Genomic DNA, 230,686 nt, shown 5'->3' on the forward strand with positions numbered 1-230,686 from the left:
CGGGCGGGTACGACTTGCGGACGGTCAAGAAACCTCCTCGAAGGCGCTCGGCCGTCGGGTCGATCGAGGATGGTGTCGCCCGTCGAGTTCCCCTGGCCGCCGCATCGTGACACTGTTTCCGCATGACTGCCCCAGGTGATTCGGTTATCGCCGCACAGCACATCGCGATTCACAGTGCACGCGCGAGCACAACGGGCCCTGAGTCGCAGACTCGTGCGCCGGCACCGGCTGGTCGGGTCGGTGCCGTCGTCGGCGAGACCGGCGTTGCCGAGGGGAGGGGCCGGGCGCTGGTGGCAGTGGCGGACGCGCGGCGCAGAAAGAGCTCTGCCGCCACCCGTGTCCGGGCTGGGCTGGTGAGCTCGGCGCTCGCGCACTGCGGCTCCGCCGAGCACCACGATCAGCAGGCCCGCAGTGGTGGCGCCGCCGCGGACGGGCATCGGCGCCAAGCCGAGACCCACCGCGCGGACGCGGCTGCCGACCTCCGGTCCGCCGCCGAGGTCGACATCCCGGCTCGGTAGCGGACACAACAGCTTGCTCGGCAAGGGTTATCCGGCTCGTCCCGTCGTCGAGCGGTTCGTCGCCGGTGTGGGGTACGACCTCAGCCGAGCCGATCACCGGCGCGGGGATCGGTATCCGGCGCCGAACGCCCGGCCGGGGTGGTGGCAGAGCAGCTCAGGACCCGCACGGCCGGCTGAGCGGGCACACAGCGGAGGGGAAGAGAGCGCATGAACACGGTCGCCGAACCGCAGGACGAATCCGTCCCGCCGGGTGCCGCGACACCCGCTCCCGCCGCCGAGGTCTTCACCCTGCCGGCCCCGGCGGAGCTGGCGGACGCCGAAACCGCGGAACGGACCTTCGCGCCGGCGTTGACCGTGCCGCCCGGCACGGCCGTTGTGCTCGACCTTTCCGCGGTGACCTTCCTGACCGTGGAAGCGGTGGTCCCGCTGCTGGAACTCGTCGAGCGGTGCGCCGCCGACGGCAGAGTGCTGCGGATCGTGGCCTCGCCGACCGTCCGGCGGAAGCTGCTGTTCCTGGGCCTGGACGCCGTCGTTCCCTCGCAGCCTCCAGACTGACGCCACGCGCTGGAAGAGTGACCGTTGCGCGGTATCACCGGCAATTCCTGGCCGCTACGGTCGGTGGGTGAAGTCACCAGGCAGGTCGTGTCGTGTCGGTACCCGTGCTCCGCCGGCAGCGCGCCGAAGAAGGTCGTGACGGGTCATTGTGCCCGTCGGGATCACGATCGAGCTGACCCATCGGCTCGCGAGCACTCTGGTCACGGTGACCGGGGAGCTCGACCTTTCCGGATACGCCTTCCTCCGCGACGGGCTGCTGAAGGTCGCCGCCGACACCCCGCCGTGCCTGATCGCCGACATCAACGGCCTTGTGCTGAGCGAATATTCGCCGGCGACGGTGTTCCCGTTGGTCGCGCGTCGCATCGGGGACTGGCCGGGCATCCCGTTCCTGCTGGTCACCCACCAGGATGTCCAGGTGCGGGCGCTGCACGAGCACGGTGTCGACCGGTTCGTGCCGGTGCACCCGGACGTGGAGGCCGCGGAGCGGCAGCCCGTGCCGATCCGGCAGTTCGCGCAGCGGGTCCTGTCCCGCTCCGAGGACGCGCCCGCGGCCTGGTGGCGCCACGCCGACCACGACCGCTGACCCACCCGCGTTCAGGCGGCACGCCGCACAACGGCTACGACAACTCGACGCGGCGACGCGGACACCCATCGCGGAGTGGCGCGGTTGCGCGGGCGAACGGTGGGCGTGCGTCAGTTCGGGGTCGTGATCAGGAACGTGTAGTGCCCGTCGATGTCCTTGCGGACGTCGAGGACCCTGTCGGCGAGGTGGACCCGGGTCTCGCGACCGAGGAACACCTGGGTGCTCGCGCACCCGATGACCCGATCGCCGGCCATCGGGTGCGCGGCGACCTCGACCGTCAGCTCGGCACCCTCCTCGGGGCGACCGCCGAGGGTCAGCGCAGGCCGCCGTCGGCGTGGACGTTCTGGGCGGCGGTGAGCTGGTTGATCGCTTCGGTGGCCGATTCGGTCATGGTGAACATCGGCGGTCTCGCCTTCTGCTGGTGGGTGCTCGCGGACCGGGACGGTGGTCGTCTCAGCGTCGCGCGGGTGCGGCGATGGCGTCGGCCCGCGAGGCGTGGATGGTCAGTTGTTCGTGCAGCCGGGTGATCTGCAGGGGTCGCCAGACCGCGCGGGTGGCGGCCACGACCCGCAGGTCGGTGCGCGGTGCGGCCCGGTGGTGCGCGGCCAGCAGGACTTCCAGTCCCACGGAGTTGAGGAACTGGACCAGGGACAGGTCGACCACCAGCCGCGACGGGCTCCGGCGCAACGCGAGTTCGAGCGCCAGGCGCACGGCCGGGGCGGTGTGCAGATCCACATCGCCGGCCACGACGAGCACCAGGGTCCGTCCACAATGTTCTGTCGACACGGTCAGCGGCGAGTGCCGGCGCGTCGTGTGCTGGCGCCCTCCGGACACGTCGATGACCGCGCGAACGGCACCGGGCTCTGCCGGCCCTTCGCCGCGGCCGCGTGGTGCCGGGAAGCCGGGTTCCGCTGGGGGCCGGCGAAGACGGCGAAGATCGGGAATCATGCGTTTCACGATCGGGCTCCTGACCCTGCCGACCGCTCTGGTCCTCACCGCTGTGAAGACGTGCGCGCGGCCTGTGGACAGATGCGGCCGTCATTGGCGGTCGATCGTCGCGAGGGCGGGGACTGGGCACTCCGGCGCTGTCCCCGGGATCATACCGTGACGCCGGAGCGGCAGCGGTGACTCCGGGCCGGGTTTCCCGAACGAGGGACAGCCGAGAGGTTCACGAGTCGTGGTGCTTGCCGAGGGCGAGCACCGCCCAGACGATCTTGCCCCCGGACCAGCGTGGACTGCTCCCCCACACCCGCGCCGCGTCCGCCACGATCCGCAAACCGAGCCCCGGTGCCCTCAACCCGGACCGATCCTGCAGCACCGCCGGCCGCGGGCTGTCATCGGAGACGGCGACCGTCAGCATGTCCCCGCGCAGTTCGAGGTGGATCTCGGGGCAGAACCTCGTGTGCTGGATGACGTTGGTGACCAGCTCCGTCGCGACCAGCGTTCCGTCGTAGACCAGCGTGGGCAGCCCCACTGCTCCGCTCGCTCCCGGACGAACGCCCGCGCGACAGCTGTCGCCGCCACACCGGCGATGCCGACCAGTGCGACAAGGGCGAAGCCGAGCGCGCCGGGAGGGTCGCCGTCCGGACCGGCGAGGTGGGTGTACAACGCGGGCACGGACCACGGGAAGTACCGCCCGTAGCCGAGCAGGGTGACCACTTGCGCCGAGAAGACCGCGGCGATCATCGCGGCGACGCCGGCGAGGTAACCCCGGCCGGCGCTGGCGGCCAGTGCGAACGGGGTCACCAGCACGACCGTCAGCACGGTGGTGAGCAGCAGGTCGGCCAGCCCGTGAAGAGCGACCCCGGCGGACCAGCCGGGCAGGCCGATCACAGCACCGACGAGCAGGCCGACGACGAAGAGGTAGCAGGCCAGCAGCAGGGACCACACCGTGGCGACGGCGAACTTCGCGCCGACGATCGTGGTGCGTGCGGTCGGCAGGGCCAGCAGGTCCTTCACCGTGTCCTGGCCGAATTCCCGGCCGAAGAGCCACACGACGACGAGGCCGAACAGCACCGCGCCGCCCACCGCGACGGTCTGGGCGAGCAGCGCGAAGTACGCCGGCCAGTCGGCGGTGCCGCCGGTCAGCGAGGCCTTGGTGCCGAGCAGACCGAGTGATCGGGCGCGCCGCGGGTCCTGGAGGATGAACATGATCAGCCCGCCGAACGTGCCGGCGACGGTGAACGCGGCCGCGGTGACCCAGGGCAGCCGGGACCGGCGTGCTTTCAGCAGTTCGACGTGGATGGCGGCGGTAGCGGCGTTCACGAGGCGCTCACCAGCCGCAGGAAGCAGGTCTCCAGGTCGTCCTGCTCCACGGCGAGCCGCGAGGGCGGGCAGCCCGCGGTGACCAGGACCGTCGCGATCCGCTCGGGATGACCGAGCGCGAGGTCGTCCTCGAGTTCGAGACCGCCGTTGCCGGTGCGCGAGACCGGGTGCCCCGCGGCGCGCAACGCCGTCGCGGCGGCCGCCTGGTCGTGGACGAGGACAGCCAGCCGCGGGCGGGCCTGGGCGACGAGGTCCGCCGTGGCGCCGGTCCAGACGAGCCGGCCGCGGTCGAGCACGCCGATGCGGGTGGCCAGGCGGGCGACCTCGGTCAGGATGTGGCTGGACAGCAGCACAGCCACCCCGTCGCGGGCTAGTTCGCCGAGCAGCGCGCGGATCTCGGCGACGCCCGCTGGGTCGAGGCCGTTGGCCGGTTCGTCGAGCACGAGCAGAGCTGGCCGGTGGATCAGGGCCTTGGCCAGGCCGAGCCGCTGGGCGTTGCCGAGGGACAACGTCCGCGCGCGGTGGTCGGCGTACGCGCCGAGGTCGAGCCGGCCGATCACCTCGGCCACCGGTCCGTCGCCGCTGAGCCCCCGCAGCCGGGCGGCCACGCGGAGGTTCTCGGTGACGGTCAGCTCCGGGTACGCGGCGGGAGTCTCGACGAGGTAGCCGACGCGCGACCAGACCGCGTGCGCGCCCGGCCGGACGCGCGTGCCCAGCAACGACACCCGGCCGCCGGTGGGGCGGACCATGCCGAGCAGCATCCGGATCGTGGTGGTCTTGCCCGCTCCGTTGAGGCCGAGTAGTGCGTAGATCTCGCCGGGAGCGACGGTGAAGGAGAGCTGGTCCACCGCCAGGACCTCGCCGTAGCGCTTGGTCAGCCCGGTGGCGTCGATGGCCTGCGTGTCCGTCATGGAAGCCTCGTCTCGCGCGCGTCAAAACCGCGCCGACCAGACTTCCCGGCTCTCCGGGTCGGATCCTACGCCTGCTGCCGCCGGAAGTGTCTTTGTCGGCAGTGCGCGAAGCGTTGTGACAGGTGATGCGTCTGACGTCGAGGAAAGATTCGCTTTCCCGGCCGGCGCGCCGCTGCTAGCGGCTCGCGCGGCGACCGACGGGGCGACCCGTGCGCATCCGGGGCAGATTGGGCACCGGTGCGGGAGCCGGCTCGGTCCAGTCCTCCGATGACCCGGCCATGGAGTGGGGCGGCTCGAGGAACAAGCTCCCGTAGCGATCGTTCTGCGCTGTGGGACGGAGCTCGGGCCGGGCCTGCGGGACGACAGGGTGGCTGAACAGCGAACTGTCCGTTGTGTGAGTGTTGATCGTTGATCCTTTCGGGAAAACTGGGGTAGGTCGTCGGCTGTGGCCTCCCGGTCAAGTCGACAAGGAGACAACGTGCCGACGTCGTCCTGGGCGCCTCAGCCGCCGGACTCCAGCGCGGGAGCCGCGGTGGTGGCCGACAGGCCTACCAGCGGCGTCGGGCGGTGACCGGATTCTGATCAGCGTCAGCGCGAAGAACCGCCTGCCAGGCGATGCCGTTCGCGGGTTCACGGTCCAGAGCCTGGGGCTCGAACGGTGAGGCTGCCCGGTCAGTGTACCTCTGTGCGGTTCGGCCCGCGAACGCGAACGCCCATAAGCCCGAATCGGGCCTGCTGCTCCGCTCGTCGAGACGGGATTGGAACAAGCCGGTCCGGGAGTCGCTGGACTGTTCGCATCAGGACGATGCGCCGGGCTCCGACAGCTGCGTGGGTGAAGCTTCCGGCGGTACCACGGGGAGGGCGAGGCGTCGTTGTTGTGCGCCGACGAGGGTCAGAGTGCCGGCCGGTACGGCGTGGAACCCTTCCAGCCGCTCGAAGTGGTCTTCCACCGGCGATCTCCCAGCCGTCGCTGCAGCGGATTCTGCGGCCTGGGACGGCGAAGCAAGCGTGCTGGTGGCCGCCCGAAGTCCCGACGTTGATGCGTCCTTCGTCCGCGGCTCCGGCGAACAGCACGGCGCAGATCCGGACGCATACCGGCGATGCCGTCCGGCGGCGGCGGGATCGGCTGCACGGTCAGGTGCGGTTCGCGGTGCCCGGCCGGCCACGATGGGTCGGCTGGAAAGGACGATTCCACAGTGGACTCCCGAGGGTGTGCGGTTCAGGGCTTGTCCCGCAACGCCTTGGCCCTTGCCTGTCGACGAGGGCGTGGCCGTGCTCGTCGACGATGGGCGCGTGGTGGTGCAAGGCGGTGGTGAACTCGTGCAGCGCGTCCTCGTCGCGGCGAGCCGCGAGGTGGACGTGTCCGCTGTGGGCGTGAACCAGCGCGAGGACGGTCGGCTCGCCGCTGTCCTGGGCGAGGGCGGTGGCGTCGAGGGCGTTCCCGAGGCGGCCGAGGTCGGCCGGGGCGGCGGTTTCGCGGGCTCGGACATCGGGGCACCCGGACCTCGGGTCTCGCGGGTGAGGGTGTGGCCGGTGTGCCGGGCGTGGGCGAGGTCATCGTGGTGGCAGGTGGGCCGCGCGAAGAGCGACAGCAGCAGCCCCGGCGCCTGCCCGGCGACGTCGACCAACGACAGCACCCGTCTGCCGGTCGTGATCGTTACCTTGCCTGACGAACGCGCGCGGCCCAGCCGATTCACGCCCCGGGCGTGCCTCGACGGCCGGCGACGGTCCTCAGGCGCCGGTGATTTCGCGGGCGATGCCTTCCAGTAGCCACCGGAGGCCCTGGTCGAAGGACTCTTCGTGGCCGGGCAGGTCCGCCGGGTGGTCGCGGAGCAGCCGGGCCAGCCGCTCGTGGCCCGCCGACGCCGCCGCCTCGCGCAGGTACGTTCCCGTCGGCGAATCGTGGGCGAACGCCTGCAACGGCGCCGTCGGGGTCTCCCGCAACACGTACCCGATCGTGTACTGGTCCACCGCGTTGATGATCTGCACCGCCTTGGCCGCGGGGACGTCCAGGCCGTCGAGGGCCCGGAGCGACTGCTCGATGTGCAGCAGCGCCTTCGGGCCGATCATGCTGCGCCGGCCGACCAGCTCCGAGACCCACGGGTGCTGCTTCATCATCGCGCGCTCACGCCGGGCCACCTTCGTGATCGACTCCCGCCAGTCGGCGGTGAACTCGGCGTCGTCGAGCAGGACCTCCTCGGCCAGCGCGTCGGTCATCAGGTCGAGCAGGTCGTCCTTGCTGTCGACGTGGGTGTAGAGCGCCATCGCGCCGACACCCAGCCGCGACGCCACCCGCCGCATCGACACCGCGTCCAGGCCGTCGGCGTTCGCGATCTCGAGCGCCGCGGCGACGATCTCCTCCCGGGTCAGCGTCGGTCGGCGCCGGGGCGTCGAGCGGGCCCAGATGGGGGTACCGGCGGTCTTGGGCACGTTCATCCCCGCAGTCTATCCCGGACGTTGTACGCCGCCACCGTACAGTGTACAGTCACCGCTACGCCGTATCGAAGGATGGACGATGATCGACCCTGAGACGACCGACGTCGAGATGACCGCCGCCGAGCCGAAGCCCGGCGGCTTCGACCCCGCACTGCGCAGGCTGGCGATCGTGGTGGTCCTCGGGGCGATCATGACGATCCTCGACACCACGATCACCAACGTCGCGGTCAACACCCTCGGCCGGGCGTTCGGCACGTCGCTGTCGACGATCCAGTGGGTGCTCACCGGCTACACGCTCGCGCTGTCCATGAGCATCCCGCTGAGCGGCTGGGCGATCGCCCGCTTCGGCGCCAAGACGATGTGGATCACGTCCCTGCTGCTGTTCATCGGCGGCTCGGTGCTGTGCGGGCTCGCGTGGGACGTCACGAGCCTCGTCGGCTTCCGCCTGCTGCAGGGCTTCGGGGCCGGCATGATCATGCCGATCGGGCAGACCATGCTCGCCCGCGCCGCCGGCCCGGACCGGATGGGGCGCGTCATGAGCGTCGTCTCGATCCCCGCGATGCTGGCCCCGGTGCTCGGGCCCGTCGTCGGCGGCCTGATCCTCGACCACCTGTCGTGGCGGTGGATGTTCTACGTCAACGTCCCGTTCTGCCTGATCGCCGTTGTCGCCGCCATCCGGCTGCTGCCCGCCGACGCGATCCGCGACCGCGGCAGCCGGCTCGACGTGCTCGGGCTGCTCCTGCTGTCGCCGGGCCTGGGCGCGCTGGTGTACGGGACGTCGGAGGTCGGCCAGGGCGTGGCCCTGACCGATGCCCGGGTGCTGGCCGGCGTCCTCGGCGGTGTCGCGCTGGTGGCCGCGTACCTGGTGCACGCCGCCCGCAAGGGCCGCGCGGCCCTCGTCGACACCCGCTTGCTGCGCAACCGGAACTTCGCGGCGGTCAACGGGGTGCTGTTCGCCTACGTCGGCGCGTTGTTCGCGCTGATGGCGCTGGTACCGCTGTACTTCCAGGTCGTCGTCGGCGACACCCCGCTGAAGTCCGGGCTGATGATGGCGCCGCTCGGGCTCGGGGCGATGGTGACCATGCCGTTCTCGGGCCGGCTCACCGACCGGATTTCGCCGCGGCTGCTGGTCTTCTGCAGCCTGCCGGTGGTGCTGCTGGGCATGCTGGGCCTGACCCAGGTGGACGCGGACACCGGCCGGGTCCCGCTGATCGCGCTGATGTTCGCGATCGGCCTGGGGCACGGCATGATGATGCCCGCGGCGATGGGGTCGAGCTACCGCACGCTGGACCGCTCGGAGATCTCGTCCGCGACGACCACGGTGAACGTCGGCATGCGGGTGGCGAGCTCCTTCGGCGTGGCGGCGCTGCTTGTGCTGCTGCAGCGCAACGTCGAGCAGGAGCTGCCGGGTGTGCGCGGAAGCGTGGCGGCGGTGGCGGAAGCCGGCCCGCCGGCCCGGGTCGCCTCGCTGCTGTCGGCGGCGTTCACGCACACGTTCTGGTGGGCGCTGGTGATCGCCGCGGTGGCCCTGGTGCCGGCGGCGTTGATGCAGGGCCGCGCCCGCCCGGCGCCCGGACGCCGTCCGGCGGAGGAAGCCGCCGGGACCGTCCACTCCGGACACTGACGCGGCGGACATCCGTTTCAGAGGGCCAGGTCCGCCTCGTGGGTCAGGTTCAGCTGGTGCACCGGGAGGTCCGCGCGCGTCGTCACCTTCAGCTTCCGGTACACCCGGGTGAGGTGCTGCTCCACCGTGCTCGCCGTGATCCGCAGCTGGCTCGCGATCTTCCGGTTCGTGTAGCCGTGCGCCGCCAGGGCGGCCACCCGGAACTCCGCCGGGCTGAGGGAGGCCACGTCACCCGAGATCGGGGTTCCGTTCCCGCGGTGGAGGTCGCCGCCCAGGCCGAACGTCTCCATGATGGACGCGCGCAGCGGCTCCGCTTCGCACTCGCCCGCCAGCCGCAGCGCCTGCGCCGCGAACGTGCGGGCCGGCTCCGCGTCGCCCAGGTCGTGGTGGGCCGAACCCAGCTCCGCCAGGGCGTGGGCCAGCTCGAGCCGATCCCCGGACCGGCGCAGGTCCGTCACCGCGCGCTGGAGCAGGGCCGGCCGGGCGCCCGGCTCGTCGATCTTGGCGAGCACACGCAGCGCCAGGCCGCGGCCCCGGCTCTGCGGACCGCCGGCCCACCGCAGCTGCTCGTCGGCCAGCTGCCGGGCCTGATCGCGCTTGCCCAGCCACAGCAGGGCTTCCGCGGCCGCCGAACGCCACGGGACCAGCGCCGGGACGTCGATGTTCCAGCGCGCCATCAGCCCTCCGCACGTCAGGAAGTCCTCGACCGCCGCGCGGAACCGGCCCGTCACGAAGTGGTGGTGGCCGCGGGCGTGCAGGTAGTGCAGCCCGTACCGGGTCCGCAGGACGGCCTCGGGCATCGGCCGGGTCAGCAGGGTCTCGGCCTCCGCGTACCGGCCCATGCCCGTCGCGGCGAACACCAGGCCGGCCACCGGCGCCCCCAGCGCGACGCCCCAGCTGCCGGGCTTCAGGGCGGTGAGGGCCGCGCGGCCGTGTTTCCTGGCCGCGGGCAGATCACCCTGGCGGATCGCGGCCTGCGCCCGGATCGCCGAGAGCGTCGCCAGCCACGTCGGGCTGTGCTGCGCGGCGCTCTGTGCGAGCAGGTGCTCGCACCACCACGCGGCCCGGTCCGGCCGGTGGGCGTAGAGCAGGGTGAGCAGCGCCGCCTGCGACGACTCCAGCAGCCGGTGGTCGACCTCCACCGAGCGCAGGACCTGCTCGGCGTGGCCCGGCGTCTCGTCACCGCCGCCGGTGGTGAGCACGCTCGACAGCAGCGCCGCCGACTGCGCGCGCAGTGACAGCTGCCGGGTGCGCATCGCGGCCGGCTTCGGCCGGCGGTGGGCGCGGTCGAGGACGTCCGGGTGACACACGGCGACCCAGTCCCACAGCACGGCGAGGTCGGCGCCGGTGTCCTGCCGGCCGCCGCGGGTGACGACCTTGAGCACCTCCGCCGCCTCCTCGGACCGGCCGTGCCAGAGCAGGGCCTTCACCAGGAACACCGCGTCCCGCCACCGTAGCCGGCCGGCGCGCACGGCGGTCAGCAGCGAATCGGTGTGGGTGTGGGTGTGGGCCGGGTCGAGCCGCCACTCGGCCCGCAGCAGCAAGGCGGTCACGGCGAGGCGCTCGTCCTCGTCGTCGGCGAACTCCGCGGCTCGTCGCAGGCACGCGACGGCGCGTTCCGGCTGCTCGTCGTCGAGGGCCTGACCGGCGGCGATGCGCAGGATCTCCGCCGCGCGGGCACCGGCCACGCGGCCGCCGGCGAGCAGGTGCGGGGCGATCGCCGACGCGGGCGCGCCCGACTCGTGCAGCAGGGCCGCCGCCGACCCGTGCCACCGGGCGCGGTCGGCGGGGGACAGGCCGGCCAGCACGGCGGCGCCGACCTGCTCGCGGCAGGACGGCCCCGCCGGCCGGGCGTCGGCCAGGCCGGACTCCGCCAGCCGGTCCAGGGCCCAGGCGACGGTGCCGGGGTCGGTGCCGAGCACCTGCCGCACCGCCTCGGGGGTACCGTCGGCGCCCAGCACCGCCAGGGCCCGGGCGACCGCGAGCACCTCGTCGGGGCCGCTGTGGAGCACGGCCAGCACGGCGTGGGTGTAGGCCCGCCCGGCCACCGGTTCGCCGGGGTCCGGCCCCGCGCGGGTGTGGTCGTCGAGCAGCGCCCGGACGAGCAGCGGGTTTCCGCCGGTGAGCTCGACGTAGCGCGCCCGGGCCACGCTCGCCCGGTGCGGGCCGAGCTCGCGCGCCACCACGCACTGCACGCCCGCGGGCGTGAGCGGCGCGAGCCGCAGCCGGCGGAATTCCGGCAGCCGCAGCAGTTCCACCGACAGCGACGGGCTGGCCTGGCGGTTGTGGTCGGACTCGGCCAGCACGACCAGCACCCGGGTGCGCCACAGGCGGCGCAGCAGGTACTGCAGGCAGTCCAGCGAAGCTTCGTCCGAGTGGTGGACGTCGTCGATCGCCAGCACGACCGGGGTGGCGAAGGCGAGTTCCTCCAGCACCGCGCAGATGCGGTCCAGGACGGCCACCGGCAGGGTGCCGTCTTCCGGGAACCGGCGAGGCAGCGATCGCAGTTCGGCCAGCCGGCCCGCCTGCTCGGGATCGGCCGCCGATCGCGACCGTTGTGCCCCGCGGAACAGCTGGCCGGCCACGCCCAGCGGCGCGGGCGGCCGCTCGCCGGAGCAGGCCGCGGTGAGCACCACGGCGCCCGCGTCGATCGCCTGCTCCGCGAACGCCCTGAGCAGTGCCGTTTTCCCGCTTCCGGGCGGGCCGCCGACCAGCGCCACCCGCGCCTGGCCACCGCGGCCGCCCGTCAGGAGCTCGGCCAGGTAACCGAGTTCGCCGTCGCGTTCGGCCAGCGCCGGCCCGGAGCACTCGCTCCGGTTCTGCAATGGTATTTCGCCGAATTCCGCCTCGTTACCGTTCTGCGCCGCTGACGCGGCGTTGGTGCAGCCTCGCATTGTCATCCGACCCCCAGTTTGACGGACCCCGAAATCCGGTTGCCGGGCCGGGCCGGCAACCGGATAACACGATCTGCGACGGGGCCGCAGGTTGAAGTCGTGCCTGTTTCACAGGCACGTGCGCAGCCGGACGGCCGTATTCCGCCGCGGAGTGTCGCTCTCCCGGAGGGTTGTTCCGCGTTCTATCCCCAGACCCCAATCAGCCCAATTATGTCGATCATCGGAGCGGAGTCAAGTGGAGCTTCTGAGTCACCGCGCCCCTCCGATGTAACACGCCCGGGATTAGCCCGCCTTCAGCGGCGATGCCGAGCATGGGCGCGGAAATCCCGGTTCGTCGAGACCGTACGGCCGGTCCGCATGGTGGAAATGAGGTCCGATGACCGAGACCCGAGCCCCGGCTCCGCCGCTGCGGCGCGCCGATGTGCACGAAGCCCAACGACGGCTGGCGGGACGCGTGGTGCGCACGCCCGTGGTGCGCAGCGATGATCTGGACCACCGGGCGGGCGCGAGACTGTGGCTGAAAGCGGAGAACCTGCAGCGCGGCGGGTCGTTCAAGCTGCGGGGCGCGCTGCTGGCCGTGGGTGAGCTGGTCGCGGCGGGCAGCCGCGGCGTGGTCGCGCAGAGCACCGGCAACCACGCCATCGCCGTGGCACTGGCCGCGCGGGAACTGCGGGTGCCCGCCGTGCTCGTGCTGCCGACCGACGCCGCGCCGGGCAAGGTCCGGCGCATCCGGGAGGCCGGGGCGGAGGTCGTCCTCGCCGGAACGCTGCTGGCCGAGCGCGTGGCCGAGGTGGACCGCCTGCGCGCCGGGCGCGGGCTCGATGTCGTTGACCCGTACCAGAACCGTGCGGTGGTGCTCGGTCAGGGCACGGCCACCGCGGAGCTGCTGGACCAGGTCGCGGCGGCGGGCGGCGGCCTGGACGCGGTGGTGCTGCCGGTCGGCGGGGGCAGCGCGGTCGCCGGCGCCTGTCTCGCCACGGCCGGGCAGGACGTGGCCGTCTTCGGCGCCGAACCCTCGGCGGTGCCGGCGCTCACCGAGGCACTGCGCGCGGCCGGGCCGGTCACCGTCCCCGCCGGCCGGACGATCGCCGACGGGCTGCGGCCGGATCGGATCGGCCGCCTGCCCTATGATTTGTGCCACGCCGCGCTCGACGCCGTCGAAATGGTCGACGAGCCCGAGATCGCCGAAGCGTTGTGTTTCGCATTGCTCGAAGCGCGATTGCTGGTCGAACCCGCCGCCGCGACGGCACTCGCGGCCGCCCTGCGGCTGGCCGCGCTGCCGCGCTGGCGCGGGCGCGACATCGGGGTGCTGCTCAGCGGCGGGAACGTCGACGACACCCTGGTTTCCGTGCTGTTGACGCGCCATCTCGAAGATGTTTAGACCGCGGTTGTGAGCCGAACGAGTGAAGGTGGTCGTGACGATTCGTGAGCGTCCGGGCCTGCCGGTTTCACCGCAGCCGGAAACCGGTGTTGATTTGCAAGGAAAGTCCGATTTCCACCGCCGGGGAACGGGCCGGAACCGGCTAGGGGGGTATCCGTTAGGGGGGCTGGTGAGGGGGGTTCCGCCCCCTCTGGGCCGTCGCTAGACTCGCCCAGGCCAAAGGAGGGCTATTCACGAATAGCCACGGGGGATCTCAATTGAGGCCAACAAGGGGTCGAAAACAATGCGCAACCGAATAGATGGGCATGATCTGTCCGGTCGAGAGAATGGGAAATGAGTTCCGGTGCCGGTCCGGACCCGCGGTGGCTGCGGCGGTTCGGGCCGGCGGGTGCGGGCGTCCGGCTCGTCTGCTTCCCCCACGCCGGGGGCTCGGCGAGCTACTTCTACCCGCTGGCCGAAGCACTCGCCCCGGACGCCGACGTGCTGGCCGCGCAGTACCCGGGCCGGCAGGACCGGTTTTCCGAGCCGTGCCTGGACACGGTCGACGACCTGGCCGAAGCCGTGTACCGCAGCCTCGGGGACACGGCCCGGCGCCCGTTCGTGTTCTTCGGGCACAGCATGGGGTCGGTCGTCGCGTTCGAGGTGGTCCGCCGTCTTGAGGAACGGACGGGCCGGAGCCCGTCCCGGTTGTTCGCCTCCGGCTACCCCGCCCCGTCCCGGCTGCCGGTGGGCGCGGTCCACCGGCGCGACGACGCCGGCGTGGTGCGGGAGCTGCGGGCGATCGGCGGCACGGACCCGGCCTGGCTGGACGACGAGGACCTGCGGGCGGTCTTCCTGCCCGCGGTCCGCGCCGACTACCGGGCGATCGAGAACTACACCTGGGTTCCGGGCACGCCTCTGAGCTGCCCGATCACCACCCTGATCGGATCCGCCGACCCGCACACGACGACCGGGTCCGGCTCGGCCTGGCGGGAACACACCGCGGCGGAGTTCGACCTGCGCGTCTTTTCCGGTGGGCACTTCTTCGTCGACGAGCACCGGCCGGAGATCGCCGGCCTGATCCGGTCCGCCGTCGAGCAGGCGTCCGAAAGCACCACCATCACTGGGGGCACACCGTGAAATACGAACTACTGGGTTCACTGCGCGTCGTCGACGAGCGGGGCGCCTCGTTCATCGGGGCGCCGAAGGTCGCCGCGTTGCTGGCGACATTGCTGGTCCGGGCCGAGCACGTGGTGGCGGCCGAGCAGCTGATCGAGGAGATCTGGGGCGAGAACCCGCCGCGGCGGGCGGCCGCGGGGATCCACGTCTACGTCTCCGACCTGCGCAAGTTCCTGCACCGGCCGGAACAGGGGGACAACCCCATCGTCACCCGGTCACCCGGCTACCTGCTGCGGCTGCGCGAGTCCGACGAGCTCGACTACCGGACGTTCCTGGAGCTGGCGGAGCTGGGCCGCGGGCACGTGCGCGAGCACAGCCTCGAGGAGGCGAGCGGCTGCTTCGAACGGGCGCTGGGGCTGTGGCGCGGCCCGATGCTCGCCGACATCGGCGGCGGCCGGGTCCTGAGCAGCTTCGCCACCTGGCTCACGGAGGTCCGGATGGAGTGCACCGAGCTGCTGCTGGACGCGCAATTGCGGCTCGGGCGCCACCGCGAGCTGATCGGCCGGATCTACTCGCTGACGCTGGAACACCCGCTGCGCGAGGCGTTCTACCGCCAGCTCATGCTGGCGCTGCACCGCTCCGATCGCCGCGCCGACGCGCTGAAGGTCTACCAGACGGCGCGGACCGTGCTGATCGACGAGCTGGCCCTGGAACCGTGCCGGGCGTTGCAGGAGCTGCACCAGGCGATCCTGCGCTCCGACGACTCGGTGCTCGCGCCGGCGGGCGCGCTGCCCGCGGCGGCCCGTGGCTGGGAGTCCTACCGGGACGGGAACGCCGTTGCGTGACGCGGCGGAAGGGCGCCCGCCGATGGCGGAGGAAGACAAGCTCGTCGACTACCTCAGGTGGGTGACGACGGAGCTGCACCGGACCCGGCAGCAGCTGCAGGACCTCGAGTCCGAGCCGATCGCGGTCGTTTCGCTGGGCTGCCGGTACCCCGGCGGGGCCGGCTCGCCGGAGGAGCTCTGGCGCTGCGTCGAGGAAGGGCGGGACGCGATCACGCCGTTCCCGGAGAACCGGGGCTGGCCGCTGGAGACGCTGTTCGACCCCGACCCGGACCGGCGAGGGCACGTCTACGCCCGGGAAGGGGGGTTCCTCCACGACGCCGACCGGTTCGACGCCCCCTTCTTCGGCATCAGCCCGCGCGAGGCGCTGGCGATCGACCCGCAGCAGCGGATTCTGCTCGAAATCGCCTGGGAGACCTTCGAACGCGGGGGATTCGTCCCGGGGGCGCTGCGGGACACGGCCGTCGGCGTGTTCGTGGGGGTCATGTACGACGACTACGGCGGCCGCCTCATCGGGCACGCCCCGGCGGACATCGAAGGGCTGCTGGGCACCGGCAGCGCGGCCAGCGCCGCCTCGGGCCGCATCTCCTACACCTTCGGCTTCACCGGCCCGGCGCTGACCGTCGACACGGCCTGTTCGTCGTCCCTGGTCGCCGTGCACCTCGCCTGCCAGGCGCTGCGGCGCCGCGAGTGCACCATGGCGCTGGCCGGCGGCGCGACGGTGATGGCGACGCCGGGCGCGTTCGTCGAGTTCAGCAGGCAGCGCGGGCTCGCCGCCGACGGCCGCTGCAAGTCCTTCGCCGACGCCGCCGACGGCACCGGGTGGAGCGAGGGCGCGGGACTCGTGCTGCTGGAACGGCTCTCGGACGCGAAGGCCAACGGCCACCCGATCCTCGCCGTGGTGCGGGGCAGCGCGGTCAACCAGGACGGCGGCAGCAACGGCCTCACCGCGCCCAACGGCCCGGCGCAGGAGAAGCTGATCCACGCCGCGCTGGCCGGCGCCGGGCTCACCCCCGACGACGTCGACGCGGTCGAAGGGCACGGCACCGGCACCACCCTCGGCGACCCGATCGAGGCCCAGGCCCTGCTGGCCACCTACGGCAGGCAGCGCTCCGCCGGGTCACCGCTGTGGCTGGGATCGCTCAAGTCGAACCTCGGCCACACCCAGGCCGCGGCCGGCGTCGGCGGGCTGATCAAGATGGTGCTCGCCCTGCGCCACGGCGTGCTGCCGCGGACGCTGCACGTCGACGAGCCCAGCCGGCACGTCGACTGGGACAGCGGCGCGGTCCGGCTGCTGACCGAGGCCGTGCCGTGGCCGGAGCGCGATCGCCCGCGCCGGTGCGCGGTCTCGTCGTTCGGCATCAGCGGCACCAACGCGCACGTCGTCCTGGAAGCGGCCCCGCCGGCCGAAGACCGGGCGCCCGCCGTGCCGGAACCGGCCGCGATCGTCTGGCCGCTGTCGGCCCGCACGCTCCCGGCGCTGCGCGAACAGGCCGCGCGGCTGCACGAAGCCGTCACCGCGGCGCCCGCCGCGCCGGCCGCGGCGATCGGGGCCGCGCTGGCGACCACCCGGACGCGGTTCGCGCACCGCGCCACCGTCGTCGCGGCCGATCGCGACGCGGCGCGGGCCGCGCTCGCCGCGCTGGCCGGCGGCGGGTCGTCTCCGGCCCTCGTGCGCGGGGAGGCCCGGCCGGCGGGCCCGGTGGCGTTCCTGTTCAGCGGCCAGGGAAGCCAGCGGCCCGGCATGGGCCGGGAGCTGCGGCGGGACTTCCCGGTCTTCGCCGAGGCACTGGACGCCGTCTGCGCGGAGACCGACCGGCACCTCGACCGGCCCCTCCAGGACATGATGTTCGCGGCGCCGGGCACGCCCGAAGCGGCGCTGCTGCACGAAACCGAGTACGCGCAGCCGGCGCTGTTCGCCCTCGGCACCGCCCTGTACCGGCTGGTGCGCTCCTTCGGGGTGACGCCCGCCTACCTCATGGGCCACTCCGTCGGCGAACTGACCGCGGCCCACGTGGCCGGGGTGTTCTCCCTGGCCGACGCGGCCGCGCTGGTGACGGCGCGGGGGCGGCTCATGCGGACCCTGCCCGAGGACGGGATCATGGTCGCGGTGCAGGCCACCGAGGAGGAGGTCCGCCCGCTGCTGGAGGACCACGCCGACGTGAGCATCGCGGCGATCAACGGGCCGGACGCGCTGGTCGTCTCCGGCGGCCGCCGCGGGGTGCTGACCGTCGCGCAGCAGTGCCGCGACCGCGGCCGCAAGACCAAGCAGCTCACGGTGAGCCGCGCGTTCCACTCCCCGCACACCGACGCCGTCGTCGAGGAGTTCCGGGCCGTCGCGGGCCGGGTCGCCTACGCCGAGCCGCAGGTGCCGGTCGTCTCCAACGTCACCGGGGACCTCGCCGCCGGCCGGCTCACCGGGGCCGCGTACTGGGCCGGGCACATCAGGGCGACCGTCGACTTCGCCCGGGGGGTAAGGACACTGCGCGCCCAGGGCGTCACGACGTTCCTCGAACTGGGCCCCGACGCCACGCTGGCCGCCCTGGTCGCCGGGACACCCACACTGCGGGCCGACCGGCCCGAAACGACGTCGTTCCTCGGCGCCCTCGCCACGCTCGAAGCCGGCGGGGCCGGGATCGACCCGGCCGCACTGGTGTCCGCTTCGGACGGTCCGCGGATCGAGCTGCCGACCTATCCCTTCCAGCACAAGAGCTACTGGCTGCACCCGGTCCCCGGAACGGAACCGGCCGCCGGGCCGGCCCCGGTGGCCGTCGAACCCGGGGAACCGGCCGCGCCGCCGGTGCGCGAACGGCTGCTGCGGGCGGAACCGGCCGAGCGGCCCGGCATCGTGCTGGAGGTCCTGCTCGGCCACGCGGCCACCGTGCTCGGCGTCGAGCAGGCCGAAGGCCTCGACCCGGACGACGACCTGCTCCAGCTGGGGCTGTCGTCGTTCATGGCGCTGGAACTCGCCCAGCTGATGAGCGACGGCGCGATCGAGGTGACGCCCGGCATGGTCTACGACAACCCGACCCCCCGGCTGCTGGCCGACCACCTCGCCGAAGAGATCGTCGCCGCCGAAGCCGCGGGAACACCGGCCTAGCAACGGTTTCCGCGGGGGTGCCCGGCTTGAGACCGGCTTTAGCCGGAGTTCGGCCGGGCACCCTAGCGTTGGCCGCGTCCTGTCGGAGGTGCCCGCATTCCGTCCCTGACGAGGGGAGTACCCATTGGCGTCCGCAGTGAGGCCGGAGACCGAGTCCGTGCCCGATTTTTCGCCGGCCACCCGTAAAGAGGCGGCCATGTGGCTGCTGGAACGGCTGGTGCCGGACAGCGCCGCCAACAACCTTTCGCTGGCGTTCCAGGTCGAAGGGCGGCTCGAAGTCCCCGCGCTGCGGGCCGCCCTCGACACCCTGCTCCGCCGGTACGAAGTGCTCCGGACCGTGTACGTGGCGACCGGGGCCGACCTGCTGAAGGGCGTGGTGCCACCGGACGAATTCCGGTTCGAGCTGGAACTTCCCCCGGCGCCACTGTCCGATGTGGACGTGGAACGGGCGTTGCGGCCCTTCGTCACGCGCCCGTTCGCCCTCGACGGCGCACCGCTGCTGCGCGCGGGGCTGTTCGAGCACGCCGGCGGGCACGTGCTGTGCCTGGCCTTCCACCACCTGATCTACGACATCATCTCGGGCCGGCGCCTCTACGAGGACCTGGTGGCGGCCTACGAAGGCTTCGAAGCCGACGACGCGCCGCCTGCGCAGCTCCACACCGTGGTGCCCGGCTTCGCCGAGCCCGAACCGAAACCCGAAAGCCTCGCCTACTGGCGGCAGCGGCTGGGCGACTTCGACCCGAAGGGCCTCGGTCTCGCCTGCGGCGTCCCGGACGACGACGAGCCCACCATGGCGGGCGACCAGGTCACGTTCACCCTCTCGCCGCGAGCGCGCGCGGCGGTGCGGGAGCTGCAACGGGAGGCGCGGGCACCGGAGGCCGTCATTCTGCTCGCGGCCTACCACGCACTGCTCGCCGCGCACGGCGCCGGACCCGACATCGCCGTCGGGACCCCGGTGAGCGTGCGCCCGAAGGACGATCCGGACGCCGTGGGCCACCACACCAACGTGCTGCCGATCCGGCTCGCCCTCGACCCGGGCGAGGGTTTCCGGGCGCTGGCCCGGCGGGCCCGGGACACCTACTTCGGCGCACTGCTGCACGCCGACGTCCCGGTCGACTGCTACCCGGAGCTGGTGCCGCGGGTGGATTCCACCTGGCGCAACCGGTTGTGCCGCCACCTGTTCAACTACTTCCCGCAGCTGGCGCTGGGCTCCGGCGCCACGGTCGCCGGGCGGCCCGCGCGGATGCTGGTGGTCGAGAACGGCTACAGCAAGTTCGACCTGGAGTTCGGCTTCGCCTCGTCCGCGGACGAACTGCGGGTCATCGCCCGGCACGCCACCGGCAAGCTGGACCGCGCCGACGTCGAAGCGCTGCTGCTGCGCTACGACGCGCTGCTCGTGGCGTGCGGCGCCGACCCCGACCGCCCGATCGGCGACATCCCGGTGTGGAGCGAGCAGGACCACGCCGTGATCGACGCGGCCAACGACACCGCCCGCACCCACGAGCCGGAGAGCGTCGTCGCGGCCGTGTACGGCCACGTGCTGCGCGCGCCGGACGCGGTCGCCGTCGAGCAGGGCGTGCGCACCACGACCTACCGGCAGGTGTGGGACACCGCGGTGGCCACCCGCGAGCTGCTGCTCGGCGCGGGCGTCACGGCCGGGGACACGGTGGCGATCGCGGTGCCCCGGTCCCCGGAGCTCGTCGCCGCGGTGCTGGGACTGTGGCTCACCGGCGTCGCCTACGTGCCGGTGGACCCCGGGCACCCGGCGCAGCGCACGGCCTACGTGCTGGCCGACTCCGGCGCGAAGCTCGTGCTCACCGGCCACGACCTGGCGGTGCCCGGCGGGCCGGCCCGCCTCGCCCCGCTGCCGGTGACCGGCGCGGCCCCGGCCGGGCCGCCGGTCGAGCCGCCGCGGATCGACCCGGGCGCGGCGGCCTACCTGATCTACACGTCGGGGTCGAGCGGACGCCCGAAGGGCGCCGTACTGCCGCACCGCGCGATCACGAACATCGCCGGCGACTACACCGAGCGGCTGCCGGCCACCCCGCGCGACGCCACGCTGTGGATGACGACGTTCGCCTTCGACATGGCGAACCTGGAGCACTACGTGCCGCTCTACTCCGGCGGCCGGATCGTCGTCGCGCCGGACGAGGCGCGCACCGACGGCGCGGTGCTGCGCGCGCTGATCGAGCGGCACGACCCGCGGATCATCCAGGCCACGCCGACGACCTGGCGGCTGGTGCTGGACCGGGTGGCCGACCGCCTGGCCGGCCGCAAGGTCGTGACCGGGGCCGAGCCGGTGCCGGTGGCGCTCGTGCGCGCACTGCTGGCCACCGGCTGCGAAGTGCACCACGCCTACGGGCCGACCGAAACGACCACCTGGTGCACCTGGGGCGTCATCGAGGAGGTCGGCGAACGGCTGGACGTCGGGAAGCCGATCGCGAACACCCGGGTCGCGGTCGTCGCCCCGGACGGCCGTGAGCTGCCGGTGGGGGTGCGGGGCGAGCTGTGGATCGCCGGCGACGGCGTCGCGCTCGGCTACCACGGCTCACCGGAGCTGACCGCGGCGAAGTTCGTCGAGCACCCGGTCCACGGCCGCTGCTACCGCAGCGGGGACCTCGGCCGGTGGCTGCCCGACGGCACCCTGGAGCTGTTCGGCCGCGCCGACCGGCAGGTGAAGCTGCGCGGCAACCGGATCGAGCTCGGCGAGGTCGAGGCGGCGCTGCTCGGCCACCCGCTGGTGCGGGCCGCGGCCGCGGTGGTGGTCGGTGACCGCAGCGCCGACGGCCGTCTCGTCGTCTTCGTCGAATCCGATGTCGCCGGCCTCGCCGACGAACTGTGGGAGTACGCCCGCACCGAGCTGCCGCACTCGGCCATCCCGCAGGACTTCTTCGTGGTGGACGCCCTGCCGGTCAACGCCAACGAGAAGGTCGACTACCCGGCCCTGGAACAGCGGGCGCTGACCACCCGGCCGGGTGAGGGCGGGCACGTCGACGACGACGGCGCCGACCCGTCGGACGAACTGGTGCTGTCGCTGATCGAGCTGTTCCGGCGGCTGCTGGACCGCGACGACGTCGCCGCGGAGACCAACTTCTTCACCAACGGCGGCAATTCCCTGCTCGGCGCCCGGTTGCTCCAGGAGATCGAGGAGACGACGCGGGCTTCGGTGAAGCTGCCCGACCTGTTCGCCGCGCCGACCCCGGCGGCCCTGGCCAAACACGTCCGAACCCTGTGACCCGAGGAGCTGAAGTGCCCAACGCCGCTTGGAAAGACCTGTCGACCAGCGACCATTCGGACGAGGTCGTGCTCGCGGTCGACTTCGACGCCACCGGTCGCCCCGAGGCGCGCTTCGCCGACCTGGTGGCGAACCTGAAGGTCGACCTCACCGTCCGGGAGAGCGTGCCGCCGGACGGGGCGTCGGAAGCGGCCCGCGACGCCGCCGGCTACCTCGCCCACTGGGCGGGGCCGCTGGAGCAGCAGCGCCCGCGGGTCCGCGCGGTGCTCGGGTTCTGCGCGGGCTCGGTCTACGCGGCCGCGCTGGCCGAGCGGATCGGGCGGTGGCAGGAAACGCCGCCGCAGCTGGTGCTGTTCGACCCGGAGCTGATCACGCCGGTGTCGGTGCTGTGGCAGTTCCAGAAGGTCGTGGGCTTCCTGCCGCCGCTGATCTCCGACGCCGAACTGGCCGAAGCCCGCGCCGAGGGGCAGCGGCTGCACGACGAGATCCAGGACGTCGCCCAGCTCAAGACGGAGTTCCTGCGGCTGACGCGCGCGATCTGCACGCCGGCGTTCACCCGGTTCGGCCTGGACGAGAAACGCCGTGAAGAGGTGTTCGACCTGTTCCGGTCGTTTCTGGGCTACCTGGCGGCGGCGGCCGGCATCGATCCCGCCGACCAGTGGCGCACGGCGGTGGCCTACAGCTCGGCCACGCCGCTCAGCGGCCTGCGCGGCATGCGCTCGTCGGGCCGCGACGTCGTGGTCGGCCGCGAGATCGAGGTGGCCGTCGAGCACGCGGCCATGCTCGCGGACGAGGGCCTGGCCGCGGAGGTCTCGGATCTGCTGAACGGCCCGTGGCACCAGGCACGCTGACGACGAGAGCCCGGCAGCTGCGGCTGCCGGGCTCTCGCGCGTCCTGGGTCACCAGGTGACCGGCACCTCGTAGAGACCGTAGAACGCGGCGTCGTGCTTGAACGCCAGCTCCTCCACCGGCACCGCCAGGCGCAGCGTGGGGACACGCGCGAACAGCGTCGTGAACACGATCTCCAGCTCCAGCCGGGCGAGGCTCTGCCCGATGCACTGGTGGACGCCGTACCCGAAGGCCAGATGGCGGCGGAAGTCCCGGCGCGGGTCGAACTCGCCGGGGTCGGGGAAGACGGCCTCGTCGTGGTTGGCCGCCGCGTTGAGGGTGATCACCCCTTCGCCCGCCGGGATCCGCACCCCGCCGATCTCGATGTCCGCCGTCGTCACCCGGCTGACCGAGTGGTCGGCGATGCTGAAGTAGCGCAACAGCTCCTCCACCGCGCCGGCGGCGTTCTCCGGGTGCTCGACGAAGTCGGCCAGGTGCTCGGGGTGGCTCAGGAAGAAGACGGTGCCCAGCGAAATCATGTTGGCCGTCGTCTCGTGGCCGCCGACGAGCAGGCCCATCGCCAGGCCGATGAGCAGCTCGTGGTCGAGCATCCCGGCCTCGCGGTAGCGCTGCACCAGCCGGCTCAGCAGGTCGTCACCGGGGTCGGCTTCCTTGCCGGAGATGAGCTGGTCCAGGTAGGCCCGCAGCTCGCGCCACGCGGTCATCCGCTGCTCGACCGTGCTGTGGTGGTTGAGGATCAGCTCGGTGCGTTCGGCGAACAGGTCCCGGTCGGCGTAGGGCACGCCGAGCAGCTCGCAGATCACCCGCGCCGGCACCGCGAGCGACAGCCCCCGCACCAGGTCGGCCGGCGACGGCCCGGCGAGCAGCTGGTCGAGGCACTCCTCGGTGACCTTCCGGATGTGCGGGGCCATCGCGGCGACGCGCTTGACGGTGAACTCGCTGACGACCATCCGCCGGTGCGTGGTGTGCTCCGGCGGGTCCATCCAGCTCAGCAGCCCTTTGGCCTGCGCTTTCGACACCGGCTGCTTCGGCAGCATCGTCGGGTAGTTCGGGTGTGACCGGTCCGCGCTGACGTCCGGGTGGACCACGAGCTCGCGCGCGAGCCGGTAGCTGCTGATGGCCCAGGCCGTGTCGCCGTTGGGCAGCGTCACCCGCGAAACCGGGCTTTCCGCGCTGAGCCGGGCGTAGGGCGCCGGGGGCCGGAACGGGCACTCCCGGCGCATCGGCAAGCGGGCGGACTCGGAATCCGCTGTCTCGGTCAACTGCTCTCCTCCACGCGTACGCTCCGGACGGGACTTCCGGAGTCACGATCCTCGCCCGGTCTAAAGCGCCCCTAGCGCCCCACCGCCACATCGGGGCGTTTGGTCACGTGTCCTGCAGGTCGTTGTCGATCAGGCCGAAGATCTCGTCGTCCGTGGCCGCGCTGAGGTCGAGGGCTTCCTCGGTGCCGGCCGGGTCCGGGACGGCGGCCAGTTCCGAAGTGAGGCTCCGGAGCCGGTCGGCCAGCCGGTCGCGGGCTTCGCCGGAGACGGCCGACAGCAGCGACTCGAGCCGGTCGAGCAGCGCGAGCGGCGACTCCGCCGGGGACGCCGGGCCGAGTTCGGTCCGCAGGTACGCCGCCAGCGCCGCGGGGGTCGGGTGGTCGAACAGCAGCGTCGGCGGCAGGTGCAGCCCGGTCACCGCGTTGAGGCGGTTGCGCAGCTCGACCGCGGTCAGCGAGTCGAAACCGAGGGTGAGGAATCCGCGGTCCGGCCCGATCGCGGCCTGGCCGGCGTGGCCGAGCACGGCGGCCGCGGTGGCGCCGACCAGGTCCAGCACGAGACGCTCGCGCTGCGCCTCGGGGGCCTGCGCGAACTGCCGCGCGAAGCCGCCCGCGTGGCCGTTCTCCTCGGTCCGCGCCGCGGCCGGCTTGGGGGCGCGGACCAGGCCGCGCAGCAGCGGCGGCAGCCCGCCCTCGGCGGCCCGCTCGCGCAGGACCGCGCGGTCGAGGCCGGCGGGCAGGAGCAGCGGCGAGCCCAGGGTCAGGGCCTCGTCGAAGAGGGTGAGTGCTTCTTCGGTGCTCAGCGGGGTGATGCCGGTGTGGCGGAGCCGGTGGTGGGCGGTGTGGTCGAGGTCGCCGGTCATGCCGGTGGCGTCTTCCCAGAGTCCCCAGGCCAAGGAGACGGCGGGTTGTCCGTGGTGGTGGCGGTGATGGGCGAGGGCGTCGAGGAAGGTGTTGGCGGCGGCGTAGGCGCTTTGCCCGGCGTTGCCGATGGTGCCCGCGAGGGAGGAGAACAGGACGAACGCGTCGAGGTTTCCGGTGAGTTCGTGGAGGTTCCAGGCGGCGTCGATCTTGGGCCGCAGGACCGTGTCGAGTTGCTGTGGTGTGAGGTTTTCCAGGGTGGCGTCGTCGAGGACGCCGGCGGCGTGGATGACGGCCGTGAGCGGGGGCTCGACCTGCTTCAGGAGGGCGGCGAGGCTGTCGCGGTCGGCGGCGTCGCAGGCGACGATGTCGACGTCGGCGCCCAGCGCGGTGAGTTCGTCCCGCAGGTCGGGGCCGTCGGGTCCGCGCCGGCTGATGAGGGTGAGGTGGCGGGCCCCGTGGTGGGTGACGAGGTGGCGGGCGACGTGGGCGCCGAGGGTGCCGGTGCCGCCCGTGATGAGCACGGTGCCGCCGGGGTCGAGGGTGGTGTCGCCGGGCGGGGGAGCGGCCGCGAACCGGGGGAGGTACGCGATTCCGCCGCGGAGGGCCAATTGGGGTTCGCCGGTGGCGACGGCGGCCGGGATCGCCTGTCGCGACGCGGGGTCGTCGTCGGTGTCGACGAGCACGATCCGGTCCGGGTGTTCGGTCTGGGCGGTGCGGACCAGGCCCCAGACCGGCGCCGCGGTGAGATCGACGTCCTCATCGCCGACGGCCGTCGCGCCGCGGGTCACCACGACCAACCGGCGGTCGTTCCCGGCCGTCGCCAGCCAGGTCCGGAGGTGTGACAGTACATTGTGGACGGTCTCGTGCGCGCCGGTGACGACGTCCCCGGCCGCCGGTTCGACGAAGTGGACGTCGGTACCACCGCCGCCGGTCTCCGGACCGTCGAGGCCGATCGGCGTCCAGTCGAGCCGGAACAGCGACCGGCTCGGCCGGGGCGCGAGGCTCCCGGAGATCTCGCGGGTGAGCAACGACCCGACGGTCACCACCGGACGGCCCGCGGCGTCCACCGCGAGCAGCGACGCGGTGTCCGGCCGCGACCGGGCGAGGTGGACCCGTAGTGCCGTGGCGCCGGTGGCGTGCACGGTGACCCCGGACCACGTGAACGGCAGCCGTGCCGGCCGGTCGTCGTCCTGGACCAGCAGGATCGGGTGCAACGCGGCGTCCAGGAGGGCGGGGTGGACGCCGTACCCGGCCGCGTCGGCGCCTGGCGGAAGCTCGACCTCGGCGTAGAGGTCGTCGCCGTCGCGCCACGCGGCGACGAGGCCCTGGAACACCGGGCCGTAGTGGTAACCGCGCTCGCCGGCCCGTTCGTAGAACGACGTCGTGTCGATCGGCTCGGTGCCGGCCGGGGGCCAGGGGAGGGCGTCGGCCGGCGCCGGGGCCCGGTCGGGGGTGAGCCGGCCCCCGGCGTGACGGGTCCACGCGCCCGCCGGCTCGTCGGGCCGGGAGTGGATCGCCACCGGCCGGAACCCGGTGCCGTCCGCGGCTCCGACGGTGATCTGGAGGTGGACACCGCCCCGCTCCGGGAAGACGAGCGGCGTCTCGATGGTGAGTTCGTCGAGGTGGCCGCAGCCGAGGTGGTCGCCGGCGTGGACGGCCAGTTCGACGAAGGCGGTGCCGGGCAGCAGGATCATGTCGTTCACTGCGTGGTCGGCGAGCCAGGGGTGGGTGGTGAGGGAGAGGGTGCCGGTGGCGATGAGGCCGTCGCTGTCGGCGAGTTCGACGATCGAGGCCAGCAGGGGGTGCTCGGTGACCGCCTGCCCGAGCAGCGCCGGGTCCCCGGTGGACGCGGGAGCGTCGAGCCAGTAACGCCGGTGCTGGAACGGATAGGTGGGCAGATCGACGTGCCGCCCGCCGTGGAGGACGTCCTCCCAGCGCACGGGCGCGCCGTGGACGTGGGCTTCGGCGGCGGAGGTGAGCATGCGGTGCCAGGAACCGTCGTCACGGCGGAGAGTGCCGATGGCCGCGCCGTGTTCGATGCTCATGGTGAGTACCGGGTGGGCGCTGGTTTCGATGAACAGCGCGTGCCCGTCCTCGGTGAGCCTCTCGGCGATCTGTCCGAAAAGGACAGTCTGGCGAAGGTTCCGGAACCAGTACCCCGCGTCGAGCGCGGCCGTGTCGATGGGCGCACCCTCCACTGTGGAGTAAAACGCGATCTCCGACGTGCGTGGCTCTATTCCGGTGAGGATGTCGAGCAGTTCGTCGTGGAGGCTGTCAATGTGGGCCGAATGTGAGGCGTAGTCGACAGGAACCATCCGAGCGCGGGTTCCCTTGGTTTCGGAGGTGTCAACCAGCTTCTGCAGGGCGTCGCGATCACCGGAGATCACGGTGGCGTTGGGTCCGTTGATCGCGGCGATCTCGACACCGTCGGGCAATTCCAGACTCTCGGCGGGCGCGGCGATGGAGGCCATCCCACCGTTGCCACCCATGGCCCGGATTGCCTTGCTCCGCAGTGCGACGACCTTCGCCGAGTCTTCCAACGTGAGCGCTCCCGCAATGTAGGCCGCGGCGATTTCACCTTGGGAGTGCCCGACCACCGCGTCGGGGACGACTCCGAGGGATCGCCAAAGGGTGGCGAGGCTGATCATGACGGCCCAGAGTGCGGGTTGGACTACGTCGACCCGGTCGAACCCGGGTGCGCCTTCGGTGCCGCGTAGGACGTCAGTCAACGACCAGTCGATGTGTGGGGTTAGGGCGTCTGCGCAGGCCTGGATCTGGTCGGCGAACACCGGGCTGGTGTCCATCAGTTCGGCGGCCATTCCGGTCCATTGGGAGCCTTGGCCGGGGAACACGAACACTGTCTTGCCCGGGATCACACTGCCGTGCACCACGTGCGCCGTCGGGGTGGCGGTGGCGAGGGCGGAGGCTCCGGTCAGCAGTGTGTCGCGGTCGCGGCCGAGAACGACCGCGCGGTGTTCGAAACCGGCGCGTGCGGCCAGGGTCCGGCCGACGTCCAGAGGGTCGAGGTCGGCGGTCTCGCGTAGCTGCTGCGCCTGGGCGAGGAGCGCGTCGGTGGTCTTGGCCGACAGCAGCCACGGCACCACGTCGACCGGAGGGGACGGCTCGGGCTCCGGCGCGGCTGGCGGTTGCTCGATGATGACGTGCGCGTTGGTGCCGCTCACCCCGAACGACGACACCCCGGCCCGGCGCGGCCGTTCCGAGCTGTCCCACGGCTGTGCCTCGGTCAGCAGTTCGACGGCACCGGACTCCCAGTCCACATGGGACGAAGGCTTGTCCACGTGCAACGTCCGCGGCAGCTGCCCGTGTCGCATGGCTTCGACCATCTTGATGACTCCGGCGACGCCGGCGGCGGCTTGGGTGTGGCCGATGTTGGACTTCACCGATCCGAGCCACAGTGGACGGTCCCGGTCCTGACCGTAGGTCGCAAGCAGGGCTTGGGCTTCGATGGGGTCACCCAGGGTCGTGCCGGTGCCGTGGGCTTCCACGACATCGACGTCGGCGGGCGAAAGCCGGGCGTTGGCGAGGGCCTGGCGGATCACTCGCTCCTGAGACGGGCCGTTCGGTGCGGTGAGGCCGTTGGAGGCGCCGTCCTGGTTGACGGCGCTGCCGCGGATGACGGCGAGGATCTGGTGGCCGTTGCGCTGGGCGTCGGAGAGGCGTTCGACCAGGAGCAGGCCGGCGCCTTCGCCCCAGCCGGTGCCGTCGGCTGCGTCGGCGAAGGGCTTGCAGCGACCGTCGGCGGACAGGCCGCGTTGGCGGCTGAAGCCGACGAACGTGCTCGGCGTGGCCATCACCGTGACGCCGCCGGCCAGGGCCAGGGAGCATTCGCCGGTGCGCAGGGCCTGCGCGGCCAGGTGCAGTGCCACCAGCGAGGAGGAGCACGCCGTGTCGACGGTGACGGCGGGGCCTTCGAGCCCGAAGGTGTAGGCCAGCCGGCCCGACGCGACACTTCCCGCGCTGCTGGTCGCGTAGTACGACTCGATGTCCTCGGGAATCCGGCCCGGCCCGAACCGCGTGCCGTAGTCGTCGTACATGACCCCGGCGAACACGCCGGTGTCGCTGCCACGCAGGGAACCCGGGTCGATCCCGGCTCGTTCGAACGTCTCCCAGGCCGTCTCCAGCAGCAGCCGCTGCTGCGGGTCGGTCGCGGCGGCCTCGCGCGGCGAGATCCCGAAGAAGCCCGGGTCGAAATCGCTGGCGTCGTAGAGGAAACCGCCTTCGCGGGTGTAGCAGGTCCCGATGCGGCCGGGGTCCGGGTCGTACAGGGCGGCGAGGTCCCAGCCGCGGTCGGCCGGGAACGGGCCGATGGCGTCACCGCCTTCGGCGACCAGCCGCCACAGCTGCTCGGGGGAGGACACGCCGCCGGGGAACCGGCAGGCCATGCCCACGATCGCCACCGGCTCGTCCGCTTCCGCCGTGGACGTCACGGCGCGCACGACCGGGCCGGTGCCGAGGACCCGGTGGCGCAGGTGCCGGGCCAGGGCGGTGGGAGTCGGGTGGTCGAACACGAGCGTCGCGGGCAGGCGGACGCCGGTCGCGGTGCTCAGCCGGTTGCGCAGCTCCACCGCGGTCAGCGAGTCGAACCCCAGCCCGCTGAACGCGCCGGCCGGGTCGACCGCGGCCGGCGACGCGTGCCCGAGCACCGCGGCGGTGGTGCCGAGCACGAGGTCGAGCAGCACCGTGTCCTGTTCGGACTCCGGAAGTGCCGAAAGCCGTTGCGCCAGCGCGGAAGCACCGGTCGTGCCGGAGACGCGCCGGGCCGGCGCGCGGACGATCCCGCGCAGCAGCGGCGCGATCTCACCCTCGGCGGCCTGTGCCCGCAGAGCCGCGCGGTCGAACCAGGCCGGCACCACCAGCGCCTCACCGGACCCGCAGGCGGTGTCGAAGAGTGTGAGGCCTTCTTCGGTGGTGATGGGGCTGATGCCGTTGTGGTGGAGTCGACGGTGGGCGGTGTGGTCGAGGTGTCCGGTCATGCCGGTGGCGTCTTGCCAGAGTCCCCAGGCGAGGGAGATAGCGGGCAGGTCCTGGGTGTGGCGGTGGTGGGCGAGGGCGTCGAGGTAGGTGTTGGCGGCGGCGTAGTTGGCTTGTCCGGGGGTGCCGAGGGTGCCGGCGAGGGAGGAGAACAGGACGAACGCGTCGAGGTTGTGGGTGAGTTCGTGGAGGTTCCGGGCGGCGTCGATTTTGGGTCGTAGGACGGTGTCGAGTTGTTGTGGTGTGAGGTTTTCCAGGGTGGCGTCGTCGAGGACGCCGGCGGCGTGGATGACAGCCGTGAGCGGGGGTTCGATCCTGTTGAGGAGGGTGGTGAGGTCGTCGCGGTCGGCGGCGTCGCAGGCGACGATGTCGACGTGAGCCCCGAGTGCGGTGAGTTCGTCCCGCAGTTCGGGGGCGCCGGGGGCCTCGGGGCCGCGTCGGCTGGTCAGTACCAGGTGCCGGATGTTGTGGTGGGTGGTGAGGTGGCGGGCGATGGTGGTGGCGAGGGTGCCGGTGCCGCCGGTGATGAGGACGGTCCCGTCGGGGTTGAAGGCAGCCGGTTGGGCGGTGGTGGGGGTGAGTCGGGGTGTGTAGATGTGGCCGTCGCGGATGGCGAGTTGGGGTTCGCCGGTGGCGACGGCGGCCGGGATCGCTCGGGTTGAGGCGGGGTTGTCGTCGAGGTCGATGAGGATGATCCGGTCGGGGTGTTCACTCTGGGCGCTGCGGATGAGGCCCCAGACCGGTGCTGCGGTGAGGTCGAGGGGGGCGTGGGGTTGGGCGGCGATGGCGTTGCGGGTGGTGACGAGGAGGGAGGTGTCGTTGTGGGTGAGGTGGTGTTGGAGGTGGTGGAGGGTGTCGTGGGTGAGGGTGGTGGGGCTGTGGTGGCTGGGTTCGATGTGCAGGGTTGTGTAGTCGGTGGTGTGGTGGCCGGGGGTGGCGGGGATCCACTCCACCCGGAACAGCAAGCCCGCGGTCGCCGGAGCGAGCTGCTCGGCGGCGACCGGCCGGGTGATCAGGGACGCCACCGTGATCACCGGGGTGCCCGCGCCGTCCGTCGCGACGAGCGAAACGCGGTCTTCGCCGCCGACGGTCAGCCGGACGTGCAGTTCGGTGGCGTCGGTGGCGTGCAGCGTGACGCCGGTCCAGGAGAACGGCAACCGGACGCCGTCCGCCTCCGACGCGAGCAGCATGGCGTGCAGCGCCGCGTCCAGCAGGGCCGGGTGGATGCCGAACCCGGTGACGTCGGTGCCGCCGGGAAGCTCGACCCGGGCGTAGCGGTCGTCGCCGTGGCGCCAGGCCGCGGTGAGCCCCTGGAAGCGCGGGCCGTAGGCGTAGCCGGCGTCGTGCAGGCGTTCGTAGCCGACGTCGATCGGCGTGGCTCCGGCGGGCGGCCGGGTGACGCCCGGGTCCGGAACGGGGCCGTCCGGCGTGAGGACGCCGGTGGCGTGCCGGGTCCAGCTCGCGTCGTCGGCACCGGGCCGCGCGTGGATTTCGACCGGCCGGTGGCCGTGCTCGGTGCCGGCGCCGACGCGGACCTGGATCCGCACCTCGCTCTGCCCGGTGAGCACGAGCGGCCGCTCGATCGTGAGTTCGTCGAGGTGGCCGCATCCCATGCCGTCGCCGGCCCGGATGGCCAGGTCCACGAACGCGGTGCCGGGCAGCAGCACGGTGTCGCCCACGGCGTGGTCGGCGAGCCACGGATGCGTGGCCAGGGACAACTTGCCGGTGTACAGCGCGCCCTCCCCGTCGGCCAGCTCCACCCCGGCGGGCACCAGCGGGTGCCCGGTGGCGATCAGGCCGAGCCCGGCCGGATCGTCGGCGAACGCCGGGTCGTCGAGCCAGTACTTCCGGCGCTGGAACGGATAGGTGGGCAGGTCGACGTGCTGCCCGCCGTCGAGGACGTCCTCCCAGCGCACCGGCGCGCCGTGGACGTATGCCTCCGCGGCGGAGGTCAGCATGCGCAGCCAGGAACCGTCATCACGGCGGAGAGTGCCGATGGCGGTGCCGTGCTCGATACCCATGGTCAGGACCGGATGCGCGCTCACCTCGATGAACAGCGAATGTCCCTCTTCGGCCAGCTTCTCGACTGTCTGTCCGAAAAGGACAGCCTGGCGGAGGTTGCGGAACCAGTATCCGGCGTCGAGTGCTGCGGTGTCGATCGGCGCGCCCTCCACTGTCGAGTAAAACGTGATCCCTGAAGTTTTCGGCTCTATTCCGGTGAGGAGTTCGAGAAGTTCGTCGTGGAGGCTGTCGATGTGCGCCGAATGTGAGGCGTAGTCGACCGGGACCATCCGAGCCCGGGTTCCCTTGGCCTCGGAGGCGTCGACCAGGTTCTGCAGGGCGTCGCGGTCGCCGGAGATGACGGTGGCGGTGGGTCCGTTGATCGCGGCGATCTCGACACCGTCGGGCAGTTCCAGACTGTCGGCAGGCGCGGCGATGGAAGCCATGCCGCCGTTGCCACCCATGGCCCTGATCGCCTTGCTCCGCAACGCGACAACCTTCGCCGAGTCCTCCAGCGACAACGCTCCCGCAATGTAGGCCGCGGCGATCTCACCCTGCGAATGACCCACCACCGCGTCGGGGATGACTCCGAGAGATCGCCAGAGAGTGGCCAGGCTGATCATGACGGTCCACAGAGCGGGTTGGACCACGTCGACCCGGTCGAACCCGGGAGCTTCGTCGACGCCGCGCAGGACGTCGGTCAACGACCAGTCGATGTACGGGGCGAGGGCATCCGCGCAAGCTTGAATCTGCTCGGCGAACACGGGACTGCTGTCCATCAGTTCGGCGGCCATCCCGGCCCATTGCGAACCCTGCCCAGGGAACACGAACACCGTCTTGCCCGGGACCACACCGCCCTGTACCACCTGGGGTACGGGCATGCCGGTGGCGAGGGCGGAGAGTCCGTCGCGGAGTTCGTCGGCGTCGCGGCCGAGCACCACCGCCCGCTGCTCGAAACCGGCGCGAGACGCCAGTGACCAGCCCACGTCCACCGGCTCCAGCTCCCCGGCCGCCGGCCGCAGCCGTTCCGCCTGGGCAGCCACGGCCTCGAAGGTTTTCGCCGACACCACCCACGGCACCACCCCGGCCGGGCGTACCCGTTCGGATTCCGGGGCGGACGGAGGCTGTTCCAAGATGACGTGCGCGTTGGTCCCGCTGACCCCGAACGCCGACACCGCCGCCCGCCGCGGCCGCACCGAGCTGTCCCATGGCTGCGCCTCGGTCAGCAGTTCGACGGACCCGGATGTCCAGTCCACATGGGACGAAGGTCGGTCCACATGCAACGTCCGCGGCAACTGCTCGTGTCGCATCGCCTCGACCATCTTGATGACTCCGGCGACACCGGCAGCAGCCTGAGTGTGCCCGATGTTGGACTTCACCGATCCGAGCCACAGTGGACGGTCCCGGTCCTGACCATAGGTCGCAAGCAGGGCTTGGGCTTCGATGGGATCACCCAAGGTCGTGCCGGTGCCGTGGGCCTCCACGACATCGACGTCGGCGGGAGAAAGCCGGGCGTTGGCGAGGGCCTGGCGGATCACCCGCTCTTGAGACGGGCCGTTGGGTGCGGTGAGGCCGTTGGAGGCACCGTCTTGGTTGACGGCGCTGCCGCGGATGACGGCGAGGATCCGGTGTCCGTTGCGTTGGGCGTCGTAGAGGCGTTCGACCAAGAGCAGGCCGGCGCCTTCGCCCCAGCCGGTGCCGTCGGCTGCGTCGGCGAAGGGCTTGCAGCGACCGTCGGCGGACAGCCCCCGCTGGCGGCTGAACTCGACGAACGTGCCGGGCGTGGCCATCACCGTGACGCCGCCGGCCAGGGCCAGCGTGCATTCGCCGGTGCGCAGCGCCTGCGCGGCCAGGTGCAGCGCCACCAGCGACGACGAACACGCCGTGTCCACGGTGACGGCGGGCCCCTCCAGGCCGAAGGTGTAGGCGACGCGGCCGGACGCCACGCTGGACGTGCTGCCCGTGAGCAGCTGGCCCTCGAACTCGGCGGGGGAGCGGCGCAGCCGGGTGGCGTAGTCGTCGTACATCACGCCGGTGAACACGCCGGTCCGGCTGCCGCGCAGCGCCTCCGGGTCGAGCCCGGCGCGCTCGAACGCCTCCCACGCCGTCTCCAGCAGCAACCGCTGCTGCGGGTCGGTCGCGGTGGCCTCGCGCGGGCTGATCCCGAAGAACCCCGGGTCGAAAGCAGCGGCGTCGTGCAGGAAACCGCCTTGGCGCGTGTAGGCGGTACCCGGATGGGCCGGGTCCGGGTCGTAGAGCGCGGCCAGGTCCCAGCCGCGGTCGTCCGGGAAGGCGGAGATCGCGTCGGTCTCCCCGGCGACCAGCCGCCACAGGTCGTCCGGGGACGCCACCCCGCCCGGGTAGCGGCAGGCCATGGCGACGATCGCGATCGGCTCGTCCGACGCGGCCGTCGCGGTGGCGGCCGCCACCGGAGCGCGGACCCCGGCCGCCTCGGCGAGCAGGTGGTCGACGAGCCGGGGAGGTGTCGGGTGGTTGAAGATCAGCGTCGGGGACAGCCGGAGCCCGGTCGCCGCGCCGAGCCGGTTGCGGAACTCCACGGCGGTCAGCGAATCGAACCCCAGCTCCTGGAACGCCCGGTCGCCGCCGGCCGCGGCGGGATCCGCGTGCCCGAGCACGGCCGCGATGGTGACCCGCACCAGCTCCTCGGCCACCGCGCGCCGCTCTTCCGCCGGCAGGCCGGCGAGGCGGCGGACCCACGGCGACCCGGTGCCGCCCACCGCGCCGGCCTGCCGCCGGGTCCGCGCCCGGACCAGGCCACGCAGCACCGGCGGCAAGTCGCCCTGCCCGGCGCGGTCGCGCAGCACGGCCCGGTCGAGGTCGACGGGCACGACGAGTGCCTCGCCCCCGGCCCGGGCGGCATCGAGGAGGGCCATGCCGGTGCCGGCCGGCAGGGCGGTCATGCCGGTACGCCGCATGCGGGCGCGGTCGGCGTCGGCGAGGTGGCCCGTCATGCCGGTGGCGTCGGCCCACAGGCCCCAGGCGAGGGAGACGGCGGGCAGGCCCCGGGTGTGGCGGTGGTGGGCGAGGGCGTCGAGGAAGGTATTGGCGGCCGCGTAGTTCGCCTGCCCCGCGCCGCCCACCGTACCGATCACCGAGGAGAACAGCACGAACGCGTCGAGGTCGCCGGTGAGTTCGTGCAGGTTCCAGGCGGCGTCCACCTTGGGCCGCAGCACGGTTTCCACCTGCTCCGGGGTGAGCGACCGCAGGGTGGCGTCGTCGAGCACACCGGCGGTGTGGATCACGGCGGTGAGCGCGGGTTCGACGCTCTCGAGAACGGCGGCGAGGTCGTCGCGGTCGGCGACGTCGCAGGCGACGACGCGTACCTGGGCGCCCAGCTCGGTCAGCTCGTCCCGGAGGGCGGCGGCACCGGGGGCGTCGAGACCGCGGCGGCTGGTCAGCAGCAGGTGCCGGACCCCGTGCCGGGTGACGAGGTGGCGGGCGGTGAGGCGGCCGAGGGTGCCGGTGCCCCCGGTGATCAGCACGGTCCCGTCGGTGCGCCACCCCGCGGTGCCCGGCCCGGACCGGGTGGCCGGGACGAGCCGCGGGACGTGCGCGACCCCGCCGCGCAGCGCGAGCTGCGGTTCACCGGTGGCGACGGCGGCCGGGACGGCGCGGACCGAAGCCGGGTCGTCGTCGGTGTCGACGAGCACGATCCGGTCCGGGTACTCGGTCTGCGCCGTGCGGACCAGGCCCCACACCGGGGCCGCGGCGAGGTCCACCGGGTCGGTGCCGGACACCGGGACGGCGTTGCGGGTGACGAGCGCGATCCGCTCGTCCGCGGCGCTTTCGCCGGCCAGCAGGTCCTGGAGCCGGCGCAGCGTGCTCAGCGTCGTCGCGTGCGCGGCGGCGACGGTGCCGCCGGTCTCCGCGCCGAGGACGACGGTGGACGTGCCGGTGTCCGGCTCTTCGGGCAGCTCGATCCGCTGCCACCGCACGTGGAACAGGGAGTCGGCGCCGGCGGCGCTCAGCTGGTCACGCGACACCGGCCGCAGCGCCAGGTGCTCGACGTCGGCCACCGGCGCACCGGCGGCGTCGACGATCGACAGCGTCGCTTCGTCCTGGTCGGACAGTCCGATGTGGACCAGAAGTTCGGTGGCGCCGGTGGCGTGCAGGGTGACGCCGGACCACGAGAACGGCAGCCGGACGTCGTCCTGCCCGGTGGCGAGCAGGAGCGCGTGGAGTGTGGCGTCGAGCAGAGCGGGGTGGAGACCGAAACCGGCGACGTCGGCGCCGCCGGGCAGTTCGACGCGGCCGTAGATCCCGCCGTCGTGGCGCCAGGCCGCGGTGAGGCCGCGGAACACGGGACCGTAGTGGTAGCCGAGGTCGTGCAGCCGCCCGTAGTCGACGTCCAGCGCTACCGCCCCGGCGGGCGGCCAGGTCACCGGCGCCCGCTCGGGCCGTGGCGTGTCCGGGGTGAGGACGCCGGTGGCGTGCTGGGTCCAGGCCGCGTCCTGGCCGCGGGCGTGGACGGCGACCGGCCGGTGCCCGTGCTCGTCGCCGGCCCCCACGGTGACCTGGAGGTGCACGGCGTGGTCACGGGTCAGGGTGAGGGGGGCGGCCAGGGTGAGTTCGTCGAGGTGGCCGCAGCCGAGGTGGTCGCCGGCGTGGACGGCCAGTTCGACGAAGGCGGTGCCGGGCAGCAGGACGGTGCCCTCGACGGCGTGGTCGGCGAGCCAGGGGTGGCTGGTGAGGGAGAGGGTACCGGTGGCGACGAGGCCGTCGCTGTCGGCGAGTTCGACGATCGACGCCAGCAGCGGGTGGTCGGTGGTGGTCTGACCCAGCCGCCCGGCATCGGTGCTGGTGGCCGGGGCGAGCCAGTACGGCTGACGTTGGAACGGGTAGGTGGGCAGATCGACGTGCCGCCCACCGTGGAGAAGGGCGTCCCAGCGCACCGGAGCACCCTGGACGTAAGCCTCCGCGGCAGAGGTCAGCATCCGCAGCCAGGAGCCGTCGTCACGGCGCAGTGAGCCGATGGCCGTGCCGTGCTCGATGCCCATGGTGAGTACGGGATGGGCGCTTACCTCGACGAACAGTGCGTGCCCGTCTTCGGCGAGCTTCCCTGTGGTCTGTCCGAAGAGGACGGTCTGGCGGAGGTTGCGGAACCAGTATCCGGCGTCGAGTGCGGCGGTGTCGATGGGGGCGGCTTCGACCGTGGAGTAGAACGCGATTTCCGATGTTCTCGGTGCAATGCCGTCGAGTACGGCGAGGAGTTCGTCGTGAAGGCTGTCGATGTGCGCCGAGTGTGACGCGTAGTCGACCGGGACCATCCGCGCCCGGATCCCGTTGGTCTTGGAGGTGTCGACCAGCTTTTGGAGGGCGTCGCGGTCGCCGGAGATGACGGTGGTGGTGGGGCCGTTGATCGCGGCGATCTCGACGCCCTCGGGCAGGGTGAGGCTGTCGGCGGGGGCGGCGATGGAGGCCATGCCGCCGTTGCCGCCCATGGCCCGGATCGCCTTGCTTCGCAGCGCGACGACCTTCGCCGAGTCCTCCAACGTGAGGGCTCCGGCGATGTAGGCGGCGGCGATTTCACCCTGGGAGTGCCCGACTACCGCGTCGGGTGTGACGCCGAGGGATTGCCAGAGGGTGGCGAGGCTGATCATGACGGCCCAGAGTGCGGGTTGGACTACGTCGACCCGGTCGAACCCAGGCGCACCTTCGGTACCCCGTAGGACGTCGGTCAACGACCAGTCGGTGTAGGGCGTGAGAGCGTCCGCGCAGGCCTGGATCTGGTCGGCGAACACCGGGCTGGTGTCCATCAGTTCGACGGCCATCCCGGTCCATTGCGAACCCTGCCCGGGGAATACGAACACCGTCTTGCCAGCGACCACGCTGCCCTGTACCACCTGGGGTGCGGGCATGCCGGTGGCCAGCGCGGTGAGACCGTCGGACAAATCGTCGGTGCTCCGGCCGAGCACCACGGCCCGGTGGTCGAACCGCGCCCGGCCGATCAAAGAGCGGCCGACATCCACGAGGTCGAGGTCAGTGGTCTCGCGTAGCTGCTGTGCCTGGGCGAGGAGCGCGTCGGCGGTCTTGGCCGACAGTACCCACGGCACCACGTCGACTGGAGGGGACGGCTCGGGCTCCTCCACGAGCGGCGGTTGCTCGATGATTACGTGCGCGTTGGTGCCGCTGACCCCGAAGGACGACACCCCGGCCCGGCGCGGTCGGTCGACATCCCACGGCTGCGTCTCGGTCAGCAGTTCGACGGCACCGGATGTCCAGTCCACATGGGACGACGGTTCGTCCACATGCAACGTCTGCGGCAACTGGCCGTGGCGCATGGCTTCGACCATCTTGATGATCCCCGCGACTCCAGCGGCAGCCTGAGTGTGCCCGATGTTGGACTTCACCGATCCGAGCCACAGTGGACGGTCGCGGTCCTGGCCGTACGTCGCGAGCAACGCCTGGGCTTCGATGGGGTCACCCAAGGTGGTGCCGGTGCCGTGGGCCTCCACCACGTCGACGTCGGCGGGCGAAAGCCGGGCGTTGGCGAGGGCCTGGCGGATCACCCGCTCCTGGGACGGGCCGTTGGGGGCGGTGAGACCATTGGACGCACCGTCCTGGTTGACGGCGCTGCCGCGGATGACGGCGAGGATCTGGTGACCGTTGCGTTGGGCGTCCGACAGTCGCTCGACCAGCAGCAGGCCGACGCCCTCAGCCCAGCCGGTGCCGTCGGCGGCGGCCGCGAACGGCTTGCACCGGCCGTCCGGGGACAGCCCTCGCAGCCGGCTGAACTCGACGAACATCCCCGGCGTCGCCATGACCGTGACCCCGCCCGCCAGGGCCAGGCTGCATTCGCCGGTGCGCAGCGCCTGGGCGGCCAGGTGCAGCGCCACCAGCGAGGACGAGCACGCCGTGTCGACGGTGACGGCGGGGCCTTCGAACCCGAAGGTGTAGGCGACCCGGCCGGACGCGACGCTCGTCGTGCTGCCCGTCAGCAGGTAGCCGCCGAGGTCGGCGGTCGGCTCGTGCAGCCGGGGCCCGTAGTCCTGGGGCATCGCGCCGACGAAGACACCGGTGGCCGTGCCGCGCACCGAATCCGGGTCGATCCCGGCCCGTTCGAACGCTTCCCAGGCCGTCTCCAGCAGCAGCCGCTGCTGGGGGTCGGTCGCGGCGGCTTCGCGCGGTGACATCCCGAAGAACGCCGGGTCGAACGCGTCGGCGTCGTGGAGGAAACCGCCCTGGCGGGCGTAGGACGTGCCCGGGTGGTCCGGGTCGGGGTCGTACAGGCCGGCGAGGTCCCAGCCGCGGTTGGCCGGGAACGGCGAGATGGCGTCCACACCGTCGGCGGCCAGCCGCCACAGGTCTTCCGGGGAGGACACGCCACCGGGGTAGCGGCAGGCCATGGCGACGATCGCGATCGGCTCGTCCGGCGCGGCCGCCGCCGGGGCCGGGGCGCCCGGCAGGCCGCCATCGCCGGCCAGTTCGGCGAGGAGGTGGCCGACGAGCAGCCGGGGGGTCGGGAAGTTGAAGATCAGCGTGGGGGCCAGCCACAGCCCGGTGGCGCCGTGCAGCCGGTTGCGCAGCTCCACCGCGCTGAGCGAGTCGAAGCCCAGCTCCTTGAACGTCCGGTCGGCCGCGACGGTGTCCGGCGAAGCGTGCCCGAGGACGATCGCGACACTGGTGCGCACGATGTCGAGCAGCACGTCTTCCCGGGCCGCTTCCGGCATCCCGACGAGCCGGCCGGTCAGGGAATTCTCGGGAGCCGCGGGCTCCTCGACCGGCAGCGGCGCCGCCGTCACCGGTGCGGCGGCCACGCTGTCGAGCCAGTACGGCTTTCGCTGGAAGGGGTAGGTGGGGAGCGCGACGCGGTGGTGGTCGGGGTGCAGGGTGTCCCAGTCCAGGGGGACGCCGTGGGCGTGCACCGTCGCCAACGCCGCCGTGAACGTGTCGGGTTTGTCGGGGCTCAGGACCGCAACCGCGGGAACATCCCCGGCCAACGCGGTCAACGTCGCCGCCGGACCCAGCTCCAACAACACCGTGACACCGCGCTCGCGCAAACACCTCAGACCATCAGCGAACCGGACCGTGGCCCGCACATGCTCCACCCAGTAACCCGGATCCGACAACACCCCCGACAGATCACCGGTCACGTTCGACACCACCGGAATCGTCGGCGACCGATACGTGACCGTGTCGGCGACTTCCCGGAACCGGGCCAGCATCGGCTCCATCAACGGCGAATGAAACGCATGCGACACCACCAGCCGCTTGGTCCGCCGGCCCGGGAACCCGGCCGCGACCTCCGCCACCGCCGCCTCCGGACCCGAGATCACCACCGAACCGGGAGCGTTGACCGCCGCCACCGACACCCCCGCCGGCAACACCAGCTCCTCCTCACCGGCCTCGAGCGCGAACATCGCACCACCAGCCGGAAGCGCCTGCATCAACCGGCCCCGCGCCGCCACCAGCCGGCACGCGTCACCCAGATCGAACACCCCACCCAGATACGCCGCGGCGATCTCCCCGACCGAATGCCCGATCAGATAATCCGGAACCACACCGCAATGGGTGACCAACCGGAACAACGCCACTTCCACCGCGAACAACGCCGCCTGCGTCCCCGCCGTCCGATCCAGCAGAACCCGATCACCGAGCACCTCCCGCACCGGCCGTTCCAGCAACGGATCCAGCACCGCACACGCCTCGTCGAACGCCGCCGCGAACACCGGCTCCGACTCGTACAACCCGGCACTCATACCGGGATACTGCGAACCCTGACCACTGAACATGAACCCCAGCACCGCACCACCGGCCGGCACCGTCGCGGTGACCACATTCGCCGCCACCCGGCCCTGCGCCACCGCCCGCAGACCCTCCCGCAACGCAAACCCGTCACCAGCACCGTCACCGATCACCACCGCCCGATGCGGCAACGCCGCCCGGGTCATCCCCAACGACCACGCCACCGCACCCGCGTCCGCATCCTCCACCGCACCGGCCACCCGCCCGGCCAGCTCCCGCAACCCCCCACCCGAACCCGCCGACACCGACCACAACACCACACCCGACCCCGACACCGACCCCGGAAGCGCGTCCCTCGGCGGTGCCTCTTCGACCACGACGTGGCAGTTCGTGCCACCCATGCCGAACGACGACACCCCCGCCAGCAACGGGTGGTCGTCGCCCGGCCACGGGCCGAGGCGGTCGTGCACCCGCAGCGCCAGCTCGTCGAGGGGGATGTCCGGGTTCGGGGTCGCGAAGTTGAGGCTTGCCGGCAGCCTGCGGTGCTTCACCGCCAGCGCCGTCTTCAGCAGCCCGGCGATGCCCGCCGCGCCCTCAAGGTGCCCGATGTTGGTCTTGACCGAACCCACCAGCAGCGGCGCGGTGCGGTCCCGGCCGAGCACGGCGCCGAGCGCCGCCGCCTCGACCGGGTCACCCGCCCGGGTGCCGGTACCGTGCAGCTCGACGTACCGCACGTCCGCGACGTCGACCCCGGCGTGCCGGTAAGCCAGCCGCAGCACGGCTTCCTGGGCACGCACGCTCGGGGAGGTGAGGCCGGGGCCGGTGTCGCCGTCGTTGTTCACCGCGCTGCCGCGGATCACGCAGTAGACCGGGTCGCCGTCGGCCACGGCCTGGCGCAGCGGCTTGAGCACGACCACCCCGCCGCCCTCGCCGCGGACGTAGCCGTTGGCGCGCGCGTCGAAGGTGTAGCAGCGGCCGTCGGGGGAGAAGCCGCCGAGCTTCCCGGAGGTGACGGCGCTTTCCGGCACGAGGTTGAGGTTGACGCCGCCGGCCAGCGCCGTCGTGGATTCGCCGCGCCGCAGGCTTTCGCACGCGAGGTGCACCGCGACGAGCGACGACGACTGCGCGGTGTCCACCGCGAGGCTGGGGCCGGTCAGCCCGAGGGTGTAGGACACCCGGTTGGCGATGATGCTGCGGTGCACGCCGGTGATGGTGTGCCGGGTGATGGCTTCGAGCCCGCCGCGGTGCAGCAGCGTCGCGTAGTCGTCCCAGATGGCGCCGACGTACACCCCGGTGCGGCTGCCGCGCAGGTTCGCGACGCCGGCGTCCTCGAGGGCTTCCCAGCACAGCTCCAGCATGAGCCGCTGCTGCGGGTCCATGGCCTTCGCCTCGCGGGGCGAAATCCCGAAGAAGTCCGCGTCGAACCCGCGGACGTGCTCGAAGCCGAGGTAGCCGCCGTACCGGGAGGTCACCTTGCCGGGCGCGGAGACGTCGCCGTCGTAGAGCGCTTCGGCGTCCCACCGCTCGGGCGGGGTCTCGGTGATCGCGCTGGTGCCCTCGACGAGCAACCGCCAGTACGAGCCCGGGTCGGGCGCCTGCGGGAAGCGGCAGGCCATCCCGATGATCGCGATGGCTTCGGCCTCGGTGCTCGCGTCGCTGGTCATTGGTGTCGGCTGGCCCTTCTCGTCGACGGTCCAGGGTGGCGTCGGCCGAGCGTCGCGGGCCCGGCTAAGGAGCCCCTTTGCCCGGTCTAAAGCAGCGCTGCCTTTAGACCGGGCAAAGGGGGGCGTTAGCGCGACGTCCGACGGTGCTCGTCGGGCACGTCGGTCAGTCGTGCCCGCGTGCCGTGGTCGTCCAAGGAGAACCCCTGCCGATGGCGAACGAAGACAAGCTCCGCGAGTACCTCAAGCGGGTCACGGCCGACCTGCACCAGACCCGCCGCCGCCTGCAGGAGGCCGAGTCGGCGCAGCGCGAGCCGATCGCGATCGTCGGGATGGCCTGCCGCTTCCCCGGCGGCGTGCGCACGCCGGAGGACCTCTGGCGGCTGGTCGCTTCCGGCGGGGACGCCATCACGCCGTTCCCCGAGGACCGCGGCTGGGACCTGGCGCGGCTGCACGACCCCGCCGGCGAACGCCCGGGCAGCTGCTCGGCGCGCGAGGGCGGGTTCCTGCACGACGCCGCCGGGTTCGACCCGGCCTTCTTCGGGATCTCGCCCCGCGAAGCACTGGCCACCGACCCGCAGCAGCGGCTGCTGCTGGAGGTGACGTGGGAGGCCGTCGAGCAGGCGGGCATCCCGATGCCGTCGCTGCGGGGCACCGACACCGGCGTGTTCACCGGCGTGATGTACAACGACTACGGCTCACGGCTGCGCCGGGTACCCGAGGACATCGAGGGCTACGTCCTCAACGGCAGCGCGGGCAGCATCGCCTCCGGCCGCCTGGCCTACACCTTCGGGTTCGAGGGTCCCGCCGTCACGATCGACACCGCGTGCTCGTCGTCGCTGGTGGCACTGCACCTGGCCGTGCAGGCGCTGCGGCGAGGTGAGTGCTCGCAGGCGATCGCCGGCGGCGTGACCGTGATGTCCACCCCGGCCGCGCTGATCGACTTCAGCCGCCAGCGCGGCCTCGCGCCGGACGCCCGCGTCCGCGCGTTCTCCGCGGACGCCGCGGGCACCGGCCTCGGCGAAGGCGTCGGCGTCCTGGTGCTGGAACGGCTTTCGCAGGCGCGGCGGCTCGGCCACCCGGTCCTGGCGGTGGTGCGCGGTTCGTCGGTCAACCAGGACGGCACGAGCAGCCAGCTGACCGCGCCGAACGGCCCGTCGCAGGAACGCGTGATCCGCCAGGCCCTCGCCGACGCCCGACTGTCCACATCGGACGTCGACGTCGTCGAGGCGCACGGTACCGGCACCGTCCTCGGCGACCCGATCGAGGCCCGGGCGTTGCAGGCCACCTACGGCGCCGGCCGCGAGCGGCCGGTGTGGCTGGGCTCGGTGAAGTCGAACATCGGCCACGCCCAGGCGGCCGCGGGCGTGGCCGGCGTGATCAAGACCGTCCTCGCGCTGCGCCACGGCCTGGTACCGCCGACCCTGCACGTCACGGAGCCGACCCCGCGGGTGGACTGGACGTCGGGCGCGGTCCGCCCGGTGACCGAGCCGATCGAGTGGCCGCGGACCGACGACGCGCCGCGGCGCGCCGGGGTGTCGTCCTTCGGCATCAGCGGCACGAACGCCCACGTGATCCTCGAAGAGGGCGACGTCCCGGAGACGCTTCCGGGGTCGGTGTCGGGTTCGGGTGTGGTGTTGTGGTCGGTGTCGGCGGGTTCGGGTGGGGGGTTGCGGGAGCTGGCCGGGCGGGTGGCCGGTGCGGTGGAGGATGCGGACGCGGGTGCGGTGGCGTGGTCGTTGGGGATGACCCGGGCGGCGTTGCCGCATCGGGCGGTGGTGATCGGTGACGGTGCTGGTGACGGGTTTGCGTTGCGGGAGGGTCTGCGGGCGGTGGCGCAGGGCCGGGTGGCGGCGAATGTGGTCACCGCGACGGTGCCGGCCGGTGGTGCGGTGCTGGGGTTCATGTTCAGTGGTCAGGGTTCGCAGTATCCCGGTATGAGTGCCGGGTTGTACGAGTCGGAGCCGGTGTTCGCGGCGGCGTTCGACGAGGCGTGTGCGGTGCTGGATCCGTTGCTGGAACGGCCGGTGCGGGAGGTGCTCGGTGATCGGGTTCTGCTGGATCGGACGGCGGGGACGCAGGCGGCGTTGTTCGCGGTGGAAGTGGCGTTGTTCCGGTTGGTCACCCATTGCGGTGTGGTTCCGGATTATCTGATCGGGCATTCGGTCGGGGAGATCGCCGCGGCGTATCTGGGTGGGGTGTTCGATCTGGGTGACGCGTGCCGGCTGGTGGCGGCGCGGGGCCGGTTGATGCAGGCGCTTCCGGCTGGTGGTGCGATGTTCGCGCTCGAGGCCGGTGAGGAGGAGCTGGTGTTGCCGGCGGGGGTGTCGGTGGCGGCGGTCAACGCTCCCGGTTCGGTGGTGATCTCGGGTCCGGAGGCGGCGGTGGCGGAGGTCGCGGCCGGGTTCCCGGGCCGGCGGACCAAGCGGCTGGTGGTGTCGCATGCGTTTCATTCGCCGTTGATGGAGCCGATGCTGGCCCGGTTCCGGGAAGTCGCCGACACGGTCACGTATCGGTCGCCGACGATTCCGGTGGTGTCGAACGTGACCGGTGATCTGTCGGGGGTGTTGTCGGATCCGGGTTACTGGGTGGAGCATGTGCGGGCCACGGTCCGGTTCGCTGATGGTCTGAGGTGTTTGCGCGAGCGCGGTGTCACGGTGTTGTTGGAGCTGGGTCCGGCGGCGACGTTGACCGCGTTGGCCGGGGATGTTCCCGCGGTTGCGGTCCTGAGCCCCGACAAACCCGACACGTTCACGGCGGCGTTGGCGACGGTGCACGCCCACGGCGTCCCCCTGGACTGGGACACCCTGCACCCCGACCACCACCGCGTCGCCCTCCCCACCTACCCCTTCCAGCACGACACTTTCTGGCTCGACAGCGGCGCAGCTCCGGCGGACGCGGCCGGGCTCGGGCTCGCCACCTCCGGGCACCAGCTGCTGGGGGCCGTCGTCGAGCTGGCCGACTCCGACGGCGTCGTCGCGACCGGGCGGCTTTCCCCGGCCTCGCACCCCTGGCTGGCCGATCACGCGGTCGCCGGCACCGTCCTGCTGCCCGCGGCGGCGTTCGTCGAGATGGCCGTCCGCGCCGGTGACCACGTCCGCTGCGGCCACCTCGCCGACCTGGTCGTCGAAGCACCGCTCGTCCTCGACACCGCCCGCCGTGTGCAGGTCACCGTCGGCGCCCCCGGCGAGCACGGGCAGCGCCGGTTCGCCGTCCACTCCGCGCCCGACGACGTCGACGACGGCGAATGGGTCCGCCACGCCACCGGGCAGCTGAGCACCGACACCCCGGCCGCCCCGGTTCCCCCGGCGGCCTGGCCGCCGCCGGACGCCGTCCCGGTCGAGGTCACCGGCTTCTACGCCGACCTGGCCGGCGACGGCTACGAGTACGGCCCGCTGTTCGCCGGCGTGCGTTCCGCCTGGCGGCGGGGGACCGACCGCTACGCCGAAGTACGCCTGCCCGAGGGCACCGACGTCACGGGCTTCGGCCTGCACCCCGCCCTGCTGGACGCGGCCCTGCACGTCCAGCTCCTCGACCGCGCCGGCGACGAGCTCCGGCTGCCGTTCTCGTGGTCCGGAGTGACCCTGCACGCCACCGGAGCCACCGCGCTTCGCGTGCACCTGTCCACTTCGGACGATCGGATTTCGTTGCTGGCGACCGACGAATCGGGTGCTCCGGTGCTCACCGTCGACGCGCTGGTGACCCGTCCGGTAGCCGCCGCGCAGCTCGCCTCGGGCCCGAGCCGCCGTGGCGCACTGTACACAATGGACTGGCAGCCGATCGTGGCACCGGAGTCCACAACAGACCTGACGGTGTGGGAGCCCGAGCCGGCCGGCGTCGGCGCGGAAGGTGCGCGAGCCGCGGCCCACGCGGCCCTGCGCCGGATCCAGGAGCGGCTCGCCGGTGCCGAAGAGGGCCCGCTGGTCGTCGTCACGCGGCACGCGGTGGCCACCGGCGCCGGCGAACCCGTCGAGCCCGCCGCGGCACCCCTGTGGGGCCTGGTGCGCGCCGCGCAGGCCGAGCACCCGGGCCGGTTCGTGCTCGTCGACGTTGACGACGACCCCGCGTCGCGGACCGCGGTGGCGGCCGCCGCGGCCACGGGGGAGGCACAGCTCGCTGTCCGCGGTGGCGTCGTGGTGACACCGCGGCTCGCGCCCGCACCCGCACCCCGGCCGGACGCCGCGGAGTGGAATCCGGCCGGCACGGTGCTCGTCACCGGCGGCACCGGCACCCTCGGCCGCCTCACCGCCCGCCACCTCGTCACCCGCGGGGTCCGGCACCTGACCCTCGTCAGCCGGCGCGGCCCCGACGCACCGGGAGCACCCGAACTCCACCACGAACTCACCGAGCTGGGCGCCCGCGTCGACATCGTGGCCTGCGACGCCGCCGATCGCGACGCCCTCGCTGCCCTCCTCGACGGGATCGAGCCACCGCTCAGCGCCGTCGTCCACACCGCCGGCGTCCTCGACGACGCGGTGGTGGAAACCCTCACACCACAGCAACTGGACACGGTCCTGCGGCCCAAGATCGACGCCGCCTGGAACCTGCACGAACTCACCGGAAACCTCGACGCGTTCGTCCTGTTCTCCTCCCTCGCGGGCACCATCGGCAACGCCGGGCAAGGCGCCTACGTGGCCGCCAACACCTTCCTCGACGCCCTGGCCCACCACCGCCACACCCAGGGCCTGCCTGCGACCTCCCTGGCCTGGGGCCTCTGGGAAGACGCCACCGGCATGGCCGGAGACCTGACGGCCACCGACCGGCAGCGCCTCCGCCGCACCGGCACGCTCCCCCTGAGCGCGGAACACGCGCTCGCCCTGTTCGACGACGCCCTGCGCACCCCCGCGGCCACCCTGGCGCCCCTCGCCGTGTCGTCACGACCCGTCGAAGATCCGCCCGCGGTGCTGCGCGCGATCCTGCCGGCCCGCCGGGCCACGGCGGCGCCGGTCCGGCTCGAGGCCACCTCGAGCCCGGAACAGCTCCTCGACCTCGTCCGCACGACCACCGCGGCGGTACTGGGCCACGCGTCACCGGCCGCGATCGACCCGGCCGGCGCGTTCGCCGACCTGGGCTTCGACTCGCTGACGGCGGTGGAACTGCGCAACCGGCTCGGCGCCGCGACCGGGCTGCGCCTGCCCGCGACGCTGATCTTCGACCACCCGAACCCGGCCGCCCTGGCCGCCTTCCTGCACATCGGACTCGGTGGCGCCCCGGCGGCGCCGTCGCCGGTGATCGCGGCGACGGCCACGGACGAGCCGGTCGCGATCGTGGGCATGGCCTGCCGGTTCCCCGGTGGCGTGTCGTCGCCGGAAGACCTGTGGCGGCTGGTCGCCGAAGGTGGCGACGCCATCGGCCCGTTCCCGGCCGACCGCGGCTGGGACCTCGCCGGCCTGTACGACCCGGACCCCGACCGGGCGGGTACGTCCTACGCCCGCGAGGGAGGTTTCCTCTACGACGCGGCGGCGTTCGACCCGGCGTTCTTCGGGATGTCACCGCGCGAAGCCGCCGCGACCGACCCGCAGCAGCGGCTGCTGCTGGAGACGGCCTGGGAGACGTTCGAACGGGCCGGGATCGACCCGGGTTCGGTGCGCGGCAGCGACACCGGCGTGTTCACCGGGGTCATGTACGACGACTACGCGACCCGCTTCGCGGCCGGTCACCTCCCCGAGGACCTGGAGTCGTACTACGCGACGAGCAGCGCGGGAAGTGTCGCGTCGGGCCGGCTGGCCTACACCTTCGGGCTGGAGGGCCCCGCCGTCACCGTGGACACGGCGTGTTCGTCGTCCCTGGTGGCGTTGCACCTGGCCGCGCAGGCCCTGCGACGTGGGGAGTGTTCCCTGGCCCTGGCGGGCGGGGTGACGGTGATGGCGACGCCGAGCACGTTCGTCGGCTTCAGCCGCCAGCGCGGGTTGTCCCCGGACGGCCGCTGCAAGCCCTTCGCCGACGCCGCCGATGGCACCGGCTGGGGCGAGGGCGTCGGGCTGCTGCTGGTCGAGCGACTGTCGGACGCCCAACGCAATGGCCGTCAGATTCTCGCTGTGGTGCGGGGGAGTGCGGTCAATCAGGACGGCGCCTCCAACGGCCTCACGGCGCCGAACGGCCCGTCGCAGGAGCGGGTGATCCGCCAGGCCCTGGCCAATGCCCGGCTTTCGCCCGCCGACGTCGATGTCGTGGAAGCTCACGGCACCGGCACGACCTTGGGTGACCCGATCGAGGCCCAGGCGCTTCTCGCGACCTACGGCCAGGACCGCGACCGTCCACTGTGGCTCGGATCGATCAAGTCCAACATCGGCCACACCCAAGCCGCCGCCGGCGTCGCCGGGATCATCAAGATGGTCGAAGCCATGCGGCACGAACAGTTGCCGCGGACGTTGCATGTGGACGAACCGTCGTCCCATGTGGACTGGACATCCGGGTCCGTCGAACTGCTGACCGAAGCACAGCCGTGGGACGCGGACCGGCCGCGCCGGGCCGGGGTGTCGTCCTTCGGGGTCAGCGGCACCAATGCGCACGTCATCATCGAGCAACCGTCGGTTGTGGAGGAGCCTGAGCCGTCCCCTCCGGTCGACGTGGTGCCGTGGCTGCTGTCGGCCAAGACCGCCGACGCGCTTCTTGCCCAGGCGCAGCAGCTGCGCGAGACCACCGACCTCGACCTCTTGGATGTCGGCCGGTCCCTGATCGGCCGGGCGCGGTTCGAGCAGCGCGCAGTCATCCTCGGGCGCGACCGCGACGAACTCCGGGACGGGCTGACCGTCCTGGCCACCGGCATGCCCGCACCCCAGGTAGTGCGGGGCAGTGTGGTCCCGGGTAAGACGGTGTTCGTGTTCCCCGGCCAAGGTTCCCAATGGGCCGGGATGGCCGCCGAACTGATGGACGCCAGTCCCGTGTTCGCCGACCAGATCCAGGCTTGCGGCGATGCCCTCGCCCCCCACGTCGACTGGTCGTTGACCGACGTCCTACGGGGTACCGAAGGTGCGCCTGGGTTCGACCGGGTCGACGTGGTCCAGCCCGCGTTGTGGGCGGTCATGATCAGCCTGGCGACCCTCTGGCGATCTCTCGGAGTCGTCCCCGACGCGGTGGTGGGTCATTCGCAGGGTGAGATCGCCGCGGCCTACATTGCGGGAGCGTTGTCGCTGGAGGACTCGGCGAAGGTCGTCGCGTTGCGAAGCAAGGCGATCAGGGCCATGGGCGGCAACGGCGGCATGGCGTCCATCGCCGCCCCCGCCGACAGCCTCACCCTGCCTGAGGGTGTCGGAATCGCCGCGATCAACGGCCCCACCGCCACGGTGATCTCGGGTGACCGCGACGCCTTGCAGAATCTGGTTGACGCTTCCGAGTCCAACGGGATCCGGGCGCGGATGGTCCCGGTCGATTACGCATCGCATTCGGCGCACATTGACAGCCTTCACGACGAGCTCCTCGCCGTACTCGACGGCATTGCACCGAGAACGTCGGAAATCGCGTTCTATTCCACGGTCGAGGGTGCGCCGATCGACACCGCCGGACTAGACGCGGGGTACTGGTTCCGCAACCTCCGTCAGACCGTCCTCTTCGGGCAGACGACCGGGAAGCTGGCCGAGGACGGGCATGCGTTGTTCGTCGAGGTGAGCGCCCATCCGGTGTTGGCCATGGGCATCGAGCACGGCACAGCCATCGGCTCGTTGCGCCGTGACGACGGCTCCTGGCTGCGGATGCTGACCTCTGCCGCGGAGGCGTACGTCCAGGGTGCTCCGGTGCGCTGGGACACCCTCCTCCACGGCGGGCGGCACGTCGACCTGCCCACCTACCCGTTCCAGCGTCAGGACTACTGGCTCGACAGCCCGGTGACGGGTGATCCCGGCAGTATCGGCCAGGTCCCGGCCGGGCATCCGCTGCTCGGTGCGACCGTCACGCTCGCCGGCACCGACGGGCTCCTCGCCACCGGCAAGCTGTCCCTGGCCACGCATCCGTGGCTCGCGGACCACGCCGTCAACGGTACCGTCCTGCTGCCCGGGACCGCGTTCGTCGAGCTGGCCGGGCACGTCGGCCGGAGCGTCCACTGCGGACACGTGGACGAGCTGACCCTGGAAGCGCCGCTCGTGCTGGCCGGGCCCGACGCTCGTCACCTCCAGGTCGTGATCGGCGCCGCCGGTACAGACGGAAGCCGTGAGGTCGCGATCCATTCCCGGCCCGCGGACGACGACGAGGACTGGGTGCGGCACGCCTCTGGCCGCGTCGCCCCCGAGGGCGGCGTCTCGGCCGGGGACTTCCCCGCGGAGTGGCCGCCGGCGGGTGCCGAGGCGATCGACATCGACGGCTGTTACGACGAACTGGCTGCGGCGGGCTACGAGTACGGCGCGCTGTTCCAGGGGCTCGTCGCGGCCTGGCGCGCCGGGGAGGATCTGTACGCCGAGGTCGCGGTGCCCGAGGACACTGACGTCACCGGGTTCGACGTCCACCCGGCCTTGCTCGACGCGGCGCTGCACCTCGCGGTGGTCGATCGCCGTGGCACGCGGGGCGTCCGGCTGCCGTTTTCGTGGCAGGGCGTGGCCGTCCGGCCGACTGACACGCGGGTCCTTCGGGTCCGGCTGTCCGCTCGGGCGGACGACGCCGTCGCGGTGTCCGCAGTGGACGGAGCCGGAACTCCGGTGGTGACCGTGGAGTCGCTGCTGAGCCGGGAAGCCGCGACGAACGACCTGGTCGCCCAGCGTTCGCTGTTCCGGGTGGAGTGGATCCCCGCCACCCCCGGCCACCACACCACCGACTACACAACCCTGCACATCGAACCCAGCCACCACAGCCCCACCACCCTCACCCACGACACCCTCCACCACCTCCAACACCACCTCACCCACAACGACACCTCCCTCCTCGTCACCACCCGCAACGCCATCGCCGCCCAACCCCACGCCCCCCTCGACCTCACCGCAGCACCGGTCTGGGGCCTCATCCGCAGCGCCCAGAGTGAACACCCCGACCGGATCATCCTCATCGACCTCGACGACAACCCCGCCTCAACCCGAGCGATCCCGGCCGCCGTCGCCACCGGCGAACCCCAACTCGCCATCCGCGACGGCCACATCTACACACCCCGACTCACCCCCACCACCGCCCAACCGGCTGCCTTCAACCCCGACGGGACCGTCCTCATCACCGGCGGCACCGGCACCCTCGCCACCACCATCGCCCGCCACCTCACCACCCACCACAACATCCGGCACCTGGTACTGACCAGCCGACGCGGCCCCGAGGCCCCCGGCGCCCCCGAACTGCGGGACGAACTCACCGCACTCGGGGCTCACGTCGACATCGTCGCCTGCGACGCCGCCGACCGCGACGACCTCACCACCCTCCTCAACAGGATCGAACCCCCGCTCACGGCTGTCATCCACGCCGCCGGCGTCCTCGACGACGCCACCCTGGAAAACCTCACACCACAACAACTCGACACCGTCCTACGACCCAAAATCGACGCCGCCCGGAACCTCCACGAACTCACCCACAACCTCGACGCGTTCGTCCTGTTCTCCTCCCTCGCCGGCACCCTCGGCACCCCCGGACAAGCCAACTACGCCGCCGCCAACACCTACCTCGACGCCCTCGCCCACCACCGCCACACCCAGGACCTGCCCGCTATCTCCCTCGCCTGGGGACTCTGGCAAGACGCCACCGGCATGACCGGACACCTCGACCACACCGCCCACCGTCGACTCCACCACAACGGCATCAGCCCCATCACCACCGAAGAAGGCCTCACACTCTTCGACACCGCCTGCGGGTCCGGTGAGGCGCTGGTGGTGCCGGCCTGGTTCGACCGCGCGGCTCTGCGGGCACAGGCCGCCGAGGGTGAGATCGCGCCGCTGCTGCGCGGGATCGTCCGCGCGCCGGCCCGGCGCGTCTCCGGCACGACCGGTGCTTCCGCGCTGGCGCAACGGCTTTCGGCACTTCCGGAGTCCGAACAGGACACGGTGCTGCTCGACCTCGTGCTCGGCACCACCGCCGCGGTGCTCGGGCACGCGTCGCCGGCCGCGGTCGACCCGGCCGGCGCGTTCAGCGGGCTGGGGTTCGACTCGCTGACCGCGGTGGAGCTGCGCAACCGGCTGAGCACCGCGACCGGCGTCCGCCTGCCCGCGACGCTTGTGTTCGACTACCCGAACCCGGCGGCCCTGGCCCGGCACCTGCGGGACCTCGTGCTCGGGGCGCAGCGGGCGGCCCGGGTGGCGGTCGCGGCCACGGACCTCGACGAGCCGGTCGCGATCGTCGGCATGGCCTGCCGGTTCCCCGGCGGCGTGTCGTCGCCGGAAGACCTGTGGCGGCTGGTCGCCGACGGCGGCGACGCGATCGGCCCGTTCCCCACGGGCCGGGGCTGGGACCTCGCCGGGCTCTACGACCCGGACCCCGAGCACCCGGGAACGTCCTACACCCGCGAAGGCGGCTTCCTGTACGACGCAGGCGACTTCGACCCGGGCTTCTTCGGGATGTCACCGCGCGAAGCCGCCGCGACAGACCCCCAGCAGCGGCTGCTGCTGGAGACGGCATGGGAAGCGTTCGAACGGGCGGGAATCGACCCGGATTCGGTGCGCGGCAGCGACACCGGCGTGTTCACCGGAGTGATGTACAACGACTACGGCATGCGGTTCGCGGTCGGCAACATCCCGGAAGACCTCGAGTCGTACTACGCGACCAGCAGCGCGGGAAGCGTGGCGTCGGGCCGGCTGGCCTACACCTTCGGGCTCGAAGGCCCCGCCGTCACGATCGACACGGCGTGCTCGTCGTCGCTGGTGGCACTGCATCTGGCGGCCCAGGCCCTGCGACGCGGGGAGTGTTCCCTCGCGCTGGCGGGCGGGGTGACGGTGATGGCGACGCCCGGCACGTTCGTCGGCTTCAGCCGTCAGCGCGGCCTGTCCCCGGACGGGCGCTGCAAGCCCTTCGCCGACGCCGCCGACGGCACCGGCTGGGGCGAAGGCGTCGGTCTGCTGCTGGTCGAGCGACTCTCGGACGCCCAACGCAACGGCCACCAAATCCTCGCTGTGGTGCGGGGGAGCGCGGTCAACCAGGACGGCGCCTCCAACGGCCTGACCGCGCCGAACGGCCCGTCGCAGGAGCGAGTGATCCGCCAGGCCCTCGCCAACGCCCGCCTGAACCCCGCCGACATCGACGTCGTGGAGGCCCACGGCACCGGCACGACCTTGGGTGACCCGATCGAGGCTCAGGCACTTCTCGCGACCTACGGCCAGGACCGGGACTGTCCACTGTGGCTGGGGTCGATCAAGTCCAACATCGGCCACACCCAGGCCGCTGCTGGTGTCGCCGGTATCATCAAGATGGTCGAAGCGATGCGACACGGGCAGTTGCCGCGGACGTTGCATGTGGACGAACCGTCGTCCCATGTGGACTGGACGTCCGGTGCCGTCGAACTGCTGACCGAAGCACAGCCATGGGACGCGGACCGGCCGCGCCGGGCCGGAGTATCGTCCTTCGGGGTCAGTGGCACCAACGCGCACGTCATCCTGGAACAGCCGGCCCTTCCGGAGACGTCCGCCCCGGAAGCTCCCCTGTCCGTGGTGCCGTGGCTGCTGTCGGCGAAGACGGCCGAGGCCGTCACCGCGCAGGCCGAGCGGCTCGTGGAGCACGTCTCCGGTGACGTCCGGGACGTCGCCCGGTCCCTGGCGGCCCGGGCCCGGTTCGACCACCGGGCCGTGGTGCTCGGCCGGAGCACCGACGACCTGTCCGACGGTCTCACCGCCCTGGCCACCGGAATGCCCGCACCCCAGGTAGTGCAGGGCACAGTCACGCCCGGCAAGACGGTGTTCGTGTTCCCCGGCCAAGGCTCCCAATGGGCCGCGATGGCCGTCGAACTGATGGACACCAGTCCCGTGTTCGCCGACCAGATCCAGGCCTGCGCAGACGCCCTCGCCCCACACATCGACTGGTCGTTGACCGACGTCCTGCTGGAGAAAGAAAACGCGCCCGGATTCGACCGGGTCGACGTGGTCCAACCGAGCCTCTGGGCCGTCATGATCAGCCTGGCGACCCTCTGGCAGTCCCTCGGAGTCACCCCGGACGCGGTGGTGGGTCATTCGCAGGGTGAGATCGCCGCGGCCTACATCGCCGGAGCCCTCACCCTGGAAGACTCGGCAAAGGTCGTCGCACTGCGAAGCAAGGCGATCCGGGCCATGGGCGGCAACGGCGGCATGGCCTCCATCGCCGCACCCGCCGACACCCTCACCCTCCCCGACGGTGTCGGAATCGCCGCGATCAACGGCCCCGCCGCCACCGTGATCTCCGGTGATCGCAATGCCCTGCAGAAGCTGGTCGACGCCTCCGAAGCCAAGGGAACCCGGGCCCGGATGGTGCCGGTCGACTACGCGTCGCATTCGGCCCACATCGACAGCCTCCACGACGAACTCCTCGACATCCTCACCGGAATAGAACCGCGCACCTCGAAGATCGCGTTCTATTCCACGGTCGAAGCCGCCCCCATCGACACCGCCGCACTCGACGCCGGCTACTGGTTCCGTAACCTTCGTCAGACCGTCCTTTTCGGGCAGACGACCGGGAAGCTCGCCGAAGACGGGCATGCGTTGTTCGTCGAGGTGAGTGCCCATCCGGTACTGACCATGGGTATCGAGCACGGCACAGCCATCGGCACTCTCCGCCGTGACGACGGCTGCTGGCAACGCATGCTGACCTCCGCCGCGGAAGCCTACGTCCACGGCGCCTCCGTCGACTGGGACGCTCTGTTCGACGGCGGCCGGCACGTCGACCTGCCCACCTATCCCTTCCAGCGCCAGGAGTACTGGCTCGACGGCCCCGCGACGACGGGTGATCCCGGCAGCCTCGGTCAGACCACCACCGATCACCCGTTGCTCGCGTCGATCGTCGAACTCGCCGACAGCGACGGCCTCGTCGCCACCGGTGTCGTCTCCCTCACCACCCACCCCTGGCTCGCCGACCACGCCGTGAACGACATGATCCTGCTGCCCGGCACCGCCTTCGTCGAACTGGCCGTCCACGCCGGCGACCACCTCGGCTGCGGCCACCTCGAGGAACTCGTCTTGCAGGCCCCGCTGCTGCCGGTGGCGGGCGAGGCCGTCCGGCTCCAGGTCACCGTCGGGGCCGCCGAGGCGGACGGGCGGCGGGCGGTGGCCGTCCACTCCCGGTCCGTCCGCGACGGACTCGACACCGGCTGGACGTCGCACGCCACCGGCTGGGTCGCGCCGCAACCGGCGCACCAGCCGGAAACCGCGCCGGCGCAGTGGCCGCCGGCGGGTGCCGAGACCATCGACACCGGCGCCTTCTACGACCGGGTCGCCGAGCGCGGCTACCGCTACGGCCCGGTCTTCCGCGGCCTCACCGCCGCCTGGCGCCACGGCGACGTGATCCACGCCGAGGTCCGGCTGCCCGAAGGCACCGACGTCACCGGCTACGGCATCCACCCGGCGCTCCTCGACGCCGCTCTGCACCCGCTGCTGCTCGCCCAGGAAGAGGGCCCGATCCGGCTCCCCTTCGCCTGGACCGGCGCCGCCCTGCACGCCAGCGGCGCCACCAGTCTGCGGGTCACCCTCCGGCCGGACGGCGACGGTGTCTCGATCGTCGCGACGAGCGCCGACGGCGTCCCGGTCGTGACGGTCGGCTCGCTCGGCGCGCGCCCCGTCGACGTCGGTGCGCTCGGTGCGCCGAGCGTCGGCGACGCCCTGTTCGAGGTGGTCTGGAGCCCGGTCGACGCGGTCGAGCCGGCCGCGGGCACGCGGTGGGCCGCGCTGGGTACCGGCGTCGCCGGGATGGAGGCGCGTCCGGACCTCGCCGGCTTCGCCGAAGCGGACGCGCCCGGCTTCGTGCTGCTGCCTGTCGAACCGGTCATCGGGGACGATCTCGCCGCCGGTGTGCACGAGGTCACCAGCCGGGTGCTGGCCCTGCTGCAGGAGTGGCTGGCGACCGAGGCGTTCGCCGGGTCCCGGCTGGTCGTGCTGACCCGGGGCGCCGTCGCGGCCCGCGACGGCGATCCGGTCGACGGGCTCGCGCACGCCGCGGTGTGGGGCCTGGTCCGCACCGCGCAGTCGGAGCACCCCGGCCGGTTCGTGCTGGTGGACCTCGACGACGACGCGGAAGCGCTGGTGCCGCGGGCGGTCGCCACCGCCGTGGCGCACGACGAACCGCAGCTCGCCGTGCGCGGTGCCGAAATCCGCGCACCGCGGCTGGCGCGGCCCGGCAGCGCGGCGCTGGTGCCTCCGCCGGGTGCGTGGCGGCTGGACACCGCGGCCCGCGGCACGCTCGACGGCCTGGCGCTGCTGCCGTCCACAGTGGACACCGACCCGCTGGAACCCGGCCAGGTCCGGATCGCGCTGCACGCGGCCGGCCTGAACTTCCGGGACGTCCTCATCGCGCTGGGTGTGTACCCGGGTGCGGCCGTCATGGGCGGCGAGGGCGCGGGCGTCGTGCTCGAAACCGGGTCCGAGGTGACGGGACTCGCCGCCGGGGACCGGGTGCTGGGCGTGTTCCCGGCCGCGTTCGGCCCGGTCGTGGTCGCCGACGCCCGCAGCGTCGCGCGGGTGCCGGCGGGCTGGTCGTTCGAGCAGGCCGCGTCGGTGCCGGTGGTGTTCCTGACCGCCCGCTACGGGCTGGGGGAGTGGGCCCGCCTCGCACGCGGCGAAAAGGTCCTGATCCACGCGGGGACCGGCGGGGTCGGGATGGCCGCGATCCAGCTCGCGCGGCACCTGGGCGCCGAGGTCTTCGCGACCGCGAGCGAAGCCAAGTGGGACACCCTGCGCGCGCTGGGCCTGGACGACGCGCACATCGCCTCCTCCCGCACCCTCGACTTCGAGGCGAAGTTCCGCGACGGCACCGGCGGTCACGGCTTCGACGTCGTGCTCGACTCCCTGGCGGGCGAGTTCGTCGACGCCTCCCTGCGGCTGCTCGCCGACGGCGGCCGCTTCGCCGAGATGGGCAAGACCGACATCCGCGACGCCGAGCGCGTCGCGGCCGAGTACCCCGGACGTTCGTACCTGGCCTTCGACCTGCGCGAAGTCGCGCCGGAGCTGATCCGGCGGCTGCTCGGCGAGCTCGTCGAGCTGTTCGAATCGGGTGCCCTGCGGCCACTGCCGGTCCGCACCTGGGACGTGCGGCGCGCCCCCGAGGCGTTCCGGATCATGAGCCAAGCCCGCCACACCGGCAAGCTCGTGCTCACGATGCCGCCGCGGCTCGACCCGGACGGCACCGTGCTGATCACCGGCGGCACCGGCACCCTCGGCGGGCTGGTGGCCCGCCACCTCGTCGCCGAACACGGCGTCCGGCACCTGGTGCTGGCCGGCCGGCAGGGCCCGGCCGCCGCGGGCGCCGCGGAGCTCGCCGGCCTCGGCGCCGACGTGTCGGTGGTCGCCTGCGACGCCGCCGATCGCGACGCTCTGGCGCGGCTGCTGGCCGGCATCCCCGACGCGCACCCGCTGACCGCCGTGGTGCACGCCGCCGGCGTGCTCGACGACGGCGTCCTCGACGCGCTCACGCCGGAGCGGCTGGCCCGCGCGCGGCGCCCGAAGGTCGACGCCGTGCTGAACCTGCACGACCTCACCCGCGACGACGACCTCGCCGCGTTCGTCGTGTTCTCCTCGGCCGCGGGTGTGCTGGGCAACGCCGGCCAGGGCGGGTACGCGGCCGCCAACGCCTTCCTCGACGCGTTCGCCCAGCACCACCGCACCGCCGCGCGGCCCGTGACGTCGCTGGCCTGGGGCCTGTGGGAGCCGGGCAGCGCGATGACCGGGCACCTGGACCACACCGGCCGGGACCGGATGTCCCGCGCGGGCGTCCGCCCGCTCTCGGCGGAGCAGGGGCTCGCCCTGTTCGACGCCGCGTGCGCGGTGGACGCCGCGCTGCTCGTGCCGATCCGGCTGGCCGCCCCGGCGGCGCACACCGCCGTGCCCGCGCTGCTGCGCGGACTCGTCCGCACGCCCACCCGCCGGGCGCTGGCCGACGGGTCCGGGCGGGCGGCGTCCGCGCTGGCCGACCGGCTGGCCGGGCTGCCGGACGGGGACCGGGACGGCGTCCTGCTCGACCTCGTGCGGAGTCACGTCGCCGCGGTGCTCGGGCACGCCGCCCCGGCCGCGGTCGACGCGGACCGGGCGTTCAAGGAGCTCGGTTTCGACTCCCTCACCGCGGTCGAGCTGCGCAACCGGCTCGCCACCGCGACCGGCGCCCGGCTGCCCGCGACCCTCGTCTTCGACCACCCGACGCCGGTGGCGCTGGCCCGGCACCTGCGCGGCGAGCTGCTCGGCACCCGGGCCGCGGTCCGGGCCCCGGCGCCGGCCGTGACCACCGGGGACGACGAGCCGATCGCGATCGTCGGGATGGCGTGCCGCTTCCCCGGCGGCGTGTCCTCCCCCGAGGAGCTGTGGCGGCTGGTGGCGGACGGAACGGACGCCATCTCGCCGTTCCCGGACGACCGTGGCTGGGACCTGGACCGGCTGTACGACCCGGATCCCGACCGCGTCGGCACGACCTACACCCGCGGTGGCGGTTTCCTGACCGGCGCGGCCGGGTTCGACCCGGCGTTCTTCGGGATCTCGCCGCGCGAGGCCCTGGCCATGGACCCGCAGCAGCGGCTGCTGCTGGAAACGGCGTGGGAGACGTTCGAACGGGCCGGGATCGACCCGGCCGCGGTGCGCGGGACCGACGCGGGCGTGTTCGTCGGCGCGATCGCGCAGGACTACGCCCGCGGCACCGGCGCGGTACCGGCCGAACTCGGCGGGTACGTCGGCACCGGCACCACCATGAGCGTCGCCTCCGGCCGGCTGGCCTACACCTTCGGGTTGGAAGGCCCCGCGGTCACGGTGGACACGGCGTGTTCGTCGTCGCTGGTGGCGCTGCACCTGGCCACCCAGGCGCTGCGGCGCGGCGAGTGTTCCCTGGCGCTGGCCGGCGGGGTCACGGTGATGGCCACTCCCGGGGTCTTCCTCGAGTTCGGCCGTCAGCGCGGTTTGTCCACGGACGGCCGCTGCCGCGCCTTCGCCTCGGCCGCCGACGGCACCGGCTTCTCCGAAGGCGCGGGCCTGCTGCTGGTGGAGCGCCTGTCGGACGCCCGGCGCCACGGGCACCGGGTCCTCGCCGTGGTGCGGGGGAGTGCTGTCAACCAGGACGGCGCCTCGAACGGCCTGACCGCGCCGAACGGCCCGTCGCAGGAGCGGGTGATCCGCCAGGCCCTGGCCAACGCCCGGCTTTCCCCAGCTGACGTCGATGTTGTGGAGGCTCACGGCACCGGCACGACGTTGGGTGACCCGATCGAGGCCCAGGCGTTGCTCGCGACGTACGGCCAGGACCGCGACCGTCCACTGTGGCTCGGATCGGTGAAGTCGAACATCGGGCACACCCAGGCTGCTGCTGGTGTCGCCGGGATCATCAAGATGGTCGAGGCGATGCGGCATGGGCAGTTGCCGCGGACGTTGCATGTGGACGAACCGTCGTCCCATGTGGACTGGGAGTCCGGTGCCGTCGAACTGCTGACCGAGACGCAGCCGTGGGACGCGGACCGGCCGCGCCGGGCCGGGGTGTCGTCCTTCGGGGTGAGCGGCACCAACGCGCACGTCATCATCGAACAGTCGCCGATCGCGCCGGAGCCCGAGCCGTCCCCTCCGGTCGACGTGGTGCCGTGGCTGCTGTCGGCCAAGACCGCCGACGCGCTTCTTGCCCAGGCACAGCAGCTACGCGAAACGGCCGACCTCGACCCCCTGGATGTCGGCCGGACCCTCGCCGCAAGGGCCGGTTTCGAACACCGCGCGGTCGTTCTCGGCTGCGACCGCGACACACTGCTGACCGGGGCCTCCGCCCTGGCCACCGGCACCCCGGCGGCTCACGTGGTGCAAAGCAGCGTGATCCCGGGCAAGACGGTGTTCGTGTTCCCCGGGCAAGGGTCCCAATGGGCCGGAATGGCCGCCGAACTGATGGACCGAAGTCCCGTGTTCGCCGAGCAGATCCAGGCCTGCGCGGACGTCCTCACGCCCCACACCGACTGGTCCCTGACAGAGGTGCTGCGGGGTACCGAAGGCGCACCCGGGTTCGACCGTGTCGACGTAGTCCAGCCCGCACTCTGGGCGGTCATGATCAGCCTCGCCACTCTCTGGCAATCCCTCGGCGTCATCCCCGACGCGGTGGTCGGGCATTCGCAGGGTGAAATCGCCGCCGCCTACATCGCCGGAGCCCTCACCCTGGAAGACTCGGCGAAGGTCGTCGCGCTGCGGAGCAAGGCAATCCGGGCCATGGGTGGCAACGGTGGGATGGCTTCCATCGCCGCGCCTGTCGACAGTCTGGAACTGCCCGACGGTGTCGAGATCGCCGCGATCAACGGACCCAACGCCACCGTGATCTCCGGTGATCGCGACGCCCTGCAGAAGCTGGTCGACGCGTCTGAAGCCAAGGGAACCCGGGCCCGGATGGTCCCGGTCGACTACGCCTCACATTCGGCGCACATCGACAGCCTCCACGACGAACTCCTCGGGCTTCTCGCAGGAATCGAACCGAAGACTTCGGAGATCGCGTTCTACTCCACAGTGGAGGGTTCGCCGATCGATACCGCCGGACTCGACGCGGGGTACTGGTTCCGCAACCTCCGTCAGACCGTCCTGTTTGGACAGATTGTCGAGAAGCTGGCCGAAGAAGGACATTCGCTGTTCATCGAGGTGAGCGCGCATCCGGTGCTGACCATGGGTATCGAGTACGGCACGGCCATCGGCTCACTTCGCCGTGACGACGGTTCCTGGCTGCGGATGCTGACCTCCGCCGCGGAGGCGTACGTCCACGGCGCGCCGGTGCGCTGGGAGGACGTCCTCGAGGGTGGGCGGCACGTCGACCTGCCCACCTACCCGTTCCAACGCCGGCCGTACTGGCTCGTGGCCGGCGGCCGGTCCGGCGACCCCGTCGCCGCCGGGCTCACCGATGCCGCGCACCCGCTGCTCGGCGCGACGGTGGAGCTGGCCGGGACCGACGGCGTCGTGCTCACCGGCCGTCTCTCGCGCGGTACCCACCCGTGGCTGGCCGACCACGTCGTCGGCGGTGCCGTGCTCGTGCCCGGCGCGGCCTTCGCCGACCTGGCCGTCCACGCCGCCGACGAGGTCGGGTGCGGCCACGTCGCCGAACTGACCGTCACCACCCCGCTCGCCCTGCCCGGCAGCGGCGGCGTGCGGATCCAGGTGGTGGCCGGCGCGGCCGGCGAAGACGGGCACCGGGTGGTCACCGTCCACGCCCGGCCCGACGGCGACCCCGGCGCCACGTGGACGTGCCACGCCACCGGCGTGCTCACCCCCGGCGTTCCGGAGGGTGACCCCGGGTCGCTCGCCGCCTGGCCACCCGCGGGCGCCGAACCCGTCGACGTCGCCGCCTGCTACGACACCGCGGCCGACCTCGGCTACGCCTACGGCCCGCTCTTCCAGGGGCTCGTCGCCGCCTGGCGCGACGGCGAGCACCTCTACGCCGAGGTCGAGCTGCCGCCCGGCACCGACACCGGCGGCTACGGCGTCCACCCCGCGCTGCTCGACGCCGCCACCCACGACCGGCACCTGGACGAGACCGGCGGGGAGGTCCGGCTACCGCTGGTCTGGCGGGGCATCACCCTGCACGCCACGGGCGCCACGAGCCTCCGCGTCCGGTGGTCCACTGTGGACGGCTCGCTGGTGGCGGCGGACGAGTCGGGAGCGCCCGTGCTCACCGTCGAGGCGCTGCGGACCGCCGCCGTGCCCGTGGCCCGGCCCACCGGGACGCCGGCCGCCGGTACCGTCCGGCCGCGGCGGCGCGAAGCCGTCGCGCGCGGCGGCCAGTCCTGGGCCGAGCGGCTGCTGGGCCAGCCCGAGCCCCGGCGCGAGGAAACCGTGCTGGAGCTGGTGGGGGACCTGGTCGCCGCGGTGCTCGGCCACGACCGCGGCACGGTCGGCGGCGACAGCGCGTTCAAGGAGATCGGGTTCGACTCGATGACCGCCGTCGAGCTGCGCAACCGGCTCACCGCCGCGACCGGGATGCCGTTGCCGGCGACCGTGGTCTTCGACCACCCGACACCGGCCGCGCTCACCCGCTTCCTGCTGGCGCAGCTCGATCCGGGCCGGGCCAACCCCGACCCGGTGCTGCGGCTGATGGCGGAACTGGACGGCATCGAGGCCGGGCTGACCGCCGTCCCGGACGACATCCGGGCACGCACGGAGATCACCAGCAGGCTGCGCACGCTGCTGTGGAAGTGGGACGACATCCGCGCGGCGGACGACACCGCCGAGGCCGACGACGACCTCGACGCGGCCAGCGACGAAGACCTCTTCGAGGCGCTGGACAACGAATTCGGGATCTCCTGACAGCCGCCGGTGAAGGGGTGGGCAGCACAACCATGCCGAACGACGACAAGCTCCGCGAATACCTGAAGCGGGCCACGACCGACCTGCGCCACGCCAACCGGCGGCTGCGCGAAGCCGAGGAGCGCGACCACGAGCCGATCGCCGTCGTGGGCACGGCCTGCCGGTACCCCGGCGGCGCGGACTCCCCGGACGCGCTGTGGCGCCTGGTCGCCGACGGCGCCGACGCGATCTCCGCGCTGCCCGGCAACCGGGGCTGGGACCTCGCCGGGCTGTACGACCCCGACCCGGACCGGCCCGGCCGGTACTACGTCCGGGAAGGCGGGTTCCTGCACGACGCCGACGAGTTCGACGCCGCGTTCTTCGGGATCTCCCCGCGCGAGGCGGTGGCGATGGACCCCCAGCAGCGGCTGCTGCTGGAGACCGCGTGGGAGGTGTTCGAACGCGCCGGGATCGTGCCCGCGACCCTGCGCGGCTCCTCCACCGGCGTCTACGTCGGGGTCAACCCGGGCGACTACGCGTCGCGCCTGCACGCGACGCCGGAGGAACTGGAGGGCTACCTGCTGACCGGCACCGCCGGCAGCGTCGCCTCCGGCCGGCTGGCCTACACCTTCGGCCTGGAGGGGCCCGCGGTCACCGTGGACACCGCGTGCTCGTCGTCGCTGGTCGCGCTGCACCTGGCGGTGCAGGCGCTGCGGCGCGGCGAGTGCGCCATGGCCCTGGCCGGCGGCGTGACCGTGCTGTCGAGCCCGAGCCTGTTCGTCGAATTCAGCCGCCAGCGCGGGCTGTCCGCGGACGGCCGCTGCCGCGCGTTCGCCGCGGCCGCCGACGGCACCGGCTTCACCGAAGGCGTCGGCGTGCTGCTGCTGGAACGGCTTTCGGAGGCGCGGCGCCGCGGGCACCGGGTGCTGGCCGTGGTCCGCGGTACCGCGGTCAACCAGGACGGGGCGTCGAACGGGCTGACCGCGCCGAACGGCCCGTCGCAGGAGCAGGTGATCCGCCAGGCGCTGGCCGACGCCCGGCTCTCACCCGCGGACGTCCACACCGTCGAGGGGCACGGCACCGGCACCACCCTCGGCGACCCGATCGAGGCGCAGGCGCTGCTGGCGACGTACGGACAGAACCGCGAGGAGCCCCTGTGGCTCGGCTCGATCAAGTCCAACATCGGCCACACCGGGCTCGCCGCCGGCGTCGCCGGGGTGATCAAGGTGATCGAGGCGATGCGGCACGCGACGCTGCCGAAGACCCTGCACGTGGACGAGCCCTCGACGCACGTGGACTGGAGCACGGGCTCGGTGTCCCTGCTGACCGAAGCCCGGGCGTGGACCGTGCCGGACGGGCAGCCGCGCCGGGCCGGCGTCTCCTCGTTCGGGGTCAGCGGCACCAACGCCCACGTGATCCTCGAGCAGCCGCCGGCCGCACCGGAACCCGAGCCGTCCCCGCCGGTGGCCGTGGTGGCGTGGGCGCTGTCCGCCAAGACCGCCGAAGCCCTGCCCGCCCAGGCCCGGCGGCTGCTCGACGCCGTTCCGGCCGACGCCGACGCCCGGGACACCGGCTGGTCGCTGGTCGCCACCCGCGCCCGCTTCGAGCAGCGGGCGGTGGTGCTCGGCCGCGACGCCGACGAACTCCGGGACGGGCTGTCCGCCCTCGCCACCGGCATGCCCGCACCACAACTGGTACAGGGCAGCGTGATCCCGGGCAAGACGGTGTTCGTGTTCCCCGGGCAGGGTTCGCAATGGGCCGGGATGGCCGCCGGGCTGATGGACGCCAGCCCGGTGTTCGCCGACCAGATCCAGGCGTGCGCGGACGCTCTCACGCCCTACACCGACTGGTCGTTGACAGAGGTGCTGCGGGGTACCGAAGGCGCACCCGGGTTCGACCGGGTCGACGTAGTCCAACCCGCACTCTGGGCCGTCATGATCAGCCTGGCGACCCTCTGGCAATCCCTCGGCGTGACTCCCGAGGCGGTAGTCGGGCACTCCCAGGGTGAAATCGCCGCCGCCTACATCGCCGGAGCCCTCACCCTGGAAGACTCGGCGAAAGTCGTCGCGCTGCGGAGCAAGGCGATCCGGGCGATGGGTGGCAACGGTGGGATGGCTTCCATCGCCGCGCCTGCCGAGAGTCTGGAATTGCCCGACGGTGTCGAGATCGCCGCGATCAACGGCCCCACCGCCACCGTGATCTCCGGTGATCGCGACGCCTTGCAGAAGCTGGTTGACACCTCCGAAACCAAGGGAACCCGGGCTCGGATGGTTCCTGTCGACTATGCGTCGCATTCGGCGCACATCGACAGTCTCCACGACGAACTGCTCGACATCCTCACTGGAATAGAGCCACGCACGTCGGAGATCGCGTTTTACTCCACAGTGGAGGGTGTGCCCATCGACACGGCCGCACTCGACGCGGGGTACTGGTTCCGCAACCTGCGTCAGACTGTCCTTTTCGGACAGACAGCTGAGAGGCTCGCCGAGGACGGGCACGCGCTGTTCATCGAAACCAGCGCCCACCCGGTACTCACCATGAGCATCGAACAGGGCACCGCCATCGGCACTCTCCGCCGTGACGACGGTTCCTGGCAACGCCTGCTGACCTCCGCCGCGGAGGCGTACGTCCACGGCGCGCCGGTGCGCTGGGAGGACGTCCTCGACGGCGGGCGGCACGTCGACCTGCCCACCTATCCCTTCCAGCGGCAGCGCTACTGGATGCCCGCCCCCGACGGGACGGGCGGCCCGGCCGGGTTCGGCCAGGTCCCCACCGGCCACCCGCTGCTGCCGGCCGCGGTCGACGTGGCCGGCGACGGCGGCGATGGCGGCGATGGCGGGGTCGTCCTCACCGGGCGGCTGTCCCTCGGCACCCACCCCTGGCTCGCCGACCACGCCGTCGAGGGCACCGTGCTGCTGCCCGGCACCGGGTTCGCCGAACTGGCGATGACCGCGGGCGACCGCGCCGGATGCGGGCGCATCGCCGAGCTGACCATCGAAACCCCGCTCACCTGGGCCGCCGACGAGGTCGTCGCCGTGCAGGTCACCGTCGGCGCGGCCGGCGCCGACGGGCACCGGCCGGTCGCCGTCCACGCCCGGCCGGACGGCACCGAGACCGGCTGGACCCGCCACGCCGGCGGGTTCGTCACCGCCGACACCCCCGCGCCGGACGCCCCGGCGAGCTGGCCGCCGCCCGGCGCCGAGCGCGTCGACGTCGGCCGGTTCTACGGCCGCGTCGCCGACCTCGGCTACTCCTACGGCCCGGCGTTCCAGGGCCTCACCGCGGCCTGGCGCCACGGAGAGGAGATCTACGCCGAGGTCCGGCTGCCCGACGGCACCGACGTCGCCGGCTTCGGCATCCACCCGGCGCTGCTCGACGCGGCCCAGCACGCGCTCGGCCTCCGGGGCACCGCCGAGCAGGTCTTCCTGCCGTTCAGCTTCGGCGGCGTCGGCCTGCACGCCACCGGCGCCACCGCCTTGACGGTCCGGCTGGCCCCGGCCGGCGAAGACACCGTTTCCCTGTCCGCCGTGGACGAGACGGGCACCCCGGTGATCACCGTCGAGACGCTGCTGCTGCGAGCCCTGGTGCCCGGCCGGCTGGCCGGGCCGCGGCGCGACTCCCTGCACCGGCTCGACTGGCCGGTGATCCAGCCGGAGCCGGGAACGGCGCCGCGGCGCTGGGCCGCCCTGGGCACCGCCCCCGCCGGCCTGGACGTACCGGAGCTTCCGGACCTCGCCGCCGTCGCGGACGCGGCGCCGGAAACGGTGTTCGCGGCCTGCCCCCGCCCGGACGGCGCCGACGTGCCGGAGCGGGTGCACCGGACCACCGCGGCGTTGCTGGAGCTGCTGTGGTCCTGGCTCGCCGAGGAGCGGCTCGCGGACGCACGGCTGGTCGTGGTGACCCGCGGCGCCGTCGCCGTGGCGCCGGAGACCGGGCCCGCCGACCTCGCCGGCGCCGCCGCGTGGGGCCTGGTGCGCAGTGCGCAGACCGAGCACCCCGGCCGGTTCGCGCTGCTCGACCTCGACGAGCACCCGGTGTCCGGACCCGGGCTCGCCGCGGCGCTCGCCGGGGAACCGCAGCTGGCCCTGCGGCGGGACGCGGTGCACGTGCCGCGGCTGAACCGCGCGCCGGCCGCGACCGCGCCGGTGCCGCCGCGGTTCGACCCGGACGGCACCGTGCTGCTCACCGGCACCGGCAAGCTCGGCGGCTTCCTCGCCCGGCACCTCGTCGCCGAACACGGCGTCCGGCACCTGCTGCTGGCCGCCCGTCGCGGCATCGACAGCCCGGGGGCCGCCGGGCTGCGCGCCGAACTGTCCGATGTGGACGTCCGGGTGGTGGCCTGCGACGTCGCCGACCGCCCGGCGCTGGCGGCGCTGCTGGCCTCGGTCCCCGCCGAGCACCCGCTCACCGCCGTGGTCCACACCGCCGGCGTGCTCGACGACGGCGTGCTCACCTCGCTCACCCCGGAGGCGCTGGCGAAGGTGCTGCGGCCGAAGGTCGACGCCGCCTGGCACCTGCACGAGCTGACGCGCGACGCCGGCCTGGCGGCGTTCGTGCTGTACTCCTCGGTCGCCGGCGTCCTCGGCAGCCCCGGGCAGGGCAACTACGCGGCGGCCAACACCTTCCTCGACGCGCTCGCCCAGCACCGCGCCGGCCTGGGCCTGCCGGCCACGTCGCTGCCGTGGGGCTTCTGGGCCGACGCCAGCGGCATGACCGGGCACCTCGACGACGGCGACCTGGCCCGGGTCGGCCGCTCCGGCATCGCCGCCCTCACCGCCGAGCAGGGCGTCGCCCTGTTCGACGCGGCCCTCGGCCTCGGCGACCCCGTGGTCCTGCCGGTCCGGTTCGACCTCGCCCGGCTGCGTGAGCTGGCCACGTTCGCCGACGTCCCGCCGGTGCTGCGCGCGCTGGTCCGCACCCCGGGCCGGCGGACCGCCGCCACCGGCGCGCCCGGCGGCCCCCCGCTCGCGGACCGGCTGCGCGGCCTGGACCCGGACCAGCAGCGCGAGACCGTGCTGGAGCTGGTGCGGGAGCTGGTGGCCACCGTGCTGGGGCACGGCGGCGCCGGCAGCGTCGAGCCGCGGCAGCCGTTCAAGGACCTGGGCTTCGACTCCCTCACCGCCGTCGAGTTCCGCAACCGGCTCAACGCCGCCTCCGGGCTCCGGCTGCCCGCCACGACGGTGTTCGACCACCCGACACCGGCCGCGGTGGCCGACCACCTGCTCGCCGAACTCGCACCCGAGGCGGCCGATCCGGCCCGGGTGGCGCTCACCGAGCTGGACCGGCTGGAAACCGCGTTCGCGCGGCTGCCCGCCGGCAGCGGCGCCCGGCTCACCGTCGCCACCCGCCTGCGGAAGCTGCTCGACGGCGGCGCCGGGGACGAGCCCGGCGCGGAACTGGCGAGCCGGATCCGGTCGTCGTCGCCGTCGGAGATGTTCGACTTCATCGACCAGGTCCTCGGCCGCGACCCGGCCGCCAGCCGGGACTGAACCTTTGGCGCCGCTTTAGCCGCTCCGCCGAGCATGGCAAGCGAACAGACCGTCGTTCGTCGAAAGGACCGCAATGTCGCGCGTGTCGGCAAAAACAGCAGTGTTCGCCCTGGCGCTCGCCGGGTGCCTCGGTGCCGGGCTCACCGGCGCCGCCGCCTCGGCGGCCACCGGCGCCGCCGCGCCGCAGCACGGCAAGGGCCACCCGAGCTGTGTGACCATCGACAACATCTGGGAGCGTCCGCACGACTTCTTCGCCGTCGGCGCGCGCACGCCGAACAACCCGCTGGCCAAGGTCGGCGACGCGATCAGCTACCACGAGAACATGTTCGACGCCGGCGACAAGGTCATCGGCGAAGCCGTCGGGTACGGCGTCGCCACGCACATCAACCCGGCCAACGGCAACCTGGCCGTCGACTACTACCACACGGGCCAGCTCGCCGACGGCACGTTCACCGTGTTCGCGTCCACCGAGCGGGAAGGGCTGCTCGCCGGCAAGCCCTACCGCATCTTCGTCCGCGGCACCAGCGGCAAGTACGCCGGCAAGGCCGGTGTCGGCGAGTGGAAGCTGCTCGACCCGCCGAGCCCCACCACGCGCCTCGGGATCAAGATGACGATGTGCGGCTGACCCGGTTCCCCCGACCCGAAAGGTGAGTACGACGGCGTGAGCGGGAAACCCCTGAGCCGGCAGCGGCGCCACACGCTCTACTTCCTCGAGGAGATCCGCGGGTTCGCCCCGGTGTTCCTCGACACCGAAGTGGACATGACGCGGGTCCGCGAGCACCGGGCCGCCGCCGGGCGGACCTCGACCGTCAGCTACGTCCTCCACACGGCCGCCCGCACGCTGGCCCGGCACCCGGAGGCCAACGCGGCCCTCGGCGGCCGGCGCCGGCCCCGGGTCGCCGAATGCCCGTCGGTGCACGGAAAGCTGACCTTCGACAAGACCGTCGGCGGCCGCCGCGTGGTGCTTTCGGCCGTGCTGCGCGACCTCGATCGCACCGAGCTGCCCGGCATCCAGTCGCAGGTCGAGCACTACCGCGACGGGAACCCCGACGAGATGCCGGAGTTCGCGGCCCTGCGTACGCTGCACAAGCTGCCGCTGTGGCTCGGGCGGTGCGGGTTCCGCCGCACCGTCCGGCCGCTGGCGGGCCGCGCCGGGCGGATGGGCACGTTCGCCGTCACCTCGCTCGGGCACCGTGCCGTCGACGCGTTCCACTCCGTCGGCGGCACGACGATCACGCTCGGCGTCGGGCGCGTCCTCGAGCGGCCGGTGGTCCGCGACGGCCGGATCACCACGGCCCCGCTGATGCGGCTGAGCCTCGCCTTCGACCACCGCGTCATCGACGGCGCCGAAGCGGCGGACGTCCTGACCGAGATCAAGGACGGCCTGGAGTCGTTCGCGCGGGTCCCGGCCACCGTGGGGAAGTCGTGAACGACGTCGGCGAGCTGAAGAAGTACGTGGTCGCGCACGCGGAGGCGCAGGGCATCCCGGCGGCGCGCTACCGCGAGGTCCTGGGCCGCATCCACCACGACGAGGACGGCGCCGCGGGCTCCTGGACCCGCGAATGGGCCGCCACCGGCGAACGCCTCGAACGCGACGGCGCCCTGCTCGACGCCCTGCGCTGTTACAGCATGGCCCGGTTCCCGTTCGTCGACGGCCCGGCGCGGCGCGACGCCCTCGACCGCAGCGTCGGCACCTTCGACCGCTGGCGGCGGGACCGGGCCGGCATCGAACGCGTCGACGTCGACCTGCCCGGCGGCCGTGTCCGCTGCTGGGCGAGCGGCCTGTCCACCACGGACCGCAAGCCGCTGGTCCTGTTCGTCGGCGGCACGATCAGCACGAAGGAACAGTGGGCGCCGAACCTGCGGCTGGCGCGGCGGCTCGGGCTGACCATGCTCGTCACCGAGATGCCGGGAGTGGGGGAGAACACCCTGCGCTACGACGCCGGCAGCTGGCGGATGCTGCCGGCCGTGCTCGACGCCGTGGCCGACCGCGCCGACGTCGCCCGGACCTACGTGGTCGCGGTGAGCTTCAGCGGCCACCTCGCCCTCCGCGCCGCCGCCGACGACCCGCGGCTGCGCGGGGCCGTCACCGCCGGCGCCCCGGTCCGCGAGTTCTTCACCGACCCGGTGTGGTTCGGCGCGCTGCCGCGGATCACCGTCGACACGCTGGCCCACCTCACCGGCACCCCCGCCGCCGGCCTGCCGGCCCTCTTCGCCCGCGACTGGGCCCTCGACCCGGAAACCCTTGCGGCCCTGGACATCCCGATCTGCTGCACCGTCGCCACCCGTGACGAGATCATCCCGCCCGGCGACGTCGCCCTGCTGCGCGAACACGTGCGCGACCTGCACGACAACGAGTTCGACGACGAGCACGGCTCACCTCGGCACGTGGCCGAGAACCGCCTGTGGGTCGTCGAATCGCTGCTGCGGCTGCAGGGCGGCCGCGGCCCGCAGCGGGCGATGATCGGCCTCCTGCGCCGCGGCCTGCGCCTGCGCCGCCGGGCCACCACCCACGACGAGCCTCCGAAGGTGATGTGATGACGACCGAAACGCGAACCGCACCGGCGTTCCCCATGCCGCGGACCTGCCCGCACGCCCCGCCCGAGGGGTACGGGCCGCTGCGGGAGCAGGGCGCGGTGGTGCCCGTGACGCTGCCCGACGGCGGCGAGGCGTGGGTCGTCACCCGCCACGCCGAGGTGCGGTTCGTGCTGTCGGACCCGAGGTTCAGCGCGGACGCGATGCGCCCGGGCTTCCCGCTGGGGCGGCTGGTGAACGGCGGCGGCGTGCCGCTGACCACCCGCACCCGCCCGTTCATGCGGACCGACGCCCCGGAGCACACCCGGCTGCGCCGGATGCTGCACGCGGAGTTCGGTGTCAGGCGGCTGGAGGAGCTGCGCCCGACGATCCAGCGGTTCGTCGACGAGCTGCTCGACGCCGTGATCGACGGCGGCGACCGCGCGGACCTGGTGGCGGCGCTGTCGGAACCCCTGCAGTCGGCGGTGTTCTGCGAGCTGCTCGGCGTGCCGCGCGAAGACCGGCTGCTCTTCCAGGAACGCACCGAGCAGTGGACCCTGCGCACGTCCACCGTCGAGCAGCGGCGGCAGGCGATGGACGACCTCATGGCCTACCTCGACGACCTCGTCACCGAGAAGATCGCGCACCCGTCCGACGACCTGATCGGCCGGCTGATCACCGGCTACCACCGCACCGGTCAGCTGCACCGCGATCAGCTTGTCAGCTCGGTGCGGGTGCTGCTGACCGCCGGGCACGACACCACCGCCAACATGATCTCCCTCGGCGTGTTCACGCTGCTCACCGAACCGGACCTGCGCGCGCGGCTGGCGGCGCACCCGGAACTGCTGCCGGGCGCGGTCGAGGAGCTGCTGCGCTTCCACACCCCGGTCGACTTCATCACCGCGCGGCTGGCGCTGGAAGACGTCGAGGTGGGCGGCCGGCTCATCCGGGCGGGCGAAGGGGTCTTCGCGCTGTGCGCGTCCGCGAACCGCGACGAGCGCGCCTTCCCCGACCCCGACCGGCTCGACATCACCCGCCGCAGCCGCCACCACGTGGCGTTCGGCTTCGGCCCGCACCAGTGCATCGGCCAGAACCTCACCCGCATCGAGCTGCAGATCGTCTACCGGACGCTGTTCGAACGGCTGCCGGACCTGCGGCTGGCAGCGGAGGTGGCCGACCTGCCGTTCAAGCACGACGGCTTCGCGTTCGGCCTCTACAGCCTGCCCGTCGAGTGGTGACCGGGCCAATGTGTGCTCGCGGCCCCGCAAGGCGGCCGAGGGCTTGCATCGTGGGATCGAGTTCCGCAGTCCGCTGAAGGAGATTGGCGGGAAGGTCCACAAAGGAGGCCGGAAGAGTGATGATCATCACTCGGATGGCCGTCAACGTCCGCCGATGAGGCGTGGGAACTCCCGGCCCAAGAAGGGCCGGACGAAACCCCTGCGGGGACTCGGTTCGTGGCATTGCCGCCCGGGATCGCGGTGCTCTACGAGAGCTGATGGACAGCCCCCGCGATCCGTTCGTACTGTCCACACCGGAGGGACATCCCTGGCGGCGGCCGAACTCCCGGATCCGGTTCTGGCGGCCGGCCTGGTCGAATCCGGTGCGGGGGAGCGACAACCGCCGATCTTGCTGACCTCCACGAAGGGCGGCACACGCACGCGACGTGGCTGACCGAGGACGGGATCCCGGAGGTCGCGAGACAGGCGCGGCCAGAAGATGAAGGGCATAACCCGCGTCTACGACCACGTGACGCCGGCGATGGTGAACGAGATCCTGGACGTCCTGGAGGAGCGCTGGCTGCGGTCGCTGTATCCGGGGGAGCGGGCGAAGCTGGTGTCCTGGTTCCCGCATCTGCGGTCCGGGCGGACCGTACCGGCGCTGGGTGCCGTCGCCGGATTGTCGCCGACTAACGAGTAGAAGCCCTGCCCCTCCGGGGAGGGACAGGGCTTCTGACCTGCGGTTTCAGGTGGTGCGCGATACTGGGATTGAACCAGTGACCTCTTCCGTGTCAGGGAAGCGCTCTCCCGCTGAGCTAATCGCGCGAGGTGGAGACGGGATTCGAACCCGTGTACACGGCTTTGCAGGCCGTTGCCTCGCCTCTCGGCCACTCCACCGTGCCAGGCTGCGAGAGCCTACCGAGCGGATGACGGGATTCGAACCCGCGACCCTCACCTTGGCAAGGTGATGCGCTACCAGCTGCGCTACATCCGCACTCCCCAGCTCCGGTTCGGGAGACTCTGGGCCGTGGCCCTGTGCCTCACCCCGTCGCCGTGGTGTGGAAAAACCATATCGGACCCCGGAAACGGCCGTGACACCGGGGTGTCACTTGGCCGTTGCGGCGCCGTGATCAGGCCAGATCGTGCGGGATGAGGTGGGTGAGCGCGTCGTCGACGTCGACCCACAGGTGCTCGTTGCCCGGCAGGACGACGTCGTAGGTGCGGTCGAGGAAGTCGGCCAGCTCCTGGGCGGACGCCTCGAACATGGCGTGCCCGGACGGCGAGTTCAGCTCGATCAGCACCGATTCGGGGTCCTCGACCGACGGGCGGATGCGGACGTCGCCGTCGCCCGCGTCGGCCAGCAGGCCGTCCGCGAGGAGGTCGCGTGCGTAGACCCACTCGACCCAGCCGGCGCGGCCGGTGCGGAAGGCGGCGACCACCGCGTACGGGTCGCGTGTGTCGTAGCGCAGTTCCACCTTCACCGGAACCGCGGGCGTCCGCGGCGCCAGCAGGTCGAAGACCGCCGTCGAGCGGAGCGTCACGTGATCGTTGCGCATCGTCCTACCCCTCGTCTCCCTTCCCGGCCCGGCCTGGCCGAGGGCGTCACCACTGGGACGCACCGGGAGGCCGATTCCGTCGCGGGTAAGCCGCAGATCACCCGTCCGGGCGCACCGGCCCCTGTCTGTCGTCCGTGTTCACCCGCGGCGCGCAGCACGACGGACGCGCCCCGGGAGGGTCCACCCGTCCATACTGCGCGGTTTGATCGCCGCGTGGTAGCACCGTCGCACGGATGTCGAACGTCGTGTCGGGCGGCCCCCGGCCGCCACGACCCCGGCTAGCTCGGGATTGTTCGCTCCGTACTCGCCGGTAAGCGGAGTGTGGTCGGGCAGGACCACCCGTTTGCAGGCGTTCTGAAGTAGTGCGGTAGAGTCTTCCGCAACACCCCGAGCGGGCGATTAGCTCAGGGGGAGAGCGCTTCGTTCACACCGAAGAGGTCACTGGTTCGATCCCAGTATCGCCCACCCGAGAATCGTGGAAGAGCCCTGTTTGCGGACTGCGCAAACAGGGCTCTTCTCGTTGTGTCCGGTGGGGCCGGGCTCCCGCGTCCTGCCGTGAGCGCCCCCGGACCCCCAGCGTGCAGTCGCTTTTCCGGGGCTTCCGGCCGGTCCGATCGAGGCTTTGCCTCCCCCGCGCGGGTAGTCGTGTGATCCGGAGTGAACTGTCCCTCCGCGGCCGCCGTATGGGCTGTCAACAGAGCTTCGGGCTCGCACGTCGCGAGCCCGGTGGAATTTTCTTCCTGAATCTGTCGTGTCGGTGGCTTTGTGTCGAACCGTGACGGCGGGGAGGTGGCGGTGTGATCCTCGGCACGCTCCGCCGGCGCGACCGCGCTGGGCCGCCCGGTCGTGACGGCGTGGTCACGGCGCGTGTCCGATGGATCGCCGGCCTGGCCGCGGGCGGGCCGTGGTCCGCTCGCGCTGGGTGATCCTGTGACGGAAACCGGCACGTGTGACGACTTGACGGAGAACGTCACCACGTGATCACCCGGCGTACCGCCCGATCCCTGTCGCGGCGCCGTCCGCTCCATTGTGGACCGCCGGCCTGGTGAAGTGTCCACAGTAGATTCCGGCGGCCGTTCGGCCGTTCGGACGGGTGGCGTCCACCCGGGTGCGGGCATCGCGATTTTTGGCTACATTGCGTAGTTTTCGATGGGATACGAGCTATTACCCATCGTCATCATCTTGTTATCTTGCGGCCATTTTCTGGCGGGGAAGACGCACAGCATGTGGCTGGAAATCCTTGTAACGATGCTGAGAGAGTCGCCGATACCTTGCCTTGTGAAGCTTCTGCGGGCCCCGCGCGACAACCGAGTTTGCGATCACTCTCCGAAATCACTCTCGGTGACGCAGCGTGCCCACAGTTACAACTCCGATTCCTGTTTCCGGGAGGTCTGATGGAAGAGTCGGTGCGGCCTTCGTACACGGTGGCCCAGCCACCGCCGCACATCGACCTCCAAGCCATCCCGCGACCCGCCAAGCGGGACGAGCGCCCGGCCGCCGAACCGGCCGGAACCCCGTCCCCCAAGGCGCTACCGGCGGCCTGGGAGGCCAGATACAGAGCCTGGGTCATCGGCAGTGACGTCTTCGTGACGCTGCTGGTGATCGCGATCAGCGCGTTCGTCATCGATCGCGTGGCTCCGCACGACATGCACGCGTTCGGCACGATCCTCGCGGTCTTCGTCTCCCTGCCGGTGAGCCGGGCGTGGAGCCCGCGGGTGCTCGGCGAGGGCGCGGAGGAGTATCGCACCCTGGGGCGCGGCTTCATCACGGCGGCCGTCCTCGTGGCGCTGGGCGGGCTGTTGTTCGGCGCGCTCGAGGTCCAGGTCTGGGTGTTCGTCGTCGTCCCGGCGATCGCGCTCGTCGCGTTCCCGCAGCGCTACCTGCTGCGCCAGGTGCTGCACCGCAAGCGCGCCAAGGGACTCTGCCTGCTGCCGGTGATGGCCGCGGGCAGCCCGGAGACCGTCGCGGACCTCATCGCGCGCACCCGGTCCGAGGTCCACGTCGGGTGGCGCGTCGAGGCGGCCTGCACGTTCACCGGGCACGGCGCCGACCGCGACAGCGGCGAGATCGACGGCGTCCCGGTGGTCGGGCGGCTGGAAGAACTGTCCCGGCACGTGCGCCGCGGTGGTTACCGCGTCGTCGCGATCACCGCGGACCAGTACTGGAGCCCGAAGCGCCTGCAGCGCCTGGCCTGGGACATGGAGGGCACCGGCGCCGAGATGGTCGTCGCGCCCGTGCTGATGGAGGTCGCGGGACCGCGGCTGAACGTCACCGGGGTGCTGGGGATGCCGCTGCTGCGGGTCACCGCGCCGATGTTCACCGGCGGGCGCCGCGTGGTGAAGGAGATCGTGGACCGCGCCGGCTCGGCGTTCCTGCTCACGATGATGTCTCCGCTGCTGCTCGCGATCGCCGTCGCGATCAAGCTGAACGACCGCGGCCCGGTGATCTACCGGCAGCACCGCGTCGGCCGTGACGGCGCCGTTTTCACCATGCTGAAGTTCCGCACGATGGTGACGAACGCCGACGAGATCCGCAAGAACCTCCAGGCCGAGAACGAGGGCGCGGGCCCGTTGTTCAAGATGAAGCGGGATCCGCGTATCACCCGGGTGGGTGGTTTGCTGCGCCGGTATTCGCTCGATGAGCTGCCCCAGCTGTTCAACGTCGTCTCCGGGAAGATGTCGCTCGTCGGCCCGCGGCCGCCGTTGCCGGAGGAGACCGCGCAGTACGCGCCGGACGCGCGCCGCCGGCTGCTCGTGAAGCCGGGCCTGACCGGGCTCTGGCAGGTGAGCGGGCGCTCCGACCTCACCTGGGCCGAGAGCATCCGGCTCGACCTGCGCTACGTCGAGGACTGGTCCCTCGCGCTGGACCTGGTGATCCTCTGGAAGACGTTCCGCGCGGTGATGGGCGGTCAGGGCGCCTACTGACCCGTCCGGTTTTCCACCGCGCTTTCCGCGCCACGGCCGTCGATCCCCGCCGCGGGGGATCGACGGCCGTGCTCGTTCCCGGGTCCGGGTGATCCACTTCACGCGCCAAAGTGGTTGAGAGCGAAATAGTTCAACGCTCAATCAGGTTGCACGGGGTACCGAACCACGGAAGGAACGCGCCCCATGACCACCTTTGCCGAGCAGACCGAGGCCCTCCAGCTGCCCGCGGACGTCCAGAACCTGCTGTTCCGCGACGCGCGCACCGCCAACAGTTTCAGCTCCGAGCCGGTGACCGAGGAGCAGGTCCGCGCGATCTACGACCTCGTCAAGTGGGCCCCGACGTCGATGAACACCCAGCCGCTGCGCGCGCTGGTGCTCCGCACCGCCGAGGCGAAGGCCCGCCTGCTCCCGCACATGGCCCCGGGCAACCAGGCCAAGACCGAGGCCGCGCCGCTGACCGTCGTGCTCGCCGCCGACGTCGACTTCCACGAGAACCTCCCGCAGGTCTTCCCGCACGCCCCGCGGGCGAAGGACAACTTCTCCGACGAAGAGGGCCGCGTCGAGTTCGCCAAGCTGAACTCCCTGCTGCAGGTCGGCTACTTCATCATCGGCGTCCGCGCCGCCGGGCTGGCCGCCGGCCCGATGACCGGGTTCGACGCCGCCGGTGTCGACCAGGAGTTCTTCGACGGCAAGCAGTGGCGTTCGCTGGTCGTGGTCAACGTCGGCAAGCCGGGGGAGAACCCGTGGTTCGACCGTCTGCCGCGGCTGGACTTCGACCAGGTCGTCGAGACCCTCTGAACTGACTACCCCGATCGGGCGGGCCGTCTCCGGCGCGGAGGCGGCCCGTCCGGCATTCGTGGACGCCCGTGAGGCGCGAACCGGCCGCCGACTAGCATCTACCGGGTCATCTTTGTCACTCCAGTTCGAGGAGCCGATCGTGTCGCAGCCGTCCCCCGTTTCCCCCGTGGCCGCCTCCCGCGTGGTGGTACCGGCGGGCACTACGGCGGGCGCGGCGGTCCGCGAAGCCGGTCTGCCGACCAAAGGCGCGGACACGGTCGTCGTCGTGCGCGACGCCGAGGGCAAGCTGCGCGACCTCGCGTGGGCCCCGGAATCCGACGCCGAGGTCGAGCCGGTCGCCGCGAACACCGAGGACGGCCGCAGCGTCATCCGCCATTCGGCGGCCCACGTGCTCGCCCAGGCCGTGCAGCAGCAGTTCCCGGCCGCCAAGCTGGGCATCGGCCCGCCGGTGAAGGACGGTTTCTACTACGACTTCGCCGTCGACACCCCGTTCACCCCGGAAGACCTGCAGGCGCTCGAAAAGCGGATGAAGCAGATCGTGAAGGGCGCCCAGCAGTTCTCGCGGCGCGTTTTCGACTCCGTGGACGAGGCGAAGAAGGAACTGGCCGACGAGCCGTTCAAGCTCGAACTGGTCGACCTCAAGTCCGAAGTGGACACCGCCGAGGTGATGGAGGTGGGCGAGGGCGAGCTCACCATCTACGACAATCTCGACCCGCGCACCAAGGAACGTGTCTGGAGTGACCTCTGCCGTGGTCCGCACGTGCCGACCACCAAGTTCATCCCCGCGTTCAAGCTGACCCGCGTCGCCGCCGCGTACTGGCGGGGGAGCGAGAAGAACCCGCAGCTGCAGCGGATCTACGGCACGGCGTGGGAGTCGGCCGAGGCGCAGGACGCCTACCTCGAGCGCATCGCCGAGGCCGAGCGCCGCGACCACCGCAAGCTCGGCGCCGAGCTGGACCTGTTCTCCTTCCCCGAGGAGATCGGCTCCGGCCTGCCGGTGTTCCACCCCAAGGGCGGCATCATCCGCCGGGAGCTGGAGAACTACTCGCGCCGCCGCCACGAAGAGGCCGGCTACGAGTTCGTGAACACCCCGCACATCAGCAAGGGCGAGCTGTTCCACACCTCCGGCCACCTGCCCTACTACGCGGACACGATGTTCCCGCCGGTGCAGTTCGACGAGGAGAACTACTACCTCAAGGCCATGAACTGCCCGATGCACAACCTGATCTTCCGCTCGCGCGGGCGGTCCTACCGCGAGCTGCCGCTGCGGCTGTTCGAGTTCGGCACGGTCTACCGCTACGAGAAGTCGGGCGTGGTGCACGGCCTGACCCGCGTGCGCGGCCTGACGATGGACGACTCGCACATCTACTGCACCAAGGAGCAGATGCCGGGCGAGCTCCGGTCGCTGCTGAAGTTCGTGCTGGACCTGCTGGCCGACTACGGCCTCTCCGACTTCTACCTCGAGCTGTCCACCCGCGGCGACTCGGAGAAGTTCATCGGTGAGGACTGGGAGTGGGAGGAGGCCACCGAGACGCTGCGGCAGGCCGCCGTCGACTCCGGCCTCGAGCTGGTCCCGGACCCGGGCGGCGCGGCCTTCTACGGCCCCAAGATCTCGGTGCAGGCCAAGGACGCCATCGGCCGCACCTGGCAGATGTCGACCATCCAGCTGGACTTCAACCAGAACAAGCGGTTCGAGCTCGAGTACACCGCGCCGGACGGCACCCGCCAGACGCCGGTGATGATCCACCGCGCGCTGTTCGGCTCGATCGAGCGGTTCTTCGGCGTGCTGACCGAGCACTACGCGGGCGCGTTCCCGGCGTGGCTGGCGCCGGTGCAGGTGGTCGGCATCCCGATCACCGCCGACCAGGTCGGCTTCCTGGACGACGTCGAGAAGGCGTTGCGCGCCCAGGGGATCCGCGCCGAGGTCGACGCGAGCGACGACCGGATGCAGAAGAAGATCCGCACGCACACCACGCAGAAGGTGCCCTTCATGCTGCTGGCCGGCGCGAAGGACGTCGAGGCGGGCGCGGTGTCGTTCCGCTTCCGCGACGGCGGGCAGATCAACGGGGTGCCGGTGGCCGACGCCGTCGCCGCCATCGCCGGCTGGATCGAGCGCCGCGAGAACGCGTCGCCGTCGGCCGAAGCGCTGGAGACGGTCGTTCGGTGAGCGGTGTCCCCGAAGACGGCCCCGAGGTCGTCGAACAGCAGGGCGTCGGGGTCCAGGACGCGTTCCACCGCCTCTGGACCCCGCACCGGATGGCCTACATCAAGAGCCACGACAACCCGGACGGCGACGAGGAACCCGGCTGCCCGTTCTGCCGGATCCCGTCGATGGACGACAAGACCGGCCTGATCGTCGCCCGCGGCGAGGTCGTCTACGCGGTGCTGAACCTGTACCCGTACAACCCGGGTCACCTGATGGTGGTGCCGTACCGGCACGTCGCGGACTACACCGAGCTGACGCCGGAGGAGACCCGCGAGGTCGCGGAGTTCACCCAGCACGCGATGAAGGTGATCCGCGAGGTGTCGGGCGCGCACGGGTTCAACATCGGCCTGAACCAGGGCGTCATCGCCGGTGCCGGGATCGCCGCGCACCTGCACCAGCACCTGGTGCCGCGCTGGGGCGGCGACGCGAACTTCATGCCGGTGATCGGCCAGACGAAGGTGCTCCCGCAGCTGCTGGGCGAGACGCGGGACCTGCTGGCCGACGCCTGGTGAACCCGTAACCGGCAACCCCTGATTGAGGGTTCAACCAGGGGTATGCTGGGGGTATGTCCGAAACTCGATGGCTCAGCGACGACGAGCAGCGCGTCTGGCGTGAATTCAACCTGGCCACCCGCATGCTCGGCGCGCACCTCGAGGGTCAGCTCCAGCACGACTCGGGCATGCCGCACACGTACTACGAGGTGCTCGTCTCCCTTTCCGAAGCGCCCGGCCGGCGTCTCCGGATGAGCGAGCTCGCCGACGCGCGCCAGGCGTCGCGCAGCCGTCTCTCGCACGCCGTCGCGCGCCTGGAGGCCAACGGCTGGGTCCGCCGCGAGGCCTGCCCGACCGACAAGCGCGGCGCGTGGGCCGTCCTGACGAAGGAAGGCTTCGACGCCCTCGAAGCCGCGGCCCCCGGGCACGTCGAGGCGGTCCGGGAGAGCCTGTTCGACCCGCTGACGCCGGAACAGGTGACCGCGCTGGGTGAGATCAGCGCCGCGATCCGCGACCGGCTCTCGCCGAAATGCGCCGCGGCGCAGGCCGAGCGAGACGCCGCGGAGTATCCGGGCGAGGTCGTCCGGCTGCCGAAATCGGGCTGACGCGGGGCGGCGCGTCGGGTTCACCGGGGCGGGTCGATAGGCTGCCATCGCCCACCCGACCCTCGTAGCCAGGTGCCTCAGACGAACCGATGCTCAATATCTTCGCGCGTGCCTCCGTTTCCCGCGTCACCGATCCGATCGGCCAGGCGCTGGTCCGCGCCGGGCTGACCCCGAACGCGATGACCGTGCTCGGCACCGCCGGCGCCATCGCCTGTGCCCTGGTCTTCTTCCCCAACGGCTTCCTGCTGTGGGGCACCTTCACGGTGTGGGGCTTCGCCATGCTCGACCTGCTCGACGGCGCCATGGCCCGGGCCCGCGGCTACGGCACCCCGTTCGGTGCGGTGCTCGACGCGACCTGCGACAGGCTGGTGGACGGCGCGCTCTTCGCCGCCATCGCCTGGTGGTGCTTCGTGGTCGACGACAACCACCCCGCCGCCGCCGCGGCCCTGCTGTGCCTGGTCCTCGCCCAGGTCATCTCCTACGTCAAGGCTCGCGCCGACGCGTCCGGCCTGCCGGTCGACGGCGGCCTCGTCGAACGCGCCGAGCGGCTCATCATCGCGCTGGTCGGCACCGGGCTGCACGGCCTCGGCGTGCCGTGGACCGTGGACATCTCGCTCTGGCTGCTGGCCGTGCTCTCGGTCATCACGCTGCTGCAGCGCTTCGCCGCCGTCGCGAAGGCGGCTCGCGAGGCGGCCGCCGGGGAGCAGCCGGTATGAGCAAGGTGTCCGGCAGGCTCAGCGAGTTCGGGTACGCCGCCGCGTGGCGGCTGGCCGGCTGGCTGCCCGCCGGGTTCGGCGGCACCGTGTTCTCCCTGGGGGCGGACCTCGCCGTCCGGCAGGACGGTGGGGGCGTGCGGCAGCTGCGTACCAACCTCGCCCGCGTCGTGCCGCAGGCCGACCCGGCCGAGCTGGACGAGCTGACCCGCCGCGCGATGCGCTCGTACGCCCGCTACTGGCACGAGACGTTCCGGCTGCCGTCGATGGACCAGAAGGAGGTCAGCGGCAAGGTCGCGGCCTCGATCACCGGCGTCGAGAACCTCGACGCGGCCCTGGCCGAGGGCAACGGCGCCGTAATGGCGCTGCCGCACAGCGGCAACTGGGACATCGCCGGCGTCTGGCTGGCCGACTACCTCGGCGGCTTCACGACCGTCGCCGAGCGCCTGAAGCCCGAGTCGCTCTACCGCCGGTTCGCCTCCTACCGCGAGTCGCTCGGGTTCGAGATCGTCCCCCTGACCGGCGACAGCTCCGCGATGCGCGTGCTGCTCAAGCGGCTGCGGGAGAACAAGGCCGTCTGCCTGGTGGGCGACCGCGACCTGACCGACAGCGGCATCCCCGTGAAGTTCTTCGGCGAGCCGGCCCGGATGCCCGGCGGCCCGGCGCGGCTGGCCGCGACGACCGGCGCCGCGCTGATCCCGGCGGGCTGCTGGTTCACCGAGGACGGCTGGCAGGTCCGGCTGCACCCGCGCATCCGCGTCACCGCGCGGGCCGAGGTCCCGGCCGCGACGCAGGCGCTGGCCGACATCTTCGCCGGCGACATCGCCGCGCACCCCGCCGACTGGCACATGGTGCAGAAGTTCTGGCCCGCGGACATGGAGGCCGCCGAGCCGGGCAGCCTCGAAGAAGCGAGCTGAGCCGTGACCGCGCGACCGATGCGGATCGGGATCGTGTGCCCGTACTCCTTCGACGTGCCCGGCGGCGTCCAGGGGCACGTGATCGACCTGACGAAGGCGCTGATCTCCCGTGGGCACCAGGTGTCCGTGCTGGCTCCCGCCGACGACGACGCGGACCTGCCCGAGTTCGTGCACCCGGCCGGCAAGGCGCTGGCGATCCGGTACAACGGCTCGGTCGCCCGGCTGCAGTTCGGCCCGGTGTCCTACGCCCGCGTGCGGCGCTGGATCCGCGAAGGCGACTTCGACGTCCTGCACCTGCACGAGCCCGCCGCGCCGAGCCTGTCCCTGCTGGCGCTGCTCATCGCCGACGGCCCGATCGTCGCCACCTTCCACACCGCGACGACCCGGTCGCGCACGCTCTCGGCGTTCCAACCCGTGCTGCGGCCGCTGCTGGAGAAGATCACCGCGCGGATCGCGGTGTCGGCGCTGGCCCGCCGGGTCCAGGTGGAGCACGCGGGCGGCGACGCCGTCGAGGTCCCCAACGGCGTCGACGTCGAGTTCTTCTCCGCCGCGACGCCGTTGCCGGGCTACCCGCGGGCCGGCGGCACGGTCGGGTTCGTCGGCCGGTTCGGCGAGCCCCGCAAGGGCATGGGCGTGCTGCTGGAGGCGCTGCGGCGGATCCTGCCGGAGTTCGAGGACCTGCGGCTGGTGGTCGTCGGCCGCGGCGACGAGGACCAGCTGCGCCGCGACGCCGGTCCCGAGCTGGCGCCGCACCTGGAGCTGCTCGGCCAGGCCACCGACGCGGTCAAGGCCCAGGCCCTGCGCAGCGTCGACGTCTACTGCGCGCCCAACACCGGCGGCGAGAGCTTCGGGATGATCCTCACCGAGGCGATGGCCGCGGGCACGCCGGTGCTGGCGAGCGGCCTCGACTCGTTCCGCCGCGTGCTCGACGACGGCCGCGCCGGGATGCTCGTCGAGACCGGTGACCCGGGCGCGCTGGCCGACGGGCTGCGCGAGCTGCTCGGCGACCCCGCGCGCCGGGCGTCGCTGGCCGCGGCGGCGGGGGAGCGCGTCACCATGTTCGACTGGTCGGTGGTGGCCACGCAGGTGCTGCGGGTCTACGAGACGGCCGTCGCCGCCGACCCGCGGCGCGTCGCGGCGCCGGAGCGGGAGTTCGCCCGGTGAGCGTGCTCGGCTGGCTGCTGCCGGTGCTCGCGGTGATCGTCGTGCTCGGCGGGCTGTTCCTGGTGGCGACGGCGAACCGGCTCGACCGCCTGCACGTCCGGATGGACGCGGGCTGGGCGGCCCTCGACGCGGCACTGGCCCGCCGCGCGGTGGTCGCCCGGGCGGTCGCCGTCGTGCTGGGCGACGCGGAGCTGCGGACGTCGGCCGAACGCGCCGAAGCGGCGCCCCGGCCCGACCGCGAGACCGAGGAGAACGAGCTGACCCGGGAGCTGAGCCGCGTCGACCGGGCGGGCCTGCTGCCCGAGCTGGCCGAGGAGCTGACCGACGCCGAGCACCGGGTGATCATCGCGCGGCGCGTCCACAACGACGCCGTCCGCGACACCCTGCGGCTGCGGCGCCGCCGGAAGGTGCGCTACTTCCGGCTGGCCGGGACCGCGCCCGTGCCGGAGTACTTCGAGTTCGCGGAGCCGGAGGTCTGACGCCGTGAGCTGGTGGGTCGTCGTCGAGGAGCAGCGCGGCGCCGGTGACGGCCGGAGCTGGTCCCTTTCGGACACCTTCCCGTGCGACGACCAGGAGACCGCCGAGGCCGAGGCGCTGCGGCTCGCCCGTGAGTACGAGCCGGTCTACCCGTGGTCGCCGAAGTCGCGGAAGGTGCTGCGGGTCGCGGGCGGTTACCTGGTGATCGTCGACGGCCGGACCTCGACGTTCCACTTCCGGCTGACCGTGGGCGAAGAGATCTGAAACCGTCCCGCGCCCGGGCGCGTCGGAAGGTCATGAGTTCGATTTGGTGGGTCGTCATCGAAGAGCAGGGCGGCGCCGGTGACGCCCGGGGCTGGTCGGTCGCGGAAGCCGAGCGCTACCCCGATCGCGAGAGCGCGGAGGATGAGGCGTACCTGCTCGCGAAGCAGCACCGGCCGGCGCGTCCGTGGTCACCGCAGGGCCGGACGGTGCTGCGCGTGGCCGGCGGGTACCTGGTGCTGATCAAGGGCAAGACGGACACGTACCAGTTCCGCGTCTCGCTGGGCGAGGAAGTCCGCTGAGCGGGGCACAATGGCGGCATGAGTGAACCCGAGGCCTGCGAAGTCGCCCACGGCGCCGCCGAACCGGACTCCGGCGTGCGGACCCTGGTCGCCGTCTTCGCCTCGCCCGTGTCGCGGTACCTGCTGAAGTTCGCGCGGGACCTCGGGTTCCACGTCGCGCTGTTCGAACCGGACGCCGCGCGCGCGACCGACGTCCCGGACGGGTTCGACGCCGCGACGACGCTGCCGCCGCTCGACGGGTCCGCCGACGTCGTCGTCACCGACCACCACCGGCCCGAGCTCGGCGAGGTCCTGAAGGCCGCCCTCGAGCACCGGCCGCGCTGGATCGGCGTGCTCGGCAACCCGCGCCACCCCGGCCCGCACCAGGCCTCGCTGCACGCGCTCGGCGTGCCGGACGCCGAGATCGCCCGCGTGCACCGCCCGGTCGGCCTGAACATCGGCTCGCGGACGCCGCCGGAGATCGCGATCGCCACGCTCGCCGGCCTGCTGGCCGACCGCAACAACCGCCCGGGCGGCTTCGACTTCTGAAGGCCCAGACCCGTCGTGAGTGTTTAGGGCGGTTCTAACCGCCCTAAACACTCACGACCAGCCGCGGCAGACCCGGCTAGTGGACCGCCATTCCTTCCGGCATCGGCTCGAAGCGGGCGTGGTGGCGGGTGAAGGTCGCCGTGCCCGAGGTCATCGAGCGCAGGTCGATCAGGTAGCGCAGCAGCTCGGTCGCCGGGACCTCGGCCTTGATCACCGTCCGGCCGCCGTCGCCGGCTTCGGTGCCCAATACCCGGCCGCGGCGGGAGGACAGGTCGCCGAGGACTGTGCCGAGGTGCTCGTCCGGCAGCCGGATCGCCACCTCTTCCAGGGGCTCGAGCATCGTGATGTGCCCGTTCGACGCGGCTTCCCGCAGGGCCAGCGCGCCGGCGGTCTGGAACGCCGCGTCGGAGGAGTCGACGCTGTGCGCCTTGCCGTCGACCAGCGTCACCTTGATGTCGACCACCGGGTGCCCGTCGCCGAGCCCGCGTTGCAGCTGGGCCCGCACGCCCTTCTCGACGCTCGGGATGAACTGGTGCGGCACCGAGCCGCCGACCACCTTGTCGACGAACTGGAAGCCGCCGCCGCGCGGCAGCGGTTCGACCTCGATGTCGCAGACGGCGAACTGGCCGTGGCCGCCGGATTGCTTCACGTGCCGGCCGTGGCCTTTGGCGAGCTTGCCGAACGTCGAGCGCAGGCTGATCTTCACGGGCTCGGTGTCGACGTCGGCACCGCCCGCGCGCAGCCGGGACAGCACGACGTCCGAGTGCGCCTCGCCCATGCACCACAGGACCAGCTGGTTGGTCTCGGCGTTGCGGTCCAGCCGCAGCGTCGGATCGCCGGCGACGAGCCGGGACAGGTTGCGCGCCAACGTGTCCTCGTCGCTGCGGGTCTTGGCGACGACGGCCACCGGCAGCAACGGCTCCGGCATCGTCCAGGGTTCCATCAGCAGCGGCTCTTCGGGGGAGGAGACGGTGTCGCCGGTCTCCGCCGAACCGACCTTCGTCAACGCGCAGAGGTCACCCGCGACGCAGTAGGGCACCTCGCGCAGATTCGCGCCGAGCGGGGAGTAGAGGTGCGCGACGCGCTCGTCGGCGTCGTGGTCCTCGTGCCCCCGCTCGGCGAGGCCGTGCCCGGACACGTGCACCGGCCGTTCGGGCCGCAGCGTCCCGGAGAACACCCGGACGAGGGAAACCCGGCCGACGTAGGAGTCGACGGCCGTCCGCACGACCTCCGCGGCGAGGGGGCCCGCGGGATCGGCGGTCAGCCCGGCGTGCGGGTCGCCGTCGGGCGTGGTGACCTCGGGCGGGGCGTGTTCGAGCGGGGAGGGGAACGCCCGGACGATCCCGTCCAGCACCTCGGACAGGCCGGTGCCGGTCGTCGAGCAGACCGGGATGACCGGGTGGAAGGTGCCGCGCGCGACGGCGGTCTCGAGGTCGGCGATCAGCGTCTCTTCGGCGATCTCCTCGCCGCCGAGGTAGCGCTCCATCAGGGTTTCGTCTTCGCTCTCGGCGATGATCCCTTCGATGAGCTCGTTGCGGGCCTCGGCCAGCCGTTCGAGGTCGGCCGGGTCCGGTTCGCCGATCTTGGGCGGGTGCCCGCCGGAGTAGTCGAAGTACCGCTGGGTGATGAGCCCGACCAGGCCGTCGCCCGCGGGCAGGTAGAGCGGCAGGACGCCGGCGCCGAAGGCGGCCTGGCAGGCGGCGATCTCGGCCATCGGGTCGGCCCGGTGGTGGTCGAGCCGGGAGACGACGACCGCGCGCGGCATCCCGACCGCGGCGCATTCCTCCCACACCGCGACGGTCGCCGCGTCGACCCCTTCGGCCGCGCAGACGACGAACAGCGCCGCGTCCGCCGCCCGCAGCCCGGCCCGCAGCTCCCCGACGAAATCGGCGTACCCGGGGGTGTCGATCAGGTTGATCTTGTGGCCCTGGTGCAGCACGGGGGCCACCGAAAGGCCGACCGAGCGCTGCTGGCGGACCGCCGCCGGGTCGTGGTCGCACACCGTCGTCCCGTCGACCACCGAGCCCGCGCGCGACACCGTGCCGGACGCGGCGAGCAGAGCCTCGGTGAGGGTCGTCTTCCCCGAGCCCGACGGGCCGACGAGCACCACGTTGCGGACCTTGGCGGGGTCGTTCACAGCGACGGCGGCCCCGGTGTCGGCGTTCTTGGCTTGTCTGTCGGCCATGACGACTCCTCGGCGAACGGCGAGTGTGCGAGATGTGTCCTCGATCACACACCCGTTACCCTGGTCACGGCAAGGCACGGGTCCCGGGACCAGCCGAATGCCCGGGGGAGCGGGGCGAGGGGGAGTTTTGGTGACGGTGAACAGGCGCACTTTCCTGCGGATTTCGGGGGCGGTTCCGGTGGCGGGACTGGCCGGCGGGCTGCCGGGAGACGAATGGGAGCGGCTCCGCCGGAAACTGGCCGGACCGTTGTTCCGGCCGGGCGATCCGGGCTATCCGGAGGCGAAGCAGGGCTATTTCACGATGTACGACGACCGCGTCCCGGCGGCGGTGGTGGGGGCCGCGCGGATCGAGGACGTCCAGGCCGCCGTGGCCTTCGCGGCGCGGCACGATCTGCCGATCGCCGCGCGCAGCGGCGGGCACAGCTATCCCGGCTATTCCACAGTGGACGGCGGGATCGTGGTCGACCTGAGCCGGTTCTCCGGCGTCGACGTCCGCCCCGGCGGCCGCGCGGTGATCGGCGCCGGAGCGCGGCTGGGGCCGGTCGCCACCACGCTCGCGGCGGCCGGTCGCGTGCTGCCCGCGGGCAGCTGCGACACGGTCGGCATCGCCGGGCTCGCCCTCGGCGGCGGCGTCGGGGTGCTCGACCGCAAGTACGGGCTGACCTGCGACCACCTGGAGGCCGCGCGGATCGTCACGGCGGACGGCCGGGCGCGCACGGTTTCGGCGACCGCCGAGCCCGACTTGTTCTGGGCACTGCGCGGCGGGGGCGGCGGCAACTTCGGGATCGTCACCGGGTTCACGTTCCGGACCGTGCCGATCGCCGACGTCGCCGTCTTCGACCTGCACTTCCCGGTGGGCACGCAGACCGCGCTGTTCGCCGCCTGGCAGGAGTGGCAGCCGGAGATGCCGGACGAGCTGTGGTCCGGGATGGGCCTCGGCGACGACCACGCCAACCTCGGCGGCACGTTCCTCGGCCCCGAAGCCCGGATGAACGAGCTGCTCGACGACCTGATCCGCCGGGTCGGCACGCCGCCGGCCGAGCAGCGGCGGCGGACCACGGACCACCTGTCCGCGATGCGCTCCTTCGACGACCGGGAGTCCCGGCCCGGCGCGGTCGTGAACCGCGCGGCCTACGTCGGGACGTCGCGGATGCTCACGCGGCCGGCCGCGGACCCGGCCGCAGTCGTCGACCTGCTGATCCGGGACCCGGGCGTCGACACCATCATCGACGCCGGCGGCGGCGCCATCGCGCGCGTCGGCGTCCGGGACACGGCCTTCCCGCACCGGACCGCCGTGGCGAGCCTCCAGTTCCTGCACAGTGCCGAACCGGGCGAGGGCGGCGAGGCCGGCGCCCGGCGTTCGCTCGCCGCCGTGCGGGACGGGCTGGGGCCGGAGTTCGGCACCACCGGGTACGTGAACTACCTCGACCCGGAGATGCCGGACTGGCCGCTGGCCTACTACGGGCCGAACCTGCCGAGGCTGCGCGCGGTCGCCCGGAGGTATGACCCGCGAGGAATTTTCGCTTTCCCCCAAGGACTTTCGGCACCCCACTCGACTGTCCACAAGGGAGCGCTCTAACCTGGAACCGTTCCGGCGGCAGGAGGCAGCGTGCTCGACCTGGCATTCTCCACAGAGGACCTGGCGCACACCCGGTTCGCGTTCTCGCCCGGGTGGGAGATCGTGGCGAGCGTCCGCGTCCTGAACCAGCCGGGGGAGCACGCGCTGCACCTGCCGTGGGTCAAGCGCGCCACCGCGGCGCTCGACGAGGCCGGGCTGGACATCTCGCTCCTGCGTGAGCTGGTGCCCGTCCGGCACCTCCCGGGCTTCCTGGCGGGCACCCCCTCGACGCCGTTGCCGGAGCTGGCCGAGGAGCTCGCCGACCTCCGCGACGTGCCCGCCCGCCTCGTCCGGCGGGAGCTGGACGCGATGGCCGGGCCGCGGTCGCTCGCGCTGAACCGCTTCCACCGCGATCCGGAAGCGGGCCTCGACCGGCTCGCGACGCTGATGGAGCGGTACTGGGACCTCGTGCTGGCGCCGGAGTGGCCGCGGATCCGCGCCCTGCTCGAGGCCGACGTGCTGCACCGGTCGCGCCTGCTGGCCCGCGGTGGTGCCGCCGAGCTGTTCAACGACCTCACCCCGATGGTCCGCTGGCAGGGCGGCACGCTCACGGTGGCGCACCGGCACCTGCACGCCGCCGTCCCGCTCGACGGGCGCGGCCTGGTGCTGGTGCCCTCGGCGTTCGTCTGGCCGCGGGTGTTCTCCAAGACCGACCCGCGCTGGCAGCCCGTGCTGCGGTACCCGCCGCGGGGGATCGCGACGCTGTGGGAGACCGGCACGGCGGCCGCGCCGGGCGCGCTGGCCGCCGTGGTGGGCCGCGGCCGGGCGATGCTGCTGGCCGAGCTGGCGGCGCCGGCGTCCACCTCGGAGCTGGCCCGCCGGACCCGTCTCAGTGCCGGCGCGGTGTCGCAGCACCTCGGCGTCCTCAAGGCCGCGGGCCTGGTCAGCGGCCACCGTGCCGGACGTCACGTGCTCTACACGCGTACCCGGGCCGCCGAAGTCCTGGTCGAGGGCGCCGGCGAAGTGGACTGCTGAGATACCCGCGTACTGGCCTGCCTGAAGGGTCCACCGCCGACCTACGCTCGGACTCGTCACCCCTCCCGATCTCGTGTCGAAAGGCCTCGTCGTGCCCGAGCAGCAGACCACTCCCCAGAACGGCTCCGTCCAGTCGGTCACCGGCACCGCCAAGGTGAAGCGCGGCATGGCCGAGATGCTCAAGGGCGGCGTGATCATGGACGTGGTCACCGCCGAGCAGGCGAAGATCGCCGAAGACGCCGGCGCGGTCGCGGTGATGGCGCTCGAGCGCGTACCGGCCGACATCCGCGCCCAGGGCGGTGTGGCGCGGATGAGCGACCCGGACCTGATCGACGCGATCATCGAGACGGTCTCGATCCCGGTCATGGCGAAGGCCCGCATCGGCCACTTCGTCGAGGCGCAGGTGCTGCAGTCCCTGGGTGTCGACTACGTGGACGAGTCCGAAGTGCTGACCCCGGCCGACTACGCCAACCACATCGACAAGTGGGCGTTCACCGTCCCCTTCGTCTGCGGCGCGACCAACCTGGGCGAGGCCCTGCGCCGGATCACCGAGGGCGCGGCGATGATCCGCTCCAAGGGTGAGGCCGGCACCGGCGACGTCTCCAACGCCACCACGCACATGCGCAAGATCCGCGGCGAGATCCGCAAGCTGACGTCGCTGCCGGAGGACGAGCTGTTCGTCGCGGCTAAGGAGCTGCAGGCGCCGTACGAGCTGGTGCGCGAGGTGGCGCAGGCCGGCAAGCTCCCGGTGGTGCTGTTCACCGCGGGCGGCATCGCCACCCCGGCCGACGCGGCGATGATGATGCAGCTGGGCGCCGAGGGCGTGTTCGTCGGCTCGGGCATCTTCAAGTCCGGCAACCCGGCGCAGCGCGCCGAGGCGATCGTCAAGGCCACGACGTTCCACGACGACCCGGACGTGCTGGCGAAGGTCTCGCGCGGGCTGGGCGAGGCCATGGTCGGCATCAACGTCGAGGAGATCCCGGAGCCCCACCGCCTCGCCGAGCGCGGCTGGTGACCTCCTAGATGTACTCGGAGATCTCGACGCCGTAAGTGCCCGGCTCGAGGGCTTCGAAGATGTGCGGGACGTCGCCGGGGTAGGAGATGTAGTCGCCGGGCAGCAGCTCCTCCGGTGCCTCCAGGACGCCCACCCTGGCGCGTCCCGCGCACAGCACGATGTGCTCCATCACGCCGGTCATGTGCGGGTCGGACCGCCGCGGCGTGCCCGGCTCGGCGCGGATCAGGTACACGTCCCGCCGGGCCGACGGGGGACACGCCGACAGCAGCGTGCAGGCGTAGTCGGCGTGTTCGGCGAACACCGTGGGCCCCTTGCCGGCCCGGATCACCCGGACCTTCGGCCGGTCCGGCTCCACCAGCCGCGAGAACGGCACGTCGAGCGCGACGCCGAGCGCCCACAAGGTCTCGACGCTCGGGTTGCCGGTGCCGGACTCCAGCTGCGAGAGCGTCGACTTGGCCAGGCCGGCGCGCCGCGCCACCTCGGTCAGGGACAGGCCCGCGCGGGTCCGTTCGCGGCGCAGCGAGGCCGCGATGATCTCCAGGGGCGCGCCCGTGGTTTCTTGCGCCATGCCGTTCGCTCCATCGGTCTTTCTGTTCGCCTTGACGAACACGGGTCCCGTTGTTCACCATAGAACACATGCGTTCGATATGGCGAACACTCGATCGGGCTCTCGCCCGGGACATCGGTCTGGTCTGCCTGGCCGATTGTCTCGTGGGGGTGTCCTACGGCGCGATCGCGGTGGGCTCCGGCTTCCCGATCTGGGCGCCGATGGTGATGTCCCTGCTGGTCTTCGCGGGGGCGTCCCAGTTCATGTTCATCGGGATCGTGGCCTCCGGGGGCAATCCGTTCGCCGCCGTGCTGGCCGGGCTGCTCGTCAACGCGCGGCACCTGCCGTTCGGGTTCGCGCTCGGCGACGTCCTGGGCAAACGGTGGGGCGCGCGGCTGGCCGGCAGCCACCTGATGATCGACGAGTCGGTGGCGTTCGCGCTGGCCCAGGAGGAGCGGCAGCGGCGTCGCGCGGCCTACTGGGCCTGCGGGATCGGCCTGTTCGCCTGCTGGAACCTCGGCGTCGTCGTCGGGGCGTTCGCCGGCACCGCGATCAGCGACACCGACGCGTTCGGGCTGGACGCGGCGTTCCCCGCGGTCCTGCTGGCGCTGGTCCTGCCGTCCCTGCGCGACCGCGCGGCCCGGTTGCCGGTGCTGCTGGGCGTGGTCGTCGCCCTGGTCGCGACGCCGTTCCTGCCCGCCGGCCTGCCGGTGCTGCTCGCCCTGGCCGGCGTCGTCGCCGGGGTCGCGGCGCGCGAACCCCAGCCCGGGTCCGAGCCCGGGGCCGAACCGCAGGAGGTCCGCTGATGGACGGCGCCGAACTGCTCATCGGCACGATCGTGCTGGCCGTGGGCACCTTCGCCTTCCGGCTCGCCGGCCCGCTGCTGCGCGAGCGGGTGAAGCTGTCGCCGCGCGCCGAACGGCTCATGGTGCTCGGCGCGGTGGTGCTGCTGGCGGCACTGGTCGCGGTGAGCGCCCTGACCGAAGGCCACTCGTTCGCCGGCTTCGCCCGGCCCGCCGGGGTGCTGGCCGGGGGAGTCCTGGCCTGGCGCAAGGCCCCGTTCGTGCTGGTCGTCGTCGCGGCCGCCGCGACGGCCGCCCTGCTGCGCCTCGCCGGCGTCCCCTGACCCGCGTCCCGTCCGGTTACGCTCCGGGACCGGGCGCGCGCTGACCTGACGCTCCGCCGCTGCGGGTCTGCGTCTAGGCTGGTGGGAAGGGTCTTTCGGGAGGTTGGGTGTCGTCCAAGCCGGTCGTCGGTGTGCTCGCCATGCAGGGTGCCGTGCGCGAGCACGTCGCGATGCTGGAAGAAGCGGGCGCGCGGGCGGTGCCGGTGCGGCGGGCCACCGAGCTGTCCGAAGTGGACGGTCTGGTGCTGCCCGGCGGCGAGTCGACCACGATGTCCCGGTTGCTCGAGACGTTCGAGCTGCTGGAACCGCTGCGCGCGCGGATCGCCGGCGGGCTGCCCGCGTTCGGCTCGTGCGCCGGGATGATCCTGCTGGCGCGCCAGACCCTCGACGGGCGGCCGGACCAGCAGCAGCTCGGCGGGCTCGACGTGGTCGTCCGGCGCAACGCCTTCGGCAGGCAGGTCGACTCCTTCGAGGCCGACCTGGACTTCGCCGGGGTCGGCGGTGGCGGCGTGCACGCGGTGTTCATCCGGGCTCCGTGGGTCGAGAAGGCCGGTGACGGCGTCGAGGTACTGGCCACGGTCAGCGGCGTCCCCGGCCTGGGCGACGAGGCCGCTAGGATCGTCGCGGTCCGGCAAGGGGCGGTGCTGGCGACCGCGTTCCACCCGGAACTGACGCCCGACGTGCGGGTGCACCGGTTGTTCGTCGACCTCGTGCGACAGGCTGCTTGAGACAGGCTGCTTGAGACGCGGTGCCCGGCCGGGGTACGGAACAGATGGAGGAGAGATGAGCGGCCACTCCAAGTGGGCCACCACGAAACACAAGAAGGCCAACCTCGACGCGAAGCGCGGCAAGCTCTTCGCTCGGTTGATCAAGAACATCGAGGTGGCCGCGCGGACCGGCACCGGTGGTGGCGACCCGGACGGCAACCCCACGCTCTACGACGCCATCCAGAAGGCGAAGAAGAACTCGGTTCCGCAGGACAACATCGAGCGCGCCCGCAAGCGCGGTGGTGGTGAAGAGGCCGGCGGCGCCGACTGGCAGAACATCACGTACGAGGGTTACGGCCCCAACGGCGTGGCGGTGCTGATCGAGTGCCTCACCGACAACAAGAACCGCGCCGCGATGGAGGTCCGCACCGCGCTCACGCGCAACGGCGGCTCCCTCGCCGACCCGGGCTCGGTCGCCTACATGTTCAACCGCAAGGGCGTCGTGATCATGCCGAAGGCGGACGCCACCGAGGACGACGTCCTCATGGCGGTCCTCGACGCGGGCGCCGAGGAGGTCAACGACCTCGACGAGAGCTTCGAGATCGTCTCCGAGGGCGGCGACCTGGTCCCGGTGCGCAAGGCACTGCAGGAGGCCGGGTTCGAGTACGAGTCGGCGGAAATGACGTTCCTCCCGACGGTCAGCGTCCCCCTGGACGCGGACGGCGCGAAGAAGGTCTTCAAGCTGATCGACGCGCTCGAGGATTGCGACGACGTCCAGAACGTCTACGCGAACTTCGACGTTTCGGATGAAGTGCTCGCCGAGGTCGGCTGACGAACCACCGCGAAAAGAGATGCGCCGCGGACATCACCCGCGGCGCATTTCTTTTCCCTTGTCCCGCAACGCATCCCGGCCCGATCGGCAACTTTAGGCGCCCGGGTACTGGGCTGCGGCGGGCTCGTCAGGCAGAATGTGCGCCGTGACCTCGACGACGCACGCCGCCTCCGCCGAAATCGCCGCCGACCTGACGGCGGACGAACAGCGCCTGGTCGAATGGATCGAGACGCAGGCCAAGGAACGCGGGAACGCGGTCGTCACGGTCGCCGGCGACGACGAGGGTGCCGGCTACTGCTTCACCGCCTGCGCGTGGGCGCTGCACAACGTGCCCGAGGCCGTCGTCGTCGGGCTGCCCGACCAGATGGGCCAGGTCCTGCTCGACGCGTACGTCGACCGCGCGGCCAACGGCGAGATCTTCGAGGTCGGCCAGCGCTACGACAACTTCTTCGACGGCGTCCCGGTGGTCCTCGAGCGGGTCGCCAAGGGGCACTACCCCGAGTACTTCGGCACCGCGTTCCTCATCTACCCGGACGGCGACTTCCCGGCGCTGCAGCTGATCGTCGCCACACCGGAGGGCAAATTCCCGTGGCACCCCGACGCGCCCGAGGGCTTCGCGAAGTGGCAGCTCGTGCTCACCGAGAGCGGCGACCCGGAGAGCTGGACCCCGGGCGTCGACGGCCCCTGAATCAGAACTTTCCCAGGTCGGTGGCCGCGGCAGGGTACTGCAGCGCGAGATCGGCCGCCGCGGCGAACTCCACGCAGTCGTCCGTGTAGGGCGGCACCACCACCGTGCCCAGCAGGCTCCACGCGCCCCGCGTGATCGTCGCCTGCCAGGTCCCCGCGGGCACCACGACCTGCGGCCGTTCCCCGGCCGCGACGTCGGCGCCGAGCACCGGCCGCTCGACCGAGCCGTCCGGGTGGAGCAGCAGCATCGCGGCCGGCGCGCCCGCATGGTGCGCGTACACCTCCACCCGGTCCAGCCGGTGCGGTGCCGAGGACTCGGGCGCGACGAGCAGGTAGTAGATCGCGGACCCGGTGTCGGACCGCCAGCTCTGCGCCCACCGCCCGCCTTCGACGGGCAGCGGCTGAAGTCCCAGGTGGGTGATGAAATCCTTCGGCTCCGGCATGTCAGCCATCCTGCCGCAGGCCTGCCCAGTAGCCTCAGGCTCGAACTGATGTTCGCGGCGGGAGGACAAGCGTGCGAGTGCTCGGGGTCGACCCCGGATTGACCAGGTGCGGCCTGGGCGTGGTCGACGGCGGCAAGGGCCGGGTCGTCCGGTGCGTGGCCGTGGACGTCGTGCGCACGCCGCCCGACGCCGATCTCGCGCACCGCCTGCTCGGCATCTCCGACGAGGTCGAGCGCTGGCTGGACAAGTACAAGCCGGCCGCGGTCGCCGTCGAGCGGGTGTTCGCGCAGCAGAACGTCCGGACCGCGATGGGTACCGCGCAGGCCGGCGGCGTCGTCGCGCTGGCCGCCGCGCGCCGGGGCCTGCCGGTCGTGTTCCACACCCCCAGCGAGGTCAAGGCCGCCGTCAGCGGGTCCGGCCGGGCCGACAAGGCCCAGGTCACCGCCATGGTGATGCGGTTGCTCAACCTCGAGGTCGCGCCGCACCCCGCCGACGCCGCGGACGCGCTCGCGCTGGCCATCTGCCACCTCTGGCGGGAGCCGATGCGGGCCCGGCTCGCCGAGGCCGAAGCCCGCGCGGCCGAGATGGCCCGCACGCACAAGGCGCGGCTGGCCGCGGCCGCCAAGCAAGCCACTGTCAGGAAGCCCCCGTTGAAGTCCGCCGTGAAGAAGCCTGGAGCAGCACGATGATCTCGTCCGTACGCGGAGAAGTCCTGTCGGTCGGCCTGGACCACGTCGTGGTCGAGGTCGGCGGGGTCGGCTTCGCGGTGCAGGCCACCCCGGCGACCCTGGCCACCCTGCGCCGCGGCGAAGAGGCCCGGCTGCACACCGCCCTGATCGTGCGCGAGGACTCGCTGACGCTGTTCGGGTTCGCCGACGCCGACGCGCGGGAGCTGTTCGGGCTGCTGCAGACGGTGTCCGGGATCGGGCCGCGGCTCGCGCTGGCCACCCTCGCCGTGCTCGACCCCGACAAGCTGCGCGGCGCGCTGGTCGAAGGCAACATCACCGTGCTCACGTCGGTGCCCGGCATCGGCCGCAAGGGCGCCGAGCGGCTCACCCTGGAGCTGCGGGACAAGGTCACCGCGCTCGGCGCCGGGGACGCGCCGGCCGTCACGGCCCCCGGCGCGTTGCGCGCCGAGGTCGTCGAGGCGCTCGCCGGGCTCGGGTTCCCGGCGAAGCAGGCCGAGCAGGCCGTGGACCAGGTGCTCGCCGACGGTGACGGCCACACGACGTCGAGCGTGCTGCGCGCTTCGCTGACCACTCTCGGCCGGAAGCGGTAGGGCGCCTTGATGGACCATGACGCCGTGACCGAGGAAGAGGACGACGCCCTCTCGGCGTGGGCCCAGACCGGCGAGGAGAACGTCGAGGGCACGCTGCGGCCCCGTCGGCTCGACGAGTTCGTCGGCCAGCCGCGGGTCCGCGAGCAGCTGGAGCTGGTGCTGGAGAGCGCGCGGCGGCGCGGGGTGCCGCCCGACCACGTCCTGCTGTCCGGCCCGCCCGGGCTGGGCAAGACGTCGATGGCGATGATCGTCGCGGCCGAGCTGGGCGCGGCGCTCAGGATCACGTCCGGGCCGGCCCTGGAACGGGCCGGCGACCTCGCCGCGATGCTGTCCAACCTCGCGCCCGGCGACGTCCTGTTCATCGACGAGATCCACCGGATCGCCCGCCCCGCCGAGGAGATGCTCTACCTGGCGATGGAGGACTTCCGGGTCGACGTCGTGGTCGGCAAGGGCCCGGGCGCCACGAGCATCCCGCTGGAGATCGCGCCGTTCACGCTGGTCGGGGCGACCACCCGGTCCGGCTCACTGACCGGCCCGCTGCGCGACCGGTTCGGCTTCACCGGCCAGATGGAGTTCTACAGCGACACCGAGCTGGAGCTGATCGTCCGGCGGGCCGCGACGATCCTCGACATCCCGATCGACCGCGACGGCTGCGCCGAGATTGCCGGCCGCTCGCGGGGCACACCCCGGATCGCGAACCGGCTGCTGCGGCGCGTGCGCGACTACGCCGAGGTCCGCGCCGACGGCAAGGTGACCGTGGCGATCGCCCGGGCCGCGCTGGCCGTCTACGACGTCGACGAGCTGGGCCTCGACCGGCTCGACCGGGCCGTGCTCACCGCCCTGACCAAGTCGTTCGGCGGCGGGCCGGTCGGCATCTCGACCCTGGCGGTCGCCGTGGGGGAGGAGGCGACCACCGTGGAAGAGGTGTGTGAGCCCTACCTCGTGCGCGCCGGTATGCTCGCCCGCACCCCGCGCGGCCGGGTCGCCACCGCGACCGCGTGGGAACACCTCGGTCTGGTGCCGCCCGCCGACCACCCGGGGCGCCCCGACCAGGGCGGATCGGCGCCGTTCCAGCAGGACTGAGCGGCCCGTACCGGCGGGTGGGTGCTGGCGTCCGCGCCGGTACCTGGCACACTCGACAGGAGCACACCACCCAAAAACCGGACATTTCGGCTGGGCCCGGAGTCCGTCGAACGGAGAATCATGCAAAACCTTTTGCTGCCACTGCTGCTCGTGCTCGTCCTCGCCGTGCCGCTGGTGATGAGCTCGCGCAAGCAGAAGAAGCAGCAGGCGGCGCAGCAGGACCTGCAGAGCAGCCTGGCGCCCGGTGACCGCGTGATGACCACTTCCGGTCTTTACGGCACCGTCGCCGACACCTCGGGCGACAACACGATCGACATCGAGATCGCCCCGGGCGTCGTCACCACCTGGCTGCGCCTCGCGGTCCGCGAGAAGGTCGAGCCGGTCGTCGAGACCGACGAGGACTCGGTCGGCGAGGTGTCGTCGGACGCCCCGGCCGAGGAGTCGATCATCGAGTCGAGCTCCGGCATCAAGGACGACGAGCCGGCCACGACCGCGCAGGTCGCGCCCCCGCTGGAGCACGGCAAGAAGTAAGGCCCCGCGCCTCCCCTGGGCAGGGCGCGAAACCTCCGACGAAAGTCGGTATGGCCGCAACGCCGGGCTCACGCAGCACCGAGTAGTGTCTCGGTGCTGCGTGCGTGTCCGCCGTCATACCCGTGCCCGGGAGTGAATCGCACACAGTCCCGGCCCGGAAACCCTCCGGGCGGGCACCGCAACGTCGGGGTTCCCACCCAGTCCGAGGAGACCGAAGCACCGTGGCAGCATCGGCCGGGCATCTCCGCCCGGGACGCTATCTCGCCCTGTTCGCCTTGATCGTGATCGTGCTGTACGCGCTGGTGTTCCTCACCGGCAACCACAAGCCGACCCCGAAGCTGGGCATCGACCTGCAGGGCGGCACCCGGGTCACGCTCACCGCCCGTACCCCGGACGGTGGCCAGCCGACCCGGGAGTCCCTGAACCAGGCGCGCCAGATCATCGAGCGCCGTGTCAACGGGATCGGCGTCGGTGGCACCGAGGTCCTCCTCGACGGCAACAACGTCGTGATCACCGTCCCCGGCGAGCAGGGTGACCAGGCGAAGAACCTGGGCAAGACGGCCAAGCTGGGCTTCCGGAAGGTCGTCGCCAACGCGACGCAGCCGGTCGTGCCCCCGCAGACCACGCCGCCGACCGGCGTTCCGACCGGGACGCAGGCCCCGACGTCGGGCACCCCGAGCAAGCCCCCGGCGTCCTCCGGCGCGCCGGTCGCCAGCTCGAGCGCTCCGCCGTCCAGCCCGGCCGCCGGTGGTGGCGGTGCTCCCGCCGCCGCGCCCGCGCAGGCGCCGAGCACCACCCCGGCCCCGCCGAGCACCACGCCGCCGCCCGCGTCGAGCCAGGCCCCGGCCCCGGCCCCGGTGGACGGTTCGGTCGACGCCGACACCGCGAAGCAGATCCAGGCCGCGAAGGCCGTCCGGCAGAACCCGCAGATGATCGGCGCCGACGGCAACCCGAACCAGGAGCTCGTCGCCCAGGCGATGGCGGCGATCACCTGCGCGCCGAACGCCAAGGACCCCCTCGAGGGCAACGACGACCCCAAGCTGCCGCTGGTCGCCTGCGGTGACCACGACACGTACAAGTACCTGCTGGAGCCGGAGTTCCTGCCGGGTACCGAGATCGCCGACTCGAGCTCGGGCTACGACCAGCAGCGCGGCCAGTGGGTGGTGAACCTCAGCTTCAAGAGCGAGGGCACCAAGATCTGGGCGGACTTCACCTCGAAGAACACCAACCAGCAGGCCGCGTTCGTGCTCGACACGCAGGTCGTGTCCGCGCCGAACATCCAGGTCGCGATCCTGGACGGCAACACCCAGATCACCGGCAAGTTCACCCAGTCCGAGGCGAAGGACCTCTCGGACATCCTGAAGTACGGCTCGCTGCCGCTGTCGTTCGCTTCCTCGGACGCGACCACGGTGTCGGCCACGCTGGGCCTGGCCTCGCTGCAGGCCGGCCTGATCGCCGGCGGCATCGGCCTGCTGGTGGTCTTCATCTACTGCCTGTTCTACTACCGGCTGCTCGGCGTGCTCACCATCCTGTCGCTGGCGCTGTCCTTCTCGCTGGTGTTCGCGGTGCTGGTGCTGCTCGGGCGCTGGATCGGCTACACGCTGGACCTGGCGGGCATCGCCGGCCTGATCATCGCCATCGGCATCACGGCGGACTCGTTCGTCATCTACTTCGAACGAATAAAGGACGAGATCCGGGAGGGCCGGACGTTCCGGTCCGCGGTGCCGCGCGGCTGGACCCGCGCCCAGCGCACGATTCTGGCTTCGGACGCGGTGAGCTTCCTGGCCGCGGCGATCCTGTACATCATCGCGGTCGGCGACGTCCAGGGCTTCGCGTTCACCCTCGGCATGTCCACGGTGCTCGACCTGGTGATCGTCTACCTGGTGACGCACCCGCTGGTCGCGATCGCGTCCACGTCGAAGTCGAAGTTCCTGTCCAATCCCAAGTACCTGGGCCTGGGTGCCGTGCAGCAAGTGGGTTCGCAGCGCAAGTCGGCTTCGGTCGGCCGCGCGAACGTGAAGGAGGCCTGACGTGGGCGTCGAGGAACTGGGCAGGGACGCCGACGGCGACATGAAGGTCGCGGCGAAACCCGGCAAGAAGGAAAGCATCTTCCGCCGCCTCTACGTCGGCAGCGGCGCGTTCGACGTCGTCGGCAAGCGCAAGCGCTGGTACATCTTCTTCGCCGCGCTGGTGCTGGTGTGCCTCGCGTCGATGATCTTCCGCGGCTTCAACTACGGCATCGAGTTCGAGGGCGGCACGCAGCTGCAGATGCCGGCCAACGGCATCCACGGCGTGATCACCGAGGACCAGGCCAAGGTCTCGTTCGAGAAGGCCCTCGGCCACCCGGCCGCGGAGACGCAGAAGGTCGGCACGGGTGACGCGTCGACCATCCAGATCCGCACCGAGACGCTGGACGCGGCGGACGTCGCCAAGCTCAAGCAGACCCTGTTCCAGGATCTGGGGCCGATCGGCAGTAACAAGCAGCCGAGCGTGCAGGCGATCAGCGACAGCGCGGTCAGCGCGTCCTGGGGTGGGGAGATCTCGCAGAAGGCGCTGATCGCCCTCATCGTGTTCCTCGTCGCGGTGGTCATCTTCCTGGCGATCTACTTCGACCTGCGGATGGCGTCGGCGGCGCTCGTTTCGCTGCTGCACGACATCTTCGTCACCGCGGGTGTGTACTCGCTGATCGGTTTCGAGGTCACGCCGGCGACGGTGATCGGCCTGCTGACGATCCTCGGGTTCTCGCTGTACGACACGGTGGTGGTGTTCGACAAGGTCCGCGAGAACACGCGCGGCCTGCTCGGGCTGACCCGCCGCACGTTCGGCGAAGCCGCGAACCTGGCGCTGAACCAGACCCTGATGCGGTCGTTCAACACCGCGTTCATCGCGCTGCTGCCGATCCTCGGCCTGCTGATCGTCGGGTACGTGCTGCTCGGCTCCGGCACGCTGCAGGACCTGGCGCTCGTGCAGCTCACCGGCACGATCGTCGGTGTCCTGTCGTCGGTCGCGCTGGCGACGCCGCTGCTGGTCGACTTCAAGATGCGCGACCCGAAGTACCGGCAGCAGGCCGAGCGGGTCCAGCAGCGCCGGGCCAACCAGGAGCGCAAGGCCGCGAGCGACGACTTCGACGCTTCGGACGACGACGCCCTGGCGAAGGAACTGCGCAAGGAGAAGGCGTACGCCGCCGCGGCGAGCGTGCCCACCCGGATCCAGAAGCAGCGCCCGTCGGGCAAGCCGGCCGGGAAGCGGAAGCGCTGACGTGGACCTGGAAAAGGCTCTCGGCCTGATCGCCGAGGTGCCGGACTTTCCCGAGCCCGGCGTGCTGTTCCGCGACCTGAGCCCGATGTTCGCGGACGCGGGCGCGTTCAAAGCCGTGACCGACGCGCTGGCGAGCACCCTCGACCCCCAGGTCGAGGCGCTCGCCGGCGTGGAGGCCCGCGGCTTCCTCCTGGCGGCGGCCGTCGGGTACGCCCGCGGTCTCGGCGTCGTGCTGATCCGCAAGCCGGGCAAGCTGCCGCAGGTCGCGGGCCGGGTGGACTACGCGCTGGAGTACGGCACGGCCACGGTCGAGCTGCCGGCCGGCGTGGTGCGCCCCGGCCAGCGCGTCGCCATCCTGGACGACGTCCTGGCCACGGGCGGCACGGTCGCGGCGACCGCCAAGCTCCTGGAGGACGCGGGCGCGGTCGTCGACAGCGTCTCGGTGGTCCTGGAGCTGGCGGCCCTCGGCGGCCGCCAGGTCCTGGGGGACCGGAAGATCCACGCGCTGCAGGTCTGCTGAACCTGTCTACCGCTGCTTGTCGTGAGTGTTCAGTCGGGTTAGAACCCGACTAAACACTCACGAGGGCGGCGGCGAGAGCGGAACTCCCTGGTCAAGGCGTTTTGATCACCCGCAATGGGCGCACCCGGCGGGGTCGTGGGACCGAGCGGCTACCCTGGGGGTTCGAAGGCCGCACGAGCAGCAGGAGGTGCGGGTGAGCCAGGAGCTCGACGCCGCGGTGCCCGCTCAAGAGGGCGCCCCGCAGAACGGGCAGGCGGCGGCACAGCCCGCGTCGCCGAAGCCGAACGGCGCGGCGCCGAACCCGTCCGCCACGCGACGGGTGCGAGCCCGCCTCGCCCGGCGGATCACCGCCCAGCGCGCCGCCCCGGTCAAGCAGGTCCTGGAACCCCTCGCGGTCATCCACCGCGAACTCCACCCCAACGCCGACCTCGGGTTGCTGCAGCGCGCCTACGACGTCGCCGAGGAGCTGCACCGCAACCAGCGGCGCAAGTCCGGCGACCCGTACATCACGCACCCCCTGGCGGTGGCCACGATCCTCGCCGAGCTGGGCATGGACACCACGACCCTCGTCGCGGCGCTGCTGCACGACACGGTCGAGGACACCGGCTACGCCGTCGAGAGCCTGAAGGCCGACTTCGGCGAGAAGGTCGCCGAGCTGGTCGACGGCGTCACGAAGCTGGACAAGGTCAAGCTCGGCACGTCCGCCGAGGCCGAGACCATCCGCAAGATGGTCATCGCGATGGCCAAGGACCCCCGGGTGCTGGTCATCAAGCTCGCCGACCGGCTGCACAACATGCGCACGATGCGCTTCCTCCCGCCGGAGAAGCAGGCCCGCAAGGCGCGCGAGACCCTCGAGGTCCTCGCCCCGCTGGCCCACCGGCTCGGCATGGCCACGGTGAAGTGGGAGCTGGAGGACCTCGCGTTCGCCATCCTGCAGCCGAAGAAGTACGACGAGATCGTGCGCCTGGTCGCCGACCGGGCACCTTCGCGCGACATCTACCTGCGCTCGGTGATCACCGACCTGACCAGCAACCTCGTGTCGTCGCGGATCACCGCGAAGGTCGAGGGCCGGCCGAAGCACTACTACTCGATCCACCAGAAGATGATCGTCCGCGGCCGCGACCTGGACGACATCCACGACCTGGTCGGCGTGCGGATCCTGGTCGAGGACGTCCGCGACTGCTACGCGGCGATGGGCGTCGTCCACGCGCTGTGGCAGCCGGTGCCCGGCCGCTTCAAGGACTACATCGCGCAGCCGCGGTTCAGCGTCTACCAGTCGTTGCACACCACGGTGATCGGCCCGGACGGCAAGCCCCTCGAGGTGCAGATCCGCACCTACGAGATGCACCGCACGGCCGAGTACGGCATCGCCGCGCACTGGCGGTACAAGGAAACCAAGGGCACGCACAACGGCAACGCCGTGGACGTCGACGAGATGGCGTGGATGCGCCAGCTGCTCGACTGGCAGCGGGAAGCGGCCGACCCGGGCGACTTCCTCGAGTCGCTGCGGTACGAACTGGCCGCGCGCGAGATCTTCGTGTTCACGCCGAAGGGCGACGTCATCACGCTGCCCGTCGAGTCGACCCCGGTCGACTTCGCCTACGCCGTGCACACCGAGGTCGGGCACCGCTGCATCGGCGCCCGCGTCAACGGCCGGCTGGTCGCGCTGGAACGCAAGCTGGAAAACGGCGAAGTCGTCGAGATCTTCACCTCGAAGGCGGAGAACGCCGGCCCGAGCCGCGACTGGCTGCAGTTCGCGGGGTCGCCGAAGGCGCGCGCGAAGATCCGGCAGTGGTTCGCCAAGGAACGCCGTGACGAGGCGATCGAAGGCGGCAAGGAAGCCATCACCAAGGAGATCCGCAAGGTCGGCCTGCCGATCCAGCGGCTCGTCTCCGCGGAATCCATGGGCTCGATCGCCACCGAGCTGCGCCACGCCGACATCTCGTCCCTGTACGCGGCGGTCGGGGAGGGCCACACCAGCGCCAAGCACGTCGTCCAGCGCCTGGTCGCGCTCATCGGCGGCGTCGACGCGGCGGAGGAGGAGCTCGCCGAGCGCGCGACGCCGTCCACCGTCACCCGGCGGCGCGGCTCCAACGACGTCGGCGTGGTGGTCAAGGGCGCGAGCGACGTCTGGGCGAAGCTGGCCCGCTGCTGCACCCCGGTCCCGGGCGACGAGATCCTCGGTTTCGTGACCCGCGGCGGCGGTGTCTCGGTGCACCGCACCGACTGCACCAACGCCGGCGACCTGCAGTCCCAGCCCGAGCGGCTGGTCGAGGTCGAGTGGGCGCCTTCGGCGTCGTCGGTCTTCCTGGTGGCCATCCAGGTCGAGGCCCTCGACCGGCACCGCCTGCTCTCGGACGTGACGAAGGTGCTGGCCGACGAGAAGGTCAACATCCTGTCGGCTTCGGTGACGACGTCCCGCGACCGGGTCGCGGTCAGCCGCTTCTCGTTCGAGATGGGCGACCCGAAGCACCTGGGCCACGTCCTGAAGGTGGTCCGCGGCGTGGAAGGCGTCTACGACGTCTACCGCGTGACGTCGGCTTCGTAGAAGACCAACAGGTTGTGGAAGCCGAGCTGATCGCGGGGCTGTGGTCATAACCGGCTCGACCGGACGCGAAGAAATTGTCGAATGTCGGCTGCCGGCGCATTCCCGGAATCAGAGGCCGTGCCGCCGGATGAGCGGGCCGACCCGGGTCGCCTCGAGCTGCCAGCGTTGTTTCCGGAACCGCAGGACCACGGCGGCCGCCGCGGCACTGCTCACCGTTGCCGACGCCGCCGCGAGAAGCACGCTGCCGCCGGCCATCGACCACCACACCAGCCCGCAGCCGGCGAGCGTCGCGGCGATCAGGAGGGCGGCGGCGAGCCGTGCGGGCTGCCAGACCCAGCGGTCACCCTCGTCGACCGCGGCCTGCAGGGAACGCGCACGGTGCAGGAGTTCGACGTCATCGACGGCCAGTTCCGGGACGCGCCGGGCGGCCTCGGCGCAGAGCCGGCGCTGCCGGCCGGTCGTCATCACCGGCGTTCCGTCACGGGTCACGCTGCACGCTTCCACGGCGCGGCGATAAAGGACCGTCGCCAATTCCCGGCGGATTTCCGGAGCCGCCCCGTCGTTGGTCAATAACCGTTCCAGTTCGGCGATCCGCCGCGAATCCTCTTCGAACAAGATCACTCCCGAAAATGCGGTGCCACGTTCTGTGAGTGCATGCTACGGTCTGCAAATTGCAGGTGGTGGGGAGGCTACCGAAACGGGGAGGTGAAATGCCGGTTCGTGGTCAGCTCGGTTCCCGGCGGCTGGCGATCGCCGTCTTCGCGGCGAACCTCGTCGGCTGCGCCCTGGTGGGCACCACCTGGGTGGTGCTGAACCGCGCGCCGGAACCGGCGCCGCCGGTCGAGCCCGGCCTCGCGCTGGGGGACACCCCGGCCACGCTTTCCTCGCCGCCGCCCGGGATACCGACACCGACGACCGCGGCCGAGGCACCGGCCACGCTGGTCCGGGTGAGCGGGCCGGAAGGGCTCGAGACCGTCATCCCGGCCGGCTGGCCGACGAAGACGCTGCCGGAACCGGGCAGCGTCCAGGCGAGTGATCCGGCGGACTCCCGCCGGATCCTCAAGTTCGGCGGCGCACCGCCGTCCGACGGCTCCGACATCGTGACCTACCACGAGCGGTACGAGCGGCAGATCGCCCGCCGCGCCGGGTACACCCGGCACCGTCTGCGGTCCACGACGCTGCGCGGAGCCGAGGCGGTCGACTGGGAGTTCGCCTGGGACGCGCCCGAAGGCCGGCGCCACGTGCGCGCGTTCTACTGGCGCAGCAACGGGATCGAGTACTACGTCTACGCGCACGGACCCGAGCCGAGCTGGCCGGAGACCGCCGAGGTGGTTCAGCGGATGCTCGACGACGCCACCCCCTGACCCGAGAAACCCGAGGGAGCAGCATGTCCCCAGGCACGGCCGACGACACCACGCGCTACCTGTGCGCGGCCTCCTACCTCGATCCCGCCTACAGCACGCGGGCGATCACCGAGTTCCTCGTCGAGCCCACCCGGCCGGTGCCGCCGTCGCCGGGGCTCGACGCCGGCCGCGTGCTCACCGAGGCGGTGCGGGCGCGGGCCCGCCGGAAGAACTACGACGGGCTGCTGGTCCTGCTGATGGCGATCGTCATCGGGCTGTCGTGGGACAACCCGCTGCTCTACGGCTGGATCGTGCTGTCGGTCGTCCTGGTGGTGGCGCGGTCGGGGAAGGCCGCCTCCGCAGCACAGCGGTCGTTCAACCCGAAGACGATGATCGTCCTCGGGATCGCCGTCCTGGTCGTGGTGGTGCTGCTGCCCTACGCGGACGAGATCTTCGGCTCCGGGAGCCGTTACTCCTCCGACTACTACGACGATTATTCGAACAGCTCCGCGGGTGGTGACACCGCCCGGATCGTCATCGGGGTCGTGCTGGCCCTGATCGTGCTCGTGGTCGTCACGCTCGAACGCTGGTCCCTGTGGAGCCTGCTGACGACGCGTTTCAAGCGCTACGCCGCTCCCGCGGCCGACAGCGGCAGCACCCTCAGCGGGGTGTTCACCGAGGACTTCCGCGAGCAGCTCGCCCGGTACCAGCGGGGCGACGAGTTCGCCGGGGTGCCCGGTGCGCCGCTGGTGGTCTACCGCGGCTACAACCCGTTCGTGGGCGCCGGGTTCCGGCGCGACGCCTGGTCCATGGCGATTCCGCTGGAGCGGCTCGATGAGGACGAGAGCGATCCGGCGACGCACCGGGAGCTCACCACCGAAACGCTGTACGAAGGGATCCGCGAGGCGATCGGGAACCTCCGCCGTTCGGGCTCGCTGTCACCCGACCACCGGCTGGGCGGGCTGACCGTGACCGAAGCGGTGTTCACCCCGGCCGCCGAGCTCGTCGACCACCTGGCCGAGCCGGAAGCCGCGGCCTACCTGCCCGACATCGAGTACCCGCCGCACACCCGGCTGACCGCGGCCGACGTCGACCGGCTCCGGATGGAACCGAAGGAGTGGGCGCGCTACTACCTGTGCTTCCAGGTGGAGACCTGGGACCGGGATCTCGTGCTCACGACGTTCCTGCACGTCGCGGTGGACGAGACGACGCTGTACGTCGAGTGGACGCCGTTCATGCTGCCGCCGATCCGGGCCGACTACCGCGTGGTGGACAAGATGCGGCCGGACTCGCTGCGCCCGCTCGGTCAGGGTTTCCTGGCGTGGCTGGAGATGCCGGCGAGCCTGCCCGGCCGGATCGCGAACCTCGCGTCCTGGATCCGGCGGCCCAAGCGCGAGCCCGGCGTCCTCGACCCGGACCGCTACGGCGCCGCGAGCACCCTGCGCGAGCTCGCATCGGTGAACCTGTTCACCGACTACTTCCAGCTCGTCGACATCGAACGGTACGAGAAGATCATCGAAAGCCGGCTCCTGCCGGCGATCGGCGGCCTGCTCGGCGACGCCGGGTTCTCGACGGCGAAGTTCGAGGAGCAGGCGGCGGTCGTGATCAACAACGACATCACCATCGGCGGCGACAACCGCGCCCCGATCACCCAGACCGGGCAGCGCGGCCCGCGGCCGCGCCCGCCCCGCACCCCCGGCCGCCTGGCCCGGACGGAGGCCTGATGAGGGACCGCGTCACGAACAAGCTCAGCATCGGCGGGGACAACTCCGGGCGGATCACCCAGACCGGCATCGGGGGCGGCGGCGGGGACACCGCGGTCCCGGCGTTGCTCGACCTGGTCGAGCGGCTGGCCGGCGAGGTGCGCGGCAAGGAGCTCGCGAAGCAGGAGGTGCTGGAGGACACCCTGGGCGACCTGGCGGCCGACCTGCGCGCGGGGGACGCGGTGGCGCCGGCGGTGGTGCGCAGCCGCTGGGAGAAGGTCAAGGGCCTGCTGGGCGGCGTGGTGCAGTTCTCCGAACTGGTGGCGAAGATCTCCGACCAGGTGCAGAAGATCTTCACCTGAGCCGGCCTAGAGGACCTTCCGCAGGAGCGCGTTGACGTCGTCGGGGCGTTCGAGTGCGGGCAGGTGGCCGGTGTCGGCGAGTTCCACGAGTTCGGCGTTCGGCAGGGAATCGGCGATGTGCCGGGAAAGCTCGACCAGGCCCAGCGCGTCCGACAGGCCGATCACCACCTGAGCCGGCGTGGCGATCCCGGCCAGCCGGTGTCGGGTGTCCGGGACCCGCTCCGTCCACTGTGGAGCGGTCGACAGGCGGTGGTACACCTGTTCGCACATGTCCCGGACCAGCGCGAGCATTTCGGGCGGCAGCACGGCGACGTCCCGCTCGGGACCCGCGACCAGGTACCGGATGTTGGCCTCGGACATGGCCTTCACGTCCGCCGGGTCGACGTCGCGGGTCAGCTCCGCGATGTCCGCCTGCATGTGGTCGGGCCAGGTGTGCCCGCTGAGGCCGGAGCCGAGCAGCACCAGCCGGGTGACCCGCTCCGGCGCGGCGAGCGCGGTGTCCATCGACACCGCGCCGCCCATCGACGCCCCGACCAGCGTGGCCTGCTCGATCCCCCGGGCATCGAGCAGGGCCAGCAGGTCCTCGTGGTGGGCGAACTCGCCGAGGCCATCGGCGGATTCGCCGAAGCCGCGGCGGTCGTAGCGGATCACCCGGTGGGTGGCGGCGAGCGCGGTGAACTGCGGCTCCCACATCCGGCGGTCGCCGATCGCGGCGTGCAGCAGCACGACCGCGGGCCCTTCGCCCGCTTCGTCGTACCCGAACGTCGTCCCGTTCAACCCGATCGTCGCCATGGGCCCCAAGCTAGCGCCGCGACCGCGTCACACACCCGGGGTTTCGCTCAGGGCGAGAAGCTAATGTGCCAGGCATGACGGACGGATTCGACTTCACGCGCGACGGCGAGGTGGCGCGGCTGACCTTCGCCCGGCCCGAGAAGATGAACGCGATCACCTACGGCATGTGGTCGGCGATCCCGGACGTCGTCGCCGACGTCGAGGCCGATCCCACGCTCAAGGTGCTCGTACTCGCGGGCGGCGGGAAGCACTTCTCGGCGGGCGCGGACATCAGCGAATTCGGCGAGCTGCGCACCACCGCCGACGGCGCGGCGACCTACGACAAAGCCGTCGAAGGCGCGGTGGCCGCGCTGACGTCGATGCGGAAGCCGTCGGTCGCGATGATCCAGGGCAACTGCATCGGCGGCGGCTGCCAGGTGTCGGTCGCCTGCGACTTCCGCTTCGCCGCGGAGGGTTCGCGCTTCGGCATCACGCCGGCGAAGCTCGGCATCGTCTACCACTTCGACTCGACCCGCCAGCTGGTGTCGCTGGTCGGCCCGGCGCACGCGAAGTACTTCCTGCTCTCCGGCGAGCTGATCACGGCCGCCCGGGCCCGCGAGATCGGCCTGCTCAACGACGTCTTCCCGGCCGACGACCTCGAGGCGTCGACGCTGGAGTTCGTGCGGACGCTGTGCTCGCGCTCGCAGGCGTCGGTCCGCGGAATGAACCGGATCATCGAGAAGATCGTCGCCGGCCAGGAGACCTCGGACGCGGAGGTCGAGGAGATCCGGTCCGAGGCCCTGCACGGCGAGGACTACGCGGAGGGCGTCGCGGCTTTCCTGGATCGGCGCCCGCCGAATTTCACCTTTCGCTGATCCGCAATCTGGTGAACCAGCTCGCGTGTCGATCCACTGTCGCCGACGCGCGGAGTGGTGGTTCGACCTGGGCCAGGACCAGGCCCGCGGCGGCGCGTCTCAGCGCCCGGCCCCGGCCGGCTGCTCGTTCAGGTACAGGAACGCGCCGAGGCCGTGGAAGTCGCTGGTGGCGCGCGGCCGGTCGAGGTAGTAGCGGCCGTTGCCGACGTTGGTCCCGACGCTGATGTCGGTGATGGCGGTGGTGCCGTCGGCGGCCTGGGAGAGGTACCGGACGACGCCGACGACGACGGCGCCGCGCTGCGGGGCTGCCGCGTGCAGCGCGTCGACCGTGGCGGCGCCGAACCAGCCGACCGCGCGGCACCACACGTCCGGGGACAACCCCGTCATCGGATCGGCTCAGCTCTGCTTCCGGCGCTCGTCGAACGCGTGGTACAGCAATCCGCTCGGATGGCGCAGACGAGTGAAATAGGTGACGAGCTGGTCAGCCGATTCGGTACTGCTCGCGCCGTCGCCGAATACCTTTCCGTACCGGGCCAGGAATGGGTCGAGCATGAATGCGCCGTCGGCCCACAGCTGCCCGGTCAACCCCGTGTTGTGCATGAATCCGCCGTCGGTGTAACCGGGGCCCAACGACGCGGCGGGGTGCGCGGCTTCGGCGGGTTGCCCGAGCAAGGTCAGTCCGAGAACGGCGGCGAGGACGACGCGAAGTGTTTTCCGGAATGCCAAATAACCCAGCCCCTTTGCTGCGCGGAAAGCGGCGGCGGTGTCGGTCGTCGATCTTCCGCGAAGGTTCCGGAGCCGGTCAACCGCCCGCGGGTGGAAACGGCCGGACAACACCGGACTGATAATATCGTCAGGCGTCCAGGTAATCGCGGAAATGCTCGGCGACGACGTCGGTGACGCCGGCGGGACCGAGCCGGCCGTCGATCTCGATGACCCGGATGCCCAGCTCCCGCGCCGAGCGCACGGCCTGCGCGGCGAGCAGCCGGTCCCGCGTCAGCCGGGTGCGCTGCTCCGGGATCGCGGGCTCCTCCGGCCGGTGCCGCAGCTGGTGCTGGCGGAACAGCTCGGTCGGCACGAGCACGACCATCCGGCCCGGCGAGTCCACCAGCGGCGCGACCAGCTCCGGGCGCAGCCCCCAGCCTTCGGCGAGGATCGGCCGCGGCGACGTCAGCGCCCGCAGGTCCGCCAGGGCGCAGTCGAACCGGTGCCGGACCTCGGTCATCAGCTGCTCGTCGCCGGCCGCGTCCGCGGCGGGCCGGGTCCGGTGGTCGTGGTGGTAGGTCGTCAGGCCGTGCCGCTCCGCGAGCAGCCGGGCGACGGTGGACTTCCCGGTCCACGGGGCGCCGCCGATCCACAGCGCCTTCCGCAGCGTGCCGAAGGGATCCCAGGTCATCACACGACTATCGCGGGCCCGGCGGGCCGATGGCCAGTGTTCCGGCACCGGTTGATCCGTTCAGCGCAGAGTGACCCGGCACGCACGGGCCGGCGTCACTCGCTTTCGTCGTCCACGACGAGCACGGTGGCGTCCGGCTCGTGGGCGGGGCCCAGCCGGAACCGGAACTGTGAGCCGGGGCGGATCGCGGCGATCACCTGGGTGTCGGCCGTGTCGAAGAAGATGATGGAGTGCTCGGCGGTGATCGGCTCGTGCCGCAGCACCACCGGCAGCCGGTCCGATGACTGGTCCGGCCGCGGCAGCGGGACGACCACGGGGATCGGCAGGGTGCCGCTGACCGACCCGGACCCGTCGTCGTCCGCCACGGGCCAGACCGGCTCGAACGGCTCGGGCGGATCGAACGGTTCGAACGACCGGGCCGGTTCGAACGGCTCGGCCGGGTGGACCGGCTCCGCCGGTCGGAACGGCACCGGCGGGACGACTCTCGGCCGGCGTCGCCACCAGAGCCCGGCGATCAGCCCGGTGAGCAGGCCGCCGGTGCCGCTGACCGCGGACGCCAGCCCGGCGCCCAACCCCGGCCCGGCCGCTTCGGGAGCGGCCTGCGCGGCCGGGACGACCGGCGGCACGGCGGGCAGTGGCCCGTACTTCACCGCGGGGTCGCGGGCGTCGTCGGGCAGCTGGAGGACCTGGCCCGGCTCGATCGCCCCCGGATCGTCGAACGGCGTGCCGTCGGGCCGTGGCCTGCCCTTGTTGAGCGTGAAGATCTCCTGGAACCGCTGCCCGTCGCCGAGCGCTTTCTCGGCGATCTTGAACAACGTGATGTCCTCGGGGTTCGCGGCGTGCGGGACGATGAAGTACTTCACCGACGGCGGGGGCGGTGGCGCGGACTGGGCGAGCGCGGGCCCGCCGGCCAGCACCGCGAACAGGGCACCGGCGCAGGCGGCCTGGCCGGTCCTCCCGAGGACGCGGCGCACCGCGGGGACCCGGATTTCGGCCATCGTCGCCCACCCTCTCCCCGGTGGCACAAACGGCCCCGGTGTTCCCCTCTACACGGGGCGGGTGGAGGCGTGGTTCAGATCCCGGTGGCGCGCGAGGCGTCGCCGCGGGTCAGATCTCGTCCCAGGGCACGGTTTCGTAGGCCTCGGCGAGCAGCTTCACGGCGCGGTCCGCGGGCGGCAGCACGAAGTCGTCGACGGAGGCGACCGGGCGGCCCGGGGTCTCCGAGTTGGTGACGAACATCGCGTCGAACCCCGGCAGGTCGGCGGGCCGGACCTCGCGCGTCTCCTGCGGGACGCCGAGCCGTTCCAGCGCCTCCCGCTGCACGAGCATCGTGATCCCCGGCAGCACCGCGGCGTCCGGCCAGACGACCGTGTCACCGGCCAGGAATCCCGCGTTCCACACCGACGCCTCGCTGATCCGGCCCTGGTGGTCGACGAACAGCGCGTCGTCGTAGCCCGCGAGCTCGGCCTGGCGGGCGTGGTGGATGAGCCCGAACGTGCCGAGGTGCTTGACCTGCGGCAGGTCCCGCTCGTACCGCACGATCCCCAGGCGCAACGGCGCCGGGTCGACCGGGTGCGGCGGCAGGGTCCGGACCAGGATCTCCGGCTTCATCGGTTCGGTGAAGGACCGCGTGAGCACCATGACCCGCACCGAAAGGGCGGGTTCGCCGTCGATCGCGTGCCGGACGTGAGAACGCACCAGATCGGTGTCGAGCTCCGCGCCGAACAGCAGGCGGGTGCTCGTGGTGAGCCGGTGCAGGTGTTGGGAAAGACCGCGGACCCGCCCGTCCCGGACCTGCATCGCGGTGAAATGACCGTAGGAGGTCATTCCCGCGACGAAGGCGCCCGGGCCGAGCGGGTCCCCGTTCAGCTCGATGCGGTGCGGCACTACTGGACGGTGACGCCCGTGAACTTCACCTGCTTGGTAGGCGCACCCGTGCCGTCCTGCGGGTTCGGGTTCGCGATGCCGGCCTTGGCCACCGCGTCCAGCACCTTCAGGCCGTCGTCGGTGATGCTGCCGAACACCGAGTAGTCCGGGGACAGCTCGGCGTCGCCGTAGACCATGAAGAACTGGCTGCCGCCGGAGTTCGGGGCCTGCGTCTTCGCCATCGCGAGGATGCCGCGGCCGTACTTGATCTCCGGGAACGCCTCGTCCGGCATCGTGTAGCCCGGGCCGCCCTGGCCGTCGGCCGTCGGGTCGCCGGTGGCCGAGGGGTCACCGCACTGCAGCATCTGCAGGCCCTCGGTGCCGAGCCGGTGGCACATGGTGTCGTTGTAGAAGTTCTGCTTCGCGAGGCTGATGAAGCTCTGCACCGCGCAGGGCGCGAGCGCCCGGTCGAGCGTCAGCGGGATGTCGCCCGCCGTGCTCTTCAGCGTCACGTTCACCGTGCCCGTCGACGGGACGTTCTTGCCGTCGGGCAGGTTCACCTTCTTCGGCGTCTTGCCCGTCGTGTCCGCTTTGTAGTCGCACGTCGTCGGGTTCGGCAGCGGCGTCGTCCGCTTCGGTGTCGCGGCGCGCTGCGTCGGGATCTGCAGTTCGGTCGGCGGCGGGGCGGCCGAGGACGACGCGGCCGTGTCGGTGCTGTCACCGCCGTTGGCGCTCACGATCCACACCACCACGCCCGCGACCACGAGGACGGCCACGCCGATGACACCGGCGCCGATCCTCTTGTTTCGCTTCTGCTGCTCCAATCGGCGCTCGAGCTGCCTCTCGAGCTTGCGCTTCGCAGCTTCGCGGCGCTGCTGGTTGGTCGCCACCCCGTACCCTCCCAGGTTTCCGCTCGTGTCACACGTCTGAGGTAGCGGCAGTGTATGGGCACAGCCTGTGAGGACCATGTACAGGGCCCGCTAGTCTCAACCTGATCGTGATCGGCGCCATCCGGCGCGGATGTCCGGGAGGCGTTCGGTGCTCGTCGTCGGCTTCGGCAGCGGCCCGCTGCAGGCCAACTGCTACCTGCTGGCGGCGGCCGCCGGTGGGCCGTGCCTGGTCGTGGATCCGGGGCAGGACGTGGCCGCGCCGCTGGCCGCCGCGCTCGCCGAGCACCGGCTGGTCCCCGCGGCGCTCGTCGCCACCCACGGCCACCCCGACCACGTGGCTTCGGCCGCCGGCGTCACCGCGGCCCACGGCGTCCCGCTGCACCTGCACCCCGCGGACGCCTCGCTCTACGACGGCGAGAGCGTGCCGCTGAAAGCGGGCAGGCTCGGCTTCGCCGGCCTCGACGGCCTCCACGTGGACGTCCGCCCGGCGCCGGGGCACACGCCGGGTTCGGTGGTGCTCGCCCTGGAGACGGCCGAGGGCGGCCGGCTCGCCCTGACCGGGGACACGCTGTTCGCCGGGTCGGTCGGCCGCGGGGACGTCGAGGCGTCGCTGCGGGACCTGCTGGCGGGCTTCCCGGACGACACGGTGGTGCTGCCGGGCCACGGCCCGGCGACGACGATCGGGCGGGAACGCGCGGGCAACCCGTTCCTGGCCGGGACGGGGGCGTGAGCATGGCGGAGGAAAAGCCCGAACGGCTGCCGCTGTTCGAAGAGGACGCGCGCGGACGCCGTCGCCGGGGGATTTCCGGGCTGATCGGCGTGGTCATCGTCGCCGCCGCGTTCGGCGGGGTCGCCGGCCTGATCGGCGGCACGGTGATCGGCCTGGTCGTCGCCCTGGTGATCGCCCTGCCGCTGGTCTACGTGATGGCCGTCAGCATCCGGCGCCGCGTCTGGCTCGAAGGCTCGACGCTGATCGTGCGCACCTGGGGGCTGCGGCGCGTCGACCTCGTCACCGCGACCCGCCTCGACCTCGTGATCGGCGACGTCCGCGGCACCCGCACGGTGAGCCTGCTCGTCAACGCGGGCAACCGGCGGAAGGTGGCGAAGGTGGACCTCGCGGTGTTCTCCGGCACCGGCGGGCGCGAGCTGGGCATCCTGCAGCTGCGGAAACTGGCCAACGCGCTGATGAACAACACGGAGGCGAACGGCCTGGTCTTCGGGGAGCTGCTGGTCTCGGAGCTCAAGGCCGAGGCGCGCGGCGGCGGCGTCGCGGAGCGCCCGCTCTACCGGCTCGCGTCGGTGGCGCCGTCGGGCAAGTACGTGCAGCGGTTCACGATGGAGGCCGTCAGCCGGTTCGTGGCGACTCTCGACTGAGCTCCGCGTCCGGCTCACGGAGCTGCTCGAGCTGGTAGACGAGCTCCGGGACCTCCTGCGCGATGTACGCGGTGAGGCGTTCGACCTGGTGCAGCGTCGCCCGGACGTCGTCGAGGGCGATCGCGATGCGCGGGATCGATTCGACGGCCTGGACGGTGGCCGTGACCAGCCGCAGCGCGCCGCGCACGAGCTGGCGGGGGCCGGCGAACACGGACATGGCGCCTCCCGGGTCGGGTAACGCCTTCCTACCGCGTGCGGGCGCCGCTGTCGCGGCGGGGGTTCGCCGGTGTTACGGGTGGGACGGAACGGCTTTCGTGGTGCTGCTGAGGTACGTCGCGGGCTCGCGGGAGGCGATCAGCGCGGCGAGGACCGTCGTCACCGGGACGGCCGCCACGATGCCGACACTGCCGGCCAGGGTGCGGATGATCTCCTGCGCGATCTCCTCGCTGCCGAGCAGCGCGCCCAGGCCGACCCCGGAGATCGACGAGTACAACAGCACCGGCAGCGCGGCGCCGGCGTAGGCCATCACCAGCGTGTTGACCGCCGAACCGACGTGGTCGCGGCCGATCCGCAGGCCCGAGCTGTAGAGCTCCCGCCAGCTCAGGCCGGGGTTGGCGCGGCGCAGCTCCCACACGGCGCTCGTCTGGGTGACCGTGACGTCGTCGAGCACGCCGAGCGCGCCGATCACGACGCCGGCGAGCAGCAGCCCGCGCGCGTCGATGCCGTGGCCGAGCGACCCGATGAGGGTCGAGGTGCTGTCGTCGAGCCCGGTCAGCGAGGCCGCGGCCGAGAAGATCGCCGAGAGCACGCCGATCAGCGCGAGGCTGACGAGCGTGCCCAGCACGGCGGCGGACGTTCTCGCGGTCAGCCCGTGGGTCAGGTACAGGGCGATGAACATGATCGCGCCGGCGCCGACGATCGCCACCAGCAGCGGGTTCTCGCCCGAAAGCACGGCCGGGAGGATGAACAGCGCGATCACCACGAAGGACAGGCCGAGCGCCACCAGCGCGGCGAGTCCCTGCCAGCGGCCGAGCACCAGGACGGCGACGGCGAACAGCGCGGCCAGCACGAGCAGCGGGGTGCCGCGCTGGAAGTCGACCAGCTGGAAGCTCGACGGGTCGGCCGCGGTCCCGCCGTTATAGGCGAGCACGACCGCGTCACCCGCGGCGAACCGCGGGGTGCTGGGCTCGATCGGCACGGTCAGCTGCAACGGTTTCCCGGTGGCCGGGCCGTCGGTCATGGTCAGCGCGACGGTCAGGCACGGCTTCGCGTTCGGATCGCTCTGGTCGCCGACCTGGACCTGCCCCTGTGCGAGGCACGGCCCGGTGGCGGTGGTGGTGATCGACGCTTTCACCGGCGTGCCCTGCGGGACGACGCTCGTCGGCGACGGCTTGCCCCACGGGTACAGCACGAGCATCCCGACCACGGTGGCCAGCGCGAGCGGGGCGAGCATCCAGATCAGCAGGAGCCGCACGCGCCGTGACGCCGGGGCGGCCGGGCCGTGCCCGTGGCCGTGACCGTGGCCGGTTTCGGGGGCTGGTTCTCGGGGTTTCGCCGCCTTCGCGCGGCCGTCGGCGGTTCGCTGGGGACCGGTGTCACCGCGCCGGGCGGCCCGCTGGGGTCCGGTGTCGCCCGGAACCCGCGGGGCGCCGGGGTCGGCCTGCTTTCCCGGCACTCGTTGGGGTCCGGTGCCGCCGCGTTCGCGGGGGACGCGCTGGGCCCCGGTGTCGGCCGGAATCCGCTGCGCCCCGGTGTCCGTCAGCGTTCCGGCCGCACGCTGCGGTCCCGTGTCGCCGCGCTTCCTCGGCACCCGCTGCGCCCCGGTCTCGCCCGGCACCTGTTGTGGCCCGGTGTCCGCGCGGCGCCGGGTTGCCGCCGGGGTGCCTTCCGGCGGCGTCCGGCGGGCCGGTTTCCGGGGCGTAGCCGGCGTTCCGGACGTCCCGCGGGGCGGGGAAGCCTCGTCGGTGACCCGGCGGATCGGGCCGGTTTCGTCGTCGAGGTCGGGGCGGTCCACCCGCACATCCTGACAGCGGGATTCCCCGCCCTGCGCAACGGGCCGCCGACGGCCCGGTTCGTCCGGATATGCCGTGTCGACCCTCCAAACACGCGTGTCGACCTCTTGATCACGCGAGCCGCGAGCCCGCCGATGTGATCCGGGAGTCGACACGGGTGATCAGAGGGTCGACACGCGTACTCAGGCGGACGACACGCGTACTCAGGCGGACGACACGCGTACCTCGATGGACGACACGGTGTCAGCTGTAGGCCTGGCGGACGTGGACGCGGCGGTAGGCCGACGGCGGGGTGTCGAAGTGGTCGAGGAAGGCCTGCCGCAGGGTCTCGGTGGAGCCGAAGCCGCAGCGGCGGGCGATCGTGGCCAGCGGGAGGTCGGTGCCGGACAGCAGTCGGGCCGCGTGCTCCGTGCGGATCGTGCGGACGTAACGGCCGGGGGTGGTGCCGAGGTGAGCGTCGAACAGGCGGGTCAGCTGGCGGGTGCTGATGCCGGCGCGCGCGGCCAGCGCCGGGGTGCCGAGGTCGTCGTCCAGGTGCTCGGCGATGTACGCCGTGAGGTCGCGGACCTCGCGGTGCTCCGGCGGCGGCCCGGTCAGGAACAGGCTGACCTGCGCCTGGTTGCCCGGCCGCTGCAGGTAGGTGACCAGCGCCCGGGCGGCTTCGCGGGCCAGCGTCGGGCCGTGGTCGGCCTCCACCAGCGACAGCGTCAGGTCCAGCCCGCTGGTGACGCCGGCCGCCGTGTAGACGTTGCCGTGGCGGACGTAGAGCGGCACCGGGTCGACCGTCACGGTCGGGTAGTCCGCGGCCAGCTTCGCGGCGTAGCGCCAGTGGGTGGTCGCGCGCCGGCCGTTGAGCAGCCCGGCCGCGGCGAGCACCTCGGCGCCGGTGCACACCGACGCGACGCGGCGGCTCGTCCGGGCGAGCCGCCGGATGTGGGCGAGCACGCGCTCGTCGGCCGCGGCGGCCGTGCTGCCCCAGCCGCCGGCGACGACCAGGGTGTCCAGGTCCGCGGCGACCTGGTCGAGCCGCAGGTGGGGCTGCAGGATCAGGCCGGAGGCGGTGTGGATCGCCTGGCCGTCGAGGTTGGCGAGGCGGATCTCGTACGGTGGCCGGGCGCCGAGCCGGTTGGCGGCGTCGAACACATCGGCGGGGCAGGCGATGTCCAGCAGTTCGGCGTCGGGAAATCCGACGATCACGACCCGTCTGGGTGACCCTGGCATGATCGGACGCTAGCACCCCGGCTGGCGCTCGGACGCGGTTCGCAGGATTTCGGACATCACGACTCCGCCGCCACGACGGCACCGCCAAGGTGAGGGTCATGACCGATGAGCAGAAGACCCTCGCTTTCGTCGTCTACCCGGGGCTGACGCCGCTGGACCTGGTGGGCCCGCTGCAGGTGCTGAGTGCGCTGGCCCAGATTGACGCGACCTACCGGACCGTCGTCGTCGGGGCCACCAAGGAGCCCCTCGCCACCGACACCCCCCTGCGGATCGCGCCGAGCCACACGTTCGACGAGGTGCCGGCGCCGTTCGCGGTGCTGGTGCCCGGCGGCGGGGTGCCGACGATGCACGCGATGGCCGACGAGAACCTGCTGGCCTGGCTCCGTTCCGCGGCCGACGGCGCGGAGCTGGTGACGTCGGTCTGCACCGGCTCGCTGGTCCTCGGCGCGGCCGGGCTGCTGGAGGGGAAGCGGGCGACGACGCACTGGATGTTCCGCGACCTGCTGCCCGGCCTGGGCGCGACACCGGTCGCGGAGCGCTGGGTCGAGGACGGCCGCGTGCTCACCGCGGCGGGCGTGTCGGCCGGCATCGATCTGGCGCTGCACCTGGTGGAACGGCTGGCCGGGCACGAGGTCGCGAGGACCGTCCAGTTCGGCATCGAGTACGACCCGCAGCCGCCGCAGGGGGCGCTGGACTGGGACAACCCGCCGTACGGCGATCTGAAGCCGCTTCGCGAGCACACGCTGCGCGAAGGGCTCGCCAAGCATCCGCAGCTCCTGGAAAGGCTGCTCGCGCACGCCTGAGGCGAACGGCGTCGGCCATCCGGGTGAGTGGTCTTCCCGGGTGGCCCCGGACGGCTAGGGTCAGCTCGCTCGATCAGGTGATCTCGCGGGTGGGGTGTTAAGCCGTGCGGTTCCAGGTCCTCGGCCCTCTGACGGCCTCCGTCCCGCTGCCTTCGGCGGCCCAGCCCCGGCGGCTGCTCGCCGTGCTGCTCGCGCGGGCCGGCCAGTACGTCGGCCGCGACACGCTGGTCGACGAGCTGTGGCCGGACGGCGCGCCGTCGAGCGCCGCGGCGATCGTCCAGGTCACCGTGTCCAAGCTGCGCAAGACGCTCTCGCCCGGCCTCGGCGCCGCCGCGGCCGGGCAGCGCCTGCGGTCGGGCCCGCGCGGCTACGCGCTGGTCGTCGAGCCCGGCGAGCTGGACGCCGACGACTTCCTGACGCAGCTGTCCGCCGGCGCGGACGACCGGGCCCAGCGGCGGCGCGCGCTCGAACGGGCGCTGGCGTGCTGGCGGGGCGACGCGTTCGCCGACGTCGCCGGCGGGCCGCTGCTGGAGGCGCACAAGCTGTGGCTGGAAGACCGTCGCTCGGCGGCCCTGCTGCAGCTGGTCGAGCTGGAGCTGGCCGATGGGGACGGCGGCGCCGTGGTCGAACGGCTGGATCCGGTGGTCGCGGCCCGGCCCGCCGACGAACGCTTCGCCGGGCGGCTTGCGGACGCGCTCGGCGCCGTCGGCCGCCGCGAGTCGGCTCTGGAAGTGCTCCGGCGGACGCGTCGCGCGCTCTGGGAAGAGGCCGGCGTCTGGCCGAGCGCGGACCTCGTCGACGTCTACCGCCGGATCGCCGGCACCGAGTGGACGACGCCGGGGCCGCCCGCGCAGCTGCCGCCCGCCGTGCCCGACTTCACCGGCCGGGCGGCCGAGCTCGCCGACGTCGCCCGGGCCTTGCGCGGCCCCGCCCCGGTCGTGCTGCACGGCGCGGCCGGCGCCGGGAAGTCCGCGCTCGCCGTCCAGGCCGCCTGGCGGGTCCGCCGCCGGTTCCCCGACGGCCAGCTGGCCGCCTCGCTGAGCGGCCCGGCCGACCCGGCGACCGTGCTGACCGGGTTCCTGCGCCTGCTCGGCGCGACGCCGGCGGAGCTGGCCGACCGGGCGGGCCTGCCCGGGCTCTGGCGGTGCTACACCGCCGACCGCCGGCTGCTGGTGCTGCTCGAGGACGCCGCGTCGGAAGCCCAGGTCCGGGCGCTGCTGCCGAGCGGCCCCGGCTGCGCCACCGTCGTGACGTCCCGCCGCGCCCTGCCGGGGTTGTGCGGCGCGCACGCGATCCCGGTCGCCGGACTGTCCACAGAGGACGCTCGGGCCCTGCTCGCGGCGATCGTGGGGGAGCCGCGGCTGCGGGCGGAACCCGAAGCCGCCCAACGGGTTCTCGGGCATTGCGCGGGCTTGGCGCTCGCCGTCCGGATCGCCGGGGCCAAGCTCGCCGCACGGCCACGGCAGCGCGTCGCGGAGTTCGCCGCGCGGCTGGCCGACGAGCGCCGCCGGCTCGACGAACTGACCGCGGGCGACCTGAGCGTCCGGACGGCCGTGACGGCGGCGCTGCGCGAGCGGCCCGCGGCCGACCGGTACGTGCTGCGGCTGCTGAACGCCTTCGACGGCCCCGTCCCGGACTGGTGCGTGGCCGCGTTGCTCGACAAGCCGATCGGCGAGACCCGCGACCGGCTCGACGCGCTGGCCGGCGGGCACCTGCTCGTACCGGCCGGGAGCCGGTGGACGGTGGCGCCGTTCGTCCGGCTCGTGCTGGCCGAGAGCACACCCCCGGAGACCGACCAGGTCGCGCTGCGCCGCGCGTGCGAGGTGACGCTGACGCTCGCCGAGCAGGCCCGCGGCCGGCCGGCACCCGGCGGGCCGCGGCCGGATCCGGCGACGGTGCGCCGCGTCGCGGCCGACCCGGCGGGCTGGGCGGCCGAGGAGAGCGGCCACATCGCCGCCGCCGTCCGGCTGGCCGGCACGCACGGCTGGCACGAGCTCACCGGCGGGCTCGCCGACGCCTGCACCGCGCTGGCCGCCACGCCGTGGCTCGACCACTCCGCCCGCGCCGTGTCGGTGCTGGGGCTGGCCGCGGCGCGGCGCCGCCACGATCCGCACGCGGAGGCCGAGAAGCTCTTCACCCTGGGGTCGGTGCACTGGCAGCAGGGCCGGTGGCGGCAGGCGCGCACCTACTTCGTGATGGCCGAGAACCGGTTCCGGGTGCTCGACGACCCGAGCGGCACCGCCGCGGTGCTGGCCGCGCTCGCCGACGTCCACCTCGACAACGGTGACCCGCGGGGCGCGGAGACGGAACTGCGGGAGGCGCTCGTCCTGCTGCGCGACTGCGGCGACCGGCGGGGCCAGACGGCCGCGGCGGCCCAGCTGGGCTCCCTGGCCGAGGACGTCGGTGACGTCCGGGGCGCGGTCGAGAGCTTCGAGGTGAGCATGCTGCTCGCCCGCGAGTGCGAGGACGGGCGCTGGCACGACCAGGCCGCGAAGCGCTACGCCGACGTCCTGCGCCGCCACGGCGGCAGCGACCAGGCGGCCGACCTGCTCACCGGTGCCCTCGGCGGCGCCGTCCGCACCCGGGAACGGCACTGGGAGGCCCACGTCCTGCGCAGCCTGGGCGACCTGCACGCCGAGGCGGGGGAGCTCGCCGACGGCGAACGCTGCCTGACGCGCTCCCTGGACCTGTTCGAGCAGATCGGGCACCGGCACGCCGCCGCCTACACCCACCGCAGCCTGGCCGAGGCCCGCCGCCGGGCCGGTGACGCCGTCGGCTCGCGGCGGCACCTGCGGCTGGCGATGGGCGTGTTCCGCGAGCTGCGCGACCGCCGCGGCGCCGGGTACGCCCTGCTCAGCCTCGGCCGGACCCAGGCCGCCGACGACGCCGGGCCGCAGGCGGTCCGGCTGCTGCGGACGTCGGCCGACCTGTTCCGCGACCTCGGTTTCCCGCTGTGGGAGCTCCGCGCGCTGCACGAGCTCAACGCCGTCACCAGCGCGTCACCGGAGCGGGAGAGAACTCGTGAAGTCTTGACGAAGATCAGGACCTGACCCGGCCACGACCGCCGCACGGGCGCGCGCGTTTGGCGAAGTTATGGCCGGGACCTTTTGGCTGCCGCCGTCGAACGACGTACCGAGGAGGCAAGTCATGTCGGGTCAACGGATGCTCGTGCGGGCGGCGGTGGGGCTGACCGCTTCGGCCGCGGTGGTGTTCGCCACCATCGGAACCGCTTCGGCGGAGGTCGAGGTCACCAAGCTCAGCCAGTCGGCGGCCGCGTCCCAGCTGTCCGCGGCCGGGGTGACCCACTCGTCCAGCGGCGGCTGCACCACCAGGTCGAACTCGACCTGCACGTCCTACGAGCAGATCAACCAGACCACGGTCACCGGCGTGATCACGCTGAAGCGCGCCAGCGGCTGCGCGATCAACATCACCGGCGGCACCGAGGTCGGGCACGCGTCGGGCACCTACAGCCACTACAACGGCTACAAGGTGGACATCTCGCACAACAGCTGCATCGACAACTACGTCAAGAACACCTTCAGCTACGACGGCCTCCGCGGCGACGGCTACCCGCAGTGGAAGGCCGGTTCCGGCAACCTCTACTGCGACGAGGGCAACCACTGGGACATCACCTACTACACCTGCGGCTGCTGAGTTTCCCGGCCGGGACCTGTCCGCGATGAGGGCTGCGGGCAGGTCCCGGCCGGTCTTGGTTACCGGGCGCGACGGCCGGGTACCTCTCCGGAAGGAGGTGCCCTGATGACGTCGCACCGCATCGCCCCCGCGCTGGGCGTGACCACCGGATTCGTGCTGCTGGCCGGGATGTACCTGGTCCTGGCACCGTGGCTCACCCACTTCGGCGGGGCCGGGGTACTGGCGCTGAGCAACACCGTCACCGGGCTGGTCCTGGTGGCCCTGGCGATCGCCCGCACGGTGACGCCGCGGGTCCGCCCGCTGAGCTGGGTCGTCCCGGTGCTGGGCGCGTGGGCCGGGCTGTCGCTCGTGGTGCTGCGGCCGACGTGGGTGACCTGGCCGTCGGCGGGCGCGATCGTCGGCAACGTCGTCGCCGCGGTGGTCGTCGTGCTGGCGGGGCTGGCGCTGACCCGGGTCTGAGCACGATCCGATTGGTTCCGTTCGCAGCACTCGGCGGGGGTTCCCCGCCCCAAGCCGCCGAACGCGCGCAGGTGAACCCGGAGCCTGATTGGCCGTCGTGCTGGCGGGGCTCGCGCTGACCCGGGCCTGAGCACGCTCCGAGTGGACTTCCCCAGGCCCCAAGGGGCAGTCTCGACGCAGGAACGCGCGGGTGGACCGCCCGCCGCCGACCGGCCGAGGGAGGCCCGGTGGACCCCGACGAGATCAGCACGTCGAACCCGGACAAGATCTACTACCCCGAGGCCGGCCTGACCAAGGGCGACGTCGTCGGGCACTACCGGACCGTCGCCGAGGTGATGGTGCCGCACCTGCGCGGGCGGCCGCTCACCCTGCGCCGCTACCCCAACGGCATCGCCGGCCAGACCTGGTACCAGAAGGAAGCCAGCCCGAAGCTGCCGTCCTGGATCCGCGTCGAGGCCATCCCGCAGCGCACCACGAGCGACGTCCGGCACGTCCTCTGCGACGACCCCGCGACGCTGGTGTACCTGGCCAACCAGGCCGCCATCGAGTACCACATCTGGTCGTCCACTGTGGACGATCTGGAGCACCCCGACATGGTGCTGATCGACATCGACCCGCCCGACCACGTCACCGTCGCCGACCTGCGGGACATCGCGCGGATGGTGAAGAAGGTCTACGAAGCCGCCGGGCTCACCGCGTACCTGCAGGCCACCGGCGGGCGCGGGTTCCACGTCGTCGCGCCGATCGAGCCCAGCCAGACCTACGACGAGGTGCGCGACCTGGCGAAGGCGGCCGCCGAGGTGCTGGTGCGGCTCGACCCCGACCGGCTGACCACTGCGGTGCGGAAGGCCCAGCGCGGCGACCGCGTGTACCTCGACATCCTGCGCAACGGTTACACGTCGACGTTCGTGGCGCCCTACTCCCTGCGGGCCCGCCCGTCCGCCGGTGTCGCCACCCCGATCGACTGGCACGAACTGGGCAAGGCGGAGCCGGACGGCTGGACGCCCAAGCGCATCAAGGACCGCTTGGCGCGCAAGGGGGATCCGTGGGCCGGGATGGCCGAGCACGCGGCGTCTCCCGCCAAGGCGCTGGAGCTGCTGAACAAGCTGTGATCCCGAGCGGTCCGTGTCCGGTCGTGAGCCGCGCGTAGGCGAGTTCCGGCCGGGACCCACGACCGCACGCGAGGAGAAATCGCTGTGCAATCCGGAGGAAGGTGACGACCCCTCCTTCTCCGTACGGTCGACGCAGACCTACGGATCGCGGAGGAACGCCCGGCAAGCCCCCGGCTGTCTCCGCTCGAAGGAGAGAGCAGTGAACCTCGCCCAAGCAGTCCCCACTTCGGTGGCGCAGGGTCTGGACCCGCGTCGCTGGAAAGCCCTGATTCTGCTCTGCACGGCCAACTTCATGGTGATCCTGGACGCCCAGATCGTCATCATGGGCCTGCCGTCGATCTCGGCGGACCTCAAGCTGTCCCCGGTCGAGGGACAGTGGGCCCTGTCGGCCAACCTGCTGACCTTCGGAGGGTTGCTGCTGCTCGGCGGCCGCGCCGCCGACCTGCTCGGCAGGCGGAAGGTGTTCGCCATCGGCACCGCCCTGTTCCTGGCGGTCTCGCTGCTGTCCGGGCTCGCCTGGAACGGCGAGGTGCTGCTGATCGCCCGGTCGCTGCACGGCGTCTCCGCGGCGCTGATGGCGCCGACCGCGCTGTCGATCCTGACGAACACGTTCCCCGAAGGCCGTGAGCGCAACAAGGCGTTCGCCGCGTGGTCCGGCATCGCGTCGATCGGCGCCACCGTCGGCCTGCTGCTCGGCGGCACGCTGATCGACTGGCTGGGCTGGCAGTCGATCTTCTTCGTCAACGTCCCGGTCGCGCTGATCATGCTGATCCTGACCCCGGTCCTGCTGCGCGAGAGCAAGGACGCCGGCAAGCAGCGCACGTTCGACGTCGCGGGGGCCGTGGTCAGCACCGGCGCGCTCGGCCTGCTGGTCTACATCCTGGTCGAGGCGCCGACGAAGGGCTGGCTCAGCTTCCACACGATCGGCCTGGCGGCGGTCTTCGTCGTGCTGGTCGCGCTGACCGTCGTCATCGAGAAGCGCTCGAAGGCCCCGCTGGTGCCGTTGCGGCTGTTCAAGTCGCCGGCCCTGGTCGGCGGCAACCTGGTCACCGGGATCACCGCGATGCTCGCGTTCGGCATGTCCGTGGTGATCTCGCAGTACTCGCTGGGCGTGCTGAAGTACACCGCGCTCGAGTTCGGGCTCACCCAGGCGGCCATGCCGGTCGCCGCGGTGGCCGGGGCGTACATCGCTCAGGCGGTGCTGGCCCGCGTCGGCATCCGGCCCGTCGCCGTCACCGGCGTCGTGCTGCTCGGCCTGGGCTGCCTGCTGCTGACCGGGATCTCGCCGGACGGCAGCTACTGGGGCGACGTCTTCCCGGGCCTGATCCTGTTCGGCCTGGGCCTCGGCGGCGGCCCGGTCGCACTGGCCGCGGCGGCGCTGGGCGGCATCGCCAAGCGCGACGCGGGCATCGCGTCCGGCTTCAACACGGCGGCTTTCCAGGTGGGCGGCGCGATCGGCGTCGGGGTCGTCTCGACGATCATCGCGTCCCACATGGCCCAGGCGGCGACCAACCCGGGCGCCGTGATGGACGGCTTCAGCCAGGGCCTCGTGGCGTGCGTGATCTTCGCGGCGGTCGGCCTGGTGCTGGCGCTCGTGTTGCTGCGCAAGCCGAAGGGCGGCCTGCAGGTGGTGCCGGAGCAGCGGACGCCGTCCGCGCACTGACACCCCGAGGCGAACGGCCCCCACCGCACGCGGTGGGGGCCGTTCCCGTTTCGGGGTGCTGCCGCGAGGTCGGCGTGGATCGGGTTCGCGGGTTTCGGCTCGGCCGCGGAGGGGCTCGGTGGCCGCAGCAGACCGGGCACGACCTCGCCGGCGGCCTGCCGGTGGTCGCCGTGGCACCGCGAGCGGTTCGGCCTCGGGACGTCGGGTCGACTCGCGTAGGTCAGCGCAGGCCGGCGGAGCGGAGGGGCCGTTTCACGTCTCGACGCGCAGCCAGGTCCCGTCCGCCTCGCCCGGGGTGTACGGGCTGTCCGCCCGCTTGGCGTAGATCCCTGCGAGCCCGTGTTCGCGAGCCGCGCCCAGGACCGCTTCGCCGTTGCCCTGGAAGTACTGGGGTACCTGCCAGGTGCCGCCCGCCAGCCCGAGGTCCGCCAGCACCGACCGGCGCTCGACGTAGGGCAGGTCGAGCGTGGACCGGCCCTCGTGGTGCAGCACGTCGTAGGCGAAGAAGAACGCCGGCTTGTGCTTCATGATCCGCTTGGCGTCGTAGCCGTCGAACTTGCTGCGCTCCACCAGCCCCCCGGGATCCGGCCGGCCGTCGCGGACCACGACGATCTCGCCGTCCAGCAGCACTTCCGTCGAACCCAGGCTCTCGCCGAGCTTGTGCAGCTCCGGGTACCGGCCGGTGACGTCGGCGCCGGAGCCGTCGTGTGCCGTGATGCGGCCGCCCGACACGCAGAGCATCGTGCGGTCGCCGCCCCAGGCGAATTCGTAGGCCCAGTCGGCGTCTTCGGCCGGCGGGGGCAGCTCGCCCGGGACCGCCGACATCGGCTCCAGGAACTCGGGGGCGTCCTCGTGGCCGTCCTCGGCCGGGTCGAGGCGGCGCAGGGTCCAGTCGCCTTCGTCGTCCGGGTTGTGGCGGTTCTGGAACAGGTACTTGCCGCTCGCCTTCGTGCCGTGGAAGACGATCTCGACCTTGTGGTTGTTCCAGTGCAGCGTTTCGTAGCGGCCGGTGTCCCAGATCGCCATCCAGCCGCCGCCGTACTCGCCCGCCGGGATCTCGCCTTCGAAGGAGAGGTAGTCCATCGGGTGGTCTTCGGTGTGCACCGCGAGCCGGTTGACGCCGGGGGAGAGCGGCAGGCCCTTCGGCACCGCCCACGACACGAGCACGCCGTCGCGCTCCAGCCGGAAGTCCCAGTGCAGGCGGGTGGCGTGGTGCTCCTGGATCACGAACAGGTCGTCGCCGCCCGGCTCGGGCGCGCCGTCCGGCCACGGCTCCGGCGTCCGGGAACGGTCGCGCTTGCGCCGGTACTCGTCGAGTCGGTCGGCCATCGCGGGACCGGCACCCCCACTTCGCTCGGAAGGCACCAGATTAGCGGGCGCCGCAGCGGGTCCCGCCTCCGGTCGTGCCCTCCCGGGGCGTGGTGGCTCCGGGAGGGCACGCCGGGGTCATTCCGTTTCGGCCACGGCCTCGGCGAACTGCGCCGCGTACAGCCGGGCGTAGGCGCCGCCGCTGCCCAGCAGCGTTTCGTGGTCGCCGTGCTCGACGATCTGTCCGTGCTCCATCACCAGGATCACGTCGGCGTCCCGGATCGTGGAGAGCCGGTGCGCGATGACGAAGCTGGTGCGGCCCGAGCGCAGCTCGTTCATCGCCCGCTGGATGAGCACCTCGGTGCGGGTGTCGACCGAGCTGGTCGCCTCGTCGAGGATGAGGATGACCGGCCTGGCCAGGAACGCCCGCGCCACCGTGATCAGCTGCTTCTCACCCGCGCTGACCGTGCCGCCCTCGTCGTCGAGGACCGTGTCGTAGCCGTCGGGGAGGGTGCGCACGAACCGGTCGACGTACGTCGCCGTCGCCGCTTCGATGACCTCCTCGCGGGTCGGGTCGTCGGCGCCGTAGGCGATGTTCTCGGCGATCGTGCCGCCGAACAGCCACGCGTCCTGCAGCACCATGCCGGTCTGGTCGCGCAGCACCTCGCGGTTCATCTTCGCGATGTCGACGCCGTCGAGCGTGATCCGCCCGCTGTCGAGCTCGTAGAACCGCATGAGCAGGTTGACCAGCGTCGTCTTGCCCGCGCCGGTCGGGCCGACGATCGCCACGGTCTGGCCGGGTTCGACCGTCAGCGACAGGTCGTCGATGAGCGGCTTCTCCGGCAGGTAGCGGAACGAGACGTCCTCGAACTCGACGCGGCCGCGCACGACCTCCGGGCGCTGCGGGTTCGCCGGCTCCGGGCCCTGCTCCTCGGCGTCGAGCAGCGCGAACACCCGCTCGGCCGAGGCGACGCCGGACTGCAGCAGGTTCGCCATGCTGGCGATCTGCGTCACCGGCTGGCTGAACTGGCGCGAGTACTGGATGAACGCCTGCACCTCGCCGAGGGTGAGGCTGCCCGAGGCGACGCGCAGGGCGCCGATCACGGCGACCAGCACGTAGCTCAGGTTGCCGATGAACATCATCGCCGGCTGGATCATCCCGGAGATGAACTGCGCCCGGAAGCTCGCCTCGTACAGCGTCTCGTTCTGCTTGTCGAAGATCGCCGCCGACTCCTCGCGGCGGCCGAACACCTTGACCAGCGAGTGGCCGGTGTACATCTCCTCGACGTGCGCGTTGAGCTTGCCGGTGGTCGACCACTGCTTGATGAAGTTCGGCTGGGCCCGCTTGCCGACCTTGCCCGCGACGACCGCCGACAGCGGCACCGTGACGAGCGCGATCAGCGCGAGCAGCGGCGAGATCAGGAACATCATGATCAGCACGCCGACCACGGTCAGCAGCGACGAGACGATCTGGGACAGCGTCTGCTGCAGCGACTGCGCCAGGTTGTCGATGTCGTTGGTGACGCGGGACAGCACCTCACCGCGCGGCTGGCGGTCGAAGTACTTCAGCGGCAGCCGCGCGAACTTCTCCTCGACCTGCTGGCGCAGGCGGTACACCGCGTGCTGCACCAGCGTCGTGGTCAGGCGGGCCTGGATCAGCCCGAAGAACGACGCGATGACGAACAGCGCCAGCACGGTCAGCAGGATCTGGCCGACCTTGTCGAAGTCGATGCCGACGCCGGGCACCAGGTCGACGCGGCCGTAGATGTCGGCGAGCGTGCCGTTGCCCTGGGCGCGCAGCCCGGCGACGACCTGCTCCTTGGTGACACCCGGCGGCACCTGCTTGCCGAGCACGCCGGCCAGGATCGCGTCGGTGGCCTGGCCGAGGATCTTCGGCCCGATCACCGTCAGCGTGACACTCGCCGCGCCCAGCACGAGCACGCCGATCAAGGCGGCCCGTTGCGGCGCCAGCAGGCGCAGCAGCCGCTTGAGGGAACCCTTGAAGTCGAGGGCCTTCTCCGGCGGCGCGCCACCGGCCATCATGCGTCCCGGTCCTACGGTCGCGGCGCCGGTGTTCTTGTGCCGCTGGGCCGTGGGCCGTTCACCGGCCTCGGTGACGGCGGTCTTCGCCGACTCGTCCGTGGTACTCATGCCGCTTCCTGTTCAGTCAGCTGGGACAGCACGATCTCCCGGTAGGTTTCGTTGCCGTCCATGAGTTCGTGGTGGGTGCCGGTGCCGACGACGCGGCCCTCGTCGAGGACGATGATCCGGTCGGCGCCGCGGATCGTGCTGACCCGCTGGGCGACGATGACCACGGTGGCCTCGGCGGTTTCCGACACCAGCGCGCGACGCAGGGCCGCGTCGGTCGCGTAGTCGAGCGCGGAGAACGAGTCGTCGAACAGGTAGATCTCCGGCTTGTGCACCAGCATCCGGGCGATCGCGATCCGCTGCCGCTGCCCGCCCGAGACGTTCGTGCCGCCCTGCGAGATCGGCGCGTCCAGCCCCTCGGCCATCGCCGCGACGAACTCCTTGCCCTGCGCCACTTCCAGCGCGTGCCACAGCTCTTCGTCGGTGGCGTCGGGGTTGCCGTAGCGCAGGTTGCTGGCGACGGTGCCGGCGAACAGGTACGGCTTCTGCGGCACCAGCCCGACCGCGCGGGCGAGCACCGCCGGGTCGAGGTCGCGCACGTCGACGCCGTCCACCTTGACCGTGCCCTGGGTGGCGTCCATCAGGCGGGGGATCAGGTTGAGCAGCGTGGTCTTGCCGGTACCCGTGGAGCCGATCACCGCGGTCGTCTCGCCCGGCCGCCCGACCAGCGAAATGTCGCACAGCACCGGCTTTTCCGCGCCGGGGTAGCGGAACTCGACCCCGGACAGCTCCAGGTGCCCGTGCACCTTGCCCGGCCGGATCGGCGTCGCCGGCGGGCGGACGCTGGACTCGGTGTCGAGCACCTCGGTGATCCGCTCGGCGCTGACCTCCGCGCGCGGCACCATCATGAACATGAAGGTGGCCATCATGACCGCCATCAGGATCTGCAGCAGGTAGGACAGGAACGCCGTCAGGGCGCCGATCTGCATGCTGCCGGAGTCGATGCGCTGCCCGCCGAACCACAGCACCGCGACGCTGGAGGCGTTCATCACCAGCATCACGATCGGGAACATCAGGGCCATCAGCCGGCCGACGCGCAGCGAGACGGTCAGCAGCTCGTCGTTGGCGACGTCGAAGCGGGCGCGTTCGTGCTTGTCGCGGACGAACGCGCGGATGACGCGGATGCCCATGATCTGCTCGCGCAGCACCTGGTTGATCCGGTCGAGGCGGACCTGCATCAGCCGGAACGCCGGGCGCATCCGGGAGATGATCAGCCCGACCGAGACGGCCAGCACCGGCACGATGACCAGCAACAGCGACGAGAGCGGCACGTCCAGGTTCAGCGCCAGCACGATGCCGCCGACGCACATGATCGGCGCGGACACCATCAGCGTGAGTGTCATCAGCACCAGCATCTGGACCTGCTGGACGTCGTTGGTGGTGCGGGTGATCAGCGACGGCGTGCCGAACTGGCCGACCTCGCGGGCCGAGAAGTCCTGCACCCGGTGGAAGATCCCGGCGCGGATGTCCCGGCCGACCGCCATCGCGGTGCGGGCGCCGAAGTAGACCGCGCCGATCGAGCCGGCGATCTGGGCCACGGTCACCGCGAGCATCACGCCGCCGATGCCCAGGATGTAGTCCATGTCGCCCTTGATCAGCCCGTTGTCGACGATGTCGGCGTTGAGCGTCGGCAGGTAGAGCATGGCGATCGTCTGCACGAGCTGGAGCACGACGATCACCCACAACGTCTTCTTGTACGGGCGCAGGTGTGCGCGCAGGAGCTTGACTAGCACAACGGTTCCCCCAGTGTGGTGGTGTTCGGTTCGGGATTCGGTGCCGTGCCGCCGCCGGTCAGGGACGGCATGCCGGTGGCGAGCTCGTCCAGCAGCCGCTCCAGGGTCGGCAGGAACGGTTCGCCCTCGCTCATGAACCAGTTGACGAAGGCGACCCGGACCGCGCTTTCCACCGACGAGGCCATCAGCCGGCACAGCAGGAGGTCCGCGCCGCCCGCCCGCTTCGCGATGGTTTCGGCGAGGACGCGCTCGACCGCCGCGTGGGCGTTGAGGAACTCCCCGCGCAGCATCAGCTGCCCCATCAGCTCCCGGAGACGCACAACATACGCGCGATCGGGCTCGCCCTCACGCGAATATTGCTCGATGACGGCCTGCTTGACCGACTCCCACAGCGGCTCGCCCTCGGGCCGGTCGAGCAGCGCCTCGCGCATCCCCTCGTGGCGGTCGACGACCATCGAGCAGACCGCCTGCTCCTTGCTGGAGAAGTAGTTGTTGAATGTCCGCGGGGACACCCCGACCTCGGTCGCGATGTCCTCCACCTTGACGTTCTCCAGCCCCCGGTCCAGGGCGAGCCGCAGGGCGGCCTGGGCCAGGGCCCGGCGGGCTTCGCGCTTCTTGCGCTCCCGCAGGGTGAGCTTCGGTGGGTCGTGCGACGGCATGAACGGAGTGTAGCGAAAAAGTTGCGTGCCACGCAAAAAAGTGCGGGCCACGCAAAATACGGACGAACCGGACGGCCGTCTCGACGGTAACCGGAGCGGCCACCCCGCGGACCGAAGCGACCGACACGTCGACGGGAGTGGCCAACACGCCGACCGGCCGTTCGGCGCGGCGTGGATGGATGCCACGTTCGAGCGCTACTGGGAGTACGCCCGGCACGTCGCCGAATGGACCAACGCGCTGCTCCGGCCGCCGCCCCCGCACGTGCTCCGGATCCCGGGCATCGCGGTCGGAATCCGGCCGCGGCCAAGCGGTTCGCCGACGGATTCACCGATCGCACCGATTTTCAACACTGGTTCACGGACTCCGCACTCTGGGAGAAATACCTGGCAGAGGTCTGGATCGTCGCCTCCCCGGGCTGTCGCCGCCGGGCATTTCGGGCTACGGTAGTTACGTAGCGTGAGTGCGATCCGGAGGTGTATGGCATGCGGGCGATGTGGAAGGGCTCGGTCTCGTTCGGGCTGGTGTCCATTCCGATCCAGCTGTACGCGGCCACGGAGAACAAGAACGTCGCGCTCCGGCAGGTGCACGAGGCCGACGGTGGCCGGATCCAGTACAAGCGGTTCTGCACCGTCGACGGAGCGGAGGTGCCCTACGCCGAGATCGCCAAGGGCTACGAGCTGCCCGACGGCGAGATGGTCGTGATCACCGACGCCGAGATGGCCGAGCTGCCGCTCTCGTCGCAGCGCACGATCGACGTGCTCGAGTTCGTCCCGCTGGAGTCGATCGACCCGATCCAGTACGACCGGACGTACTACCTGGAGCCGCAGAAGAACGCGGTGAAGCCCTACATCGTGCTGCGCGACGCGCTGCACAAGTCGAGCCAGGTCGCCGTCGCGAAGGTCGCCGTCCGGCAGCGGGAGAGCATGGCCGTGCTGCGGGTGCACGCCGACGTCCTGGTGATGACGACGATGCTGTGGCCCGACGAGGTCCGCGAGCCGGACTTCCCGTTCCTGCGTGACGACCCGCCGCAGATCCGGCCGCAGGAGCTGTCGATGGCCGGTTCGCTGATCGACTCGCTGGGTGAGCCGGTGTTCGAGCCGGAGAAGTACCGCGACCACTACCGCGAGGCCCTCGAAGAGATGATCGAGGCCAAGGTGGCGGGGGAGGAGACGACCAAGCCCGCGGCCGTCACGGCCAAGGCCGACGTCGTCGACCTGATGGCGGCGCTGCAGGCCAGTGTGGACGCGGCGAAGAAGTCCCGCGAGCCCGCGCCGGCCAAGGTGGCCGGGTCCAGGACGGCAGTGTCCAAAGCGGCGGCGTCCAAAACGGACGAGTCCGAAGAAGACACCGCGGCCGAGAAGCCGGCCAAGAAGCCCGCCGCCCGCAAGCGTGCCCCGAAGAAGACCGCCTGACCCGACGGACCGGCGGGCTCGACCGTCCGAACGGGATTCTTCCCGTGCGGAGACGGTCCGGAGGTGTAACCCGATCGTGTATGCAGCTGTGTACACGGGCTGGGTGATGTGCTAACACTAACGAGGTCCTTCGGCTCTCCCTCCCCCTCGGAGCCGGAGGACCCCTTTCGTTCCCGGGCAGTCCGTTGTGGATACGTCAGCCTCGGCTGTACAGTTCACGCCATGGTGACCTGTGAGACGCGGGAGTCGGCGCTGTCCCGGATCGGGCGGGCGCTCGCCGACCCGACCCGCTGCCGCATCCTGACCGTCCTGCTCGACGGCCCGTGTTACCCCGGGCGGCTGGCGGAGGAGCTCGGCCTCAGCCGGTCCAACGTGTCGAACCACTTGTCGTGCCTGCGGGGCTGCGGACTGGTCGTGGCGAGCTACGAAGGCCGTCAGGTGCGTTACGACCTCGCCGACGCGCACTTGGCCCGCGCGCTGCGCGAACTGGTCCAGGTGGTGCTGGCGGTCGAACCCGGCGACGACTGCGCCCCGGAAGATGCCCCGGAAGATGCCCCGGAAGACGTCCCGGAAGACGCCCTGAAAGACGCTCCGGAAGGCGTCGCGCAGGCTCCGGCCCGATGACCGCCGCGGCCGGGGAGCCCGCGACCTGCGCGGACGGTTGCTGCGCGGCGGACCAGCCGGCTCCGGCCGCAGGCCGGCGAGCGGTGCTGGTGCGCCGGATCCGGCTGCTCGTGGTGGCGACGATCACGTACAACGTCGTCGAAGCCGGCATCGCCCTGGTGGCCGGGACCGAGGCGTCGTCGGGCGCCTTGATCGGCTTCGGGCTGGATTCGGTGATCGAAGTCGCCTCGGCCGTCGCGGTCGCGTGGCAGTTTTCGGGAAAAGATCACGAAGCGCGGGAACAGCGGGCGTTGAAAATGATCGCGCTGTCGTTTTTCGCGCTGGCGGTCTACGTCACAGTCGATGCCGTGCGGACCTTTTTCGCCGCGGCGGCGCCGGAAAGTTCGGTCGCCGGGGTGCTCCTCGCGGCGGTTTCGCTCGTGGTGATGCCCGCCTTGTCCGCGGCGCAACGCCGGGCGGGGCGGGAACTGGGGTCGGCCAGCGCGGTCGCGGATTCCCGGCAGACCTTGCTCTGCACGTACCTTTCGGCCGTGCTGCTGGCCGGGTTGCTGCTCAACGCGGTGCTCGGCTGGTGGTGGGCCGATCCCGTCGTCGCGCTCGCGATCGCTTGCGTGGCCGCGAAAGAAGGCCGAACGGCCTGGCGCGGCCAGCATTGCTGCTGACGCGCGCCAGGCCGGCGGCGGGGGTCATGGGATCAGTACCAGTGCGCGCGGCCGCCGATCTTGCGGCCCGTGCCACCGAGGATGGCCAGCGCCACGCCGGCCACGGCCAGCACGATGCCGATCGTGTACAGCACCGGAATACCGACAATGAACCCGATGACCAGCAAAATAACACCGAGGACGATCACTTGACACACTCCTTCGCACGAGACCCGGCCCGGCTCCGTGCCGTCCGGGCGGATGCGCTCTCGTTCGGAGGATGGCCACTTTCCCGGTGTCCCAAACTGCGGCAAATGGAGCAACTCTGAAAAAAGGTCAGTAGCGGTAGTGGTCGAGCTTGTACGGGCCCTCCACGTCGACGCCGATGTACTCGGCCTGAGCCTTGGTCAGCTGGGTGAGCCGCACCCCGAGGGCGTCCAGGTGCAGCCGGGCGACCTTCTCGTCGAGGTGCTTCGGCAGCCGGTAGACCTCGACGGGGTACTCGCCGGGCTTGGTGAACAGTTCGATCTGGGCGATCGCCTGGTTGGTGAAGGAGTTCGACATCACGAAGGACGGGTGCCCGGTCGCGTTGCCGAGGTTCATCAGGCGGCCCTCGGAGAGCACGATGATCGCGTGGCCGTCGGCGAAGGTCCACTCGTGCACCTGCGGCTTGATCTCGTTCTTGACGATGCCGGGCAGCTTCGCCAGGCCCGCCATGTCGATCTCGTTGTCGAAGTGCCCGACGTTCGCCACGATCGCGTTGTGCTTCATCCGGCTCATCTGCGCGGCGGAGATGATGCCGAAGTTGCCGGTGGTGGTGATGAAGATGTCGGCGGTCTCGACGACGTCGTCCAGTTCGACCACGTCGAGCCCGTCCATCGCCGCCTGCAGCGCGCAGATCGGGTCGATCTCGGTGACCGAGACCCGGGCGCCCTGACCGCGCAGGGCCTCGACCGCGCCCTTGCCGACGTCGCCGTACCCGCAGACGAGGACGCGCTTGCCGCCGATCATCACGTCGGTGGCCCGGTTGATCCCGTCCACCAGGGAGTGCCGGATGCCGTACTTGTTGTCGAACTTGGACTTCGTCACGGAGTCGTTGACGTTCATCGCCGGGAACAGCAGCTCGCCGTCCTTGGCGAGCTTGTAGAGCCGCTTGACGCCGTTGGTCGTCTCCTCGGTGACGCCGCGGATCTCCTTGGCGATCCGGGTGAACCGGTCGCCGTCCTTGGCGAGGCTGGCGCGCAGCGTCTCCAGGACGATCCGGTACTCCTCGGGGTCCTCTTCGGACGGTTGCGGGACGGCGCCGGCCCCCTCGAACTCCACTCCCTTGTGGACGAGCATGGTGGCGTCACCACCGTCGTCGAGGATCATGTTCGGCGCCTTGCCGCCGGCGAAGGCGAAGAGCTGGTCGGTGCACCACCAGTACTCCTCCAGCGACTCGCCCTTCCAGGCGAACACGGCGGTGCCCGACGGCGCGTCGACGGTGCCCTCGGGGCCGACGACGACGGCCGCGGCGGCCTCGTCCTGGGTGGAGAAGATGTTGCAGGACACCCAGCGCACCTCGGCGCCGAGGGCGACCAGGGTCTCGATCAGCACGGCGGTCTGCACGGTCATGTGCAGCGAGCCGGCGACGCGGGCGCCCTTCAGCGGCTGCGCGGCGGCGAACTCGCGGCGGATCGCCATCAGGCCGGGCATCTCGTGCTCGGCCAGCCGCAGCTGCGTCCGGCCGGCCTCGGCCAGCGCGAGGTCGGCGACGGCGAAGTCGAGTCCGTTGCGGCTCTGCAGTTTTTCGCTCATTCTTTCGTTCTCTCCGGAATCGGTGTGTTTCGACAAAAGGGCAGCACGGATCACGGCACGGCGAGTGCCGGGAAGTGGTGGGGTGTCGGGGCTAGCCGCGGCCGCGCGGGGCCGGGTTTCCTTGCCGGAGCGTCACTTGCGCCAAATAGAAGATGGGCACCTCCCGTGGTGGGAGGCGCCCTTGGGTCCGTGATCCCCGGGCCGAGCGTGGCGGAAGAAGTTCCGTCGCAGCGCCTCTCGGCCCGGAAACGCGCCGAAGGCCGGCGCACGCGGTTTCCGTCGTCCAGGATGGCAAAGGCGCCGGGAACCTGTCAAGCGAGCACGCAGGCCATGAGAAGGTCGTCCACGTACTCGCCGCCGAGCAGGAATTCGTCCTGGAGCACACCTTCCACGACGAACCCGCAGCTCGCGTAGAGCCGCCGGGCGCCGGTGTTGTGACCGAGCACGCGCAGCGTCAGCTTGCGCACCCCGCGGCGGCGGGCTTCGGCGACGGCGGCGTCGACCAGCCGCCGGCCGATGCCGAGGCGGCGCCGGTCGGGGTCGACGGCCAGCCCGCCGAGCACCAGCACGTGCCGGTGGGCGGGGATGCCGAACCCCTCGTCGAGCCGGACGTACCCGGCGACCACGCCGTCGTGCTCGGCGACGAGGACGTCTTCGGGCCCGGTGTCCTCGTCGAAGAACGGGGTGCCGGGCGGGGGAGCGGGCGTCGGGGAGGAGGCCGGGGACCAGGTGCGCTCGTCGAGCTTCGCCAGGGCGGGTTCGTCGGCGGTGGTGGCGGTCCGGGTTTCGATCACCGGCCCAGCGCCGTCCACGCCTCTTGGACGATCGCGGCGAACCGTGCCGGGTCCTGCGCGTTGTGGCTGGTGGTGTTCTGCAGCTGGACGGTCAGCCCGCCGCCGGTGCGCTGGCAGTTCGTGACGACGGACTGTTCGGGGTCGACCGGCTGGCCCAGCGGGGTGGTGCCGTTGTGGACCAGGCACTGGACGGCGCCGATCCGCTTCAGCTCGGTCGTGGGCACCGCCAGGCCGAGCGCGGCGGTGTCCTCGTACTGGACGAGCAGCTCGGGCGAGTCCGCGCGGACCGCGGCCACCTGGAACCCGCTTTCGAGGCCTTCGTCGCTGTAGGACCGGAACACGGCGGCCGCGCCGCGGTAGGCCGCCGAGATCCGCGAGGCGTTCTCGCCCTCGGCCTTGTCGGCGCGCTCGATCAGCGACTTCCCGGCCGCGCCGCCGTCGGCGATCTTGGTGACCGCGGCCTGCGTGGTCGTGAACCCGCCCAGGGTGTCCGGCAGCTTCAGCGGCTGGGCGCTCGGCCCGCCGAGCAGGCCGATCACCAGCCACGGCACGCCGACCAGGAAAACGCCCACGAGGACACCGGCCAGCCCGACGGCGACCGTGCGGGTGGACCGCGGGCGGCGCGGCGACGGCTGCTGCTGGGTGGGCGGCTGTGGTACCGGCGGTTGCGGCGCGGGGGGCTGCGGTGCCGGCTCGGGTCCGGGCGGGAACTCTGCGGTCACCCCGGGGATCCTGGCGGAACCGGGCATCCGGCGTGAAGGGAATTTCACGGACAGGGACTCAGATGAGATGCGCGCGCCGCCAAATGCCTTCGGAGCGACCGCCGATCAGCCCCGCGTCCCGCAGGAACGGCACGATCTTCTCGGCCATCCAGTGTCGTGTCTCGTGGAAGTGCGGGTTCGCCAGGGCCGCGGCGCGCCCCTCGCGCGCGTCGATCCCGACGCTCCGGTAGACCCGCGGATCGACCATGCTGTCGATGACGCCGAAGGCCACCAGCGCCGTCCGCAGCCGGTGGCGCTGCAGGCTCGCCTTCGACAGTTTCGGCGTCTCCCGCAGCACTTCCTCCTTGGCGAAGCGGACGTGCCGCGCCTCCTCGACGACGTGGATCCGGTTGACGGAGCGGATCAGCGGCTGGATGCCGTCGTCGTCCATCATCGAGCGCTGCAGCCGGTCGGTGGTCTCCTCGGCGACGAGCACGCTGGCGAACATCGACGGCCCGGCCGCGGTCGCGCCGAACACCTTCGCGGCCCGGTGCACGACCTTCGGCACGCCGTAACGCGGCACGCCGAGCCGCTCGGCGGTGCGGGCGAACATGACCGAATGCCGGGTCTCGTCGCCGATCTCGGTCATCGCGTACTGCGCGTGCTCGGTGCGCGCGTCGAGGTCGAAGACGTACCGGGCGAGCAGCTGCATCAGCACGATCTCGAACCACAGGCCGACGCTCATGATGCTGGCGATCTCGTGCTTGGACAGCTCGATCCGCTGCTCCGGCGTCAGCTTCGCCCACAGGTCGGTGCCGTAGAGGGAGACGCGCTCGAGCGGCATGTACGCCTTGCCCTCGGCGAGCGGCGCGGCCCAGTCGATGTCCACGTACGGGTCGTAGGAGTTCTTCGCGGAGCTCTTGAGCAGGCGAGCCGCGGTGACGTCCCGGTCCTGGGCCTCGACGCCCATGGGAGCCTCCGGAAAGTAGGGGGTACGCGATGTACTAGGTACTTCGGCAGCGTACACCGGCGGGCGGGTCCTGAGTAGGCTTTCGCCGTGACCAAGATCGACGGACGGGCAGCGCGCTGGGCGGGCCAGCAGGAACGCCGGCGCGCCGAGTTCGTCGACGCCGCCCTGGAAGCGATCGCCGAGCACGGCCCGGACGTCTCGACCGAGCAGATCGCCGAGCGCGCCGGCGTCGCGCGGACCCGGCTGTACCGGCACTTCGACGGCGCCCCCGACCTCCAGCGCGCGATCGCGTCGCGGGCCGCCGAGCTGGTGACCGCGGACCTGCAGCCCCTCTGGCACCCGTCGGGCTCACCGCGCGAGATGATCGCCGCGGCGATCTCGACGCACCTGCGCTGGCTGACCGAACACGCCCAGCTGCACCGCTACCTGGTCCGCACCCTGCCGAGCCTGCCGGAGGCGGGCCGCACCGACGTCCGCGGCGCGATCGCCCGCCACCTCAGCCGCCTGTTCACCGGCTACCTGGCCGCGTTCGGCCTGGACCCGGCCCCGGCGGACACGATCGCGTTCGGCCTGGTCGGTTACGTCGAGTCGGCGACGACCCGCTGGCTCGACCACCCGGGTTCGCTGAGCCTGCCGCAGCTGAGCGACCAGCTGACGGGCACGATCTGGGCGATGCTGGACCACACGCTCCGGGCGGGCGGGGTGGAACTGGACCCGGACCGCCCGCTACCCCTGCCGGACGGCCTGTCGTGAGTGTTCAGGGCGGTTCTAACCGCCCTGAACACTCACGACGGGTCTTGGTCCTCCCGCGGGAACTCCGCGCGTACGCCGAGCAGCCGCACCGCCCGCGTCAGCTCGAACATCGCCAGCACCTCCTGCGCCGCCCGGTCCAGCTCCGCCGGGTCGGACGTCGGTTCGGGCAGCGTCACGCTGTGCGTGTGGGTCATGAACGGCACGAACCGGACCTTCACCGCCACCCGCGCCGCCGGGCGGCCTTCCTCCAGCACGTCCTGTGCCACGCGCTTCGCCAGCGCTGACACCTCCGCCGCCATCTCCGCCGGGTCCGCGAGGTCACGCTGGAACGTCGTCTCGCGGCTGCGGGAGCGGGCCACGTACGGCGTCGCGCTCACCTCGGCGTCGCTGATCCCGCCGCCGAGCAGGCGCAGCCACGGGCCGGTCTTCGGGCCGAACCGCGCGGCCAGCACCTCGACGTCCGCGCCGGCCAGGTCCAGGACGGTGTGGACGCCCAGCTCGGCGAGCTTCTTCGTGGTCTTGCCGCCGATGCCCCACAGCGCGTCCGTCGGGCGTGCGGCCATCACGTCCCACCAGTTGTCCTGCGTCAGCCGGAAGATCCCGCCCGGCTTGCCGAAGCCGGTGGCGAGCTTGGCGCGCAGCTTGTTGTCGCCGATCCCGACCGCGCACGACAACCCGGTGTCCCGCATGACCGCCGCTCGCAGGTTCCCGGCCAGCGCTTCCGGGTCGTCGACCGTCGCGCCGACGAACGCCTCGTCCCAGCCCAGCACCTCGACGACCACCGGGAACTCCCGCAGCGTGGTCATCACGTGCTCGGAGACCTCGAGGTAGGCCGGGGGATCGGAGGGCAGGAAGACCGCGTCGGGACAGCGTTTCGCGGCGATCCGCAGCGGCATGCCGGAGTGGACCCCGAATTCGCGGGCTTCGTAGGACGCGGTCGCCACGACGGCGCGCTCGGCCGGATCGCCGGTGCCGCCGACGACCACCGGCTTCCCGCGCAGCTCCGGGCGCCGGGCGATCTCGACCGCGGCGATGAACTGGTCGAGATCGACGTGCAGGACCCACTTCACGGGCCCAGTCTGCCTCAGATGCGGTGCCGCGCCACGTGGGTCCAGACCGTGCCGGTCAGGGCGAGGATCCCGCAGAGCGTGACCCCGGGGTCGGGCAGGACCAGCCCGACGACCAGCAGCGTCACGGCCGCGACGTCGAGGGCGATGAGCAGCGCGGTCTTGAGCGCGCGAGGTTTCCGGCGCCGGCCCTCGCGCAACGCCGTGGCCAGGTCGGGATCACTGAGCTCGAGGCCGCGCTCGATCTTCTCGAGCTCGGTTCGATCGTGGTGACTGAGCATCGGAGTACTCCTTCGGCGCCGAACCCGCCGTTGCGCAGAGCAGATACCCAATCGTCCTCCGGGCGAACCGCCGAACGACGTCTTATTTCGTGCTTTTGGTTGCGCCGACCGGGTGATCTCCGATCCGTGACGGGTCATGGTCACGTTAGGTTTCCTTCGAACGTGGCCGGTCACGGCCCGGACGACGGACTGGGGCGCTCGGCAGACGGGCGGTCGTGGGGACGGGCGGTGACCGCGGCCTGCTGTCGTGCGGGCGGGGGCCGGCCGGCATCTCAAGCAGCTGGAGGCCTTGATGACCCTGCCCACCGAACCGATCGGCAGCATTCCCCGTCCGGACTACCTCATCGCGGGACTCGGGGAGTTCGCCGCCGGCCGGATCGACGCCGCCGCGCTCGCCGAGCTGGAGAGCCGCGCGCTGGCCGACACGATCAGCCGGTTCGAAGAGACCGGCTCGCCCGTGCTGACCGACGGCGAACAGGGCAAGCCGAGCTTTGCGACGTACCCGCTGGCCGGGCTCACGGACCTGGCGCCGGACGGCGTCGTCATCCCGTTCGCCGACGGGCACACCCGGCAGCTGCCGCGGCTGACCGCCGGGCCGTTCCGCTACGCGACCCACGCGGACGAGTACCTGAAGCGCGCCAAGGCGTTGACGGACAAGCCCATCAAGCAGGCCGTGATCGCCGCGTCCGCGGTCTCGCTCGTCTACCCGGGCGACGGCATCGAGGGCTACTCGCAGGAGCAGTTCGTCGCGGACCTGGTGAACGAGGCCGAGGCGGACATCCGCCGCAGCTTCGAGGCGGGCGCGGACAGCGTGCAGATCGACTTCACCGAAGGGCGGCTGTCGCTGAAGCTCGACCCGTCCGGCGGGCTGCTGCGGCAGTTCATCGACCTGAACAACGCCGTGCTCGACCGGTTCACCGCCGAGGAGCGCGCGAAGATCGGCGTCCACACCTGCCCGGGTGGCGACCAGGACTCGGTGCACAGCCTCGACGTCGACTACGCGGGTCTGCTGCCGGCGCTGTTCGACCTCAAGGCGGGCAACTTCTTCGTCCAGCTCGCCAGCGAGGCCGACCCGTCGCACGCGCTCGAGGTGATCCAGGGCGTCCGCAAGGCCGACCAGAGGGTGTTCGTCGGCGTGATCGACCCGATCGATCCGCGCGTCGAGACGGCCGAAGAGGTCCGCGACCGGGTGCTCGCCGCCGCGCAGTACATCCCGGCCGACCGGCTCGGCACCTGCGACGACTGCGGGTTCTCGCCGTTCGCCGACGACACGTCGACCTCGCGCGACATCGCGTTCGCGAAGATCACCGCCCGCGTCGAAGGCACGAAGCTGGCCGCCGAGAAGCTGGGCTGACCGCGGTGCCGGGGGCCGCGCTTGCGGCGGCCCCCGGCGTCACGCGGTCCCGACGGCGACCCGGACCCCGAGCCCGACCAGCACGGTGCCCATCACGGCGTCCAGCCCGCGACGCACCCGGCCGGAGCTGAAGAAGCGTCGCAGCGCGCCGACCACGACGGCCAGGGTGACGAACCACAGCACGGTGCCGGCGGTGGCGATCGCGGCCAGTTCGAGCGTCTGCAGGGTGGAGCCGTCCGCGGGCAGGAACTGGGGGAGCAGCGCCAGGAAGTACACGGCGACCTTCGGGTTGAGCAGGTTGGTGAACAGCCCCTGCCGGAACGCCGCCCAGGCCCCCTTCGGCTTCACGGCGGGCGTCTCGCCGAGGTCGCGGTACTCCCCGCGCCGCACGGCCAGCCACGCCCGGATCCCCAGCACCACCAGGTAGGCGGCACCGACGAGCTTGACGACGGTGAACGCCGCGGCGGAAGCGGTGAGCACGGCCGCGACGCCGAGCGCGATCGCCACGACCCAGGCGAACACCCCGAGCGCGATCCCGGCCCCGGCGGCGATCCCGGCCCGCCGCCCGCTGGTGAGCGAAGACTTCGTGACCACGACGAAGTCCGGCCCGGGCGACATCGCCCCGAGGATCACGACGAGCAGGAACGACGCGGCGGTGGCACCGGGGATCATGAACCCGAGGATAGAGCCGGGCGCCAGCGGTTTAGCTCGCTTCGACGCAGGGTTCCCCGGTGCAGAGGTGGCCGCACAGGGCGTCGACGCCGTCCGCCAGCGCCGTGAACTGCTCCGGCTCCAGGCCGTCGACGAACAGGGACCGGACCAGCTCCGCGTGGCCCGCCGCCGCCGCGCGCAGGCGGGCGTGGCCCTCTTCGGTGAGGTAGGCGAGGACGCCGCGGTCGTCCGACGGGCACGAGCGGCGGCCGACCAGGCCCGCCTTCTCCAGCTGGGCGACCTGGTAGCTCAGCCCGCTCTTCGACGTCAGCGCGGCGCCGGCCAGTTCGGTCATGCGCAGCTCGCCGTCCGCCGCGGACAGGCGGGCGAGGACCTCGTACTGCGGGTGCGACAGCCCGGCGTCGTCGCGCAGCTGCTGCTCGACCTTGCGGGTCAGCAGGGTGCCCGCCATCAGGAAGCCCTGCCACGTCTTCAGCTCGCGCTCGGTCAGCCACCGGGGATCGCCCATGCGTCCATGGTATCAAGATTGTTCGAATTTGAACTTCGTGTAGGGTCGATCTTGTGGGCGACTCCAGGGGAGACAGCATGACGGCTGAGGTGCGGACGCGGGTGCGGATCCCGCTGCGGCTCGACGGCGGGTTCACGGTGGACGCCGAGGCCGTCACGTTCCGCGGCCTGGCCGACGACGGCGAGCACCTGGCGTTCGTGCTGGGCACGCCGGGCGAGGTTCCGCTGGTGCGGCCGCATTCCGAGTGCCTCACCGGGGACGTCTTCGGGTCGGCGCGCTGCGACTGCGGCCCGCAGCTGGCGGAAGCCGTCGCGCGCATCTCCGAGGCCGGCGGGTACCTGCTGTATCTGCGCCAGGAGGGCCGGGGGATCGGTCTCTACAACAAGCTCGACGCGTACGCCCTGCAGGACGACGGCCTCGACACCTACGCCGCGAACGCCGCGCTGGGCCTGCCCGAGGACGCCCGCGACTACACCGTCGCCGCCCAGATGCTGGGCGCGCTGGGCGTGGACCGGGTGGACCTGCTGTCGAACAACCCGGACAAGGCCGCCCAGCTGCGTGCCGCGGGGATCGCGGTGCGCGACCAGGTCGCGACCGGCGTGTACGCGACGGAGAACAACGTCCGGTACCTGCGCGCCAAGGCCGAGCAGACCGGCCACACGCTCACCCTCCCCGGCATCGCCAGCTGACCCCCGCGTACTTCGGCTAGGCCAGGCGCTGGGCGGCCGCTGCAGCGGGGCCGGTGGTGAGCTTCTCCAGGAGTCCGATGAGGACGGTGCGTTCCTCCGGCGTGAGCGAGGAAGCCCAGGCCTGCTCGCGTTTGTTGTGGGCCTCGTAGGCGTCGGTGACGGCCGCGTGGCCCTTCTCCGTGATCGCCAGGCTGACCGCGCGGCGGTCGTGGGGGACCTGGGTGCGCGTCACCAAGCCGTCCCGTTCCAGGGTCTTGACCAGCGCCGACACCGCCGCGCGGCTCATGCCGGCCAGGCGCGCGACGTGGCGTGACTCCAGCGGGCCGGCCAGCCAGAGCACGAACAGCACCCGGAACCCCGCCCAGCTGAAGCCGCGGGGGCGGTGGACCGTCGACTCCCAGTCGTAGACCAGCGCGCCCGTCAGCCGGTGCAAGGTCAGGCCGAGGCGCATCGCGACCGGGTCCGTCGTCGGCAGCTCGGCCTGCGTCCTCCCGATCGCGTACTCGACGAACGACAGGTAATCGAGGTCGGCCGGCTGGTCGGTCATGCGGGTCAGGTTAGGCGACGAGGGGTTCCGCGCGGGCGTCCGCCGGGTTAGCCTGGCCGCGGCCGATGGTCAAACCTTTGATCACAGGAGCGCTCGTCGTGACGAAAAAAGCCTTCGCCTCCTCGGCGGACCTGGCGGAGAAAGCGCAGACCCTGGAGGTCCTCGCGGACGGCGTCTACGCGCTGACCGCCGAGGGCGACCCGAACATCGGCGCCATCGAGGGGGAGGACTTCCTCGTCTGCTTCGAGGCACTGGCGACCCCGGTCGCGGCGCGCGAGTGGCTCGCGAAACTGCGTGAGCACACCGACAAACCCGTGCGGTACCTGGTGTTGAGCCACTACCACGCCGTCCGCGTGCTCGGCGCGTCCGCGTTCGACGCCGAGGTGATCGTCGCGCACGAGAACACCCGCGCCCTGGTCGCCGAGCGCGGCAAAGAGGACTGGGCGAGCGAGTTCGGCCGGATGCCGCGGCTGGCGAAGAGCGCGGAATCGGTGCCCGGGCTGACCTGGCCGACCCTCACCTTCTCCGACCGCCTCACCATCGACCTCGGCGGCGACCGCGGTGACCTCGTCCTCCAGTACTGCGGCCGCGGCCACACCGAGGGTGACCTCGTAGCCTGGCTGCCGCGGCAGAAGATCCTCTACGCCGGCGACCTGGTCGAGGCGGAAGCCGCGCTCTACACCGGCGACGCGTTCCACCGCGACTGGTCGACGTCCACTTTGGACCGTGTCGCCGAGTTCGGGGCCGAGACGCTGATCGGCGGCCGCGGCGGGGTGAGCCGCGGCAAAGACGCCGTCGACGCCGCGATCGCGCAGACCCGGCACTTCCTGACGACGATGCTGCGCGAGGTCGGCGCGGTCCGCGACGCCGGCGGCACGCTCAAGCAGGCCTTCGAACGCACTCACGCGGCGCTCGTGGACCAGTACGGTCACTGGCCGATCTTCGAGCACTGCCTGCCCTTCGACGTCTCCCGGCTGTGGGACGAGCTGGGCGGCATCGAGCGGCCGGTGGTGTGGACCGCCGAACGCGACCGCGAAGTCTGGGACCAGCTGCAGGACTGACGATGACCGTCGCCGTCCTCGGCAGTGGCCCGGTCGGGCAGACGGCCGCGCTGCTGCTCGCGCGCTGGGGTGTGCCGGTCGTGCTCGTCGACGAGCACCCGGTGCGCGATCCCGTCGGGTCCAAGGCGATCTGCCAGCAACGGGACACCTTGGACGTCTGGGCCTCGCTCGGCGCCGGCTGTCTCGCCGAGGAAGGCCTGACCTGGACGACCGCGCGGACCTTCCACCGCGACCGGGAGCTGTTCTCGCTGACGCTGCCGGACGGCGGGTCCGCGCTGCCGCCGTTCGTCAACCTCTCGCAGGCCCGCGTCGAGGAGGTCCTGGACGGGCTGATCGCGCGGCAGCCGCTGATCGACGTCCGCCGCGGCCACCGCGTCACCGGCCTGACCCAGCCCGGCCGCGTGGTCGTCGAATGCGAGACGCCCGACGGGCCGCGCCGGATCGAGGCCGACTACGCGATCGCGTGCACCGGCGCGCGCGGCGACGCGGTGCGCCGCGCCGTGGGGGAGCGGCTGACCGGCGTCTCGTTCCCGGACCTGTTCCTCATCTGCGACATCCACGCCGAGCTCGACGGCTGGGCGGCCGAGCGCCGCTTCTACTTCGACCCGCCGTGGAACCCCGGCCGGCAGGTACTGATCCACCCGTGCCCCGGCTCGCGGTTCCGGATCGACTGGCAGGTGCCCGCCGACTACGACCTCACCGTCGAGGAGACGCAGGGGGCCCTGGACACCCGGATCCGGGCGATCCTCGGCGATCGGCCGTACGAGGTGCGGTGGCGGTCGGTGTACCGGTTCCACACCCGGCTGGTCCGCCGGATGCGCGCCGGCCGGGTGCTGCTGGCCGGGGACTGCGCCCACCTGGTCGCGCCGTTCGGCGCCCGCGGCCTGAACTCCGGCGTCGCGGACGCGGAGAACGCCGCGTGGAAGCTCGCGTGGGTGCTGCGCGGCCTCGCCGGGGACGCGCTGCTGGACAGCTACCACACCGAACGGCACGCGGCCGCCGTCGAGAACGCCGAGGTGACCACGGCGACGATGGACTTCCTGGTGCCCCAGGACGAGAAGCGACGCCGGCACCGCGCCGACGTCCTGGCGCGGGCGGCGCACGACCCGGCCGCGCACGCCGAGGTCGACTCGGGCCGGCTGGCCGAGCCGTTCTGGTACCCGGGATCCCCGTTGACGACCCCGGATCCGCGCCGCGAGTTCGCCGGCCGTCCGCCACGCGGGGCCTTGCCGCCACCCGGTCCCGGCGTCCTCCTGCCCGACGTGACCGTCCCGGGTGGACGGTTGCGAGACCTGGCGCGGCAAGGGTTCCTGCTGTTGACGACACCGGGCGTGGACGCCGCCGGGATGCGGTCGGCGGCGATCCCGGTGGGTGGTGCGCTGGGCGCGCGTCCGGGCGAGGCCTGGCTGGTCCGCCCGGACGCGTACGTCGCCGCGGTGCTGCCGGACCCGACCGCGCCGGAGGTCGCCATTGCCCTCCGGCGCGGCTCGGGCGGCACTTTCACGTGAAAGTGACCACCTGGGGGCGGCACTTTCACGTGAAAGTGCCGGTCCGGGTCACGGGTAGTTGTTCAGCGGGCTCACCTGGTTGGCCTGGTTCGCCGCCGCGCCCGTGTCGTTGATGACGTGCGCGATCGTGCCCACGCCGCCGAGCGAGACCGAGACCAGGTTGTGGAACCGGACCCCGCTGGTGTTCGGCACCTCGAACGAATGACTGGCCACAATGGACGGATTGGTCTGGAAGAAGCAATAACTGCCCACCCCCCAGGCCTCGTGGCTGGTCACCGAGTCGGCCACCTTGTACGCCGCCCAGCCCTGCCGGCCGCCACCGCTGGACCAGGACGCCTGGTCCGGCGGGTCGTACGGCATCTCGTTCTGGAAGAAGTACGTCCGCCCGCCGTTGCCGTTCCAGAGCACCTCGTACTGCTGGTAGTGCTCGACGAACAGGCCGTACATCGTCACGTTCGCGCCGTTGACGACCAGGCCGTTCGCCGCGGTGTTGACGTTCCAGCCGACGCCGTTCGAGTGATCGCCGCGCCACAGCCACATGTGGTCGCCGATGACGTTGTTCGAGTTGACCACCAGCGTCTGCGTCGCCCGGCCGACGGCGGCGCCGCCGATCCGGAAGAACACGTCGTGCAGCGACGTCGGGTCGGCCGCGTGGTTCGCGGCCGAGCCCGGCTGCCCGATCTGCATGAGCACCGGCGAGTTCACTGCACCGGCGTCGATCAGCAGGCCGCCGATCTTCACACCGTCCACATCGGACACCGTGATGGCCGCGGTGCCGGTGGTCGGCTGCAGCGTCGCCAGGCCGAGGCCGAGCACCACGGTGTCCGGGCGCGTGACGTTCAGAGCCTGGTCGAGGTGGTAAACCCCCGGGGTGACGAGCAGGTTCTTGCCCGCCGCCAGCGCCGCGTTGATCGTCGCGGCCGAGTCGGACGGCTTGGCCACGTAGAACTCGCTGAGCGAGATCGACGACCCGGCCGGCGCGCCGTGACCCCAGCTGGTGCCGACGGAGTTCTGCCGCAGCGCGGGCACGAACACGTTGTAGCTGCCCGAGCCGTCGACGTAGAGGAACGGCTTCTCGCGGCTGACCGGCGTCTGGTTGACGACGGTCTCCGGCGGGTTCGGGAACGACGCGGCCGGCGTGCCGGTCGACCCGACGAACACCATGTTCCAGACGCCGCCCGCCCAGCTGCCGAGCTCGCTGTTGCGGGTCAGGAACTGCTGCTGCGAACCGGAGACGGCCTGGCCGTCGATCTTGCTGTCGGCGATCAGGCCGCCACTGGCCCAGCCGTCCCCGCCGTTCCACAGCTGGATCTGGCTGCCCTTCAGGTGCATCCGGCGGTACGGCGCGGCCTGCGCGACCGCCCACCGCTCGACCTGCCCGGCCGGCAGCGTCACCGACAGGTTCTCCGCGGAGCGCCAGAAGTTCTGCGTCGCGTTGCCCTTGTTGGCCGGGTTGTCACCCTGCTGCAGCCAGTCCGCCTCGACGCGAACGTGCCCGTTGAGGTTGACGTCGTCGGGGGACAGGCCGAGCCCGGCGACCTGCTCGTAGAACCCGAGGTTGACGTCGGCGTTGTAGCTGCCCGGCTTGAACAGCACGGCGTAGCGCTGGTCGCCGAACTGGTTGGTGTGCTGCTGGTTCGCGATCTGCGTCAGCCGGTCCTGGATCGTCGACGCCGGGGTCGACGGGTCGAACACCGACACGTTCGGCCCGAGGTCCGGGTTGCGCGGGTCGGTCGGCGGGATCGTGGTGCCGCCGCCGGTGCCGTGCGCCGCGACCTCCCACAGGGAGTACCCGTACCCGGTGGCCCGCTGGGTGCCGTTGACCCGCAGGTAGCGGGCCGTGCCGGTGACGGGCACGGTCTGCGTGCCGCCGGTGCCGGTGGTGGTCGAGTACGCGTCGGTCCAGCTGGTGCCGTTGCTCGAGAGCTGGACCGTGAACGCCTTGGCGTACGCGGCTTCCCACGTCAGCACGACGTCACAGAGCTGCTGTGCCGAGCCCAGGTCGACCTGGAGCCACTGCGGGTCGCTGAACGCGCTGGACCAGCGGGTGCCCGGGTTCCCGTCGACCGCGTTCGACGCGGGGGTGCCGCCGTTTTCGGTGGACGACGCGGTCGCCGCGGCGCCCTGGGCGAGGTTCGTGGTCCCGCACGTGGCGGCCTGCGCCGGTGTGGAACCGAGGACGGTCGCCGTGGCGAACGCGGTGAGGAGGGTGGTGGAGACGGCGAGGAACCGCCGTCCCCGGGAGAACGTCGTTGATCTCATCTGCCTGCCTGATCGGTCGGAGAAACTCCGGCGGGCCGCGCTCGGGGCGCGGCGGCGTGCCGGGCGGGCCCCACTGCCCGCGCCGGCGTCCGGGTGGTGCGACGGGTCCGCGGCCGGGGCGTCCGCCGGGCCCCGTGAGCCGGGGAGCGGGGCGAAGCGGGCGGCGAGACGGCGAACCAGTCAGCCCGAAGGGGTGGAATCGATCCAGGTGGCGGCCGCGGAACCGGTTCCGTCGAAGCGAGGAGCAGTTAACATCCCGCGCCGGGCAAGCGTCAAGGTTCCGGGCGGGATTCCTTCTCCCGGCCCAGTGTTCCGGCCGTTCCGGGACCACCCGGCGCACCGCCGTTGACATTTTCACGCTCTTTATTTATATCTTGAACTAAGAGCGTACCGAAGAGGCGGGCCCCACACCCGCGCCGAGGCCACGTGAGCCGATCCGTGCCGGGGCAAGGATGCCCCGGCGCCGGTCCGCCGTGGAGGTTCCCATGCACCGACGCATGAAGCGACCCCGAGCCCGCTTGGGCGTGCTCACCGTTCTCACCCTGGCCCTGGCCGCGCTGCTCACCGCGCCCGACGCCCAGGCCGCGCCCGTCCTGCTCTCCCAAGGCCGTCCCGTGACGGCGTCGTCCACCGAAAACGCCGGCACCCCGGCGTCGGCCGCGGTCGACGGCGACGGCGGCACCCGCTGGTCCAGCGGGTTCAGCGATCCGCAGTGGCTGCAGGTCGACCTCGGATCCACCCAGCAGCTGTCCCAGGTCGTGCTGAACTGGGAAGCCGCCTACGCCAAGGCGTTCACGATCCAGGCGTCCACCGACGGCGCCACCTGGACGTCGCTGTACTCGACGACCGCCGCCACCGGCGGCACGCAGACCCTGAACGTCACGGGCAGCGGCCGGTACGTCCGGCTCACCGGCACCCAGCGCGCCACGCAGTACGGCTACTCGCTGTGGGAGTTCCAGGTCTTCGGCGGGGGCGGCACCACCCAGCCCGGTGACGTCCTGCTGTCGTACGGCAAGTCCGGCTCGGCCTCGTCGTACCAGGACGACGGCGCCTGCCCGGGCTGTCTCCCGGCCAAGGCGTTCGACCACGACCCGGCGACGCGCTGGGCGACCAGCGCGACCACCGGCTGGGTCGACCCGGGCTGGATCACCGTCGACCTCGGGGCCACCGCGAACGTGCACCAGGTCGTCCTGCAGTGGGACCCGGCCTACGCGGTCGCGTACCAGCTGCAGGTGTCGAACGACAACGCGAACTGGACGTCGCTCTACTCGACGACCACCGGCAAGGGCTTCAAGGAGACCCTGACCGTCAACGGCAGCGGCCGGTACGTCCGGATGTACGGCACCGCGCGCTCCAACGGCTACGGCTACTCGCTGTGGGGCTTCGACGTCTACGGCACCGGCGGCAACCCGACCACCGTGCCGCCCGCACCGCCGGCCCCGCACTTCCCAGGCACGCTGGTCTGGAGCGACGAGTTCAACGGCGCCTCGGGCGCCGGCCCGGACGCCAGCAAGTGGACCGCCGAAACCGGTCCGGGCGTCAACAACGAGCTCGAGTACTACACGAACAACAACAACGCCAAGCAGGACGGCCGCGGCAACCTGGTCATCCAGCTCCGCCGCGAGGCGACACCGGGGTCGGCGTGCCCGGTCGACCCGATCAGCGGCAGCGGCACCTGCCAGTACACCTCGGGCCGGATCAACACCGCGGGCAAGTTCAGCTTCACCTACGGTCACGTCGAGGCCAACATCAAGGTCTCCGGCACACAGGGGCTCTGGCCCGCGTTCTGGTTGCTGGGCGCGAACTTCTTCAGCGGCACGCCGTGGCCCAACTGCGGTGAGATCGACATCATGGAGCACGTCGGGAAGTCGCCGAACCTGGCCTACTCGACGATCCACGCCCCGGCCTACAACGGTGGCGGCGGCATCGGCGCGCCCTTCGACGTGGGCCAGGACGTCTCCGCCGGGTTCCACAAGTTCGGCCTCGACTGGGACGCCTCCCACATGACGTTCTCCGTGGACGGCAACGCCTTCGAGACGATCAACCGCGACACCGTGGAGAGCACTCGTGGGCCGTGGGTCTACGACCACCCGTTCTTCCTGATCCTCAACAACGCCATCGGCGGCGACTTCCCCGGGCCGCCGGGAGCCGGGACGGTGCTGCCGCAGGACATGGTGATCGACTACGTCCGGGTGTACCAGTGAGGCGGCGGCTCGCGCTCGTCACGGGAGCGGTGGTCGCGGCGGGCCTGCTCACCGCGCCACTGTTCACCGCGCAGGCCGCACCCACCCTGCTCTCGCAGGGCCACGCGGTGACCGCGTCCTCCACCGAAAACGCCGCCTTCCCGGCTTCGGCCGCGGTCGACGGCGACCCCGGCACCCGGTGGTCCAGCCTGGCCGCCGACCCGCAGACACTGCAGGTCGACCTCGGCGGCTCGCACACGCTCAACCAGGTTGTCGTCCAGTGGGAGGCGGCCTACGCGAAGGCGTTCACCATCCAGGCGTCGGCCGACGGCAACCAGTGGTCGACGGTGTACTCGACGACCACCGGCACCGGCGGCACCCAGACACTGCCGGTGTCGGGCAGCGGCCGGTACGTCCGCCTGACCACGACCCAGCGCGCGACCCAGTGGGGCGTGTCGCTGTGGGAATTCCAGGTCTTCGGTGACGGCACGGCGCAGGCGTGCGGCAGTGCGAACGCAGGCCTGCGGCAGCCGTCGTCGGCCTCCAGCGTCCAGTCCGACGCCTTCCCGGTCAGCGCCGCCTTCGACGGCGACACCGGGACGCGCTGGTCCAGCCTGGCCACCGACCCGCAGTGGATCCAGGTCGATCTGGGCAGTTCACGGCCGGTGTGCGGCGTCGACCTGACGTGGGAAGCCGCGTACGCGAGCGCGTACACGATCCAGCTGTCCATGAACGGGACGTCGTGGACGACGGCGGCGACGGTGACCGGCGCGGGCGGAACCGAGCACCCCGCGGTGAGCGGCACCGCGAGGTACGTCCGGCTCAACGCCACCGCGCGGGCCACCCAGTGGGGCATCTCCCTGTGGGAGTTCGCCGTCCACACCAGTGACAGCGCGCCGCCGACGACCACGCCGACCAACCCGGGTGGCTGCCCGTGGGTCGGCTCGACGGCGCCGGTCGCGGACCGCGTGAACCAGCTGATGGCGGCCATGACGGCGCAGCAGAAGACCAAGGTGCTGCACGGCAACGGCGCGACCGGGCCGTACATTGGCGACACCGACGCGGTGCCCGAGCTGTGCATCCCGGCGCTCGGCCTGCAGGACGGCCCGGCCGGGGTCGGCGACGGCCTCGACGGCGTCACCCAGTTCCCGGCGCCGGTCACGGCCGCCGCGACCTGGGACACCGGCCTGATCAACCGGTACGGCTCCGCGATGGGCGCCGAGTTCGCCGGCAAGGGCGTCGACATCGCCCTTGGCCCGACGATCAACCTCGTCCGCGACCCCCGGTGGGGCCGCAACTTCGAGACCTACGCCGAGGACCCGTACCTCGCCGGGGCGGCCGGGACCGCGACGATCCAGGGCATCCAGAGCCAGGGGGTGATGGCGCAGGCCAAGCACGCGGCGGCCTACAACGTCGAGGCCGGGGCGTCGCGCGGGACGCCGTCGGACAACGTGATCATCGACGACCGCACCCTGCACGAGCTGTACCTGCCGGCGTTCCAGCAGGTCGCGAGCCAGGGCCAGGTCGCGTCGATGATGTGCGCCTACAACCAGATCAACGGCGTCCCGGCCTGCCAGAGCAGCGGGGTGCTGACGACCGCGATCAAGCAGGACGCGAACTGGGGCGGTTTCGTCGGCTCCGACTGGGGCTCGGCGACCGGCGGTCCGCGGCAGCTGGCCAACGGCGGGCTCGACATGGAGATGCCCGGGGCAGCGTTCTTCGGCCAGGGCTTGCTCGACGCCGTCTCGCGCGGTGAGGTCACGCAGGCGCGGGTCGACGACATGGTCCGGCGCGTGCTGACCCAGATGTTCAAGTTCGGCGTCTTCGACCGGACCCGGCGCGGCACCCCGCAGTCGGTCGTGACCAACGCGGCGAATGTGACTACCGCCCGGGACGTCGCGGCGGCCGGGTCGGTGCTGCTGAAGAACAACGGCGTCCTGCCGCTGACCGCGGCGACCAAGTCGATCGCGCTCTCCGGCGGCGACGGGATCGACCCGCAGAACATCGGCGGCGGCAGCGCCAAGGTCAACCCGTCCCCGGCGTCGGTGAACCCGATCAACGGGATCAAGGCGCGGGCCGGCTCCGGCGTCACGGTGTCCTATGTGGACGGCGCCGGCGAGCACGTGCAGACGCCGAACATCCCGGGCGCCGTGACGGCGGCGAAGGCCGCGGACGTCGCGGTCGTGTTCGCCGGCTACGGCGAGTCCGAGACCCAGGACCTCGACACGATCGACCTGCAGAACCAGCAGAACGACCTGATCGACGCGGTCGCGACGGCCAACCCGCGCACGATCGTCGTCCTCAACACCGGGTCGGCGGTGACCATGCCGTGGCTGTCGAAGGCGGCGGCGGTCATCGAGGGCTGGTACCCGGGGCAGGAGAACGGCAACGCGATCGCGTCGCTGCTCTACGGCGACGTCAACCCGTCGGGCAAGCTGCCGGTCAGCTTCCCGAAGCAGATCGCCGACCTGCCGACGGCGAACGTCCAGCAGTTCCCGGGCGCCAACGACCGGATCGAGTACTCGGAGGGCCTCAACGTCGGGTACCGCTGGTACGACACCCGCACCATCGAGCCGCTGTTCCCGTTCGGCTTCGGCCTGTCGTACACGACGTTCGGGTTCTCGAACCTGGTCGTCACCCCGCAGGGCACCAACGGCACGGCGACCGTGACGGCGACGGTCACCAACACCGGCACCCGCGCGGGCGCCGACGTCGTCCAGCTCTACGTCGGGCAGCCCGCCGCCAACGGCGAGCCGCCGAAACAACTGAAGGGGTTCAAGAAGGTGCAGCTCAACGCCGGCCAGAGCCAGCAGGTGTCGTTCCCGCTCACCCCGCGGGACCTCGCGCACTGGACCGGGTCGTGGACGACCAACGCGGGCCAGTACCGCGTGTCGGTCGGGGACTCGTCGCGCAACGTCCCGCTGTCCGCTGCGCTGAACGTTTCCTGAGCGCTCGGTGCCGGTTGTCGTGAGTGTTCAGGGCGGTTCTAACCGCCCTGAACACTCACGACGGCCGTCGACTCGCGGATCACCAGCGTCGTCGGCACCACGAGCGGTGCGCTCGGAGACGGCGCCCCGGCGAGCTGCGCGAGCAGCTGCCGGGCCGCCGTCTCTCCCATCGCGCGCAACGGCTGGCGGACCGTCGTGAGCGGGGGCTGGGTGTGCGCGGCGAGGGGGATGTCGTCGAAGCCGATCACGGCGACGTCCGCCGGCACCGCGCGCCCGGCCTTCCGCAGCCCGCTCAGTACGCCGGCGGCGGTGAGGTCGTTGTGCGCGAAGACCGCGTCGAACGCCGGGCCGGTCTCCAGCAACTGCAGGATCGCGGCTTCCCCGCTTTCGCTGGTGAAGTCGCCTTCGATGATCAGCCGCGGGTCGAGGGTGCCGCCCGCTTCGAGGATGGCGTCGCGGAAGCCGTTGAGCCGGTCGCTCGTGCAGCCGAAGTCGCGCGGCCCGGTCACGGTGGCGAGGCGGGTGCGGCCGGTTTCGAGCAGGTGCCGGGCCGCGTCCGCGCCGCCTCGGCGGTTGCTCGTCCCCACCGAGGGGAACGAGGGACGGCGGCCGCGGTCGTCGATCACCACGACCGGCAGCCCGGAGTCGTGCAGCACCCGCAGGTGCCGCACCGCGTCCGGGGGTTCGACCAGCAGCAAGCCGTCGAACGCCTTCGCCGACACCTGCCGCGAAAACTCCTCCAGCGAGTCGGCGCCGCGGTTGGCGGTGGACAGCAGCAGTCCGTAGCCCTTCGACTCCACGACGTCGGCCACGCCTTGGAGCACCTCGCCCATCCACGGCCAGGTCAGCCCCGGCACCAGCATCCCGACCGTGCGGGTCACCCCGCGCGCCAGCCCGACCGCGCCGGCACTGGGGATGTAGCCGGTCGCGGCGATCACCTCGCGCACCCGGATGGCGGTCGCCGCGTCCACATCGGCCTTGTTGTTGAGCACCCTCGACACGGTCGTCTTGCTCACCCGCGCGCGGCGGGCGACCTCGGCGATCGTGACGCGCATGCGACCTCCCGGCGGGTGCCTTGTGTGGTGCCAAGGTACTCGCCCCGGGCACCTCGTGGGCCGCCCGAAATCGATCAAGTCCGGACGGACAACCGCGTGAGGCTCGCGTCGCCGCTTCGCCAGTCGAGGGTGCGTACGGCGAGGTAGCGCACGTCTCCGGTGACGGCGGCGGTCGTCGTGCGGGTGCGGGTCGGCTTCGCGGCCGTTGCGTAGGTGACGCCGTCCGTGCTGGTTTCGACGGCGCAGGCCGGGACCCGGCCGGACGTCCAGGCGAGTTCGGCCGCGGAAACCGGCCGTACCGCACCGAGATCGACGACCAGCCGGCCACCCGGGCCCGGCCGCCACGCCGTCGCCGGGTCGTCGTCGACCGCCGCGCCCGGATCGGACGTCCCCGCCGGCAGCGGTTCCGCCGGGAACGTGACGGCCCCGAGCGCGAGGTCGGCCAGCGGGTACGGCCGGACTTCCGGGACGACGACGGGCACGGTCCGGCCGGGGATCAGCAGGACGGGCCGCGCGAGGCCGCCGTCGGGTTCCACCGTGATCAGGACCGGCAGCCCGGACGCCGCGGTGAGGTCGACCCGGCCGGCGTCGCGCACGACCGCCTTGAGGCCGATCGGGATCGCGCGGCCGAACGTGCCGCGCAGGGTGAACCGCGGCGGTTCGATCCGGCCCTCGGCGGCGGCCAGTGTGAAGGTGACGGCGGTGCCGGCCGTGGTGACGACCTGTTCGCCGCGGTACAGCTCGAGCGCGGAGCGATCCTGCGGGAGGTTCGCCGTGCCGGTCGCCGCGGCGGCGGAAAGGTTGGCCAGCACGAGGAATCCGTCCGTGACGCTCGCGCGGACGGCGGCCGCGGTGGTGCTCGCGCGGGCGCGGCCGGCCAGCTTCGCCAGGCCCGCCGGGTCGGGGTACAGCTCGGCCAGCAGCGGCGCGGCCGGGCCGTCCGAGAGCGTGACGCTCGTACCGACGACGGTGAGCGGGTTCGGCCCGGACACGACGAGCCCGGCCCGGCCGTCGACGTCGAGCCAGCCGTGGGTGCTGCTCAGCGCGGGTTTCGGGAAGCTCGCCACCGGCGTCCAGGCCGAGCCGTCGGGGGACGTCTCGACGCGGTACGCGCGTCCGGCGGCCGCTTCCCAGCTCAGCCGGACGCGGTCGAACGCCTTCGCCGCGCCGAGGTCGACCGCGAGCCAGCTGTCCGCCCGCGGCCGGTCCGATGTGGACACCGCCCAGCGGGTGGTCGTGTTGCCGTCGTTGGCGTACTTCGCTTCCTTGCCCGCGGTGGCCGAAGACGCCGACGCGGTGCCTGTGACGGCCAGGTCCGGGCCGGTGCCGTCGTGGACCTCGAAGGCGTACAGCGAATAGCCGTACGCCGGATCCGGGCGGACGCCGAGCATGCGGACGAACCGGGCGGTGACCGGCGTGAAGGTCAGGTCGTCGGTCCGCGGGCCGCCGGCCGGCGCGTCCTGGGCGGACACCGTCACCGTGCCCTCGGCGGCGGTGTAGGCGCGGTCGCCGTCGAGCCCGGGAACGCCCGGCATGGCCAGGTTGTACACCGTGAAGGCGCCTTCGCCGGCCGCGACGCCGGTACTCGTGTACACGGCGGTCCCGGTGGGCAGGGTGGCGAGCGCGGCATAGCCGGCGTCGAAGCGCAGCACGCCGAACGTGCCGTCGAAGCCGTCCCGGACCCGGGTCCAGGTCGTGGCGTGGCGTTCGCGGACGGCGAGGTTCGACGCGGGCAGCAGCATCGGCGTCGCCCCGCCGAGCGCGAACAGCCAGTCGTCGTGGTGGGGCTGCCAGGCGAACTTGACGAACCCGGCTTTGCTCACCGTCGCGGCCCAGGCGGCGGGGGAGCGGTGGGCGAGCAGCCCCGGCCCGGCGCCGAAGTCGGCGACGCCGGCGGCGTGCGCGTCGAACTCCTTCCCGCTCACCGGGACGACCGGGCCGCCGTGCGCGGCGCGCCACTCGTGCAGCAGGTAGCTGATGGCGACCTCGGCCCGCGCCTCCGGCTCGTACTTCGGTTCGCCGGAGAACTTCGTGATCCGGTCGGCGGGCGCGTAGGCCTGGTACGGCTCGAGCCGGGCGGCCAGGTCGGCCTCGGCGCGGGCGGCGTAGCGGTCGCCGAGGACCTGCGCGCGGAAGGCGAGCGGGATGACGTCGCGGCCGTAGAGGTGCTCGCGGTCGGCGACCATCGGCATCAGCGGCTCGCCGGCGTCGCTGGTCATCAGCAGCATGGTGCGCCAGAGCAGTTCGCCGTTCGGCTGGGCGGTGAGCACCTCGGGCAGTGGCTTCCCGGCGAGCAGGAAGTGCATGGAGTTGCGGCCGGACGTGCGCCAGAGTTCCTCTTGGTAGTGCGGGCCGAAGGAGCCGTGGTTCTCGACGAGGAACGTGTCGTAGAGGTTGGTCGCCGTGTTCGCGCTGATCGGGTGACCGTCGACGAGCCGCGGGTTGGCCAGGTCGGCGGCCGGCAACCCGCCCTCGTTGCGGCTCCACGACCCGAAGGCGTCCCGCCAGGCGGCGGCGCGGGCGTCACCGGGCGCCCAGGCGAGGGCCGGGGCGAGCGACTGGGCGTAGACACCCATCTCTTCCAGCTTGGTGTCCCCGACGTGGCCGCCGAGCAGGCCGTTGGGCGTCCAGCCGCCCGACGTCGGATCGTCCTGGGTGCCGAGCGCGGTGGTGTAGGCGGCCTGTTCGGTGGTGATGCGCTCGACGTTCGCCCGCGTGGCCGCGTCCAGGTCCGTCCACAGCAGCCGCGCGGCGAGCAGGAAGTACGACTGGAAAGTGGTGTCGAAGAACAGCCGCCGGCCCCACTCGGTCCCGCCGGTGAGCAGGTTCGACGCGGCGAAGTGCTTTATCGTGTCGAGCGTGTGCGTCCGCAGGGTGGCCTGGTCGACTCCGGCGACGGCGGCGTCGTAACCGTCGCGGGTCAGCAGCAGGGCGTTGCCGAGGACGACGGCGAAGGTGAAGTCCTTGGCCGGGTAGATCCCGGCCGCGGTGTCGAACTGCGATTCGGCCCAGCGGGTGTGCCGGAGCAGGACCCGCAGGTAGGTCGCGGCGACGGCGTCCGGCGGCCCGCCCTTCGGCTTCCCGGCGGGGCCGGCTTCCGCCGCTTCGGCGACCCCCGGCAGCAGCCCGGCGGCCAGCATCGCCGCCGCACTGCCCGCACCCAGCAGGCTCAGGGCCCGTCGCCGGTTCAGCTCGCCCATGGTCCGGCCTCCGCTCTCTGACAACCTTGTCATCGCGGCGATTCTGGGACGGCCCGCCCGCCCCGGGCAACCCCGGCGGCCGATCTCGTCCGGTTTCGGACAAGGCCCGGGTAATTCGTATAACAACCTATACCCGCGCTGTCCGGTTGGGGGTGACCCGGGAACTCCGTGAATGGCACATCGAGGGACGTAGAGTCCCTCGATGTGCCATTCACGGACGTGAACGGTGGGAGCAAGCTCACCGCCGGGCGCGGGCTGGGGCGTGTTGAGATGACAACGTGATCACGGACCCCGGGGTGCTGCTCCTGCTCGTGCTCGCCGGGGTCGGTGCCGGGCTGACCGGGGCCACCGCCGGGCTCGCGTCGCTCGTGTCCTACCCCGCGCTGCTCGCGGCCGGGCTGCCGCCGGTCGTCGCGAACGTGACCAACACCGTCGCCATGCTCGGGACCACCGCCGGCGGGGCCGCCGGGGCGCGGCCCGAGCTCGCCGGGCAGCGCGACCGGATCCTCCCGCTCTGCGTCATCACCACGATCGGCGGCGCGGTCGGCGGGGTCGTGCTGCTGCTGACGCCGGCGGACGCGTTCACTGTGATCGTGCCGTGGCTGATCGGCGGGGCGTCGGTGGTGCTGATGGCGGGTCCGCGGCTGCGCCGGCTTGCCGAAGGCGCCGAACACCACGGGCTGAGCCCGGTGACCGGCGCGTTCGCCTTCGTCATCGGCATCTACGGCGGGTACTTCGGTGCCGCCGCGGGCGTGCTCATGCTGGCCCTGCTGGTGTCGGTGTGGAGTCAGCCGCTCGCCCGGACCAACGCGGCGAAGAACCTGGTCACCGGGTCGGCGAACCTGCTCGCCGCGCTCGTCTTCGCGGTGACCGGCAAGGTCGACTGGCCGGCCGCGCTGGCCGTCTGCCTCGGCTCGCTCGGCGGCGCCTGGCTCGGCGCGACGATCGTGCGGCACCTGCCCGCGACGCCGTTGCGGATCGGGATCGGCGTCGCCGGGCTCGTGCTGGCGGTCGTCTTGGGTCGGCAGGCCTTCGCGGCGTGACGCCGGGCCGCCGGAGGGGGCATGATCGGCGGGGTATCGGCGAGCAGGAGACCAGATGAGCATTGTCGGGACCAGGGTGGTCCGCCAAGAGGATCAGAACCTGATCACCGCGGGCGGGACCTACGTCGACGATCTGCGGGAGGAAGCGCTTTCCGGCGCCGCGCACGCGGTGTTCGTGCGCAGTCCCATCGCGCACGCGCGGATCGGCGGCATCGATGTGAGCGAGGCGCTCGCGGCGCCGGGGGTGCTCGGCGTGTACACCGCCGCGGACCTCGGGCTCGAGCCGCACGACGCCGGTCCGGTGAAGGAACCGTGGCTGGCCGCCGGAGTCGTCCGGTATGTCGGCGAGCCGGTCGCGCTCGTCGTCACCGAGCAGCGGTACCAGCTGGCCGACGCGGCCGAGCTGGTCGACGTCGACTACGAGCCCCTCGACGCCGTCGCGAGCATCGACGCCGCGCTGGCCGGTGAGACGCTGCTGTACCCGGAAACGGGCAGCAACGTGGTGCAGGTCCACGGCGCCGAGGAGTTCGACGACGCGATCTTCGACGGCTGCGACGCGGTCGTCACGCAGACGATCGTCAACCAGCGTGTCGCCCCCGCGCCTCTCGAAGTCCGCGGCGCGTCGCTGGTCTGGGGCGCGGACGGCCGGCTCACCGCGTGGCTGTCCACGCAGAACGCCCAGATCGCCCGGTCGCAGCTGGCCGGCAGCCTCGGCGTCGGCGAGGAGGCGGTGCGGGTGATCGCCCCGGACGTCGGCGGCGGCTTCGGCGCGAAGATCGGCGCGGACCCGGAGGTGACCGTCCTCGGCTGGGCGGCCAAGCGGCTCGGGCGGGCGGTGCGCTGGATCGAGTCCCGCAGCGAGAACCTGACGTCGATGACGCACGGGCGGGGCCAGCAGAACACCGTCACCATCGGCGGCAAGCGGGACGGCACGGTGCTCGCGTACCGCCTCGACGTCGTCCAGGACGCCGGCGCCTACCCGCGGACGTTGTTCCTGCCGACGCTCACCGAGCTGATGGCCGTCGGCGTCTACCGGTTCCCGACGGTCGAGACGCGCAGCCGCGGTGTCGTCACGAACACGACGCCGATCGCGGCCTACCGCGGCGCGGGCCGCCCGGAGGCGACGGCCGCGCTCGAACGGGCCATGGACGTCTTCGCCGCCGAGATCGGGCTGGACCCGGCCGAGGTCCGCCGGGTCAACTTCATCCGGCCCGAGGAGTTCCCGTACCAGACGCCGACCGGCGCGTCCTACGACTCGGGCGAGTACGCCGCGGCGCTGGACAAGGTCCTCGAAGCCGGCGGCTACGCCGAACTGCGCGCCGAGCAGCAGCGGCGGCGCGACGCCGGCGACCCGGTCGAACTCGGCCTCGGGCTCGCCGCGTACGTCGAGATCACCGGCGGTGACGGGGGTGGCGAGAGCGGGCGCGTCGACATCCACCCGGACGGCTCGGTCGTCGCCTGGACCGGCAGCTCGCCGCACGGGCAGGGGCTGGGCACGTCGCTGGCGATGCTGCTGTCGGACCGGCTGGGCGTGCCGCTGGAGAAGATCACGGTCCGCCACGGCGACACCGACGAGGTGCCCAAGGCGATCGGCACGTTCGGCTCCCGCTCGCTGCAGCTCGGCGGGTCGGCCATCCGGCAGGCGGCCGACGAGGTGATCGCGCAGGCCCGCGAACTGGCGGCCGAGCTGCTGGAGGCGTCGGCCGACGACCTCGAGCTGGACGTCGAACGCGGGGTCTGGCAGGTCCGCGGCGCGCCGTCGAGCACGGTGCTCAGCTGGGCGCAGGTCGCCGGCACGGCCGGGGATGGCAAGATCACCGCGGACGTCTGGTTCGGCGGCGGCAAGCCGACGTTCCCGTTCGGCGCGCACCTCGCGGTCGTCGAGGTCGACACGGAGACCGGCAAGGTCGTGCTGCGGCGGATCATCGCCGTCGACGACGCCGGCCCGATCGTCAACCCGCTGACCTTCCGCGGCCAGCGGCACGGCGGGCTCGGCCAGGGCGCCGCCCAGGCGCTCATGGAAGTCGTCACCTACGACGAGGACGCCAACCCGACCACCGCGACGCTGGCGGACTACTCGTTCATCACGGCCGTCGAGCTGCCGGACTTCGAGCTCGTCGACATGGCGACCCCGACCGACCGGAACCTGCTGGGCGTCAAGGGGATCGGCGAGGCGGCGACGATCGGCTCGACGCCGGCGGTGCACAACGCCGTGGTCGACGCGCTGGCCACGCGCGGCGTCCGGCACCTGGACATGCCCACGACCCCGATCCGGGTCTGGGCGGCACTTGAAGCAGCTAGCAAGGAGAACCCGCGGTGAAGGTCTCGATCGAGGTCAACGGACGGCCGGTGGCCGAGGAGGTGCCGGACCGGACGCTGCTGGTGCACTTCCTGCGCGACACCGCCGGGTTCACCGGCACGAACATCGGCTGCGACACGACGTCGTGCGGCGCCTGCACGGTGCTGCTGGACGGGGAGTCGGTCAAGTCGTGCACGGTGCTGGCCGCGCAGGCCGACGGCCACGCCGTCACCACCGTCGAGGGACTGTCCGGTACCGGTGGTGAGCTGCACCCGGTGCAGCGGGCGTTCCGGGAGCAGCACGGCCTGCAGTGCGGGTTCTGCACGCCCGGGATGATCATGGCGTCGGTGTCGCTGCTCGTGGACAACCCGAAGCCGACGCGCGACGAGGTGCGTGCCGGGCTCGAAGGAAACCTGTGCCGCTGCACGGGTTACCACAACATCGTCAGCTCCGTGATGGACGCTTCCGGGCAGGAGGTGGACCGGTGATCCCCGCCGAGTTCCGCTACGAGCGCGTGTCCACAGTGGACGAGGCGCTGGCCCGGCTGGCCGAGCACGGCGACGACGCCAAGGTCCTGGCCGGCGGGCATTCGCTGCTGCCGCTGATGAAACTGCGGCTGGCCGCGCCGGAGTACCTGGTGGACATCGGGCCGGTCGACGAGCTGCGCTACGTCCGGCTGGACGGCGACGAGGTCGTCATCGGCGCCCTGACCCGCTACAGCGACCTGGAGCAGGACCCGGTGCTGCGGGAGCACGCGCCGCTGCTGGCGCACGCGTCGGGGGAGGTGGGCGACCGCCAGGTCCGCCACCGCGGCACCCTCGGCGGCTCCCTGGTGCACGCCGACTCCGCGGCCGACCTCCCGGCGGCGATCCTGGCGTCGGACGCCGTGCTGGTCGCGCGCGGCCCGTCGGGCGAGCGCCGGATCCCGGCGGCGGAGTTCTTCCTCGGCCCGTTCACGACGCCGCTGGAGCCGGACGAGCTGCTGACGGAGATCCGGCTGCCGCGTCAGACGGGCCTCGGCTGGGGCTTCGAGAAGTTCACCCGCCGCGCGCTCGACTGGGCGATGGTCGGCGTGGCCGTGGTCGGTGGCAAGGTGGGCCTGGTCAACATGGCCGGCGTCCCGCTGCGCGCGTCGGCGACCGAGGCGGCCCTCGCGTCCGGCGCGTCCATCGAGGACGCCGCGGCCCTGGCGGCCGAGGACACGAACCCGCCGGACGAGCCCCACGCGACGGCGGAGTACCGCCGCCACCTGGCGCGCGTCCTCACCCGCCGCGCGCTCACCCAGGCCGCCGCCCGCTCCTGAAGTCCGTGAATGGCACATCGAGGGACTCAGCGTCCCTCGATGTGCCATTCACGGCTGGTGATCGCGACGGCCGATTCCCGCCAGCGAGGGGAGTGGCCGGGGCGCGAGGATGGGTGGCGTGAAGACGGAAACCCTTGCGCACACGGCCATCGAGCCCGGAATCCTCTACTTCGGCACGCCCGTGGTGCTGATTTCGAGTTCCAATGAGGACGGTTCGGCCAACCTCGCCCCGATGTCGTCCGCGTTCTGGCTCGGCTGGCGCGCGATGCTCGGGCTCAGCGCGCGCTCGCACACCACCCACAACCTCCTGCGCACCCGCGAGTGCGTGCTCAACCTGCCCTCCGACGCGCTCGCCGCGCACGTCGACCGGCTCGCCATGACCACCGGCTCGGACCCCGTGCCCGACGGGAAGCGGAAGCGCGGGTACTTCCACGTCGCGGAGAAGTTCGAGCGGGCCGGGCTGACGCCGGTGCCGTCGGAGACCGTGGCGCCGCCGCGCGTCGCCGAATGCCCGGTGGCGATGGAGGCGGTCGTCGAGGCCGTGCACCCGGTCGCCGACGCCGACGAGCGGCAACGCGGCGGCATCGTCGCGATCGAGGTGCGGGTGCAGCGCGTCTTCGTGCACGACGGGATCCGCCTGCCCGGCAGCGACGACCGCATCGACCCGGACGCCTGGCGGCCGCTGATCATGAGCTTCCAGAAGCTCTACGGCCTCGGCCCGCAGGTCCACCCGTCGACGCTGGCCCGGATCCCGGAACGGCTCTACCGCGGCCCGGACATCGACCGGGCCCGTGGCGTCACCGGCGTCACGTCGCGCTCAGCTGCTTCAGCAGGGGAGCGAGCGTCGTGATCCCCGCCGTCACGGCGGCGCGGCCCTTCGCCGAGCTGACCAGCGGTTGCTGGGTCAGCAGGACGACGACGTAGCGGTCGTTGACGACCCCCGTGGTGTTCAGGACGAGCGCGTCGCGCAGGACCATCCAGCCCTGCTTGACCTGCCACGACGTCCCGGGCAGCCCGTCCGGGATGCCGAAGTACTGGTCCCAGCCGTCGTCGGCCGGGTTCCGGGCGTCGCCGAGCGCGGTGAGCAGCGGCTGCGCGACGTCGTCGGGCACGGTGTCCTCGAGGTACTCGTAGGTCGCGACGACGTCGGCGGCGCTCGTTTTCGCCATGCCCCACTGGGTCGGGTCCGCGGGCGGCGTCGTGTGCGTGAGGCCGATCAGCGCGGCGGTGCGGGTGACGATCTCGTTGCCGCCGTTGCGTTCCCAGAGTTCCGAGGCGATCCCGTCGTTGCTGCCCGCGAGCATGTCGGTCAGATCGTCGACCGTGCCGGCGTCCGGGAGCGCCCAGCCGCCGTCGGTGTCGCGGACCTCGTCGATCGCGATCAGCAGCTTCACCACCGAAGCGGTGTAGTACGGCGTATCGCGGTCGGCGGAGGCCAGTTCCTGGCCCGGCTGCCGGTCGAACAGGACGAATCCGGCGTCGGTGCCGCGGGAGGCGGCGGCCACGGCGTCCGCCACCCCGTCGGCGACGGCGGAGAGGTCGGGGTAGGGGACCGTGGTGGTGCTCGGCGCGGGCGGTCCGACCTCGGTGTCCTGAGGCGGGTCCGGCGTCGCCGTCGTGCTCCGCGCGGCGGGCGTGACCGCCTGCCCGCAGGCCGCGACGAGCAGGGTCGCGGCGAGCGCGGCGGCCAGGCCCAGGCCGCGGATCGGTCTTCCCATGCCTGGTCAACGCCTCGCGGTGCCCGTTCGGCAGCCGATTTCACCTGTCCGTTCGCTGTGTCTTGCTGTGCGGAAGCTGTGGTCGCCGCCGCGGAACACGGCCGCGGCGGCCGTTGCCGTGGGGGCACCTTTAGGGACCCAAGAGTCGTGAGGGGCACCCTCAGGGACCCAAGAGTCATAAGGGTGCCCCTCACGGCGGGGGAGACCGGCGGGAGTCGACCAGCGGATGGGACTCCGGCGGCCGGACACCCGCCGGGCGTAGCGTCGCGGGCGTGAACGACTTGCGGATCCTGGTGGTGGGTGCCGGTGCGACCGGCGGGTACTTCGGCGGCCGGCTGTTGCAGGCGGGCCGGGACGTGACGTTCCTCGTCCGGCCGGGGCGGGCGAAGGTGCTGCGGGAGCGCGGGCTGCGGATCGTCGGGCTCGGCGAGGAGACCGTGCTCGACCCGCCGCTCGTGGAAACCGGGGCCCTCGAAGGAACCTACGACCTCGTGCTGCTCGCGGTGAAGGCCACCGCGCTGACCGGCGCCATCGACGATTTCGCGCCCGCGGTCGGCCCGGGAACGCTGATTCTGCCGTTCCTCAACGGATTGGCGCACATCGACGTCCTCGCCGCGCGGTTCGGTGCGGCGGCGGTTCTCGGCGGGGTGGCCAAAGTCGTGACCACGGTCGACGACGACGGCGACATCCGGCGGCTCGCGCCGCTGCAGAACCTGGTCTACGGCGCCCGCGCCGAACCGGTCCCCTCGCGGCTGTCCCAGGTGGACGCGGCGCTGACCGGCGCCGGGTTCCCGGCTGCCCGCGAAGACGCGATCACCGGGGCCATGTGGGCGAAGTGGGTGTTCATCGCGTCGATCGGCGGGGTCAACGCGCTGATGCGCGGCACGACCGGCGACGTCGTCGCGGTGCCCGGTGGCGCGGCGTTCGCCGAGGCGGTCGTGGCGGAGGCCGCGGCCGTCGCCGAAGCCGCCGGATACCCGGTGCCCGCTGCGGATCTGGACGCGACACGCCGAACGGTGACCGACCCCGGAACGGGTGGTTCTTCGCTGTACCGCGACCTTCTCGGCGGTCACCCGGTCGAGGGGGACCAGATCTTCGGCGACCTCACCGCGCGTGCCCGTGAGCTGGGCGTTTCCGTGCCGCTGCTGGATCTCGTCACCCTGCAGCTGCGCGTGCACAATCACCGCGTCGAGTGAGAGGTCCACTGTGGGCCACTTGCCCGCCCAGGACAGGGATCGTGGTCTTTCGGGCATCCGGGTGGCGGCGCCGAACCCCGGTCCGGCGGCACTGCTACTCTTCGTAAGGGAACTTGCTTGAGGGTTTGACGAATTTCACGGAATCGGGCGAGGGGAAATGGCGGACAGGTTCGAGTTCGTCCTCGAGGTCGTCGAAGCCCTGGTTGTCGGGCAGGCGACCGGTGGCGATGTCCGGCGGTACCCACTGCGGGCCGGGTACCTCCCGGCAGACCCGGTGCGGTTCGTCCACGTCGCCCGGCAGGTCTACGACTCGCTCGAGGAACGTCGTCTTTCGGTGTCGGGAGAGCTGCACCCGGGGGTGCGCACGGCTTTCGAGCTGCTGGCGGCCCCCCGCGTGTCGGTCGCGGTGAGCGGGATCGACGGCCTCGGCGCCGACGTCGCGGTCCTCGTGGTCACCGACGGCGCACAGGCGCTCGGCATCACCCAGGCCCCGGACGACGACGAGCTGCTGTTCTCGCTCTTCGCGGACGAGGACCTGGTCGAGGTCGTCACCGGCGTGCTGCCCCCGGCGCCCGCCGCGACCACCGGCCGGCACGTCGTGCACCGCGCCGCCGGCCGTGAGGTCTCGGCGATGGCGGCCAAGCGGCGTGCCGACGCGGAGTTCGAGGAAGAAGAGACGGACGCCTTCGGCATGATCGAGGTGAAGGCCGTGGTGCGGCCGGGACGCCGCCCGCCGGCCCCGACGCCGTCCGACGTCGCCGTGCTGGAGCGCGTGCTGTCCGAGCCGCGGCTGGGTGGCGGCCACATCGCCGTCACCGCGCAGAGCCGCCGCGGCGAGCGGCTCGCGGGTGACCCGCTGAGCTGGCTGGACACCGCCGACGGCCGGTACCTCGTGCGCACCAGGACCGGTGACGCCGGCGAGCTGACGGCCGAGTACGTGCCCGCGGGCCGCGCCGAACTGGCCCGGGCCATCCGTGACGCGATCGCCGCGGTCTACTGACCGGGAAGGAACCCTCCTGATGACCGATGACGCGACAGCGGCGACCACCGAGGCGCTCCAAGCGACGCAGCAGCTCCAGGCCGCCGACACACCGCAGCTGCAGGCGATGTCCGCGATCCGTGTCGGCCTCGCCGGCGCCCAGCTGAAGCGGCTGGCCCAGACCGGCAGCTTCGCGGTCGACGACACCACCGGCAACCGGCTGATCGAGTCGCTCGAAGGCGTGCTCGAGTCGCTGGAGGCGCGCTGGTCGGCGTTGCAGCGCCTGCACGACAAGCCGGCGCTCAGCCGGACCGCGGTCGGCATGTGGGTCTCCGGCCACATGGTGAACACCGCGGCCGACGACCACGGGCTGGTCACGCAGCTGCAGGCCGCGCGGCAGGAGTTCCCGACCTACATCGAAGCGATCAAGCTGGCGAAGCAGAACTACAAGACGCGGGAAGAGGAGACACGGGCCACGCTCGTCGCACTCCCGTCCGCCGACCAGAGCTGAGGGAGACCGTGGCACCCACCGCCGAGTCCGTGTCGGACCCGTCGTCCCCGGACTACAACCGGCGCAGCCCGCTGTACGACCCGACGGCGGACTCGTCGTCGAAGTACTACGTCGGGCCGCTGAAGACCGACGGCACGCCCTCGGGCGACGAGATCCGCGAGATGGCCACCCAGCAGATCGACGACGAGATCCGGGCCGGCTGGCTCGGCCCGGCCGTCGACCCGGCGCTGCGCGACCGGAAGATCCAGGAGCTGTACCAGCAGCACCTGGACAACGCGAAGAACGGGCTCGACGAGGGCCTGTCCATGCGCGAGACCGGCGAGCCGCCGCACATGCTGTGGAGCAACGCCAGCCACGAGCAGATGAACGACGCCATCACGCTGGACGCCAACCCGGCGACCGTCGCGGAGACGTCGGAGGAGTGGGTGCAGGTCGGCAACGACCTCGGCACGCACCAGAAGAACCTGGCCGACTCGATCACCGCGAGCACGAGCAACTGGCAGGGCGACGCCGGTGACGCCGTCCGCGAGCACCTCGCCGGGGTCGGCAAGTGGCTGGGCGCGACCGCGCAGGGCGCGACGCTCGCCGGGCGCCAGCAAGAGATCCACTCCCAGGCGCTCAACGAGACGCAGCGGCAGATGGGCGCGAACCCGCCGGTGCAGTTCGACCTGCAGGCCACCAACCAGAAGCTGCAGACGATGACCGACCCGGTGCAGTACGCGTCGGCGGCGGGCGAGGCGATCCAGACCTACCGGGCCCAGCAGGTCGCGCGCGAGCACGCCGCGCAGATCATGACCCAGTACGACCAGACCATCGCCGGTGCGGTCGCGACGCCGAAGTTCCCGGCTCCGCCGAAGCTGCCGACCGCGACGGCGAGCGCGCGCACCATGGGCACCCCGATGTCGTCCGGCGGCGCGTCGCAGGGCCTGATGGGGCGCACCCTCCCGAACGGGCAGCTGGACCCGAACGGCAGCACCGACCCGTCGCTGGCGCGGCTCCCGGCGGCTTCGGCCAACGGCTCACCCGCCATCGACCCGGCCACCGGCTTCCCGATCGACCCGGCCACGGGCCTGCCCATCGACCCGGCCACCGGCCGGCCCGTCGGCGGTGGCGCCGGCGGCAGCGGCGCCGGCGGCAGCGGCGGGTACGGCGGCGCGGGCATCCCGGGCGGCGGCTCCGGCTCGGGTGGTTCCGGCTTCTCCGGCAGTGGCATCCCGGGCGGCGGCAGTGGCAGCGGCGCGGGTGGGTCCGGCGGCGGTGGCGGGAGCTTCACCCCGCCGAACTTCGACATGCCGGACACCCCCGGCGGCGGCAGCTTCAGCGGCGCGGGCATCCCCGGCTCCTCGATCCCCGGCGGCGGCGACTCGACGACGTCGTCCGGCTTCACGCCTTCCGGCATCGGCGCTGGTGGCGGCACCGGCGGCGGCAGCGGGTACACCCCGCCGTCGTTCTCCGTCCCCGACATCCCGGGCGGCGGCAGCGGGGGCATCCGCGGCGGCGGCCTGGGCGGCGGGTTCACCCCGCCCGGCATCGACCCGATCACCGGCCTGCCCACCGGCGGCGGGCTCGGCGGCAACGGCATCCCGGGTGGTGGCACCGGCGGCAGCGGCGGGCTCGGCAAGATGCCGACCATCGGCCGCGGCGGCGGGATCAACGGCGAGAGCATCGCGAGCCGCCTCGGCGGCCTCGGCGGAATCGGTGGCGGCAGTGGCGGCGGGGGCGGGTCCCTCGGCGGCATCGGCGGCGGCTCGGGCACCGGCGGGGCCGGGGCCGGCGGCGCGGGCCTGCGTGGCACCGGGGCGGGCAACCTCAGCGGTGGCGCCGCGTCGGGTGCGGCCGCGGAGGCCGAAGCCATGGCGGCGCGCAACGCGGCGGCCGGCGGCAAGGCCGGCGCGCCGGGCTCCCCGGGCATGGGCGGCATGGGCGCCGGTGCCAAGGGCGGTAAGAAGGAAGACGACAAGGAACACAAGTCGGCCGACTACGTCGAGAACGACGACCCGAACTTCTTCGACGGTGAGCAGGTCGTGGCACCGCCGGTGATCGGTGACTGGAAGAACCAGGATTGGAAGTGAGCACATGACGGCGGGCGGCTTCGAGGTCGAACCGGACGACCTGGTCGCGCACGCGAGTCACGTCGACAGCCTGGTGGACCGGCTGAACACGGCGGTCTCCGCGTCCGACTCGGCGATGTCGGACCACGCGTACGGGCTGCTGTGCGCGTTCCTGCCGCCGATCATCCGGCCCACGGGTGAGCAGGCGCAGGACACGCTGAAGGCGTCGATCGAGGGTGTGAAAGGCCTTTCGGACAACGTCCGGACGGCCGCGCAGTCCTATCGCGACGGTGAAGAGGGCAACGCGCAGCCGTTCGAGCGCCAGCTCACGGCGGCGCCGCGACAGGCTGAAGTGAAGGTGAGTTCATGACGAGCCCGAATGGCTCGAACGGCGGGCTCGGGGACCTGATGCGGGACCCCGACGAGACGATCCGCCGGATGGACGACTGGGCGGCCGGGTTCGCGGCCAAGGCCGAGCGTTACCAGGCGGCCCAGGCGGAGACCGAGCGGCTGCGGCTGACCGCCACGAGCGGCGACGGCGCGGTCAGCGTCACCGTCGGCGCCGACGGCACCGTCACCGACCTGACGTTCTCGAACAAGGTCAAGTCCTTCCCGCTCGAGGAGCTGTCGCGGGCGATCCTCACCACGATGCGCCGCGCGCAGTCCGGTATCGCCGAGCGCGTGGCCGGGGTGATGACCGAGAACCTCGGCGACGAGGACCGCGACACCCGCACGGCGCTGCTCGACTCGCTCCGCGGCCGGTTCCCCGACCCGGACGAGCCCGACGAGCCGACCCCGCCGCCGGCCCCGGGCCCGCCGCCCGTGCCGCCCGCCCCGGCCGGAGGTGCCGGGGTCCCGCCGGCGCCGTCGGCCCCGCAGGCGTCCCCGCCGCAGCGGCGTCCGGGCAGCGACCCGGACGAGCAGGACAACAACCCCTGGTGAGCTGAGCCGCCCCGGATACGCCGAGCCCGACGGGCCCGGCGTATCCGGCGGCGGAGTGACGGTGCTCGACAGTGGGCTTCCGGAGGTCGACACTGGGCCGATGACCGGCCTGATCACCGGAAGCCGTGTCCGGCTGCGGCCCGCCGCAGTCACGGACGCCGCCCGGTTCGAGGAGATCCTGTCGCATCCCGAGGTCGCCCGCTGGTGGGCCGACGCCGAGGATCCGGTGGCCGCCCAGGTGTCCTATCTGCTGGACCCCGACGAGGGCACCACGACCTACGCCATCGAACATGCGGACGTCGTGGTCGGTATCGAGCTGGCGTTCGAAGAAGCCGACCCGCAGTACCGGCACGCCGGCATCGACATCGCCGTGCACCCGGACTTCCAGGGCCACGGCCTCGGCTCGGACGCCATCCGGACGCTCGCCGAGTACCTGTTCGCGGTGCGCGGGCACCACCGGCTGGTGATCGACCCGGCCGCGGACAACAAGGCCGCGATCAAGCTCTACGAGGCCCTCGGTTTCCGGCCGGTCGGCACGATGCGCTCCTACGAACGCGGGCTCGACGGCAGCTGGCACGACGGACTGCTGATGGACCTGCTGGCCGAAGACCTGGTTCCGCTGGCGGCATTGGCCGGCGCGTGAGCACGCAGGCGGTGCCCGCCGCACCCGGGCAGCTGCGGCGGGTCGCCGTGGCGAGCGCGATCGGGACCACGATCGAGTGGTACGACTACTTCATCTACAGCACGGCGACCGCGCTGGTCTTCGGCAAGCTCTTCTTCACGACGCTTTCGCCCGCCTCCGGCACGCTGGCCGCGTTCGCGACGCTCGGGGTGGGCTTCCTGGCCCGTCCGGTCGGCGGGATCCTGTGGGGGCACTTCGGCGACCGCGCCGGCCGCAAGGCGATGCTCGTGCTCTCGCTGCTCCTGATGGGCGTGGCGACGGTCGGCGTCGGCCTGCTCCCGACCTACAGCGCGATCGGTGTGTGGGCCCCGATCCTGCTCCTCGTGCTGCGGCTGCTGCAGGGCCTGAGCGCGGGCGGCGAGTGGGGCGGCGCGGCCCTGATGGCCGTCGAACACGCGCCGGAGGGACGTCGTGGCCGCTACGGAGCGTTCTCGCAGATCGGCGTCCCGGCGGGCCTGATCCTCGCGCAGCTCGTGTTCTTCGTCCTCGGCAAGTCGCTGACCGACGCCCAGTTCGCGGCGTGGGGCTGGCGGGTGCCGTTCCTGGTGAGCATCGTGCTCGTCGGCGTCGGACTGGTGATCCGGCTGCGGATCGAGGAAAGCCCGGTGTTCGCCGAATTGCGGCAGTCCGCGGCGCGCAGCCGGCGGCCGATGGCCGACGTCTTCCGCGAGCGGCCGCGGGCGCTGCTGGTGGCGTCGGGGAGCTTCATCGCCAACACGGCGATCGGCTACATCTTCCTCGCGTACCTGTTGTCCTACGGCACTTCCGTGCTGAAGATCGACCGCACCACGTTGCTGGTGGTGGTGATCGTCGGCAGCGTCACGTGGCTGGTGAGCATCCTCGTCACGGCGGCGTGGTCGGACCGCGTCGGCCGGAAACCGGTGTACCTCTGGGGTTCGGTGCTGCTGGTGGTCTGGCCGACCCCGTTCTTCCTGCTGGTCGACACCCGCCAGGCGGTGTGGCTGATCGTCGCGGTGGTGGTGCTGAACATCGGCCTCGGCGCGACGTACGGGCCGCAGTCGGCGTTGTTCGCGGAACTGTTCGAACCGCGCTACCGCTACAGCGGCGCGTCCTTCTCCTACGCCGTGGGCGCGGTCCTGGGCGGCGGCTTCGCACCGCTGATCGCGACGGCGTTGCAGACCTCGACAGGGACGTCGTTGTCGGTGTCGCTCTACCTGGTCGGCGTCGCGGTGCTCAGCTTGGTGGCGGTGCTCTTCATCCCGCGTGAGTGATCACTGGCGGTCCAGCCGGACCGCGGTGGCCGTCCGTTCGTGGCCCGCGTTACCGGGGGTGCGGTGGAGTTGTGCGGCGGGGCAGCTGGGGCGCGGGCCTGCCGCGTGGAAGTTGTTTGTGGGGCTGGGGTTCTGCCGCTGTGTCGGTCCGGCGGCGGCCGTTCGTTCGTGGCCCGCCTCGAAGCGGGTGCGGTGTTGTGGCCGGATCGAGTGGCGTTATCCCGCGTGAGTGATCACAGGCGGTCCAGCCGGACCGCGGCGGCCATCCGCTCGTAGCCCGCGTCGCCGGGGTGGAGGTGGTCGCCCGAGTCGTAGGCGGGCAGCATCCGGAGCGGGTCGGCCGGGTCGCGGACCGCCGCGTCGAAGTCGACCACGGCGTCGAAGACGTTGCTGGTGCGGATGAACTGGTTCACCGCGGTGCGGGTCGCCTCGAGAGTTTCGTCGTAGACGCCCCAGCCCTTGAACGGCGTGAGCGTGCCGCCGAGCACCCGGATGCCGCGGGCGTGGGCCTGCGCGACGAGCTGGCGGTAGGCCGACGTGATCGCGTTCGGGTCGGTCTGGTGCGGGTCCTGCTGGATGTCGTTGATGCCTTCCAGCACGATCAGCGTCCGCACCCCGCCGACACCGAGCACGTCGCGGTCGAACCGGGAAAGGGCGTTCTGGCCCGCGCCGCTGCCGGGGACGTCGAGCAGCAGCCGGTTGGCGCTGATGCCGGCGTTCTGCACACCGAACCGGCCGTGCAGCCGGTCGGCGAGGTAGTCCGGCCAGCGGTGGTTGGCCCCGGCGGTGGAGCCGACGCCGTCGGTGATCGAGTCGCCGAGCGTCACCACGGTGGCTTCGGCGCCGCCCTGCACGTCCACCCCGGACACGTAGTGCCACACGGACGTCTGCTCCGTGTAGGGGGCGCCCGACTCACTGGCGGTGAAGTCGCCGGCGCGGGTGAAGTACGACGTCTGCGAGGCGGCCGGGTGGTAGGTCACCGGCCCGGACTTCGTGGGCACGTAAGTCGTCACGAGCAGGTTGGCGTCCGCCGGGATCCGCAGGTTCACCGGGTCGCTCAGCACCTCGGCGCCGTTGGGCACGACGACGCTCGGCGCGCCGCCGAACGTCAGCGACCGCAGCGTGCCGGGGACGGCGTCGGCGCCGGTCGCCTCGACCGCGACGGTGACGTGCCCGAAGGTGACGGCGGTGGCGCCGAAGGCGTTCGACAGGTGGATCCGGGCCCGGCCGCCGCCGACGCTCGTGTGCACGACGTTGCGGATCGAGTAACCCGGGTAGCCGTCCGGGGTGTTCGCGACCCCGGCCGCGGGAGCCGCGGCCCAGGTGCCCGCCCAGCCGCCGACGGACTGCTGCGCCAGGGCCGGGACAGCGCTTTCCGGGTTCGCACCACCGGACGTCGTGAGGAGGGCCAACCCCGCCAGGACGGCCGTGCTCACGGCCAGGAAGCGTCGCATGCACACACGGTCGCGTGCTTGGGCTGGGTCAGGGACCGCTGATCAGGTGAGCAAACCGGACAAGATCCCGGACAGTGACGGCAAATTGCTGTTCCCCCTGGGCGGACCCGCCCGGGATTCTGGGGATGCCGGGCGGGCCCGCGCGAGGTGGCCGTTGCCGCGACGGCCGCTCGCCGGAGTGCCCGGTCCCGATCCGAAGCGGAGGCTGGCCCGGATCGTTGCGTCGGGGCAACCCCGGAGGGCGTGTGCGAGAACGCCCTCACTCCCAAACACGGCCGCGGACCTGGCCCGGTTCACCGAGGCCACCGGAATTCTCGCCCGCAAGCGCCAACCCCCGCCCGGAGCGGCCAACACACTGCCCGGAAGGGCCCACACGCCCGCCGGAGTGGCCAACACGCCGAAACCCCGGGGTGTTGGCCACTCCGGCGGACGTGTCGGCCCGCCGGGGTCGCGCGTGCCGGGATTCTCATCACCGGCGAGTGACCCCCGAAAGCCGTGAATGGCACATCGAGGGACTTCAAGTCCCTCGATGTGCCATTCACGGCTGGGGAACGGGAGGTTCAAGCGGCGGCGGGGAACACGTCCAGAGCGCGGTGGCCGGCGTCGGTCAGTTCGGCGGGTGACCACTGGCCGCGCGCGACGGGCGTCACGGCGCGGATCAAGCCGGCGCGGGCGAGGTCGTGGGCCGTGTTCTGGTCGCAGCACGACAATCCGTCGACGCGGAGGTCGGGTTCGCAGCTGCAGCGGAGCTCCGCGCGGCCCGCGCCGACCGCCTTGAGCATGGCGATCGCGCGGCGGCTCAGCGCGCTCGGGTGGGTGGACATGGTCTGGCCTCTCGGTCCGGCTGGTTCTGGTGCGAGTGCTGCAGCTCGTTACTTAGGAGTACGGGCCGGACGTGAGCCCGGTTCACTTTGATCGAGCCTCTTGACACGGCGAAGCCGGGCGAGCAAGGTCAGTCATCGGATGAATCAGGTCCACCAGTCACAGAATGGTCCACTGGGGGACCATTCTGCCCATACTCATCCGATCCCTGGAGGTTCAGTGACGACCTTCCCTCGCCGGCAAGCCCTCAGCATGGCGGCCGGAGCCGCTGTGGCGCTGAGTGCGGCCGGCCTGACGCCCGCCGGTGCCGCCGTGCCCGTCGACGCCGCGCCCGACACGCCCGAAACCCCGATCGTCCCGCCTCCGCCGCCCGTCCCGGTCGCCCTCGACGCCTGGTTCTCCAACGACGGCATCGACAGCGCGTCCGCGACCGGCGGCGACTTCGACGGGTCCGGCTACACCTTCCCGGCCGAGCAGCTGCCGGTCGGCCGGACGGCGACCGTCGGCGGCGTCCCGTTCCTGCTCGGGTCCGCGGCCGCCGGGGCGAAGAACAACGTCGTCGCCACCGGCCAGACGATCGACCTGCCGAAGGGCCGCTACTTCGTCGCGTACTTCCTGGTCGCCGCCAGCTACGGCACCACCGGCGGCACGGCGACCGTGCACTACGCCGACGGCACCACGAGCACCGGCTCCCTGTCCGGCCCGGACTGGTACACCGGCAACGGCGCGCTCGTCTCGTCGTTCCGCTACGCGCCCGGCGGGGTCGTCGACGACAACCCGGTTTCCCTGGCCACCGGCCAGGTCTGGGTCGACCCGGCCCGCGAAGCCGTCGCGCTGACCCTGCCGGCCACCGCGACACCCGCGCCCGACGTCTCGAGCCTGCACGTCTTCGCCCTCACCCTGCAGCCCGTCGCCGTCGGCCGGTCCGCGCTGGTGCTCGACGGCCGGTCGACGGCGAACTTGCTGACCGACGGCGGTCCGCAGGCCGCCGAGGCGACCGTGGTGAACGCGGGCACCGTCTGGCTCGGCGCGCGCGACCGCGTTTCGGTGACGCTCGACGTCCCCGGCGGCCGGACCACCGTGCCGGCGACCATCCGCGCGCTCGCGCCGGGGGAGCAGGCGACGGTCCGGCTCGGCCTGGCGTCGAACGCCTCCGTCCCGCCCGGCACCACCACGAACGGCCAGCTGCGGGTGACGGCCGGGCGCGGCACGCTCGCCACCCAGCAGGTGCCGATCACCCTCGGCGTCCCGGATTTCCGGCCCACCGACGCGTCGCTCTCGACGCACCGCGCGCCGTACTGGTTCACCGACAGCAAGTTCGGCATCTTCATTCACTGGGGCGTGTACGCCGTGCCCGCGTGGGCACCGGTCGGGCAGCAGTACGCGGAGTGGTACTGGCAGAACCAGCAGGACCCCAACGGCGCGACCTACGCCTACCACGCCCAGAAGTACGGCGAGGGGTTCGTCTACGACGACTTCATCCCGATGTTCACCGCGAAGAAGTTCGACCCGCGCGCCTGGCTGAAGCTGATCGCGGACGCGGGCGCCGAGTACTACGTCCTGACGTCCAAGCACCACGACGGCTTCGCGTTGTGGGACACCAAGGTCAGCGACCGCAACTCGGTCAAGCTCGGCCCTCGGAGGAATGTCATCGCCGAGCTCTTCGCGGCGTCCCGCAAGTACACCCCGCAACTGCGCAACGGCCTGTACTTCTCGCTGCCGGAATGGTTCAACCCCGACAACCCGTGGATGGGCCACGCGCCGCGCAACCCGTACACCGGCGCGCCGCTGCCCTACACCGGCTACACCGCGGGCAAGGACTTCGTCCGCGACTACCAGGCGCCGCAGGTGCTCGAGCTGATCCACGAGTTCGACCCGGACGTCCTGTGGTTCGACATCGGCGGCGACAACGACAGCCGCGACGTGCTCACGGAGTACTTCAACCGCGCGAAGAACCGCCGGCACCCCAAGGACGTCACCTACAACGACCGCGGCGGCATCCCGGACCACGACTTCACCACACCGGAGTACACGACGTACCCGAACACGGTGGTGGCGAAGTGGGAGGCGAGCCGCGGCCTCGACCCGTTCTCCTACGGCTACAACCGCGCGACGCCCGACGACAAGTACATGACCGCCGAGGAGGTCGTCCGCACGCTCGTCGATATCGTGTCGAAGAACGGCAACTTCCTGCTCGACATCGGCCCGGACTTCGACGGCACCATCCCGGCCGTCATGCAGCAGCACCTGCGCGACGCGGGCGCGTGGCTGAAGGTCAACGGCGAAGCCATCTACGGCACGACCTACTGGTCACGGATGGCCCAGCTGGGCGACCTGCGGTTCACGGTCAAGCAGAACGAGGCGTTCTACGTGCACTCGCTCGCCGCGCCGGGCAGCCGGCTGGTCATCGACGCGCCGGTGCCGATCCGCTCGGGTGACCGCGTCACGCTGCTGGGCTACCGCGGGAACCTGCACTGGAGCGTCGAGAACGGCTCCCTGGTGATCGACGTCCCGGCGGCTGCCCGGCAGGCGGGCCGCTACGCGTGGGTGTTCAAGATCGCCTGGAGCTGACTGCCATGAGGGGCACCCTCAGGGACGTCAGAGCCCTCAGGGTGCCCCTCACGGCGGAGCTTCCGCGAGCAGCGCCAGCCACCGGCACATCAGTAAAAGCGCCGCAGCTGCGGCCACGCTGCCGACCACGGCCGGGTCAGCGTGTCGCACAGCGAGATCGTGACGCCGTCCTCGTCATTGTCGACGCCTTCGGCGTTGTGGTGCAGCGCCACCGGGCGGCAGCCGGTGATCAGCCGCGACGCGGGGGAGCCGCGCTCGATCCGGCCGACGACCAGCACCGGCCCGACCAGCCGGTCCGGCGGCGGTCCCCAGTCGGCGTAGGACATGTGCGGCGAATACGGCCGCGGCAGCCCGCGTTCGGGCCCGTAGTACTCGAGCGCCCCGGCCTCGCCGTAGTTGCCGGTGAGGATGACGGCGGTGTCCTTGTCCGGGACCTGAGCCCACGCCGTCGCGACCGTGTCGGCGAACTCCGGCCAGCCGACCTGCTCACCGGGCTCCTTGTTCACGGCCAGCAGCACGCCGTTCAGCGCCGTGGCCGGCACCACCGGGAGTCCGATGAGGACGGACACGACCACGCACACCGCCGTGACCACGCCGATCGACGCCCGCAGCGCCGTGCCGGTCCGCGCCGGCCACCGCAACGCCGGCTCGGCGCCGAGCGCGACCAGCGGCAGCAGCAACGGCACTGAATAGTACGGTTTCCCGCCCAGCGCCAGGAGTTCCACGCAGACCACCGGGTAGGCGATCGCCAGCGCGCGAGCCCAGCGCACCCCCGCGTCACGCCACGGCCGCACCAGCCCGGCGATCCAGACCGGCACCAGCACCGGCGACAGGTAGACCAGCTGCATCGGCACGAACAGCACGCGGTTCTCGACGCCGTCGTCCTCGCTGATCCCGCCCGCGACGGTGAGCATCGGCCAGCCGTGCGACGCCTGCCAGAGCACCACCGGCGCGGTCAGCACGGCGGCGACGCCGATGCCCGCCGCGAGCCACCACGTCCGGAACACCCGACGCGGCCCGGCGACGGCCACCCCGGCGCCGAGCCCGGACAGCAGGAGCAGCACCAGCCACTTGTTCATCATGCCGAGCCCGGCCGCGGCCCCGACGGCGAGCCACCACCGGCCGTCGCCGGTCCGCAGCAGCCGCAGCCCGAAGAAGGTGATGAGCGACCACAGCAGCACGTCCGCCGTGTTGGTCGCGAGCATGTGCGTCACGACCAGCACGTACGTCGAGAGCGCCGTCGCCACCGCGGTGCACACCTGCACGCGGCGGCCGCCGCCGAACTCGCGGGCGATCAGCACGACGACCACGACCGTCGCCATGCCCAGCAGGGTCGCGACGACCCGCAGCCCCATCGGGGTCTCGCCGAACAACGCCGTCGACGCGCGGGCGAGCCACGGCGTGATCGGCGGCTGGTCGACGTACCCCCAGTCCGGCCGCTTCCCCGCGGCGACGAAGTACAGCTCGTCGCGGTGGAAGCCGTAGCGGCTCGACAGCAGCGTCAGCACCACAGCTTGGATCGCGACGACGATCCCCACCGGCACCGCCGCGAAACGTGGCAACGACCCGGAAACGCGACCGGCCCCCATGGCAGTCTCCCCTCGGCGTGCGAGGATCGTACGCCGGAGATCATCCGATCGGGAGCGCTCCGACGTATTCGCCGCCGGCGTCGGCGACCAGCTCTTCGAGGGACTGCGCCCGGCGGATCGGCGTGAACCGCACGGCACCGTCCACACCGATGTCGAAGCCGTGCACGGCCGGGCGCGGCAGCGTGTTGTACGCGTAGTGCGCGCCGAAGTAGTACGCGCCGGTGTCGTGCGCGACGACGAGGTCGCCGGGCTCCAGCAGCGGCAGCGGGCGTTCCCGGGCGAGCAGGTCACCGGCGAAGCACAGCGGCCCGGCGACGTCCTGTGGCACGTCGGGGCCGGTTTTCGGCACGCCCGCGGCGTCGTACGCGCTGAGCCGCAGCGGCCAGTGCTCCGGCTGGAGCACCGTCCGCGCGGCCACCTGGGCACCCGCGTGCGTGACCGCGATGTGCCGCCCGCCCGCGACCTTCGTGTACTCGACCGCGCTGACGAGGAACCCGTTCTTCGCCAGCAGCGACCGGCCGAACTCGGTGACGTAGGTGTAGCGCCCGTCGCCGAGCGCCGGGACCCGCGCGAGCAGCGTCTCGACGTAGTCGGAGTAGGTCGGTCCCGGCTCGTCGGAGTCGAAGTTCACCGGCAGGCCGCCGCCGAGGTCGATGCTGGTGACCTGCCGGTACCCGGCCTCGGCGTTGATCTCCTCGGCGAGCGCGTGCACGGCGGCGACGCCGTCGGCCATCAGCCCGGGCGGGCAGCCCTGCGAGCCGACGTGGACGTGCAGCCGGCTCAGCCACGGCCGGTGCGCGAACGCCTCCAGCAGCAGCGCGCGATACCCGTGGTCCCGCAACGGGATGCCGAACTTCGACGCCGCCGTCGCGGTGCTCGTGTCGCCGATCCGGCCGGCCCCGACCTGCGGGTTGATCCGCAGCCCGAGCGCCGAGCGGGGCGGCGCCGAGCCGACGAGCCGGTCGAGCCGGGCCAGCTCCTGGAAGTTGTCGGCGTTGATCGCGGTGCCCTCGGCCAGGGCGTGGGCGAGTTCGCTCACGGTCTTCGCGGGGGAGTCGAGCACGAGCCGCGGCCCGCGGAGCCCGGCGGCCTCGGCGACCGCCGTCTCTCCCGGGCTGGCGACTTCGGCGTCGATCCCGAGGTCGCCGAGGAACCGCAGCAGCGGCGCGAGGCCGCACGCCTTCGCGGCGACGGTGTGCTGGACGTGCCCGAGAGGGGCGAAGGCCCCGGTCAGCTCCTCGACGGCCGCGCGGAGGCCGGCGAGGTCGACGAACCCGGCCATCGGGTCGACGAGCCGCCGGTCCGCCGCGGCGGTGAGGGCGAGCAGCCGGCGGTCGGTGCGGGCCGGGGAGGCACTGGTCGTGGTCATGCTCCAAGCACAGCAGCGGGTGGCCGCGCCGGTCCAAGACCTGGACCCGATGATGTCATAGGACACGCCTATAATGACCGGGTGGACCTGCGTCGCTGGCACTACTTCGCCGTGCTCGTCGAGGAGATGCACTTCACCAAGGCGGCCGCCCGGCTGTTCGTGTCGCAGCCGTCGCTGAGCCAGCAGATCCGCGCCTTCGAGGCGGAGCTGGGCGTCGCGCTGCTGGACCGGTCGGGCCCGCGGTTCGCGTTGACCGAGGCGGGCCGGGTCGCGGGGAGGGAGGCCCGGGAGCTGCTGGACCGGCTGGACCGGGCGCGGGGCGTGATCACGGCGGCCGGGCGCGGCGACTCGGGACGGCTCCGGATCGCGTACACCCGCTCGGCGCCCGGCCCGCTGGCCGGTGACCTGGTCGCGGCCTACCGCGCTCGCCACCCGGGCGTCGAGCTCGCCCTGGAGACGGGGTGGACGAGCCTCAACCTGACCCGCCTGGCCGCGGGCGAGATCGACCTCGGTTTCGTCCGCCCGCCCGTGACCCACCCCGGCGTCGAGGTGGCCGCGGTCGGGTCGGAGGAGGTGCTGATCGCGCTGCCGTCCGCCCACGACCTCGCCCGCCGCCGCGGCCGCCTGCGACGCGCCTGGATCGCGGGCGAGCCGGTGGTCTTCTGGCCGCGCGAGAACGGCCCGGGCCAGTACGACGCGATCAGCGCCCAGGTCTGGCCGGCCGGCGTCCCGCCGATCGTGCGCGAAGAACCGGAGGACGAGCAGCTGATGCGCGCGGTCGCCGAGGGCGCGGGCATCGCGGCGGTGCCGGAGCACCGGGCCCGCGCGTTGCGCCGCAAGGGCGTGGTGCTGCGCCGGCTGGAGGAGCCGGTGCCGCGCATCGACCTGGGGCTGGCCTGGCGCGCGGACACGCTGTCCCCGGTGGTGCGGGCGTTCGTGGACCTCGCGGCCGGAAAGCCGTGAAGGACTCCTTGAGGGACTCAGAGTCCCTCAAGGAGTCCTTCACGGACAACGGAACCCCGGGTCACGGGCAGGCGGTCAGCACCGCGTCCGCGACCGCGCCGAGGTGGGCGGCCGCGCGGTGGCCGGAGACCACGCGGTCGGTGAGGTAGGCGAACACCAGGCGGCGGCCGGGATCGGCCCAGGCGACGCAGCAGTTGCTCCCGTTGTGCCCGAACGTTTCCCGGCCGCTGAGCGTCCCCATCGGACGGCCGGCGCCGCCGAGCTGGAAGCCCTGCGCCCAGCGGATCCGGGTGCCGATCGTGCGGTCGACGACGGCGTCCCCGGACGGCTGCCGCGCTTCCCGGACGGCCGCCGGGTCGACGACCTCGCCGTCGAGCAGGGCCTGGTAGAACGCCGCCAGGTCGCGGGCCGTCGTCGAGATGCCCGCCGCGGGGATCACCGCCCGGCGGAGGGCGCGCCGGTTGATCAGCCGCGCGGTCAGCCGCGCGCCGAAGTCCTGCCCGCGCAGGGGTACGTGCCGCGGCCACAGCGCGTCCGGCAGGCCGAGGTGGGTGTCGGTGAGCCCCAGCGGGCCGAGGAATTCCTTGCGCAGCAGCACGTCGACGTCGTCCCCGGTCACCCGGTGGAGCACCTCGCCGAGGAGATGGCCGTACACGATCGGCTGATACGCGGCGACCTCGCCGGGCGCCCACCGCGGGGTGATCCGCTCGATCGCCCGCAGCGTGCGGGCCCGGTCCGCCATGATGAGCGCGTCCCCGGCGAAGCCGCGTGCGCTCGCGAAGCCGGAGCGGTGCCGCAGCACGTGCCGGACGGTGATCGCGCCCTTGCCACCGCGCGCGAACTCCGGCCAGTACCGGGCGACCGGCGCGTCGAGCGACAGTTCCCCGCGCGCCGCGAGCTGGTGCACCAGCAGCGCCACGAACGGCTTGCTCGCGGAGAAGATCCAGAACAGCGCGTCCGGCGGGCCGCCGAAGCTCCGGTCGAGCAGCACCTGCCCGTCACGCAGCACGCACAGGCTCGCCCGGGCACCGCGAGCGCGCACCAGTTCGGCGGCCGGTTCCAGTGCCGGGTCACCCGGTTCGGTCCAGTCGATCACGCCGGGCGACGTTACCCGCCCGGTATGCTCGCGGGCGTTCCCGGCTCTGTGCCTTCCCGGAAGGACGTTCCATGTCCGGCCACGAGATCACCGACCGCATCGCCGACCTGATCGACGAAGAACACCGCCTGCGCACCGGCGCCCTCCACCACGGCGGGCTCACCGCGGACGACCGCGTCCGGCTGAAGGACCTCGAGCGCCAGCTGGACGAGGCCCTCGAGCTGCTGCACCGGCGCCAGGCCCTGTCCGTGTTCGACGACGAGTGACCGGCCGGGGACGGCTCCCTGGGTGCCGCGCCAAGGCGCCGAATCCCTCCTGCAGGTCCAGCCGCTCGTCCAGGACCACGACGTCCGCGCAAGTCGCGACCGGCGGCAGCAAGTAGGGGAGCGCCGAGAACCGCGCCACCTGCTCCGGCGGCACGGCCAGGCGTCGGTCTCAGCGGCGGGGGAGCTCCGGGGAGTCCGTGTCCAGCGGCACCGACCGCGACCGCACCAGTCCCAGCTGGACGGTCTGGCGGCCGGTCAGCGCTTCCAGGGCCCAGTCCGCGACCGTGCGCACGCGGTTGCCCGGCATCGCCATCAGGTGGTAGCCGCGTGTGACGGCCTTCGCCAGACGGCCGGAGAGCGGGATGTGCAGCGGGTTCGCCGCCGCGGCCCCGGCGCCGAGGTCGACGACGAAACCGAGGTCGTGGTGGCGGTAGGTGCCGGTCCGGCCCTGGCCGAGCGACGCCGCCACGTTGCGCCCGGCCAGTTTTCCCTGGCGTTCGGCGTGCTGGGCGGTCATCGCGGTGTACTCGCCCGGCCGGGTGAGATCGGGCACGGCGGCGGCGTCACCGCAGGCGAACACGTCGTCGCGGCCCGGCACGTTCAGCTGCGCGGTGACGACGAGCCGGCCCTTCGCGGTCTCCAGCCCGAGGTCCGACACCAGCGGGTCGGGCCGCACGCCGACGCACCACACGAGCGTCCGCGCCGGCACGGAGTCGCCGTTCGTCAGGGTGACGCCCTTCTCGTCCGCGTGGTCGACCGACGTCTTCATCAGCACCTCGACCCCGCGCGAGCGCAGCACCTCGTCGGCCGTCTTCCCGAGCCGCTTGTCGAGTTCGGGCAGCACGCGCTCGGCGACGTCCAGCAGCAGCCAGCGGATCTTCTGCCCGGCGAGCTCGGGGTGCCGCGCGGCCAGCGCGTCGGTGAAGGCCGGGCCCTGCGCGGCCACCTCGGTGCCGGTGTAACCCGCGCCGACGACCACGAACGTGCACCGCGCGTCGCGTTCGGCCGGGTCCTCGGCCGACGCGGCGAGCTCGATCTGCCGGGTGACGTGGTCCCGCACGTACAGCGCCTCGGGCACGCCGCGGAAGCCGTGCGCGTACTCGGGCACACCCGGGATCGGCAGCAGCTTGTTGACACTGCCCGCGGCCAGCACCAGCCGGTCGTACCCGATCCGGTGTTCTTCGTCCTCGGGATCGGTGTACGTGACGGCCCGGGCGTCGAAGTCGACGGCGGTGGCCTTGCCCAGCAGCAGCCGGACGCCCGGCAGCGTCTCCGGGATCGAGACGGTCACCCGCCGCGGGTCGAGGATCCCGGCCGCGACCTCCGGCAGCAACGGCAGGTAGAGGAAGTAGTCCGTCGGGTTGAGCACGACGATCTCGACGTCTTCGGCTTCCTTACGCAGGCTCTTAGCCGCGTGGTACCCGGCGAACCCGCCGCCGACGATCACGACACGCATGGATCCCCTTCCGGGAAGTTGATCTTGGTCCTTGCGGATTCCCCCAGGTAGAGGTGGGGAAACCCGCGGGGTTGACCTGTCGGCTCAGGGGCGTACGGTCAGAGGGAGTTGGCTGTTGTTCAAAACACGTGCTCCGGTCAGCGCCCCTGCCTGTACCGATGGGAGCGCCATGTACCCCTTGTTCCGCACAATCGACGAACCCTGCGGGTTGACCGTCACGACCACCGAGCGTCCTGGCGGAGTCCGCGTCCTCACCCTGGTGGGAGACGTCGACGCCGCCACCGTCGGCACCCTCGACGAGGCCCTCGCCAGCGGCGGTCGGCTGGTGGCCGACCTGTCGCGGGTCGGTTTCCTGAGCTGCGCCGGCGTCCGGTCCCTGCTCGAAGCGGACGACCGCGCCGAACTGGCCGTCGTCGCCGGCGGGCACGCCGTCACCCGGTCGCTCGAAGCGACCGGCGCCGACCTCCTGCTGAAGATCCACGTTCGCCCGGGTGACGCGCTGACGGCCGTGACCCCGCTCGCCGCGGAGGCCGGCCCGGACGCGTGAGCGCCGGCCCGGCCGTCCACTGTGGCCGGTCGGCTGGGGTCAGTCGTCCGGCCAGTCGCCGGTGGCCTTGCGGTAACCGACCGCGCCGGCTCGTTCGGTGGCGGCCTTGACGGCCCCGAAGATGGCGCCCTGGACGGCGGCCGCGATGATCACCTGGGTCCAGGTGTAGTCGCGGTCGATCGCGTCCGGGGCGTCTTCTTCGCCCGCCGCGCGCTTCCATATCTGCTTGAAGACCTGGCCCGCGAGGACGCCGCCGAGGGCGCCGACACCCCAGCTCAACGGCTTGTAGACGATCTTGTTCACGAGTTCCTCCGTCGCAGGAGCAGCCGGATCAGGATGACCAGGCCGAGCACGCCAGCGAAGACCGGTACCGGGTTGCTCCGGACGGCGTCGGCGCCCTGGCGGAACTTCACCGCGGTCGGCTCGTTCGCGATGTCGGCGACCTTCAGCGTGGCCTGGTCGAGCTTTTCGTCGACGTTGTCCTTGACCCGGGTCTTCACGTCGAGCTTCTGCCCGAGCGCGTCGAGGGTCTCGGCGAGCTCTTCCCGGGTGGCGTCCCGGTCGAGCCGCGCCTCTTCGGCGTTCTTCGGGGTGTCCCCGCTCATGAGCGCACTCCCTGCTTCACGGTGTCCACGTCTTCGCGGACACCGGTGATGGCTTCTTCCGGCACCGGCGGTACCGCCTGGGTGACTTCCTTCTTACCGACCAGGGCGGCGACCCCGGCGATCAGGAACAGGACCACCGCGACGATCAGCGCCGCCAGCCAGCCGGGGACGACGAGCGCCAGCGCGAGAACGGCGGTAGCGACGAGCGCCCCGACGCCGAACAGCGCGAACAGCCCGGCCGCCCCGAACAACCCGGCGCCGAAGCCCATTTTCTTGCCCTTGTGCTGCAGTTCGAGGACCGCGAGCCGGATTTCGTCCCGGACGAGGCGCTTGACCTCGTCGGACAGGTCCGACACCAGCTCGCCGACCGAACGGTCGGCCGCGGGCTTCTGTTGTGCCTCTTCGATCACGGAACACACCTCCTGACGCCGGGCTACCCCCGTTCCGGAGCGGGTAATCACGCCGGTTTCGCCCGGATCGGCGCCGGGTAGCCGCATATCACTCGAACGAGTGATGTGGTGGCGTAGGCGCCGGCCCGCCGGTTTCGCGTCCGGATGCCCCGGGTAGGCCGGATGCATGACCACCACGACAGCCAATGTCCCCACCGTGGAACTGAACAACGGCGTCCGGATCCCGCAGTTCGGGTTCGGGGTGTTCCAGATCCCGGCCGACGACACGGCGAGCGCCGTGCGGACGGCGCTGGACGCGGGCTACCGGCACATCGACACCGCGCAGATGTACCGGAACGAAGCGGGGGTCGGCGCGGCCATCGCGGAGTCGGGCTTGGCGCGCGAAGACGTCTTCGTCACCACGAAGCTCGCCAACGACGCCCAGGGGTACGACAACGCGATCACCGCGCTGGAGGGGAGCCTGCGGCGGCTCGGGCTCGAGTACGTCGACTTGTACCTGATCCACTGGCCGCTGCCGAAGACCGGCAAGTACGTCAAGACGTGGCAGGGCTTCGAGGACATCCTGCGGGCCGGGAAGGCCCGCGCCATCGGCGTCTCGAACTTCCAGCCCGGGCACCTCGACCGGCTCGCCGAGGAGACCGGCACGGTCCCCGCGGTCAACCAGATCGAGCTGCACCCGGCGCTGCAGCAGGCGGAACTGCGCGAGTACCACCGCGCGCACGGCATCGCGACCGAGGCATGGAGCCCGCTGGCCCAGGCCGAGGTGCTCGAGGACCCGGTGCTGACCGGGCTCGCCGAGAAGCACGACCGGAGCGCCGCGCAGGTCGTCCTCCGCTGGCACATCCAGCTCGGGAACATCGTGTTCCCGAAGTCGTCGACGCCGGAGCGGATCCGGCAGAACATCGACGTCTTCGGGTTCGAGCTCAGCGAAGAGGACATGGCGGCGATCGGCGGGCTCGACGACGGCCGCCGCACCGGGCCGGACCCCGACACCTTCACCGGGTGACCGTCGCGTTTCCCTGCGCGAGCACCCGGGTACCTGTTCCGAGAAGGTCCCCCAGGAAGGAGCGTCCGGCATGAGCACGAACGCCTACCTCGCGTTTCTCTTGATCGGCGCGTTGCTGGTCGTCGCGGACGGCCAGATCATCTATCGCAGCGGCCGCCGCTACCTCGAAAACTCCTACGGTGACCCGGCGGCCGGGGCTTCGATGGCCCGCCTGGTCACGGTGTTGTTCCACCTGGCGACGCTGGGTGTGCTGGCGCTCGTCTCGACCATCAACATCGGCGGTGACCTGCCGAGCATCATCGCCCGGATCGGGGTGCTGCTGCTGATCCTGGCGCTGGCCCACGCGATCACGCTCGGTGCGCTGGCCCGCATCCGCGGCGAGCAGGAGGTCGAAGCCGTCGTCCAGCGGGGCGGCCGGCAGCGACTCGAACCGGAGCAGCAGGGCACCACGGTCACGCCGGTGCCGGCTCAGGACGGCCGGTACCCGGACGCCAGCCCGTCGCTGGAGCACCGCCCGCCCTACACGACGCCGTAAGGCTCACGCGCGTACCGAAGGCGGCATTTCCCGAGGGAGGTGCCGCTTTCGTCGTGTCAGTGTTCGGGGACCGGCAGGTCCAGCTCGGTGTGCCGGGTGGCCAGGGTTCGGGCCAGGTCGGCCAGCTTGACGTTCAGGTCCTGTGAGGCCTTGCGCAGGACGTCGAAGGCCTCGTCGGCCGTGATGCCGCGGCGCTGCATCAGGATGCCCTTCGCCTGCCCGATGACGTCCCGGCTCTCGACGGCTTGCCGCAGGTGGGTGGCTTCGAGCTCGGCCGCCGCGACGGCCTCGCTGTGGGCCAGCGCGAGCGACGCGTGGGTCGCGAGCAGCAGTGCGGCGTCGATGGCGGCGCCGTCGAACGCGCCGGGCTTGCGGGAGTAGATGTTCAGGGCGCCGGACAGCCGGGGCGGCCGGGCGTCGGGGATCAGGGCGGTCGCCAGCACCGAGTGGAAGCCGTGGGCGGCGGTGCCCGGGCCGAACGACGGCCACCGCGGGTCCCGGCCGACGTCCTGCGACCAGCCGATCGCCGGGCCGTCCGGGCAGGCGGACTCGACGCACGGGCCTTCACCGTGCCGGTACTGCAGCTCGTCGAGCGTCAGGGCGATCGGGTCGGTCTCGACCGGGGTGTGGAACCGGCCGTCCGGATCGCGCAGGGTGATGCTCACCAGGTCGGCGTCGGGGATGCTCTCGCCCGCCGCGCCGACGACCAGCTTGAGCACGCCGCCGACCGTCGGGGTCGCGTCGAGCAGCGTCCGCGTCAGCTCGGCGAACTGCCGAGCCAGCGGACCGGCTTCGGCCGGCCGCGTGCCGTCCGCGCCGAACCAGCTGCGCTCTCTGGCCCATTCGTCTTCCTCGACGCTCATTTCCTCGCTGCCTTCGTCCTCACGTGCGGTCCGTCCCATTCAACCCGATGCCAGTGTGCACTCCGGGCCGGCCGGGCGTGATCCGCGCCGCAAGGTGGCCGTCAACCGGCCGAGGCGGCTCCGCCGGACGCCGGATCGAGGGCGCTGCGGACCCGGTCGACGAACCCGGGACCCGGCCGGAGCTGGTCGGCCTGGGGCATCCGGTCCGACAGCCCCGGGTGCGGCAGGGTCGCCGCGGCCTCGCGGGCCCCGACGACGTCCTGGCCGAGCTCGCCGCGACGCTCCGGGGACCAGTCGCGCCGGATCCGCGCGATCGCGGCGGGACCCTCGTCGCGCACGTGCCGCCGGACGACCCGGATCAGCCCGCCCAGCAGCCGCTCGAACCGCGTCTCCTGCGGCCCGGCGCCCTCCAGCTGGCGCATCAGCCCGTCCGCCTCGCTGAGGTCTTCGCCCGGGTCGAGGTAGGGCTCTTCGGCGACGGCGTGGCGGACGAGCGCGCCGATGAGGTGATCGGCGAGGTCCTTGCGGTTCTCCGGGCTGCCCTGGCCGAGCTCCAGCTCGGTGCACAGCCGCTCCAGCTCCCGGTGGTCGCCGGCGAGAACGGTGGTGAGGTCGGTTGCGGGCTGGCTGCGGTTCATGCACGCTCCTGGTCCGGATTCGGTTTCTCCCGTGGTTACCCGTTGCCCGGACGCCGAATCCCGTGTCGGCGCCGGGCGGGCCGGGTAGTCGAAGGAAACAGACCCGCCAACAGGGAGGACGTCCATGGCAGCGCCGTCGACGGTGACCGAGCGCGAACGCAAGTACGAGATCGTCCCGGGCAGCGGGGTGCCGCGGCTGCTCGGCGTCGCCGGTGTCGAGACGCAGGACGATCCCGTGGAGCAGATCCTCGACGCGTCGTACTACGACACCGGGACCTACCGGCTGGCCAAGGCCGGCATCACCCTGCGGCGCCGGGTCGGCGGGCACGACGCGGGGTGGCACGTCAAGCTGCCCGTCTCGGCCGACGAGCGCCAGGAGATCCAGCTGCCGCTCGGCGGGGACGCCCACAAGGTGCCCGGCCGGCTCAAACGCCTGGTACGGGCCTACACGCTGGGGGAGAAGCTGGTGCCGATCGCGCACCTGCGGACCGACCGCTTCGCCCACCGCCTCGCCGACGCCGAAGGCCGGACGATCGCCGTGCTCACCGACGACCACGTGACCGGTGAGGCCGGCGGCGAGTCCGCGCGGCTCGACGAGTGGCGCGAGCTGGAACTGGAGCTCGATCCCGGCACCGACCCGGGCGTGCTGGACGAGTTCGACCGGGCGCTGGCCGAGGCCGGCGCGTCCGCGTCACCGTGGCCGTCGAAGCTGCGGCGCCTGATCGGCGACCGCGTGCCCGCGCCGCGCCGCGCCCGCAAGAAGCCCGCCGCCGCGGACGTCGTCCTGACGTCCCTGCGCGCGCACTTCGACCAGCTGCGCCGCGCGGACGTCGGCGTCCGGCTGGACGTCGAGGACTCGGTGCACCGGATGCGCGTCGCGAGCCGGAAGCTGCGCAGCGCGCTGCGCACGTTCGGGTCCATTGTGGACGACGAGGCGACGGCGCCGGTCGCGGCCGAGCTGCAGTGGCTCGGCCGGGAGCTGGCCCCGGCCCGCGACACCGAGGTCACGCAGGAGCGGCTCGGCGAGCAGCTGGCCGGCCTGCCGTCGGAGCTGGTGCTCGGGCCGCTGCGCCAGTACCTGACGCGCTACTTCGCGCGGGAGGAGGAGCGGGGGCGGACCCGGGCGCTGGCGGCCCTGACCGGCAAGCGCTACCGGAACCTGCTCCGCGCGCTCGACGCCGTGCTGGCGGACCCGGCGCTGACCCGCATCGGGCGCAAGCCGGCGAAGTCCGGGCTGCGCAAGCCGGTCCGCAAGGCCGCGAAGAAGCTGCGCTGCGCCGAGGCGGCGGCCCGTGGGCTCACCGGCGTCGAGCTCGAGACGGCTTTGCACGACGTCCGCAAGAAGGCCAAGCGGGCCCGCTACGCCGCCGACACCGTGAAGCCGGTGTACGGGAAGAAGCTGCGCGCGTGGCGCAAGAACGTCAAGGCCGTCCAGCAGACGCTCGGCGCGCACCAGGACACCGTGGTCGGCCGGGAGGTCCTGCACCACCTCGCCGTCGACGCGCACGGCGAAGGGCAGAACACGTTCACGTTCGGGATCCTGCACGGCCAGGACGCCGCGAAGGCGGCGGACCTGCGCAAGGAGTTCACGGGGGAGTGGCGGCGGCTCCGGAAGGGCGACCGCCCCGGCTGGCTCGGCTAGCCCGTTCGCCCGGGGAGCGGCGGCGGCTCGGAAGGGCCGCCGCCCGGACGGTGCCAGGAGGGTGGCGAGAACGCCTGAAGCGGGGCCGGCGGCGGCGCGGGAGGCCGCCCGCCGGCGTCAGGCGTCGCCGGAGAGCTTGCCGCGCAGCTGTTCCAGCGTCTGCGACAGCAGCCGGGAGACGTGCATCTGGGAGATGCCGACGCGGTCGGCGATCTGGGTCTGCGTCAGGCCGCCGAAGAACCGCATCACGAGGATCGCGCGCTCGCGGGGCGGCAGCTCCTGCAGCAGCGGCTGGAGGGCCTCGTGGTTCTCGACCATGGCCATCTCGTGGTCCGGCTCGCCCATGGTGTCGGCCAGCGACAGCGCCTCGGCGTCGTCGTGCACCGGCTTGTCCACCGACAGCGCCTGGTAGGCGTTCCCGGCGAGCAGGCCCTCGCGGACCTCGTCGACGTCGAGGCTCAGGTGCTCGGCCAGCTCGGTCGGCGTCGGCGCGCGCCCGAGGCGCTGCGACAACGTGGCGGAGCCCTGGCTGAGCGAAAGGTGCAGCTCCTTGAGCCGGCGCGGCACGCGGACCGACCAGCCGGTGTCGCGGAAGTGGCGCCGGACCTCACCCATGATCGTCGGCACCGCGAAGGACAGGAAGTCGTGGCCGCGCGCCGGGTCGAACCGGTCGACGGCGTTGATCAGGCCGATCCGCGCCACCTGCACCAGATCCTCCCGCGGCTCGCCGCGCCCGGAGAACCGGGTCGCGATGTGCTCGGCCAGCGGCAGCAGCTCGGTCACGAGCTTGCTCCGGACCACGTCCCGCCGCGGGTCGCCCTCGGGCAGCTCGCCCAGCTCTTCGAACAACGGCTCGCAGTGGGCGTATTCGTCGGGGCGGTGGAGCACGGCTCTGCGCTCGCCGCTCACGCGCTCGTTCCCGGGTTGAGCTCCAATTCGATCGTGATGATGCCGGCGCCCCCGCCCGGGAGGACGTCGCAGTGGGCGGTCACCGCGCGGCTCAGGGTGGTCAGGACGTGCCAGCCGAACGTCCGGTCGCTGGGCGGCCGGGGGTCGGTCGAGCGGGCCGAGACCACGACGTGCAGCGCGTCGGGGGTCTGCCGGAAGCGGCAGTGCAGCTGCGTGCCGAGCTCCGCAAGCTGGACGAGCTGCGCGCACGCTTCGTCGACCGCCATCTTCGCGTCCGCGATGGCGTCCAGCCCGAAGTCCGCGCGGGACACCATGCCGTGCGTGAGCATCCGGACCAGGGGGATCTGCTCGGCCATGGCGGGCAACCGCAGCTCCACCACCTCGTCGAGCAGGCCGTCGGCCGAAGGCTGACCGCCGGACGTGCCACTTCGTGTTTCTTCCATACCGGACTGTCTACCCATCTGGGGGAACCCTGACACTTCGCGATCCGGACTCGAGGGCGCCGTCACCGGCCGAGGGCCCGTTCGAGCTCTTTCTTGGTCATCTTGGAGCGGCCGTCGATGTTCCGCTGTTTGGCTTCGTTGTAGAGCTGCGCCTTCGTCAGGCCGCCCGGGCCCTTGCCCTTCCCGGCGCGCTCGCCGCCACGCTGCTGCGGGGACTTGCCCTCGAGGGACGTCCGGCTCGCTTCGCGCGACTCACCCGACCGGGCACGGTTCTTGTTCACCGTGCGGGCGGCGATCTCTTCGGCCCGCTTCGTGCTCGCGCCGCGATCTTCCTGCGAGTCCTTGATGTGCTCGTACTGACGCTCGCGCTTGTCGCTCCAGGCCCGAGGCATGACCGCTCCCTTCGACGGTCGGCGGATACCCGGTGCCCGGCCGGGCAAAACGTCGCGGTTGATCATCACCGGGGCCGGGTACGCGGCGCGGAACGAGAGGAGTTCCGATGCGGATCGGCTACACCCTGATGACCGAACAGACGGGGCCGAAGGACCTGGTGCGGTACGCCGCCGGCGCGGAGCAGGCGGGGTTCGCCTTCGAGGTGATGAGCGACCACTACTCGCCCTGGCTGGCCGAACAGGGCCACTCGCCTTACGCCTGGAGCGTGCTGGGCGCGGTCACCCAGGTGACCGAACGCGCCGAGCTGATGACGTTCGTGACCTGCCCGACCATGCGGTATCACCCGGCGGTGGTGGCCCAGAAGGCGGCGACCGTGCAGGCGCTGTCCGGCGGGCGGTTCACCCTCGGCCTCGGCGCGGGCGAGAACCTCAACGAGCACGTCGTCGGCCGCGGCTGGCCGCCCGCGAACGTCCGCCACGACATGCTCGCCGAGGCCGTCCAGATCATCGGCGGCCTCTTCGACGGCGGGTCCTTCGACTACGAGGGCAAGCACTTCCGGGTCGACTCCGCGAAGCTGTGGGACCTGCCGGAGATCCGCACGCCGATCGGCGTCGCGGTGTCCGGGCCGCAGTCGGTCCGGCGGTTCGCCCCGGTCGCCGACGCGATGATCGCCGTCGAGCCGAAGGCGGAGCTGGCGCGGGCGTGGGACGCCGCGCGGCCCGGCCCGGCGTCCCGCAAGATCGCCCAGCTGCCGGTGTCCTGGGGCACCGACCGCGACGCCGCGGTCAAGCGCGCGCACGAGCAGTTCCGCTGGTTCGCCGGCGGCTGGAAGGTCAACGCCGAGCTGCCGGGCCCGGCCGGGTTCGCCGGCGCCACCCAGTTCGTCCGCGAGGACGACGTCGCCGGGTCGATCCCGTGCGGCCCGGACGTCGAGCCGATCGTCGAGGGTGTGCGCGAGTTCGCGGAAGCCGGCTTCACCGACGTCGCGCTGATCCAGATCGGCGGCGACCAGCAGGACGGCTTCCTCGACTTCGCCGAGAAGGAACTGCTGCCGGCGTTGTCCGAGGCCGTGGGCTAGGCCGCGAAGTCCACTTCGGACGGATCGGTCGGCGGCACCGGCCGCTGGGTGAACCGTCCGGGCCCCCGCGACCGTCGCTGCTCCGAACGGACGCGCGGCACGCCGGAGGTGGTGACCGCTTGTGCTCGCCGCTGCGGGGATGCAGTAATCTCGCGCCGGACCCGTTAAAGCGCTAGCGGCCCACTGTGGCGCGCGCCCGGGTCCTCCCTGGTCTTAGAGCGCCCTTAGCACAAAAGAAGGGGCGTCACCAGGATGACGGGCGGGCATGAACAGCTCACCGCGCGGCTCGACGATGTGACGGTCGCGATGGAGTCGCTGACCGCGATGCTCGACACCCAGCTGGACCTCGGCCAGATGCTGCAGGCGGTCTGCGACCACGCCGTGCAGGTGGTGCCGGGGGCCGACATGGCGAGCATCACCCTGGTCCGGGACGGCGAGCCGGAGACGGTCGCCAGCACCGACCAGCGGGCGGTCAACTTCGACCGCGAGCAGTACCGCATCGGGGACGGTCCGTGCCTGCGCGCCGCCGAGACCGGGCAGCCGGTCCGGGTCGGCGTGGGCGCGGTCGGGGACCTGTGGCCGCAGTTCGTGACGAAGGCCGAGCAACTGGGCGTCGCCAGCTTCCTCGCCGCGCCGCTGACGGTGGACGACGACATGTCCGGCGCGGTCAACCTGTTCGGGTTCGACCAGCACGGGTTCAGCGAGCTGGGCACGAAGATCCTCGAGCTGTACACCGCGACGGTGGTCCTCGGCCTGCGCAGCGCGCGCCGCTACTTCGCGGCCCAGGAGCTGATCGAACAGCTCAACCGCGCGCTGGAGACGCGCGCGGTGATCGAGCAGGCCAAGGGGATCCTGATGGCGGCGCACCGGATCACGGCGGAGGACGCGTTCCAGCGCCTGGTCAAGCGCTCCCAGGACGGCAACCGCAAGCTCCACGAGGTGGCGGCGGAGTTCGTCGCGGCGGTGGCGACGACGAGCAACTGAGGCCCCGCGGCGGCTTGAGGTCCGTGAAGGCCTCCTTCACGGACTCTAAGTCCCTCAAGGAGGCCTTCACGGACCTGGGCGGGCGGTTCCGGTGCGGGGTGCCGAACGTGGCTGACGACGGCCCGACTTGCCGGGTCGCGGAGGGGGTCGTGAGTGTTTAGGGCGGTTAGAACCGCCCTAAACACTCACGACGGCCTGCCGCGGTTCCGTGGGCGTCTCGTCGGTTCGGGCGGGGGGCGGGCGCAAGGCCGTGGGTTCGGTGGTGGCAGGCGCGGTGACCGAGTCCGGCACGCCCGTCGTCGCCGAGGAGATGGTGGGCTAGCTGGTGGGGACCTCGTCCGGGGGCGCGTCCGCCTGCAGGACCGGGTCGGGGCGTTGCCGGCTCCGCGTGCACGTCGTGCAGACCAGGGTGCGGCCGAGCACCCGGCCGTCGTCGCCGACGACCTGGGCGACGTGCATCGTGGGGAACCCGCAGACCTCGCAGGGCAGCGAGCCGTCCTCGCGGCTGATGCGGATCTGGGTGCCCATGCGACCTCCTGGTGTGACGTGGGTCTCACCACCTTGCCGGTTCCGGCGCCCTAGTCGGCTGAATTCACTCGTTCGGCCTAATGATTGCCGTCTCCGGCGTCCGGTCCGGTGACTCCTGTGTTTCGTCCGGCGATCGTGGGTAGCCGGGCGTCAGGAGGCCGGAAAGGCCACGTCACAGGGGAGCACGGGATGAGGGACAAGCGGAACGATCTGCGGTCGGTGACCGACCTGCTGGTCGACGGCGAGGACACGCCGGACCGGGAGCGGTTGCGCCGGAAGGCGGCGCTGGCCGTCGCGGCGGGCGCGAAGGACGCCGGCGACTGCGCACTGCTGCTCGAGATGCTGGGCCTGCACCGCCACGGCGCCAGCAGCAGCGAAGTCGCCTGAGCCGTTTCGGGGTGCCTCCGCGCGGGTACCGGAGGGCGGTGAGGAGGTCGACATGGCCAGACCGGTCTGGAGTGGTGCGTTGAGCCTGGGGCTGGTCACCGTCCCGGTGGAGCTGTACCCCGCGGTGGCGGACCACACGATCCACTTCCACCAGTTCGAACGCGGGACGTCCGACCGGATCCGCAACCGCAAGGTGAACGAGCGGACCGGCGACGAGGTCACCCAGGACGAGATCGTCAAGGGGTACGACGTCGGCGGCGGCGACCACGTGCTCGTCGAACCGGACGAGCTGGACGAGATCGCGCCCGAGCGGTCGCGGCGGATCGACATCGAGCGGTTCGTGGAGCTCGACGAGATCGATCCGTGGTTCTACGACCGGACGTACTGGCTGAAGCCGGCGAAGGAGGACTTCGCCAAGGCGTACGGCCTGCTGCTGCGGGCGATGGACCGCAGCGAGAAGGCGGGCGTCGCGAAGTTCGTGCTGCGCGGCAAGGAGTACCTCTGCGCGGTCCGCGCGGGTGAGGGTGTGATGGTCCTCAACACCCTGCACTTCGTCGCGGACCTGCGGAAGCCGAAGGACGTCATGGGCGGGCTGCCCAAGCTGCCGAAGCCGCGGCCGAAGGAGCTCGACATGGCTCTTTCCCTGGTCGACGAGATGACCGCGCCGTGGCGGCCCGACGACTTCCGCGACGAGTACTCCGAGCGCGTCGAGGACCTGATCAAGGCCAAGAAGTCCGGCAAGGAGCTCACCCACGAGGAGGAACCGGAGCCTTCGGCCGACGTCGTCGACCTGTTCGAAGCCCTTTCGCGCAGCGTGAAGAGCCGCAAGGGCGGGGGCAAGAAACCGGCCAAGAAGCCCGCCAAGACGGCGAAGAAGCAGCCTGACCTGGCGGACCTGTCCAAGACCGACCTCGACAAGCTCGCGCGGGAGAAGAACGTCAAGGGCCGCTCGAAGATGACGCGGACCGAGCTGGAGAAGGCGCTCAAGGCGTCCTGACGGAGGGCCGCGAAGGACCAGCTGGCAGGTACCACGCGAAAGCACGACGCGACGCTGACGCCGAACCGCAGGGCTCGGGCAAGCGGCCGGTTTCGTCGTCGCTCGACCCGGGGGACCGCCGGCTGGTGATCCGCGCCGAAGACCCGGCGAGATTGTCGCGTCCGACAAGAACGGTGACACCAGCTTTTCCGCGCTGCGGCAACGGATCCACGTGGTGACCCGGACGTCTCTCACGCGGACGAGCCGGGAGGAGCGCGGACGGGAGGCTCAGTGGGCGGCGGGCTCGGCTTCGCCCGTGGTGGTCTTCCGGGTCGTCTCCGAGCGGGCGATGTGCCACGCCACCAGCGCGCCCGCGCTGACGGTGCCCCAGAGCACCAGCGAGGCGTCCCGGGCGAACAGGCCGACGACGAGCATCACCACCGCCGTGACGTCACACAGGATGAGCAGGAGGCTCCAGCGCCGGGCTTGCCGCATGTCGCGACCGCTGAACACGTCGGCGAGCGTGGGGTCGCTCGCCAGCAGTTCCGCCTCGATCTCGCGCAGGGCATGACGTTCACGGTCCGGCAGCATCGGGGGTCCTCCTCGGCCTCGGCTTACCCCACAGGTACCCCCGTGGCGCGGGTTCCAAGCAGCACTTTTCCGTGAACGTGCCGCATTAGAGCAATACCGTCAGTGGTTGTCCCGGGGGATACCTTTCGTCGACGCTACGCGCTGGTACGCCACGGCCGGGCGCAGGACCATGCCGTCACACAACTGGTCGACCATCGATCGCTGGATTTCCTGCCACGGCGTCTGCGACGCGGGCACCCGGTAGCCGCCCGCTTCCTCGAGCTCCTTGTGACGCAGCGTGAGTTCATCGCCGGAGATCAGCACGTCGGCGGTGCCCGCGCCGAGGTCGATGCGCACCCGGTCACCCGTCCGCAGCACGGCGAGACCGCCGCCGGCCGCGGCTTCGGGGGAGGCGTTGAGGATCGACGGCGAGCCGGAGGTGCCCGACTGCCGGCCGTCGCCGAGGCACGGCAGTTCGTGCACCCCGCGCTTGATCAGCTCGGCGGGCGGGCGCATGTTCACCACCTCGGCCGAGCCGGGGTAGCCGAGCGGGCCGGTGCCGCGCATCACGAGCAGCGAGTCCTCGTCGACGCCGAGATCCGGGTCGTCGATGCGGGCGTGGTAGTCCTCCGGGCCGTCGAACACGACCGCGGTGCCCTCGTACACCCCGCCCGCCAGGTAGCGGCGCCGGAACTCGGGCGAGATCACGCTGGACTTCATGATCGCGGCGTCGAAGAGGTTGCCGTGCAGCACGAGGAAGCCCGCGTCGGCAACCAGCGCCGTGTCGAAGGTCCGGATGACGTCGCGGTCGCCCGCCTCGGCGTCGCGGCAGTTGTCGCCGAGGCTGCGGCCGTTGACGGTGGGCGCGTCCTCGTGGATCAGGCCGTGGGCCATCAGTTCGTGCACCACGGCCGGGACGCCGCCGGCGCGGTGGAACTCCTCGCCGAGGTACTTGCCGGCCGGCTGCAGGTCGACCAGCAGCGGCACGGCGTACCCGAGCCGCTGCCACTCGGTCAGCGGCAGGTCGACGCCGATGTGCCGGGCGATCGCGCTCAGGTGGATCGGCGCGTTGGTGGATCCGCCGATCGCCGAGCTGACGACGATGGCGTTCTCGAACGCCTCGCGCGTCAGGATGTCCGACGGCTTCAGGTCCTCCCGCACCAGCTCGACGATCCGCAACCCGGTGCGGTAGGCCATCCGCGCCCGGTCGCGGTGCGGCGCCGGGATGGCCGCGCAGCCGGGCAGGCTCATCCCGAGCGCCTCGGCGAGCGCGTTCATCGTCGAGGCCGTGCCCATCGTGTTGCAGTGCCCCGGCGACGGCGCGGACGACGCGACCAGCTCCATGAACCCGGCGTCGTCGATCTTCCCGGCGGCCAGCAGCTCCCGGGCCTTCCAGACGATCGTGCCGGACCCGGTGCGCTCGCCGTTGTGCCAGCCGTTGAGCATCGGCCCGCCGGACAGCACGATGGCGGGGATGTCGACGGTCGCGGCGGCCATCAGGCACGCCGGCGTCGTCTTGTCGCAGCCGGTGGTCAGGACGACGCCGTCGATGGGGTAGCCGTAGAGCGTCTCGACGAGCCCGAGGTAGGCGAGGTTGCGATCCAGCGCGGCGGTCGGGCGCTTGCCGGTCTCCTGGATGGGGTGCACCGGGAACTCGATCGCGATCCCGCCGGCCTCACGGATCCCTTCGCGCGTCCGGTCGGCCAGCTGCAGGTGGTGCCGGTTGCACGGGGTGAGGTCCGAGCCGGTCTGCGCGATCCCGATGATCGGCTTCCCGGACTGCAGCTCTTCCCTGGTCAGGCCCCAGTTCATGTACCGCTCGAGGTAGAGCGCGGTCATCCCGGGGTCGGCGGGATTGTTGAACCAAGCTTCGCTGCGCAGTCCCATACCGGCCAGTCTGTCACTCGCACGCCCCGACGTGGACCCGTGAGGGGCGCGGACTCGCCGTCCCTCCGTCCGTCGGGTCGGCCGCCTCGCAAGTCCGTGAAGGCCTCCTTGAGGGACGTAGAGTCCCTCAAGGAGGCCTTCACGGACCGTGGCTCAGCCCAGGCCGTTGAGGCCGATCACCCGCGAGTACCAGTGGGCGCTCCGCTTCGGCGTCCGCTCCTGCGTCGCGTAGTCGACGTGGACCAGGCCGAAGCGCTTCGCGTAGCCCTCCGCCCACTCGAAGTTGTCCAGCAGCGACCAGTAGAAGTAACCCCGCAGGTCGACGCCCGCCGCCAGCGCTTCGTGCGCCGCGCGCAGGTGCGAGTCCAGGAACGCGACGCGGTCGGTGTCGACGATCTCGCCGCCGTCGGAGACGACGTCGGGGTAGGCCGCGCCGTTCTCCGTGATGTACAGCGGCACCGGGCGGTAGCCGCGGTGGACCTGCAGCAGCGACTCCGTCAGGCCGGCCGGCTGGACTTCCCAGCCGGAGTCCGTGCGGGGCGCGGCCGGGTCGGGCACGAAGTGGACGTCGCCCGCGCCGACCCACTCCGGGCCCGCCGGTTCGCTGCCCGCCACGGGACGGCCCGCGACGCGGTAGTCGCGGTAGTAGTTCACGCCGAGCCAGTCGACGTGCGCGGCGATGACAGCGCTGTCATCGGGCCGGACGACGTCGCCGAGGCCGAACGGCGCCAGGTCCTCGACCAGGTCGTCCGGGTAACCGCCGCGCAGCACGGGATCCAGGAACAGCCGGTTCTGCAGACCGTCGATCCGGCGGCACGCGGCGACGTCGCTCGCGTTCGCCGGGTCGTGCGGGACGACCGGGTACAGGTTGAGCGTGATCCCGGCCGGGACGTCCGGCGCGTGCGCCCGGATGATGTCCATCGCGAGCCCGTGCCCCAGCAGCAGGTGGTGCGTGGCGGCGACGGCGGCGGTGTGGTCGGTGCGGCCCGGCGCGTGGATGCCGCCCGCGTAGCCGAGCATCGCGGCACACCACGGCTCGTTGAGCGTCGACCAGCTGGCGACGCGGTCGCCGAGGCGGGCCAGCACGGTCTCGGTGTACTCGGCGAAGCGGTACGCCGTGTCCCGGGACGTCCAGCCGCCCTTGTCCTCCAGCGTCTGCGGCAGGTCCCAGTGGTAGAGCGTCGCCCACGGCTCGATCCCGGCCTCCAGCAACCGGTCGACGAGGCGGTCGTAGAACGCGATCCCGGCGGCGTTGGGCGCGCCGCCGTCCGGCCGCACGCGCGGCCACGCCAGCGAGAACCGGTAGGCGCCCAGGCCGAGGCGCCGCATCAGGTCGACGTCCTCGCCGTAGCGGCGGTAGTGGTCGGCCGCCGGGTCCCCGGTGTCGCCGCCCACGACCGCACCCGGACGGCGGGCGAAGACGTCCCAGACCGAGTCGGTGCGCCCGTCGGCCGTGGTGGCCCCTTCGACCTGGAACGCCGCAGTGGCGGCGCCCCAGACGAAGGCGGGCGGGAACATTAGCGCGGCGTTCTCCCGGACGTCTGCCGCCCGAACGCTGTCGGGATGTACGGACATGGTCACCCTTTCACAGCACCTTGCATGATCCCGGCCACGATCTGGCGGCCGAGGAGGAGGAAGACGATGAGGATCGGGATGGTGGCCAGGGTCGTGCCGGCCAGCACCAGCGAATAGTCGACGTAGTAACCGCTCTGCAGCTTTTCCAGGGCCACCTGGACGGTCGGGTTGCCCGCGTCCAGCACCACCAGCGGCCACAGGAAGTCGTTCCACGACATCATGAACGTGAACATCGCCAGGATCGCCGCGGCCGGGCGCACGGCGGGCAGGCAGACGTTCCAGAAGATCCGGATCATGCTGCAGCCGTCGACGCGCGCGGCCTCGATCAGCTCGTACGGGAGCGCGTCGACGGTGTACTGCCGCATCCAGAACACGCCGAACGCGGTGACCAGGTTGGGCACGATCACCGACTGCAGCCCGCCTGCCCAGCCCAGCTTCGACATCGCGATGAACAGCGGGATGATGCCCAGCTGGGTCGGCACGGCGAGCGTGACGACGATGAACACGAACAGCCCGTTCTTGCCGCGGAACCGTAGCTTGGCGAAGGCGAACCCGGCCAGCGACGAGAACAGCACGGTGGTCAGGGTGACCGTGCCGGACACGATGACGCTGTTGGCCAGCGCCTTCCAGAACGGCACGGTGTCGAAGACCCGCGACGCGTTGGCGAAGAAGTTGCCGCCGGGCAGGATCGGCGGGACGGGCTCGGTGAGCATCCCGTTGTCGCGGCTGGCCACCAGGAACGACCAGTAGAACGGGAACAGCGAGCCGAGCACGAAGATGGCGAGCACCCAGTAGGTCGCCTTGCGCGGTTTCCCGAGCGTGGCGACGCTCTTGCGAAGTCCACTGTGGATGGTGGTCATTTCTTCTTCACCGCCGGGGTGCGGGCCAAGCGGCCGGTGAGCAGGAAGTTCACCAGCGCGATGATGACGATGATCACGAACAGCACCCAGGCGATCGCCGAGGCGTAGCCGAGGTTGTAGTTCTCGAACGCGGACTGGTACAGGTACAGCGTCACGGTCTGGAACTGGTTGGAGGAGCCGCCGTTGTTCGACCCGGGCATGGCGTCGAACAGCTTGGGCTCGGTGAAGATCTGCAGTCCGCCGATCGTGGAGGTGATGGTGACGAAGATCAGCGTCGGCTTCAGCAGCGGCAGCGTGACGGCGGTGAACCGCCGCCACATCCCCGCGCCGTCGATCAGCGCGGCCTCGTGCAGTTCCTTCGGGATGGCCTGCATGGCGGCCAGCACGATCAGCGCGTTGTAGCCGGTCCAGCGCCAGTTGACCATGATCGCGATCGCGACGTGGCTGCCGAACCGGCTGGCCTGCCAGTCGACCGGGTCCAGCCCGATCAGCTGCAGCACGTCGTTGATCAGGCCGTACTTCGGGCCGAACAAGTTCGCGAAGATGATCCCGATCGACACCAGGCTGGCCGCGTACGGCAGCAGGATGCCGACGCGCCAGCCGGTCGCGCCGCGCAGCCTGCTCCCGAGCAGGGCCGCGAGCAGCATGGCGATGATCAGCTGCGGAATGCTGGAGAGCAGGAAGATGCTGATCGTGTTGGTCAGCGCGTTCCAGAACTGGCTGTCGGCGAACAGCTCCTTGAAGTTGTCGAAGCCGATGAACACGGGGTTGTCGTCCCCCGCCTCCCACTTGAAGAGCGAGACGTACGCGGTGTACAGCAGCGGGAACAGCCCGACGATCCCGAAGACGATGAAGAACGGCGCGATGTAGAGGTACGGCGATACCTTGACGTCCCACCGGCTCAGCTTGTGCCGGAAGGTGGGCCGGGGAGACGTTCGCTCCCCGGCCTTGCTCCCTTCCGGCGCGATCTTGTCGATGACGGTCATGAGGTCAGCGGCTGATCTTCTTCGCCGAGTCGACCATCTGCTGCCAGCCGTCCGCCGCCGACTTGCCCTGCTCGACCGCCTTCAGTGCCGGGCTGGAGGCGTTCTCCTGGATCTGGCCGTCACCGGGGCCCTTGTACTGCGGCTTCTGGACCTTCTTGGCCTGCTCGGCGAACAGCTCGCCGACCTTCGCGCCGAAGTAGTCGTCGGTCTTGCTCAGCAGCGCGGGGTCCGTGAGGGCCTTGACCTGGCTCGGGAAGGTGCCCTTGGCCTGGAACGCCTTGATCTGCTGTTCCGGCGCGGTCAGCCAGGCCGCGAGCTCGGCGGCCTCCTTCGGGTGCTTCGACTGCGTCGGCACAGTCAGGTAGGACCCGCCCCAGTTGCCGCCGCCGCCGGGGAAGGCCGCGGTGACCGCCCACTTGCCGGCGTTCTCCGGACCGGCTTGTTCCTTGATCACGCCGAGCATCCACGCCGGGCACACCTTCGTGGCGAAGGCGTTCTGCTTGAAGCCGGCTTCCCACTCGGGGCTGAAGGCGGTCAGCTTGGCCGACTCGCCCTTGGCGACGGCGTCGGTGACCTTGGTCCAGGCGTCCTTGATGCCCTGGTTGCCCTCGACGGCGAGCTTGTCGTCGGTGCCGATGTAGCCGGTGGGGAGCTGGTTGACCATGGCGTTGAAGTTCTGTGCGGCCGAGTCGAACCAGGCCTTGCCCTTCGACTTGGACACGTAGTCCGCGCCCGCGGCGAAGTAGCTGTCCCAGGAGGCGAACAGGGGCTTGACCTGCTCGGGATCGGTCGGCAGCCCGGCGTCCTGGAACATGTCCTTGCGGTAGCACATGGCGAGCGGCCCGATGTCGGTGCCGTAGCCGATGAGCTTGCCGTCCTTGGTCTTGGCGGCGTCGTACTTCCAGCTGAGCCAGCGATCGGGCGAGGCGTCGGCCGGGCCGATCTTGGTCAGGTCGTTGAACTTCGAGCCCTTGTCGAGGACGTCGGAGAGGTGGCCCTCTTCGACCGCCGTGACGTCGGCGAGGCCCGAGCCCGCGGCCAGCTTCGTGATCAGGTCCTGGTGGTAGGGCCCGCCCTGGCCGGTCTTACGGTGGGTGATCTTGATGTTGGGGTGCAGCCGCTCGTACTCCGGGATGAGGGCCTCGTAGCCGAACTCGGTGAACGTCGCCAGCGTCAGGTCCACGTGCTCGTTGGGGCCGGCCGCCGGCGGGGTCGCGTCACCGCCGCCACCGCAGGCCGTGGCGCCGAGCGCCGTCATCGTGATGCCCAGTGCGAGGACCAGGCCGTTCCGGATCGTTCTCACGTGTCCAACCACCTTGTTGACGGGAATGAGCGCTCTCACTACTGGGAGCCCTTCTGGGAGCGCTCCCAGGTGTCGCAGAGTCTGCTGGCGGCCTCGGGCGGTGTCAAGGGGCTGTAACCGGAGTGTTTCCTGCGAGGAGCGCTCCCGGTCGCCGGGACGGGCGGACGATAAGCTGAGGGCGTCAGGGTGGATGTGGGAACGAGGGCGGTGCCGTGGGGCCTCGAGCAGGGGATGAAGAGCGGCCGACACTGGAGGACGTCGCGGCGTTCGCCGGCGTGTCGCGGTCGACGGCGTCACGGGCGCTGAACGACGACGCGTACGTCAGCGCGGCGGCGCGGGAGAAGGTCCAGGCCGCGGCCCGTGACCTGGGCTATTCCCCGAACCAGGCGGCCCGCTCGCTGGTCACCCGGCGGACCGGGGCGATCGCGGTGGTGCTCTCGGAGCCCGAGTCCCGGCTGCTCGACGACCCGTACCGCACGGCGGTCATGCGCGCCGGCTACCGCGAGCTCGCCGACGTCGGCCGGCAGATGGTGCTGATCTTCAGCGACACCCGCGAGGACCTGAGCAAGACCGTCCGGTTCCTCGAAGGCGGGCACGTCGACGGCGCGCTGGTCTTCGCCCCGCACCGGGCCGACCCGCTGCCCAAGGCGTTGCGGCTGCTGCGCATCCCGGTGGTGTTCGGCGGCCAGGCGGCGGGCATCCGCCGCGGCGTCCACGTCGTCGACTTCGACAACGAAGGCGGCGCGCGGCTGGCCGTGGAACACCTGGTCGCGGCCGGCCGCCGGCGGATCGGCACGATCGCCGGCCCGCAGGACCAGAGCGCCGCGATCGACCGGCTCGCCGGCTGGCGCAAGACGCTGCTCGACGCCGGGCTCGACCCCGTCGACCTGGCCGAAGAGGCCGACTTCACGCTCTCGGGCGGCGCGAACGCGATGTCCGCGCTGCTCGCCCGGCACGCGGACCTCGACGCCGTCTTCGTCGCGAGCGACATGATGGCGGTGGGCGCGTTGCGCACGCTGGACGCGGCCGGCCGCCGCATCCCGGCGGACATCGCGGTGGTCAGCTTCGACGACAACGCCACCCTCGCCCCGGCGATGGACCCGCCCCTGACGTCCGTGCACCAGGACCCGCGCGAGCAGGTCCACGCCATGGTCGAGACCATGCTGCAGCTCCTCGACGACCACGCCTTGAAGCCCCGCCAGCACGTCCTCCCGGTCTCCCTGGCGATCCGCGGCTCCGCCTGACCCCAGCCGTGTCGTCCGCCCAGGTACGCGTGTCGTCCACCCAGGTACGCGAGTCGTCCACCCGGGTACGCGAGTCGTCCACCCAGGTACGCGAACCGGCCTCCTGGGTACGTGCTGCCTCCCGGAGTGCGGTGTCGTCCCTCTGATCACGCGTGTCGACCTCCTGATCACAGCTGATGCCCCGTCCCGCACAGCCGGATGGGGCGAACTCGCGTGCCTGGACGGTCGGTTCGCGTACCCAGAGGGTCGGTTCGCGTGCTTGGAGGGTCGGCTCACGTGTCTGGAGGGTCGGCTCACGTGTCTGGAGGGTCGACTCGCGTGATCCTGGGGTCGACACGCGCACCGGGATGGCCGACACGCGTACTTCGGGGGACGACACGCGTACCTGGGTGGACGACACGGTGGCGAGTAGTGGGCTCGGGACGCTGGGAGCGCTCCTAGTCCAGGTCTACGCCTTTGGCGCAAGCCGGGCGTGGAAAGGCACGGTGGGTGACCGGCCGGCTGGGCCAGGCGGGTGACGTCGCGACCAACGGGTGGGGCTGTTCAGGAGTGTTCAGCGGGCTGACTACTCGCGGGTCGGCAACGACCGGGCCGCGGTGAACCGTGTGCTTCTGACTCGATTCTTTACAGGGGTGTTTCCGGCTGGCTACCGTCTGCGCCTGGAAGCGCTCCCAGATCGCTGGCTCCCTACGGACAAAGGAGTTCCGCAGCCATGCGTTCCCCTCATCCCATCAAGGCCGGCGTATTGCCGCTGGTCGCGAGTTCGGTGGTCCTGGCCGCCCTGCTCGTCCCCGTGCCACCGGCGCTCGCCGCCGACGTGGCCTGCTCCGTCACCTACACCACCAACGACTGGGACACCGGGTTCACGGCCAACGTTTCACTGCGGAACGACGGTGCGGCCCTCGACAGCTGGCAGGTCGGCTGGACGTTCCCCGACGGCCAGAAGGTCCAGCAGGGCTGGAGCGCCACCTTCGCCCAGACCGGCGCCGCGGTCACGGCGACGAACCTCTCCTACAACGGCCACCTCGGGACGGGGGCCAGCACCAGCTTCGGCTTCAACGGCACCAAGGGTTCCGCCAACCGCCCGCCGACGAACTTCTCCGTCAACGGCTCCGCGTGCACCGGCGCCAACAAGGCCCCGACCGTCAGCCTGACGTCGCCCACCTCGACCGGTACCTACTACGCCCCGGCCACCATCCCGCTCGCCGCGACCGCGGCCGACACCGACGGCACCGTCGGCAAGGTCGAGTTCTACGCCGGTGACACGCTGCTCGCCACCGACACGTCCGCGCCGTTCGAAGGCAACTGGGGCAACGTCCCCGCCGGGACCTACTCGATCACGGCGAAGGCCTACGACAACAAGAACGCCTCCACCTCCTCGAGCCCGGTCAGCGTCAAGGTCCTGTCCGGCCCGACGATCGTCGCCACCCCGGCGACCGCGCAGGTCAAGCAGGGCGGTACGACGACCTTCGGGGTCAGCCTGGCCGGCGCGCCGACGAGCCCGGTCACCGTCGCGATCGCCAAGACGACCGGCAGCACCGACCTGACGGCCACCCCGGCGAGCCTCACCTTCACGACGGCGAACTGGAGCACGCCGCAGAACGTCACCGTGAAGAGCGCCGACAACGGGGGAGCGCTCGGCAGCGCGACCTTCACCGCGAGCAGCAACGGCTACACCGCGGCCAGCGTCACGGTCACCGAGATCTCGGCGTCCACATCGGACTACCAGGTCGAGTTCCTCAAGCAGTACAACAAGATCAAGGACCCGAACAACGGCTACTTCCGCAAGTTCGGCAGCATCCTGGTGCCCTACCACTCGATCGAAACGCTGATCGTCGAGGCGCCGGACCACGGGCACGAGACGACGTCGGAGGCGTTCAGCTACTACCTCTGGCTCGAGGCCTCCTACGGTCAGATCACCGGGGACTGGACGCCGTTCAACGCGGCGTGGACGTCGATCGAGACGTACGCGATCCCGTCCGCGGCCGACCAGCCGGGCAACTCCGGCTACAACGCGAGCAAGCCGGCCACCTATGCGGCGGAGTACCCGAGCCCGAAGTCGTACCCGTCACAGCTGCAGTCCGGTGTGTCGGTCGGCAGTGACCCGATCGCGGCGGAGCTGAAGGCCGCCTACGGCTCGCCGGACGTCTACGGCATGCACTGGCTGCTCGACGTCGACAACATCTACAAGTTCGGCCACTGCGAGGACGGCACGAACACCGCGCCCGCGTTCATCAACACCTTCCAGCGCGGTTCGCAGGAGTCGGTCTGGGAGACGGTCACCCAGCCCAGCTGTGACGTCCTGAAGTTCGGCGGCAAGAACGGCTACCTCGACCTGTTCACCGGCGACTCGTCGTACGCGAAGCAGTGGAAGTACACCGACGCGCCCGACGCGGATGCCCGCGCCGTGCAGGTGGCGTTCCAGGCCGAAAAGTGGGCCGCCGCCCAGGGCAAGAGCTCCGATGTCGCGGCCGTCGTCAAGAAGGCTTCGAAGATGGGCGACTACCTGCGGTATTCGCTGTTCGACAAGTACTTCAAGAAGATCGGCAACTGCGTCAACCCCAGTAGCTGCCCCGCGGGCAGTGGCAAGGACAGCGAGCACTACCTGGTCTCCTGGTACTACGCCTGGGGCGGGTCGATGGACTCGTCCAGCGCGTGGGCGTGGCGCATCGGTGACGGCGCGGCCCACCAGGGCTACCAGAACCCGCTGGCCGCGTACGCGCTCTCGACCGATCCGGGCCTGAAGGTGACGTCGGCGACCGGCGCGAGTGACTGGGCGACCAGCCTCGGCCGTCAGATGGAGTTCCTGCAGTGGCTCCAGTCGTCCGAGGGCGGTCTCGCCGGCGGCGCGACCAACAGCTGGGAAGGCCAGTACGGCACGCCGCCCAGCGGCACGCCGACGTTCTACGGCATGTTCTACGACCAGGCGCCGGTCTGGCACGACCCGCCGAGCAACCAGTGGTTCGGCTTCCAGACCTGGGGCATGGAACGCATCGCCGAGTACTACCAGGCCACCAAGGACGCCCGGGCCAAGAAGATCCTCGACAAGTGGGTCCCGTGGGCCATCGCGGGCACCACGGTCGGTGCCGGCGGGAGCTTCCAGATCCCGGCCGACCTGACCTGGAGCGGCGCGCCGGATACCTGGAGTTCCACCAGTCCGGGGTCGAACAACGGCCTGCACGTCACGGTGAAGAACTACAACAACGACGTCGGCGTGGCGGCTTCGCTGTCGAAGACGTTGCTCTACTACGCCTCCGGCTCGGGCAACGCCCAGGCCAAGAGCGTGGGGGAGCAGCTGCTGACGGCGCTGTCGGCGAACGCGGACACCCAGGGCATCGCGGTGCCGGAGACCCGGACGGACTACAACCGGTTCGACGACGCCTACAACGCCACCACCGACCAGGGCCTGTACGTGCCCTCCGGTTGGACCGGCACGATGCCGAACGGCGACCCGATCAGCTCGAGCTCGACGTTCACCTCGATCCGGTCGTTCTACAAGTCGGATCCGCAGTGGCCGAAGGTCCAGGCCTACCTGGACGGTGGCGCCGCCCCGACGTTCACCTACCACCGGTTCTGGTCGCAGTCGGAGATCGCCACGGCGTTCGCCGCCCACGTCGCCCTGTTCGGCTGAAAGGCACTCGATGAAGCGACTGCTCGCACTGGCGGTCGCCGCACTGGTCGGGGGCGCCGTTCTCACGGCGTCCCCGGCCACCGCGGCCCCCGCCCCGGCACTTTCACGTGAAAGTGCCCACCTGGGGACGGCACTTTCACGTGAAAGTGCCGCATCGACCGGAACCGGCACCGGGTACTGGCACGCGTCCGGTTCCCAGCTCGTCGACGCCACCGGCGCACCGGTCCGGATGACCGGGGTCAACTGGTTCGGCGCCGAGACCGGCAACTACTCGCCGCACGGCCTGTGGAGCCGCAACTACCGGGACATGCTCGACCAGATGGCGAGCCTCGGGTACAACACGCTGCGGCTGCCGTACTCGAACCAGCTCTTCGACCCGGGCGTCAAGCCGAACAGCATCGACGCCGTCCAGAACCCGGACCTGCAGGGGCTTTCCGGGCTGCAGGTGCTCGACAAGATCATCGGCTACGCCGGCACCAAGGGCATGCGGGTGATCCTCGACCAGCACCGGCCGGACTCCGGCGCGCAGTCCGCGCTCTGGTACACCAGCGCCTACCCCGAAAGCCGCTGGCTGTCCGACTGGACGATGCTCGCCCAGCACTACAAGGGCAACACCACGGTGATCGGCGCCGACCTGCACAACGAGCCGCACTCGATCCAGGGTGGCGGCGGCGCGTGCTGGGGGTGCGGGGACACCGCGACCGACTGGCGCCTCGCCGCCGAACGCGGCGGCAACGCCGTCCTGGCCGCGAACCCGGACTGGCTGGTCATCGTCGAGGGCGTCGACTGCGTCAGCGGCACCGGCGACCCGCAGTGCGGCTGGTGGGGCGGCAACCTCTCCGGCGCTCGGCAGTCCCCCGTGCGACTGTCCAAACCGGACAAGCTGGTCTACTCGGCGCACGAGTACGCGACGTCGGTGTTCGCCCAGCCGTGGTTCTCCGACCCGGCGTTCCCGGCGAACCTGCCCGCGCTGTGGGACCACTTCTTCGGCTACCTGCAGAAGCAGAACATCGCGCCGGTGCTGCTCGGCGAGTTCGGCACCACGCTCGCCGACCCGCGCGACAAGGTCTGGCTGCAGGAGCTGATGAAGTACGCCGGCACCGGGGCGACCGGGATGAGCTTCACGTACTGGTCGTGGAACCCGAACTCCGGGGACACCGGCGGCATCCTCAACGACGACTGGACGACCGTCAACCAGGCCAAGCAGGCGATCCTGCAGCCGTACCTGATCCCGCCGACGGGTTCGGGCGGCGGCACGACGGATCCGCCACCCGCGGTGAGCTGCGCGGTCACCTACCACGTCGACAACACGTGGCAGGGCGGCTTCGTCGCCTCCGTGACGCTGAAGAACACCGGCACCACCCCGCTGAAGGCCTGGTCGCTCGGCTGGACCGCGGCGTCCGGCACGCAGATCACCGGCGGCTGGGGCGCCACCGTCACCCAGTCCGGCACGCAGGCGACCGCGAAAGCGCCGACCTGGGCGCCCGATCTGGCCGGCGGCGCGTCGACGTCGATCGGCTTCCAGGCGACCGGCGCCTCGAGCGGGACGCCGGCCGGGTTCGCCGTCGGCGCCACCCCTTGTACTTCCTGATCCCCCAATCTGATCCATCAACCTGATCCCCCAACCCGAAGGAGCGCACTCGATGAAGAGTGGATTCTGGTCCGCGAAGAGGAAGTCACGGCTCGCCGTGGCGTCCTCGGTGACGGCCGCGGCCGTCGTGGCCGGCCTGGTGGTGGCCGGCGGCAGCCCGGCGGCCGCCGCCAGCGGCTGCAAGGTGACCTACACCGTCAACCAGTGGGACACCGGCTTCACCGCGAACCTCGCGGTGACCAACCTGGGCGACGCCGTCTCGAGCTGGGACGTCCAGTGGGACTTCGCCGGCAACCAGCAGGTCCAGCAGGGCTGGAGCGCGACCTTCAGCCAAAGCGGCAAGCACGTGAGCGCGAAGAACCCGTCGTGGGGTGGCGCGCTCGGGTCGAACGCGACCGCGAGCTTCGGCTTCAACGGCTCGTACTCCGGCACGAACGCCGTTCCGGCGTCGTTCTCGCTCAACGGCGTCGTCTGCGACGGCAGCACGGGCGGTCCGTCCACCACGCCGACGACCCCGACCACGCCGACGACGCCCACGACCCCGACGACCACCACGACGCCGCCCCAGCCGGGGACGCACGTGGACAACCCTTACTCCGGGGCCAAGGGGTACGTGAACCCGGACTGGTCCGCGGAGGTGACCGCGGCGGCGGCGGCCAAGGGCGGCACACTCGGCACCCAGATGGCCAAGGTGGCCAACACCTCAACCGCCGTCTGGCTGGACCGGATCGCGGCGATCGAGGGCACGTCGAGCGCCCGCGGGCTGCGCGGGCACCTCGACGCGGCGCTCGCCCAGAGCGGCAGCGGCACGCCGGTGACGATCCAGATCGTCGTCTACGACCTGCCCAACCGCGACTGCGCGGCGCTGGCGTCCAACGGTGAGCTGCAGGCCGGCTCGGGCGGTCTGGCCCGGTACAAGAGCGAGTACATCGACGCGATCGCCTCGATCCTGTCGGACTCGAAGTACGCGCCGCTGCGGGTCGTGGCGGTCGTCGAACCGGACTCGCTGCCCAACCTGATCACCAACACCGCGACGGCCAAGTGCGCCGAAGCGCAGTCGACCGGGGCCTACACCCAGGGCATCCAGTACGCGCTGAACAAGCTGCACGCGATCTCCAACGTCTACAACTACCTGGACATCGCGCACTCGGCGTGGCTGGGCTGGGACAGCAACTTCGGCCCGTTCGTCAACCTGGTCAAGCAGACGCTGCAGGGCACGACGGCCGGGGTGAACAGCATCGACGGGTTCATCAGCGACACGGCGAACTACACCCCGCTCACCGAGCCGAACCTGCCGGACTCGAGCCTCAACGTCGGCGGCCAGCCCCTCCGGTCGGCCACGTTCTACCAGTGGAACCCGTACTTCGCCGAGGTGCCGTTCGCCACGGCGATGTACAACGCGTTCGTCTCCGCGGGCCTGCCGAGCGGCATCGGCATGCTGATCGACACCTCCCGCAACGGCTGGGGCGGCTCGGCCCGGCCCACCGGCGCGTCGGGGTCCACTGTGGACAGCTATGTGAACTCCGGCCGGATCGACCGGCGGCTGCACCGCGGCAACTGGTGCAACCAGAGCGGGGCCGGGCTCGGCGTGCGGCCCACCGCGTCGCCCGCGGCGCACTTCGACGCCTACGTCTGGATCAAGCCGCCGGGTGAGTCCGACGGCGCGAGCCAGCAGATCCCGAACGACGAAGGCAAGGGCTTCGACGGGATGTGCGACCCGACCTTCCACGGCAGCGATCAGGCCAACGGCGGCAACCTGACCGGCGCCCTGCCGAACTCGCCGCTGTCGGGCAAGTGGTTCGAGGCCCAGTTCGAGCAGCTGGTCCAGAACGCCTACCCGGCGGTGCAGTAACCGATCTCCCGGGCCGGGCGGTGCCTGCGCAGCCGCCGTCCGGCCCGGGTTTCCACCCGTTCCGCAACCGGAAGGAGTCTTCATGAGCAACCGGCTACGAGCCACAATGGCGTCGTTCGGAGCCGCGGCCGTGCTGCTGTCCGGCGGTGTCGTGCTCACCGCGCCACCGGCGGCCGCGGACACGCAGCTGTGCGACAAGTACGGCTCGCTGCGCATCCAGGGCGGCCGCTACATCGTGCAGAACAACAACTGGGGTGACGACACGACCCAGTGCCTCTCGGTGTCCGGCACCGGCTTCAGCGTGACGACGGCGTCGCACAACCGGCCGACGAACGGCGCTCCGGGCAGCTACCCGTCGGTCTACGCCGGCTGCCACTACGGCAACTGCAGCACGGGCAGCGGCCTGCCCCGCCAGGTCCGTTCGCTCGGCTCCCTGACGTCCCGGGTGGACTACACGACCGTCCAAGCCGGACAGTGGGACGCCTCCTACGACGTCTGGTACGACCCGAATCCCCACCCGGCCGGGCAGAACACCGGCGCCGAGGTGATGATCTGGGGCAACCACCGCGGCGCCCCGCAGCCGGTCGGCAGTGTCATCGGCACCGTGCAGCTCGCGGGCGCGACCTGGAACGTCTGGTTCGGCAACATCGGCTGGAACGTCATCTCCTACGTCCGGACCAGCGGCACCGACAGCCTCGGCGTCAACCTCACGGACTTCACCCGGGACGCGGTGAGCCGGGGCGAGATCAGCGACGCCTGGTACCTGACGAGTGTCCAGTTCGGCTTCGAGCCGTGGCAGGGCCAGACCGGGCTGGGTGTGAAGACGTTCAGCCTGTGGGGCTGAGGTCCTTCCGGAACGAGAGCCGGTCCAGCCCGGGCCCGTCGTAGTCGGGCTGGACCGGCCGTCCTTCGAACTCCTTCGGCCCGGGTTCGGTGACGAACCCCATCCTGGTGTGGAACGCGTGCGAACCACTGTTCTGCGGCGACGTGATCGCCCGGACGACCGAGCGCCCGTGTGCCCGGCTGTAGGCGAAGAACCGTTCGTAGAGCGCGGCGCCGAGGCCGTGCCCGCGCTCGGCGGGATCGACGCCGACGAAGTGGATGTAGCTCTCGTCCGGCCGCGACTGCGACAGGAACCCGATCAGGAACGCGACGATCCGTTCGTCCGACGTAACCAGGAAACTGCTGTCGCCGAAGTGCTGGAACATCAGCTTCGGCAGGAGGAGCGCCCGTTGCCGCACGCCTTCCTCGCCGCCGAGGCCACCCCACCAGTCGTCGAGGAGGGCCAGCACGGGAAGGTGATCGGCGGGACCGGGGCGCCGGACCCCGAAGCGCTGCCAGGGCGCGGGCAGGGGAGTGGTCATGCTCGCCACCCTGCCCGCTCCGGCGCCCCCGTTCCAGCGGATTTCCGGTCAGGGCACGACCTGGCTCACCCCCAGCTTCACCTGCTGCCAGACCGCGGCGGGGTCGGCGCCCTGCTCGACGGCCTTGAGCGCGGGCGCGACGACCGTCTCCTGGATCTTCCCGTCGCCCGGGCCCTTGTACTGCGGCTTCCCGACCTTGCGGGCCTGCGCGACGAAGACCTGCCCGCTCAGCGCGCCGCCGAAGTAGCCGTTCATCTCGCTGAGCAGGTCGGGGGAGGTGAAGGCGTCGACCTGGCTGGGGAAGTTGCCGCTGGCCCGGAACGCGTGCAGCTGCTGCTCCGGCGCGGTGAGCCAGGCGGCCAGCGCGGCGGCCTCCCGCTGGTGCGGGCTCGCCGCCGGCACCGTGAGGTAGGAGCCACCCCAGTTGCCACCGCCGTCCGGGAATGCGTCGGTGATCGCCCACTTGCCCGCGTTGGCGGTTCCGGCCTCCTGCTCGATGGCGCCGAGCATCCACGATGGACAGACCTTCGTCGCGAACGTCCCGTTGCGCAGGCCGGCGTTGCCGTCGTCGGCGAAGGCCGTCAGCCCGGCCGACTGGCCCTGCTCGACGGCCGTGGTGACCTGGTTCCAGGCGGCCTCGAGCGCGGTGTTCGTCGCCAGTGTCGGGCGGTCCTGCCGGTCGAGGTAGCCGACCGGCAGCTGGTTGACCATGGCGTTGAAGTTCTGCGCGGCGGAGTCGAACCAGGCCTTGCCCTTCGAGCGCTTGACGTACCGCTCGCCGGCCTTGAAGTAGCTGTCCCAGGTGGCGAACATCGTCTTCACCGAGCCGGGGTCGGTGGGCAGCCCGGCGGCGTCGAGGAGGTCCTTGCGGTAGCACAGGGCGAGCGGGCCGATGTCGGTCCCGTACCCGACGAGCTTGCCGTCCTTGCTGCGCCCGGCCTCGTACTTCCACTCCAGCCAGCGCCCGGGCTTGACGTCGGGCGGGCCGACCTCGGCCAGGTCGGCGAACTTCGCCGACTGCGCGAGCACGTCGGCGAGATGGCCCTCCTCGACGGCCTGGACGTCGGCCAGGCCCTGCCCGCTCTGCAGCTTGGCCAGCAGGTCCTGGTGGTACGGGCCGCCCTGCTCGGTCCGGACCTGGCGGATGGTGAGCCCGGGGTGGGTGAACTCGTACCCCGGGATCAGGTCGTCGTAGCCGAACTGCCCGAACGTCGCCAGCGTGAGCGTGAAGCTCTCGGGCGTGGCGGGGCCGCAGCCCCCGGTCAGGACCAGCAGGACGGCGGCCGTGACGGCCGCCAGTGTTCTTCGGAACTTCCTCACGCGTGCGCACTCCCGGTTCGCGACTCGCGCTCGCACACGAGGGTGGGAGCGCTCCCGATTGGAGTCTTGTTTCCGCAGGCCACGGGTGTCAAGGTGGGCGACTGCGGGTGTCCGGACGGACACGGGCACGCGATGAATCGGTTAAGCACTGGGGTCGAGTTCCTGTGGTGCAACGGGTCCCGTGGAGGAGCGCGATGAAGCGTCCGACGATCACCGACATCGCCCGCGAGGCCGGAGTGTCCAAAGGGGCCGTTTCCTACGCCCTCAACGGCCGCCCCGGCGTTTCGGAGGCGACCCGGCACCGGATCACCGCGATCGCCCGGGAACTGGGCTGGGCGCCGAGCAGCACCGCGCGGGCCCTGTCGGGCGGGCGCGCCGGAGCGGTCGGGATGGTGCTGGCCCGGCCCGCGGACGTCCTCGGCGTCGAACCGGTCTTCCCGGCCCTGCTCACCGGGATCCAGCGCGAGCTCGGGGCGGCGTCGCTGATCCTGCAGGTCGCCCCGGACCACGCCGCCGAGCTGGAGGTCTACCGGCGCTGGCACGGCGAGCGGCGGGCCGACGGCGTGCTGCTCACCGGCCCGCGGCGCGACGACGTCCGGATCGCCGAACTGCCCCGGATCGGTCTGCCGGCGGTGGCACTGGGCGGGCCGCTCGGCCACCCGGGCGTCCCGTCCGTGCGGATGGACGACGCCGCCGCGGTCGGCGAGGTGCTCGGCTACCTGGCCGGGCTCGGGCACCGCCGGGTCGCGTGGATCGCCGGGCCGGCCGTGCTGGTGCGGTCGCGGGTGCGGGCCGAGGCGTTCGCCGCCGTGGCGGACCGGCTGGGCCTGCCCGGTGCCCGGACCGTCCACACGGACCTGTCGGGCGACGCCGGCACGGGCGCGACCCGCCGCGTGCTGGCGGGGCCGCACCCGCCGACCGCGTTGCTGTTCGACACCGACGTCCTCGCCGTCGCCGGGCTCACCGCGCTGCGGGAGCTGGGCTTGGCGGTGCCGGGTGACGTCTCGGTGGTGGCCTGGGACGACTCGGCCCTCTGCCGCCTGGTCCGCCCGGCGCTGTCCGCGGTCCGGCGCCCGGTCGCGGAGTTCGGCGCGCTCGCGGTGTCGGTGCTGCGGGACCTGCTGACGGGCGGCGACCCCGGCGACGTCTGCACGTCACCGCCGACCCTGATCACCCGCGGCAGCACCGGCCCCCCGCGTCCGGGTCCGTGAATGGCCCGTCGAGGGACTTCGAGTCCCTCGACGGGCCATTCACGGACTTCGGCCTCAGGTGCCCTGGCAGGTCGGGGACGGCTGGGCCGGGTTGGTCCCGGACGCGTTCACGACCAGGCCGAACGTCGTCTCGCCGTCCGGCGGGACCCGGCCGTTCCAGTCCGCGCTGCGGACTGTGACCACCGAGCCGGACTGGCTCAGCGTGCCGTTCCAGACACTGCCGACCGTCTGGCCCGCGGGCAGCGTCCAGCCCGCCTGCCAGCCGGAATACGCCGTCGTGCTGTGGTTCATGATCGTCACCGTGGCCTGGTAGCCGCCGCTCCAGGTGTTGGTGATCTGGTACATCGCCATGCACGAGCCGCCGGTGGGCGGGGGAGACGTCGGCGTCGTCGGCGTGGTCGGCGGGGTGCCCGGATCGTGCACGCCGGTGACTTCGCCGTGGCCGCCGTCGAAGGTGACGTCCGAACAGCCGTAGAACGTCTCGGCGCTGTCGGAGCGCTTCCAGACCGAGTAGATGACGTGCCGGCCCGACTTGCCCGCCGGCAGCGCGCCGGTCCACTTGTACTGGCCGTCGACGGTCCCCACCTGGCCGGTCACCGGCGGGTGGTCGATGGTCAGGAACGGCTGGTCCTCCAGCGAGTTCCAGGTCAGCGGCTGCGACGGGTCCCAGCCGTCCTTCGTCACGTAGGTGTAGAACCAGCCCGGGTGGGCCGCCCACGCGTTGTAGGAGAAGTCGAACGACGCCCCGGCGGTGAGGTGGGTCAGCGGCCAGTCGCCGACCTGGTCGAACCCGGCGTAGTTCGGGTTCCCGCCGGAACACAGCTTCCCGTCCGGGATGAAGCCGCGGGTGCGCCCGGCGCCGTCGGAGCGCAGCACGGCGAACCAGTTGTACAGCGAGTTGGCGCCGCTGGTGGCCACCGCGGCCGAGCAGGCGGGGTTCTGCGGGATGATCTGGCCGGTCGAGCTCAGCCCGTCCTGCCAGCACAGGAAGGTCCGGCTGCCCGGTTTCATCAGGGCGCCGTGCGCTTCGGCGGTGCCCGTGTTCAGCAGCACGGCGGTCAGGCTCGCCACCAAGACGGTGACGGCGGCGAGGATCGTACTTCGTCTCCTGGTCACGTCGGTCCCTTCGTCGGGTTACGTGCGTCGAAGACTGGGAGCGCTCCCAAAGTCAGGGTACGCGGTGACGGCGGCTTGCGGAACATCTCCCGCAGGGGGCGGGTGACCCGCGCGCGAGCTTTGGCATACCTTGGGAAAGGCAGCCGATCACGGGCTGGTCAGTCGAGAAAGGCAAGGTTGTCGGAAAGTGGACATTCCGTCTTCGGTTCCCGCCTGGGTGCGGGCCGAACCCGCCCGGCTGCTCGGTTTCGCCGCCCCGGCGGCGCACCCCGCGGGTGGCTTCGCCTGGCTCGACGACACCGGGCACCCGGTGCTCGACCGGCCCGTCGAAACGTGGATCACCTGCCGGATGACGCACGTCTTCGCGCTCGCTTCGCTGCAAGGCGTGCCGGGCGCGGCGGAGCAGGTCGCGCACGGCGTCGCGGCGCTGACCGGGCTGCTGCGGGACGCCGAGCACGGCGGCTGGTTCGCCTCGGCGACCGCGGCCGGCCCGGTGGACGACGGGAAACGCGCCTACGAGCACGCGTTCGTCGTGCTGGCGGCCACGAGCGCCGTCGCGGCCGGGGCCGACGGCGCGGACGCGTTGCTGGCGGAAGCCCTCGAGGTCGTCGACCGCCGGTTCTGGGAGGCCGGGCCGGGCCTGGTCGCCGACGTCTGGGACCGCGGCTGGACGCGGCTGGAGGCCTACCGCGGCGCCAACGCCAACATGCACACGGTCGAAGCGCTGCTCGCTGTCAACGATGTCACCGGCGACCCGGTCTGGGCCGCCCGCGCGTTGTCCATTGTGGAGCACCTGGTGCACGGCGAAGCCCGCGCGCACGGCTGGCGCCTGCCGGAGCACTACGACGCGGATTGGCGCGTGCTGCTGGAGTTCAACCGGGACGAGCCGGCGCACCCGTTCCGGCCGTTCGGCGTCACCATCGGGCACCTGCTCGAGTGGTCCCGCCTGGCGGTACACCTGAAGCGCGCGCTCGGCGCCGAAGCGCCGGAGTGGCTGCTACCGGACGCGGAGGCGTTGTTCGCCACGGCGGTGCGGGACGGCTGGGCCGTCGACGGCCACCCCGGCTTCGTGTACACGACCGGCTTCGACGGCGTCCCGGTGGTGCGCAACCGCCTCCACTGGGTGGTGGCCGAGGCCATCGCCGCCGCGTGGACCCTGCACCAGGAGACCGGCGACCCGGCCTACCTCGCCCGGTTCGCACAGTGGTGCGCGCACGCCGAGGCCTGCTTCGTCGACCGTGAACGCGGTTCGTGGCACCACGAACTGGACCCGCGCAACCGGCCCGCCGCGACGGTCTGGGCGGGCAAGCCGGACGTCTACCACGCCTACCAGGCGACGTTGCTGCCCGTGCTGGCGCCGGGCGTGTCGTTCGCCGGGGCGCTGTCGCTCGACCTGGGCGCGATCGTCGAAGGAAGCTGATCACACCCGTAGACTGCGGGAGCCTTTTCCCTCCCGACAAGGAGAACCATGTCGCCTTTCGTCGCCGCCGAGGACCGCTACGCGGGCATGCCGTACCGGCGCGCCGGGCGCAGCGGGCTCAAGCTGCCCGCCGTGTCGCTCGGCCTGTGGCACAACTTCGGGGACGACAAGCCCCTCGACGTCCAGCGCGCGGTGCTGCGGCGGGCGTTCGACCTCGGGGTGACGCACTTCGACCTGGCCAACAACTACGGCCCGCCGCCGGGCGCGGCGGAGGCGAACTTCGGCCGGCACTACGCGGCCGACTTCCGGCCGTACCGTGACGAGATCCTGGTGTCGTCCAAGGCGGGCTACCTGATGTGGGACGGCCCGTACGGCGAATGGGGCTCCCGCAAGAGCGTCCTCGCGAGCCTCGATCAGAGCCTCGCCCGCACCGGTCTGGACCACTTCGACATCTTCTACTCGCACCGGCCGGACCCGGGCACCCCGATCGAGGAGACCATGGGGGCCCTGGACACGGCGGTGCGGTCGGGGAAAGCGCTCTACGCGGGCATCTCCAACTACTCGCCCGAGCAGACGGAAGCCGCGCTGCGGGCGTTGCGCGAGCTCGGCACGCCGCTGCTGATCCACCAGCCGTCGTACTCGATCCTGAACCGCTGGGTCGAGGACGGCTTGCTGGACACCCTGGCCGAGCACGGCGTCGGCTCGATCGCGTACTCGCCGCTGAGCCAGGGCCTGCTGACCGACCGCTACCTCGACGGCATCCCGGCCGACTCCCGCGCGGCGGGGGCCAGCCCGTTCCTGACCCAGGACCGGATCACCGAGGAGACCCTGGGCCGGATCCGCGCGCTGAACGACGTCGCCGAGCGGCGTGACCAGTCGCTGGCGCAGCTGGCGATCGCGTGGATCCTGCGCCGCGGCCGGGTGACCTCGGCGCTGATCGGGGCGAGCAGCATGGCCCAGCTGGAGAACACGGTCGCGGCGGTCGCGAACCTGGACTTCACGGACGAGGAGCTGGCCGAGATCGACCGCATCGTCGCTTAGAGGGCAGTGCCTAGCAGCCGATCCGCGCGGGGCCGGTCGCGACGTCGTCGAACCAGAGGGTGTCCGCGTCGGTGGCGTAGCTCTCCCAGCCCAGCCGCAGGTCGGCCGGCGACGGGTGCCACGCCCGGGCCAGCCACTGCTGGTCGACGTCGGGAGTGGGGACGCCGTCGGCGACCAGGCCGGGTACCTCGGTGCCGTTCAGCCAGGTCCGCAGCTGCCCGCCGGGGCCGTCGATCCCGAACTCGAAGCACGACCAGGTCCCGGTGGGCAGCGGCACGCTCTGCGCGACGCCGGCCGGGCTCTGCGCGGGCAGGGTCGCGTCGTCGGACTCGCGGTTCCACTGCAGGGCCCGGTTCTGGCCGCCCGCCCGCAGGTCGCGGCCGCCGTCCGCGGTGTCCCGCAGGGCCATCAGCGTGACGTGCCCGGTGGGCAGCGGGGTCGTGTGGCGGACCCAGAACCGGCCGTACCGCACGCTCCCGGCGGCGAGAGCCGTGCCGAGGAAGGCGTGGTTGCAGTAGCCGCCCTGGCCGGTGACCCTGACCGAGCGGGTGCCCGAGTGCGCGACCGTGCTGTCGACGGTGACCGTGCCGGTGCCCTGGCAGTTCGCCGCGCCGACCGTCCATCGCCCGCCCGGGGTGGTGCCGGTCTGCTGCTCGAAGTCGTCGCAGACGTCGGCGCACCCCGCGGGCGGTGGCGCGGAAGTGGTCGTGGTGGTCGGCGTGGGCGGGGCGTCGCCACCGCACGAGACGCCGTTGAGCGCGAAGTCCACCGGCGCTGGGTTCGCGCCGGAGTAGGTGCCCTGCAGGCCGAACGTCACGGTGCCGCCGGCGGGCAGGGACGCGTTGTAGGACAGGCTCTCCGCGATCACCGCCGTGCCGGACTGGCGGACCGTGGCGTTCCAGCCGGACGTCACCGCCTGGGTCCCCGCGTAGTGCCACGACAAGGTCCACGACGAGAGCGCGGTGGCGCCGTTCGTGACGGTCACCTGGGCGGTGAACCCGGTCGACCATTGGTCGACGCGGTAGTCGACGCCGCAGGCGGGGGCGGCGGCGGCCGGGCTCGCGGCGAGGACCGCGGTGGTACTCGCCGCGGCGAGGCAGAGCCCGGCCAGGGCTCCGGCGAACCTCTTCATCGGGGCTCCTCTCCCAGGACACGGGACTCGGGGCGCGCCCACGGGACACGAACAGGGACGCCGCGGCGGAAACCGCGGCGCCCCTGGTGTTTCGTGGTCACGTTCTGGCGATCGTGACCTGGCATGGGAGCGCTTCCAGCCGACGAGAAGGTAACCCCGTCGTGTCGTCGTTGTAAAGCGCGACCCGGACGCGGCCCGATCCGGTGGGCGGCTTTCCGGGGCCGTTCCGCCGGGATCGGGTACTGAACACTCCTGAACGGCCGAACCTGTTGTCAGGAAAGAAATGTCCCGATCGCGCTGAGCCACCGCCCGAGTCGGCCGGATGCCGCCGTTGGAGTGGATTCCGGAGTGTTCGCGGGAGTTCGCCACGAGGTTTACAGCCGCCGGGCCGCGCGCTAGGGTCCACCGTTGCTGGGAGCGCTCTCATTTTCTCGTCGTGCACAAAGGAGTGATCGATGCGTTCCGGTCCAGCACTGCTCGGCGCCCTCAGCGCGCTCGCCGTCGTCGGCGCGACGACGGCCTTCACCCTCGGCACGCCGGCGCCCGCCGCGGCGGCGACGGCCTGCGAAGTCGGCTACACCGTGAACGACTGGGGGAGCGGCTTCACCGCGAACCTGACTTTGAAGAACGTCGGGACGGCGCCGCTGTCCGGCTGGCAGATCAGCTGGACCTACGCCGGCAACCAGCAGCTCCAGCAGGGCTGGAACGCCACCTGGGCCCAGACGGGCAAGACGGTCACCGTCACCCCGGCGGGCTGGAACGGCACCGTCGCCCCGAACGCCTCGGTCACGGCCGGGGCCAACTTCGGCTACAGCGGCACCAACACCGCGCCGGCGTCGATCAGCGTGAACGGCGCGCCGTGCGGCGGCACGCCACCCCCGACCACCACGACCCCGCCCCCGACGACCGTCACCACGACCCCGCCACCGGCCGGGGGCGCGCCCGCGCTGCACGTCGCCGGCAACCGGCTGGCCGACAGCGCGGGCACGCCCGTCACGCTGCGCGGCGTCAACCGCTCCGGCGGTGAATTCGCCTGCGTGCAGGGCAACGGGATCTTCGACGGCCCGATGGACGCCGCCTCGGTGGCCGCGATCAAGAGCTGGCACGCGAACGTCGTGCGCGTGCCGTTCAACGAGGACTGCTGGCTCGGCCTGCCGAACGTCGAGCCCGCCTACGCCGGCGCGACCTACCGCGCCGCGCTCAAGTCCTATGTGGACCTGCTGCACCGGAACGGCCTGATCGCGATCCTCGACCTCCACTGGACCCAGGGCGCCTACACCGGGAACTCCTCGGCGTGCGCCGACGTGAACTCGACGTGCCAGAAGCCGATGACCGACGCCGCGCACGCGGTGGACCTGTGGACGTCGGTCGCGAACACGTTCAAGGGTGACGACGCGACGATCCTGGACCTGTTCAACGAGCCCTACCTCGACCGCGCGGTCTCCGGCTCGGCGGCGGCCTGGACGTGCTGGCGCGACGGCGGCTCCGCCTGCACCGGCATCGGCTACGCGGTGGCGGGCATGCAGACGCTCGTGAACGCCGTCCGCGCGACCGGCGCCACCAACGTGCTCATGCTCGGCGGCCTGGCCTACTCCAACGACCTCACGCAGTGGCTGCAGTACAAGCCGAGCGACCCGGCGGGCAACCTGGTCGCGTCGTGGCACTCGTACAACTTCAACACCTGCGCCTCGGCGTCCTGCTGGGACAGCCAGCTCGCCCCGGTCGCGGCGGCCGTGCCGCTGGTGGCCGGTGAAATCGGCGAGAACGACTGCGCGAGCGGCTACGTCACCGGCCTGATGGACTGGCTCGACCGCCACCAGGCGTCCTACCTCGGCTGGACCTGGAACACCTGGAACTGCTCCAGCGGCCCCGCGCTGATCTCGGCCTACGACGGCACGCCGACGGCGTTCGGCGCCGGGATCCGGCAGCACTTCCTCGCCGCGGGCTGACCCGTCCCACGAAAGGTGTGAGAAGTTCGTCCGGCGCTGCGCGCGGCCGGCTGCACATGCATAATGGCCGAGGCGGGTTCGCTCGCCCCGTGGTGCCGGCCGATGACCCCCAGGTCGGCCGGCACCACCCTTTTCCTGCCTCGTCGCGGTCCTCCGGTGCGCCCGGGACTTGTGCCGCACCTTTGTCACATCGTGGGCCGCCACTGTCACGCTGCGGTACTGTCGACCGGTGCACCAGTACTCCGGAAATCGTTGGATGAACGATGAGTCGACAGGTCAAGCCAGGGAGTAAGCCCTACCGTGCACAGCTGCGCGATCGCTTGGCCGCCCTGGGGTTTCCCGACGAGGCGATCCCGGCCCGCGTGGCGGAGAACCTGATCGTCGAATGCCGGGTCCCGCCCCGCACGGCGTGGCGGCTGGCGTCCGAGTTGTCGCTCGACGTGGCGGCGCACCAGTACAACACCCTTACGGGTGACCCCCGCGCGGGTATGCGCGGTACGCGGATCTGGGAGTACGAGCAGTGGCCCGAGCGCGGCGTCCGGCCCACCGTCGCGGCGCTGCGGGTGCTGGCCCGGGTGTACGGCACGAGCTGGAAGTCCCTGCTCGGGCTGCGTGACCTCGAACAGCTGCCGGCCAAGGAGCTCGCCGAGTACCACGCCGACGTCGAGACGGTCGCGCCGGCCGCCGCCCGGGACGCGGCGCCGATGCTGACCTACCCGATCCGCTCGATCGTCCGCGTCGAGCCCGGCCGCGCCGCCGACACGGAGGTCGGGGCGAGCTCCCTCGACGACGCCATCCTGCTCACCAAGACCAACGTGGACGACGTCCAGCTCGACGACCTGTGGTCGGACCTCAACTTCCTCGGCAGCGCGTACACGCGGACCGCGCCCGACTCGGCGCTCGGCCAGCTGGCCGTCGTCGGGGAACGCACGGCCGCGCTGCTGAAGGGGCGGCAGCGGCCGAAGCAGACCCAGGACCTGCTGCTCGTCGGGGCGAAGTGCGCCGCGATGATGGCGTGGATCGCGGGGGACCTCGGGCGGTACCGCCTCTCGCGCGAGCTCAACTCCGCCGCGTGGCTCTACACCCAGTACGCCGACGACCTGCTGGCCCGGCGCTGGGTCCGCACGTCGCAGGCGCGGGTGGCGTTCTGGGCCGGCAACGGCGTGGAGTCCGCGAAACTGGCCGCCGACGGGCTCAACTACAAGGCCGGCGGGCGGCTCACCGACGCGCCGTTGATCCTCGCCGAGGCGCGCGGGTGGTCGTCCGTGCGGGCCGAGCCGCAGGTGCTGGACGCGATCGCGCGCTGGACCAGCATCGAGGACCCGGAGCTCGGGGCCGGCGGCGAAGACCGGTTCTTCAACATCACCAAGGACCGCCGCCACTACATGGCCGGCACCTCGCTGCTCTCGGTCGGGCAGGCTGCCGCGGCGTTGCGCGAGTTCGGGACCGCGCGCGAGGCCTACGAGAAGCTGTCGCTGGAGAACCGCTGGGAAGCGATGGACCCGATGATCCGGATCGACACGGGCCGCACGCACCTGCTGCTCGACGATCTCGAGGGGGCCGCGGCCCAAGTGGAACCACTCCTGATCGCGGATGTGGGCAGACAGCCGGACATGGTGCGTGCCATGCTCAAGGTCCTCGCCGCCGAGCTGTCCGGTCCGCGCTGGCGCTCGGTCACGACGGCCCGGAACCTCGCGGAGGCTCTTGTGGACGCGCAGGCGTCGGCGCGGCCTTGACTTCGACCAGATCCGGATGGAGGTGCCGATGGCAGGACCTGATGGTTCTGCGTGCCGGGCACCCCACGACAGTCCCGCCGGACCGGCCGACGCCGCCCCGGACTGGGCCTTGCCCGGCCTCACCCGCCGGCACGTCGTGGTGGTCGCCGACCGCTTCGCCCGCTTCGCTCGCGGCGACCAGGTGTTCACGGTTTCGGGGCTGCTGGCATTGATGACGTCCGACGGCCCGGACCTGGCCGGCTGCACCTGGGTCGTCCACCCCGGCCAGGGCATCGACGGGACGGACTGCGACCTGCTGGAAGCCGCCGCCGAGAAGAGCGAGGCTTCGGTGTGCCTGGCGGACCCGGCCGCGTTCCGGCCGCTGCAGGCCGCCCCGGCGATCGTCCACAAGCACCGCGCGGAGAACGTCCTGCTCGCGGGCGTGCACAGCCCGGAGGCCACGCTCTGCGTCGCCGACCTGCACGTGCACCGCGACAACGAGCTCGTCCTCGACCACCACACCGGCGAACACGTGCAGGGCATCGTGATCATCGAGGCGATGCGCCAGATCTGCATCGCGCAGTTCGAGACCGCGGTCCGCCCCGCCCTGACCTCGGCCGGCTACGCGGGGGTGTGGAAGCGGATCGACATGTCCTTCGAGGACTTCCTGTTCCCGCTCCCGGCCACCGTCGAGTCGCGCATCGAGGAGTCCGACGTCAAGCGGGAGCACCACCTGAAGTTCCGCGCCTCCGCGGTGGTGCGCCAGCACGGGCGCACCGTCGCCACCGCCGGCATCGACTACGCGATGATCCGGCTGGAACGCATCGACACCCTCGAACGCCGCAAGGCCGACCAGGCCACCCGGGCCTACCTCGGCTGAACCGGGACCCACCACCACCGCGGAAGGAACCTCACGACGATGCCCGACGTGCCGGAGCAGGACCACGCTGCCGCGTCCTTCGCCCAGGGATTGGCCCTGATCCAGCAGCTCGGCGGGGTCGAGCGCCCGGCCGTGCTGGACCTGTTCGAGAGCATCGGCGAAGCCGCGTTCGGGGAACAGTGCGTCGGGTTCATCTACGGCGACGTCTACCGCCGGCCCGGCCTCCCGCTCCCGGATCGCCAGCTGGCGACGGTCGCCGCGCTCATCGCGCTGGGCTACGCGGGTTCGCAGCTGCAGTTCCACGCCAAGGCCGCGCTGAACGTCGGCTGCACCCGCCGTCAGCTGGTCGAGACGGCCATCCAGATCAGTTCGTTCGCCGGGTTCCCGGCGACCCTGAACGCGCTGGGGGAGCTGAAGACCGTGTTCGCCACCCTCCCGGCCGAACAACCGCCGACGGGTGCCGCGGCGGACGTGCCGTGGGCCGGCATCGAGGACCGCTACGAGCGCGGCCTGGCCGCGATGAAGGCCGTCGACGGCGACGCGGGGGAGAAGGTCGCCCGGGCGCTCGAAGACATCGCGCCCGACCTGGCCCGGTACATCGTCGAGTTCACCTTCGGCGAGATCTACACCCGGCCGCACCTGACCCTGCGGCTGCGCGAGATCGTCACGATCGCCGCGTGCGTCGCGCTCGGTACCGCGACCCCGCAGCTGAAGGTCCACCTGCACGCCACGCTCAACGTCGGCGGGACCGAGAAGGAGATCGTCGAGACGATCCTGCACCTGGCCTTCTACTGCGGCTTCCCGGCCGCGCTCAACGCGATCGCGGCCGCGCGGGAAGTGTTCGCGCAGCGGTGAGCGCCCTGCGGAAGCTGCGCGTGGTCGCCCTCGACTGCGACGGCGTGCTCATCGACGACACCTACCTGGGCATGATCGCGCGGTTCGTCGCCGACCACGGCGGGGTGTACGACGCCGAAGCCGAACGGGACATGATCGGGCTGCGCGACCTCGTCGTCGCCGAGAAGATCACCCGGCTCTGCGAGCTGGACCAGCCGGCCGAGGAGACGCTGAAGCAGCTGTGGGCCGCGCGGCAGGATTACCTGCGGGAGCACCCGATCCGCGTCGCGGAAGGGGTCCAGGACTGCCTGACGGCGCTGGGCGGGCTGCCCGTGCGGCTGGTCTGCTACGGCGGGCGCACCCGGGAGCACACGTTCGACCGGTACCTCGGCGACTTCACCGCGCTGCTCGACGCCGAAGTGCCGTACGTGAGCATCAACGAGCACCGGCCGGGTGTCGAGCACATCGCCCGCACGGTCTTCGACGTCGCGTTCGACGAGATCGTGTTCGTCGACGACGTCAGCCGGGTGGCCGCCGACGCCCGTGGGCACGGCGCCGGCTTCGTCGGGTTCCCGTCGAGCCCGGCGCACGCGCGGCAGCGGGAGTTCATGGCCGGGCTCGGGGTCCGGCACTTCCCGGCGTCGCTCGCCGAACTGACCCCGGATCTTCTCGTGATGGTCGACGAAGAGCTGGCGACTTCGACACACTGGCCCTGTTGATGGGTTTCCCACCTCCTTGGAGCCGCTGTGAAGTACTTTTCCCTGCCGCGTCCCGGCGCCGGACTCGTCCTCGGCGAGCGTGACGCCCCCGAACCCGGCCCCGGCCAGGTCCTGGTCCGGCTGCACGGCTGGGCGGTCAACGCCCGCGACCTGATGATCCTCAAGGGGTTCTACCCGAAGCCGGTCAAGCCGGACGTCGTCGCGCTGTCGGACGGCGCGGGCGAGGTCGTCGGGGTCGGCGACGGCGTGCGCGCGTGGTCCACGGGCGACCGCGTGGCGGCGACGTACTTCCCGAACTGGCTCGCGGGTCCCGGCACGCCGGAGAAGACCGCGGACGACCTGTTCGGCTCGCTCGACGGGACGCTGGCCGAGTACGCCGTCTTCCCCGAGGACGCGCTGGTGGCCGTGCCCGCGCACCTGGACTACGCCGAGGCCGCGACGCTGCCCAGCGCCGGCGTGACGGCGTGGCGCGCGGTCGTCGAGGAGGGCGGGGTGTTCCCCGGCCAGACCGTGCTCACCCTGGGCAGCGGTGGCCTGTCGACGTTCGCGCTGCAGTTCGCCGCGCTCGCCGGCGCCCGCGTCATCGCGACCTCCAGTTCGGACGAGAAGCTGGCGCGGCTGCGCGAGCTCGGCGCGGCCGAGACGATCAACTACACGACCACCCCGGAGTGGGGCCTCGCCGCGGCGGAGCTGGCCGGTGGCGGCGTCGACCACGTCGTCGACGTGGGCGGGGGTGGCACGATCGGCCAGTCGATGCTCGCCGCGCGGGTCGGCGGGCACGTCAGCGTCGCCGGCGTCCTCACCCACGAGGGCGCGGCCGACCCGGTGCTCGTGCTGGTCAAGCAGCTGACCCTGCGCGGCCTCACCAACGCCTCCCGCGAGACGTTCCAGACCATGAACCGCGCCATCGAACGCACTGGCCTGCGGCCCGTGATCGACCGCCGGTTCGCCTTCGACGACGTCGCGGCCGCGTTCAAGCACCTGGAGTCCGGCGCCCACGTCGGCAAGGTCGTGCTGGAAAGCGCGTGACCGGGTAATTTTTGCCGGCCCGGCTGGGTATTTCTGTACCTCGATCTACGATTTCCGCAGCTCAGGCGGGGTGCGTGCGCCCGAAAAACTGCCCGCCGGGCAGGAATGGCGGCGGATGCCGGTACCGAGGAAAGTGGTACTCGACAGACATCGGACATCGGCCCCGAGCAGGCTGCGGCTGCTCGGAACGGCGGTCCGGTCTGGGGGCGCGGAGGGGGTTCAACCACCTGGGGGTGGGTTGAACCCCCTCCGCTGCGTCCGCCCACCACCCTTTCTCCGTCGGTGTATAACGCCGACGACGTCCGGTCGCCGAGCGCCGGATCCGGGAGCGCTTTCACCCGCAGCGCCGTCCCGCGTGTCCACAATGGATTCCTGAACCGCTTTCCGGGGCGATCCGTGTCCACAGTGCACGGATTCGAGGTTGTGAATGGAGATTCGGCGTACGGAGTAATGTTGTGCGCCAGCCGCTATCACATATGTGAACAGCGATCACGTTTCTGAATCGTTATCAAGGACTGTCTTGCCCGGTTTTTTCCGGCGTGTGAGTGTGGTGGCCGCTGGCTGGACTGGACCTATGAAAGAGGCGACCCGGCAATGACGCAGACGGCCCCGCCACGGCAAATCAGCCGAACAACTCTGTACTTCTTCGGCGCACTCGGCGGAATCCTGTTCGGATACGACCTCGGGGTGATCTCCGGGGTGCTCCCGTTCATCGGGAAAGCGTGGTCGCTGACCGCCTGGGACAAGGGCGTGATCACCGCCAGTCTCTCGGTCGGTGCCATCGTGGGCGCGCTGTTCTCCAGCCGCATCAACGAAGCCCTCGGCCGGCGGCGCACCATCATGGTCGCCGCGGCGATCGTCATCGTGGGCACGCTGGCGGCGACCTTCTCGCCGACGTTCGCGCTGCTGGTGCTTTCGCGCCTGATCATCGGGCTCGGGATCGGGTTGTCGTCTTCGACGGTCCCGACCTATCTCTCCGAGCTGGCGCCGGCGCGGCTGCGCGGCGCGATGGGCGCGCTGAACCAGATCTTCATCGTGCTCGGCATCCTGATCGCGTTCCTCACCAGCTACTTCCTCGGCCCGATCTCGGCCTGGCGCTGGATGTTCGCCGGCGCGATCGTGCCCGCGGTGATCCTGCTCGTCGGGCTCGCGTTCCTGCCGGAGACGCCGCGCTGGCTGCTCAAGAACGGTCAGGAGGAGGAAGCCCGGCGGGTCCTGGCGAGCGCGCACGGCAACACCGTGAACCTCGACGAGGAGATCGCGACCATCCGCGGCGTCATCCAGATGGACACCGAGGACAAGCCGCGGTTCCGCGACCTGTTCTCCGGTTTCGTGCGGCCGATGATGATCGTCGCCGCCCTGCTCGCGGTCGGCCAGCAGTTCAGCGGCGTGAACGCGATCAACGCGTACTTCCCGACGATGCTGATCGGCCTCGGGTTCGCCACGCAGGCCGCGCTGCTGTCCGGCGTGCTGCTGGGCGTCACGAAGTTCCTGTTCACCGCGTGGGTCGTGTTCGTGGTGGACCGCTGGGGCCGCAAGCCGTTGCTGCTCATCGGCAACGTGATCATGGTGATCACGCTGGTGGCCGCCGGGCTCGTGGTGCTGAACGTCCACGACACCGGCACTCGCGGCATCCTGATGCTCGTGATGATGGTGCTGTACCTGGTCGGTTACGAACTCGGCTGGGGCGCGGTCGTCTGGGTGATGATGGCCGAGGTGTTCCCGCTGAAGTACCGCGCGGCGGGCATGGGCGTCAGCAGCGTCATCCTCTGGGCGGCGACCGGCATCGTGAGCGCGGTGTTCCCGCTCATCTCCGCGGTGGGCTCGCTCGGCATCGGCGGTTCGATGTTCCTGTTCGCCGGGATCAACGTGGTGCTGTTCGCGCTCACCAAGTGGCTCGTCCCGGAGACGAAGGGCCGCTCGCTGGAGCAGATCGAGCTCGACCTGCGAGCCCGTCAGGGCGTCGCGGCGAAGAGCTGACGCCGGAAGGTTGCGCGGCGGGGGTGCGGGAGAACCGCGCCCCCGCCGTCGTGTCGGCCGACACGGTGACCGGAGTGGTCAGGCGACGGGGGCCGTGGCGAGGCCGAGCTTTCCCGCCAGCCGGCCGATCCAGGCCGACACCTCGTCGGGGGAGCGGTCCGGCAGCCCGAAGATCACCTCGGTGACGCCCAGCGAGTCCAGGTGCGCCAGCCGCGCCGGGTCCGGGCGCTCGCCCAACGCGCAGATCGCCGGTGCTCCGGACCGGCCCTCGTCGCGCCAGATCTCCTTCAGCAGCGCCACATGGCCGTCCAGATCCGTGTCCGCCGGTGTGGTGATCCAGCCGTCCGCGTGGCGGGCGATCCAGCGGAACGTCTTTTCCGTCGGGCCCGCGCCGAGCAGGACCGGGATGTGCGCCTGGACCGGTTTCGGCCACGCCCAGCTGGGGCCGAACGACACGAACTCCCCGTCGTAGGAGGCTTCTTCCTCCGTCCACAGTGCACTCATCGCCTCGAGGTACTCGCGCAGGGCGGTGCGGCGGCGGTTGCCGGGCACGCCGTGGTCGGTCAGCTCGTCGACGTTCCAGCCGAACCCGGTGCCGAGCGTGACGCGCCCGCCGGAGAGGTGGTCGAGGCTGGCGATCGTCTTGGCGAGCGTGATCGGGTCGCTCTCGACCGGCAGGGCCACCGCCGTCGAGAGCCGGATCCGCTCGGTGACCGCCGCGGCCGTCGCCAGCGCCACCCACGGGTCGAGGGTGCGGCTGTACCGGTCGTCGGGCAGGGACGCGTCCCCGGTGCGCGGGTGCGGCGACTCGCGTTTCACCGGGATGTGCGTGTGCTCGGGTACGTAGAAGGTGGCGAACCCCGCGGCTTCCGCGGCCTGCGCCGCGGCCGCCGGAGTGATGCCTCGGTCGCTGGTGAACAGCACGATTCCGTAGTCCACGCGAGGGACTGTATTAGAACGTGTTTCAGTTTTCAAGCGGCCGCCGTTCCGCATCGCGGGACCATCCGCGAGCACGGATCTCGCTTTCGGTATACCGGCGCGTACAGTGTGTGATCGGATCGAGCGTCGATCGAGTGCCGATGGACGCCGCTCCGGTAAGCAGACAGGAAGCAGAGAGCCGAGGTCTGCCGGGCCATAGTGGGTGAGCCCGGAAACGGCCGGTCGGAACGGGGTGGTGGCAAGTGGAGCCGACGATCCATTGTGGACGCTCGCGCGTGGCGTCCCAGCCAGTGGACGGCCCCGCGGGGCGGGATGGTGTCCCGGGCGGGGGTTCCAGTACCCTGGTTCACAGGCCGAGAGGCGCTGCAACGGGCCCGGGGGTCCGCCACGCTCGGCCGGCAGTGACCACCCAAGGGCGCCTCCCGACTGAGGGAGGCTGCCGGTGAACCCGATCACCCCGCACGAATCCGAGGCCACCGCGCGGCTGCGCGAGCTGCTCAGCCAGCGGGTCGCGGTCCTCGACGGCGCTTGGGGCACGATGCTGCAGGGCGCCGGGCTGACCCCGGCCGACTACGTCGGCGACCGCTTCGGCGACCACACGCACGACGTCACCGGCGACCCGGACCTGCTCAACATCACCCGTCCGGACGTCATCCTCGACGTGCACCGCCAGTACCTCGCGGCCGGCGCGGACATCACCACGACCAACACCTTCACCGCCACCAGCATCGGCCAGGCGGACTACGGGCTGCAGGCCCACGTCCACGAGATGAACGTCCGCGGCGCGCAGCTGGCCCGCCAAGCGGCCGACGAGTTCGGCGGCCGGTTCGTCGCCGGGTCGATCGGCCCGCTCAACGTCACGCTCAGCCTGTCGCCGAAGGTCGACGACCCGGCGTACCGCGCCGTCACGTTCGAGCAGGTCAAGGCCGCTTACGCGGAGCAGATCGCCGGCCTCGTCGAAGGCGGCGTCGACCTGCTGATGATCGAGACCATCTTCGACACGCTCAACTGCAAGGCCGCCATCGCCGCCGCGCGCGACGTCGCGCCGCAGCTGCCGCTGTGGATCTCGGTCACCATCGTCGACCTGAGCGGGCGGACCCT

Annotated in this window: 174 protein-coding genes, 4 tRNA genes, 2 pseudogenes and 1 riboswitch (1 of these 181 only partly in view); of the genes and pseudogenes, 109 read left to right on the forward strand and 71 right to left on the reverse strand. The window is 71.9% G+C overall.

All coding sequences use genetic code 11. The features are described 5' to 3' along the window. Window positions 1-353: 353 nt before the first annotated feature. The 3 genes from OG494_RS10005 (at window position 354) to OG494_RS10015 (ending at window position 1,656) form a co-directional block, all read left to right on the forward strand. Entirely contained in the window at window positions 354-518 is a 165-nt protein-coding gene (locus OG494_RS10005; RefSeq protein WP_328454185.1) for a hypothetical protein, read from the forward strand. A 207-nt stretch (window positions 519-725) separates the two neighbouring features. Further along, a complete protein-coding gene (locus OG494_RS10010) occupies window positions 726-1,073 on the forward strand; it encodes an STAS domain-containing protein (RefSeq protein ID WP_328454187.1) in 348 nt (115 codons plus the stop codon). A gap of 148 nt (window positions 1,074-1,221) precedes the next feature. Then, window positions 1,222-1,656 carry a hypothetical protein gene (locus tag OG494_RS10015; protein WP_328454189.1) on the forward strand — a complete coding sequence of 145 codons (435 nt, stop codon included), beginning with the start codon at window positions 1,222-1,224 and terminating at the stop codon, window positions 1,654-1,656. A gap of 110 nt (window positions 1,657-1,766) precedes the next feature. Here OG494_RS10015 and OG494_RS10020 read toward each other — a convergent pair whose 3' ends face one another. The 5 genes from OG494_RS10020 to OG494_RS10040 all read right to left on the reverse strand — a co-directional run bounded on the left by OG494_RS10020 (window position 1,767) and on the right by OG494_RS10040 (window position 4,832). After that, a complete protein-coding gene (locus OG494_RS10020; RefSeq protein ID WP_328454191.1) occupies window positions 1,767-1,910 on the reverse strand; it encodes a hypothetical protein in 144 nt (47 codons plus the stop codon). A 199-nt stretch (window positions 1,911-2,109) separates the two neighbouring features. Continuing rightward, entirely contained in the window at window positions 2,110-2,604 is a 495-nt protein-coding gene (locus tag OG494_RS10025; RefSeq protein ID WP_328458911.1) for an STAS domain-containing protein, read from the reverse strand. A gap of 220 nt (window positions 2,605-2,824) precedes the next feature. Then, window positions 2,825-3,016, reverse strand: coding sequence for a hypothetical protein (locus tag OG494_RS10030; protein ID WP_328454193.1), 192 nt, complete (start codon window positions 3,014-3,016; stop codon window positions 2,825-2,827). After that, complete coding sequence (locus tag OG494_RS10035) at window positions 3,010-3,921, reverse strand: ABC transporter permease (RefSeq protein WP_328454195.1); 912 nt, start codon at window positions 3,919-3,921, stop codon at window positions 3,010-3,012. Before OG494_RS10035 ends, OG494_RS10030 begins: the two co-directional genes overlap by 7 nt. Next, entirely contained in the window at window positions 3,918-4,832 is a 915-nt protein-coding gene (locus OG494_RS10040; protein WP_328454197.1) for an ABC transporter ATP-binding protein, read from the reverse strand. The genes OG494_RS10035 and OG494_RS10040 overlap by 4 nt, the downstream gene beginning before the upstream one ends. Window positions 4,833-6,080: 1,248 nt before the next feature. Here OG494_RS10040 and OG494_RS10045 point away from each other — a divergent pair. Then, the gene (locus tag OG494_RS10045; RefSeq protein ID WP_328454199.1) at window positions 6,081-6,602 is read left to right on the forward strand and encodes a hypothetical protein; all 522 of its coding nucleotides are present in this window, start codon (window positions 6,081-6,083) and stop codon (window positions 6,600-6,602) included. Here the strand turns inward: OG494_RS10045 and OG494_RS10050 are convergent. Further along, entirely contained in the window at window positions 6,564-7,268 is a 705-nt protein-coding gene (locus tag OG494_RS10050; protein ID WP_328454201.1) for a TetR/AcrR family transcriptional regulator, read from the reverse strand. The genes OG494_RS10045 and OG494_RS10050 overlap by 39 nt on opposite strands. 79 nt (window positions 7,269-7,347) lie before the next feature. Here OG494_RS10050 and OG494_RS10055 point away from each other — a divergent pair, with 79 nt between their 5' ends. Beyond that, the gene (locus OG494_RS10055; RefSeq protein ID WP_328454203.1) at window positions 7,348-8,892 is read left to right on the forward strand and encodes an MDR family MFS transporter; all 1,545 of its coding nucleotides are present in this window, start codon (window positions 7,348-7,350) and stop codon (window positions 8,890-8,892) included. Window positions 8,893-8,909: 17 nt separating this feature from the next. Here OG494_RS10055 and OG494_RS10060 read toward each other — a convergent pair whose 3' ends face one another. After that, a complete protein-coding gene (locus OG494_RS10060; RefSeq protein WP_328454205.1) occupies window positions 8,910-11,717 on the reverse strand; it encodes an ATP-binding protein in 2,808 nt (935 codons plus the stop codon). A gap of 445 nt (window positions 11,718-12,162) precedes the next feature. Here OG494_RS10060 and OG494_RS10065 point away from each other — a divergent pair, with 445 nt between their 5' ends. The 6 genes from OG494_RS10065 (at window position 12,163) to OG494_RS10090 (ending at window position 22,293) form a co-directional block, all read left to right on the forward strand. Beyond that, window positions 12,163-13,167 carry a threonine ammonia-lyase gene (locus tag OG494_RS10065; RefSeq protein WP_328454207.1) on the forward strand — a complete coding sequence of 335 codons (1,005 nt, stop codon included), beginning with the start codon at window positions 12,163-12,165 and terminating at the stop codon, window positions 13,165-13,167. A gap of 333 nt (window positions 13,168-13,500) precedes the next feature. Then, a complete protein-coding gene (locus OG494_RS10070) occupies window positions 13,501-14,286 on the forward strand; it encodes a thioesterase II family protein (protein WP_328454209.1) in 786 nt (261 codons plus the stop codon). Then, a complete protein-coding gene (locus tag OG494_RS10075; RefSeq protein ID WP_328454211.1) occupies window positions 14,283-15,110 on the forward strand; it encodes an AfsR/SARP family transcriptional regulator in 828 nt (275 codons plus the stop codon). The genes OG494_RS10070 and OG494_RS10075 overlap by 4 nt, the downstream gene beginning before the upstream one ends. Before the next feature lie 22 nt (window positions 15,111-15,132). Beyond that, window positions 15,133-18,207, forward strand: coding sequence for a type I polyketide synthase (locus tag OG494_RS10080; protein WP_328454213.1), 3,075 nt, complete (start codon window positions 15,133-15,135; stop codon window positions 18,205-18,207). 196 nt (window positions 18,208-18,403) lie between these two features. Then, window positions 18,404-21,442 carry a non-ribosomal peptide synthetase gene (locus OG494_RS10085; RefSeq protein ID WP_328454215.1) on the forward strand — a complete coding sequence of 1,013 codons (3,039 nt, stop codon included), beginning with the start codon at window positions 18,404-18,406 and terminating at the stop codon, window positions 21,440-21,442. 14 nt (window positions 21,443-21,456) lie between these two features. Further along, window positions 21,457-22,293, forward strand: coding sequence for a hypothetical protein (locus OG494_RS10090; protein ID WP_328454216.1), 837 nt, complete (start codon window positions 21,457-21,459; stop codon window positions 22,291-22,293). Between the two features lie 48 nt (window positions 22,294-22,341). On the opposite strand, the gene OG494_RS10095 is transcribed toward OG494_RS10090, so the two are convergent. Both OG494_RS10095 and OG494_RS10100 read right to left on the reverse strand, forming a co-directional pair. Further along, on the reverse strand, window positions 22,342-23,553 hold the full coding sequence (locus tag OG494_RS10095) for a cytochrome P450 (RefSeq protein WP_328454217.1): 1,212 nt from the start codon (window positions 23,551-23,553) through the stop codon (window positions 22,342-22,344). A 103-nt stretch (window positions 23,554-23,656) separates the two neighbouring features. After that, window positions 23,657-41,779, reverse strand: a complete 18,123-nt coding sequence (locus OG494_RS10100; RefSeq protein ID WP_328454218.1) for an SDR family NAD(P)-dependent oxidoreductase — start codon at window positions 41,777-41,779, stop codon at window positions 23,657-23,659. Between the two features lie 209 nt (window positions 41,780-41,988). On the opposite strand from OG494_RS10100, the gene OG494_RS10105 reads away from it, so the two are divergent. From OG494_RS10105 to OG494_RS10135, 7 genes and pseudogenes are all read left to right on the forward strand, one after another. After that, on the forward strand, window positions 41,989-62,076 hold the full coding sequence (locus OG494_RS10105; RefSeq protein ID WP_328454220.1) for an SDR family NAD(P)-dependent oxidoreductase: 20,088 nt from the start codon (window positions 41,989-41,991) through the stop codon (window positions 62,074-62,076). A 32-nt stretch (window positions 62,077-62,108) separates the two neighbouring features. Next, window positions 62,109-67,544 (forward strand): annotated as a pseudogene (locus OG494_RS10110) (SDR family NAD(P)-dependent oxidoreductase); the annotation flags it as partial. 73 nt (window positions 67,545-67,617) lie between these two features. Then, window positions 67,618-68,169, forward strand: a complete 552-nt coding sequence (locus tag OG494_RS10115; RefSeq protein WP_328454223.1) for an allene oxide cyclase barrel-like domain-containing protein — start codon at window positions 67,618-67,620, stop codon at window positions 68,167-68,169. A 36-nt stretch (window positions 68,170-68,205) separates the two neighbouring features. Continuing rightward, entirely contained in the window at window positions 68,206-68,973 is a 768-nt protein-coding gene (locus OG494_RS10120) for a 2-oxo acid dehydrogenase subunit E2 (RefSeq protein ID WP_328454225.1), read from the forward strand. Continuing rightward, window positions 68,970-70,082 carry an alpha/beta hydrolase gene (locus OG494_RS10125; RefSeq protein WP_328454227.1) on the forward strand — a complete coding sequence of 371 codons (1,113 nt, stop codon included), beginning with the start codon at window positions 68,970-68,972 and terminating at the stop codon, window positions 70,080-70,082. Before OG494_RS10120 ends, OG494_RS10125 begins: the two co-directional genes overlap by 4 nt. Then, complete coding sequence (locus tag OG494_RS10130; RefSeq protein WP_328454229.1) at window positions 70,082-71,296, forward strand: cytochrome P450; 1,215 nt, start codon at window positions 70,082-70,084, stop codon at window positions 71,294-71,296. The genes OG494_RS10125 and OG494_RS10130 overlap by 1 nt, the downstream gene beginning before the upstream one ends. A 478-nt stretch (window positions 71,297-71,774) precedes the next feature. Continuing rightward, window positions 71,775-71,975 (forward strand): hypothetical protein, encoded by a 201-nt coding sequence (locus OG494_RS10135; RefSeq protein WP_328454231.1) that lies wholly within the window; start codon window positions 71,775-71,777, stop codon window positions 71,973-71,975. A gap of 50 nt (window positions 71,976-72,025) precedes the next feature. Here OG494_RS10135 and OG494_RS10140 read toward each other — a convergent pair. The 4 genes from OG494_RS10140 to OG494_RS10155 form a co-directional block, all read right to left on the reverse strand. Beyond that, a tRNA-Val gene (locus OG494_RS10140) sits at window positions 72,026-72,100 on the reverse strand. Window position 72,101: 1 nt separating this feature from the next. Then, window positions 72,102-72,172 (reverse strand) — tRNA-Cys (locus OG494_RS10145). A gap of 24 nt (window positions 72,173-72,196) precedes the next feature. After that, window positions 72,197-72,269: transfer RNA gene (locus tag OG494_RS10150), tRNA-Gly, on the reverse strand. A 136-nt stretch (window positions 72,270-72,405) separates the two neighbouring features. Next, window positions 72,406-72,831, reverse strand: a complete 426-nt coding sequence (locus OG494_RS10155; protein WP_033293569.1) for an SsgA family sporulation/cell division regulator — start codon at window positions 72,829-72,831, stop codon at window positions 72,406-72,408. A gap of 393 nt (window positions 72,832-73,224) precedes the next feature. On the opposite strand from OG494_RS10155, the gene OG494_RS10160 reads away from it, so the two are divergent. The 13 genes from OG494_RS10160 (at window position 73,225) to OG494_RS10220 (ending at window position 84,217) form a co-directional block, all read left to right on the forward strand. Then, a tRNA-Val gene (locus tag OG494_RS10160) sits at window positions 73,225-73,296 on the forward strand. A gap of 929 nt (window positions 73,297-74,225) precedes the next feature. Beyond that, window positions 74,226-75,755, forward strand: a complete 1,530-nt coding sequence (locus OG494_RS10165) for a sugar transferase (RefSeq protein ID WP_328454250.1) — start codon at window positions 74,226-74,228, stop codon at window positions 75,753-75,755. 183 nt (window positions 75,756-75,938) lie between these two features. Then, a complete protein-coding gene (locus OG494_RS10170) occupies window positions 75,939-76,553 on the forward strand; it encodes a malonic semialdehyde reductase (RefSeq protein WP_328454252.1) in 615 nt (204 codons plus the stop codon). Window positions 76,554-76,692: 139 nt separating this feature from the next. After that, window positions 76,693-78,720, forward strand: coding sequence for a threonine--tRNA ligase (thrS, locus tag OG494_RS10175; RefSeq protein ID WP_328454254.1), 2,028 nt, complete (start codon window positions 76,693-76,695; stop codon window positions 78,718-78,720). Next, window positions 78,717-79,271, forward strand: a complete 555-nt coding sequence (locus OG494_RS10180; protein WP_328454256.1) for an HIT family protein — start codon at window positions 78,717-78,719, stop codon at window positions 79,269-79,271. Before thrS ends, OG494_RS10180 begins: the two co-directional genes overlap by 4 nt. 53 nt (window positions 79,272-79,324) lie before the next feature. After that, on the forward strand, window positions 79,325-79,855 hold the full coding sequence (locus tag OG494_RS10185; protein ID WP_328454258.1) for a MarR family winged helix-turn-helix transcriptional regulator: 531 nt from the start codon (window positions 79,325-79,327) through the stop codon (window positions 79,853-79,855). 89 nt (window positions 79,856-79,944) lie between these two features. After that, a complete protein-coding gene (pgsA, locus tag OG494_RS10190; protein WP_328454260.1) occupies window positions 79,945-80,571 on the forward strand; it encodes a phosphatidylinositol phosphate synthase in 627 nt (208 codons plus the stop codon). Next, window positions 80,568-81,485, forward strand: coding sequence for a phosphatidylinositol mannoside acyltransferase (locus OG494_RS10195; protein WP_328454261.1), 918 nt, complete (start codon window positions 80,568-80,570; stop codon window positions 81,483-81,485). Before pgsA ends, OG494_RS10195 begins: the two co-directional genes overlap by 4 nt. A gap of 18 nt (window positions 81,486-81,503) precedes the next feature. Further along, on the forward strand, window positions 81,504-82,649 hold the full coding sequence (locus OG494_RS10200) for a glycosyltransferase family 4 protein (RefSeq protein WP_328458912.1): 1,146 nt from the start codon (window positions 81,504-81,506) through the stop codon (window positions 82,647-82,649). Beyond that, window positions 82,646-83,128, forward strand: coding sequence for an NUDIX hydrolase (locus tag OG494_RS10205; RefSeq protein ID WP_247052277.1), 483 nt, complete (start codon window positions 82,646-82,648; stop codon window positions 83,126-83,128). Before OG494_RS10200 ends, OG494_RS10205 begins: the two co-directional genes overlap by 4 nt. A gap of 4 nt (window positions 83,129-83,132) precedes the next feature. Then, window positions 83,133-83,390 (forward strand): hypothetical protein, encoded by a 258-nt coding sequence (locus OG494_RS10210; RefSeq protein WP_328454263.1) that lies wholly within the window; start codon window positions 83,133-83,135, stop codon window positions 83,388-83,390. Window positions 83,391-83,422: 32 nt separating this feature from the next. Next, window positions 83,423-83,689 carry a hypothetical protein gene (locus tag OG494_RS10215; RefSeq protein WP_247052275.1) on the forward strand — a complete coding sequence of 89 codons (267 nt, stop codon included), beginning with the start codon at window positions 83,423-83,425 and terminating at the stop codon, window positions 83,687-83,689. 18 nt (window positions 83,690-83,707) lie between these two features. After that, window positions 83,708-84,217 (forward strand): XdhC family protein, encoded by a 510-nt coding sequence (locus OG494_RS10220; protein ID WP_328454265.1) that lies wholly within the window; start codon window positions 83,708-83,710, stop codon window positions 84,215-84,217. 76 nt (window positions 84,218-84,293) lie between these two features. Here OG494_RS10220 and OG494_RS10225 read toward each other — a convergent pair whose 3' ends face one another. Next, on the reverse strand, window positions 84,294-86,402 hold the full coding sequence (locus OG494_RS10225) for an elongation factor G-like protein EF-G2 (protein ID WP_328454267.1): 2,109 nt from the start codon (window positions 86,400-86,402) through the stop codon (window positions 84,294-84,296). Window positions 86,403-86,538: 136 nt separating this feature from the next. Between OG494_RS10225 and OG494_RS10230 the strand changes: the two genes are divergently transcribed. The 3 genes from OG494_RS10230 to pdxS all read left to right on the forward strand — a co-directional run bounded on the left by OG494_RS10230 (window position 86,539) and on the right by pdxS (window position 90,010). Further along, window positions 86,539-87,981, forward strand: coding sequence for an FAD-binding oxidoreductase (locus OG494_RS10230; RefSeq protein ID WP_328458913.1), 1,443 nt, complete (start codon window positions 86,539-86,541; stop codon window positions 87,979-87,981). Between the two features lie 30 nt (window positions 87,982-88,011). Beyond that, window positions 88,012-88,995: an ArsR/SmtB family transcription factor gene (locus tag OG494_RS10235; protein ID WP_328454269.1), complete on the forward strand. Its 984-nt coding sequence runs from the start codon at window positions 88,012-88,014 to the stop codon at window positions 88,993-88,995. 91 nt (window positions 88,996-89,086) lie between these two features. Next, complete coding sequence (gene pdxS, locus OG494_RS10240) at window positions 89,087-90,010, forward strand: pyridoxal 5'-phosphate synthase lyase subunit PdxS (RefSeq protein ID WP_328454271.1); 924 nt, start codon at window positions 89,087-89,089, stop codon at window positions 90,008-90,010. Window positions 90,011-90,014: 4 nt separating this feature from the next. Here the strand turns inward: pdxS and OG494_RS10245 are convergent, their stop codons facing one another. Beyond that, the gene (locus OG494_RS10245) at window positions 90,015-90,578 is read right to left on the reverse strand and encodes a helix-turn-helix domain-containing protein (RefSeq protein WP_328454273.1); all 564 of its coding nucleotides are present in this window, start codon (window positions 90,576-90,578) and stop codon (window positions 90,015-90,017) included. Between the two features lie 68 nt (window positions 90,579-90,646). Between OG494_RS10245 and OG494_RS10250 the strand changes: the two genes are divergently transcribed. From OG494_RS10250 to OG494_RS10270, 5 genes are all read left to right on the forward strand, one after another. Continuing rightward, entirely contained in the window at window positions 90,647-91,363 is a 717-nt protein-coding gene (locus OG494_RS10250) for an AzlC family ABC transporter permease (protein WP_328454275.1), read from the forward strand. Then, window positions 91,363-91,683, forward strand: a complete 321-nt coding sequence (locus OG494_RS10255; protein WP_328454277.1) for an AzlD domain-containing protein — start codon at window positions 91,363-91,365, stop codon at window positions 91,681-91,683. Before OG494_RS10250 ends, OG494_RS10255 begins: the two co-directional genes overlap by 1 nt. A 107-nt stretch (window positions 91,684-91,790) precedes the next feature. Then, on the forward strand, window positions 91,791-92,411 hold the full coding sequence (pdxT, locus tag OG494_RS10260; RefSeq protein ID WP_328454279.1) for a pyridoxal 5'-phosphate synthase glutaminase subunit PdxT: 621 nt from the start codon (window positions 91,791-91,793) through the stop codon (window positions 92,409-92,411). Between the two features lie 55 nt (window positions 92,412-92,466). Next, complete coding sequence (locus OG494_RS10265) at window positions 92,467-93,222, forward strand: YebC/PmpR family DNA-binding transcriptional regulator (protein ID WP_328454281.1); 756 nt, start codon at window positions 92,467-92,469, stop codon at window positions 93,220-93,222. A 136-nt stretch (window positions 93,223-93,358) separates the two neighbouring features. After that, window positions 93,359-93,910: a DUF4262 domain-containing protein gene (locus tag OG494_RS10270; RefSeq protein WP_328454283.1), complete on the forward strand. Its 552-nt coding sequence runs from the start codon at window positions 93,359-93,361 to the stop codon at window positions 93,908-93,910. Window position 93,911: 1 nt separating this feature from the next. Here OG494_RS10270 and OG494_RS10275 read toward each other — a convergent pair whose 3' ends face one another. After that, window positions 93,912-94,352 carry a cupin domain-containing protein gene (locus OG494_RS10275; protein WP_328454285.1) on the reverse strand — a complete coding sequence of 147 codons (441 nt, stop codon included), beginning with the start codon at window positions 94,350-94,352 and terminating at the stop codon, window positions 93,912-93,914. Between the two features lie 71 nt (window positions 94,353-94,423). Here OG494_RS10275 and ruvC point away from each other — a divergent pair, with 71 nt between their 5' ends. From ruvC to OG494_RS10315, 8 genes are all read left to right on the forward strand, one after another. Then, complete coding sequence (gene ruvC / locus OG494_RS10280; RefSeq protein ID WP_328454287.1) at window positions 94,424-95,041, forward strand: crossover junction endodeoxyribonuclease RuvC; 618 nt, start codon at window positions 94,424-94,426, stop codon at window positions 95,039-95,041. Next, window positions 95,038-95,631: a Holliday junction branch migration protein RuvA gene (gene ruvA / locus OG494_RS10285; protein ID WP_328454289.1), complete on the forward strand. Its 594-nt coding sequence runs from the start codon at window positions 95,038-95,040 to the stop codon at window positions 95,629-95,631. Before ruvC ends, ruvA begins: the two co-directional genes overlap by 4 nt. Before the next feature lie 9 nt (window positions 95,632-95,640). Next, window positions 95,641-96,714, forward strand: coding sequence for a Holliday junction branch migration DNA helicase RuvB (gene ruvB, locus OG494_RS10290; protein WP_328454292.1), 1,074 nt, complete (start codon window positions 95,641-95,643; stop codon window positions 96,712-96,714). Between the two features lie 120 nt (window positions 96,715-96,834). Next, the gene (gene yajC, locus OG494_RS10295) at window positions 96,835-97,245 is read left to right on the forward strand and encodes a preprotein translocase subunit YajC (RefSeq protein WP_328454294.1); all 411 of its coding nucleotides are present in this window, start codon (window positions 96,835-96,837) and stop codon (window positions 97,243-97,245) included. Window positions 97,246-97,466: 221 nt separating this feature from the next. After that, entirely contained in the window at window positions 97,467-99,275 is a 1,809-nt protein-coding gene (gene secD / locus OG494_RS10300; RefSeq protein ID WP_328454296.1) for a protein translocase subunit SecD, read from the forward strand. A 1-nt stretch (window position 99,276) separates the two neighbouring features. Continuing rightward, entirely contained in the window at window positions 99,277-100,503 is a 1,227-nt protein-coding gene (secF, locus tag OG494_RS10305) for a protein translocase subunit SecF (RefSeq protein WP_328454298.1), read from the forward strand. A gap of 1 nt (window position 100,504) precedes the next feature. Further along, window positions 100,505-101,023, forward strand: a complete 519-nt coding sequence (locus tag OG494_RS10310) for an adenine phosphoribosyltransferase (RefSeq protein ID WP_328454300.1) — start codon at window positions 100,505-100,507, stop codon at window positions 101,021-101,023. Between the two features lie 193 nt (window positions 101,024-101,216). Then, window positions 101,217-103,571: a RelA/SpoT family protein gene (locus tag OG494_RS10315; RefSeq protein ID WP_328454302.1), complete on the forward strand. Its 2,355-nt coding sequence runs from the start codon at window positions 101,217-101,219 to the stop codon at window positions 103,569-103,571. A 108-nt stretch (window positions 103,572-103,679) separates the two neighbouring features. On the opposite strand, the gene OG494_RS10320 is transcribed toward OG494_RS10315, so the two are convergent. Continuing rightward, window positions 103,680-104,060 (reverse strand): hypothetical protein, encoded by a 381-nt coding sequence (locus OG494_RS10320; protein WP_328454304.1) that lies wholly within the window; start codon window positions 104,058-104,060, stop codon window positions 103,680-103,682. Window positions 104,061-104,281: 221 nt separating this feature from the next. Here OG494_RS10320 and OG494_RS10325 point away from each other — a divergent pair, with 221 nt between their 5' ends. The 3 genes from OG494_RS10325 to OG494_RS10335 are packed head-to-tail and all read left to right on the forward strand — an operon-like array spanning window position 104,282 to window position 106,979. Then, window positions 104,282-104,935, forward strand: coding sequence for a hypothetical protein (locus OG494_RS10325; RefSeq protein WP_328454306.1), 654 nt, complete (start codon window positions 104,282-104,284; stop codon window positions 104,933-104,935). A 23-nt stretch (window positions 104,936-104,958) separates the two neighbouring features. Further along, window positions 104,959-106,638: a hypothetical protein gene (locus tag OG494_RS10330; protein WP_328454308.1), complete on the forward strand. Its 1,680-nt coding sequence runs from the start codon at window positions 104,959-104,961 to the stop codon at window positions 106,636-106,638. After that, the gene (locus OG494_RS10335; protein WP_328454310.1) at window positions 106,638-106,979 is read left to right on the forward strand and encodes a hypothetical protein; all 342 of its coding nucleotides are present in this window, start codon (window positions 106,638-106,640) and stop codon (window positions 106,977-106,979) included. Before OG494_RS10330 ends, OG494_RS10335 begins: the two co-directional genes overlap by 1 nt. A gap of 6 nt (window positions 106,980-106,985) precedes the next feature. Here the strand turns inward: OG494_RS10335 and OG494_RS10340 are convergent, their stop codons facing one another. Continuing rightward, window positions 106,986-107,771, reverse strand: coding sequence for an alpha/beta fold hydrolase (locus OG494_RS10340; protein ID WP_328454312.1), 786 nt, complete (start codon window positions 107,769-107,771; stop codon window positions 106,986-106,988). A 74-nt stretch (window positions 107,772-107,845) separates the two neighbouring features. Here OG494_RS10340 and OG494_RS10345 point away from each other — a divergent pair, with 74 nt between their 5' ends. Then, entirely contained in the window at window positions 107,846-108,625 is a 780-nt protein-coding gene (locus OG494_RS10345) for an enoyl-CoA hydratase/isomerase family protein (RefSeq protein ID WP_328454314.1), read from the forward strand. A gap of 99 nt (window positions 108,626-108,724) precedes the next feature. On the opposite strand, the gene OG494_RS10350 is transcribed toward OG494_RS10345, so the two are convergent. The 6 genes from OG494_RS10350 to OG494_RS10375 all read right to left on the reverse strand — a co-directional run bounded on the left by OG494_RS10350 (window position 108,725) and on the right by OG494_RS10375 (window position 112,777). Next, the gene (locus tag OG494_RS10350; protein WP_328454316.1) at window positions 108,725-109,012 is read right to left on the reverse strand and encodes a hypothetical protein; all 288 of its coding nucleotides are present in this window, start codon (window positions 109,010-109,012) and stop codon (window positions 108,725-108,727) included. Window positions 109,013-109,021: 9 nt separating this feature from the next. Next, window positions 109,022-109,462: a glycoside hydrolase family 88 protein gene (locus tag OG494_RS10355; protein WP_328454318.1), complete on the reverse strand. Its 441-nt coding sequence runs from the start codon at window positions 109,460-109,462 to the stop codon at window positions 109,022-109,024. Window positions 109,463-109,478: 16 nt separating this feature from the next. Next, window positions 109,479-110,021, reverse strand: a complete 543-nt coding sequence (locus tag OG494_RS10360; RefSeq protein WP_328454320.1) for a hypothetical protein — start codon at window positions 110,019-110,021, stop codon at window positions 109,479-109,481. Window positions 110,022-110,116: 95 nt separating this feature from the next. Next, complete coding sequence (locus OG494_RS10365; RefSeq protein ID WP_328454322.1) at window positions 110,117-111,019, reverse strand: LysM peptidoglycan-binding domain-containing protein; 903 nt, start codon at window positions 111,017-111,019, stop codon at window positions 110,117-110,119. Window positions 111,020-111,128: 109 nt separating this feature from the next. Next, complete coding sequence (locus tag OG494_RS10370; RefSeq protein ID WP_328454324.1) at window positions 111,129-111,908, reverse strand: aminotransferase class IV family protein; 780 nt, start codon at window positions 111,906-111,908, stop codon at window positions 111,129-111,131. After that, window positions 111,908-112,777, reverse strand: coding sequence for a peptidylprolyl isomerase (locus OG494_RS10375; RefSeq protein WP_328454326.1), 870 nt, complete (start codon window positions 112,775-112,777; stop codon window positions 111,908-111,910). The genes OG494_RS10370 and OG494_RS10375 overlap by 1 nt, the downstream gene beginning before the upstream one ends. Before the next feature lie 148 nt (window positions 112,778-112,925). Between OG494_RS10375 and OG494_RS10380 the strand changes: the two genes are divergently transcribed. Beyond that, window positions 112,926-113,507: an MBL fold metallo-hydrolase gene (locus OG494_RS10380; protein WP_328458914.1), complete on the forward strand. Its 582-nt coding sequence runs from the start codon at window positions 112,926-112,928 to the stop codon at window positions 113,505-113,507. 2 nt (window positions 113,508-113,509) lie between these two features. Then, window positions 113,510-114,151: a hypothetical protein gene (locus OG494_RS10385; protein WP_328458915.1), complete on the forward strand. Its 642-nt coding sequence runs from the start codon at window positions 113,510-113,512 to the stop codon at window positions 114,149-114,151. On the opposite strand, the gene OG494_RS10390 is transcribed toward OG494_RS10385, so the two are convergent. The 3 genes from OG494_RS10390 to OG494_RS10400 form a co-directional block, all read right to left on the reverse strand. Then, entirely contained in the window at window positions 114,123-114,368 is a 246-nt protein-coding gene (locus tag OG494_RS10390) for a hypothetical protein (RefSeq protein WP_328454328.1), read from the reverse strand. The two genes, OG494_RS10385 and OG494_RS10390, sit on opposite strands and share 29 nt — an antisense overlap. A gap of 72 nt (window positions 114,369-114,440) precedes the next feature. Further along, entirely contained in the window at window positions 114,441-116,165 is a 1,725-nt protein-coding gene (locus OG494_RS10395) for a YibE/F family protein (RefSeq protein ID WP_328454330.1), read from the reverse strand. A 241-nt stretch (window positions 116,166-116,406) separates the two neighbouring features. Then, a complete protein-coding gene (locus tag OG494_RS10400; RefSeq protein WP_328454332.1) occupies window positions 116,407-117,384 on the reverse strand; it encodes a GlxA family transcriptional regulator in 978 nt (325 codons plus the stop codon). A gap of 98 nt (window positions 117,385-117,482) precedes the next feature. Here OG494_RS10400 and OG494_RS10405 point away from each other — a divergent pair, with 98 nt between their 5' ends. From OG494_RS10405 to OG494_RS10430, 6 genes are all read left to right on the forward strand, one after another. Then, window positions 117,483-118,187, forward strand: coding sequence for a DJ-1/PfpI family protein (locus tag OG494_RS10405; RefSeq protein WP_328454334.1), 705 nt, complete (start codon window positions 117,483-117,485; stop codon window positions 118,185-118,187). A gap of 104 nt (window positions 118,188-118,291) precedes the next feature. Then, window positions 118,292-121,237 carry an AfsR/SARP family transcriptional regulator gene (locus OG494_RS10410; protein WP_328454336.1) on the forward strand — a complete coding sequence of 982 codons (2,946 nt, stop codon included), beginning with the start codon at window positions 118,292-118,294 and terminating at the stop codon, window positions 121,235-121,237. Window positions 121,238-121,334: 97 nt separating this feature from the next. Then, entirely contained in the window at window positions 121,335-121,841 is a 507-nt protein-coding gene (locus OG494_RS10415) for a hypothetical protein (protein ID WP_328454338.1), read from the forward strand. A gap of 105 nt (window positions 121,842-121,946) precedes the next feature. After that, window positions 121,947-122,300: an SPW repeat domain-containing protein gene (locus OG494_RS10420; RefSeq protein ID WP_328454340.1), complete on the forward strand. Its 354-nt coding sequence runs from the start codon at window positions 121,947-121,949 to the stop codon at window positions 122,298-122,300. A 227-nt stretch (window positions 122,301-122,527) separates the two neighbouring features. Continuing rightward, window positions 122,528-123,412, forward strand: a complete 885-nt coding sequence (gene ligD / locus OG494_RS10425) for a non-homologous end-joining DNA ligase (protein ID WP_328454342.1) — start codon at window positions 122,528-122,530, stop codon at window positions 123,410-123,412. Window positions 123,413-123,611: 199 nt separating this feature from the next. Next, on the forward strand, window positions 123,612-125,075 hold the full coding sequence (locus OG494_RS10430; RefSeq protein ID WP_328454344.1) for an MFS transporter: 1,464 nt from the start codon (window positions 123,612-123,614) through the stop codon (window positions 125,073-125,075). A gap of 252 nt (window positions 125,076-125,327) precedes the next feature. Here the strand turns inward: OG494_RS10430 and OG494_RS10435 are convergent, their stop codons facing one another. From OG494_RS10435 to OG494_RS10450, 4 genes are all read right to left on the reverse strand, one after another. After that, the gene (locus OG494_RS10435; RefSeq protein ID WP_328454346.1) at window positions 125,328-126,404 is read right to left on the reverse strand and encodes a DNA polymerase ligase N-terminal domain-containing protein; all 1,077 of its coding nucleotides are present in this window, start codon (window positions 126,402-126,404) and stop codon (window positions 125,328-125,330) included. Between the two features lie 117 nt (window positions 126,405-126,521). Next, window positions 126,522-128,534 carry an ABC transporter ATP-binding protein gene (locus OG494_RS10440; RefSeq protein ID WP_328454348.1) on the reverse strand — a complete coding sequence of 671 codons (2,013 nt, stop codon included), beginning with the start codon at window positions 128,532-128,534 and terminating at the stop codon, window positions 126,522-126,524. Then, the gene (locus tag OG494_RS10445) at window positions 128,531-130,264 is read right to left on the reverse strand and encodes an ABC transporter ATP-binding protein (protein WP_328454350.1); all 1,734 of its coding nucleotides are present in this window, start codon (window positions 130,262-130,264) and stop codon (window positions 128,531-128,533) included. Before OG494_RS10445 ends, OG494_RS10440 begins: the two co-directional genes overlap by 4 nt. Then, complete coding sequence (locus tag OG494_RS10450) at window positions 130,258-130,923, reverse strand: TetR/AcrR family transcriptional regulator (RefSeq protein ID WP_328454352.1); 666 nt, start codon at window positions 130,921-130,923, stop codon at window positions 130,258-130,260. The genes OG494_RS10445 and OG494_RS10450 overlap by 7 nt, the downstream gene beginning before the upstream one ends. Before the next feature lie 483 nt (window positions 130,924-131,406). On the opposite strand from OG494_RS10450, the gene ku (OG494_RS10455) reads away from it, so the two are divergent. The 3 genes from ku (OG494_RS10455) to OG494_RS10465 all read left to right on the forward strand — a co-directional run bounded on the left by ku (OG494_RS10455) (window position 131,407) and on the right by OG494_RS10465 (window position 133,622). Then, a complete protein-coding gene (gene ku, locus OG494_RS10455) occupies window positions 131,407-132,336 on the forward strand; it encodes a non-homologous end joining protein Ku (RefSeq protein ID WP_328454354.1) in 930 nt (309 codons plus the stop codon). A gap of 222 nt (window positions 132,337-132,558) precedes the next feature. Continuing rightward, window positions 132,559-132,960, forward strand: coding sequence for a Cd(II)/Pb(II)-sensing metalloregulatory transcriptional regulator CmtR (gene cmtR / locus OG494_RS10460; RefSeq protein WP_328454356.1), 402 nt, complete (start codon window positions 132,559-132,561; stop codon window positions 132,958-132,960). Then, window positions 132,957-133,622: a cation transporter gene (locus tag OG494_RS10465; protein WP_328454358.1), complete on the forward strand. Its 666-nt coding sequence runs from the start codon at window positions 132,957-132,959 to the stop codon at window positions 133,620-133,622. The genes cmtR and OG494_RS10465 overlap by 4 nt, the downstream gene beginning before the upstream one ends. Before the next feature lie 32 nt (window positions 133,623-133,654). Here OG494_RS10465 and OG494_RS10470 read toward each other — a convergent pair whose 3' ends face one another. The 5 genes from OG494_RS10470 to OG494_RS10490 all read right to left on the reverse strand — a co-directional run bounded on the left by OG494_RS10470 (window position 133,655) and on the right by OG494_RS10490 (window position 137,863). After that, window positions 133,655-133,810, reverse strand: coding sequence for a hypothetical protein (locus OG494_RS10470; RefSeq protein WP_247052228.1), 156 nt, complete (start codon window positions 133,808-133,810; stop codon window positions 133,655-133,657). 127 nt (window positions 133,811-133,937) lie between these two features. Continuing rightward, window positions 133,938-135,398 carry an adenosylhomocysteinase gene (gene ahcY / locus OG494_RS10475; protein ID WP_328454360.1) on the reverse strand — a complete coding sequence of 487 codons (1,461 nt, stop codon included), beginning with the start codon at window positions 135,396-135,398 and terminating at the stop codon, window positions 133,938-133,940. Window positions 135,399-135,564: 166 nt separating this feature from the next. After that, a riboswitch (S-adenosyl-L-homocysteine riboswitch) is annotated at window positions 135,565-135,643 on the reverse strand. A 66-nt stretch (window positions 135,644-135,709) separates the two neighbouring features. Then, on the reverse strand, window positions 135,710-136,192 hold the full coding sequence (locus OG494_RS10480; RefSeq protein ID WP_328454362.1) for a GNAT family N-acetyltransferase: 483 nt from the start codon (window positions 136,190-136,192) through the stop codon (window positions 135,710-135,712). After that, window positions 136,189-136,914: a hypothetical protein gene (locus OG494_RS10485; RefSeq protein ID WP_328454364.1), complete on the reverse strand. Its 726-nt coding sequence runs from the start codon at window positions 136,912-136,914 to the stop codon at window positions 136,189-136,191. Before OG494_RS10485 ends, OG494_RS10480 begins: the two co-directional genes overlap by 4 nt. A gap of 58 nt (window positions 136,915-136,972) precedes the next feature. After that, window positions 136,973-137,863: an AurF N-oxygenase family protein gene (locus OG494_RS10490; RefSeq protein WP_328454366.1), complete on the reverse strand. Its 891-nt coding sequence runs from the start codon at window positions 137,861-137,863 to the stop codon at window positions 136,973-136,975. 87 nt (window positions 137,864-137,950) lie between these two features. Here OG494_RS10490 and OG494_RS10495 point away from each other — a divergent pair, with 87 nt between their 5' ends. Further along, on the forward strand, window positions 137,951-138,616 hold the full coding sequence (locus OG494_RS10495; RefSeq protein ID WP_328454368.1) for a TetR/AcrR family transcriptional regulator: 666 nt from the start codon (window positions 137,951-137,953) through the stop codon (window positions 138,614-138,616). 32 nt (window positions 138,617-138,648) lie between these two features. Here the strand turns inward: OG494_RS10495 and OG494_RS10500 are convergent, their stop codons facing one another. Both OG494_RS10500 and OG494_RS10505 read right to left on the reverse strand, forming a co-directional pair. Further along, window positions 138,649-139,686, reverse strand: coding sequence for a DNA polymerase IV (locus OG494_RS10500; RefSeq protein WP_328454370.1), 1,038 nt, complete (start codon window positions 139,684-139,686; stop codon window positions 138,649-138,651). Window positions 139,687-139,700: 14 nt separating this feature from the next. Next, window positions 139,701-139,964 carry a DUF3040 domain-containing protein gene (locus tag OG494_RS10505; protein WP_328454372.1) on the reverse strand — a complete coding sequence of 88 codons (264 nt, stop codon included), beginning with the start codon at window positions 139,962-139,964 and terminating at the stop codon, window positions 139,701-139,703. 292 nt (window positions 139,965-140,256) lie between these two features. Between OG494_RS10505 and OG494_RS10510 the strand changes: the two genes are divergently transcribed. Then, complete coding sequence (locus tag OG494_RS10510; RefSeq protein ID WP_328454374.1) at window positions 140,257-141,318, forward strand: cobalamin-independent methionine synthase II family protein; 1,062 nt, start codon at window positions 140,257-140,259, stop codon at window positions 141,316-141,318. A gap of 39 nt (window positions 141,319-141,357) precedes the next feature. On the opposite strand, the gene OG494_RS10515 is transcribed toward OG494_RS10510, so the two are convergent. Together OG494_RS10515 and OG494_RS10520 are read right to left on the reverse strand one after the other, a co-directional pair. Further along, window positions 141,358-141,990 carry a LysE family translocator gene (locus tag OG494_RS10515; protein WP_328454376.1) on the reverse strand — a complete coding sequence of 211 codons (633 nt, stop codon included), beginning with the start codon at window positions 141,988-141,990 and terminating at the stop codon, window positions 141,358-141,360. 31 nt (window positions 141,991-142,021) lie between these two features. Continuing rightward, window positions 142,022-142,498: a MarR family winged helix-turn-helix transcriptional regulator gene (locus OG494_RS10520; protein WP_328454378.1), complete on the reverse strand. Its 477-nt coding sequence runs from the start codon at window positions 142,496-142,498 to the stop codon at window positions 142,022-142,024. A gap of 77 nt (window positions 142,499-142,575) precedes the next feature. Here OG494_RS10520 and OG494_RS10525 point away from each other — a divergent pair, with 77 nt between their 5' ends. Next, on the forward strand, window positions 142,576-143,187 hold the full coding sequence (locus OG494_RS10525; RefSeq protein ID WP_328454380.1) for a GTP cyclohydrolase II: 612 nt from the start codon (window positions 142,576-142,578) through the stop codon (window positions 143,185-143,187). Between the two features lie 16 nt (window positions 143,188-143,203). On the opposite strand, the gene OG494_RS10530 is transcribed toward OG494_RS10525, so the two are convergent. Next, entirely contained in the window at window positions 143,204-143,734 is a 531-nt protein-coding gene (locus tag OG494_RS10530) for a MarR family winged helix-turn-helix transcriptional regulator (RefSeq protein WP_328454382.1), read from the reverse strand. Window positions 143,735-143,832: 98 nt separating this feature from the next. Between OG494_RS10530 and OG494_RS10535 the strand changes: the two genes are divergently transcribed. After that, window positions 143,833-144,795 carry an MBL fold metallo-hydrolase gene (locus OG494_RS10535; RefSeq protein WP_328454384.1) on the forward strand — a complete coding sequence of 321 codons (963 nt, stop codon included), beginning with the start codon at window positions 143,833-143,835 and terminating at the stop codon, window positions 144,793-144,795. Window positions 144,796-144,797: 2 nt separating this feature from the next. Beyond that, the gene (locus OG494_RS10540; RefSeq protein ID WP_328454386.1) at window positions 144,798-146,303 is read left to right on the forward strand and encodes an FAD-dependent monooxygenase; all 1,506 of its coding nucleotides are present in this window, start codon (window positions 144,798-144,800) and stop codon (window positions 146,301-146,303) included. A gap of 48 nt (window positions 146,304-146,351) precedes the next feature. Here the strand turns inward: OG494_RS10540 and OG494_RS10545 are convergent, their stop codons facing one another. Then, window positions 146,352-148,565 carry a discoidin domain-containing protein gene (locus tag OG494_RS10545; protein WP_328454388.1) on the reverse strand — a complete coding sequence of 738 codons (2,214 nt, stop codon included), beginning with the start codon at window positions 148,563-148,565 and terminating at the stop codon, window positions 146,352-146,354. A 485-nt stretch (window positions 148,566-149,050) separates the two neighbouring features. Between OG494_RS10545 and OG494_RS10550 the strand changes: the two genes are divergently transcribed. Then, window positions 149,051-150,769, forward strand: coding sequence for a discoidin domain-containing protein (locus OG494_RS10550; RefSeq protein WP_328454390.1), 1,719 nt, complete (start codon window positions 149,051-149,053; stop codon window positions 150,767-150,769). Beyond that, window positions 150,766-153,696, forward strand: coding sequence for a glycoside hydrolase family 3 C-terminal domain-containing protein (locus tag OG494_RS10555; RefSeq protein WP_328454392.1), 2,931 nt, complete (start codon window positions 150,766-150,768; stop codon window positions 153,694-153,696). The genes OG494_RS10550 and OG494_RS10555 overlap by 4 nt, the downstream gene beginning before the upstream one ends. A 38-nt stretch (window positions 153,697-153,734) precedes the next feature. Here the strand turns inward: OG494_RS10555 and OG494_RS10560 are convergent, their stop codons facing one another. Next, complete coding sequence (locus tag OG494_RS10560) at window positions 153,735-154,751, reverse strand: LacI family DNA-binding transcriptional regulator (protein WP_328454394.1); 1,017 nt, start codon at window positions 154,749-154,751, stop codon at window positions 153,735-153,737. Between the two features lie 74 nt (window positions 154,752-154,825). Further along, window positions 154,826-157,984, reverse strand: a complete 3,159-nt coding sequence (locus OG494_RS10565) for a discoidin domain-containing protein (protein ID WP_328454396.1) — start codon at window positions 157,982-157,984, stop codon at window positions 154,826-154,828. Window positions 157,985-158,229: 245 nt separating this feature from the next. On the opposite strand from OG494_RS10565, the gene OG494_RS10570 reads away from it, so the two are divergent. The 5 genes from OG494_RS10570 to OG494_RS10590 all read left to right on the forward strand — a co-directional run bounded on the left by OG494_RS10570 (window position 158,230) and on the right by OG494_RS10590 (window position 163,446). Continuing rightward, window positions 158,230-158,994, forward strand: coding sequence for a sulfite exporter TauE/SafE family protein (locus OG494_RS10570; protein WP_328454398.1), 765 nt, complete (start codon window positions 158,230-158,232; stop codon window positions 158,992-158,994). A gap of 55 nt (window positions 158,995-159,049) precedes the next feature. Continuing rightward, window positions 159,050-161,314, forward strand: coding sequence for a xanthine dehydrogenase family protein molybdopterin-binding subunit (locus OG494_RS10575; RefSeq protein ID WP_328454400.1), 2,265 nt, complete (start codon window positions 159,050-159,052; stop codon window positions 161,312-161,314). Then, window positions 161,311-161,781 (forward strand): (2Fe-2S)-binding protein, encoded by a 471-nt coding sequence (locus OG494_RS10580; RefSeq protein ID WP_328454402.1) that lies wholly within the window; start codon window positions 161,311-161,313, stop codon window positions 161,779-161,781. Before OG494_RS10575 ends, OG494_RS10580 begins: the two co-directional genes overlap by 4 nt. Then, window positions 161,778-162,596: an FAD binding domain-containing protein gene (locus OG494_RS10585; RefSeq protein WP_328454404.1), complete on the forward strand. Its 819-nt coding sequence runs from the start codon at window positions 161,778-161,780 to the stop codon at window positions 162,594-162,596. The genes OG494_RS10580 and OG494_RS10585 overlap by 4 nt, the downstream gene beginning before the upstream one ends. A 118-nt stretch (window positions 162,597-162,714) precedes the next feature. Further along, a complete protein-coding gene (locus OG494_RS10590; protein ID WP_328454406.1) occupies window positions 162,715-163,446 on the forward strand; it encodes a flavin reductase family protein in 732 nt (243 codons plus the stop codon). Here OG494_RS10590 and OG494_RS10595 read toward each other — a convergent pair. Next, window positions 163,403-164,314, reverse strand: a complete 912-nt coding sequence (locus OG494_RS10595; protein ID WP_328454408.1) for a hypothetical protein — start codon at window positions 164,312-164,314, stop codon at window positions 163,403-163,405. The two genes, OG494_RS10590 and OG494_RS10595, sit on opposite strands and share 44 nt — an antisense overlap. Window positions 164,315-164,586: 272 nt before the next feature. Between OG494_RS10595 and OG494_RS10600 the strand changes: the two genes are divergently transcribed. The 8 genes and pseudogenes from OG494_RS10600 to OG494_RS10635 all read left to right on the forward strand — a co-directional run. Then, on the forward strand, window positions 164,587-165,510 hold the full coding sequence (locus tag OG494_RS10600; RefSeq protein ID WP_328454410.1) for a 2-dehydropantoate 2-reductase: 924 nt from the start codon (window positions 164,587-164,589) through the stop codon (window positions 165,508-165,510). A 157-nt stretch (window positions 165,511-165,667) separates the two neighbouring features. Next, window positions 165,668-166,510, forward strand: a complete 843-nt coding sequence (locus OG494_RS10605) for an ESX secretion-associated protein EspG (protein ID WP_328454411.1) — start codon at window positions 165,668-165,670, stop codon at window positions 166,508-166,510. Between the two features lie 19 nt (window positions 166,511-166,529). Next, window positions 166,530-167,000: a hypothetical protein gene (locus tag OG494_RS10610; protein WP_328454412.1), complete on the forward strand. Its 471-nt coding sequence runs from the start codon at window positions 166,530-166,532 to the stop codon at window positions 166,998-167,000. Between the two features lie 8 nt (window positions 167,001-167,008). Further along, complete coding sequence (locus tag OG494_RS10615; protein WP_328454414.1) at window positions 167,009-169,072, forward strand: hypothetical protein; 2,064 nt, start codon at window positions 167,009-167,011, stop codon at window positions 169,070-169,072. 4 nt (window positions 169,073-169,076) lie between these two features. Beyond that, the gene (locus OG494_RS10620; RefSeq protein WP_328454416.1) at window positions 169,077-169,421 is read left to right on the forward strand and encodes a type VII secretion target; all 345 of its coding nucleotides are present in this window, start codon (window positions 169,077-169,079) and stop codon (window positions 169,419-169,421) included. Continuing rightward, window positions 169,418-169,993, forward strand: coding sequence for a YbaB/EbfC family nucleoid-associated protein (locus tag OG494_RS10625; protein WP_328454418.1), 576 nt, complete (start codon window positions 169,418-169,420; stop codon window positions 169,991-169,993). Before OG494_RS10620 ends, OG494_RS10625 begins: the two co-directional genes overlap by 4 nt. Before the next feature lie 100 nt (window positions 169,994-170,093). Continuing rightward, entirely contained in the window at window positions 170,094-170,636 is a 543-nt protein-coding gene (locus OG494_RS10630) for a GNAT family N-acetyltransferase (protein WP_328454420.1), read from the forward strand. Then, window positions 170,633-171,904, forward strand: a pseudogene (locus tag OG494_RS10635) (MFS transporter); the annotation flags it as partial. The gene OG494_RS10630 and the pseudogene OG494_RS10635, both read left to right, overlap by 4 nt. Before the next feature lie 236 nt (window positions 171,905-172,140). Here the strand turns inward: OG494_RS10635 and OG494_RS10640 are convergent. Next, on the reverse strand, window positions 172,141-173,361 hold the full coding sequence (locus OG494_RS10640) for an SGNH/GDSL hydrolase family protein (RefSeq protein ID WP_328454422.1): 1,221 nt from the start codon (window positions 173,359-173,361) through the stop codon (window positions 172,141-172,143). A 560-nt stretch (window positions 173,362-173,921) separates the two neighbouring features. Then, window positions 173,922-174,185: a hypothetical protein gene (locus OG494_RS10645; RefSeq protein ID WP_328454423.1), complete on the reverse strand. Its 264-nt coding sequence runs from the start codon at window positions 174,183-174,185 to the stop codon at window positions 173,922-173,924. Between the two features lie 217 nt (window positions 174,186-174,402). Here OG494_RS10645 and OG494_RS10650 point away from each other — a divergent pair, with 217 nt between their 5' ends. Further along, entirely contained in the window at window positions 174,403-176,754 is a 2,352-nt protein-coding gene (locus tag OG494_RS10650) for an alpha-L-fucosidase (protein WP_328454425.1), read from the forward strand. 89 nt (window positions 176,755-176,843) lie between these two features. Here the strand turns inward: OG494_RS10650 and OG494_RS10655 are convergent, their stop codons facing one another. Further along, a complete protein-coding gene (locus OG494_RS10655) occupies window positions 176,844-178,343 on the reverse strand; it encodes an ArnT family glycosyltransferase (RefSeq protein ID WP_328454427.1) in 1,500 nt (499 codons plus the stop codon). A 40-nt stretch (window positions 178,344-178,383) separates the two neighbouring features. Next, the gene (locus tag OG494_RS10660; protein ID WP_328454429.1) at window positions 178,384-179,712 is read right to left on the reverse strand and encodes a diaminopimelate decarboxylase; all 1,329 of its coding nucleotides are present in this window, start codon (window positions 179,710-179,712) and stop codon (window positions 178,384-178,386) included. An 81-nt stretch (window positions 179,713-179,793) separates the two neighbouring features. Here OG494_RS10660 and OG494_RS10665 point away from each other — a divergent pair, with 81 nt between their 5' ends. Next, on the forward strand, window positions 179,794-180,675 hold the full coding sequence (locus OG494_RS10665) for a LysR family transcriptional regulator (RefSeq protein WP_328454431.1): 882 nt from the start codon (window positions 179,794-179,796) through the stop codon (window positions 180,673-180,675). 61 nt (window positions 180,676-180,736) lie between these two features. Here OG494_RS10665 and OG494_RS10670 read toward each other — a convergent pair whose 3' ends face one another. Next, window positions 180,737-181,771, reverse strand: a complete 1,035-nt coding sequence (locus OG494_RS10670) for a serine hydrolase domain-containing protein (protein ID WP_328454433.1) — start codon at window positions 181,769-181,771, stop codon at window positions 180,737-180,739. Between the two features lie 71 nt (window positions 181,772-181,842). On the opposite strand from OG494_RS10670, the gene OG494_RS10675 reads away from it, so the two are divergent. Further along, window positions 181,843-182,037, forward strand: coding sequence for a DUF2630 family protein (locus OG494_RS10675; protein ID WP_328454435.1), 195 nt, complete (start codon window positions 181,843-181,845; stop codon window positions 182,035-182,037). A gap of 169 nt (window positions 182,038-182,206) precedes the next feature. On the opposite strand, the gene OG494_RS10680 is transcribed toward OG494_RS10675, so the two are convergent. Beyond that, entirely contained in the window at window positions 182,207-183,493 is a 1,287-nt protein-coding gene (locus tag OG494_RS10680) for an NAD(P)/FAD-dependent oxidoreductase (RefSeq protein WP_328454437.1), read from the reverse strand. 169 nt (window positions 183,494-183,662) lie between these two features. On the opposite strand from OG494_RS10680, the gene OG494_RS10685 reads away from it, so the two are divergent. After that, a complete protein-coding gene (locus tag OG494_RS10685) occupies window positions 183,663-184,040 on the forward strand; it encodes an STAS domain-containing protein (RefSeq protein WP_328454439.1) in 378 nt (125 codons plus the stop codon). Between the two features lie 39 nt (window positions 184,041-184,079). On the opposite strand, the gene OG494_RS10690 is transcribed toward OG494_RS10685, so the two are convergent. The 3 genes from OG494_RS10690 to OG494_RS10700 are packed head-to-tail and all read right to left on the reverse strand — an operon-like array spanning window position 184,080 to window position 185,055. Beyond that, window positions 184,080-184,343 carry a DUF4235 domain-containing protein gene (locus OG494_RS10690; protein ID WP_328454441.1) on the reverse strand — a complete coding sequence of 88 codons (264 nt, stop codon included), beginning with the start codon at window positions 184,341-184,343 and terminating at the stop codon, window positions 184,080-184,082. Then, window positions 184,340-184,645 (reverse strand): DUF3618 domain-containing protein, encoded by a 306-nt coding sequence (locus OG494_RS10695; RefSeq protein ID WP_328454443.1) that lies wholly within the window; start codon window positions 184,643-184,645, stop codon window positions 184,340-184,342. Before OG494_RS10695 ends, OG494_RS10690 begins: the two co-directional genes overlap by 4 nt. Next, window positions 184,642-185,055 carry a phage holin family protein gene (locus OG494_RS10700; protein WP_328458916.1) on the reverse strand — a complete coding sequence of 138 codons (414 nt, stop codon included), beginning with the start codon at window positions 185,053-185,055 and terminating at the stop codon, window positions 184,642-184,644. The genes OG494_RS10695 and OG494_RS10700 overlap by 4 nt, the downstream gene beginning before the upstream one ends. Before the next feature lie 166 nt (window positions 185,056-185,221). Between OG494_RS10700 and OG494_RS10705 the strand changes: the two genes are divergently transcribed. Together OG494_RS10705 and OG494_RS10710 are read left to right on the forward strand one after the other, a co-directional pair. After that, the gene (locus OG494_RS10705; RefSeq protein ID WP_328454445.1) at window positions 185,222-186,061 is read left to right on the forward strand and encodes an aldo/keto reductase; all 840 of its coding nucleotides are present in this window, start codon (window positions 185,222-185,224) and stop codon (window positions 186,059-186,061) included. A 70-nt stretch (window positions 186,062-186,131) separates the two neighbouring features. Next, the gene (locus tag OG494_RS10710; protein ID WP_328454447.1) at window positions 186,132-186,596 is read left to right on the forward strand and encodes a hypothetical protein; all 465 of its coding nucleotides are present in this window, start codon (window positions 186,132-186,134) and stop codon (window positions 186,594-186,596) included. A gap of 56 nt (window positions 186,597-186,652) precedes the next feature. Here OG494_RS10710 and OG494_RS10715 read toward each other — a convergent pair whose 3' ends face one another. Then, a complete protein-coding gene (locus OG494_RS10715) occupies window positions 186,653-187,459 on the reverse strand; it encodes a GAF and ANTAR domain-containing protein (protein ID WP_328454449.1) in 807 nt (268 codons plus the stop codon). 101 nt (window positions 187,460-187,560) lie between these two features. Beyond that, window positions 187,561-188,097 (reverse strand): hemerythrin domain-containing protein, encoded by a 537-nt coding sequence (locus OG494_RS10720; RefSeq protein ID WP_328454450.1) that lies wholly within the window; start codon window positions 188,095-188,097, stop codon window positions 187,561-187,563. A gap of 124 nt (window positions 188,098-188,221) precedes the next feature. Here OG494_RS10720 and OG494_RS10725 point away from each other — a divergent pair, with 124 nt between their 5' ends. Continuing rightward, complete coding sequence (locus OG494_RS10725; protein ID WP_328454452.1) at window positions 188,222-189,739, forward strand: CYTH and CHAD domain-containing protein; 1,518 nt, start codon at window positions 188,222-188,224, stop codon at window positions 189,737-189,739. Window positions 189,740-189,856: 117 nt separating this feature from the next. Here OG494_RS10725 and OG494_RS10730 read toward each other — a convergent pair whose 3' ends face one another. From OG494_RS10730 to OG494_RS10740, 3 genes are all read right to left on the reverse strand, one after another. Then, complete coding sequence (locus OG494_RS10730; protein WP_328454454.1) at window positions 189,857-190,648, reverse strand: SigB/SigF/SigG family RNA polymerase sigma factor; 792 nt, start codon at window positions 190,646-190,648, stop codon at window positions 189,857-189,859. Further along, a complete protein-coding gene (locus OG494_RS10735) occupies window positions 190,645-191,091 on the reverse strand; it encodes an ATP-binding protein (RefSeq protein WP_328454456.1) in 447 nt (148 codons plus the stop codon). The genes OG494_RS10730 and OG494_RS10735 overlap by 4 nt, the downstream gene beginning before the upstream one ends. Before the next feature lie 62 nt (window positions 191,092-191,153). Further along, the gene (locus OG494_RS10740; protein ID WP_328454458.1) at window positions 191,154-191,483 is read right to left on the reverse strand and encodes a plasmid stabilization protein; all 330 of its coding nucleotides are present in this window, start codon (window positions 191,481-191,483) and stop codon (window positions 191,154-191,156) included. A gap of 107 nt (window positions 191,484-191,590) precedes the next feature. On the opposite strand from OG494_RS10740, the gene OG494_RS10745 reads away from it, so the two are divergent. Together OG494_RS10745 and OG494_RS10750 are read left to right on the forward strand one after the other, a co-directional pair. Next, window positions 191,591-192,562, forward strand: a complete 972-nt coding sequence (locus OG494_RS10745) for an LLM class F420-dependent oxidoreductase (RefSeq protein WP_328454460.1) — start codon at window positions 191,591-191,593, stop codon at window positions 192,560-192,562. A gap of 252 nt (window positions 192,563-192,814) precedes the next feature. Continuing rightward, complete coding sequence (locus OG494_RS10750) at window positions 192,815-193,546, forward strand: GAF and ANTAR domain-containing protein (RefSeq protein ID WP_328454462.1); 732 nt, start codon at window positions 192,815-192,817, stop codon at window positions 193,544-193,546. 318 nt (window positions 193,547-193,864) lie between these two features. On the opposite strand, the gene OG494_RS10755 is transcribed toward OG494_RS10750, so the two are convergent. After that, window positions 193,865-194,074 (reverse strand): hypothetical protein, encoded by a 210-nt coding sequence (locus OG494_RS10755; RefSeq protein ID WP_328454464.1) that lies wholly within the window; start codon window positions 194,072-194,074, stop codon window positions 193,865-193,867. 189 nt (window positions 194,075-194,263) lie between these two features. Between OG494_RS10755 and OG494_RS10760 the strand changes: the two genes are divergently transcribed. Together OG494_RS10760 and ku (OG494_RS10765) are read left to right on the forward strand one after the other, a co-directional pair. After that, on the forward strand, window positions 194,264-194,461 hold the full coding sequence (locus OG494_RS10760; RefSeq protein ID WP_328454465.1) for a hypothetical protein: 198 nt from the start codon (window positions 194,264-194,266) through the stop codon (window positions 194,459-194,461). Between the two features lie 52 nt (window positions 194,462-194,513). Continuing rightward, complete coding sequence (gene ku / locus OG494_RS10765; RefSeq protein ID WP_328454467.1) at window positions 194,514-195,458, forward strand: non-homologous end joining protein Ku; 945 nt, start codon at window positions 194,514-194,516, stop codon at window positions 195,456-195,458. Between the two features lie 267 nt (window positions 195,459-195,725). Here ku (OG494_RS10765) and OG494_RS10770 read toward each other — a convergent pair whose 3' ends face one another. From OG494_RS10770 to OG494_RS10795, 6 genes are all read right to left on the reverse strand, one after another. Then, complete coding sequence (locus OG494_RS10770) at window positions 195,726-196,028, reverse strand: DUF3040 domain-containing protein (protein ID WP_328454469.1); 303 nt, start codon at window positions 196,026-196,028, stop codon at window positions 195,726-195,728. A gap of 99 nt (window positions 196,029-196,127) precedes the next feature. Continuing rightward, the gene (locus OG494_RS10775) at window positions 196,128-197,894 is read right to left on the reverse strand and encodes an IlvD/Edd family dehydratase (RefSeq protein WP_328454471.1); all 1,767 of its coding nucleotides are present in this window, start codon (window positions 197,892-197,894) and stop codon (window positions 196,128-196,130) included. 153 nt (window positions 197,895-198,047) lie between these two features. After that, entirely contained in the window at window positions 198,048-199,475 is a 1,428-nt protein-coding gene (locus OG494_RS10780; RefSeq protein ID WP_328454473.1) for a GH1 family beta-glucosidase, read from the reverse strand. Beyond that, window positions 199,472-200,329: a carbohydrate ABC transporter permease gene (locus tag OG494_RS10785; RefSeq protein WP_328454475.1), complete on the reverse strand. Its 858-nt coding sequence runs from the start codon at window positions 200,327-200,329 to the stop codon at window positions 199,472-199,474. The genes OG494_RS10780 and OG494_RS10785 overlap by 4 nt, the downstream gene beginning before the upstream one ends. Further along, window positions 200,326-201,315: a carbohydrate ABC transporter permease gene (locus OG494_RS10790; RefSeq protein WP_328454477.1), complete on the reverse strand. Its 990-nt coding sequence runs from the start codon at window positions 201,313-201,315 to the stop codon at window positions 200,326-200,328. The genes OG494_RS10785 and OG494_RS10790 overlap by 4 nt, the downstream gene beginning before the upstream one ends. 4 nt (window positions 201,316-201,319) lie before the next feature. Continuing rightward, window positions 201,320-202,618, reverse strand: a complete 1,299-nt coding sequence (locus tag OG494_RS10795) for an ABC transporter substrate-binding protein (protein ID WP_328454479.1) — start codon at window positions 202,616-202,618, stop codon at window positions 201,320-201,322. A 248-nt stretch (window positions 202,619-202,866) separates the two neighbouring features. On the opposite strand from OG494_RS10795, the gene OG494_RS10800 reads away from it, so the two are divergent. From OG494_RS10800 to OG494_RS10820, 5 genes are all read left to right on the forward strand, one after another. Beyond that, window positions 202,867-203,862: a LacI family DNA-binding transcriptional regulator gene (locus tag OG494_RS10800; RefSeq protein ID WP_328458917.1), complete on the forward strand. Its 996-nt coding sequence runs from the start codon at window positions 202,867-202,869 to the stop codon at window positions 203,860-203,862. Between the two features lie 712 nt (window positions 203,863-204,574). Next, complete coding sequence (locus OG494_RS10805; protein WP_328454481.1) at window positions 204,575-207,493, forward strand: glycoside hydrolase family 48 protein; 2,919 nt, start codon at window positions 204,575-204,577, stop codon at window positions 207,491-207,493. A 10-nt stretch (window positions 207,494-207,503) separates the two neighbouring features. Then, window positions 207,504-209,084, forward strand: coding sequence for a cellulase family glycosylhydrolase (locus OG494_RS10810; RefSeq protein ID WP_328454482.1), 1,581 nt, complete (start codon window positions 207,504-207,506; stop codon window positions 209,082-209,084). 52 nt (window positions 209,085-209,136) lie between these two features. Beyond that, on the forward strand, window positions 209,137-210,936 hold the full coding sequence (locus tag OG494_RS10815) for a glycoside hydrolase family 6 protein (protein ID WP_328454484.1): 1,800 nt from the start codon (window positions 209,137-209,139) through the stop codon (window positions 210,934-210,936). Between the two features lie 82 nt (window positions 210,937-211,018). After that, window positions 211,019-211,780, forward strand: coding sequence for a GH12 family glycosyl hydrolase domain-containing protein (locus OG494_RS10820; RefSeq protein WP_328454486.1), 762 nt, complete (start codon window positions 211,019-211,021; stop codon window positions 211,778-211,780). On the opposite strand, the gene OG494_RS10825 is transcribed toward OG494_RS10820, so the two are convergent. Beyond that, complete coding sequence (locus OG494_RS10825) at window positions 211,764-212,300, reverse strand: GNAT family N-acetyltransferase (protein WP_328454488.1); 537 nt, start codon at window positions 212,298-212,300, stop codon at window positions 211,764-211,766. The genes OG494_RS10820 and OG494_RS10825 overlap by 17 nt on opposite strands. Window positions 212,301-212,348: 48 nt before the next feature. Further along, window positions 212,349-213,620 (reverse strand): ABC transporter substrate-binding protein, encoded by a 1,272-nt coding sequence (locus OG494_RS10830; RefSeq protein ID WP_442874399.1) that lies wholly within the window; start codon window positions 213,618-213,620, stop codon window positions 212,349-212,351. A gap of 194 nt (window positions 213,621-213,814) precedes the next feature. On the opposite strand from OG494_RS10830, the gene OG494_RS10835 reads away from it, so the two are divergent. Then, a complete protein-coding gene (locus OG494_RS10835; RefSeq protein WP_328454490.1) occupies window positions 213,815-214,831 on the forward strand; it encodes a LacI family DNA-binding transcriptional regulator in 1,017 nt (338 codons plus the stop codon). Between the two features lie 54 nt (window positions 214,832-214,885). Here OG494_RS10835 and OG494_RS10840 read toward each other — a convergent pair whose 3' ends face one another. Further along, the gene (locus tag OG494_RS10840; protein WP_328454492.1) at window positions 214,886-215,947 is read right to left on the reverse strand and encodes a lytic polysaccharide monooxygenase; all 1,062 of its coding nucleotides are present in this window, start codon (window positions 215,945-215,947) and stop codon (window positions 214,886-214,888) included. A 187-nt stretch (window positions 215,948-216,134) separates the two neighbouring features. On the opposite strand from OG494_RS10840, the gene OG494_RS10845 reads away from it, so the two are divergent. Both OG494_RS10845 and mgrA read left to right on the forward strand, forming a co-directional pair. Next, window positions 216,135-217,367, forward strand: coding sequence for an AGE family epimerase/isomerase (locus tag OG494_RS10845; protein WP_328454494.1), 1,233 nt, complete (start codon window positions 216,135-216,137; stop codon window positions 217,365-217,367). A 48-nt stretch (window positions 217,368-217,415) separates the two neighbouring features. Beyond that, on the forward strand, window positions 217,416-218,408 hold the full coding sequence (gene mgrA / locus OG494_RS10850; protein WP_328454495.1) for an L-glyceraldehyde 3-phosphate reductase: 993 nt from the start codon (window positions 217,416-217,418) through the stop codon (window positions 218,406-218,408). 10 nt (window positions 218,409-218,418) lie between these two features. Here mgrA and OG494_RS10855 read toward each other — a convergent pair whose 3' ends face one another. After that, the gene (locus OG494_RS10855) at window positions 218,419-219,540 is read right to left on the reverse strand and encodes a cellulose binding domain-containing protein (protein ID WP_328454497.1); all 1,122 of its coding nucleotides are present in this window, start codon (window positions 219,538-219,540) and stop codon (window positions 218,419-218,421) included. Between the two features lie 455 nt (window positions 219,541-219,995). Between OG494_RS10855 and OG494_RS10860 the strand changes: the two genes are divergently transcribed. The 7 genes from OG494_RS10860 (at window position 219,996) to OG494_RS10890 (ending at window position 228,646) form a co-directional block, all read left to right on the forward strand. Continuing rightward, the gene (locus OG494_RS10860) at window positions 219,996-221,489 is read left to right on the forward strand and encodes a cellulase family glycosylhydrolase (protein WP_328454499.1); all 1,494 of its coding nucleotides are present in this window, start codon (window positions 219,996-219,998) and stop codon (window positions 221,487-221,489) included. A gap of 320 nt (window positions 221,490-221,809) precedes the next feature. After that, entirely contained in the window at window positions 221,810-223,225 is a 1,416-nt protein-coding gene (locus OG494_RS10865; protein ID WP_328454501.1) for a hypothetical protein, read from the forward strand. Window positions 223,226-223,253: 28 nt separating this feature from the next. Next, window positions 223,254-224,084, forward strand: coding sequence for an AfsA-related hotdog domain-containing protein (locus OG494_RS10870; RefSeq protein ID WP_328454503.1), 831 nt, complete (start codon window positions 223,254-223,256; stop codon window positions 224,082-224,084). Window positions 224,085-224,123: 39 nt separating this feature from the next. Continuing rightward, the gene (locus OG494_RS10875; RefSeq protein WP_328454505.1) at window positions 224,124-224,939 is read left to right on the forward strand and encodes a carboxymuconolactone decarboxylase family protein; all 816 of its coding nucleotides are present in this window, start codon (window positions 224,124-224,126) and stop codon (window positions 224,937-224,939) included. Beyond that, window positions 224,936-225,637 (forward strand): HAD family hydrolase, encoded by a 702-nt coding sequence (locus tag OG494_RS10880; protein WP_328454506.1) that lies wholly within the window; start codon window positions 224,936-224,938, stop codon window positions 225,635-225,637. The genes OG494_RS10875 and OG494_RS10880 overlap by 4 nt, the downstream gene beginning before the upstream one ends. A gap of 27 nt (window positions 225,638-225,664) precedes the next feature. After that, the gene (locus OG494_RS10885; RefSeq protein ID WP_328454508.1) at window positions 225,665-226,666 is read left to right on the forward strand and encodes a zinc-dependent alcohol dehydrogenase family protein; all 1,002 of its coding nucleotides are present in this window, start codon (window positions 225,665-225,667) and stop codon (window positions 226,664-226,666) included. A 594-nt stretch (window positions 226,667-227,260) separates the two neighbouring features. Beyond that, window positions 227,261-228,646, forward strand: coding sequence for a sugar porter family MFS transporter (locus tag OG494_RS10890; protein WP_328454510.1), 1,386 nt, complete (start codon window positions 227,261-227,263; stop codon window positions 228,644-228,646). A gap of 78 nt (window positions 228,647-228,724) precedes the next feature. On the opposite strand, the gene OG494_RS10895 is transcribed toward OG494_RS10890, so the two are convergent. Then, the gene (locus OG494_RS10895; RefSeq protein ID WP_328454512.1) at window positions 228,725-229,585 is read right to left on the reverse strand and encodes a TIGR03619 family F420-dependent LLM class oxidoreductase; all 861 of its coding nucleotides are present in this window, start codon (window positions 229,583-229,585) and stop codon (window positions 228,725-228,727) included. A gap of 442 nt (window positions 229,586-230,027) precedes the next feature. Between OG494_RS10895 and metH the strand changes: the two genes are divergently transcribed. After that, window positions 230,028-230,686, forward strand: the beginning of a protein-coding gene (gene metH / locus OG494_RS10900; protein ID WP_328454514.1) for a methionine synthase. The gene runs 2,983 nt beyond the window's last position; the window shows 659 of its 3,642 coding nt (coding positions 1-659); it begins with the start codon at window positions 230,028-230,030; its stop codon lies beyond the right edge, outside the window.

This window comes from Amycolatopsis sp. NBC_00438 (genome assembly GCF_036026695.1).
Lineage (GTDB): Bacteria > Actinomycetota > Actinomycetes > Mycobacteriales > Pseudonocardiaceae > Amycolatopsis.

Bases quoted from the DNA above. Each gene is read 5' to 3' on its own strand.
- OG494_RS10010 (WP_328454187.1), top strand. From the start codon at position 726: ATGAACACGGTCGCCGAACCGCAGGACGAATCCGTCCCGCCGGGTGCC.
- OG494_RS10020 (WP_328454191.1), bottom strand. From the start codon at position 1,910: ATGGCCGGCGATCGGGTCATCGGGTGCGCGAGCACCCAGGTGTTCCTC.
- OG494_RS10025 (WP_328458911.1), bottom strand. From the start codon at position 2,604: ATGATTCCCGATCTTCGCCGTCTTCGCCGGCCCCCAGCGGAACCCGGC.
- OG494_RS10030 (WP_328454193.1), bottom strand. From the start codon at position 3,016: ATGCTGACGGTCGCCGTCTCCGATGACAGCCCGCGGCCGGCGGTGCTG.
- OG494_RS10040 (WP_328454197.1), bottom strand. From the start codon at position 4,832: ATGACGGACACGCAGGCCATCGACGCCACCGGGCTGACCAAGCGCTAC.
- OG494_RS10050 (WP_328454201.1), bottom strand. From the start codon at position 7,268: ATGAACGTGCCCAAGACCGCCGGTACCCCCATCTGGGCCCGCTCGACG.
- OG494_RS10055 (WP_328454203.1), top strand. From the start codon at position 7,348: ATGATCGACCCTGAGACGACCGACGTCGAGATGACCGCCGCCGAGCCG.
- OG494_RS10065 (WP_328454207.1), top strand. From the start codon at position 12,163: ATGACCGAGACCCGAGCCCCGGCTCCGCCGCTGCGGCGCGCCGATGTG.
- OG494_RS10070 (WP_328454209.1), top strand. From the start codon at position 13,501: ATGAGTTCCGGTGCCGGTCCGGACCCGCGGTGGCTGCGGCGGTTCGGG.
- OG494_RS10080 (WP_328454213.1), top strand. From the start codon at position 15,133: ATGGCGGAGGAAGACAAGCTCGTCGACTACCTCAGGTGGGTGACGACG.
- OG494_RS10085 (WP_328454215.1), top strand. From the start codon at position 18,404: ATGTGGCTGCTGGAACGGCTGGTGCCGGACAGCGCCGCCAACAACCTT.
- OG494_RS10100 (WP_328454218.1), bottom strand. From the start codon at position 41,779: ATGACCAGCGACGCGAGCACCGAGGCCGAAGCCATCGCGATCATCGGG.
- OG494_RS10105 (WP_328454220.1), top strand. From the start codon at position 41,989: ATGGCGAACGAAGACAAGCTCCGCGAGTACCTCAAGCGGGTCACGGCC.
- OG494_RS10115 (WP_328454223.1), top strand. From the start codon at position 67,618: ATGTCGCGCGTGTCGGCAAAAACAGCAGTGTTCGCCCTGGCGCTCGCC.
- OG494_RS10130 (WP_328454229.1), top strand. From the start codon at position 70,082: ATGACGACCGAAACGCGAACCGCACCGGCGTTCCCCATGCCGCGGACC.
- OG494_RS10135 (WP_328454231.1), top strand. From the start codon at position 71,775: ATGAAGGGCATAACCCGCGTCTACGACCACGTGACGCCGGCGATGGTG.
- OG494_RS10155 (WP_033293569.1), bottom strand. From the start codon at position 72,831: ATGCGCAACGATCACGTGACGCTCCGCTCGACGGCGGTCTTCGACCTG.
- OG494_RS10165 (WP_328454250.1), top strand. From the start codon at position 74,226: ATGGAAGAGTCGGTGCGGCCTTCGTACACGGTGGCCCAGCCACCGCCG.
- OG494_RS10170 (WP_328454252.1), top strand. From the start codon at position 75,939: ATGACCACCTTTGCCGAGCAGACCGAGGCCCTCCAGCTGCCCGCGGAC.
- OG494_RS10185 (WP_328454258.1), top strand. From the start codon at position 79,325: ATGTCCGAAACTCGATGGCTCAGCGACGACGAGCAGCGCGTCTGGCGT.
- pgsA (WP_328454260.1), top strand. From the start codon at position 79,945: ATGCTCAATATCTTCGCGCGTGCCTCCGTTTCCCGCGTCACCGATCCG.
- OG494_RS10195 (WP_328454261.1), top strand. From the start codon at position 80,568: ATGAGCAAGGTGTCCGGCAGGCTCAGCGAGTTCGGGTACGCCGCCGCG.
- OG494_RS10200 (WP_328458912.1), top strand. From the start codon at position 81,504: ATGCGGATCGGGATCGTGTGCCCGTACTCCTTCGACGTGCCCGGCGGC.
- OG494_RS10215 (WP_247052275.1), top strand. From the start codon at position 83,423: ATGAGTTCGATTTGGTGGGTCGTCATCGAAGAGCAGGGCGGCGCCGGT.
- OG494_RS10220 (WP_328454265.1), top strand. From the start codon at position 83,708: ATGAGTGAACCCGAGGCCTGCGAAGTCGCCCACGGCGCCGCCGAACCG.
- OG494_RS10225 (WP_328454267.1), bottom strand. From the start codon at position 86,402: ATGGCCGACAGACAAGCCAAGAACGCCGACACCGGGGCCGCCGTCGCT.
- OG494_RS10245 (WP_328454273.1), bottom strand. From the start codon at position 90,578: ATGGCGCAAGAAACCACGGGCGCGCCCCTGGAGATCATCGCGGCCTCG.
- OG494_RS10250 (WP_328454275.1), top strand. From the start codon at position 90,647: ATGCGTTCGATATGGCGAACACTCGATCGGGCTCTCGCCCGGGACATC.
- OG494_RS10255 (WP_328454277.1), top strand. From the start codon at position 91,363: ATGGACGGCGCCGAACTGCTCATCGGCACGATCGTGCTGGCCGTGGGC.
- OG494_RS10265 (WP_328454281.1), top strand. From the start codon at position 92,467: ATGAGCGGCCACTCCAAGTGGGCCACCACGAAACACAAGAAGGCCAAC.
- OG494_RS10270 (WP_328454283.1), top strand. From the start codon at position 93,359: ATGTGCGCCGTGACCTCGACGACGCACGCCGCCTCCGCCGAAATCGCC.
- OG494_RS10275 (WP_328454285.1), bottom strand. From the start codon at position 94,352: ATGCCGGAGCCGAAGGATTTCATCACCCACCTGGGACTTCAGCCGCTG.
- ruvA (WP_328454289.1), top strand. From the start codon at position 95,038: ATGATCTCGTCCGTACGCGGAGAAGTCCTGTCGGTCGGCCTGGACCAC.
- ruvB (WP_328454292.1), top strand. From the start codon at position 95,641: ATGGACCATGACGCCGTGACCGAGGAAGAGGACGACGCCCTCTCGGCG.
- yajC (WP_328454294.1), top strand. From the start codon at position 96,835: ATGCAAAACCTTTTGCTGCCACTGCTGCTCGTGCTCGTCCTCGCCGTG.
- OG494_RS10325 (WP_328454306.1), top strand. From the start codon at position 104,282: ATGCCGGTTCGTGGTCAGCTCGGTTCCCGGCGGCTGGCGATCGCCGTC.
- OG494_RS10330 (WP_328454308.1), top strand. From the start codon at position 104,959: ATGTCCCCAGGCACGGCCGACGACACCACGCGCTACCTGTGCGCGGCC.
- OG494_RS10335 (WP_328454310.1), top strand. From the start codon at position 106,638: ATGAGGGACCGCGTCACGAACAAGCTCAGCATCGGCGGGGACAACTCC.
- OG494_RS10340 (WP_328454312.1), bottom strand. From the start codon at position 107,771: ATGGCGACGATCGGGTTGAACGGGACGACGTTCGGGTACGACGAAGCG.
- OG494_RS10345 (WP_328454314.1), top strand. From the start codon at position 107,846: ATGACGGACGGATTCGACTTCACGCGCGACGGCGAGGTGGCGCGGCTG.
- OG494_RS10350 (WP_328454316.1), bottom strand. From the start codon at position 109,012: ATGACGGGGTTGTCCCCGGACGTGTGGTGCCGCGCGGTCGGCTGGTTC.
- OG494_RS10360 (WP_328454320.1), bottom strand. From the start codon at position 110,021: ATGACCTGGGATCCCTTCGGCACGCTGCGGAAGGCGCTGTGGATCGGC.
- OG494_RS10365 (WP_328454322.1), bottom strand. From the start codon at position 111,019: ATGGCCGAAATCCGGGTCCCCGCGGTGCGCCGCGTCCTCGGGAGGACC.
- OG494_RS10385 (WP_328458915.1), top strand. From the start codon at position 113,510: ATGGCGGAGGAAAAGCCCGAACGGCTGCCGCTGTTCGAAGAGGACGCG.
- OG494_RS10390 (WP_328454328.1), bottom strand. From the start codon at position 114,368: ATGTCCGTGTTCGCCGGCCCCCGCCAGCTCGTGCGCGGCGCGCTGCGG.
- OG494_RS10400 (WP_328454332.1), bottom strand. From the start codon at position 117,384: ATGCCAGGGTCACCCAGACGGGTCGTGATCGTCGGATTTCCCGACGCC.
- OG494_RS10405 (WP_328454334.1), top strand. From the start codon at position 117,483: ATGACCGATGAGCAGAAGACCCTCGCTTTCGTCGTCTACCCGGGGCTG.
- OG494_RS10415 (WP_328454338.1), top strand. From the start codon at position 121,335: ATGTCGGGTCAACGGATGCTCGTGCGGGCGGCGGTGGGGCTGACCGCT.
- OG494_RS10420 (WP_328454340.1), top strand. From the start codon at position 121,947: ATGACGTCGCACCGCATCGCCCCCGCGCTGGGCGTGACCACCGGATTC.
- OG494_RS10435 (WP_328454346.1), bottom strand. From the start codon at position 126,404: ATGGCCGACCGACTCGACGAGTACCGGCGCAAGCGCGACCGTTCCCGG.
- OG494_RS10440 (WP_328454348.1), bottom strand. From the start codon at position 128,534: ATGAGTACCACGGACGAGTCGGCGAAGACCGCCGTCACCGAGGCCGGT.
- OG494_RS10450 (WP_328454352.1), bottom strand. From the start codon at position 130,923: ATGCCGTCGCACGACCCACCGAAGCTCACCCTGCGGGAGCGCAAGAAG.
- ku (WP_328454354.1), top strand. From the start codon at position 131,407: ATGCGGGCGATGTGGAAGGGCTCGGTCTCGTTCGGGCTGGTGTCCATT.
- cmtR (WP_328454356.1), top strand. From the start codon at position 132,559: ATGGTGACCTGTGAGACGCGGGAGTCGGCGCTGTCCCGGATCGGGCGG.
- OG494_RS10465 (WP_328454358.1), top strand. From the start codon at position 132,957: ATGACCGCCGCGGCCGGGGAGCCCGCGACCTGCGCGGACGGTTGCTGC.
- ahcY (WP_328454360.1), bottom strand. From the start codon at position 135,398: ATGAGCGAAAAACTGCAGAGCCGCAACGGACTCGACTTCGCCGTCGCC.
- OG494_RS10490 (WP_328454366.1), bottom strand. From the start codon at position 137,863: ATGGGCGTCGAGGCCCAGGACCGGGACGTCACCGCGGCTCGCCTGCTC.
- OG494_RS10505 (WP_328454372.1), bottom strand. From the start codon at position 139,964: ATGCTCAGTCACCACGATCGAACCGAGCTCGAGAAGATCGAGCGCGGC.
- OG494_RS10510 (WP_328454374.1), top strand. From the start codon at position 140,257: ATGACCCTGCCCACCGAACCGATCGGCAGCATTCCCCGTCCGGACTAC.
- OG494_RS10515 (WP_328454376.1), bottom strand. From the start codon at position 141,990: ATGATCCCCGGTGCCACCGCCGCGTCGTTCCTGCTCGTCGTGATCCTC.
- OG494_RS10520 (WP_328454378.1), bottom strand. From the start codon at position 142,498: ATGGGCGATCCCCGGTGGCTGACCGAGCGCGAGCTGAAGACGTGGCAG.
- OG494_RS10525 (WP_328454380.1), top strand. From the start codon at position 142,576: ATGACGGCTGAGGTGCGGACGCGGGTGCGGATCCCGCTGCGGCTCGAC.
- OG494_RS10530 (WP_328454382.1), bottom strand. From the start codon at position 143,734: ATGACCGACCAGCCGGCCGACCTCGATTACCTGTCGTTCGTCGAGTAC.
- OG494_RS10540 (WP_328454386.1), top strand. From the start codon at position 144,798: ATGACCGTCGCCGTCCTCGGCAGTGGCCCGGTCGGGCAGACGGCCGCG.
- OG494_RS10545 (WP_328454388.1), bottom strand. From the start codon at position 148,565: ATGAGATCAACGACGTTCTCCCGGGGACGGCGGTTCCTCGCCGTCTCC.
- OG494_RS10550 (WP_328454390.1), top strand. From the start codon at position 149,051: ATGCACCGACGCATGAAGCGACCCCGAGCCCGCTTGGGCGTGCTCACC.
- OG494_RS10560 (WP_328454394.1), bottom strand. From the start codon at position 154,751: ATGCGCGTCACGATCGCCGAGGTCGCCCGCCGCGCGCGGGTGAGCAAG.
- OG494_RS10565 (WP_328454396.1), bottom strand. From the start codon at position 157,984: ATGACAAGGTTGTCAGAGAGCGGAGGCCGGACCATGGGCGAGCTGAAC.
- OG494_RS10575 (WP_328454400.1), top strand. From the start codon at position 159,050: ATGAGCATTGTCGGGACCAGGGTGGTCCGCCAAGAGGATCAGAACCTG.
- OG494_RS10595 (WP_328454408.1), bottom strand. From the start codon at position 164,314: ATGGGAAGACCGATCCGCGGCCTGGGCCTGGCCGCCGCGCTCGCCGCG.
- OG494_RS10605 (WP_328454411.1), top strand. From the start codon at position 165,668: ATGGCGGACAGGTTCGAGTTCGTCCTCGAGGTCGTCGAAGCCCTGGTT.
- OG494_RS10610 (WP_328454412.1), top strand. From the start codon at position 166,530: ATGACCGATGACGCGACAGCGGCGACCACCGAGGCGCTCCAAGCGACG.
- OG494_RS10620 (WP_328454416.1), top strand. From the start codon at position 169,077: ATGACGGCGGGCGGCTTCGAGGTCGAACCGGACGACCTGGTCGCGCAC.
- OG494_RS10625 (WP_328454418.1), top strand. From the start codon at position 169,418: ATGACGAGCCCGAATGGCTCGAACGGCGGGCTCGGGGACCTGATGCGG.
- OG494_RS10630 (WP_328454420.1), top strand. From the start codon at position 170,094: ATGACCGGCCTGATCACCGGAAGCCGTGTCCGGCTGCGGCCCGCCGCA.
- OG494_RS10640 (WP_328454422.1), bottom strand. From the start codon at position 173,361: ATGCGACGCTTCCTGGCCGTGAGCACGGCCGTCCTGGCGGGGTTGGCC.
- OG494_RS10645 (WP_328454423.1), bottom strand. From the start codon at position 174,185: ATGTCCACCCACCCGAGCGCGCTGAGCCGCCGCGCGATCGCCATGCTC.
- OG494_RS10655 (WP_328454427.1), bottom strand. From the start codon at position 178,343: ATGGGGGCCGGTCGCGTTTCCGGGTCGTTGCCACGTTTCGCGGCGGTG.
- OG494_RS10660 (WP_328454429.1), bottom strand. From the start codon at position 179,712: ATGACCACGACCAGTGCCTCCCCGGCCCGCACCGACCGCCGGCTGCTC.
- OG494_RS10675 (WP_328454435.1), top strand. From the start codon at position 181,843: ATGTCCGGCCACGAGATCACCGACCGCATCGCCGACCTGATCGACGAA.
- OG494_RS10680 (WP_328454437.1), bottom strand. From the start codon at position 183,493: ATGCGTGTCGTGATCGTCGGCGGCGGGTTCGCCGGGTACCACGCGGCT.
- OG494_RS10685 (WP_328454439.1), top strand. From the start codon at position 183,663: ATGTACCCCTTGTTCCGCACAATCGACGAACCCTGCGGGTTGACCGTC.
- OG494_RS10695 (WP_328454443.1), bottom strand. From the start codon at position 184,645: ATGAGCGGGGACACCCCGAAGAACGCCGAAGAGGCGCGGCTCGACCGG.
- OG494_RS10705 (WP_328454445.1), top strand. From the start codon at position 185,222: ATGACCACCACGACAGCCAATGTCCCCACCGTGGAACTGAACAACGGC.
- OG494_RS10710 (WP_328454447.1), top strand. From the start codon at position 186,132: ATGAGCACGAACGCCTACCTCGCGTTTCTCTTGATCGGCGCGTTGCTG.
- OG494_RS10715 (WP_328454449.1), bottom strand. From the start codon at position 187,459: ATGAGCGTCGAGGAAGACGAATGGGCCAGAGAGCGCAGCTGGTTCGGC.
- OG494_RS10720 (WP_328454450.1), bottom strand. From the start codon at position 188,097: ATGAACCGCAGCCAGCCCGCAACCGACCTCACCACCGTTCTCGCCGGC.
- OG494_RS10725 (WP_328454452.1), top strand. From the start codon at position 188,222: ATGGCAGCGCCGTCGACGGTGACCGAGCGCGAACGCAAGTACGAGATC.
- OG494_RS10735 (WP_328454456.1), bottom strand. From the start codon at position 191,091: ATGGAAGAAACACGAAGTGGCACGTCCGGCGGTCAGCCTTCGGCCGAC.
- OG494_RS10740 (WP_328454458.1), bottom strand. From the start codon at position 191,483: ATGCCTCGGGCCTGGAGCGACAAGCGCGAGCGTCAGTACGAGCACATC.
- OG494_RS10745 (WP_328454460.1), top strand. From the start codon at position 191,591: ATGCGGATCGGCTACACCCTGATGACCGAACAGACGGGGCCGAAGGAC.
- OG494_RS10750 (WP_328454462.1), top strand. From the start codon at position 192,815: ATGACGGGCGGGCATGAACAGCTCACCGCGCGGCTCGACGATGTGACG.
- OG494_RS10755 (WP_328454464.1), bottom strand. From the start codon at position 194,074: ATGGGCACCCAGATCCGCATCAGCCGCGAGGACGGCTCGCTGCCCTGC.
- OG494_RS10760 (WP_328454465.1), top strand. From the start codon at position 194,264: ATGAGGGACAAGCGGAACGATCTGCGGTCGGTGACCGACCTGCTGGTC.
- ku (WP_328454467.1), top strand. From the start codon at position 194,514: ATGGCCAGACCGGTCTGGAGTGGTGCGTTGAGCCTGGGGCTGGTCACC.
- OG494_RS10770 (WP_328454469.1), bottom strand. From the start codon at position 196,028: ATGCTGCCGGACCGTGAACGTCATGCCCTGCGCGAGATCGAGGCGGAA.
- OG494_RS10775 (WP_328454471.1), bottom strand. From the start codon at position 197,894: ATGGGACTGCGCAGCGAAGCTTGGTTCAACAATCCCGCCGACCCCGGG.
- OG494_RS10785 (WP_328454475.1), bottom strand. From the start codon at position 200,329: ATGACCACCATCCACAGTGGACTTCGCAAGAGCGTCGCCACGCTCGGG.
- OG494_RS10790 (WP_328454477.1), bottom strand. From the start codon at position 201,315: ATGACCGTCATCGACAAGATCGCGCCGGAAGGGAGCAAGGCCGGGGAG.
- OG494_RS10805 (WP_328454481.1), top strand. From the start codon at position 204,575: ATGCGTTCCCCTCATCCCATCAAGGCCGGCGTATTGCCGCTGGTCGCG.
- OG494_RS10810 (WP_328454482.1), top strand. From the start codon at position 207,504: ATGAAGCGACTGCTCGCACTGGCGGTCGCCGCACTGGTCGGGGGCGCC.
- OG494_RS10815 (WP_328454484.1), top strand. From the start codon at position 209,137: ATGAAGAGTGGATTCTGGTCCGCGAAGAGGAAGTCACGGCTCGCCGTG.
- OG494_RS10820 (WP_328454486.1), top strand. From the start codon at position 211,019: ATGAGCAACCGGCTACGAGCCACAATGGCGTCGTTCGGAGCCGCGGCC.
- OG494_RS10825 (WP_328454488.1), bottom strand. From the start codon at position 212,300: ATGACCACTCCCCTGCCCGCGCCCTGGCAGCGCTTCGGGGTCCGGCGC.
- OG494_RS10835 (WP_328454490.1), top strand. From the start codon at position 213,815: ATGAAGCGTCCGACGATCACCGACATCGCCCGCGAGGCCGGAGTGTCC.
- mgrA (WP_328454495.1), top strand. From the start codon at position 217,416: ATGTCGCCTTTCGTCGCCGCCGAGGACCGCTACGCGGGCATGCCGTAC.
- OG494_RS10855 (WP_328454497.1), bottom strand. From the start codon at position 219,540: ATGAAGAGGTTCGCCGGAGCCCTGGCCGGGCTCTGCCTCGCCGCGGCG.
- OG494_RS10860 (WP_328454499.1), top strand. From the start codon at position 219,996: ATGCGTTCCGGTCCAGCACTGCTCGGCGCCCTCAGCGCGCTCGCCGTC.
- OG494_RS10870 (WP_328454503.1), top strand. From the start codon at position 223,254: ATGGCAGGACCTGATGGTTCTGCGTGCCGGGCACCCCACGACAGTCCC.
- OG494_RS10875 (WP_328454505.1), top strand. From the start codon at position 224,124: ATGCCCGACGTGCCGGAGCAGGACCACGCTGCCGCGTCCTTCGCCCAG.
- OG494_RS10890 (WP_328454510.1), top strand. From the start codon at position 227,261: ATGACGCAGACGGCCCCGCCACGGCAAATCAGCCGAACAACTCTGTAC.